Below are 230686 nucleotides of genomic sequence, written 5' to 3'. Positions count from 1 at the left end.
AAGATTCTTGCAGCCTTCCTTGCCGAAGATGTAGTACTTGTTCTCGGGCAGTTCGGCAGGAGTGAAGTAAGCCATGTTCTCTACCAGTCCCAAGATAGGCACATTCACCTTGTCGTTCTGATACATGTCTATTCCCTTTCGTGCATCAGCCAAAGCCACTTGCTGCGGTGTGCTCACAATAATAGCTCCCGTGATGGCCAGTGTCTGAAGCAGCGTGAGGTGAATATCGCTGGTTCCTGGAGGAGTGTCGAGGATAAAGTAGTCCAAATCGGCCCAGTCGGCATCAGCTATCAACTGCTTCAATGCCGAGCAAGCCATACCGCCACGCCAAAGGGTAGCTGTGGTAGGGCTTACGAAGAAACCGATGCTGAGCAGTTTGACACCATATTTCTCGATAGGTTCGATGAGGTCGCGTCCCTCCTTGTGTACCGAGTAAGGACGTGCATCCTCCACACCAAACATCTTGGGCATAGAAGGACCGAAGATATCGGTATCGAGCAGACCCACCTTATAGCCCAACTTCGCCAAGGCGATGGCGAGATTGGCAGAAACTGTACTCTTACCCACACCACCTTTACCCGAGCTTACGGCGATGATGTTCTTTACCTGTGGCAGCATCTTTCCCACCTCAGGACGTGGAGCCGACTTGAACTCGGTAACGATCTCCACCTCTACGTCCTTCGATATATGATAATGTATGGCAGCCTCGGCAGCCTTTACCGTACTCTTCAGGAATGGATCGGTATCACGAGGAAACTCCAATATCACCTTCACCTTCATTCCGTCGATGGCAGGCTGATCTGCCACCATTCCGCTTTCCACCAAGTTCTTCTTGGTGCCAGGATACACCACTGTTGCCAGGGCGTCCATAATCAACTTAGGATATAATGTCATTTCTTTCTCTGTATTTTTGCTGCAAAATTACGCATTAAATCACGAATAAGCAAATAAAAACTAAATTATTGCAGTTAATGACCAGAGAATGACGGATATTTCCCGGTTTTGTGTAACTTTGCAAGAATGAAACGCAAAATACAAACCATAACAACCCTCATCATAGCCGCCATCACCCTGTGCGGCACACCCCTCAAGACTCAGGCAGCCGAGGCTGCCCGACAAGTATTCTGGACTGACGGCAATTCGCAGGTCAGTTATTCTGTCAATGCCAAGACTTCCGACGTGGTGAAGATAGCCCTGCAGCTCTTCGCCCACGACATGCAGACCATTACTGGCAGGGCTGCCAAGGAGAAAGCCAATGCACCCCTGCAGATATTCCAGATGGACCAGCTCAGCAACAAGGAGTTCGCCATACTCGAGAAGTACAATCTCCCCATCCATCACTTCATCACCAAGAAGGAATCCTTCTATATAGCCACCCGCAACGGCAAGCTCATTGTGGTGGGAAGCGATGCCCGCGGCACAGCCTACGGCATATTGGAACTCTCGCGCATGGCAGGCGTATCGCCATGGACCGACTGGAATGACTCCAAGCCCCATAAGCAGAGCACCATAGGCACACAGCAGGGATACGAGAGTCTGCAGATACCTGATACCGAGTATCGTGGACTTGCCCTCAACTCCTCACGATGGATGAGCAGCCGGAACTTCAGCAGCATCGCCCGCCTGATGTTGCGACTGCGTGCCAACACCCTGTGGCAGGAGAGCTCCCATCACGAAGTACTCTACGACAAGGCTGTCACAGACAGTTTCGACATCATCATAGGCTCAGGGCACAAGGTGCTGCAGGCACAGGGCAAGAAGCACAAAAAGCACAAACACACCATCAGCGACATCAAAATACTGTGGAGCAACCCCCAGCTGTGGCTGAGAAGCAGCGCCCCCGGCGTCATCGTGCAGGAAATGAGCACGAAACACGAAGCCTGCATCGCCAATGTGTACGACCCCAAGAGTGCGGCCTATCAGCTGCAGCTCGTCATGGACATGGCATGGAACCGCAAGAGTGTTTCCGCCTCCACCCTCACCAAGCATCTTCAGTCATGGCTCTCATCTCAACTGGGCAGCAACCTGGGCCGTCATCTCCTGCCCATCATGAAGGAGTACTACAGACTCACCTCCATCCGCCAGCCCGAATACATGATTATGCCATTCGGCAACATGGAGTTCCACTCCGGCGAGTTTGGCAACGAACTGGAACGTTACCTCTATGCCTACGACCAGCTCAAGGCCAAGGTGACTGGCATAGAGCGCTCTGTGCCCAATGAGTTGAGCGATACCTATTTCCAGTTGGTGAAATACCCCGTCTTCTCGGCAGCCCTCATTGCCGAAAAGGAGTTGGAGGCACAGGAAGCACGCCATATTGCCCGCCCGGGCCTGTTCGACAAGGACGATGAAGCCAAGGCGGCAGCAGCCCTCAGCCTTGACGCCTATCAGCAGCTCAAGACTTTGGTGCAGCACTACTGCAGCATAGGGAAAGGAAAATGGCGCAACATCATCGACCCCAACGACGGAGCCTTACAGATGCCACAGTTGCCGGGCCGTCTGAGCAACGAGCAAATAAGTCAATACAAGCAGGAAGCCTTTGACCGCGAGACCGACTTGCGCCCTCTGCGTGCCATGAGCAACGACATCATCGCCAAGAATGCATACGAATGGAACAGCACATCGGGCAAACAGCCCGCCACGCTCCTTCCCCTGTCGGGCCATAGCAACCAGTGTGTCCTGTTGCCCAAGGAGTCGACCCTCCACTACACCTTCAGCATTCTGAAGGGAGGCGACGCCCGCTTCACCCTTGCTTCTCTGCCCGACTATGCGGGCAACAAAGGCAACCAGCAGGTAAGCATCCGCATCGACCAGGGCGAACCTGTAGTCATATCGCTGCACGATGACTACAACTCTTCTTTATGGAAGAGCGACATCTGGCGCGGACAGACCTTGAAGAGCATCTTTATCACTCTCGAGAAGGGCGACCATACCATTGACATCACCGCTCTCGACGACTCCGTAATCCTCGACCAATGGGTTCTCGACTTTGATGTCGACCGTGAGTATTATGCCATACCGACAGTCAACAAGATGTAAGTGCTCGGGATAAGAAATTTCTCGCCGAGTTCGTTTACATTATGTCTTTCGGTATTTTAACTGTCTAATTCGGTCGTTGAGCGTAGACAACTTGCTTATCAGTTCCTCAAAAGAAGGCACCAGCCCGAAAATCATGTGCTCACACATGAACTTGTAGTCATCTTGCCATAGTCTTGCAATTTCCTCGTTGGGCACGATACATAATGTGGCAGGATAAAGCTCATCATAGTTGAATCCTTTAAGTCCGATGAACTTTCTGCGATGTTCAAGTACCGCCTTATACAGGGCTTCGTTGTGGATTGCACGGTCAGCAATTTTGTTTTCAGAATCCATCATCATTGCCAAATCATATATATGGCGAGACATACGCTCCACTCTGACCTCGTTCTTCCTGAACTCTTCATGCAGCAGAAATACCTTTTCAAGGAAAGTACGCTCTGGAATGACAGCGTTCACCTCGAAAGGCTTTTCTGCAAATGGTGCTTTGCTGAAAAGGGTGTCAACAGCAGCGTTTATAGCCTTTTTCTCAATCGGCTCCATCATCGACCTGCCGCTGATTTCTATCTTTACCGTATTCTTTATATATGGCGATACTTCATACAAACTATGATAGGTTATAGTTATCACCTCTGGGTCAGTTGTTGTAACAGGTGTGATGACAACATCCACGGAAAAAGCATCAGCCCGTATGCCCAAATTCATTAAAGCTTTCTGCACATCGTACTGCATCTTCTCCCTTACGAAAGAACAGGCTGCGCGACGCAGCCTGTCGCTGATTTGAGTCTTCGACAATTCACCGCCAAAGCCAAGGAATTCTCTGCTGAGTGCAATATCCACGTCTTCGGAGAATCTGGCTATCAAGTTCCAGCATTTGCTGAGACTTGTACCTCCTTTGAAAGCAATGTATTCTGCATATAGCAAAGTATGAAGGGCTTTCAAAACCTGCGTTACCCACCAGTCCTTTTCGATACTTGACGGCGGCAATCCAGTCTGCAATGCCACGGTATTGATAGCTTCACGTTGTCTTTCTTCTGGTATGTCTATGAATTTCATCGTGCAATTAGTATTTTGCGCACCCATGCAGGGGCAAGTTTTATATCATGGTTGAAATCGTTGTCGTTTACATTCTTTGCGTGCTCGACAAGCACGTTGCGTTCCTCGTCGGTTATTTTGTTCTCACCTATGGTGCGCATGGCTGTTACAACAAGCATCATCAGCTCTGATTTATAGGCGAAGTTCTTGCCCGAAGAAGAATGCTTGAACAGGATGCCGCGCCCGTTTCCGATCTTTATCCTACGTGGTGCGCCGTTGGTAAGGAACACGACATTCATGGGCATCTGCGTGGACAATCCGAGACGATTCAAGGCATATGCTCCCATCGGTACAATCTTCGCCTTGTCTCGTTTGGCTATAGCCTGGGCAATATCTTCAACAGACGGATAGATGAAGCCAAGTCCATATTCCTTGTCCTCTTTGGGGTAATAATAGATGCCATGAGCCAACCGCACCAACATTCCGTCGGTATACATACGATGGAATGTTGACTTTACGGCTGATGGTGTTCCGCAGTCTGCATAGTCTTGCTGGAAGACTATCAAACCACGTCCTTTTCCTCTAAGCCTCATTTCTATCTTATTTACAGTGCTTTGGCTTGATGTTTGTACCATATTTTTGAAACCTTTTTATTATATTTTTGGTTCTTATTCATCTGCAAAGATATGGTATTTTTTTCTAAACACCAACGTTTTTATTGAATATCCGCTTTTGAAACGCTATTTTGGCAAACTCGCAATAGGTCAGTCTATCAATTTCACCAGTTCACATTTCATCTCATTGTCGATTTCACCGTAACGTGCAAAGGCTCGCCTGCCATCTGTGTGTCCCGAAAGCTCCGTAAACCTCGACCAATGGGTTCTCGACTTTGATGTCGACCGTGAGTATTATGCCATACCGACAGTCAACAAGATGTAAGTGCCGGCACGTCTGCAACTTTTGTAACTTCCCCATTAGCGGAAATTACAAAAGTTGAGTAAGAATTTTATCAGAAAGAGAAGAAGAGGAGAAGGCTATTTGCCTGTTTCCTTGGGTGTGCGCTTGTCACGACGATAGCTGCGATAGTCGTCGAGAGGAATCTCCTTGTCGGGCTCCACCAGTTCGCCCTGACGTGGCAACTCAAACTTCATGTACTTGATGTTGAGTCCGCGCTCTATCCACATACTCTCATAGTAAGTCTGGATGGAGAGAATCTTGCGTGTCACGTCGTCGATGCCCTCATGATGATAGAGGTCTTCGGTACGGAAGAGCACAGGCAGATGATTCTCTTGCACCATATAAGTGGTATAGGTGAAGAGGAAATTGGAATCGGTCTTGAGATGGATGATGCCGCCATCCACGAGGAAGTGGCGATAACGGTTCATGAAATAAGTGGAGGTAAGGCGCTTGCGAGGATTCTTCATCTGTGGATCGCTGAAGGTAAGCCATATCTCCTGCACCTCGTCCTGGACGAAGAAGCGGTCGATGATCTCAATGTTGGTACGCAGGAAAGCCACGTTCTTCTGTCCTTCCTCAATGGCTTTCTTGGCTCCAGTCCACATACGGGCGCCCTTGATGTCTACTCCGATGAAGTTCATCTCGGGATAGAGTTTGGCAAGTTCTACGGTATATTCGCCCTTACCACATCCCAACTCGAGAACGATGGGATTGTCGTTGTGGAAATACATCTCACGCCATTTGCCCTTCATCTCGAAAGGCACGTCGTCTACCACACTATAAGGGTACTGGAAGACATTCTCGAATGCCTCCATGTCTGCAAACTTTGCTAATTTTCCTTTGCTCATGTATCTGTCTTTGTTGTTTTTGCGTGCAAAGTTACAGATTTTTTATGAAAAAAGGGCACTCTTGCCAGACTTATCTGACATGAGTGCCCTTAACTTTTGAACTTTCGGAATGTTATTCGATAACAACTGTGGTCCAGCCATGCTTGTCCTCGATGGTGCCATACTGAATACCACGGAGGGTGTCGTACAGGTGCTTGGAGATAGGACCAGGTTTATCGCCAAAGTTATAGCGCTTGCCAGTATCGAGGTCGTCGATATAGCTGATAGGACTGATTACCGCAGCAGTTCCGCAGGCACCAGCCTCCTCGAATGTATCGAGCTCGTCCTCAGGAATCTGACGGCGCTCCACCTTCATACCGAGGTCTTCAGCCAACTGCATCAAGCTCTTGTTGGTGATAGATGGGAGGATAGATGTACTCTTAGGTGTCACGTAGGTATTGTTCTTAATGCCAAAGAAGTTGGCAGCACCACACTCGTCCATGTACTTCTTCTCCTTGGCATCGAGATAGAACTCGCATGCATAGCCCTTCTCGTGAGCAATATTGTTGGCTCTGAGAGAAGCTGCATAGTTGCCACCCACCTTATATATACCTGTTCCGAGAGGAGCAGAGCGGTCGAAATCACGAATGATGACGTAAGGGTTGGTAGAGAAACCACCCTTGAAGTAAGGACCTACAGGAGTGACGAAAATGAGGAAGCAATACTCTGTGGCAGGATGAACACCCACCTGTGCGCTGGTACCGATGAGGAGCGGACGGATATAGAGTGTAGCACCACTCTCATAGGTAGGAATCCACTCCTGGTTGAGTCGAACCACCTTCTTTACCATTTCCTCAAACATCTCAGTAGGCACCTCAGGCATCATAATGCCACGGCATGTACTCTGCAAGCGAGCAGCATTCTCATCCATACGGAATACGCGCACCTTGCCGTCAGGACAGCGATAAGCCTTCAGGCCTTCGAATGCTTCCTGTCCATAGTGAAGGCAGGTAGCAGCCATGTGCAGTTTGAGATACTCATCAGAGCAAACTTCTATTTCGCCCCATTTTCCGTTGCGATAGTAGCAGCGAACATTGTAATCGGTCTGGCGATAGCCAAACGACAGATTAGACCAATCCAAGTCTTTCATAACATTTACTTTTTTAATGTTCTACTTATATTTAGCTGCAAAAGTACAAAATAATCCGTTAATCTGCAACTTTTTTGTCTAATATTTAGTAAAATAGTCAGCTTATTGAAGTTTCGCATGTCAAGGAGTTATCTTTTTGAGGAGTTAAGAAGTTAAGGAGTTATCGCTCCCTTCGGTCGCTGAGGAGTTAAGACAACAGCTTTTGTGAACTTGAAATTAAACATTGCCCTTCAAAGCATTTGTCTTAACTCCTTTAACTCCTTAACTCCTTAACTCCTTAACTCCTTTAACTTCACCCTATTCTTCACTCAGCAACTTTTTGATTTCCTCGTCCGTCTTAGTGAGTTTATCCTTGCAGAGTTTCACCAAAACCTTGGCACGCTTCAGTTGTTCGGACAGTTGGTCGATGTCCAACTCATCGCGCTCCATCTTGTCCACGATCTCCTCCAGTTCGCAGACCGCTTTTTCGTATTTCATTTCATTGTTTTCCATTGTTTGTATGTTTTAATGTTACTATTCCACTTTCGACTTGACGGTGCCTTCGGCGAATCTCGTAATGATAACGTCACCAGATGTCAACAGCGAAGCCGAGCGAATACTCTTGCCGTTTTTCAGCGTGATACTGTATCCGCGCTTCAAGAGCAGTTCCGGGTCCTGCGACCTGATGCGCTGTTCCAGCATCTGCAGGCGATGACTCTCACTCATCATCTTCCTTTCGAGGACAGGCTGCACATTCTGCGAGAGAATCTCCAACTTACGTTGCGCATCAGCCACCTTAGACAGCACTTGCTGCGAGAGACGGTTCATCAGGCGGTCGATATATGCTCCCTGGCGGGTCTTCACCAAAGAGAACTGCACAGGAATACTTTTGTTCAGACGGTCAAGCCGCATCTTCTCCACTTGCAAGCGGTGCTTCACGTTTTGCACAATCGTTTCCTGCGCCTCCATCACCCTGACATACACATCCGTGAGGTGCTGAACCAGAAAGGCGGCAGCAGCCGTCGGCGTCTTCACCTTCCGGAAGGAGATCATGTCGAGAACACTCTCGTCTCGCTCATGTCCTATACCTGTGATTATCGGCAAGGGGAAGTTGGCCACATTCTCTGCCAATGCAAGGGTGTCGAACCCAGAGAGATCGCTGGTAGCACCACCGCCACGGATGATGACCACACAATCCCAATCCTCATATTCGGCATCAATACGGTTGAGGGCAGCGATGACACTTTGCTCTACGCCCTCGCCCTGCATAGTGGCAGCAAAAAGGCCCGTCTTGAACTGCAAGCCATAATCGTTGCCGGCAAGTTGATTGCAGAAATCGCCATAACCGGCAGCCGTGGCACTCGACACTACCGCAATGCGCTGGCAGAACATCGGGAGAGCCAGTTCCTTCTGCAAATCGAAGACACCTTCTTCTTTCAGCGTCCGGATGATTTCCTGTCGCTTGCGAGCCATATCTCCCATCGTATAGTTGGGGTCTATGTCGTCGACGATCCATGAGAAGCCATAGTTCTCGTGGAACTGGGCATGCACCTTGAGAAGGACCTTCATTCCGGCATGAAGCCTTTGTCCTGTCACCTGCTCAAACTGCGGGCGTATGCTTATCCAGCGGTTACGCCAGCAGGCAGCATGAGCCTTGGCTATGGGTGTATTGGAGCGTTCTTCCTTCTCTATCAGTTCCATGTAGCAATGACCTCCATACCCCTCGCGCACCTCCGACAGTTCCGCCTCTACCCAATAACTGTCGGGCAGAGTCATCGAAAGTGCATCACGAACCATCGAGTTCAATTCATAGAGAGATAATCTTTGCTTCATACTCTTATATTTTTGGCACTGAATTATTTTTATCTCCGTGCCTACTTCATCGCTTTCCCTGTCAGGTAAGCTTTCCAGAAGTCGGGCACACCATATCCATAGATATTATCGGGATGCTGCTGATTATTGCCTGCCAACCTGACGAGTTTGATGATCTGTCGGGCAGACTTGTGCGGGAAAGCCTGCCACAGGCAAGCCACCATGCCAGCCACGAGGGGCGAGGAGAAAGACGTGCCATTGTCGTTGATAATGCTTCCACGTCCTGTTATGACAGAAGTAGGACTTCCCATCGCCATCACATCGGGCTTGATGCGACCGTCGGCAGTAGGACCGACAGCACTGAAGGGAGCATTGACACCTTGCGGATTGACACTGCCCACAGTGATAATATCCTTGGCATCGGCAGGAAAGTTGATGCGTTTCCAGGTTCCCATACCGTCATTGCCAGCCGAATTGACGCAGACAATACCTTTGTCTGCCAACATAGAGGCAGTATGCGAGATGAGCGCCGTCTGTCCGTCCTGCTCGGCATAACGATGACTCGTAGAGGCATCATCGAAATCATGATATCCCAAAGAAGAATTGATGACGTCTACCCCCACACTGTCGGCATATTCGGCAGCCTCGGCCCAGTAGTCTTCCTCGGCAAGACTCTCCGTACGCTCGTCCTCGCAGCGCACCAAGAGATAGGAGGCCTCGGGAGCCACACCTACATAATAATTCGGCGCATTGGCAGCCATGACAGAAAGCACCATCGTGCCGTGCTCCATCTCTGAGAAGATATTATCAGAGGGAGGAACCACGAAATCCTTCAGTCCAGCCAGCCGGATGCCATGAAAAGCCGGAATCTTGTCGACATTCATAAAGCCCCCATCGAAGACGGCTATCATCATGCCCTTGCCACGAAACCCACTGTCGTGCAGTCGCTTGCCACCCAAAGACGAAATCTGCGCATCGGCCGAACCATAAGCCTCGTCATTGCTCTCCCAGGGACTCAGTTCCTTACGGAAGGAAGTACGTTTGCGCTGACTCACCGAGTCGGGCGAGGAAAAGACCTTCACCTTGCGCGTAATGAAGGGCAGTTCCTGCAGTCGCCTGAGCTGCTTCTCCTTATGAACACGCACCAGCAGGGTGTTGTTCCACTTGCTCCTCCCCACAATCTCCACCCCGGCTTGGCTCACAGCCTCCACATAGGCAGGAGCCACAGGCAGATCGGTAAGGTCGACAGCCAGCTTCTGTCGCTTGCGTCTTTCGATCGAGCGTGAAGAGAGAAACTCCTCAGGTCTGTCGATCGAGAAGGGGTTATGTTCGAGGTCTTTGTCCTGCAGATAGATGCGGTACATCAAGCACTTGCCACCGGGGAAAGACACCAGGTTGGTGTCAGCTATGCGGGCAGGAGCCAGAATGCCCCATGCCACCAGCAGGAATATAAGTACAGCTTGTTTCATTTGCTTCGAAAAAGGATTTAGTCACAAGATGCAAAAGTAAGTTTTTCTTGCGACATAGCCAAACGAAAAGTCATATTTTTGTCCATTTGTCATCATCGAGGCAACTTTTTCGGACAGAACGGACAAGGTATCAATATTTTTTTGTAATTTTGCAACATGGAAAATAAGCAAGCAACATTAGAATTAGGCACCAAGCCTGTGGGTAAATTGCTTATACAATATGCCCTTCCCGCCATGATAGCGATGACGGCAGCCTCGCTCTACAACATCGTAGACCGCGTGTTTATCGGTCAGGGAGTAGGAGCCATGGCCATCTCCGGTCTTGCCATCACCTTCCCCTTTATGAACCTCACGGCAGCCTTTGGAGCCGGTGTCGGCGTGGGAGCCTCAACAGCCATCAGTGTGAAACTGGGCCAGAAAGACTACGCCACAGCCCAGAACATATTAGGCAACACGATATCGCTTAATCTCATCATCGGTATCGGACTGAGTATCATCTGTCTGCTCTTCCTCGACCCCATCCTTCGGTTCTTCGGAGCCAGCGACCAGACGCTGATCTATGCTCACGAGTATATGGTCATCATCCTGTTGGGCAACGTGGTGAGCCACATGTACTTTGGCATGAATGCCCTGCTCCGAGCAGCGAGCAAGCCACGGCAAGCCATGTATGCCACCATCTTCACGGTGGTGATGAACGTGATACTGGATGCCCTCTTCATCATCGTCTTCAAATGGGGAATACAGGGAGCCGCCATTGCCACCATCCTGTCGCAGCTGATGGCGCTGTGCTGGCAATTCAAACTCTTCAGCAACAAGAGCGAGCTGCTCCACTTCAAGAAAGGCATCTACAAACTGAAGCGCAAACTCGTAGACAACATTCTCGCCATAGGCATCTCGCCCTTCCTGATGAACGTGTGCGCCTGCATCATCGTCATCTTCATCAACAACCAGCTGGTGCGGTTCGGAGGCGACCTCTCCGTGGGAGCCTACGGAATAGCCAATGGTATTGCGATGGTGTTCATCATGTTCGTGCTCGGCGTCAACCAAGGCATGCAACCTATCGCCGGTTACAACTATGGCGCGCAGAAGATAGACCGACTGATGCGCGTGCTGAACCTCAGCATCCTTGCAGCCACAGCCATCATGGTGACGGGCTGGCTGATAGCCATGTTCCTACCCTATTATTGCGCACGACTGTTTACTACAGACAAGACGCTGATAGACTTGGGCATCAAGGCCATCAGAGTGGTGATGGTCTGCTTCCCGGTCATCGGATTCCAGATGGTCATCACCAATTTCTTCCAGTGCATCGGAAAGGTAAAGATCAGCATCTTCCTCTCCCTGTCGAGACAGTTGCTCATCCTCCTGCCGCTTCTGGCATTCCTGCCGATAATATGGGATATCGACGGCGTATGGTACAGTATGCCTGTCTCCGATTTCTCGGCTGCAGTCATTGCCGGAGTCGTGTTGATGAGATACATGAACAAGCTGAAGAGAATGCACAAGGAGAACGAGAAGTTAAGAAGTCAAGGAGTTAAAGAAGTTAAGGAGTTAAGGAGTTAAGACAAATGCCTTGGAGGGCAATGTTTAATCTCAAGTCCACAAAAGCTGTTGTCTTAACTCCTCAGCGACCGAAGGGAGCGATAACTCCTTAACTCCTTAACTCCAGAACTTACTAAAGTTCAATTCAATAAATATACATTCTACAAAAAATAATACCTTATGACTAAGATAATTATAAACGTGGGCCGACAGATAGGCAGTGGCGGACACATCATCGCAGAGAAGTTGGCAAAGGATTTCGGTTGCAAGTGCTACGACCGTGAGCTGCTCAACCTGGCAGCCAAGGAGAGCGGATTCTCCGAGAAATTCTTCGAGCAGAACGATGAGCAGAAGGGATTCTTCAAGTCTCTCTTCCACACCCATCTGCCTTTCCTGAGCGACAACAATTTCTATCACAACGACTTCTCGCAGGAAGGACTGTACAAGTTTCAGAGCGATGCCATCAAGAAGGCAGCCGACGAGGGCAACTGCGTTTTCGTAGGCCGTACTGCCGACTATGTGCTGCGCGATTACAAGAACGTGATCAACATCTTCATCACCGCCAACATCGACGACCGCATCAAGGCCGTGTGCAAGCGAAAGAATATCGACAGAGCCGCCGCCCGCAAGTTCATCGAGAACCACGAGGAGCAGCGTGCCTCCTACTACGATTACTATACAGGCAAGAAGTGGGGGCACAGCGAGAGCTACGACCTCTGCATCAACAGCAGCCATCTGGGAATAGAAGAGACAGAGAAGTTTATCGCAGAATTTATCAGAAAAAAGTTCGGAGTTAGTGATTAATCATTAGTGATTAGTGATTAAATTTAGGGACATAAAACATTAAACATCATATAAATGAAGAAGATTATGCTTTTGGGCTCAGGCGAACTGGGCAAGGAGTTTACCATCGCCGCAAAGCGCGCAGGACAATACGTCATCGCTTGCGACAAGTATGACAATGCACCAGCCATGCAAGTAGCCGACGAGCGAGAAGTGTTCTCGATGCTCGATGGCGACGCATTGACCGCAGTGGTAGAGAAACATCGTCCAGACATCATCGTGCCCGAGATTGAAGCCATCCGCACCGAGCGACTCTTCGACTTCGAGAAAGAGGGCATTCAGGTTGTGCCTTCAGCACGCGCCGTCAACTACACCATGAACCGCCGTGCCATCCGCGACCTGGCAGCCAAGGAACTGGGACTGCGCACAGCCAAGTATTTCTATGCCAAGACCTTCGAGGAGTTTAAGAACGCAGCCGACGAGATCGGCTTCCCATGCGTAGTGAAGCCACTGATGAGTTCCAGCGGTCACGGACAAAGCTATGTTCACAACGACGACGAGCTGGTAGAAGCATACAAGGAAGCCATGGAGGAAGGCCGTGGCGACGTCAAGGAAGTAATCATCGAAGAATTCATCGACTTCGATTCTGAGTTCACACTCCTCACCGTCACACAGAAAGACGGCCCTACCCTCTTCTGCCCACCTATCGGCCACGTACAGAAAGGCGGCGATTATCGTGAGAGTTGGCAACCTTTCCAGCTTCCGGAGGAAGCCCTGAAGAAGGCCCAGCACATAGCAGCCGAAGTCACCAAGGCCCTTACCGGTGCCGGACTTTGGGGCGTAGAGTTCTTCCTGAGCAAACAGGGCGAAGTCATCTTCTCTGAGTTGAGTCCACGTCCACACGATACAGGTATGGTAACCCTGGGTCACACCACCAACCTGAGCGAGTTCGAGCTTCACTTCCGTGCCGTCATGGGCTTGCCTATCGCCGGCATCCATCTCGAGCACATCGGCTGTTCAGCCGTCATCCTCTCACCCGAAGAGAGCACCGAGCCATTGCACTACAACCTCATAGATGCCCTGAAGGAAGACCACACCCGCATCCGCATCTTCGGCAAGCCAGAGGCTCACGTAGGCCGCCGCATGGGAGTCGTTCTCTGCTACGGCGAGAAGGGCGACGACCTGAATGCCCTGCGCGACAAGGCAAAACGTCTGGCTAAGACCGTACTCGGCACAGACCCATACATGAAGAAATAAGACATGAAAGAATTAGGAAGAATCATCACATTACCCAAGATATTCGACCCAAGAGGCAACCTGACAGTGGCAGAGGGAGAGACAAACATTCCCTTTGCCATTGCCCGTGCCTACTGGACCTACGACGTTCCGGGCGGAGAAAGCCGTGGGGGCCATGCCCACAAGGAATGTCAGGAATTCATCATTGCAGCCAACGGTTCCTTCTCCGTCACGCTCGATGACGGAGAGCAGAAGAAGACCTATCATCTCAACCATCCTTGGGAAGGCCTGTTCGTAGATGTCAATATCTGGCGGACACTGGATGATTTCTCTTCCGGCTCCCTTTGCCTGGTACTTGCCTCCCACAAGTTTGAAGAAGAAGACTACATTCGCGAATACGATGAATACCTCAGATTCATCAATACGAAAAACAGTCTTTCCCACTCAACTACAGAGAACAAATCATTCAAGAAACATGTTTGAGATAAAGAGATACAGCGAAGCAGACAAGGAAGTTTGGAATGTTCATGTAGAACAGGCACGCAATGCCACCTTCCTTCTCAACCGCTCCTACATGGACTATCACAGCGACCGCTTTCATGACCATTCGCTCATGATATTCCGCAACGGCAAGCTCTACGCTCTGCTTCCCGCCAATGAAGCCGGAGATACATTCTTTTCTCATCAGGGGCTCACCTATGCAGGACTGCTCACTACCGAACATGCCTCTGCAGAAGACATCTGTCAGGTATTCGTTGCCATCAACACCTACCTGAAGCAGGCAGGTTTCCGAAAATGTATCTACAAACCTATTCCCTGGATTTACCAGCAACAGCCAGCCGAAGAAGACCTCTACGCCCTCTTCAAGGAATGCCATGCGCAAATCTGCGTCAGGAACATAGCGGCAGTCATCGACATGAAGCATCCGCCTAAATGGTACAACATCAGGAAGTCGGGTGCAAGGAAAGCCCAGGAAAAGGGAATCCACATAGAAGAAAGCGAGGATTACGCAACCTTCTGGAGCATCTTAACCGAAAACCTGATGAACACCTATCATGCCCATCCCGTTCATACCCTGCAAGAGATGCTCAGATTGAAAGCATCTTTCCCAGACAACATCAAGTTGTATGTTGCCCGAGCAGAAACAGGCAAGATGTTAGGCGGAACCGTTTTATACATCAGCAGGAAAGTGGTCCACACGCAGTACATCTCCGCATCAGAAGAAGGAAAGCAGTCGCATGCACTCGACGCATTGTTTCAGGATCTCATTAAAATAAGGTATAAGGACTGCAAATATTTCGATTTCGGAACATCCAATGAAGAAGGAGGAAAGGTGCTCAATGCCAGCCTCATCTATCAGAAAGAAGGTTTCGGAGGAAGAGGCGTGGTTTACGACACCTACGAATGGGAATTATAATCTGCACGACAAGAACCATAAAAAAGGAGTCAATCATGTTGACTCCTTTTATTTTATAACACCTTACTCATATACGGAAGTTGAGTAACATTTCTTCAAAATCGAAAATGACTAATGACTAAATCTTGCAAAAGGTCATCAAAAGTCGAAAATGACAAAAATGACTTTGACAAAAATGACTAATGACTAAATACAAAAATTCAGGCTCACCCCTTATGGAGCGAGCCTGATTGAATTAGATTTTCCTGTCACGTTTCACCAGAGTTGCTTGTCACCTCTGCTGTCAAGTCGCCCTTCGTGAGGCGGAAGGTGCGGCCCTGGGCAATGGCTGCAAGCATTTGGGGAAGCAGGGCAAGAGTGGCAAATGCGAAGAGGAGTCCTACGGCGAAAAGGACACTGCTGTCGATTATTCCTAATGGAGGGCTCAGGAATCCACCTACGAGAAGAAGGATGGAAAGAATGAGCGAGACATAGAATGTTTTCATCAATCTAAGTATTTATCAAGAAAGATTTATTTTTGTCAAGAAGATTTTTGTCTTTGTCAAGAATTTGAGAAACAACGTTCGGCGTCCGAAGGGGAAGCCAATTTAAGAATTTTTCTCTGATTCCTATCCGCTACGCGCGGTGAACGTTAATTCTCTGTTTCTCAAATTCTTGACTAAAAATACTCTTGACTAAAAATTATTCTCCGTCACCAGTACCGCCGCCTTCGGTCTGAGAGCCGCCGCCACCCTGGGTGTTGTCGGTGTTACCGCCAGTCTGAGAGCCGCCGCCAGTCTGAGAACCGCCGCCTTCGGTAGTGCCGCCAGTAGATGGAGAGGCAGGCTTGCTGATGTCTACGTTGTCCTTGCCCTGCTTGATGGCCTTGATGACGGCAGCCTGTGCGTCACGGGATGCAACGAGGTTGAACTCTGCGTCGTCACGGAGTGACTTGAACTCTGCGCCTGGCTCCCAGATCACCTTCACGCCAGTGATGTTCTGAGCATTGAAGGCGTTGGGGTCCTCCACACCCTTGCTGGAAAGAGAAACGGAGAAGTCACCGAGGTCGCCGAGGCGGATCTTCTTGCCCTCAAGCAACTGCTCTCGCATACAGTCGACGGTGAGGTAGAGGATGGCCGCGATGTCTGCCCTGCTGTACACGCTGCCGTGGCTTGAGATGTGGCGGGAGAACTTGTCGATGTTCATCACTCCGGTGTACTGTGCGACGGCGAAGGCGTTCTGCTTCTCGGTCTTCACGAGTGCGAGGTCGGCTGGCTGCGGTGTCTTGCCCTCCTTCTTTGCCTGGTTGATGCGTGACTTTGCCTGGTTGATTTCAATGAGGTTTGCGTTCACGCTGCGCTTTACGATGCTGTAATTAATCATAGTTCTGTAGGTTTTAGAAATGATAGTTTAATACTTTGTCAGCTGCCCGATAATGCCACCTTTTGGGTCTTAATAGATGACCGGCGCCTGTCGTCTATTGTGACCGCCATTGGTCGTAATAGATGCCTCCTGAGAGGCTCCCTGAGCACTTTCATTGGTTGACGCTGCAAAGAAAATGCAAACGAGCGCAATGAAAGCTTGCTTTCAAATTGCCGAGTGCTGCTTTTCTTCTGCAAAGATAATACATTTTTCGGCTGTTTGTTCATTTGTAGAATGACTTGTTAAGCAAAACAGGGCAAAAAGGGCAAGAAACAGTGCTGTAAGTTGCTGTGTATGTGTTGAATACGCAAACCTTGAATTTTGGTGTATAAACATCAGCTTTATATAAGCGAGCAACTTATTTTTTTAGTCATTAGTCATTAGTCATTTTCGACTTTGGGAGAGTTAGGCAACCCAATGCCAAGCGGAATCCACAGACAGGCAGCTACTTATTGACAAACTTGCAGCCTCGGCTGATGACGATGCCTCGCGTGGAGCGAGGAACAGACTGCCCACGGAGATTGTAAGACGAACGGGAAGACAAGGAGGAAGAGGCAGGAACAGAGAGGGAAGAAACGGATGTCGTCGTGAGACGACAGTCGTATTCTATCTGCTGTGTATCGAGGATATAATCGCTCACAATGACGGGCTTATGTAGAAGTGTGCCATCGGCGGCAGATGACAAAGAGGCGGGAATCGTGACTTCGAGACTCTCGCCAGGCAACAATCCACGAAGAGACTCTCCTGAACGTACCATGCCTATGGCAAAGTAGGCGTCACGATAGAGTGGAGCCACGCCCTTATTGGTCACAGTGAGGCATGTCTGAACGCCATCAGTCTGACATCTCGTCACCTCGAAATGATAGCCCGAAGCCATGCTGCACTCCTTGAAGCGCGAGGGGTTGTTGTAGTCGTTCTTGCCACCCGGATTGTTGTTGGCTATCATAAAGGTGATGTGATATTTGGCAGCCTGTTCCTCCCAAGTGTGCCCGTACATACCAGCAGGATTGGTGAACCCAGACTGGTCGTTCTTGGTGTAATAGCTCACCTCGCCACCGCAGACTCCTGTCTGCCAGTGCTCTTCGAAGCCCATGTTCAGCCAACACTGCTCGTTGTAGCCGTCGCCGGAGCTCAGCTCGTGGTTCTGGTGCATGAACGAGTCGTCGAACAGCCCGAAACGCAACGCTCTCAGCTCGGCATCGCTGCGGAAGGGGGCATACTTGGTGCTGGCAGCATCGATGCTGATGGCCCAAGGAATGGGCATCACACTGGCAAGGTGGAGGAAGAACTCCTTCTGGTATTCCTTGGTCGGGAAATTCTTGCCCAACTGAATATTGGTATTGCTGCCGTCGTAAATGTGATACTCCGACCAATGGCCGAAACCTACCTCGATGAAGGCGATGCGGGGATCGGAGGCATAACGGGCTGCGAAATCGGCATAAAACTGCTTGGTGAAACGCTTCAGCTCGGCATTGCTCCAGTCGGCATAGTAGCAGGCCCCGTCGCCAGTATGGCTGAAGGTTTCGTGGTAGTCGCTCCTTGCCTTGATATAGGCTGGCACGGCTGTGGTTCCTTCGTTGCCGTCGACCATTGTCTCGCCGGGATACTCATAGAAGAAGCGTAGCACTGCCTGATGACTGCGCCCCTTGATGTCATCGAGCAGGGTTTCGAGATAGCTCCAGTCATAATGTACGGTTCCGTCATCATCGCATCCCGTCACCACCCGGCACGGAGGCAGATAGGCGAACTCCATGGCATGGCTCTGCCCATAAGTGGTATAGAGGCGATGGGCAAGGTCTTCCCAGAGCACGAGTCCCGTCATGGGCTGCACATGGGTTATCTGCGACTGCAGGGGCACGTCGTGCCACCCTGCCGACATCATTCTGAGACTTGCCAGCAGGACAAGGAGAGTCAAAAAAAATCTGTTCATTGCTCGGGAATTATCGAAGTGCTTTTATAAGTTTTTTATTAAGGAGTTACTTATGAGTCATGATGTTGAGCACCATGTCGTCGGTGGTACGCATGGCATCGGCACCGATGGAGGTGAGGTTGTGGATGCAGCGGTCTACATCGTCGTCGACGATGCCCTCGGCAGAAGTGACACAACGGCCCTCCATGGCGAGCAGCGAGGAGAGCAGAGCGGTGCTGACTCCCGACGAGATCTTAAGCGAACAACTGGGCTTGGCTCCGTCGCAGATCATGCCCGTAAGGTTGGCCACCATATTCTTCACCGAGTTGCAGATGCGCTGATAGTCACCACCCATGAGATAAGTGATGCCGCAACTGCTGCCTATGGACGCCACCACGCAACCGCACAGCGCCGACAGCTTGCCGAGGCTCTGCTTAATGTAGATGGCGGTGAGATGGCTGAGCATGAGGGCTCGGATGAGCTCTTCCTCGGTGTTCTCGTTCTCGAGGGCATAGACGGCAACAGGATTGGTGGCACAGATGCCCTGGTTGCCGCTGCCGCTGTTGCTCATCACGGGAATCATGGCTCCTCCCATACGGGCGTCGCATGCCGATGCGGTGCGCGAGATGATGTGCGAGAAGATGCTGTTGCCGAAGATGCCGTGACTCATGGGGCGGTCCATGGTCTTGCCTAAGCAATGGCCGTAGTTGCCCTTGATGGAGAGCTCGGCTGCCCGCATGTTGTACTCCTTGGTCTTCAGAATGAAGCTGATCTCGTCGAGGGGAGCTGTCATGGCGAAGTCGTAGACCATGCGCATGGAAAGTTGTATGTCGGCGTCGTCCTCATCGGCGCCTCCGGGCTGTCGCTCGTCGAGCACCACCTCGTCGTTGCGCTCGGCAAAGACAAAGTGGGTGTGGCTGCCCGCGATGATGGCGGCAGCCTGGTCTTTACCCGAATGACAGACAACCTCGATGTAGAGTTTCTCGACGATGCCCTGCTTCAGCTTGATGTCAATGTCGGCATCCTCTATGTAGCGCTTGCCCTGCTGCAGAGCTTCGGGGGTGAGGTCTTTGAGCACTTCGAGCTCATATTCGGGCTTGCCGATAAGGGCACCCAAGGCTACAGCGATGGGCAGGCCGATCATTCCGGTGCCGGGAATGCCCACACCCATGGCATTCTTAAGCATATTGGGGCTGAGCAACACCTCGATGCTGTCGGGACGCTTGCCCAACAGAGTGGCTGCCTTGGCCGTACACAACGCCACAGCCATCGGTTCGGTGCAGCCGATGGCGGGAACTACTTCCTTATTGACAAGAGCGATGATGCGCTCGCGGGTCTTCATTTCTTGCATGATATTCTCTATTTTTGGGGCAAAGGTACGAAAATTATTCAAAAAAGAATAAAAGTGATGATAAAAAAAAATTACTCAACTTCCGTAAGTACGAAAGTTGAGTAAATTGGGATGATTAGTCTTCTAACTGGAAGAGAGGATCGTCGGCTGTAAGCATCACTGGCTTCTGGTCGAACTCCTTGAGGAGCTGGGCAGGAACATACTGCTTGTCGACCACGAGGCGGAACATGTACTCATTGAACCAGCGGTTGGTCATGATGAGACAGCCCTTCTGTCCGTTGTCGGCGCCCCAGCTGTTCTCCACCTTCCACTTCAGCGGCTTGCCATTGGCGTCGAGGTCGACGGCGGTGAGCGTCATGGCGTGGGTAGAACCGCTGTCGAAGGTGCTGATGCGCTCGGCCTTGTTCATTGGGAACGTGGTACCGAAGAGCGAGGCATAATCATAGTTGTCGAGGTCGAGATAACCGCGCTTGCGGTCGAACTGCTTGCCCACATCGTAGCTGGAGTACATCTTGCGACCATCCTTGAGCGAGGCGATGGCGAGGCTGGCAATCTCGTCCATAGGCAGGTTGAGATACTTCCAGTTGTGGCCGTCGTAGGTGTGGCGGTCGTACTCCACCTCGTAGGTCTTGTGGTAGGGGCGGCGTGGATCGTTCATCACCATGATGAAGGTGCCGTTGAGTTCCTTGCCCACGGTAGCGTCGTAGAAACTCTTGGGAGTATAGGTCTTCGCATCACCCATCTGCTTGCCGTCCTTGTTGCGGAAGGCGTAGCTGAACTCCTTGACAGGCTCACCCAGGGTGAGGCATAGCATGTGATAGACGGTGGCGAGCATCTCGGTCTTGCGGGCCGCTATCTGCTTGGCGTTCTTGCCTGCAGCAGCCATGCGGCGAAGCTCCAGTCCGTACTCACGAAGCTTGCTTGCCACGAGACGGCTCATCTTGTTGGTGTTCTCGCTCGAATAGGTCTCGGGCATCGCGCTCATAGGCACCAGTCCGTACTTGGCTGCCAGGTCGGCCACGCCGCAGAAAGTTCCGCCGTCGTTGAGCGGACTCTTAAAGAAGAACTGCACCTGAGGGTCCTCGATGGACTTGCGTGCATGGTCGATGACGCCCTGAAGCATGAGGTTGGCCTTCTCCAACTGGTCGTAGAAGAAGAGATAGTCCTGCGAGAACTCCACTGTCAGGGAGTCGGCATGAGCCTTGGCGAAGTTGGCACGCAGCACGTTCATGCCGCTGAACATCCAGCAACGGCCAGAGCTCTTCTGATTGTGGATGCGCTGCGCGGGAGTCTCCACGCTGAAGTGAGTGTCAACAGGACCGGCATTGGCACGGTTCTTCACCAAGTCGTCGATACTGTTGGCAGCGATGGCATTGAAGAGCGCCTTGTCGGCAACCGATGTCTTCTGCATTTTCTCGATCTGCGAGAGCATCTGCGCCGAGATGCCTCCCTGCTTGGTCTGAGCCATCGTGGCGGCTGAAACGGCCAGCAAGGCTCCTAAAAGGAAGATGTTTTTTCTCATTATGTTGTGATATTATTGATTTGTCGGGATGCAAATATACGAAGAAAATGTGGGAAAACAGAAATAAAACGGACAAAAATGACATATACTGAAAAAAAAATACTACCTTTGCATGGTTATTCATGAGATGAAGACATGGACAAAGAAAAGTTTAGCCTTTTAAGCAACATCAAGTATCCCGAAGACCTGCGCAAGCTGAGCATCGACGAGCTGCCGGAACTCTGCAGGGAACTGCGCGAGGACATCATCGAAGAGGTGGCGGTCAACCCCGGACATTTCGCCTCCTCGCTGGGTGTCGTCGAAATCACCGTAGCCCTACATTATATATATAATACACCCTACGACCGCATCGTGTGGGACGTGGGCCATCAAGCCTATGGCCACAAGATACTGACCGGGCGGCGCGACGCCTTCTGCACCAACCGAAAGCTGCACGGCATACGCCCCTTCCCCACTCCCTTAGAGAGCGAATACGACACCTTTGCCTGCGGGCACGCCAGCAACTCCATTTCGGCGGCGCTCGGCATGGCTGTGGCCGCCAAGCAGAAGGGGGAGAACGACAGGCACGTAGTGGCTGTGATAGGCGACGGAGCCATGAGCGGAGGACTCGCCTTCGAGGGAATCAACAACGTATCGAGCACGCCCAACGACCTGCTCATCATACTCAACGACAACGATATGAGTATCGACCGGGCCGTGGGAGGTATGGAGAAATACCTGCTCAACCTCGACACCAACGACACCTACAACCGACTGAGGTTCAAGGCTTCGCAATGGCTGCACTCGAAAGGCTACCTCAACGATGACAGGCGAAAGGGAATACTGAGACTGAACAACGCGCTGAAGTCGGCACTGAGCCACCAGCAGAACATCTTCGAGGGAATGAACATACGGTACTTCGGACCCTTCGACGGACACGACATACGCGAAGTGGTGCGCGTGCTGCGACAACTCAAGGACATGAAAGGCCCCAAGTTGCTCCACCTGCACACCATCAAGGGCAAGGGCTACGAGCCTGCTGAGAAGAGCGCCACCATCTGGCATGCACCAGGAAAGTTTGATCCCGAGACGGGCGAGCGATTAGTGAGCGACACCAGCAACCAGCCGCCCAAATATCAGGACGTCTTCGGAAACACCCTGCTCGAACTGGCACAGCAGAACCACAACATCGTGGGTGTAACGCCCGCCATGCCCACCGGATGCTCCATGAGCATCATGATGAAGCAGATGCCCGACAGGGTGTTCGACGTGGGCATAGCCGAAGGACACGCCGTCACCTTCTCGGCAGGAATGGCAAAGGATGGACTCATGCCGTTCTGCAACATATACAGCTCGTTCGCACAGCGAGCTTACGACAACATCATACACGACATGGCGCTGCTCAGTCTGCCCGTGGTGCTGTGTCTCGACAGGGCTGGACTCGTTGGTGAGGACGGACCCACACACCACGGAGCCTTCGACCTGGCGGCGCTGCGGCCTGTGCCCCACCTCACCATCGCATCGCCTATGAACGAGCACGAGCTGCGCAACCTGATGTACTCGGCCCAGTTGCCCCACCACGGTTGCTACGTGATACGCTACCCCAGAGGCAACGGTGTGCTCACCGACTGGCGAAACCCCATGCAGGAAATCGTGACCGGAACGGGCAGAAAACTGAAGGAAGGCACCGACGTGGCTGTGCTCACCCTCGGACCTATCGGAAACGATGCTGCCGAGGCCATAGCCGAAGTGGAGAAAGAGACGGAGGGACTGAGCGTGGCCCACTACGACATGCGATTCCTGAAACCGCTCGACGAGAAACTGCTCCACGAGATAGGTAGCAGATTCAACCGCATCGTAACCATCGAGGACGGCGTGCGCATGGGTGGCTTCGGCTCTGCCGTCATAGAATGGATGAGCGACCACGACTATCATCCTCACGTCATCCGCATGGGACTGCCCGACGAGTTTGTGGAACACGGCACGATAGCACAGCTCAGAGAAATCGTACACATGGATAAAAAATCTATCAAAGAAGCTATTATAAAAGAATGAAAATCATCATTGCTGGCGCATACGCCATCGGAACGCACCTAGCGAGACTCCTGTCACGCAGCAACGAGGAGATAACACTCATCGACGAGAGCGAGGAGCGGCTGGCAAGCATCGGCTCCGACTGCGACCTGCTCACCATGGTGGGAAAGCCTACAAGCCTGAGGGTATTGCGAGATGCGGGAACGGCAGACGCCGACCTCTTCATCGCTGTCACGCCATTGGAGAGCACCAATATCACTGCCAGCATCCTGGCGAAAAACCTGGGAGCCAAGCGAACGGTGGCACGCGTGGACAACCCCGAATACATGGATCCGCAGGCACAGGAGTTCTTCCAGGGACTGGGCATCAGCAAGCTGATATATCCAGAGATGCTCGCCGCTGTCGACATTAACAACGGACTGAAGATGAGCTGGGTGAGACAGCGATGGGACGTGCACGACGGCGCCCTGGTGATGCTCGGCATCAAGCTGCGACAGACCTGCGAGATACTGAACCAGCCGCTCAAGGACATCAGCGGACCCAACGACCCCTACCACGTAGTGGCCATCAAGCGAGGCGACGAAACCATCATCCCCGGCGGTAACGACGAACTGAAACTCTACGACCTGGCTTACTTCATGACCACACGCAACTACATTCCCTACATCCGAAAGATCGTGGGCAAGGAGCACTATGTGGACGTGAAGAACGTGATGATTATGGGCGGAGGACGAACGGCCGTGAGAGCCGTGAAGAAAATGCCCGAATACATGGAGTGCAAAATCATCGAGAAGGACGAGGCGCGGTGTGAGTACCTCAACGAAATACTCGACGAGAACAAGACGCTCGTCATCCATGGCGACGGACGCGACATCCCGCTGCTCAACGAGGAGGGAATACGCAGCACGCAGGCTTTCGTGGCGCTGACGGGAAACGCAGAGACCAATATCCTGGCATGCCTCACTGCCAAGCGCATGGGAGTGAGAAAGACCGTGGCTGCCGTAGAGAACGTCGACTACGTGAGCATGGCTGAGAGCCTCGACATCGGAACCATCATCAACAAGAAGGTGATTGCCGCCAGCTACATCTATCAGATGATGCTCGATGCCGACGTGATGAACGTGCGCTTCCTCATGAATGCCAACGCCGACGTGGCGGAGTTCATCGCCAAAGAAGGATCCAAGGTAACCAAGAAGCCTGTCAAGGACCTGGGAATGCCCATCGGCGTGACCATCGGCGGACTGGTGCGTGGCGAGGAGGGAATGCTCGTTTCGGGCAACACGCAGATTGAAGCGGGCGACTCGGTCATGGTATTCTGCCACAACATCAATATGAAGAAGATAGAAAAATACTTTGTATGATGGGAGGTAATGGGAACTTCCATTAACTTCTTAAAATTTCCCTCACTTGAGAAAACTCGAACAAAAAGAATGATCAACTGGAAACTGATATACAAGGTTCTGGGGCAGCTGCTCTTCATTGAGGCTTCGCTGCTGCTGCTCAGTCTGCTGGTAGCTGTCTACTATCAGCAGGAAGACATCTTTGCCTTCATCGTGGCAACGCTGACCACCATTGGCGGAGGACTCATCCTGAAATGGCGAGGACACGGAGCCGACAACTCCATGTCGCGACGCGACGCCTATCTCGTTGTCTCGCTATCGTGGATTATCTTCAGCCTCTTCGGCACGCTGCCCTTCATGGTGAGCGGCTACATCAACCACTTCACCGATGCCTACTTCGAGACGATGTCGGGATTCACCACCACCGGAGCCACCATACTCGACGACGTGGAGTGCTTTCCGCACGGACTGCTGTTCTGGCGATCACTCACACAGTGGATAGGCGGACTGGGTATCGTGTTCTTCACCATCGCCCTGCTGCCATCGCTCGTAGGCGGACAGACCAAGGTGTTTGCCGCCGAAGCCACAGGCCCTATCAAGACCAAGTTGCATCCACGTATCTCCACATCGGCAAAGTGGATTTGGAGCATCTATCTCATGCTCACCATCGCCTGCATTCTGTCGTATTATGTGGCGGGAATGGGACTTTTCGACAGTTTCAACTATGCCATGACGACAACGGCAACGGGAGGCTTCTCCACCCACAACACCAGTACCGAGTTCTTCCATTCGCCATCGCTCGAATACATCTGTACGTTCTTCTGTTTCCTATCGGGTGTCAACTTCACACTGCTCTATGCCGCCGTCATCAAGTTTAAGATCAAGGAACTGTTCCGCAACTCCGAGTTCCGATTCTACATCTTCCTCGTCACGGTCTTCAGCATCTTCATTATGGTTGAGCTCATCGTGATGCGCAACTACGATATAGAACACGCCTTCCGCAGCGCCATCTTCCAGGTGGTTTCGTTTATCACGACCACTGGTCTCTTCAACGACGATGCCGCACTCTGGCCTCACGTCACATGGGTGGTGCTGTCGATGTGTATGTTTATCGGTGCCTGCTCGGGCAGTACGAGCGGAGGACTGAAATGCATCCGTGGCGTCATCCTATTGCGCATGGTGAAGAATGAGTTCCGACAGATATTGCACCCCAACGCCGTGCTGCCGCTCAAGATCGATGGGGTGAACGTGCCCATGCAGAAACGCGTCACGCTGCTGGCGTTCCTCACCATCTATCTCATCATCTGCGTCATCATCTCGTTCACGATGATAGCGATGGGAATCGACAACACCAATGCCATCACCATCACGCTGAGTTGCGTGGGAAACGTAGGACCGACCTTGGGAACAGAGATTGGACCCACCATGTCGTGGAGCGAACTGCCCGATCTGGCCAAGTGGTTCTGCTCGCTCATGATGCTCATCGGCCGTCTGGAAATCTTTACCGTACTCGTGATCTTCACACCAGCCTTCTGGAAGGAGAATTAGGGGGGGGGGAAGGAAAACGGTAAAAAAGTAAAAAGGTAAAAAAGTAAAAAGAGCCTTCTTGCTGATAAGGTGTTTCATGTAAAGGATGAAAAATAGAAAAATAAAATCAACATAACATAAAATAATAAGTGTACTCTGCTCGTTATTTGTATAATAAATACTAAACTATAACAAGTGTTGAGCTAAAAAGCAAAAGAGTAAAAAACTTATTCTATCTGACAGTAAATTATAGACACAATGAAACCATTAAAATTTGAACCCTTATTGAAGTCCACCATCTGGGGTGGCAACAAGATTATCAACTTCAAAGACCTCAACCTGCAGCAGGAGAAGGTGGGCGAGAGCTGGGAAATCTCTGGTGTGCCTGGCAACGAGAGCATCGTGGCTGACGGCGAGATGAAAGGCAAAAGCCTCAACGAGGTAGTCGCCGAACTGAAAGACAGCTTCTTAGGCAAGGAGAACTATCAGCGATTCGGCAATGAGTTTCCGCTGCTCATCAAGTTTATCGACGCCAACACCGACCTCTCCATTCAGGTGCACCCCAACGACGAGATAGCGCACAAGCAAGGCAAGGAGCGCGGAAAGACAGAGATGTGGTACGCCCTGCCATGCGAGCCCGAGGCCAAGCTATACAACGGTCTGAAAATGAAGATCACACCCGAAGAGTACAAAAAGATGGTGGAGAACGACACCATCACCGACGCCCTGGCACAATACAAGGTGAAGGAGGACGACTGCTTCTTTATCCCTGCAGGCAGAATACACGCCATCGGAACGGGTTGCTTCGTGGCAGAGATACAGCAAACCAGCGACGTGACTTACCGCATCTACGACTTCAAGCGCAAGGACAAGGACGGCAACTACCGACAGCTGCACACCAAGGAAGCTGCCGAGTGCATCGACTACACCGTGCTGTCCAATTATCGACAGGAATACAAACCTGTGAAGAATCAGGGTGTCAGCATCGTGCGCTGCCCTTATTTTTGCACCGCTGTCTACGATCTCGACGAACCTATGACACTCGATTACTCTGAGCTCGACAGTTTCGTGATTCTCATCGGCCTGAAGGGCCAAGCCACCATCACCGACAACGAGGGCAACACCATCACCCTGCAGGGCGGCGAAAGCATCGTGGTTCCAGCCTCCACCCAGACGTTGAAGGTAGATGGAACATTGAAGTTCCTCGAGACATACGTATAATTTTTAACGGTAAAAAGGATTTCTAAAGGTAAAAAAGTAAAAAGGTAAAAAGAGCCTTCTTGCTGATAAAGTATTTACTTTTTTACCTTTAAAAATCCTTTTTACCCTTTTACTTTTTTACCTTTTTACCTTTAAAAATCCTTTTCCAAATATCTTTCCACGTCCGCCAGAATCTTCTGGAATTCCGGAGAGAACTGATAGTAGGTATTTTTCTTCATCATCATCTTCACCTTGCCGAGGCTGTTCTCGTAGCAAGCTATTTCGGTGCGTGCCTGTTCGCTGTGAACAGCACGGTCGCGGATGTCGTTCTCCTGCTCATTGCGCAGAATGTCGCACACCGTCTGCACCACCGGACTCACTACCAGGTCGAAAAGATGATGACCCTGGATGTAAAGATAAGTATTGTTGTCGTTGATTCCCAAGTCGCGCAACATCCGCTCCGTCTCAGGCAAGGCATCCTTGAGTTTGGGGAAACGGCGCTCCAGCTGGAACATCTTCGCCCTCACCTTCTTGCTCAGATACTCTATCGCCCACTTCGGATTCTGAATGCGTACTGAGGGAAGCACCACCACCTTGTTGAACTCGCACATATCGAAGTGCATCGTCATCTTGCGGCGCTGCAGAAAGACAACATGCCATACAAAGAGAGGCCAGATGGTTTGGGAATAAGACTGCAGGAAGCGCTCAAAGTTGAAAATGCGATGGTCGTTGAGCGTCACCATCACACAGGTCTCGTGCAGTCCCTTGGCATAACACTGGAAGTTTTCTATCGCGTAGGCATAAGTATGAAAGATGTAGGGATTCTCCAACATCTGTCTCGACATCTCCGTGGCGCCTTGCAGAATATAGTCGTAGTCGGCATCCACACAGGCTATCATGTCTCTGCCCACGCCCTTGAGCATATTGGAGATGGCAGCCTTCTTGCCCCTGTCGAGATGCTGGTTGCGCGAAGGCAGCATGATATCAAAAGTTAGTTTGTCGTCCTCATAACGGCCAAGCACCGAGCGCCAGAAGAACACATCGTCGTAGCTCTCGACGTAGACTACTATTCTGCGCCGGGCTTTCTTCGGAGTCATCTTGTTGATGGCCTCGAAGTATTGCGAATTGATATTATCGGTTAAACGTTTAGCCATAAGCAGAACAATTAAACACTAAACATTAAACACTAAAACATCACTTAATCGTTATGTCGTTCACCTCAGTCACACGGTCGGTCCAGCCGTCCATGACCACAGCAGGACTGTGGGTTGTCATGATAATCTGAATGTTGGGGTTCAACTTCAGCACCAAGGAGATAAGCTGCTTCTGCCATTCAAAGTGCAGACTGATCTCAGGCTCGTCCATGAAGAGCACATAGGACTGATTGTCTTCCACCAGCACAGTGAGCAGAATGGCAAGCATCTGCTTCTCGCCTGCCGACAGCTGATAAGGCTGCAGCACCTCGCCGATCTGGTTGAACTTGATCTCGTTGGCAGTGCGGATGATGGTCTTGCCCGTCTCACGAAACAGGTCGTCCACGATGTCCTGAAACATCCTCTTAGGCTCGCTGAGCGCCTGAGCCTTCTGGGCAGCATCGGGTTCACCACTCTGCAGCACGGCAATGATACGGTTGCCGATGTTCACCTGATAGTCGAGATACTTGCGCTGCAACTGGAAGAGCTGCCAGTCGAGCTCGGTGACAAGCGTAAGATCCACCTTGCTGATCATCTCAGAGTTGAGCAGCGGACGGTCGACCGAACGAATCACATCAAACCGAATCCACTTAGCCTCCTCGGGCTCCACCTTCAGATGAACACCCTTGAGCAGATGGCTTGGAAACTCGCCCCCGGCACTCAGGCCTTTCACTACCTTGTTGAGAATGGTGCTCTTTCCCACTCCGTTCACACCGCTCAGGATGTTCACCCTGCGGTCGAGGTTCCAAAGTATGTGCTTGGTACCACTCCATAGAGAGTCTATCTCTATCTGCTTGATATAATCGGCATATTTCTGCATAGGTTTATACTTTTATCTACTTTAACTCTAAAACTTAGGGCAAATATAATCATTTTAACCGAAATTTTGTACCTTTGCACCGATTTTTTATATTAAATAAGGTAAAATGGGTAACAACAAACCACTTTTAGCCCACTTGTGTCTCTTTGGATCGGGCGCATTCTGGGGACTGATGGCACCTGTAGGCAAGGATGCCATGACACACGGCATCGAGGGCATCGACATGGTATCTTTCCGCGTTCTGGGCGGAGCCATCCTCTTCTGGCTCACTTCACTCTTCACCCGCAGGGAGCATATCCCTACAACCGACATCATCAAGTTGGCTGGAGCAGGACTCTTCGGACTGGTATTCAACCAGTGCTGCTACACCATCGGACTGAGCATCACCTCGCCCAGCAATTCGAGCATCATGACTACATCGATGCCTATCTTCGCCATGATTCTGTCGTTCCTCATCCTCCGCGAGCCCATCACCTGGAAGAAGGTGGCTGGCGTACTCTTAGGCTGCAGCGGTGCCGTGCTCATCATCATGACAAGTGCCACGGCGGGAAATGCCAAGGTGGGAAACATCTGGGGCGACTTACTCTGCATGGCCGCACAACTGTCGTTTGCGCTCTATCTGTCGCTCTTCAAGCCCTTGGTGGGAAAGTATTCGCTCTTCACCATCAACAAGTGGATGTTCACCTGGGCATCGGTCATGATCCTGCCTTTCTCCGCCTCTCATGTGGCTTCCATCCCATGGGCTGAGGTGCCAGTATCGGCATGGTGGGAAACGGGCTACGTCATCTTCTTCGGCACTTATCTGGGCTACATCCTGATGATGATAGGTCAGAAGACACTCCGCCCCACAGTGGTTTCGGTATACAATTATGTGCAGCCCTTGGTCTCTGTTTCTGTCAGCATGCTCGTAGGCCTGGCAGTCTTCAAAGGCACGCAGGCTCTTGCCGCCCTCCTCGTCTTCTCAGGCGTTTGGCTGGTTATCAAGAGCAAGTCGAAACACGACATCGACAAGCACGACCACAGCCTGGCCTACGAGAAAAGGCATGCGTAAACTGATTTCATGTCGATAAAAAAAACAGTAACTGTCCTCATCTGATATAACCTTTCAGATGAGGACTGTCTTTTTTTCGCCAAATTAGGTAACAAATTACAGCCAAATTGGGTAACAAAACACAGCCAAATTGGGTAAAAATATGCAGCCAAATTTGGTAATTCCAAGATTTCATCGTATATTTGCAGCAGAAATAAAAGAGATTGACATGAAGAAATACAAGAAAAGAATTGCAGATAAACTATTGGAATACAGATTAGAAGAAGTTGGAGCTGTATTGATAGAAGGCCCAAAATGGTGTGGAAAAACAACCACAGCAGAACAAAAGGCCAAAAGCGTGCTATACATGGCAGACCCAGACAACCAAAACAACTATCTGGAAATGGCGAATTTAAAGATAAAAATGCTCCTGAAAGGAGAAAAGCCACGTCTCATTGACGAATGGCAAATCATTCCGCAAATCTGGGATGCCATACGATTTGAAGTGGACCCCCAAGGTGAGGAAGGCTTGTTTATCCTCACTGGTTCTGCCGTGCCTACATCATCTGAAAAAATACATCACACGGGTACAGGACGTTTCGCTTGGATTACCATGCGCCCTATGTCATTATGGGAATCGAGAGAATCTACAGGCGAAGTAAGTATCAGCGAACTGTTTAAAGGAAATGCAAACCAAGAAGGTTTCAACAAATTGAAACTGGAAGATATCGCCTTTCTCGTCTGCAGAGGAGGATGGCCCAGTGCTACAACCAAGAACACAAGAGCTGCCTTGCGACAGGCATACGACTATTACGATGCAGTGGTTAAGACTGATATTTCAAGGGTAGATAAAATCAGCAGAAACAGCGAACGAACCAAACTCCTTCTGCGTTCATACGCCCGTTCACAAGGTGGACAACTCAGTATCGAAGCCATACGACAAGACATGATGGAAAATGATGATGAGACGCTGGCAGACAAGACTGTTCAGAGTTACATCGGTGCGCTCAAAAAAATCTTCGTCATAGAGGACATGCCTGCCTGGAATCCGAACCTTCGCAGCAAGACAGCTATCCGTTCGGCTGAAACCCGATATTTCGTTGATCCATCTATTGCTGTGGCAGCATTAGGCCTTGGTCCTGATGATCTCATCAACGACTTGGAGACTTTCGGCTTACTTTTCGAGACCTTATGCGTTCGTGATCTTCGTGTATATGCAGATGCCATAGATGGCAACGTCTATCATTATCGCGACAAGAACGGCTTGGAATGTGATGCCGTTCTCCATCTCCGCAACGGTTCATACGGTCTCATCGAAATTAAGCTGGGTGGTGCACAAGCCATCGAAAAAGGAGTCTCTACGCTAACTGCTCTTGCTGACAAGATAGACACAACCAAGATGAAATCCCCATCTTTTATGATGGTACTCACAGCTGTCGGCGACTATGCTTACCGCAGAGAAGACGGAGTATATGTGGTGCCTATCGGCTGCCTGAAAGATTAACTTTGTAGAGAATCCAGGCTACTTGTATTATTCCAATGCTGGCACATTCATTCCTGGCACTTTGGAGAATGCTTTGAGGAACGAAGAACCTCAGACGCATTTTCGCAATGAATGTTTGTGTAGGGCTATGGTAGATTTCAACATGATTGATACTGTAAGCCGTGGTATCAAGAAAATGTTCAATGAGCAATGGCGCAGACATTTCCCTATGCCAGACTATGAGATTGACCAGATAAAGAAAATTGCATCAAAACAACAACCGATGTCGAAATTAGATGTATACGACTAAGGAACATAAAACAATTACCAGTAGATGAGGACGGCTTAATTAATTATGGTTCGTGCCCACACGTACGTATAATTTATTTTTTATAAAAATGTATCAAAGTATCATTTTTGATGTTCAGCATCGTTATATCTAATTGATATATTAGCAGTTGCCAGTAATGAGACTTTTCGTGAAATATGATGAGAAGTATCATAGAAGTATCATAAAAGTCGCATTTTTGGCGAAAAAATATCATTTTCGATGCAACATTTTGCCATTTTCCACGTTATTAAGATAATCAATTATTAACTTAATACCCAATAACACATGGACGAAAAAGAACTGCTGAGAAAAGCTTTTGAGTATGGCGAGGTGCCAGGCATCATCACCTACTGCTTCACCGAACTTTGTCCGATGAAAAACAACTGTATCCACTATCTCGCCTCGCTCTACAAGAACGACGACATCAAGCGGGGCCATGCCATCTTCCCCAATGCCTTGAAAGACGGAAAATGCGAGTTCTTCGCCCCACTGCGTATCGTGAAAATGGCCTGGGGATTCGACAAGCTCTTTGCCGAGGTGAAGGTGAAGGACGCTCCCCTGCTCCGCTCTGAGATGAGAAGCTACCTCGGCAGCAAGGGACAGTACTACCGATATAAACTGGGACAACAGAAACTCGTGCCCGAACAGCAGGAACACATCAAGCAACTCTTCGCTCGCTTCGGTTACAAGGATGTGGATTTCGAATACTTCGCCGAGGAAATCGACTTCACGAGTATATGATGAAGAATCCTGCCACCCATGGTTTCTCCGTGCCCACCACATGTTCCCTTACGGACCGATGGACGGGCATCGACTGAACAAGCCTCGGGCATCGACTGAACAAGCCTCGGGCACACACTGCCAACACAGTGGGCAACAAGTGCCCAAACGGGAAGCCCGCTTTTGGGCACTATACTTTCATTTTCCAACAAGCTTTCAAAAAAAACATCATGAAGATTACAATCGTACACAACGACAATAAGAAGCAACTCCTCGTCAGCACAAAGACGATGGAGAAACTACTGGAGCTCATCGCCAAGGACGACAGCAAGCAGAGCGTAACCCGATTCAGAGACTACGCCGCCTACATCGACGAAGACTACCGTTTCTACAAGGACATGCCTACATGGATGCACATCTATCCTGCCGCCGAGTTTGCGAAGGACGAGAACAGCAATCTGAAGATGAAGGTTTGTAATGGCATCCTGCTCCTCAAGTTCAGCAACATCACCGACCCCGATGGCACGGAAGGCGTGAAGCGTTCGGTCGCCATCCTGCCCTCCACCTTTGCCGCACTGGAAAGTGCCGACGGAAAGAGCGTCATCGTGCTGGTAAAATTCACCAACCAGAACGACAAGCTGCCTACTTCCGAGCCTGAGGCGGAGCAGCTCTATCGCATCGCCTACCAACAGATCCATCCCATCTACCAAGCCGTGGTCAAGGCATCGCTCACCATCGGCGCCCAAGTTGCTTCCGTCGAGGCTTCCTCTACCATGTCGAACGAGCCTTCGCTGCACAACAGTTTCATGATGACGCTGGATGCCCACCCTTATTACAATGCCAAGGCGGTGGCGATGAGGATAGACTGTCATTACCGCACGGAAGACACCGACCAGCAAGCCGATCCCGAAGCGAAAGGAAAGGCAAGAAACGAGGACATGGACTGCAAGGACGAGAAAAACGACATAGCAAGCATGATGCTGCTGTTGAGAAACCAATACAATTTCAGATACAACTCGGTAATGAAATACGTGGAATACCAGCCGAAGGAGAAAGGATGGTACGGATACCGACCCGTGGAGCCGAGGGTGATGAAAAGAATGACGCTCGAAGTACAGTTGGCTGGACTAAGGGTGAGCATCAAGGACATGAGGAATTTTCTGGAGTCGGACTACATCAAGAATTACAATCCGATAGAAGAGTATCTCTATCTGTGCCACAACAAGTGGGACGGCAAGGACCACATCCGTGCCTTGGCCCGCACCGTGCCCACCAACAATCCATACTGGGCAGACTGGTTTTACACGTGGTTTCTCGGCATGGTGGACCAATGGCGTGGATACACGCATCGCCAGTACGGCAACTCGGTGGCTCCGCTCCTCATCTCCAAACAGGGCTTCAACAAGAGCACATTCTGCCGCCGCCTCTTGCCGCCCGAACTGCAATGGGGTTACAGCGACAACCTGATTCTCTCGGAGAAACGACAGGTGTACCAGGCGATGGCACAGTTCATGCTCATCAATCTTGACGAGTTCAACCAGATTTCACCACAGGTGCAACAGGGTTTTCTGAAGAATCTTATCCAGTTACCTACGCTGAAATACAAGCCGCCGTACGGAAGTCACGTCATGGAGTTTCCACGCCTCGCCTCCTTCATCGCCACGAGCAACATGAACGACATCCTCACCGACCCATCCGGCAACCGCCGTTTCATCGGCATCGAGTTGACAGGCCCCATCGACGTGAGTGTCCGCCCCAACCACCAGCAGCTTTTCGCCCAGGCACTTGTGGCGTTGGGCAATGGCGAGAAGTGTTATTTCGACGCCGAGCAGGTGAAGCTCATCATGCAGAGCAACTGCCAGTTTGAGGTGGTTCAGCCGATAGACCAGTATTTCCGTCTCTACTTCGAACCTGCCGACGACGAGAAGGAAGGTGAGTACATGACGGCCGCCGAGATTTTCGACTTTCTGAAAAAGCAGATAGGTTCGTCGCTGAAAGTAAACAGCTTGATGGGATTCGGACGAAAATTGGCTAACATGACGCAACTGAACCACAAGCGTTTCGCCGATGGAATGAAATATCTGGTAAAGAAAAGATAAAGCAGCCTAAAATGAGACTTCCATGATACTTTTATGAGACTTTTCGGAACAAAATCCGAAAAGTCTCATTTATTATATATATCTATCTATCAATGTATTACAAAAAGTTTCAAAGTCAAGAATGATACTTTGACACTTTTCTTTCAAAAAAAAACATTTACGGGCAAGAGATCAGCATCCTAAGTAAACCATAAGTCCACCCAGTACGATATACAACAAGGCGTATGGGATGGCGGAACGGAGGATCTCGCCGTCCTTACCCTCCATGTCGCATGAGGCAGTGGCGATGGCGATGCTCTGCGGACTGATCATCTTTCCACCCGTGGCACCTGTGGTATTGGCGGCAACAAGCCAGTTGCTTTGACTTCCCTCCACCCCGAAGAAAGTATCAGTGCCCGTCATGCCGAGCTGGTTGGCAACATGAGCCTGGAGCTTGGCGAAGAGAATATTGGATGAAGTATCAGAACCCGTTACGAAGGTACCGATGGCACCAATCATCGGAGCTACCAATGGATAGAAATCACCCGTCACAGCCACCAAGCCCGAGGCGATGGAAGTTATCATACCCGAATAGTTCATCACACTCGCCAAGGCTATCAGCGAACAGATGGTAACCACCGTCTTGCGCAAGTTCACCGTGGTTCGGGCCAAGATGACCATCAGTCGCTTGAAATTCAACCCCTGTACCAATCCACCGATCGTAGCACCCAGGAAGAGCATCAACCCTGCATTCGAAATCCAACCGAACTTAAAGGTACTGCCCAACACCGGCAGATGAACAGCACTCACCAAATGCGTCTTCAGGAAGGCATTGACTGGAGGACAGAGCGCACCCGACACCAAGATAAACACCAATATAAAGAGGTAAACGCTCCACGCCTTGAAGCTCTCGGAGAAAGTGAAGGTCTCCTGTTTCTGCACCTTGCTCTTTCTCGCAAACACCTTGGCATAAACGATGATGGCAGCGATGGCGGCGATAGAGCCAATGATGGCAGGAGTCTCCGAACCGAGATAATAGCCGCAGACGAACTGCACCGCCACGGAAATCATTCCCACCCAAAGGGATATGACAAGGTTCTTGACGAGATTATGCCTGTCGGTAAGGGTAAGGATGATGAAAGGCAGGATGATGAAGAGCGGAGACAACTGTATGATGGCGAACGCCGATGTCTCGCAAATCTGCGCCACCGATGCCGAGCCGCTTTCCGCCACCTCATTGCAGAGCGTGGTGACAGGGACACCGACGGCACCAAATCCCGTTGCCACCGTGTTGCCGACCAAGGACACCAGAGCCGAGAACATGGGTTTGAATCCCAGTCCGATGAGGATGGCGGCAGGAATCGCCACCGCCGTTCCGAAGCCAGCCATGCCTTCGAGCAATCCGCCGAATCCCCAGACGAGCAGCAGCACGAGCAATCCCTTATCGTCGGTAATCGAAGTGAATTGTTTCTTGATAACCTCAATCTGCTTGCTTTCCACCAATATATTATAGCTATAGATAGCCATCAGGATGATGATGAGGATCGGGAACACCGCCTTCAGCAGACCTTCCACCACAGCCCATCCCGTCAGGGCGAGGATGCTGTCCCCCGCATGTTCCGGGGCTATCATCCCCAGTGGAGAGGCGGCGAAAAGAGCCAGCAATACAGTTACTACGAGTGTCAACAAGGCGCTCTTATGTCCTGCCATCTTGAAGCCGAGCATCAAGACGAAGAGTAACACAATGGGTACAATAGAAATAATAGATGCCATAAGTTATTCAGATTTTATGTTTTTGCCTGCAAATATAACAATTTTCTTTGAGAATAGTATAAAGAAATAAGTATTTTTAAGGCAACAATTATGCCCCAACATATGAAGTCTGATGAAAGAAAACATGCAGAAAAAACGAAGCCGGCTTCATGTGGCAACGCAAGTACTTTCATTGTTGATTGAAAGTACTTTCGATTGCCATAGAAGCCGGCTTCGTTTTAGGGGTTATTCCCTCTTCTATTCATCCCATGCTGTCCAGGGGTTGTAGGGTTTTGCCATATCGGCAACACTGCCGTTGCCGTTATCTTCACTTCCTCCTTCTGATGAAGTTCCACCCACATTAGTGCCAGTACTTCCACTCCCGTCTGTACGAACTTGATTCTGGTCATAAACGCCAGGCGATGCGGCTATGAAATGTTCTGTTTCCATCTTCACCAATATCATAGTTGGCTTGTTGTATATCTTTTTCATTTTCTTTTCTCCTTTTACTATTATTTTTACATCACTTTCTCTTCATGTGCATTCTCGGCACACTCTTACTTACGGAGATATTTTCTGCCGTTGCGCACCACGATGCCCTTGTAAGAAGCATCCACACGCTGTCCGCTCAGGTTGTAAACCTCGGCTTGCTTAGAGGCTTCCGCTGCCGAAATGTTGCTGATGCCTGTTGTCGAAGCTGCCATCACTGCCACATGAATCTTGGCGTTGGTGTTATTGTTCTTGCTTGCAGCCTGTGCTGCGTTGTTGTTGTCCTTGCTCCAGTTGGGGAAATAGAAATAAGCACGCATGCCGTTGAACTGAAGAGGAGAATCTTTAGGCAGATATTTCAGATAGTTGCCAGCAGCTGTGCTGATGTACTGATACTTCTGGCTGCCGTTATCGGCAATAAGGGTTCTCGTAAGTTTACCATCCGCATCCTCAGTATACTTCTTACGACCATACAGTCCAAGATAATAGAAATCGCCGTTCACAATGTTGTCGTTATACGAAGCCTTCACCTCATAAGGAGGCACCACGGAAATGAGTTTTTCTCCAATATGGGCATAATAAGTTGACTCTTTACTCATAAGAGTTTCTGGCTCCATGTTCTCTGCACCTGGAATGGTCGTTAAACAAGCTGTCTGTGTGCCTGATGCCTGCATCAGATAAGGCACACCAGCCTTAATAGCAAGCTCAGTATCTGGCAGTTTGGTAAAGGCAAGTACACCTTTATCGCTCACCTGTCCAACCCACTGATGATCAGTCTCTTCGCTTGTTGTCGTAGGTTTGGCAAGAGCAGTAAGTTCACAGCCGAAAGCCGTCTTAAATTCTTCTTTTGTCAAGTCGAAAGGCAGACAGATCGTATTCCATGCACCAGCATTGTTAACCAGTTTTGTACGATGCACATAGACATCCACCTTATCTTGAAGAGCGCCCTGTTGTACCAAGTATTCTACACGACCCTCAGCATCATTCTCATCAAGATAAATTTTGTTTACCTTAAAGAAATCGCCTTTCAGTACAATGAGTTTAGACTCGCTTTTATTGCGCTTCACCAATATGCCCTCGAAGGTTCCGCTGGTTCCTACATAGTCATCAAGATTGATGCCATCCAACTGCGAACTATTGAAATAAATACGATTATTCATATCAGCTTCACTTGTACCAGTATTTTCATCCTGTACCAAATAAAACTCCGTATTATTTTCATTATCACTTGCCTTCTTGATGGTTCCTGGTACTCTGATAATCGTATTCAAATACTTACCATACGAAGCTGTTGCCGTATTTCCATCGTCAGGATTATTATTTGCAATTGTATACACATCTTTGACTTCAGTAAAAGGATAAACTGCCGGCTTTGTTCCATCTGCACTTGCCTCGCCTGAATGGTCTACAGTAAGAGAAGTCTTGTAAGTAGTCCCATCGATATCCTTCGTTTCATGTATGGCACCGAAATACACCATTCCGCTCTCACCCTCATTATAATCACCTATGATCGAACCTGTGATTTTGCTACCAACAGCCAAATCAGAAGGCAACGAGAATCCCTTATCTATATTATAAGGTGAAACCCATAAGCCATATTTACTATTATCGACAATAAAAAATGAGTTGATGAATTTTTCATTTTTGATGTCTGGGTCTGCATGTTTCATCACAGCCACTACGATAGCAGGATTTTTTGCATCAAACTGTATGACCACATCTTGATGTTTCTGATTATTTGACTGAGCACCATCGCGCAATTCTTTAATCGAGGTAAAAACCTTCTGCGTTGTTGTCGAACCACTTGCCGTTTGAGCCCAAGCCTGTCCTGTGGTGAGGATGATGATACCAATCAACATCCATAATCGAGATAGAATTAAACGTTTCATTTTACTTACAGTTTTAGTGGATTATTTTGAGTATATTTTTTGTTCTTGCGAATTACCTTTTCCCAGATGAACGTTTTAAACGTATATCTTCTTTCACAGGGGCAAAATTAGTAAAAAAATCAAAACGTTTTCTTTTTGCATATCATTTTTTCGCAATTAATTACGAAAACGTTTACGACAACTCCCCTTTCCTTACGTTTTATCTCTCAATCACTATCTTTCGCTTACTTTTTACTGTCAACTTCGTCATTTATACATAAAAAAGACAGAAAGCAAATCTCCCCATTCCCTATATATAATAAGGTATAAAGGGAGAAAAAGAGGGCAAAAACAGTCATATACCACAAACGTGGTAGTAAGAATGCCACTATTATGCGATTTCATAACTCGTTTTTTCGCCGTACCTTTGCATCGTCAATCAGAAATAATAAACAATTTAAAGAAAGGACATAGATTATGAGTACAGAAAAGAAACTTCGCTTTGAGACACTTCAGTTGCACGTAGGTCAGGAAAATCCAGATCCAGCTACCGACGCTCGTGCGGTGCCAATCTATCAGACCACCAGTTACGTGTTCCGCAACTCTCAGCATGCTGCTGATCGATTCGGACTCCGTGACGCAGGTAATATCTATGGTCGATTGACCAACTCTACTCAGGGTGTATTCGAAGACCGTGTGGCTGCCCTCGAAGGTGGTGTGGCAGGTCTTGCCGTAGCTTCTGGTGCTGCCGCTGTTACCTACGCTCTGCAGAACATCCTTCAGAACGGCGACCACATCGTAGCAGCCGACAACATCTACGGTGGTACTTATAACCTCATCACTCATACATTGACCACACAGGGCGTCAGCTACACCATCGTAGATCCTCGCAACTTCGAGCAAGTAGAGGCAGCTATCCAGGACAACACCAAGGCTCTCTATGCCGAGACCTTCGGAAATCCTAACTCAGATGTAACCGATATCGATAAGTTGGCTGAGATTGCTCATCGCCACAACATCCCATTGATTATCGACAACACCTTCGGCACTCCATATCTCATCCGTCCTATCGAGCACGGAGCCGACATCGTGGTTCACTCTGCCACCAAGTTCATCGGCGGTCACGGTTCTTCTCTCGGTGGCGTCATCGTAGATGGCGGTAAGTTCGACTGGAAGGCCAATGCCGACAAGTTCCCTACCCTCGCCAAGCCAGACCCATCTTATCACGGTGCAGTCTTCGCAGATGTAGCCGGAGCAGCAGCCTTCGTAACCCGAATCCGTGCCGTCATCCTTCGTGATACCGGTGCCACCATCTCTCCATTCAATGCCTGGATTCTGCTCCAGGGCTTGGAGACATTGAGCCTCCGTGTAGAGCGTCACGTACAGAATGCATTGAAGGTTGTGGAGTACTTGGAGAACAATCCAAAGGTGGCTAAGGTCAATCACCCAGCCGTCCCTTCTCATCCCGACCACGAGCTCTACAAGAAGCTCTTCCCTAACGGCGGTGGTTCTATCTTCACCTTCGATATCAAGGGCGGCGAGAAAGAGGCATGGGAGTTCATCGACCACCTGCGCATCTTCTCTTTGCTGGCCAACGTAGCCGACGTGAAGTCACTGGTTATCCACCCAGCCACCACCACCCACTCTCAGTTGAGTCCAGAGGAGCTGGAGGAGCAGCACATCTATCCTTCTACTGTTCGATTGAGCATCGGTATCGAGAACATCGACGACCTGATCGAGGCACTCGACGAGGCATTCACCTACGTAAAGTAAACATTACAAAACATTTGTCTTAACTTCTTTAACTCCTTAACTTCTTTAACTTCAAAAAACAAACAAAAATGGCAAAGATATATAAACAGATTACTGATTTAATCGGTAAGACCCCATTGGTAGAATTGGGTAAGTATTCAGCATCCAAGGGTTTGGAGACTCCTGTGATTGCTAAGGTAGAATTCTTCAATCCTGGCGGAAGCGTAAAAGACCGCGTAGCCCTCGCCATGATAGAGGATGCCGAGAAGAAAGGCATATTGAAACCAGGAGCCACCATCATCGAGCCTACCAGTGGCAACACGGGTGTAGGACTGGCATTGGTATCTGCCGTGAAGGGCTATCACCTCATCCTCACCATGCCCGAGACGATGAGTATTGAGCGACGCAACCTGGTAAAGGCTTATGGTGCAGAGGTAAGACTGACCAGTGGTAAAGACGGAATGACCGGTGCCATCAAGGCAGCCGAGGAACTCCGCGACTCCATCCCCGGCGCTGTCATTTTAGGACAGTTTGTCAATCCAGCCAATCCAGCCAAGCATTACGCCACTACAGGTCCTGAGATTTGGGAAGACACCGACGGCAAGGTAGACATCTTCGTGGCAGGTGTAGGAACTGGCGGCACCATATCGGGTATTGCCAAATACCTGAAGGAGCAGAATCCTGACGTGAAGGTCATCGCCGTAGAGCCAGCCACATCGGCAGTTCTCAATGGAAAGCAGAGTGGTCCTCACAAGATTCAGGGCATCGGTGCCGGCTTCGTGCCAAAGACCTATTCTTCGGAATATATCGACGAAGTGTTCGACGTACAGAACGATGATGCCATCAAGGCTGGCCGCGACTTGGCTCAGACCGAAGGCATCCTTGTGGGAATCTCTTCTGGTGCTGCAGCCTTTGCTGCCACCGAGATTGCGAAGCGTCCAGAGAACAAGGGCAAGAAGATTGTGGCGCTGCTCCCCGATACAGGCGAGCGATATCTAAGCACTGTACTCTATGCTTTCGAGGAGTATCCTCTGTAATTCACAATCGGATATTTCTGAAAAAGCAAAATCTATCATAATTTCCCCAACCAGCTTTCATATAGCGGGTTGGGGATTTTCATTTCCCAGAACTTCATATATATATTTGCAAATGCGATACCACCGCCCTAACTACCTATTTTTATATAGTTAGGGCGGTGCTATCGCTAAAATTCGAGATCATTTACCGCATAGAGCGGTACATTCGTAACCCAATCTTCCTGCTGATAATCATTCATGGAGATGCGATAGGCCTTCTTTGACTGGTTGTCTGCAACAAACTGGCGCAGGCTCTTTGCCTTGACATTCGTCTCGGCTTTCACCTCCAACGGAACAATCTCATCCTCCTCATCCTGGAGCAGGAAATCAATCTCCTGAGTACTGTTGGTCTTGGCATAATAATAGGGTTCATACCTGAGAATGAGCTGCTGCAAAACATACTGTTCCGTCAACGCACCTTTAAACTCGGTAAAAATACTGTTGCCAGCCACAATTGTCGTTGCCTTGAGATTAGACATCGCACCTAAAAGCCCGACATCCAGGACGAAGATCTTGAAGGCCGCCCGGTCTTCATAACTGGCAAGCGGCAGTCGGGGAGCCTTTACATTATATACCTTATATATCAGTCCGGCATCCAGCAGCCACTGCAAGGCCAACTCATACTCCCGGGCTCTTGCTCCCTCACGCACCACTCCATAGATAAACTTCCTGTTTTCCTTACTCAACTGGGCTGGCAAGGATTTCCACAAATCAGTAATACGGGGAATAATTTCCGATGGAGCATGCTTAGACATATCCCTCTGATAACTGTTCAGAATGTCCTTCTGTATGGCTCTCACCTCTTTCCAGTCACGATTCTGGCTAAAGCTCAATACGGCTTCAGGCATGCCTCCCACATAGTAATAATACTTTAAGAGTTCCTGAAACTTGGGAGCAAACATCGTTATCATATTCCAATCTTTCATTTGCAGCAGCTGCGCCAGATTCTTCTCCCCCATAGCCATCACGAACTCGATAAAGTTCATTGGATAGAGAGGGAGAAATTCCACCTTACCCACAGGAAAAGATTCCCCCTGATGCAGTTCGATACCCAGCAGAGAGCCAGCCGCGATGACATGATAGCCTGGCGCATTCTCTGCAAAATATTTGAGAGAAGTAACGGCATGAGGGGCAGCCTGAATCTCATCCAGGAATATCAGCGTTTCGCCCTCTGTGCAGGTTACATCCGTTGCAGCCCCAATAGCTGTAAGAATTCTATGGATATTGAAGTCCTGTTCAAAGAGATTCTGCAGAATCTTCATCTCTTCAAAGTTCACATACGCCAGCTGCTTGTAATTCTGGCGGGCAAACTCCTTCACCAGCCAAGTCTTTCCCACCTGTCTGGCACCCTCAACAATAAGAGGTTTACGATATTGTTTATTCTTCCATTTCAGAAGTTCATTGATAGCTAATCTTTCCATAATCCGTATCTTTAAATCACATTTTATGAGGGAATAATTACTCTTCCGCCCACATTTTATGAGGGAATAACACTACAAATATACACATTTTATGAGGGAATCCTGCAACTTTACCACACATTTTATAAAAGAGCACCCACTTTTTAACTGATTTTAAAGAAAGCCTCCCCTATCTCATAGAGGCTATATCAGTCATGAAAACGGACATTTTTTTTGGGGGGGGGTGGATAGCACTATCACTCTATAACCCAATCTATCCAATTTTCAGGTGTCACGATGCACTTATCTTTCACCTGATAAGCAGAAAGGAAAGAGGCAGGGAACTTTGTATTGGCACGCTTAGGATTCCACTTCATCTCAAACAAAGAAAACTGACCATCACACTCCTCCAGATAATCAATCTCCTGCTGCTGGCTGGTACGCCAAAAATAGCTGTTTACATATCGTCCAGCATTTTGATTAGCCTTCATTCGCTCACTAATGAAGAAGTTTTCCCACAAAGCCCCCACATCCTGCCTGAGAGCAAGAGGGGCAAAATTCTGCAAGATGGCATTACGTATTCCATTATCATAAAAGTAGAATTTCTTAGCACGTTTCAACTCCGTACGTAAGTTACGACTAAAGCCATTCAACTTGAATATGATATAACACTTTTCGAGCAAATCAATGTACTTCTCTACCGTTTTATTATCTGTTCCTACGGTCTGCGCCAACTCATTATATGAAACTTCACTTGTAACCTGCAGAGCCAAGGCTGTAAGCAGTTTGGACAACAGGACCGGGCGCCGAACACTTTCCAAATTCAACAAGTCCTTATACAGATAACTGTTAGACAAATTATACAGCAACTCCTTTGCATCCGTCTCATGATTCATGATATCTGGATAAGAGCCATAAATAAGCCGATTCTCTAATGTTTGTTTTACGTTAAGCAGTCCATAAGCCTTCATCAGTTCCCCTGTAGAAAAAGGGAAAAGATGGTACTCAAACTTGCGTCCTGTCAAAGGTTCGTTGAGCTTATTCTGCAATTCAAAAGAGGAGGAACCTGTCACCAAGAGTTGTACTTTTGGGAAATTATCCGTGATTCGTTTCAAAACCATACCGATGTTCTCTACCCGTTGAGCCTCATCTATCACAACAATAAGGTTGGTGCCAATAAGCAGGCGCAACTCTGATGAATTTGCCTTTGCCAACAACTCCCTTACTTCCGGTTCATCGCAATTCAACATAAGAGTAGGTTCATCACGATTTTCGAGCACCATTTCAAACAGCGTACTCTTACCTACTTGTCTGGCACCAATCACGATGATAGCCTTCCCTGAAAACATCCGAGTTTCAATTGTATCTTGTATTTGACGACGTATCATAAATTTTCTTCTTAGTTATGAATACTATTCTTTTGGGCACAAAGATAAGAAAAAATGACGTAAATCCCAAAAAACATACTAAGTTTTAGGATTATAATCCCAAAATTCATACTAATTTTTGGGATTAGGGCAATTTTCAACGTTTTCATCTATCTTCATCCCCTATCTCATAGAGGAAGGACACCTTTACGCAACGGGCTACATGGAAGGAAAAAACAGCTGAGGAGGTGCGGACGACAGTACTTTTTATGCACATAAAAGCATAAAAAAACTTTCATCATGCTCTTTTCTGCTGCAAATTCTGTATTTTTGCAGCCAGAACAAGTTTATTACAGACATGCAGACAAGCAAATATCTATTGGCCAACGAACGTGACAAAGAATGGGGACTCACCGTGAGCACCATAGGGTACGAGATGATCGAGCCGGGAGAATCCTATCCCACAAAAGGACATGCCGACGGCTATTACTTCGACCTGAAGAAGGGACGCGAGCTTGATGAATACCAGTTGCTCTACCAACCCGAGGGAGAAGGCGTGTTCCAGTCGGCACATATCGCAGAGACACCTATCAAGGCCGGTGACATATTCCTGCTCTTTCCTGGCGAATGGCACACTTACCACCCCTGTCCTGAGAAGGGATGGCACAGCTATTGGATAGGCTTCAAAGGCAAGAACATCGACGACAGAGTGAAGGCAGGATTCCTTTCACCCGAGAAACCTATTTACCATGTTGGGTTCAGCAACGACATACTAAGCCTCTACAAGGAGGCTTACCGCATAGCACAAGAGGAGGCCGCCTACTCGCAGCAAACATTGGCAGGAATCGTCAACCACCTCATCGGCATGATGTACTCTCTGGAACGCAACATCATCCTGAACAAGAACACAGCCCATGTGGATATGATCAACAAGGCCCGACTGCGCATACGCGAATCCTTGGAGAGCGACCTCACCATACAGAAGATAGCCGAAGACCTGGGGGTAAGCTACTCATCGTTCCGCAAACTCTTCAAGGAGTTTACAGGCATCGCTCCTGCCATGTATCAGCAAGATCTCCGACTGCAAAGAGCTAAGGAACTGCTCTCCACCACCGACGAGAGTATCAAGGAGATAGCCTACAGACTCAACTTCGAGTCGCCCGACTATTTCTCATCGAAGTTTAAGAACCAGACCGGTCTCAAGCCCTCTGAGTTTCGCAACAAAATGAGATAACAGCACCTGCGAACCCCGGAAGAGCATTCTTCGCAAGAAAAGAAGAAAGGAGAAAACAAAGAGCTGAAGAAAGGAGAAAACAAAGAAAAGGCAACCTGTCACTACGACAAGTTGCCTTTTTTTATTTCATCGACTCAAAAGAGTCAGTTTACACTGCATAGAGGAAAGTGCGGATAAACCAGTAGCTTACGATACCAGCCAAATAGCCCACGAAGGCAATCCATGAAATGTGCTTCATGTACCAGCCGAAGGTGATCTTCTCTAAGCCCATGACAACCACACCAGCAGCACTACCGATAATCAGCATAGAACCACCGACACCAGCACTGTAAGCCAACAACTGCCAGAAGATTCCGTCAACAGCCATATCGCCTACAGCAGCCACAGGATACATACCCATACAGCCTGCTACCAAAGGCACATTGTCCACAATACTTGAAAGCACACCAATGATACCTGTTACGAGGTAGTGATTGCCGTCGAAGGCAACATTCAGTCCCTGACCTAAAGCTGTCAGTACGCCGATTTCTGCCAGACAAGACACAGCCATCAAGATACCGAGGAAGAAGAGAATGGTGCTCATATCCACACGAGAGAGCAACTTGGTTACTCGCTTCTGTGTACCCTCAGCATCCTGTCCGCGATGCAAACTGCGATAGAACACCTCGGTAGCAGTCCACAGCACACCCAATACCAAGAGGATGCCTACGAATGGAGGCAGGTGGGTAATGCTCTTGAAGATAGGAACAAAGATCAAACCGCCAACACCCAACCAGAACACAGCCTTGCGCTGACCTTCTGTGAAGTCGCTTACAGAAGCATTCTGCTGGGCAGAAACCTCAGGCATCACGAGTTCGCCCTTCAGCATAGTCTGAAGAATCAAGGCTGGAAGAACCATGGAAACAACAGATGGGATGAAGATCTCGGCGATCACACCAGCTGCGGTTATCAGTCCCTTGTTCCAAAGCATGATGGTGGTAACGTCGCCGATGGGCGAGAAAGCGCCACCCGAGTTGGCTGCAATGATGACAAGCGAGGCGTATACCATACGGTCCTTGTGGTCGGTAACGAGCTTACGCAGAATCATAATCATCACGATACTGGTAGTCAGGTTGTCGAGGATGGCAGAAAGGAAGAAGGTAAGGAAGGCTATGCGCCACAGCAGGGCACGCTTCGACTTTGTCTTCATCACCTTGCGAACCCAGTTGAATCCGCCATTCTGGTCTACTATCTCTACGATCGTCATGGCTCCCATCAGGAAGAAGAGGGTCGTTGCAGTATCGCCCAGGTGTTCCTGGATAATACCCGTTACCTTTTCTACCATTCCTGCAGCACCACCTGTATAGTCAGGGTGCATCATCTGCAGATACTGCATAGGGTCAACCATGTAGAGTGTCCAGCACCCCACGAGCATGAGCAAGGCTATCGCAGCCTTGTTTACCTTCGTCAGGCTCTCTGTGGCTATAAGAGCATAGCCAAGCACAAAGACGACGATAATCGAAATTGTTAATGTTGTCATTTTTAATTGTTTGTGTTAGATATTTTTTTATATTTGTTTGTTTTGGTTCGTATTTTTACCAAACGCGTGCAAAGTTACGAAAAGAAACGCAATATCTGTCCTTTTCCTTATTATATTTATATGAAATCGTTTACTTACTTTTATTTTTGTTCGAAACAGCAGGTGTTTTCTTCTATCTGTTACTGTTTCACGTAGCCTTCCTGACGACAGAAAAATCACCGGGTCAAAAAATAAGGATGAAAAATCAAATAATCGTGGTCGGCAGCTTCTTTTAGTACTATCTTTGCAACCGTAAACAACATAGGAAATCTAACGACCTAATCGAATGAACAACAAAAAATACTATTTTGCGGTAGACCTCGGTGCTACCAGCGGACGAACCATCATCGGTTCTTTGTCGGAAGGTAAGTTCTGTCTCGAAGAACTGACACGCTTCGACAACAACCTGATACAGACAGGCGGACACTTCTACTGGGACATCTATGCCCTGTATCAGGAAATCATCAAAGGTCTGAAACTGGTGGCGCAACGCGGCATCAACATACAGAGCATCGGTATCGACACCTGGGGATGCGACTTCGTATACGTGGCCATGGACGGAGCCATACTGCGCAATCCGCTGGCTTACCGCGACCCACACACCGTGGGCATGATGGAGAAATACTTCGACGAGAAGATAAGCAAGGAAAAGATATACGAGAAGACGGGCATACAGTTTATGAACTTCAACTCGCTTTTCCAGCTTTATGCCATGCGCAAGGCTGGCAACGTGGCGCTCGAGAATGCCGACAAGATACTCTTCATCCCCGACGCGCTGAGCTATATGCTTACAGGCAATGCCATCTGTGAATACACCGTGGCTTCCACCTCGCAGATCCTCAACCCTATGACAGGCGACCTCGACAACGATCTCGTAGAAAGCCTTGGACTGAAGAGAGAGCAATTTGGAAAGATGACCCATCCTGCAACCATCATAGGCACCCTGACCGAAGAGGTTCAGCAGATGACCGGTCTGAAGGATGTGCCCGTTATTGCCGTGGCAGGACATGACACAGCCAGTGCAGTAGCTGCCGTGCCTGCCAAGAACGAGGAATTTGCCTACCTGAGCTCTGGCACATGGAGCCTGATGGGCATTGAGACCAAGAACGCCATCATCAACGAGAAGAGCTACGAACTCAACTTCACCAACGAGGGAGGAATAGAGGGTACGACCCGATTCCTCAAGAATATCTGCGGCATGTGGATTTACGAGCGTTGCCGCAAGGAATGGAAAGACGAGGCTGCAGCCCATCAGAAAGACATGACAGCCTTGGGACATGGCGAACTGATAGCAGAAGCGATGAAGCAACCAGCCTTCCAGAGCATCATCAACCCCGACGATGACTGCTTCGCCAATCCTTCGAGCATGACAGAGGTCATCCAACAATATTGCGAAAAGACCGGACAGCATGTGCCACAAACGAATGGCGAGTTCTGCCGTTGTATCTTCGAGAGTCTGGCTCTCCGTTATCGTCAGGTATTTGGCTGGCTGAAGGAGTTTGCCGACATCGACCTCAATGTTCTTCATATAATAGGTGGAGGCTCGCTCAACAAACATCTCAACCAGTTCACCGCCAACAGTTGTGGTGTCAGCATATTGGCAGGTCCTCAGGAAGGAACAGCCATAGGCAACATCATGTTGCAGGCAAAGGCATCGGGCGATGTGAAGGATATATGGGAAATGCGACAGATCATCGCCAACTCTATCGAGTTGCAGCAATTTGAGCCTCAGGACAAGGAGGCATGGGATGCGGCATACGAGAAGTTTTTAAAGGTAAAAGGGTAAAAAAGTAAAAAGGTAAAAACTTCTGAACTTGCTAAAATTCAAAAAATAATAACAACAATAATAAAAAGCTTAAAAACAATGAAAGCAGATTTGATTTTAAAGAATTACGAGATTGCCAAGGAGCGCTATGCGGCTCTTGGTGTGGATACAGACAAGGCTATTGCCACATTAGAGAAGACTCCTATCTCCCTGCACTGCTGGCAGGCTGACGATGTGGTAGGTTTTGAACGTGGCGAAGCTGCATCGGGTGGCATACAGAGTACTGGCAACTATCCCGGCAAGGCTCGCAATATCGACGAGCTGCGTCAGGACATCGAGAAGGTAAACTCTCTTCTGGCTGGTACCTTCCGTCTTAACCTGCATGAGATTTACGGTGAGTTCGGTGGCAAGCAGATTGACCGCAACGAGGTAACCGTCGACCAGTTCACAGGCTGGATGCAGTGGGCTAAGGAGCAGAACATGAAGCTCGACTTCAACTCTACTTCTTTCTCTCACCCTAAGAGTGGAAGTCTCTCTTTGTCAAATCCCGATCCTGCTATCCGCGAGTTCTGGATAGAGCACACCAAGCGTTGCCGTCGCATTGCCGATGCTATGGGTAAGTTCCAGAACGATCCATGTATCATGAACATCTGGGTACACGATGGCAGCAAGGACATCACCGTAGAGAAAGGCCGCTATCGTGAGATTCTGAAGAACTCGCTCGATGAAATCCTGGCAGAGGAGTTGCCAAATATGAAGTCTTGTCTCGAAGCTAAACTCTTCGGTATCGGACTGGAGGCTTACACCGTAGGTTCTCACGACTTCTACGCAGGCTATTGCGCCAAGAACAATGTGATGTACACCCTCGACACAGGTCACTATGAGCCTACAGAGAATGTTTCGGATGCAGTTTCCGCACTCCTTCTCTTCGTGCCCGAACTGATGCTCCACGTATCTCGTCCTATGCACTGGGATTCTGACCACGTGACTCTCTTCGACGACAACACCCGCAACCTCTTCTCAGAATTGGTTCGTGCCAATGCACTCGATCGTGCACACATCGGTCTCGACTATTTCGATGGTTCCATCAATCGTATCGGAGCTTATATCATCGGCGTACGTGCTGCCCAGAAGTCTTTGCTGCAGGCATTCCTTGAGCCACTGGATACACTTCGCAAGTATGAGGACGAGGGCAAGCTCTTCCAGCGCTTGGCTCTCTTGGAGGAAGAGAAAACTTTGCCTTTCGGTGCTGTTTACGACTACTTCAACCTGAAGAACAATATCCCTGTAGGCGAGGAATACATTGCCGACATCGAGAAATACGAGGCAGAAGTTCTCGCTAAGAGAAACTAAGATATTGAACATTTGTATGTTCAGGAGTTAAAGAAGTTAAAGGAGTTAAGACAACAGTCTTTGCACGTAGTTTTTAAGCAACAAGACATACGTCTTAACTCCTTAACTCCCTTAACTCCTTTAACTTCTTTAACTTCTTTATATACTAAAGTTCAGTAACCTAAAAACCAAACTATTAACAATATGGAAATATTAATAGGACTTTTAATCATAGCAGTGGGCGCCTTCTGCCAGTCGAGCTGCTATGTTCCAATCAATAAGATAAAGGACTGGAGCTGGGAATCCTACTGGATTGTACAGGGCGTCTTTGCGTGGCTTATCCTTCCTTTCATAGGCGCCATGCTCGCCGTGCCAAGCGGCCATTCGTTCTTCGAGCTCTTCGACGGCTATGGCTTCGAGGTGATGATGACCATGCTCTTCGGTATGCTCTGGGGAGTGGGAGGTCTTACCTTCGGACTCTCCATGCGCTACTTGGGAGTGGCATTAGGACAGAGCATTGCCTTAGGTACATGTGCTGGCTTGGGCACCATCATGGGTCCCGTGTTGCTCAACATCTTCTTCCCCGAGATGGATGCCTTGTCTTCGCTCACCTTCAGCGTAATCCTCGGAGTGGTGGTCACCTTGCTGGGTATCGCCATCATCGGAGTGGCAGGAAGCATGAAGGCCTCATCGCTCTCAGAAGAAGAGAAGAAGGCTGCAGTCAAGGATTTCAACTTCCCCAAGGGTTTGACTATCGCGCTGCTGGCAGGTTTCATGAGCGGATGCTTCAACGTAGGTCTGGCTTTCGGAAGCGACATACACTTCGGCACCTTCACTCCCGATATGTACAAGACACTTCCTGCTACCTTCCTGGTAACAGTGGGTGGATTCATCACCAATGCCATCTATTGCTTCTATCAGAACTCCAAGAACCACACTTGGGGTGATTATCTGAAGCGCGAGGTATGGAACAACAACATCTTGTTCTGTGCTTTGGCAGGTGCCTTGTGGTACAGTCAGTTCTTCGGACTGTCATTGGGCAAAGGCTTCCTCAACGAGTCGCCTACCCTCATGACGCTCTCCTTCTGCATCCTGATGGCACTCAATGTTGTATTCTCCAACGTATGGGGCATCATCCTGAAGGAATGGAAGGGCTGTTCACCCAGAACCATTGCCGTGCTCATCCTCGGCATCGTGGTGCTCATCATCTCGAGTTTCTTACCACAATGGGTATAAGAAGAATACTACCGACATTTCACTTTTATTGATGATTTAGATTAGATAGGGGCACTCCTTGTGAGTGCTCTTTTTTTGTAACATCTTTGTCTCAACTTCGTTAATACCTTTCAATCTCATCGCAACCACCCTGTAACAATACCATCGTATCTTTGCATCCGAAAAGAAGAGGGTTATCATAACCCAATTCCCGACAAAGAGAGAGGGAACTGAAACAAGCAGTCCTCTCAGACAAAAGAAGATGTAACAAGAAAAAAGAAAAAGGTATGAAACTAAAAAGGGGAATCATTGCTTTGGGATTGCTTTCGGCTGTAAGCTTGCAGTCGTGGGCGCAACAACTCAAGGGAGTCGTTATCGACAAAAACTCGAAAGAGACACTCATCGGAGCCGTTATCAGTATCGAAGGAACCGATGTGAAAGCAGTAACCGACGTGAACGGAAACTTTTCGTTCGAAGGATTGAAAGATGGTACTTATACATTATATATAAAATATGTAGGGTATAAAACTCTAAAAATTGACGGGGTTCAGATGAAGGATGCAAAACTGACGATTGCTTTGCAGCCCGATGAACAGCAACTGAAAGGCGTAACCGTTACCGCAGTGGAAAGGCGTAATACGGATGCGGCAATGATACAGGTAGCCAAAAGCAGTCCCGTCATCGTGAGCAATGTTTCAGCACAAGAAATAAGTCGTACGCAAGACACCAATGCGGGTGAGGTGATACGCCGTGTGCCAGGCGTGAGCCTCATCGACGACAAGTTCGTCATGGTACGTGGACTGTCTCAGCGTTACAACAATGTTTGGGTCAACGGAGGAGCGGTGCCCAGTTCGGAGGCCGACTCAAGGGCATTCTCCTTCGACATCATCCCAAGTTCACAAATTGACAATCTTACTATCGTGAAAAGCCCAACCGCAGAATATCCTGCCGACTATTCGGGCGGTTTTATCATCGTCAACACCAAAGAGATTCCGGCAGAAAACAGTTTTTCTTTATCTGTAGGTGGAAACTGGAACACAGCTTCAGCCTTCCAGGACTTTGCCTACTCTAAAGGTTCGGCAACCGATTTCCTGGCTTTCGACAACGGGATGCGGAGCATTCACGGAGGTATCAATGCCTCCTTGGCTCCTCAGCTCGATGCCAACGGCAGCCCGATAGACAACTATGCCACATCCCTCTTGGGCAACCACCTGAACAACGACTGGATGGTAAAGAGCAAGAAGCCCCTGGGCGACCTGAAGTTGGCAGCCAGCCTGAACCACCGATGGATGTTGGGAGGCAGAACACTCGGCATGCTTGCCGCACTGAACTACACCAATGAATATCGCACCTACGAGAAGATGGAGAACAACCTCTTTGGTATCTACGATGCTGCTAACGACAAGCCCAACTACCTGCGTCATTCTGTCGACGACCAATATAATAATAATGTCAGACTCGGAGCCATGCTCAACTTCACCCTCCTCTCCAAGGACGGCAACCACAAGTACCAACTCAAGAACATCTTCAACCAGTTGGCTACAAGTCGATATACCTGGCGTGACGGTGTGAGCGCACAGTCGAACCTGGAACGAAGTGCTGAGTATTACTACCGCAGTCGAACTACATATAACGGTCAGCTTACCGGCAAGCACACCTTCACCAGCGATGCCCTTGACTGGAGTATCGGGTATGCGTATGCCAACCGTCATTTGCCTGACCGTCGTAGATATCTCATCGACGATGCTCTCGAATCGGGCGTATACGCCCTGAGCACCGGAAACGACATATCTCGCGAGTGGACACAACTCGACGAGCACATTCTCTCTCTTGGCATCAACGACAAGCACCACTTCAAGTTTGGCAACTTTGAGCCAGACTTGCAGGTGGGTGCCTACGGAGAGTATCGAAGCCGCAAGTACCAGACTCGCAATTTTATCTACAACTGGAATGTTTCTGACAATAATATGCCATCCGACTTCCGCCACAGCGACATCCCTACCCTTCTTTCCAATGAGGAGAATATGGGCTACGACAAACTGTACTTGCTTGAGCAGAAGCAGATGCGCAACAACTATCGCGGACACAACACATTAGGCGCAGGATACCTTACCTTGTCTCTCCCCTTTGGGCAGTTTGGCATCCACGCTGGTGTCCGCTTTGAGCACAACGACATGGAGCTGATCTCCAATACCCGCGATTACGAGAAGAGCGAGACAAGCCGCCACTACAGAACCAGCGACTTCTTCCCTTCACTCAATACCACCTACAAGTTGAACGACCAGCATCAGATTCGTCTGTCGTATGGCCGCAGCATCAACCGACCTGAGTTCCGCGAGGTTTCATCATCAGTTTACTACGACTTCGACCTGGCAAGCAACGTGCAGGGAAATACAGAGTTGAAGAACTGCTATGTCGACAATCTCGACTTGCGCTACGAATGGTATCCATCAAGAGGCGAACTCATCTCACTGGCTGTCTTCTACAAGCACTTCGACTCGCCCATAGAATGGACCTACACCGTGGCTGGCGGTACCGACCTCATCTATTCATACAAGAACGCCAAGAGTGCCAGCAACTACGGAATAGAGTTGGATATCCGCAAGAGTCTCGACTTCATAGGTCTTCACGACTTCAGCTGGTCGTTCAATGGAGCCCTGATCAAGAGCAAGGTGCAGTTTGAGAAAGGAGCCAAAGAGGAGAACAGACCCATGCAGGGACAGTCGCCCTACCTCATCAACACCGGACTCTTCTATAAGAACGAGCCTCTCAAGATGGACATTGCCCTGCTCTACAACCGCATCGGAAAACGAATCATCGGTGTGGGAAGAAGCGAAGGAAGCTCTGGAGACGACTCCAATGCACGAGTGCCCCACAGCTACGAGATGCCTCGCAACACCATCGACCTCTCGTTTGCCAAGAAGTTTGGCAGCCACCTGGAACTGAAACTCAACATCAGAGACCTGCTGGCAGAAAAAGTTTACTACAAGCAGTTTGCCGACGTGACCTACAGCGATGGACGAACCAAAGAGGTTGAGGAGATTACAAGATGCTACAAACCTGGCAGAAACATAGGTTTGCAGGCGATATATAAATTTTAGAAAGAAGTTTAGCAAAGGTAACAACTCAGCCCCCTATAGCCATAAGTAGTTACTTTAATACGGTACAAATTGTTTTCAGTTCGTTATGATTTGTTCTGTCTCTTTGATTAAATTTCCGTTCCATTGTTTGGAAATGTCTGTTCAAAGGCTTTGAACCGACATTCAAAGGCTCTGAACGGACATTCAAAGGCTTTGAACGGACATTCAAAGGCTTTGAACAGAGATTTTATAAGGCAAAGAAAACATTTATATAGTATAAGAGTAAGATTTCTGTGGGTTAGAAAGAAAATATTAGATGTTTGTTAAATAAAAAATTTAAAACAAGAAACAATGATGAACAAGATGTATTTAATGGGATGCATAGGCATTCTCGCAGCATCTGCCATGTTGAGCAGTTGCAGCAGTGACGACGAGGGTAATGGAGGTAGCACTACCGAGTACAAGTGGACTACCAATGGTGGTCTTAAGGCTTGCGACCACATTCTCTTCGAAACTGACAACAAGGAGAACGCCAACGGAACACAAATCGGAAACGGCGACCAGGAATTCGTTTTCACAGGCAAGCAAACTTTGAAGAAAGGCACTTATCTCCTCAAGGGATGGGTATATATCGCAGATGGCGCTGAACTCACCATCGAACCAGGAACGATCATCAAGGGCGACAAGCAAACCAAGGCTGCCCTCATCGCAGAGCGTGGCGGTAAACTCATCGCCAAAGGTACAGCCACAGAGCCTATCGTCTTCACATCTGAAGAAGCTGCAGGCAACAGAAAGCCTGGCGACTGGGGTGGTGTCATCCTCTGCGGCAAGGCTAAGAACAACCAGACACAGCAACAGATAGAGGGTGGTCCTCGTACACAACATGGCGGTACCGACGATGCCGACAATTCGGGAGCTTTGAGCTATGTCCGCATCGAGTTTGCAGGTTACCCTTTCCAGAAGGATAAGGAGATCAATGGCTTGACCTTAGGTTCTGTAGGTTCTGGTACACAGATTGACCACGTTCAGGTATCTTACTCTAATGATGATTCCTTCGAGTGGTTTGGTGGTGCTGTGAACTGCAAGTACCTCGTTGCCTACAAGGGCTGGGATGACGACTTCGATACCGACAACGGTTTCTCTGGCAAGGTACAGTATGGTCTCTCTATCCGCGACAGCAAGATTGCCGACACCTCTCAGAGCAATGGTTTCGAGAGCGACAACTGTTCTGACGGTGCTACCGTGGATCCTCGCACCACAGCCACCTTCTCCAACATCACCTTCGTAGGTCCAAAAGTTTTGGATGACAAGTTCCAGAACAATACAAACTATATCAACGCCGGTGCATACAATCCCAACAACGGTTCTGCCCTCGGCAAGTTCCAGGCTGCCATGCAGATTCGCCGTTCTTCCAATCTCAACTGCATCAACTCTGTAGCCTTAGGCTGGCCTATCGGCTTGATTATCGACGGTGAGAAGGGTGAAACAGTTCAGAATGCCAAGGACAAGAAGTTCAAACTCCAGAATGTTTATTTCGCAGGTATGGACGCGATAGGAACCGATGCCAACAAGAAGTATGAGGATTACCTCTACGATGCTGTCAACAAGAAGGACATCGACAAGAATCAGCAGTCATACAGCCACACCTTCTTCAGTTCAGAGCCAACCAACAAGTACTTCGCATCATGGACCTCACTGGTAGGTGCCGACGGTTACACTCCTATCGCTGGCAGCCCTCTGCTCAGTGCAGCATCATTCTCTGGCTGGACAGGCTTTGATGTAGTAAGCTTCATCGGTGCATTCGATGGCAGCAACAACTGGCTGAACGGCTGGACCAACTTCGACCCTCAGAACGCAAGATACTAACTAATCGATTCTTTTTTGACTATAAGTAGTTCTATGTATCGGGCATGGCGCAAGCGATTTGCGCCATGCTTTTTTGGAACTGTAACTCGAAGATGATTGTATTAACCATAGTGGCAACAAAGTTATGGATGTCCAACACAACAACTTAGTGACGGAAAAAAATAACTTGGTACGATTTGAGTGAAATTAGTCGAATATTGCAGATACAGAATATAAAGGATAATTAACAAGCCAATCCTGCTCTCTATAAGGTGACATGGATAGGCGCATACCTTTCAATCCCTGATTGCGCTCCACAAACACCCTCAGACTCTTAGCCTGCAAATTCTCCTCAGCCTTTACTTCTATCGGAATGATTCTTTCCTCATCCTGCACCAGGAAATCAATTTCACCACGTGAATTTTCTGCCGACCAATAAAAGTCGTCCTTAAAAGTGTGGAAAATCGCAAAAAGTCGTCCTTAAAAATGTATTTACAGCAGCCATTTCCAGACAGACAGCCCCAAAATGAAGGGTGAAGAGATTTGATGGAATAACCTATACATAGACTATTACTACTCGATTAATTATATAAAAAAGGCAAATATTGCTTATTTTCTAAATAAAAGCATTAACTTTGCATTTTATTCTAAAAAGTTATATATATATATATGAAAAAAATTGTTTTGTTAACAATGTTGCTTGTATCTACAAGCACATTCATGATGGCTCAGACTCCTATTGAGCAAGCAAGAGAAAAAGCCAAGGCTTTGATTAAGGGCGGTGTAACAGACATCAGCAAGATTCTCCCTAAACACGAATCAGATGATGACGAGGATGTTGATGATGATGACGATTCTACAATAGACCCATTAGAAGGAAAATCGGAAGAATACATCCGAGGCTTTAATGATGCCAGACGAAAGACTTATGAAGAGCAGAAAGCTTCATTTACGAAAGCTGGTATAGACTTCAATCAAACAGCTCTTAGTAAGCTCAGAATGGATTCTGTTGGTATCTATGCTAACATAGATAACAGTCTTGTTGCTATGAAGCATATAGACTTCAAAGAAATAGAAAGAACTGGATATATCAATCCGTTTAAAGACAAGGAACTTATCACGTTCGAAGGTAAGACTTCGCCTTATGCTTTTGTTGGTGGCAAGGCTACTTTTCGCATTTATTTCACGCATGATAGAAATAGTATCTCTGAGTATTATGATATGTTCTCCAGTGACTATAGCATAGACGATTTCTTTGTGGTAAAATTTAAGTCTGTAGGAAAAGGCAGACAAATGACCAGTGCTATTGTTCATTCCAACAGGATTGAAGGTGCCAAAGAAGATAAATCTGTAAAATTAGAAGTGAAAAAAGTTTCTGATAACGTTTATGACTTGACAGTAGAAGGACAGCCTGGAGAATACTGTCTTACTTACAACAATAAGCAAGGCAATACCAGTAATGGGATGAAGAACTCAGGCAGTAAGAAAGTCTTTGACTTCACCATTAAATAAATTGAGTTTAAGGGATGCTCCGATTAGTAGCATCCCTTAAATAATTCTATATAGCGAGTATTATCAGTAAATTAGTATTTATCCACGTACGGTTATTAGTAAATAGCGCCGCAGAATTATTAGTATTTACCACGTAAAGATAGCAATAAATTCTGATATTCAAGATGATACGTTATATTTTTAAAAGAGTTTTTATTGGTCTTGACATTCTGCTTTTCTCTAAAAGGAAAAACAGAAAACGTCAAAATATAACCTAAATTAATTTGGTGACGCGGCGTTTTCTTCGTATCTTTGCCGCAAATATGCGGCGTTTTTGGATAAATAATGCCGCAAGAGTATAAAAACTTCGTTATTAAGATTATTGCATGAAAAAACGACATAACAGAAAAAAACGCATGGCACAATATGCCATGTATGCATACTGTTTTTTTGCGATTCTTTCACTCGTAAACACGGTTTGTGGAAGTCTTGGTGCTGCAGTCAACATTCCATCCATCTTACTCACCATCAAACAATGGGTATTAATGCTTGCCACCATAGCATTATGGGGAACATTCCGATTAATACAACCAAGAAACGAAAAGTTGCTGCGACGTTGCTGCGAGGTGATGGTATTTTACTATGTGTTTTCATTCGTCCTGTCAATATGTTTTAAGTTCAACCTAATACCCATGACACAAAATGGCTTGATAACCAGGACTGCAACTATCCTCACTTGGACAGAAAGCAGCATCGGCTTGCTCTCTGTCATCGCATCACTGATTGCCGGTTGCCATTTAGGAAGAAAACATAAAGGAAGCATGCACCAACTGGGCACAGCACTTATCCTGGTTTTCATCGTATGGCTGATATGTGTAAACATCCTCCCAACCACTATATTTTATCTATTGGGAATCAGTCATCCAACAGCCTTCACCTGTGTCAATATGTTCTCTGCTTTTTCCAACACACTCGTTTATATATACGCATACTATAGAATGTATCGCACTATAAACAACTGATTACGATTTAAGAAGTAGGATTTATTCAGCCTTCTATTAAGCCACAGGTTGGTCATCTATCATGACCCCAAAAGGGAATAAGAAGTGAAAAGAATAGCAAAAATCTATAAAATATCTGTTTCTTTTGGTAGAGTCTTTAAATAGCCGTATCTTTGCACCATAAAAACAGCAACAAGATGGCAAAGATATTGATTATAGAAGACGATTTGGCATTTGGAACCATGATTCAGACATGGCTCAGAAAGAAAGGTTTCGAAGTAGAGAAAGCCACATCGGTTGGTGCTGCCTTGAGGTTGTTGCAGGAAGACAGCCAGCGCGATCTGATTCTCTCTGACCTCAGACTTCCCGACCACGACGGACTCACCACACTGAGATGGCTCCACAAGCAGGGCCTTCACATTCCCTTTATCGTCATGACAAGCTATGCAGAGGTGCAGAACGCTGTGCTCGCCATGAAATCAGGAGCCAATGACTATGTGGCTAAACCGTTTCATCCCGATATCCTGTTAGAGAAAATCAATGAGGCTATCAAGCAAGCCTCATCGGCACCTGTTCCGGCAAAATCTCCTGCCACACCGACTCAACAAGAACCCCCTCAGCAAACTACCACACAGCCCGACGAAGACGAGGCGCCCAAATACATAGAAGGCAAGAGTGAAGCCTCGCAACAGCTATATAGATATGTATCACTCGTAGCACCTACCCCTATGTCGGTACTGATACTCGGAGCAAGCGGCACAGGCAAGGAATATGTGGCGCATCGCATACACGAATTGAGCAGCCGTGCCGACAAGCCCTTCTTCGCCATAGACTGTGGAGCCATACCAAGAGATGTAGCTGCATCCGAATTCTTCGGTCATGTGAAAGGCGCCTTTACTGGAGCCGAACAAGACAAGAAGGGAGCTTTCGAAGTAGCCAACGGAGGAACACTCTTCCTCGACGAGATGGGAAACCTGAGCTATGATGTGCAGGTGCAACTGCTTCGTGCCCTGCAGGAGAGAAAGATAAGACCCGTGGGAGGAACTAAGGAAATCGACATCGATATCCGACTGGTGTGCGCCACCAACGAAAACCTGGCACAGAGAGTGGCTGAGGGACAGTTCCGCGAAGACCTCTTCCACCGCATCAACGAGTTCACCATCTATATGCCCGAACTGAAAGACCGCGGCACAGACCTCTTCCTCTTCGCCAACCTCTTCGTCAAGCATGCCAACAAGGAGTTGGGACGCCACGTGCTCGGGTTCGACGACAAGGCTTCAGAGATGATTGCCTCGTACAGCTGGCCCGGCAACCTGCGCGAACTCAACAACGTGATGAAGCGTGCCACCCTGCTGACCAAGGGAAACTATATCGGCAGGACTGAACTCCAGCAGAGCATGAGTCATCTGCAACAACCCACAGAGACCTTGACTTTGCGGGATGAGCAAACCGAGTTGCAACGCATAGAGGCAGCCCTGAAAACCGCCAATGGCAACAAGAGCAAGGCTGCCCAACTGTTGGGAGTGGACAGAAAAACCCTCTACAACAAAATCAAGAAATATAATCTGTAGACCTCTGCAACTTCCTATAACACATAGCAAGGACGGACTGTAAACCCAATGGGGTTCATAGTCCGTCCTTGCTGTATGATAGCTTTTCTATCATGTCCCGACATCCTGTGCCAATTCCCCATTCCACAACAGACTTCCACAACTTTTTGGGGAAATATTCCACACTCTTTCCACACTTTCCACACTTCCCCACTTTTTGGCACAACCATTTCAACCACTGATTATCAAACACTTAGCAAACTTTCTTCATTTTTGGCACGCTGATTGTGATATTAGATAGTGAACTCGCAAACGAACTGAATGTTCAACAAGAGTTTCAACAGAGAATAATAAACAAAAATAGAATATTAACAATTTAAAGCATTACAATTATGAAGAAGTTATTTTTCGCAGTTATCGCAGCAGCATTCGTTTTCGTATCAGCAAACAACGTATTTGCAAGTAACAAAATGATCAGCACATCAGCTTACGAGCCAACTGATACAGTAGCTCCTGCCGACACTACAGAGACTACAACAGACTCTACAACAGAGAAGCCAGCGGAAGCATCTTTGGTAATGTCACTCAGCGACATCGAGCCAACTGACACAGTAGCACCAGCCGAGACTCCTGCTCCAACAGAGACTCCTGCTCCTGCTGACACAACAAATACTCCAGCCGACTCAACAGCAGAACAGGCTCAGTAAACCACTCCATCTTCAAAAAACAGTATACATGCAGCTTTTAAAATGAAAATATCTTGTCTTCTCTTCCGAAGGCAAGATATTTTTTTGTATTTTTGCACCATGATAAAAAACAATATTCCTCTCAAAGTAGCCTTAGGATATGCTGCCGTGGCTGTGGTGATGGCCCTGGCAGTAGCGCTCGTATACAGCAACACGCAGTCTATCCTGAACATCGACAAGGCTTCACGTGACTATACCCACAAGCGCAATATGGCCGACAGCCTGGTGTACAGCCTGCTCGACGTGAGCAACAACGAACGTTCCATCTATATGGAGACATCGGGAAACTGGGAGGAACTCAACCACTCCATCTCAGAAGCCAAGGTGCAGGCACTCAAACTCAAGGCGCTGGAAAAGGACTCCCTGCAGAAAGCACGCATGGACACCCTCGTCAGTCTGCTCAACCTGAAACAAGTCAACCTGAAGCAACTCCGGAGAGTGTTGATAGCCAACAATCATGAGAGCTTTCTTCACGAAAAGGTGAGCAATCTGAACAGCGGAAAAGACTCGGTAGTGGTGCACCCCAAGACTGCACAAACCCATGAGAACAAAAGGACAACCGTTGAGGTGGTGAAGACCCGAAAAGGCTTCTTCCGCCGACTCGCCGACGCCTTCAAGAAAGGCGCCACCGACACCATAGCCATACACAATGATGTCAACCAAACTACAACCGACTCGATTTCCACACCTGTCGACATCGCCGGAGAGGTGGCACAGGTGCTGTCGCAGATAGGACAGGAAGACAAACAGAACACACAGAAGAAGGAGAAAGCTGTAAACAAAGAGGTGAGCGACCTGCAGAAAGTGAACGCCCAGCTTGCCGAACGTACTTCCCACTTGCTCAACACCATCCGCCAAAGCGAGATGCAGTCCATGCAGCAGGCTTTAGGCAAAGCGCTGAATGCCCGCCGTTCACTCCTGTGGCAGATCACCCTTATGGCTTTGCTTGCCATGACCGCCGCCGTAGTCTTGCTGTGCTACATCTTCAAAGACACCAAGAAGGAACGCATCTATCGTGAGAACTTGGAAGAGGCCAACACCGAGATTCAGCGCATCATGAACCAACGCGAAAGACTCCTTCTTACCATCACCCACGACATCAAGGCTCCCGTGGCTTCCATTTCGGGCTTCATCGACCTGATGAGAGAACATGTGAGCGACGAGAAAGGCATGAACTATATCGACAACATAGCCAGCTCTGCCAGCCATCTGTCAAGATTGGTGGCCTCGCTCCTCGACTATCACAAATTGGAGAACGGACTGCTGGAACTCCATCCCACCAGTTTCTCGCCAGCCTCGCTCATTCAGCAATGCACCGAAGGCATGAGGATGCAGGCAGAGAAGAAGAACCTGGTGTTAAGTTCCTCTTATCAGGATAAGGCTGCCGAGCTGCAAGGATTAGCAGCCGATGCCGCAATCACCTATCAGGCAGATGCTTTCCGCATCCGTCAGGTGTTGGACAACCTCATCAGCAACGCCATCAAGTACACCGTGAAAGGAAAGGTTACTGTCACTGGCCTCGTCAAGCCAGCCCCATCGACAGGCATCTGCCACCTTATTATAAAGGTAGAGGATACGGGCATGGGCATGACTTCTGAGGAATGTCGAAAAGTGTTCCAGGCTTTCACACGTCTCAAGGACGCACAGGGCATAGAAGGCACAGGCTTAGGACTGTCCATCACCCATGAACTCGTCACTCTCTTAGGCGGACATATCAGTCTGCAATCAGAGAAAGGCATCGGCTCCACCTTTGCCATCACCCTTCCTATCAGGCAGAATCCTCCTTCCGTTCAGGAAGCATCGATGGGCGAAGCTGCCGAAAAGCAGCCGGCAAGTATCAGCGCCGCGGGCACAGAACTGTCATCAGCGAACCAGCAGCCCCTTGCCAACCATAAGATTCTGATCCTCGACGACGACCGTCTGCAGCTGCAACTGCTCCAGGAGATGCTGCACCGCAAGGCCAATGACGACTGGCAGATATTTGCCTGTCAGCATGTTACCGAGGCTCTTACCATTCTGCACAACGAGCAGCCCGCCCTGATGCTGATGGATATAGAAATGCCAGAGATGAACGGAACGGAGATTATCCGCATGATCAATCACAGCCACATGAAGGTGATTGCCATGACAGCCCACGACATCAGCATCAAGGAAGAACTGACGGAGGCTGGCTTCGACGACTGCCTGTTCAAGCCCTTCCGTCCTGAAGCCTTAGAGAGTTTGTTGGCTCCTGCTGCCCGAAAAGCTGCTACAGAAGAGCCTGCCGCTGAAGAAACAACTGCAGAAGAACCTGCCGCCGATGTATCTGTCCGTGAAAGGCTGTCTTCACTTTTGATCTTTGCCGGAGGCGACAAGGAAGCGGAGATGGAGATTGTGAAAACTGTGACGGAAGAAATGGAAACTTACCGGGAATCGTTGAACAAGTATCTGCCTGCTGCCGAAAAGGAAAAAGAGGCACAGGAGGACAATACACAGGCGGTACGGGTGGAACTCAGCCAGGAGGACAAGCAGAATGTGGCAAGAATCGCCCACAAACTGCAACCCATAGCCCAGATGATGCAGGCGGAATGTCAACAGCAGCTGCAGGCTCTCTCGCCCGAGCACATCGGCGAACAGGAAGACAAAAAAATCCGAGCATACATCCAGGCCGTATTCGACGACTTAGGAAATATGCTCGGAGAGTTGAGAAATATTCTTTCTGAGTAATCGTTCTTACAGTTCCACATTGTCTATGTGGAATTTCATCAGTCCGGCAGGCACCTTCACCATGACCTCATCGCCGGCTTTCTTGCCCAAGAGAGCCTGTGCGATGGGCGACTTGATAGAGATTTTTCCACTATGAAGGTCTGCCTCGTGAGGATTCACTATGGTGTAGGTCATGCTGCACTTATTGGCCACATTAGTAATCTTCACCTTGCTCAACAGTCCCACCTTGTCGCTTTGCAGTCGCGACTTGTCTATTACACGGGCATTCTCCAGAATCTTCTGCTTGAAACTGATTCTGCTCAACAGCTTGCCCTGCTCTCGCTTGGCAGCATGATACTCAAAGTTCTCGCTGAGGTCGCCCTTGTCGCGTGCCTCGGCTATGGCGTCACGCACAGCAGGCAGTTCCACCTTTACCATGTGTTGAAGTTCAGCCACGAGCTCATCGTAGCCTTCCTGAGACATATATTCCATAATGTTTTTTTCGTTTTGTTTTATTCTTCGGCGTGCAAAGGTACGGAGAAATCATGAAAAAGCCAAGACTTTGCCCGAGTTTTACGCAAAAAGACATAGGTTTAACAATTAGCAAGATTGCACTGGGAGGGCAGGCATCTTGACACGCCCTCCCCAGTGCCAACCTGCTAAATCGTAAGGATTTAAAAAGGGTGCATCAAAACCCACGTTGTGATGCACCCTTTGATAGATGAATAAAAATTATTGTTTACTTGATAACAACCTTTCTTGTTGTACCATCAGACATCTTGATGATGTTGATGCCCTTCTGCAAGGTGTTGATCTTCATACCATTGATAGTGTAGATACCATTTACAGCACTTGCTGATGGACGATTCTCGATGTTCTCGATGCCAGTAGCTACGCCATTACCCTTTCTTGAAATACCCAAGATGGTGATATAACCACCGCCACCATAGGTCTTTGTGAACTCTACATTCTTCACTTCCTTCGACTTATCAGTCTTCATAGTGTACTCATAGAGGCGAATCTTACCTGTATCGATATCGTCTTGGTAATATGGAAGGTTCTGCTTAGTGATAATACGACCCAAACCATATACAGCCTCGCTACCTGATGGAGAATCGGTATACCAATCCTGAGGAGTATAACGCTCATTATTGGTATGAGTATTGTCTGTGTAATATGCTGTAGCAACAAGACTTGCTTTACCATTTGCAGAGACAACGAGGAAGTAAAGCTCCTCACACTTCTCTGGATTTTCAAACTCCAATGTACCAGCAGAGAAGTTAGACTTAAGAGTGAGCGCATTCTTCTTACTAAAGTCAGCTATCTGGAACTGAGTTCCATTTGCTGTTGTTACGATACCATTGCTGCCACAAAGAGCACCTTCCTTCTGAACGCCCTCAGTATAGAATACCCATCCCTGGTTGTCGAGAATATTGTCAGAGAACTGTTTTGAAGGCTTGCCCTCAGCGATAACGTCAGCATTCCAACCTGATTTCACTACTACTGGAGCTACAGCTGGCATAGCAGCAGCAAACTGCTCATAAGCCTCAACCTCAGCCAAAGAAGGATAGAAGTATGGATTCAAGTTACAGATCACTGCGATATACTTAGTCTCCTCGAAGTCTGGCAAGATGTACTCCAACTCAGATACCTCACCCAGGTCAGAGAATGTCTTCACGCGAGTCAAGTTATTGATATCGTTACCTACAGCGATGCTAATCTCCTTGTTTACGATACCTGTTTCATCGTTATCATTTGTACCCTTGTTGTTGTTAGGGATGTGGATAGCAACCTTAGAGAGATTCCAAGACTTACCATCTGGAGCTGTAAAGATAGCCCATGTGTCATCTTTATGAGTAGAAGGATCCTGGATTACTTCAAGAGTCTCAGTAGCCTTGTCACCATCTGTCAAGCCAGGGATATCGTACTTGTCGAAAGCAACACCGAATCCACCATCACCCTTATAGTGACGAACCTCAGCAGTAGCACCTGTCAAGATGTTAGGCTGTGTATTAGAGTCGATGCTAATATTCACAACACGCTCCTTGTATGTACCACCATTATCTACTGTGATAGTGAGTTTCTCAACACCCATCTTCATACCTGCTGTTACAGGGATGGTGAATGTGCAGTTAGCCTGATCCTCTGTGATAGTACCAACCTTCAAACCAGCAGTTGACTTCACACGGCAAGCGAATTTAGGATCTCTTGGATCACCATTCAAGTCGTAAGTTACAACGATGTTCTGTGTCTCACCAGCGTTCATCTTCATCTCAGAAGAAGGAACCGAAATAGACATATTGTTGTCCTCAGAACCGAATACCTGGAACTCCCAAATACGGAGAGTACCATTAGCCTCAGGAATCAACTTCACATAACGTGCCTTGAAAGGAGGAATATAGTCATACTTGATGCTCTCTTTTACACGGTTTTCAGCATCAACCACTGTTGTCCAGGTCTCACCGTCGTTAGACAGCTGAATCTTATAGTTGTTGATCTGGTCAACACCATACTCAGGACCAGAGTTACCATCATAGATACAGAAACCATAGATACGATATGCGCTCTGGCAATCGAAGATAGCCCAACGGTCGCTCTGCAATGTACACCACTTACCGCTTGTCTCTTGTGGATAAACTTCACCATCGATAATCTTCCAAGGTGTCTCAGTACTATTAGTAGAGTTAGAGAATTTAACCACAGTCTTGTTCTGTACTACGTTGTAAACGGTTGCAGCGTCTTCTTTAGCAATAACGTCGATAACTTGCTTAGTGGTTTCAGATGTACCAACAACGTTAGTAACCTTTACAGTAACTTTCATCTTACCTGGCTTCTTAGCCACTACGTAGATTGTCTCCTCATTAGTAGCAGTACCTGGCTTGAACTCCAAGCCCTCTGGCAAAATCCACTCCCAAGCTGTAGGTCTACCTGTACCCTTAGCTGTGATATGTGTAGATTCACCTACTTCGAGGTAGCTCTTACCCAAAGAGAAGGTAACTACAGGAGCTGTACCCTTAGGATAGTTGAGCTTGATGCTCTTAGCAGGCTGCTGCTTCATATCCTTCATGACAGGAACTACTTCCATCTCGAGGAAATTATCTACGCCATTACGAACGAATGTAGGAACATAGAAAGCCTCGCCACGAGTCTGACCTACCAAAGTGCGCTCGCCATCTTCATGCTTCTTATAGATATCGAAGTGATCGAAGTCGTCGTTATAGGTATAATCCCAAGTCAAACGAACATCATTCTTTTCTGCACCGAGAGTAGTTGTAGATGCAAGGTTCTCAACGTCAACGCTTGCAGGAGCATAACCTGCTGGCAACACTGCGAGCTCACCGAGTTTCAACTGATAGTAAGGAACCTCTGTCTCACTCTTCATGTTGAGGGCAATCATATAGATGGTCTTGCCATTGAGTGTAGCCAAGTCATAGTCGGCGATGGTCCAACCATTCTTCTCTGTTACAGTAGCATCGTTCAGAGTTACGTCAGGAGTTGTAGAACTCTCTGTAGCCAACTTCATCTCAACAGTACCAGGAGTTGTAGTCTTGTAAACGAGACGGAGAGTACCACCTGCTGTTACAGGAATCATCGTCTTATAGAGACGCATGAGGTGATCACCTGTTGTCAAGCTACCGCTCACCTCAATGCTTGAACCATAGTTGTAAGCTTCTTCCCAGTTGATAGAAGCAGACAAGTTGCCCTTGTTCTCAATCCACCAACGCCATGTAGGCATGATGCTCTGTACACCACTATGATACCAGTCTTGTGTACCTTCTTTCTTGCCCTCTACAAAGCGGTGCTTACCTACACCTACGCAGAATGAGCTGACGAAAGGCATATTAGTGATAGCAGAACGCTCCAATACGCGGTTAGAAATACCAGGCCAAGATGTAGTAGATGTAACAGTTGGGTCACCCTCTTGGTTCACCCACATCATCTCCTCATTCTTAAAGGTTTTCTGAATAGCTGCGTATGCACTTGGACCTGTATCATCCTTACCAAGAAGGTTCTTTACGTTATCCTTCCAGATACGCTCCTCTGGGCAGAACAAGTCGATAGAACCTACGTGACCCGTTGTAGGCATAGACCTATTGAGATAATAACCGAATCCGGTATGACCGCTACTTACCACCTGGATACCTGCATAGATCTTAGAGAAAGTCTCCGCCTCTGTGCAACCAAGTGACGCTGCCTGACCACGATAGTCACCATTAGCTCCATACTCCAAGAACTGAGAAGTATTCTTATGTGACTTCAAGATGGTTGGACTTGGTGAACCACTCGCATTATACCACTGGATTTCCATGTGGGTATTGCCATCTGCATCAGCGAGTGCATTAAACTCTTTGATGAAACCAGCCCATTCTGAGAGAGTAGAGCCACCAGACTCCTGGTTGATAAACCAACCATCGAAGCCCATATACTTAGCGATTTCATACAATTTCTTGGCAAAGATGTAAGAGCCATTCTCCTTAGTAAGCATCTCGCGAACCCATGCTGAATTTCCACCGTAAGCATAAGGAGGGAAGAAAATCTGACCAAGAGACTTCACACCACTCTGGTGAGCAGCATCAGTAGATGGTGCTGGAGGAGGAATAATGATACCCTCGCTGGCAGAACCTGCCCAATAAACGAGTTTATCCATATACTGCCAATAAGTAGGCTGATAACCTAAGAAGTTGTTAGCACCCTGAGATGGGCAAGAACTACATGTAGGGAAAAGAATGGTAGCGTTACATACCTGTCCCTCATAGAACTGATTTGCATTGGCTTTCATCAAGGTAGGCTCCTTGAAGCGTTTTGCCAATGGCACCTTAGAACGGTTGAACTTAGCATTCTTGTCGGTTTCTGGCGACCAGTTCTTGATGTGTTCTGGATGCCAACATCCGCCATAAGGCTGCTGAGCACTTGCTGAAACTCCAAAAAGGAAGGAGAGCGCGACACTAAAAAGTCGATTTAGTCTCATACTGTTAGGGTTTAGTTATTAAATTTAGTATTTATGGGTAGTCTCGTACATAGAGTTTCTCCCAAAAAAGTTAGTTAATACGCTCTTATAACAACACCCAAACATAAACTACTTACTCAAAAATGATTTTTTTTTTATTTTTTTTTCGCATCCGCCTAAAAAAGGCAGCAAAGTTCACATTTTCAACATAATTAGGGAAAATAATCAGACTCCATAAATAGAAAAAAAGACCGCTACGGTATGCTTCTCGCACACCATAGCGGTTATTAAAATAAACCTAAAACTTTTCCTGAAAACTTTTTACCGCAGAATTTACCTTGTCGTATTAATATTTCTTCCTGAAGTTTCGCATGTACGGAAGTTATAGTAGTTAAAGAAGTTATCACTCCCTTCGGTCGTTAGAAGTTATAGCCAATAGCCTTTTTTGTTGTATATTTAGCAATAAAGCATATGGCTTTAACTTCTTTAACTTCCCAAGCCGAAACATTCGGCTTTAACTCCTTAAAAAAGTTACTTCACGATATTGGTCTTACGGATAAAGTCGATGATTTCGGGCACATAACCGAAAGCCAAACCAGTAACCGTATCAGCACAACCATAATATACAGCTATGCGTCCAGTCTCAGCATCGCAGAGCGAAGCACAAGGGAAACAAACGTTTGGCACATCCCCCACACACTCATACAACTCCTGAGGTGTGATAAGATACTGACCCGAACGACCTATCACCTTCCAAGGCTCCTCCAAGTCGAGCAGCGCAGCACCGAAAGCATAGACATACCCATTGCAAGAGTGGAGCACACCATGATAGAGCAACAACCATCCTTCAGAAGTCTCGATAGGCACAGGACCAGCACCAATCTTCATGCACTGCCAAGCACTCTCCTCGAAGGCAGCAGGTGCCATCACATGACGATGATGTCCCCAATACTCCAAGTCGGGAGACTCGCTATAGAAGATATCACCAAAGGCAGTATGTCCTGTATCACTTGGACGACTCAGCATGGCAAACTTGCCATTGATCTTGCGAGGGAACATCACACCATTGCGGTTGTAAGGCAAGAAAGCATTCTCCAACTGATGGAAAGTCTTGAAATCCTCTGTCCATGCCACACCAATCGTTGGTCCATGATAACCATTGCACCAGGTGACATAATACTTTTCGCCTATCTTGCACACACGAGGGTCGTAGCCATACACCCACTCACCTATCTCCTTGTCGTCGCACTCCAGACGGATGGTTTCCTCGTTGATGTCCCAGTGGATGGCATCTTTACTAAAACCAGCATGAAGCGTCATGCGTCGGTTCTTGTCATCACATCTGAAAACACCTGCAAATCCGTCCTTATAAGTTACTACGGCACTATTGAAGATACTATTGGAGTCGGGTAGCTGATTGCGCTCGATAATAGGATTCTGAGAAAAGCGCCACAAAGGCACATTGCTATTTTGTGGTCTGTCTTCCCAAGGGATGTTGGGAAGCGCAGCACCTATGATTTTGATATCGTTCATTGTTATTGCTTAATAAAAAGTATGATTATAGATTATTGAGAAGCTCAGCCTTACCATCGTTGACGAGTTTGATAACCAACTCACCAAAGAGGGTATTCTGCCATGCAAACCAAGCACGGGTGTAATTGGAAGCATCATCCTTATGGAAAGACTCATGGATGAAGCCCATGCCTGCATCGGTGTTGAGGAGCGTCTTCATACACCAGCGAATCTCGTCGTCGTTGGTAGCCGTGAAGCACTTCATCATGATAGACATTGGCCAAGGCATATCGTAGCCGATGTGTGGACCACCGATACCCTCACCCGCCTTACCACGGAAGAAACAAGGATTGTCCTCACTCCATACGAAGCGGCGTGTATTCTGGTAGATAGGATCGTCCATCTCCACATCGCCCAAATAGCCCATACCCAAGAGTGAAGGCACATTGGCATCATCCATCAAGAGACGGTTGCCAAAACCATCTACCTCGTAAGCATAAATCTTGCCATACTTAGGATGTTCGCATACCGCATACTTCTGCAAAGCCTCCTTCACCTCCTTGGCGAGGTCAGAACAGTCGGCAGCAATCTTGAGCGCCTTTATCTTCTGAGCATCTTCAGCTTTCTCGGCTACATACTTCAATATCTCAGCCGCCTTATTCATGGAAGAAACCGCCATGAAGTTGGAAGGGATGAGGAAAGGAAGAATGGTGGCATCATCAGAAGGACGGAACATAGAAGCGATGAGGCCTACGGGCTTCACAGGAGCACCAAAACCATCCCAGCCCACGGTATCGAAAGCACGGTCGGTCATACGAGTGAAGTGATAAGCCTTGGCTGTCTCCTTGCGCTGTTGCTCATGGAAGGTCTTGAGGATATTCTCGATAGCTTTCATCCATTCCTTGCCGAAGATCGAGTCGTCGCCTGTCACCTTCCAGTATTCGTAAGCCAAGCGGATGGGATAACAGAACGAGTCGATCTCATACTTACGCTCGAAGACCTCTGCCTGCATCTGGGTGTCATCCTTCTGCCATCCAGCTCCTGTAGGTCCATCATTATAGGCATTGGCATAACGGTCGATGTTGATACACTTCAGTTGGCGAAGGATAACGCCACGAAGCATCTTCTGTAGTTTCTCGTCTTTGTTGGAAAGGGCTATGTAAGGCCACACCTGTGCGCCAGAGTCGCGAAGCCACATGGCTGGAATATCGCCAGTATAGACGAAGGTATCGTCGTCGCCATTCTCGAGCACACGATAGTGCACGGTACTCTCCAAGGTATTGGGATAACAGTTGGCAAACATCCAGGCGAGCTTAGGATTCTTCTTCAGGAGTTTCTGTATCTCCTTGATCTTCTTCTCTACAGCCACAGACGTGAAGAGTCGTTCCTCTACAGGTGGACGTTTCGACTCATACTTGCCGTTGACAGGTGTCACCACCTTGGTGTAACGAGCGTGTACATCTACTTCAGCATGCTCTTGTGCCATGGCTGTCATGGCAGCAAGAAGGACCATTGTCAATATTGTTTTTCTCATTGTCTGGGTTTTGTGTTATGAAGGGTTGTTATTATGAATGAGTTCTATTTTTTTATAACTGAACTTTCGCATATCAGGAAGTTAAAGGAGTTTAGCCGTATGTCTTGCGGCTTAAAAGAACTACGCCAAAAAGTCTATTGTCTTAACTCCTCAGCGACAATAGGGAGCGATAACTCCTTAACTCCTTTAACTTCAGAACTTGCGAAAAAGAGGCATTATGGGCGATCAGCCGCACGTGTGCCCCACTTAGAGGGCTTGCTACCCATCTGGAGCTCTAAGATTCCACCTTTCATGATGTCTTGATACATGATATACGACTTGGTGTAAGGCTTGCCATTCAACTTCACCGACTGTATATAGATATTCTCCTTGCTGTTGTCCTTGCAGACGATAGAGAAGTCCTTACCACCTACGTTGAGGGTAGCTTTATCCAATACAGGGCTTCCGATGATATACTTACCACCAGCAGGCTCTACCTGATAGAGTCCCATAGCCGAGAGGATGTACCATGCCGACATCTGTCCTACGTCCTCATTACCACTCAGTCCGTCGTAATCGTCTTTGTACATCTCGTGCATGGTCTGGCGGATGAGGCGTGCTGCCTTCCAGGGTTGCCCCACATAGTTATACATATAGAGCACCTGATGGCTTGGCTCGTTGCCATGAGCATACTGTCCTATCAGACCTGAGATATCAGGAGAAGCATTGTCGCCCATATTGCCCGTGACGATGAAGAGAGAGTCGAGCTTAGTAACAAACTGCTGCTCGTTGCCGAAGAGCTTCACCAGTCCATGCACATCATGCGGAACGAGCCAGGTGTACTGCCAGGCATTGCCCTCCGTGTAGTCGTCCTGACGATGAACAGCCGAGAAAGGATTGAAAGGTACACGGAACGTACCGTCAGTACCGATGCCACGCATAAATCCGGTCTGCTTATCGAAGTACTTGCGATAGGTTTGAGCACGCTGAGCAAAATACTTAGCATCAGCCTTCTTGCCCAACAAGCGAGCCACCTTAGCCACACAGTCGTCTGCCAAAGCATACTCCAGTCCCTTAGCCACTGTTTCCATCTCTGGATCCTTGTCGTAAGGCAGATAGCCATACTTCTTGAGCAAGCCGAGACCACGGTCGTCGCGTAAAGCCGACTGCTTCATGGCTTCGTAGGCTCCCTCCTTATCCTTGACATATCCTTTGAGCACCAGGTCAGCAAGCACCGGAATACCCGGATTTCCCACCATACAGTCGGTCTCATTGCCCATCAGATGCCATACAGGTAGTTTGCCCTGCTGACGATAGATGTTGATAAAGGTACTTGCCATATCTGGCAACATCTCCCTATGTATCAGGGTCATCAGAGGATGTGCTGCACGATAGGTGTCCCAGAGCGAGAGCGTCGTGTAGTTGGTGAAGTCGCCTTGATGCACCTTACCATCAGCACCACGATACTCTCCGTTGACATCCGAGAAGACCGAAGGAGCGGTCATGGAATGGAACATTGCAGTATAGAAGATGCGACGCACGGTAGCATCGGTTGTCTCTACCCTCACCTTAGCCAAGGCCTCGTTCCAGGCAGCATCGGCTTTCGCCACCACCTGCTGGAAGTTCCATGCCGGAATCTCTGCCTTCAGGTTCTCCTTGGCATTGGCAATGCTCACTGCCGAGAGTCCCACCTTGATGAGAAGGGGCTGAGCTGCATCAAAGACCTGCACCAACCATCTGCCGCTGTCTAAAGGCTCAATGATAACAGGCTGCGAGAATTCTGCTACAAAGAAATTCTTCTGGTCTTTTGCCCAACCTGTAGAGAAGCGATGACCAGCTACACTTGTGGTTTTCATCTCGTCCAAGGCATAATCTGTGGGCTTATCCCATCCGATGCCTTGGAAGAGGTCGAGCACCAACTGGGCTTTCTTTACATCGGCTCCAAAGGTGTAACGATGGAATCCAGCACGCTTGGTGGCTGTAAGCTCCACCCACACATTGGGCTGCTGTAGCTTCACGGCGTAATAGCCAGGACGCACATTCTCGTTGGCATGATGAAACACCACCTCTTTCTGCTTGGCATCGGTAACAGGCAGGAAGGCTACATCGCCCAACTCGCCAATACCCGTACCACTGAGGTGCTGATGTCCGAAGCCTATCAACACCGAGTCGGACTCATGATAGCCCGAGCACCAGTCCCAACCGCGCGTATGCTCTGTAGGTCCCAACTGCACATAGCCGAAAGGCACATTGGCACCCAAGAAGACGTGTCCATGACCGCCTGTACCAATACGTGGGTTTACAAACTGGGTGAGGTTGTCAGCTGTCTGACCAAAAGCGGCTTGTGGATGGCCTCCAACCATCACACAAGCCAACAATACTAATATAGGAAATAAACTTTTTCTCATTTTCAGAATATAAGAAATGTTTTATTGAAAAACTACTTAGAGAAGTTAGAGAAAGAATAAGGTGCATCAGCCTCCATCGTACCGCGCAGCATATTAGGCTTTTCAGATAGGTGGAAGGAGAGGTTAGCACCCTGCTTCAGTGCATTCATGTCAAGGTAGTTGCGTTCGTACAACTGACCATTGAGCTGCATCTCGTCGATATAGCATCCGTTACCATCAGCGAGGATGTTAATCTGCTTGCCATTCTCCAGATGTAGTTTCATCTTATGGAAATAAGGAGTGCCCAAGACGTATTGTCCTGTACCTGGGCAAACAGGATAGAAGCCCATGGCAGAGAAGACATACCAGGCAGAGGTCTGTCCGTTGTCCTCATCACCACAATAGCCATCGGGAGTAGGTGTATAGAGACGATCCATCACCTGGCGCACCCAGTACTGACTCTTCCAGGGCTGTCCGCTATAACCATAGAGATAGATGCCATGCTGGATGGGCTGGTTGCCGTGTGCATAGTTGCCCATGTTCATCACCTGCATCTCTCTGATCTCATGGATGGTGAAACCATAATAGCTATCGTCGAAGACAGGAGGAAGCTGGAATACGGAATCGAGCATCTGGTTGAATCGGTCTTTACCACCCATGAGGCGCATCAAGCCCTGAGGGTCGTGGAATACCGACCAGGTGTAGTGCCAAGCATTGCCCTCGGTGAAGGCATCACCCCACTTCAATGGATTGAAGGGAGCTTGGAACTTTCCATTCAGCAATCTGCCGCGCATCAAACCGCTCTCCTTGTCGAACACTTTCTCATAGTTTTTAGCTCGCTTGGCAAAAGGCTTCAACTCTTTCTGCGACTTACCCAAGGCTTTACCAAACTGATAGATACACCAGTCGTCGTAAGCATACTCCAAGGTGCGAGCCACGCTCTCATTGATCTTCACATCATAAGGCACATAGCCCAACTTGTTGTAATACTCATAACCATGCCGACCTGTAGAGTTGACTTCAGGATGAACAGCGTTGGCACCATGCACCACTGCCTGCCAAAGGGTCTCGACATCATAGCCACGCAAGCCAGAGAGATAAGCATCGGCCACCACAGAGGCTGAGTTGTTGCCCACCATGCAACCGCGATGACCAGGACTTGCCCACTCTGGCAAGAAGCCACTCTCCTTATAAGTATTAGCCAAACCATCCTGTATCTTCTCATTGACAGAAGGATACATCAGGTTGAGCAAGGGGAAGAGGCAGCGGAAGGTGTCCCAGAAACCAGTATCGGTAAACATATAGCCCTTCTGGATAGTACCATTGTAAGGACTGTAATGTACGATCTCGCCAACACTATTCTTCTCATAGAAAGCGCGTGGGAAGAGTACCGAACGATACAGACAGCTATAGAAAGTACGCAGATGGTCGATATTCTCATCCTCTACTTCGATCTTGCCCAACACCTCGTTCCAGCGGTTTCTACCCTGCTGGCAGAGCTGCTCCATATCGGCTTGTCCCAACTCTTGTATGTTCTGCCAAGCCTGCTCCTCACTGATGAAGGAAGAAGCCACACGAGCCTGTACCTTTTCGCCTCTCTTACCTATCTTGAAGGAGATGATGGCACCCACATGGTTGCCCTCCTGCTCATGGCCTTCCTGATATTCGCCATCCTTTACACTATGCACAGCGTCAAAGTCATGGTCGAACTCGATGACAAAGTAATTTCTGAAGTTTGCTGGCACACCACCGCTATTACGAGTGGAAAAGCCCACCACCTTGCGCTGGTCAGGCAGTATCTTGATATAGCTACCCTTATCGAAAGCATCGATAACGACATGAGCACTATCGGTCTTAGGGAAGGTGAAAGCCATCAGCGCAGCACGCTCCGTAGGACAAAGTTCGGCAGTCACATCGTAGTCGGCGAGATAGACACTATAATAATAAGGTGTCGCCTTCTCTGCCTTATGTGAGAACCAACTGGCTCTCTGCTCCTCGTCGAAAACAGGTTTTCCTACAACAGGCATCAACGAGAACTGACCGTAGTCATTGATCCAAGGACTGGGCTGATGCGTCTGCTTCAGTCCTCTTATCTTCTTGGCAGCATAAGTGTACTGCCATCCATCGCCCATCTTTCCTGTCTGGGGAACCCAGAAGTTCATGCCCCAAGGCATGGCGATGGCAGGATAAGTATTGCCTGTGGAAAGCCCGTGGTCGGAGTCGGAGCCCATCAAGGGCTGCACGAAGTCCACCGCATTCTGTACATTCACCTTGACAGCTTGCGCCATCAAGGTGAAAAATACGAATATAAACACAACTGATTTTTTTCTCATAGACAATAAGTTACTCTTTATTATCTGAAATTGTTAGGCTGCACACGATTACCACTATCATCATTGGTATCAGCTACGTCCCACCAGAGGCGTTTGCCCTGTGTGTTGACCTGCAGAAGCTCAGGATGAGAAGTGAAGTAACTATTGCTATTCTCGCTATAAGGATAGAGAATACGCTTGATATTCTTACCCATAGGAACGTCACCACCACTATTGTTGGTCAACTGGTTAGCCAAAACTGGATAGTCGGTACGACGGAACTCAGCCCATCCCTCATTACCATTAGGGAAGATAGCCATCCACTTCTGAGTGATGATAGCTTCGAGTTGCTTCTCCTTGTCGCCACCCTCGAATACCTTATCAGTAGTAAGGGTCTTCAAGCCATCGATATAAGCCTGTGCCTTGTCATCGGCAATACCATAGTAGTCCATAGAAGCCTTGATACCAGACTTGTAGTACTGCTCGGCAGTACCAGTAAGTTCCATACCAGCCCAGCCACGCAAAGCAGCCTCAGCCTTCAAGAACTCAGACTCAGCATAGCCTAACAAGAGGTAAGCACGCTCACGGCTGAAGAAGTAGTTAGGATCCAAAATTTTACCATTGCTCTTTGGTGCTGTACGAGTGAGTGAGAAGTTCAAAGTACCCATATCAATAACAGGAGCCTGAGCACCACGCTCACAACCTACGAAGTCTTCTCTCTGGCTATCCTCACCAGCCTCCAGCGTACTCGATGTCATCTTGATGCGATACCAGCTTACCAAGCAACGTGGGTCAATCTTCTTGGTGATAAAGCTATTGCGACCTGTCTTGATCTTATATTCTGTACCACCCTCACTGGCGTTGCGATAGAAGTTCTCCAAGTCTTTAGACATCACGCTCTCACCATTGTAGCAAACACTACACATCACTAAAGGATGTTCGTTACCACCATCGTTAGTACCGCCTTGCTCTACAAGAGCATACTTAGGAACGATCTGCATATTGTCGTCGTTGCTCTGCATCAGACCATACTTGTTGTTAAGAGCATTTTCTGCTTCCTTCTTAGCACGAGCAGGGTCTACGTTGGAGATACGCAAAGCCATGCGAAGGCGCAGAGAATTGGCAAAGCGGAGCCACTTGTTCCAGTCACCATGATAGCAGATATCATCGGTAGGATAACCCACCTGAGTAGCATCACTTGGCTTGATACTGTCTACAGCCTGCTCCAACATACGGAACATCGCATCGTAAACCTCAGCCTGGGTGTTGTAAGCCACATTGTTGGTCTCAGGAATCTTTGCCTGTACATACTCCTTGAAAGGCATATCGCCATAAGTATCGGTGTTGGCAAGCGCCAAGAAAGCATAGTAGATACGTGTGGCATAGAACAAGTTCTTGTACTTCTTGGTGTTTTCGTTGAACTTAAAGACACGCAACAAGGTGCGATACTCGCTGCTGCGGTCGTTGTAGAAATGAGCCCAACGTCTTCCACTCCATCCATCCTTATAAAAATAGTCAGGAGATTGACCTGCATGCTTAGGCTGGTTGTTAGCCACGAAGCCCGCATAGATATCATGACTCAGGTTGGTAGTGATCTGATAGTCGTTGAAGAATCCTTCATAGAGGAAGTTGCGGAAAACGGTGTTGGCAGAGCTCAACTCGCTCTTCAGCGCCAAGGTATCTGCCTTGCTTACCTTGTAGTCGATGTTGATGTCGGCATACTTGGTTTTGTCCTCCTCACCAGGCTGCTCTTCACCGCCGCCAGTGGTGTTATCAGGCAATTCGTATGGATTCTTGCTCATATCGTCCATGTCGTAGCAAGAAGCCAAACTTGCTAATGCCATTGACATAAGCATAGCCTTGAATATAATTGTCTTTTTCATTGTGTCAATCTGTTTGATGTAAATGTAATAGGATTTAGAAAGCTACATTGACTGAGAAGCCGAATGTACGAGTATAAGGCACGGCAGCGAAGTCGAGGGCCTGAGAGAACATAGAGGTGTCGTAACCTCCGTCAGGGTTGCCTGGTGTATGCTTGAGCAAGAAGCACAAGTTGCGAGCTACGAATGACAACTTCACATTGGTGAGAGGAGTCTTTCTCAACAAGCTCTTTGGCAAGCTGTAACCCAAAGCGAGTTCCTTCAACTTGATGTAAGATGCGCTGTGTACGAACATCTCAGCAAAACCCTTCTGTGCTTTATACAAACCGATGTGAGAGTAGTAAGCCTGTGCACTAACCTCCTTGGTATTAGGCTTACCATCAGCTGTTACACCAGGTGCTACCATATAGTAGTCTTTAACACCATTGAGTTCTTTGTACTCACCACGATAAGCAGTGCGCTCTGAAGTACCTACTGATGTAGCCATACCTTCTGACACGCTGACTACTTCGCCACCAAATCGCATATCAAACATAGCTGTCAGGCTAACGCCCTTATAGTTAAGGCTTGGAGTAACTGACATGAGAAGCTTAGGCTCGATGTTGCCGATAGGATGATCGAGGATATACTGCTCCAAGTTACCTCCTGCATCGGCACTGGTAACAGGCATAGGAAGACCGTCCTCACCGATAATCATCTGGCCGTTGGCATCGCGCTTGAGAAGGTTGTTGGCATAGATGTCGCCCAACTTGCCACCTGCACGTGCACCTACCTTGACAGGCATGTTGCTATCGCCATTGAAGTAGATATGATCTACACCATTAGCCAACTCGTCTACACGAGAGATGTTCTTAGAGAAGTTCATGGTCAAGTCGAAGTTGAAATCCTTGGTTTTGACAGGTGTACCATAAAGCATCAGCTCGACACCCTTGTTGGTAATCTTACCTGCATTCACCCACTGCTGTGACCATGGTGCAGAAGCATCAACGAGCATAGCCTGGTTCTTGGTCTTCGTATAATAATAGGTGAAGTCAAAGCCCAAACGGTTCTCAAGGAACTTCATTTCAAGACCCCACTCGAATGAAGACTTGATCTCTGGCTTCAGGTTGTTGTTCATCTTAACAGTCTGAGGAATAGGTACACGAATACCATTCTCGAAAGTATAGCGACGTGTGTTATAGAGGTTGTATGGGTTAGGATCCTTACCCACCTGTGCGAAAGACAGACGAGTCTTAGCAAATGTCACCCATGCAGGCAGCGGATGCTCGATAGAGCGCATGAAGTCGCTGAAGATGTAGCTCAAGCTGGCACTTGGGTAGAAGAACGAGCGATTGTCCTTTGGCAAAGTAGACGACCAGTCGTTACGTGCTGTGAGGTCTAAAGAAAGATATTCACGGAAAGCCAACTGCAGAGAACCGAAAACAGAGTACATAGAGCGCTCATGTCCATTCTCGCTGGCACTTGTCAACTGATAACCTGTATTGAAAATCCAGTTGTCCTTCTCGAGCATGTTCTTGGTAGATGCACCCAGCACCTCATATTTCTGATACATGATGTTGGCACCGAGGTTGTAACCCAAGCGCAAGTCCTTAGTAATCTGGTTATCACCCAAGAAGAGGAAAGAGATGTTGTGCTCGAAGTTGTTTTCCTCCGAACGGCTCATATTGTCATCGGTAACAATCTCGCTCCAGTGCTTACCAGGTGTGCTGACAGCAGAGTTACCCAAACTCAAGTCAGAGGTCTGAATGCGAGTGCGATAATAATCGAAAGCATACTTAGCGTTGAACTTCAACCAATCGGTGATGTTCACATTGGCACCATAGTAACCGAAGGCACGCCAACGCTCATCACAGTTCTGGAAACGATGACGCACATAGTATGGGTTGGCATACTGCATATCAGGACCAAACCAGTTGCGGTGCAATTGGTCGTCGGTGGTATAGGTCTGAAGATCCTGCAAGCGAACGTTGCCAGGAATCAAAAGCAACTGAGCCACCTCACCATTCAAACCAGACATAGGACGGTTCTCCGCCTTCATGCGAGAAAGAGAAATCTTGCTATCGGTAGAAAGATACTTGTTGATGGTTCTACCAGCATTGAGGTCGACAATCAACTTATCGAGTGTCTCGTCTTTGAAAAGACCCTTATTGTCGTTGTAACCCAAAGAGAGGCGGAAGTGTCCCTTCTCGTTAGAGTTTCCGAGGGCTACAGTGTGGAACTGTGAGAAACCTGTGTTGAAATAATCCTTCAACTTATCACCATAATATCTGTAAGCGATGTTCTCACCCAAGAAAGAAGGCTCCAATCTACCATCAAGAGGAGCACCGAAAGCCAACTCGCTTGACAAGGTCTTGCTGCCATCCTCACCTTCCTTATAAACGGTAGCGCCCCTTGAGCCCTGACCATACTGCTTCTGCATAGGAATGGTCTCGGCTACTGTGCTCCAAGTGAAGTTGGCATTGTAAGTGATACCAAATCCCTGCTTGTGGCTACCCTTCTTGGTAGTAACATAGATAACACCATTACCTGCACGTGAACCATAGAGGGCTGCGGCGTTGGCACCCTTGAGCACAGAGATAGACTCGATGTCCTCAGGGTTGAGGTCGAGTGACGTTCCACCACGGTCGTAACCACCATAAGCAGAAGCATCAGAGCTCTGGTTGTCAGTGAAAGGCACACCATCTACCACCCAGAGAGGCTGGTTGTTGTCGGTGAGTGAAGAGTTACCACGAATGGTGATCTTGGTAGAACCGCCAAGACCTGTGCTTGCGGTATTCATCTGCAAACCAGCGACCTTACCATCCAGAGCGCCTGTTACAGAAGGGTCGCCAGTGGTATTAAGAGCATCAGACTTAACGTCCTGTACAGAGTAACCCAACATCTTCTTCTCGCGCTTGATACCGAGAGCTGTAACAACCACCTCGTTGAGCGAATGAGAGTCGGGAAGCATCTGAGCATTTACAGCATGGCCTTCCTTGGCAGCGATGTCCATGGTCTTGTAACCTAAGTAGGTGAACTGCAACACTGGAGAAGGTTCATCGGTCTCGATGATAAAGTTACCATCCATATCAGTCACCGCACGCTGAGTGGTGCCTTTCACCAAGATTGCCGCACCAATAAGTGGTTCTTTGTTCTCATCGAGAAGTGTACCTTTGTATGTACGCTTCTGGCGAGGCTGGTGTTTCTTAGGGGAGGTTGGTGTTTCTGTCTTCTTCAGATAGATAATGCCATCCTTGATAACATAAGTGACATTCTTGTTGTGCAAAAGCTTGTCTAACACGTCTTCCACCTTACCATTCTTGACCGAAACAGCATTAACCTGCATCTTAGCCAAGTTGTCGTCATAGGTGAACTGATACTTAGACTGTTTCTGGATTTGCTTGATGACTGTTCCCAATGTGGTCTGAGGAACATTCAACGTAACCTGAGCCTTGGCAGCTGTCCAAGAACCAGCAAGCAACATCAGCGCAAAGGCCACTGCTGCGGTTTTTGTTTTTTGTAAATGATACCAATGTGTCATAATCTTTGTTTTTAGTCGTTAGGTCGTTAACTACCTGTATTGTTGTTAATAAATTTCACTTATATAACATCGAAAAACAAAAAAACACTTACTCAAAAAATAACTTTTTTTGAATAAGTGTTCTTTTTATATTCAAGTTTCGCACGTTCAGAAGTTAAAGGAGTTAAAGAAGTTATCGCTCCCTGCGGTCGCTGAGGAGTTAAGACAATAGTCTTTTTGGAGTAGTTTTAAAACTGCAAGATATACGTCTTAACTCCTTAACTTCCCTACATACGAAAGTTCTCTCTATATATAATAAGGTGTAGTCTACTTGATGAGGTAAACCCTATTACCTTTCACCTTATAGTGTATCGGCAGTGTGTTTTGGAGCAAATCCAATACTGAGTCGATGGTTTCCTTCTCCTTGATAACACCCGAATAGGTGTTGGTCTGATCAATGGCTGGGTCTACTACTACCTGTATGTGGTAAATCTTCTCCAACAACTTGGCGATGTCGCTGACATTGGCATTGCTGAAAGCGGTTTTACGCTCATGCCACATCGCATCTTGGTAAACATCGTTCTCCGAAACAGTCAAGTTACCCAAACGAGCATCGACACAGGCTTTCTGACCAGGCTTCAGCTCGATGGTTCCCTCATCGTGGTTGCCTACCACCTTCACCTTGCCTTCAAGAAGGCTCACCGTGGCTCGCTGCTGTTGCTTGTCTATACGAAAGTTGAACACCGTACCAAGCACCTTTACGCTCATCACTTCGCTCTCGACGATGAAGGGCTGATGAGGATTCTTGGTTACTTCGAAATAACCTTCACCTTCGATTTCTACTACACGATTGTCGGAATCAAACTCTTTAGGATATTTGAGGGCAGACTGCTTGTTGAGCCAAACCTTAGTTCCGTCGGGCAAGACGAGCGTGGTATCGTTGTCGGCACCAGTCATTACCAACTGCATCTGCATACCGCGCAATGTGTTGTGCTGCAAATAGAGCCAAGCCATACCGCACAATACACATACCACAGCTACTGCTGCAGCACGACGCCACAAGCTTATGACATGAGCACGATGCTCTGCCTCTTGCTCAGCTTCCTGTTCTGCCTCCTGTTCCTTGATACAACCCATCAATCTTTCTTCAGCCTGTCGTATCTGTGATTTGGGCATAAACTGCGCCTTGAGCTTATCGCTCATCTTTTCCATCCGGAAAATTTCTTCTTTATCTTGTGGAGAGTTTTTGAGCCATTCTTTTATCTGTAGGAGTTCCTCCTCAGTACATTCTCCTGCCAAGAATTTAGCTTTCAACTCTTCGTTAATCATATCCATATCTTGCATAATCTCTTTCTTAAATATTAATGATTCTATATACCTATTATAATTCTATAAATATCATAACAATAATTGTAGAGAAAACACTTACTCATTTATTAAAAAAATAACGAGAAAAATAAAAATATGGTGCCTAATCGGGAACGAAGCGTCCTCAGTGCCTTGTAGATATGGGCTTCCACCGTACGCACCGAGACATTCATCATCAAGGCTATTTCGCTATTTTTCATATCCTTCAGATAACTCAATACAAAAATCTCTCTACACTTATCTGGAAGTTCGCTAATAGCTCGATTGATTTTCAAACTTAGTTCGGCTGTCTCCATGTCATGCTCTCCGTTACCATCGGACGAGAAGTAACACGCCATACGCATTTCGTTAATATCCTCAATGGCAGCCGTACTGATTTTCTTGTAACGCTTCAAGAAATTCAATGCCCTCGAATATATAGTCTTGTAAAGATAGGATTCTATCTGAGGGCTATCTGTATCTAAGATATCCATGCGATTCCATAATTCAAGAAAACCCTCTTGAACTACATCATCAGCAGCATCCTCCCCAACTATACGTCTGGCATAATAGTACATGGGGGGATAATATTTCTTAAATATCGTTTGATACGATTCTTCTTTTTCTGTCTGCATCGTAATATCATCTTTAACCATGAAGCCTATTGAGTGTCGTAAATAAAGGTAATTTACCTTACAATAGACTCACGTACTGAACTACTTGTGCGCAAAGGTAAACAAAAAGATGATATAAAACAAATTATCAATTACATTTTTTTGCTTTTAACGGATTATTTTTCACTTTTACAAAATAATCGACTCATTTCTCTTGACTAAATGTTTCAGCCCTATGCTATGATACCTCAAAACAAGGAGAAGATAATGCTTCTGTTTTCCTCTACTCTTTACACCTTATTATATATATATACTCAAGTAAAGTTAAGGAGTTAAAGGAGTTATCGCTCCCTATGGTCGCTGAGGAGTTAAGACAACAGTCTTTTTGGCGTAGTTTTTAAGCAGCAAGACATACGTCTTAACTCCTTTAACTCCTTAACTCCTTTAACTTCCTGATAAGCGAAAGTTCAGTATAAATGCAGCGTGAAAAGCATACTGCACTTAACTGCGGAAAAAATTTTTTCTCAGTTAGGAAAAATTATTTCCCCAGTTGGGCAGATTCATTTTCCCAACTGAGAAGCCGTTTTTCGGCAATTCTTGTATGAATATACTGTATAAACATACATTTTATTTCTGTGTTAGGCTTGCGCTGTAAGAACACGTCATTGCCCCGGATGATTTTGCAAGACAAGGGGAAGCATCACGCTCCCCAAACCTCCTCGGCGATTTCTCGCACAAGATCCAACTTGGCCCACTGCTCTGCCTCTGTCAGTTTGTTGCCTATCTCGCAAGAAGCAAAACCACACTGAGGACTCAGGCTGAGACGCTGGAGAGGAAGATACTTCGCCGCCTCATGAATGCGGGCTATGACTGTGGCCTTGTCCTCGAGCACAGGCGACTTGCTGGTTATCAGACCAAGAACCACCTTCTTGCCTTCAGCCACATACCGCAGAGGCTCGAAGCCACCCGAACGCTCATCGTCGTATTCAAGATAGAAGGTGTCGGCATCCTCGCGGGCAAAGAGATAAGGAGCCACAGCATCGTAGGCGCCCTTCGTGGCATAGCATGAATGATAGTTGCCACGGCACACGTGCGTGTTGACGGTCAGCCCCTCGGGCTTTCCCTCTATGGAGAGGTTGTTGACCTTCAGATATTGCAGGGCCTCGTGTTCCAGGGTAAAGCCCGTGCCTGCCATCGACTTCCAAAAATCGTCATCTACAATCATGCCCCAGGTACAGTCGTCCAACTGTACAGTTCGACAGCCTGCTGCATAGATCTCGTGGAAGAATGTGCGATAGGCCTTGGCAATGTCTTCTATCAGTTCTGTGGTATTGGGATAAAACTGACGGGTGTTCTCGGCATTCTTTCCTCGGAACAGTTCTGCCAGAAACTGTGCCGGTGCCGGTACAGTCTGCTTGGCCTCTACGCCCTCCTCCTCAAACTGCTTCACAAACAAGAAATCTTTGATGAAGGGATGGTTCTCGCCTGTTATCTTTCCTGTAAGACGGAGGGAGCCTTTCGTGGTTTCCTCGCCATGAAACTGATAACCATGATCCAACTCTATGTGCTCTACGCCGCCAAATCCCCACATAAAGTCGAGATGCCAATAGCTGCGACGAAACTCGCCATCTGTAATATAGCGCAATCCGTGCGCCTTCTGCTGTCTGACCACTTCTGTGATAAGCCGGTCTTCAATGTGACGAAGTTCTACTGCCGAAATCTGTCCCTCGGCAAACTTTACTCTGGCTTCCTTCAACTCTGCTGGGCGCAAATAGCTGCCCACTGCCTCAAAATGTTGATTTCTCACGTTGCTCATGTTTTTATTTCCCTTTCTTTAATATTATGTGTAATGATGACTGTCTGCATCCTGCCCCACTGACGGCAGAAATGCTTCTTTTTCGGCTGCAAAGGTAGAAAGAAGAATTTTATCCGCCAAATATTCTTCATAATTCAGAAAAATATGCTAACTTTGCAGTTAGAATAATCGATACACAGAATATTATTCTGTAAAAAATGCACATTTAAAGAAGAATAGATTATGGCAACAGAAGAAAAACTCGACGACATAGACATCAAGATACTGAAGTTGCTGCAACAGAACTCCCGGCTCACCGTCAAGGAACTTGCAGCAAGAGTACACCTTTCGCCCTCGCCTACCTTTGAACGTCAGAAACGACTGGAACGGGAAGGATACATACAGCGATATGGAGCCATCGTCGACCATCACAAGATGGGGCACAACGTCATCGTGCTATGCAATATCCGACTGAAGCAGCACACTCACGACCTGATACAGCAATTCATGGACACCGTGCAGAACATAGACCAGATAACGGAATGCTACAACACCACGGGCGACTATGATTTTCAGATCAAAGTGTATGCACACGACATGAAAGACTATCAGGACTTCATGCTCAACACCCTCGGCAACATTGACTGCATAGGCAGTCTTCACAGTATCATCGTCATTGGCGAAATAAAAGACTCGCATTACATCCCGGCAAGCAGATTGTTGGCGAAGACACTCCTCCTTCTGTGCATCATGCTCTCTTCGCTGTTCTGTATGCCCTTGAAAGCACAGAACCCAGGCGAGACTGTCACAGAGCAAAGCATCAGCAAAAAGGGAGAAAAACATTACTTTTATGCCGTGCCCATTCCCGACAACATCTTCAGCATGATGAAGGGAAAAACATACAAGAAGAATTGTACTGTGCCACGAAGCGAGTTGCGCTATCTGCGCTGCCTGCACACCGACAAGGAAGGCAGGAGCATTGTGGGAGAAATGGTGGTCAACAAAGCCATAGCCAACGATGTGCTCGACATTCTGTACAAACTCTACCGGGCAAAATATCCGATAGAACGAATGCGGCTCATCGACTATTGGAACGCAGATGACGAACGGGCCATGAGAGCCAACAACTCATCGTGCTTTAACTTCAGGTTTATCTCGCATACCCACACCGTATCAAAGCACGGCAGAGGAATGGCTGTAGACATCAACACCCTCTACAACCCCTACCACAAAAGGCTCAAGAACGGAAAGACCGTAACAGAACCAGCCACAGCCCGTCCTTATCTCGACCGCAGTAAGAAACACGCATACATGATTCAAAGGGGCGACTTATGCTATCGCCTTTTCAAGGAAAAAGGATTCAGATGGGGTGGCGACTGGAAGCACAGCAAAGACTATCAGCACTTCGAGAAATAACAAAATTTTACCCACGCACTCTGAATCAGAAATTCAACAGCACGTGGGTAAAAGCTTCAAACAAGATGCTTAGTTGTACCAAATAGAATTATATTCTCTACGATCATCTTCTTCGTTGTAGATGTTCTCATACTCCAGGTTCTTTGCCTCGAATGCTTCTAATGACTTTTTCATAATCCACCCTCCTATATGTTAAAGTTAATAATCTGCTTTGTGATTGCAAATATAGGAAAAAAACAGAGTCACCTTGTCAATAATTCAGAAAAGTTGTGTATTTTTGCAGCATTGTAATATATATGAAAATTCTCATTATCAAGCCACGCATGAAACTATCAAATACTTTCAACCGACTAAGATGGCGACACTGGTTGCTCCTGTCGTTGCTCGTCCTCGTTCTCGTCATTAAGTGGAGCCCATACTTAGGCTACATTTACACCTTATATATATACAGCACCATCGGGAGAATACTATCTCCCTTTTCGGGCATTTTCCCGTTTGCCATAGGCGACATCTTCATCGCCCTCAGCATCGCATGGGTCATTCTTTATCCTCTCTACGAGATTGTCCTTCGCAAACGACTTGCCCGCCGTTACGCCTTCCTGGCAGCTAAAGGGAACAGTTATCCCAAGACAAAGACGGTGTGGGGAAGAGTGGCAGAATATCTGCTGTGGATATACGTATGGTTCTACATGACCTGGGGACTCAACTACTCGCAGCCCAACATCTATCAGCGCACAGGCATGAAACCAGCAGAAGTAGATAAGGACAAGCTACGCGAGTTTGCCTATCGCTACGCCGACAGCCTCAACTTATTGAGTGAAGAACAAAGAGTGAAGAGTGAAGAACAGGAAAGTGAAGAGTGGAAACGAAGAGTGAGTGATGCGATTCTGAATGTATATGAGAAGATGGGACAACGAGAAGGCATCAATGCTCCCTTCAATCCTCATCCCCATGCCAAGACGATGGTGTTCACACCCTTCAGTTCGATGGTTGGTGTAACAGGCAGCATGGCACCCTTCTTCTGCGAGTTTACCCTCAACGGCGACATTCGCCCCCACGACTATCCCGCCATCTATGCACACGAATATGCTCATTTCTTAGGAATAGCCCATGAGGGCGAAGCCAACTTCTACAGCTATATTGTCTGCACTTCATCAACCAACCAAGCAGTAAGGTTCAGCGGATATTACCACATCTTCTTCCATGTGCTCCACAATGTCTTCGATATCTTAGGCGAAAAGGAGGGAGAGAAATTCCTGAACCATATCCGGCCCGAGATCATCCGGCTGGCAAAGGACGACCGCCACTACTGGCTCAGCAAGCGAAGCAAGGTGCTTGATGCTGCACAAGACTTCGTCTTCGACCTTTACCTCAAGGGCAACAACGTTTCTGAAGGCAGAAAAAGCTATTCGGGTGTTGTCGCCCTGATATTGGCATGGGAAGATCGCAGCATTGCCCATTAAGCCAATGCTGCCGATATTTTTTTTGTTCTACTTTCGCATTTTTTCAGCATCTTACATATTGCCACCTCTTGGCGCTCTTCTTGCCCCAGGTTTGCCTCCATTCTGCTTACCCTTCTGCGCAAAGCGCTTCATCATCTGTCGCTCTATCTCATAGACACGCTGTATCTGGTTCTGAGTAAGGAACTGAGAGTATTTCTTGTAATACTTCTGACGGATGTTGAGAATCTTCTCGCTCATCTCGAAACGCTGCTTTATCTGCTGCTCGGTCTGCGCCTCAGAGCCTCCCCTGTTGCGGCGGGGACGAGGTCCAAGAGCCCATATCTCTTTCTGGCACTGGGTGTAAGTGTCAATAAACTGACTTTTTGTCTTCTCATCGAGAGCCAGGTCGTAGGCAATGTGCTGTGCCTGTTTTTCAGCCAACTGCTCGCGAGAGATGCGCTGCTTCTTAGTAGGAGCCTGAGCTGACGTACTGATACTGAATGTAAGCATGGCAGCAGCCATGAACATGATACTTAATAACTTTTTCATACCTTCAAAATTTTAATATGTTTGTTACTGTTTTTCGTCAATTGTTAAGGAACACATCATCCTGGTAAGCATCCAGGAGAAAAGCCTGGTCGGCAGACGACAACTGAGCGAAAGCCTGATCTACAGCCTGCAAATCGCTGTCTGCCTGTGAGGAGCGAGAAGCAGAGAAGTCCATATTGACAACAAAGAGCAAAGCCACCGATGCAGCTGCAGCCAGGGCTGCACTCCATATCACCTTAAGGACCGGGCGCTTTTTCTGCTCCACGACAACAGGCTGGGAAGTGTCGTTCTTTACAGCTTCAAGGATGTTTGACTCCATGTCCTTCAAGAAGCCATCTGGAGTAGAGTAAGGCATACGTTTGCCCACCTGTTTGAAATCGAACTTTGTATCCATAATTTTAATCATTTGAATTCATGTACTTGATAATTTTCTCTTTGGCAACATGATAGCATGCCTTGATGCTGGTTGGTGTGGAATCAGCCACACGGGCGATTTCGTCGAATCCCAACTCATCATAGTATCGCATATTGAACGCCAGCTGCTGCTTGGGTGGAAGCGAGAGAATGGCCTTCTGCAATTTCACCGCCACCTTGTCTCCGTAGTCTATATAGTTGTCGGCAGCAAGAAGTGCCACTCCTGTGGTTTCCGCCTCCATAGAGACAACTTCCTGCCTCCGCTTGCCGATGATCCGCAAAGCCTCGTTGGTGGCAATACGATAGATCCAACTGCGAAGAGAACTGTCGCCACGATACTGGTCGAAGGAACGATAGATTCTCACAAATGTCTCTTGCGAGGCATCCTGTGCATCATCGTGCGATACCACCAGTCGGCGTATGTGCCAATAGACGGCTTCCTGATATTTAGCCATCAGCATGCGAAACCCGTTATCAGGACATGCCTTCAGCGTTTCTACTATGTCTTTGTCGTCCGCTCTCATAGGTGTGTCAATATTATGGCTTGTCGCTTCTCATTTTCTTTATCTCCAACATCTTACTCTTTTCACATGCTTGTGGTGCTTCTTGCAGGGGCATCCACATTTCTTTACCACAACGGTTGCGGCAGGACGCACATGATGGCGATGCATACGATTGTGTCCGGGACGGGCAGAAGCTGTGCTACAAGCCAAAGCCACAAGGGCAACTATCATTGTTTTCTTCAAATCGAATATTGCATTCATAACTCTCATTTTTTATAGGGTGAATACTCATATTACCTCACTCACGTCCTTCAAACGGGCCCGTTTTGATAAACGTTACACTGATAAGACCTTATAGAGGCAGAAAGGTAAAAATAAAAAGTGAGAAAAATGCAAAAAATAATGCTTTTTTACTTTTTGAAGAGACAAAATGCCCACGAATGACTATTTTTTGTTACTTTTGCACCACACTTCATGAGTGACAACAAAGAAAATCATGACAGACTACAGAAGTATGATAGACCGCTGTTATATAGAAATAACCAACACGTGCAACCTGAACTGCCACTTCTGCCCCAAGCACAACAGAGCGAAGAGACAGCTCACGGCAGAAGAGTTCGACTTGCTCACCAGTAAGTTGAAAGGCAAGGCTTGTTTCCTCTACTTCCATCTCATGGGAGAGCCCCTGCTCCACCCTCTGCTGCCACAATTCATCACTCTGGCAAGAGAGCGTGGTTTCAAAACCGTGCTTACCTCCAATGGCACCCTCCTGCATCGGGCCATGGAACTCTTAGACACGCTGCCCCACAAGATTCAACTCTCTGTCCACTCGCACGAGAGTAATGCACACGGCAGACTGTCCGACTATATGGACGAGGTGATGCGCTTCTCCACTCAGGCAGCAGCCAAAGGCACCTGTATGGTGTTGCGCCTATGGAACCAAGGAGGCATGGACCAAGAGAACGACGAGGTGATGAGCCTCATCGAGAAGTACGTGCCTAAGCCTTGGAAAGAGCGTCCCGACGGATTCCGCCTCAGCGACAATCTCTACTTGGAGTTTGACAGAAAGTTCGAGTGGCCCAACTTCGACAACAAAGAAGAAGGACAGGAAACAGGCAACAGCGAGGAAGACAAGAGTAACGTCAAGGGAAGAGAGGTGTTCTGCAAGGCGCTTATCAAGCAGATAGGTGTGCTGGCAGACGGAAGCCTCGTGCCCTGCTGCCTCGACCATAACGGCGATGTCGTGCTGGGCAACCTCTTCCATCAGTCGCTCGAAGATATTCTCTCCTCGCCAAGGGCTACGGCATTGATAGAGGGTTTCAAACATCATCATGCCTCGGAAGCACTTTGCCGCGACTGCGAGTCGGCACTGGCACGAAACAGCTTCCGAGGTAAAGCAAGAAAACAGATATAAGACAAAAAACAGACATGAAAGAAGTATTAATCGTAAGCATAGGCAGCTTCTTTGGAGGCGGCCTGAGATATTGGATTTCCAAGATGGTGCAGTCGTGCAGCCTCATAGCTTTCCCCTTCGGCACCATGACAGTAAACGTGTTGGGCTGCTTCATCATCGGATTTCTCTCCGGCATTTCGTGGAATGGCGGCGGATGGATGAATCCCTCCACCAAGTTGCTGCTCACCACAGGCTTCTGCGGTGGCTTCACCACCTTCTCCACCTTCATGAACGAAGGTTCATCGCTGATGAAGGATGAGCAATATCTCTACATGATGTTCTATCTCTTCGGCAGCCTCATCCTTGGCCTCATCGCCGTGATGGCTGGACATCAGTTGGCAAAGTTTTTCTGAAAAAATGATTCTCTGCTTAATTTTTCCCCTACATTTGTCTTATAATATTTAAATAGGAGAAAAATTGGGCAAAGAAACCCTTTTCTCCTCAAAAAACTATATATTTGCAAACAATTAAAACAATATCGCAAACGATATGAGAACAGAGGAGTCAGCATCCCGAGAAGCAGTTCCTGGTAACACCCATCGTTTGCGGCATTGCCGGCTTTGACCCAGAGGACATCGCCCCACTGTTCAAGGAGGCAAAGGAGATAAATAACATCAGCCTCCCCGAGAGTTTCTGGGAGGTGATGGAGTAAAACACCTTACTTTTTACTAATGGAGAAGTTAGAGAAGTTAAAGACAAATGCTTTATAGCTGAAAATACAACAAAAAAGGCTATTGTCCCTTAACTTCCCAAACGACCGAAGAGAGTGATAATTTCCCTTAACTTCTTTAACTTCCCCATTTGCGAAAGTTGAGTACCTTATTATATCCCCTGCTTACACGAGCACTACCGTCACACCTCGTGCAGCCTGTGCTCCCATGACGAGTGCCTGCTCTATATCGGCAGTCTTTGAAGGACCGCTGATGAATGTGCCGAAGTTGTACTTCGGATCCATTTCAATACGGGCATAAGCCTCGTGCATATTGTTCACCACCTTATCTTTCTCCAAGATGATGACGAGATACTCGGAGATGAAAAGCACGGCCTTCTCTTTCATCGTCTGTGGAATCCAGACGCAGCCGTTCTCTGCCACGCCCAATGCTCCACGAACTATTCCCACATCCGTGCCATTCAGATCGTTGGCCTCTGCCACCGTATCGGGGTTCTTCTGAGCTATCGTTATCTCTGGAAGATGAGAGGCAAAAACCTTTGCCTCAGGATATGCTCTCTTCACCAGTTCGTCAAGGCTCTCGCCTTCTTTGGCCTCTATCACGTGTCCACCCACTGACTCTGTCATCTCTACAAACTGTCTCAAAGTATCCTCGTATTGGATGCCCTTCACTTCCACGGCAGGCATATCGAATTGAACGTGCGTATTCTTACGCAGTTTGTTCAGCAATTCTTCTTTTTTCATTTTACTTTCCCCTCCTTCCATAATTGATGAAACGATTTCTTCGCAAACTTGGGCATGGCGTGTCCGATGCCCCATGCATTCAGACGGCTGAAGTGTGTACAGCACTCTGGCACAAGATTGGCAAGGGGTGCAAACTTCAGGGCCGTGGTATAGAGCGAAGGATGATCGAAGAGATACTTCATTCCGTTGGACATGGCTTTCTTGATGGGGTCGGCCTTGCCCAGCTTCTCCAGATTCTGACGCCATAAATAGATCTGCGAGCCTGGTCCTACCTTGGAAGGACAGACATTGTCGCATGACAGGCACAGGGTGCAGGCTGATACGTTGTCGGCATACTGCTGTGGATTCTTCAGCATGCCCAGGTTTACACCGACAGGTCCGGGGATGAAATAGGTGTAACTGTATCCTCCCGAACGGCGATAGACGGGGCAGGTATTCATACAGGCGCCACAACGCATGCACTTCAGCGTCTGCCAGTGGTCTTTGTCGGCAAGGATGTCGCTTCTTCCATTGTCTACCAGCACCACGTGCATCTCGGCGCCTGGACGGGCCTGACGGAAATGGGAGGTATAAGTGGTGGTGGGCTGACCTGTACCGCAACGACAAAGCAGGCGCTGGAACACGGCCAAAGACTGATAGTCGGGAACCAACTTCTCTATACCCATTGCCACGATGTGGAGCTTGGGCATGGAGGTTGTCATGTCGGCATTGCCCTCGTTGGTGCATACCACACAGTCGCCTGTGGCTGCCACACCAAAGTTGCAGCCTGTCATTCCGGCTCCTGCCTCCATAAACTGGTCGCGGAGATGATGACGGGCACAGCGGGTCAGGTATGTCGGGTCGTAGTTGCCTGTTTCCTTGGAGATGCCTTTCTCCTCAAACATTCTTCCCACTTCCTCACGCTTCAGGTGGATGGCGGGCATCACGATGTGGCTGGGCTTTTGGTGCAGCAACTGTATGATGCGCTCTCCCAGGTCGGTTTCCACCACATCAATGCCATGCTGTTCGAGGTAAGGATTCATCTCGCATTCCTCGGTAAGCATCGACTTCGACTTCACCATCTTTTTCACGTTGTGATCCTTGAGGATACCGAGCACTATCTCGTTGAACTCCAGTGCATCCTTTGCCCAGTGCACCTTGACACCACGGCTCTCCAGATTCTTGGAGAACATATCGAGGTAATCGGCCAGATGGGTGATGGTATGTTTCTTGATTTCTGACGCATGCTCGCGAAGGTCTTCCCATTCGGGCAACTGCTGCGCCATGTTGTCTCTCTTCTGGCGCACCGACCAGAAGGTGTTGTCGTGCCAGGTGGTCTTCTCTACGTTCTGCGTAAACTTCGCAGCTCTCTTGGAATGTTCTGTACTCATAGTCCTGCAGATAGTATTTGTACAACATGAATAAACTTGATGGGCATCTTCTCTTTCTTGGCAATGCCTGCCATGTGCATGAGGCACGAAGAGTCGGGACCGGTCACATACTCGGCACCTGTAGCCATGTGGCGACGAATCTTGTCCTCGCCCATTCGTGTGGACACGGCAGGCTCCTCGATAGAGAACATGCCGCCGAAGCCACAGCACTCATCCTTGCGCTCGGGCTCGTGGATGGTGATTCCTTCAACCATCTGCAACAGGTCGATGATCTTGTTGAAAGGAGCTACATGCTGCTCTGAGGGGGAGGAAAGTCCCAACTCCCTCACGCCATGGCAACTGTTGTGTACACTCACCACATGGGCAAACTTACCCGGCACATGGTCGACCTTGAGCACATCGTGCAGAAACTCCACAATGTCCATAATCTTTTTTGATGCCACGCAGTCGTGCTTGCCCTCCAAAATCTTAGGGTAATAAACTCTCACATAGGCTGCACACGAGGCAGAAGGTGCCACGATGTAGTCATAATCTTTGAAGATATCATCGAAGGTTTCTATCACCTTCATAGACTTGTCCTGAAAGCCAGCATTTGCCATCGGCTGACCACAACAGGTTTGTCTTTCTGGATATCCCACTTCAAGCCCATAATGTCTGAGCAACTTGTATGTAGCCACACCCGCTTCTGGATAAAGCGCATCTACATAGCAAGGGACGAATAATCCGACTTTCATTGTTGTATAAGAATCTTTTTGCTATAAATTTTATGTCTTGTATATGTACGGAAGTTTCGTATGTACTTCTCCACCCAACGAAAGTCGGGTATATTTTCTGTAACGTTTGCAAAAGTAATAAAAATATCACAAACTCAAAACATTCTTAAAAGAAAAATATTATTATTGATATTATTTAATAGGCAAAGAAATTTGCAAAAGTCAAAAAAATGATGTAACTTTGCATCCAGAAATAGTGTATTTGACCTAAACAACCCAAATACAATCCTAAGCATTAGATACAATTCAAGAACAAACTTATAGTTATAAAAATAATGATGAAGAAACAGCTTAAGAAAGTCCTCGTACTGGGTTCCGGTGCTTTGAAAATCGGCCAGGCAGGTGAGTTTGACTATTCCGGTTCGCAAGCCCTCAAGGCTTTGCGTGAGGAGGGTATCAGTTCCATCCTCATCAATCCCAATGTTGCAACGATTCAGACAAGTGAAGGTATCGCAGACAAGGTTTATTTCTTGCCAGTGACACCTTTTTTTGTAACTGAAATCATCAAGAAGGAGCGCCCCGACGGCATCATGCTCGCATGGGGTGGACAGACTGGCCTCAACGTGGGTACAGAACTCTATCTTAGTGGTGTGCTCAAGGAATACGGTGTGCAGGTTCTCGGCACATCGGTAGAAGCTATCATGAACACCGAAGACCGCGACCTCTTCGTGAAGGAGCTCAACAAGGTTGACCTCAAGGTGCCGGTAAGCCATGCCTGCGAGAACATGGAAGAGGCTGTCGACGCTGCCCGCAAGATAGGCTATCCTATCATGATTCGTTCGGCTTATGCGCTGGGCGGTCTCGGCTCTGGTGTCTGCAAGACTGAGGAGGAGTTCAAGGAGATTGCTGAGTCGGCCTTTACCTTCGCTCCTCAGGTGCTCGTAGAGGAGAGCCTGAAGGGATGGAAGGAGATTGAGTTTGAGTGCATCCGCGACGCCAACGACCGTTGCTTCACCGTTGCCTCTATGGAGAATTTCGACCCATTGGGCATTCACACGGGCGAGTCTATCGTTGTGGCTCCTACCTGTTCGCTTACCGATGAGCAGGTGAAGATGTTGCAGGACATTGCCGTGAAGTGCGTGCGACATCTGCAGATTGTGGGCGAGTGCAACATCCAGTATGCCTTCAATGCCGAGACCAACGACTATCGCATCATCGAGATCAATGCCCGTCTGAGCCGTTCGTCTGCTCTTGCCTCTAAGGCTACCGGTTATCCGCTCGCCTTTGTGGCTGCCAAGATTGCCCTTGGCTATACACTCGACCAGATAGGTGAGATGGGAACTTCCAACTCGGCCTATGTGGCTCCTTCACTCGACTATATGATCTGTAAGATTCCTCGTTGGGACCTTACCAAGTTTGCCGGTGTAAGCCGCAAGATCGGTTCTTCGATGAAGTCGGTAGGTGAAATCATGTCTATCGGCCGCTCTTTCGAGGAGATGCTCCAGAAGGGTCTGCGCATGATCGGTCAGGGAATGCACGGTTTCGTAGGCAACGACCACACCAAGTTCGACAACCTGGATGAGGAGCTTTCCAATCCTACCGACCTCCGTATCTTTGCCATCGCCCAGGCTCTGGAGGAAGGCTACACCATCGAGCGCATCGAGGAGTTGACCAAGATCGACCCTTGGTTCATCGAGCGCATGAAGAATATTGTAGACTACAAGCACAAGCTTTCTGAATACAACACATTGGAGGAGATTCCTGCCGAGGTATTGCGCGAGGCCAAGGTTTTGGGTTTCTCTGACTTCCAGATAGGCCGCTTCGTACTGAAGACACAGGACACCAATATGGAGAAGGAGGTTCTCGCTGTTCGTGCCCAGCGCAAGAAGCTGAACATCCTGCCTGCCGTGAAGCGCATCCCTACTGTGGCCAGCGAGCATCCCGACCTGACCAACTATCTCTACATGACTTACGCCGTAGAGGGTTACGACATCAACTACTACAAGAACGAGAAATCGGTCATCGTACTGGGTTCGGGTGCTTACCGCATCGGTTCGTCCGTAGAGTTCGACTGGTGTTCAGTAAACGCCATCAACACAGCCCGCAAGTTGGGCTACAAGTCTATCATGATCAACTACAACCCAGAGACCGTGTCTACCGACTACGATATGTGCGACCGTCTCTACTTCGATGAGCTTTCGTTCGAGCGTGTACTCGATGTCATCGACCTGGAGTCACCACGTGGTGTGATTGTTTCTGTGGGTGGTCAGATTCCTAACAACCTGGCAATGAAGCTCCATCGCCAGTCTGTGCCAATCCTCGGTACATCTCCTGTCAACATCGACCGTGCCGAGAACCGCGGTAAGTTCTCTGCCATGCTCGACAAGTTGGGCATCGACCAGCCTAAGTGGAGCGCCCTCACCTCGATGGAGGATGTTCAGAAGTTCATCGACGAGGTAGGCTATCCTGTGCTCGTTCGTCCATCCTACGTTCTTTCTGGCGCAGCCATGAACGTTTGCCACGACGATGATGAGTTGCGTCGCTTCCTCGAGGCTGCTTCTGAGGTTTCCAAGGAGTACCCTGTGGTAATCTCTCAGTTTATGACAGAGACCAACGAGATAGAGTTCGACGGTGTGGCTCAGAACGGCGAGGTAGTAGAGTACGGTATCTCAGAGCACGTAGAGTATGCGGGTGTTCACTCCGGCGACGCTACGATGACCTTCCCTGCTCAGCAGATTTCCTTCGCCACAGCCCGTCAGATCAAGAAGATCTCACGTGCCATTGCCAAGGAGCTCAACATCTCTGGTCCTTTCAATATCCAGTATCTGGCCAAGGGTCGCGACGTGAAGGTGATCGAGTGCAACCTGCGTGCTTCCCGCTCTTTCCCATTCGTGAGCAAGGTATTGAAGCGCAACTTCATCGAGACAGCTACACGCATCATGCTCGATGCTCCTTACCAGAAGCCAGACAAGTCGGCTTTCGATATCGACCGCATGGGTGTGAAGGCTTCACAGTTCTCATTCGCCCGTTTGCAGAACGCGGACCCTGTACTTGGCGTCGACATGAGTTCTACAGGTGAGGTAGGCTGTATGGGCGACACCTTCGAGGAGGCATTGCTCAACTCGCTGATTGCCACAGGCTACAAGATTCCTTCAAAGGAGAAGGGCATCATGATTTCGAGCGGTGGCACCAAGGAGAAGGCTTCCATGCTCGATGCCGCCCAGGCTCTGGTAAAGAACGGCTACACCGTTTATGCCAGCGAGGGAACAGCCAAGTTCCTCAACGACAATCATGTGAAGGCTATTGCCGTGGCTTGGCCCGACGAGGATCACAAGGATATGCCTAACGTCATGGAAATGATTGCCGACCACAAGTTCGACCTCATCGTGAACATTCCTAAGAACCATACCAAGCGAGAGCTTACCAATGGTTACAGAATCCGTCGCGGTGCCATCGACCACAACATTCCATTGATGACCAACGCACGCTTAGCCTCTGCTTTCATCGAGGCTTTCTGCACACTCTCGCAGGACGACCTGCAGATTAAGAGTTGGCAGGAGTACGAGTAATCTCGTTGTTTTTTTAGGCACGGATTACACGGATTTATACGAGATGATTATCGCTTTGCTTTTATTAGCACCATAATTCCGTGTAATCCTTGTAATCCGTGCCTTTTCTATATCCTAAAAAACTTATGCCACACCCTCCAAGCCTTACGGGGCTTTTTTATTCTCTGCCATGAGAAAAAGGTGCTGAAATGATGCCTTTCTCATTATTTTGTTGTACCTTTGCAAACAGAAATAAGAATAAAGAATGATAGTTTGTATAGCAGAGAAACCCAGTGTTGCCAAAGACATAGCCCGCATCATAGGCGCAAACTCGGCACACGACGGATATATGGAAGGTAACGGATACCAAGTAACCTGGACCTTCGGCCACTTGTGTGAGCTGAAGGAACCCGACGACTATACCCCCATGTGGAAAAGATGGAGCCTTTCGGCCCTGCCCATGATTCCACAAAGATTCGGCATCAAGCTCATCAATGACGAAGGCATCAAGCGACAGTTTGGTACCATAGAGCGACTGATGCAGGCGGCCGACAGCATCATCAACTGTGGTGACGCCGGACAGGAAGGTGAGCTCATACAGAGATGGGTGATGCAGAAAGCACAGGCCAAATGTCCCGTAAAGCGACTCTGGATTTCATCAATGACCGATGAAGCCATCCGACAGGGATTTCAGGAACTGAAAGACCAGAGTGAGTATCAGCCGCTCTACCTTGCCGGACTCTCACGTGCCATAGGCGACTGGATACTCGGAATGAACGCCACACGTCTATACACCCTGAAATACGGACAGAACAGACAGGTGCTCAGCATAGGACGTGTGCAGACTCCCACCCTTGCACTCATCGTGAACCGACAGAAAGAAATCGACAACTTCGAGCCAGAACCCTACTGGGTGCTTGCCACCATCTATCGCGACACACAGTTTACTGCCACAAGCGGTAAATTCACCAGCAAGGAGGAAGGCGAGAAAGCATTCAGCACCATCGCCGGAAAGCCCTTCACCGTGACTGCTGTCACCAAGAAGAAAGGCACCGAGGCGCCACCTCACCTCTACGACCTCACATCGCTGCAGGTGGACTGCAACAAGAAGTTCAGCTATTCTGCCGACATGACGCTCAAGCTCATACAGAGCCTCTACGAGAAGAAATTTACTACCTATCCTCGTGTGGACACCCAGTTTCTTACCGACGACATCTACCCCAAATGTCCTCAGATTCTCAATGGTGTGAGTCAGGCAAAAATCAACAGCCAGCAGAAATACCTGCCCCTGATACAGCAACTGGCAGCAACAGGAAAGAAACTGCCCAAGAGCAAAAAGGTGTTCGACAACAGCAAAGTGACCGACCACCATGCCATCATCCCTACAGGAGTGCCACCCTCGGGACTTACAGATATGGAAGCCAATGTGTACGACCTCATTGCCAAGCGCTTCATCAGTATCTTTTATCCTGACTGCAAGTTCTCTACCACAACCGTCCTGGGCGAAGTAATCGGCGAGACTGACGGTAAAGAACAGAAGGTGGAATTCAAAGTGAGCGGCAAGGAAATACTCGAACCAGGCTGGAGAGATGTATATGCCAAGGAATCAAACAACAAAAACACCGACGAGGAGGAGACTGACGGCAACAACAGCAAGAAGGAAAACGTAGAAGAACGCACCCTGCCTGCATTCGTGAAGGGAGAGAGCGGTGACCACAAGCCTACACTCACGGAGAAGTGGACCACACCGCCCAAATACTACACCGAAGCCTCGCTGCTCAGAGCCATGGAGACGGCTGGAAAGTTTGTGGAAGACGAAGAACTGCGCGCTGCCCTGAAGGAGAACGGAATAGGCAGACCTTCATCGCGTGCCGGCATCATCGAAACCCTCTTCAAGCGACACTACATAAGGCGACAGCGAAAAAACCTCGTTGCCACACCTACGGGTATCGAACTCATCGACACCATCAACGAGGAACTGCTGAAAAGCTGCGAGCTGACAGGTATCTGGGAGAAGAAGTTGCGCGACATAGAGCACAAAACCTACGACCCTGCCGACTTCATCAACGGACTGAAGGAACAGATCAACCAGATTGTGAAAGACGTGCTGTCGGACAACAGCGCACGCCACGTCACCATAACCACCGAGGAAGACCTCAAGAAAAAGCCTGCAGCCAAGAAAACAACGGCAAGAAAGCCTTCGGCTGCTTCAAAGACTTCAATGGTAGGCAAGCCCTGCCCACTGTGTGGAAAGGGAACCATCATCAAGGGAAAGACAGCCTACGGATGCAGCAACTGGAAGGAAGGATGCCAGTACAGACTGCCATTCGACAAGATGTAAATCTCTGAGGTTTCGCATGTACGGAAGTTGAGTAAATCTCTGGTAAGAAAAAATAATTCACCCCTTTTTACGTTATCCTAATATGAAACTTATTAGACGGAACACAATGCTCTTGCTCATCAGCAGCCTCCTGCTGATGAGCTGTGGAGCAGACAAGTATATGAAGAAAGGCGAGAAGTTTCTCGCCTTAGGCGAATACTACGATGCCGCCGACCAGTTCAAGCAGGCTTACACGCGTACGCCAGCCAAGGAGCGCGACACCCGTGGAAAACGGGCTCTGAAGATGGCTCAATGCTACCAGCGCATCAATGCCACACCCAAAGCCATAGCTGCCTATCGAAACGCCATACGCTACAACCAGGCATCGAAGGAAGACCAACTGGCCTATGCCCGACAGTTGCTCAAGAATGGCGACTACCGACAGGCTGAGAAGGTGTTCCTGATGCTCAAAGACTCCATGCCTGGAAACCAGCTCGTTGCCAACGGACTGAAGTCGGCACAGATGGCACCCGAATGGAAGAAGCAGGGAAGCCGATACATCGTAAAACGCATGGATGTCTTCAACTCACGACGCCACGACTATTCGCCCGTACTCTTCGGCGATGACTACGACCAACTTTATTTTACCTCGACACGCAACGAGGCGCTGGGAGACGAACTGAGTGGAATCACAGGCACCAAGGCTGGCGACATCTTCCTCTCAGAAAAAGACGACCGAGGAAAATGGAGCAAACCCGAGGCCATAGGCACCGGACTGAACACCGACTATGACGAGGGAGCCTGCTGCTTTACGCCCGATGGCAGGGAAATGTATCTCACCCAGTGTGTCACCGACCCCTCATCGCCACGTTATGCACAGATAGCCACCTCACCACGTTCGGATGCGGCTTGGGGAAAAGCCACGATGCTGGAAGTGACGAAAGACACACTGAGCAGCTATGCCCATCCTGCCATCTCGCCCGATGGAGAATGGCTATACTTCGTTTCCGACATGCCTGGAGGAATGGGCGGACTCGACATCTGGCGTGTCAGACTTACGGCTGCCGGACTGGGAGGAGTAGAGAACCTTGGCGAACCTGTCAACACTCCTGGCGACGAGATGTTTCCTACCTTCCGTCCCAATGGCGACCTGTACTTCAGCAGCAACGGACATCCCGGAATGGGCGGACTCGACATCTACATAGCCAAAGTAGATGCCAAGACACGCCAATACAAGATAGAACATCCTGGTTATCCACTCAACTCAGAGGGCGACGACTTCGGAATGACCTTCGAGGGACCTCACAACCGAGGCTTCTTCTCGTCCAACCGTAAAGACGGACGCGGATACGACCATATCTACTCGTTCGAGAACCCCGAAATCGTTACCACCATCAAGGGATGGGTTTACGAGATGGGCGGTTATGAGCTTACTGCCGCACAGGTAATGGTGGTGGGCAACGACGGAACCTACAAGAAACTGCCTGTCAAGGGCGACGGCTCTTTCACTCTTCCCATCAAGCCTCATGTGGACTATCTGCTGATGGCATCGTGCAAGGGATTCCTCAATCACAAGGAAGAACTGCGTGTCGACACCGCCAAAGAGAGCAAGGAATATGTGCTGCAGTTCCCCTTGGCTTCTATCACAGCCCCGGTTCTTATCGACAACATCTTCTACGATTTCGACAAAGCCACCCTTACACCTGCCAGCACCAAGGCTCTCGACGAGCTCACAGCGCTGCTCAAGGAGAACCCTAATGTAACCATTGAGTTGGGAGCCCATTGCGACTATAAGGGAAGTGCCGAATACAATCAGCGCCTCTCGCAACGAAGGGCTCAGGCTGTAGTCGACTATCTCATCGCCCACGGCATAGCCAAAGACAGGCTCACGCCAAGAGGTTACGGATGGGAAAAGCCGAAGACAGTACGCAAGAAGATGACCGAGAAATATCCATGGCTCAAGGAAGGCGACGTGCTCACCACCGAGTTTATCACCAAGCAGACCAAAGAGCATCAGGAAATATGCAACCAGCTGAACCGACGCACCGAGTTTATCGTGCTGCGTACTACCTACGGACTCTTCGACGAGAAGGGAAATCTGAAGAATCCGCCTCAGCCCAAACAAAAGAAAGAAAACAAAAATGCAGAAGACGTCTTCGACATCGACTTCTGACAATAAGCAATAACACTACATCATGACCAAGATATTACCAGAAGAGTTTATACAGCAAACCCAGGAACTGATGGGTGAGGAAATGTTTGCGCAACTTTCCGACGCCATCTGTCATTCAGAGCCGCCAACAAGTATCAGACTCAATCGGTTCAAAGCGCCACAGGGAACGCATCTTGCCGACAATAGCAGCACAGATGCTGAAGCCGAAGTGAAGACACATAATGAGTCGGAAAAAACGGCTGCCTCTATTGTGCCCTGGTGTCCCGACTATGGCAGATACCTTACAGAAAGGCCCAACTTCACCTTCGACCCACTCTTCCATGCCGGTCTGTATTATGCCCAGGAAGCCTCTTCCATGTTTGTCGACCTCGTGGTAAGACAACTCATTCACGAGCCTGTTGTCATGCTCGACCTTTGTGCTGCACCTGGCGGAAAGTCTACAGCCGTGCGTAATGTCCTTCCCGACGGCAGTCTGCTCTTCAGCAATGAACCCATGCGCACACGAGCACAGATTCTCGCAGAGAACATGCAGAAGTTCGGACACCCCGACGTTATCGTTACCAATAACTACCCCAAGGATTTCCAGAAGGCTGGCGTTCTCTTTGATGTCATCCTCGCTGATGTGCCCTGTTCGGGAGAAGGCATGTTCCGCAAAGACGACGGGGCAATAAGCGAATGGAGCATTGACAATGTAAACAACTGCAGTTCTCTGCAACGCAGCATCATCGAGGACATTTGGCCCTGCCTCAAACCTGGCGGACTGCTTATCTACTCTACCTGCACCTTCAACAAACTCGAGGACGAGTTGAACGCAGCCCACATCATCTACATGAAGGGAGCAGAACCTGTAGAACTCGATATTGACGAGGCGTGGGGCATCACGGGCAATCTGACTCACCACAATTTCCCTGTATATCGTTTTCTGCCTGGCAAGACACGCGGCGAAGGACTCTTCCTCACCGTCATGCGAAAGAACGAGGATGCAGAGACACTCGATATCAAATCCGACAGATATAACAAGAGCAGAAAAAAAATAAAGGGAAAAAGCAGGGGCAACTCACCCTATTTACACATCCCCCAGGACTGGATCAATCATCCAGAATCCTATCAGGGCGCACGCATAGGCGATCATCTGTACGCCATATCGGAGTCATGGAGCAACATCTTTGACAGCGCATCTCCCAACCTCAAAGTTCTGCACGCTGGCATTGAGATAGGAACCATTAAAGCCTCACTCATCCCTGCACAAAGTCTGGCGCTGTCTATCGACTTGTCACGCCAAACTTTCCCACAGGTAGAACTCAATTATACCGATGCCTTGCGCTATCTGCGCAAAGAGGCTGTCAATCTGCCTGAAGGCACACCGCGCGGCTATGTGCTCGTCACCTATCGTGGAATTCCTTTAGGCTGGGAGAAGAACATCGGCAACCGTGCCAACAATCTCTACCCACAAGAATGGAAGATAAAGAGCAGCCACGTACCCGAAACCGACAAGCCTGTCATCACATGGTAAAACAGCAAGAAATAAGCCTCATCGCCTGCATTGCCCAGAATGGCGCCATCGGTTTTCACAACCATCTGCTCTACCCTATCAGGCAGGACATGCAGCGATTCAAGACGCTCACCACGGGACATACCGTCATCATGGGCAGGATGACTTATCTGTCGTTGCCCAACGGACCTTTGCCCAACAGGCGCAACATCATCGTCTCCAAGACAATGAAGAAGGAACAGAGTGCAGAGATGACATCTGCGAATGAAGCAGAATCAAAAAACAGAGAATTGTCTCATGCATCAGCACTTCAATACGAGGTGTGCCGCAGTTTGGAAGAAGCACTTTCCCGATGCCGCGACCAAGGCGAGAAAGAAGTGTTCGTCATCGGCGGAGCCATGCTCTATCGGTCAGCCCTCAGTCTTGCAACTCGTCTGTACCTCACCATCGTAGAAGATACGCCACAACAGGCAGATGCCTTCTTTCCTCTCACAGCCAACGAGGTGGAATGCTTAAACCAAGCAGGATGGAAGAAAGTGAAGGAGGAGACACATAACGAAGGCAAACTCACATTCCGATTTGTGGACTTAGAGAAATGTTAGAAAAACGTAAAAATAAAGACAACAAAATCATGCTGAAAAAATTATTCGGTTTTGACCCAGCTCAAAACAAGTTGAAAACAGAGATTGTGGCAGGTATTACCACCTTCCTCACCATGGCCTACATCCTGGCCGTAAACCCCAACATCTTCAGTAGTCTTGCCTCTCAGGGCATGGATACACACGCAGTATTCACCGCCACAGTACTGGCTGCTGTAGTAGGAACACTCATCATGGCAATATATGCCAAGAAACCTTTCGGACTGGCTCCCGGCATGGGACTGAACGCCTTCTTCGTCTTCACTGTGTGCCTCACCATGGGCTATCCCTGGCAAATGGCGCTCACGGCAGTACTTATCGAGGGGTTCATCTTTATCATCCTGTCAGCAACAGGCATTCGTTCGCTGATGGTTGATGCCATTCCTGCCTCTCTGAAACGTGCCATTGGTGCTGGTATCGGCCTCTTTATCGCCTTCATTGGTCTGAAGAATGCAGGCATCGTAGCTGCCAATGCCGCCACTCTTGTGACGATAGGAAAAATAACAGAAGGCTCGGCCCTGTTGGGTGCCATAGGCATCGTCATCACCAGTGTGCTTGTCATCAAGAAAGTGCCTGGAAGTCTGCTTATCGGCATCATCGCCACCACGCTGATTGGTATTCCTATGGGCATTACGAAGATTACGGGTCTGATAGACATTCCTCCTTCGATTACCCCTATTTTCTGTCAGTTTGACTTCTCCCGCATTTTCTCTATCGACATGGTAATCATTGTGCTGACATTTCTCTTTATCGATATGTTCGACACTATGGGCACCCTGGTTGGCGTATGTACCAAGGCAGGCATGATGAGCCCAAACGGCAAGATACATGGACTGAACAAGGCTTTCATGGCAGATGCTGTGGCAACAGTGACAGGAGCCTGCTTCGGAACCAGTACCACCACTACATACGTGGAGAGTGCATCAGGCGTAGCCCAGGGCGGTAGGACAGGTCTCACGGCTTTTGTCACAGCAGTCTGCTTCCTGATAGCATTGTTCTTCGCTCCCCTGTTCCTGTCAGTTCCTGCTGCCGCTACCACTCCTGTGCTCGTCATCGTGGGCTTGTTTATGATGTCGCCCATCAAGGATATCAATATGAACGACTATGCCGAGTCGATTCCTGCCTTCATCACCATCGTGATGATGCCGCTCACATATAGCATTTCCGACGGAATCCTGTGCGGTATGATCAGTTATGTACTTATCAACGCACTGTGTGGAAGCTTCAAGAAGTTGAGCATCACCATGTGGGTATTGGCGATTTTATTCGTACTGAAGTATATTTTCATTTAGAGAAGTTAAAGAAGTTAGAGAAGTTAGAGAAGTTTAATTCTCTAACTTCCCTATTTGCGAAAGCCCCCCGTTACTTATATATGAAATAAGAACTTCCATCGCTCTTACAGTATTTTTTGAGCAACGACTGTATGTATTCGGCATTGGCACGCACCTGTTGTTCGTTTCCATCATAGCCATTAATAAGCACCACAAGATGAGAGGTGTCTGACATCATCTTGGTGCGCTCATTGTCGCTGGTTGGCGTTCCAACGCCTCCCAGACTGTCTCTGTATACAGGCAGTCCCTCGATATTGATGTTTCCTCTTCCTATTCCTTCGTAAGGTTCACCGGCCTTGCCAACGCCCAGTGTTAGTGTATCGCCCTCAAACTTGTCGGCATCAAATCCTCCGATGCTGTAACCGAATGCGATGCTGGCAAGGTTGACCAGGTCGACGAGCGTGTCTCTCTGATAGAGTTGTTTGCCCTGAAGCATTCTCCTGATGAGCGCCTCGGAAGCAGGACGATAGCGCGAAGGATCTTTTCCGCAGGCACGATAAACCTTCCTTGTGGCGGCAATGCCACTCATTTCCTTCAGCGACTCTGTAGTCAGCGTGTCTCTGTATTTCTCGCCAAGGGCGTTAATCTCGTCCCACAGTTCCTGGCAATAAGGCGAATTCTGTACATTGGCTTCCACACAAGCCCCTACGAATTTGGGGCAAACTGTTTCTATCTCTTCTGATACGATAATTTTCATTTGCTGTATGTTTTAGTTGAAGATTCCATTGCTGTTGCAAAAATACAAAACTTTTCCGACAGTAGACGAAGGTATCAGGTATAAAAAACAAGAATCCCTGCAAATCTTACGATTTACAGGGTTTATCTTGGGTGGAAGGTGGGACTCGAACCCACGACATTCAGAACCACAATCTGACGCTCTAACCAACTGAACTACATCCACCATTTGGCTTTAAAAAGAGTTATTTCTTTTAAGCGAGTGCAAAGGTACGGAATTTATTTGGAATAACCAAACAAATTCCGCATTTTTTTCTAAAAAATTACTTTGCAGGAGTTGCAGGCACCGCAGGAGCAGCCTTTTCAGCAGCATTCTGAGCAGCAGGCGCAACCTTCTTGGCAGCATCGCTGTTAGCACCTGGCATAGCAGGCAACGCTGTCTGTTCCTGTGTAGCACCTTCCATCACGCTATTGTCGCCGATAGCCTGAGGAGCCACATAAGCACAAGCAACACTGAGGAAAACCATCGCTGCAGCGAGTCCCCATGTCAATTTTTCCACTAAGTCGGTAGTCTTGCGAACTCCCATGATAGAGTTGGTTGAAGAGAAGTTGGAAGCAAGTCCACCACCTTTAGATTCCTGGATGAGCACGATGAAGATCATCAGCAATGAAGCCAGGACGATTAAAACTACAAATAATGTGTAAGCCATTTTTGATTTTTGTTATTTATTATTTTTACTATTTATTATCAGTTTCTCCAAGAATCGCATCTGGTCAGTATAGTATGCGCTCTTGTTGGGTTGTTTATGATAGAGTCGCTCAATGATTTCGTGCGCTCTCTCGTACTTGCCCTGTTTGATATAGATGCGTGCGAGTGTTTCGGTGAAGATACCGCTGTTCTCTGTAGTCTCGCTGTTGCTGTTGACCTCGTCGTCATCTATGGCAGGTTTGTATTCCAGCTCAGCATCAGCTGTAGCATCGAGCTTAGGCAACTGGAATCCTCCATCGTCAATGAAGTCGTCGATAAGCGCCAGCGTGCGAGAGGAGTTGTTGTCCTTTTCCTGTTCCGCATCTTCTGTCTCCATCAGATAAGCCACATAGTCGACGGCAGCGTCGGCAGGCGTAGGCTTTCGCTTGTTTTTCTGTGCCGCGTCTTTCTCCTCTTCGGCATCATTGGGTATCGACTCGAGGAAGTTGTCTATCAAGTCGGAAGTTCGGTCGGAAGCATTGTTGGCATTTTCTGCCTTCTTCTCTTCCCGATTGGTTTCCTTCTTGAGTTGATAGTGAGCCGCCTCCACCATTCTGAATATCACCTTTCGGTCGGTGATATAGATAGCAGCCTTTCTCAGTTCCTCGTCGAAACTCGGGTCGTGGAGCAGGTAGAGGTTCTGCAACATCAAAAGGCGGGCTGTCTGATAGTACGGATAGAGTGCTAACAGTGCCCGGAGATCGTAAAGCGTCTCCTTGTTCATCTCCTCAGGATGTTGTATCAGTCTACTTAATTCCACGTTATAATTTCGCGTTATATTTTATTTCCTAATCTTTATATACAGAGTGTCGGCATTTGATTCTTCACCCTTTACTCATTTACCAGTTGGCCACGGTAGCATTGAAGATCTGTTCCACCAGGTCTTTCACCATCTGTGTGACGAGTTCTTCCTGTACGGCGTTCAGACTCTGCGTTGTGTCGTAGCTCTTGGTAGAGGTAAACTGGCGCTCGAAGTCCTCGGCATGGTTCTTGTTGTTGGTGAATCTCACATTGACAGTCATCGACAGCTCAGTCTGTGCAGAGTATCCCTCACTCGATACCGACTTGTTTCGCTGGCTGTACTGTGTGATTTCTCCCTCTATCTTGAGGTCTCCATTTCGCTTCACCTGTATCAGTCGGGTGTGGCTGGCGAACTCATCCTTCAACTGATTGTTGAACATCGGTCCCATAGGTCCCCAGACATAGGAGCTGCGAATAGGGAACTCGGCAAGCTCTATGGTCTTGGTTTTGGTATAGTCGATGCTGGCACCATTGAAGGCATACTTTACCGAGCATGCAGCCGTGGTGGCGATAATGGCGAAGATTACACCTATTATATATATATGCTTGAAGAGATGCTTCATTTTGTTATTTTCTTCTTGTCGTCTTAGCCTCTTGGCTTCTTTTATTTCTTCACATCGTCGCCATCGTCGTCCTCAGCCTCGTCGTTGTCGCCGAGCTTGTATGCCTTGATGCGTCGATACAGAGTTCTGTCGGATATTCCCAGTTCTTTGGCAGCTTTCTTTCGGTTGCCGTTGTTGCGTTCCAGTGCTTTCTCCACCATCTGCTTGCCCAGGTCGTTGAGGTTGAGCGTTTCCGCCTCATGTATTTCCTCCACTTCGGCATCCTCTGTGAATGGATGGTGCAACGCCTCGCTTTCCTTTTCGACAGGGGCTGGATAGCTTATGGGGGTTATGGGTGTCAGGGGCTGTGGTTCGGCAAAGCCTTTGGCTCCGTTGAGCTGTCGTGCCTCGTCGAGCTGTTTGCGCAGCGAGTTCATGTCGCGCCGCAGGTCGCTAACGTTGCCCCTCAGTTCGTAGAGAATCTTGTAGAGCAGTTCGCGCTCACTCTCATAGCTGTGGGTTCCTCCCTGCCCTGGTGCGATGGTAGCCAACTGTGTGGTCTCCTCGTCTTGCGGAATGAACCTGAGCAGCGTCTGTGCGTCGATTTCCCTTTCCTCGCTCAGTACCGACATCTGTTCGGTAATGTTCTTGAGCTGTCTCACGTTGCCAGGCCATTTGTATTTCAGCATGATGGCCTTGGCGTCATCGGTAAGCACAATTTTAGGCAGTTTGTACTTCTCAGCCATCTGCATGGCGAAGAGTCGGAACAAGAGCAGGATATCGTTCCCCCTCTCTCGCAGAGGCGGCATCATGATGGGTATGGTGTTGAGGCGATAGTACAGGTCTTCGCGGAAGCGTCCCTCGCTGACGGCCTTTCTCATGTTGACATTGGTAGCCGCCACGATGCGCACATTCGTCTTGCGCACTTCCTGTCCGCCCACGCGTATGTATTCTCCCGTCTCGAGCACTCTCAGCAGTCTTGCCTGTGTGGCGATGGGCAGTTCGCCCACCTCATCGAGGAAGATGGTTCCCTTATTGGCGATGCCGAAATATCCCTCGCTCTCGCCTATGGCTCCGGTGAACGAACCTTTCTCATGACCGAAGAGCTCACTGTCGATGGTTCCCTCAGGAATGCTTCCACAGTTGATGGCGAAATACTTCTCCCGTCTGCGTGGAGAATTGTCGTGAATGACCTTCGGAATGATTTCCTTTCCCACGCCGCTTTCTCCGATGATGAGCACAGAAAGATCAGTCGGTGCCACCTGCAGGGCGACATCGAGAGCTCGGTTCAATTCGTCGCTGTTGCCTACGATATTGTACCTCAATTTGATCTTCTGAAGTTCAGATGTATTCATTTAGCTGCCAAAATTACGCATTTTTTTTGAATTAACTGCAATATTGGCTTGAAAATAGTCCTTTTTTAACGTTTAACCTCTGGCGAATCTGCTTTCTTCTTTGGAATAGCGAATCTCACCTTCTCGCTGTCGTCTCTTTTCTCGTGGAAGAGTTTGGGCAGTGGGTTCTCGCAAGCCTCGTCGTAACTGCTGCGATATCTGAAGGTGTCGATGGCCAGATAGACGGCATTTCTGAAGGCAGACTCATCGGCAGTATTTGTACCTGCAATCTCGTATCCGGGCGTGATATCAGCGCTGGTTCGGATGACAGGCATTCCTGCTGTATAGATAACGCCCCGTCCGTCGTTGATCGACTTGAATGGAGCTGTAGCCTGGTCGTGATACATGGCCAGAACACCGTCAAACTCTCTGAAGTCGCCATTGCCGAAGAAGTCGTCGGCAGGATAAGGTCCGAAGGCCTGTACGCCCTTGCCTGCCAGCTCGTCGATGGCAGGAATGATGATTTCCTTCTCCTCGTTTCCGCAGCTTGTCTCCTCATTGTTCTTGGGGTTGAGTGCCAGCACGGCGATACGTGGATTGCTGATGTTGAAGTCGCGCTTGATGGTTTGCTGGAAGAGGGTTGCCTTCTCTACGATTTTCTCTACCGTGATCTGTGCAGCAACCTCTTTGAGCGGCAGTTTCTCTGTCACCGAAGCGATACGCAGCGTATCGCCCACGAGGATGCTGAGTCCCTTCTTTCCCTCACCGAGACAGGTCTCGATGTAGTGCTTGTGTCCCTTGAAGGCGAAGCCCTCGATGAATGCGTTCTGACTGTTGATAGGTGCTGTCACCAACACATCATACAGATCGTCTCTGAAGTCGGTCATGGCTCTGTCGAGAGCCTTCACCGCAGCCTGTCCCGACTCCTCTGTAGGCACACCCATGTCCACCTTCACCTCCTCCTCGACAGCCGCCAGAAGGTTGATGCGTCCTTCCTCGGCGTCTTCGGCCTTCTGGATGATGGAGAACTGCGCAGGCAGGTTCATGGCCTTGCGGTAGTAGGCTGCCACCTTGGGCGAGCCATAGACGATAGGCGTGCAAAGCTCCAGCATCTCGGGCTCTGCAAAGGTTTTAAAGATCAGTTCATATCCGATACCATTGGTATCTCCATGGGTGATAGCCACCCTGATTTTCTTGTTGTCCATTTTGGATTCTTATTTTATTGTAGAAAGAGCAGCCTCGAGCTGCTTGATTAGTATTTTCTTTTTCTTTTCGGGCGCATAGACGAAGCCAATGACAGCCATGCTGCCCCGTGTCCTCATCACGTAGGGTCCGCCCATGGCGTCGCCCTTCATCTCCCACAGTCCCCGCCTCATTCCCTGTCTGTCGGCCTGGCTCATGTCGGCAAGCTGCATGTACATGCCGTCGGTCTCGCCGGGCAGGTTTCGCTTCAGGGCGCTGTCGGCCTGGGCCTTCAGGTCGTCACGGCTCCGGCCGTGGCTCTTGGTCTTGAAGAATATCAGGCTCTGCATTCCCGTGCTGGCATTGTCGGTGAGCCATGCGAAGTCTTTGGCTTGCTTACCGGCATTCATCGAGGCAGGAATCCTCATGCTGATGCCGAAGCGCTGCCTCATCTCCTTCTGTCTGTCGGGATTCTGTGGCACGACGGTGGCAAGATGCCGTAGCTCCGATGTGTCAAAGAGGCTCCTCAGCTTCCCGCCGTCCAGCCTGTGGCGAAGCTGCTCAACCGACTGTGCCTGTATGTAGACGACGGTCTGCGGCACGGCACTCACGTCTTTCCTCATCTTCACGGCATAGCCTTTGTTATGGGCATTGATGTCCACCACGATGCGGTTTCTCACCAGCTGGTAGCTTCCGCGCACCTTTCCCTTCCTCACCTGTATAAGGCTGAACATCGGTTCGGGCTGTGGCAGATGCGGCATATCGGCCGTCATCATCCGGGTCACGATGCTGTCGCTGTCGCCTTCCAGCACCACCTCGTAGGGCAGCCCGGTGCTTGCGGGTTTTCTTCCACCCATGCCATCGCAGCCGACGAGTGTCAGCACCAGACAGCACAGCGCGGCACTAAGCCAGTTCGTTCTCATGCTGTCTTATCTCTCCTATCTTCTTCGATGTGCTCAGCAGTCCGCAGGCAGCATAGATGTCCTGTCCACGGCTGGCGCGGATGGTGGTGAACACACCGTGCTGGGTCAGATAGTCGCGGAACTGCTCCATCTTCTCGTCGCTCACTCCCTGCAGCGGGATGTCGGGAATCTGATGGAAGCGTATCAGGTTGAAGCGGCAGTCGAGCCCCTTCACCAGCCTGATGATGGCCTTGGCGTGCTGCATGCTGTCGTTCAGCCCCTTGAAGACGATGTATTCGAACGAGAGTCGGCGCTGATGCGAGAAGTCGTAGTTGCGCAACAGTTCCACCACCTGTTCTATTCCCATTCCTCTCTCTGCCGGCATCAGCTCGGCACGCTCTGCCGGTATCGGGTCGTGCATGGAGATGGCCACGTGGCACTCGCTCTCCTCGAGGAATCGTTTCAACTTATTCTTCACGCCCACCGAACTGACGGTGATGCGCTTGGGGCTCCATGCCCAACCATAGTCGGCAGTCAGGATGTCCGTGGCACGGAGCACATTGTCGAGGTTGTCCATTGGCTCGCCCTGCCCCATGAACACGATGTTGGTCAACTTGTCCACCTCGGGCAGCGAGTATATCTGGTTGAGGATGTCGCCTGCAGGCAGACTGCCCTCAAACCCCTGCTTTCCTGTCTGACAGAACAGGCAGTTCATCTTGCACCCCACCTGTGACGATACACAAAGCGTGGCGCGGTCTTTGTCGGGGATGTAGACCGTCTCGACAAACTTTCCGCTCCGTGTGGGGAACAGATACTTGATGGTTCCGTCTACCGAGTGCTGTGCGTCGGAATATCCGAAGCATCCTATTTCGTATTCTTCAGCCAGCTTGGCACGGTTGGCTTTCGATATGTTCGTCATCTCGTCGATGCTCTTCACATGCTGCTGATAGAGCCATTTTGCCATCTGTCCACTGGTGAAGGCAGGCATGCCCAAATCCTTGGCCACCTGCTTCAGTTCGGCGAGTGTCAGACCGAGAAGATATTTTTTTTCGTTATTCATAGTGCAAAGATACGCTTTTTTGCTGAAAAATTGTTATCTTTGCCACATATTTTAAGATAATAAGCAAAAATGAGAGAAAAAATAGACCTTTTCTTGCCTTTTGAAGCCTTGGAGAAGGGTGAAGAAACACTGCTCGAGCTTCATGAGAACAAGACGGTTCAACATATCAATCTGCTGGTAAGCAGCGACTTTGCCTCGCAGCACCAAGTGCCCGAAGGCTGTACCTTTGTAGTAATCGACAGAATGGAGTCATCCAACACGGTGATGAGCATAGCCGAGAACACGGATGCCGACTATCTGCTGTTGTGCACCAGGATGACGTCGGTGCGCTGGGGGCTCTATGCCCTGGAACGCTTTCTGCGCACTGCCGACGACACGGGAGCGGTGATGGTCTACAGCGACCACTACTCCTTGGAGGAAGGCGCCCTGACGAAGCATCCTGCCATCGACTATCAGGCAGGAAGTCTCCGCGATGACTTCGACTTCGGCAGCCTGTGGCTCATCAAGTCGCAGGCGCTGCTCGACTATGTGGCGCAGACCGACCGTGTGGATTATCAGTATGCCGGACTCTACGACCTGCGCCTGTATCTGAGCAGAAAGGGCGAGATATTCCATCTCAACGAATATCTCTACACCGAGGCCGAGCTCGACACCCGCAAGAGCGGCGAGAAACAGTTCGACTATGTCAATCCGCGCAACCGCGAGGTACAGATTGAGATGGAGCGTGCCTGCACAGCCCATCTCGAGAAGGTGGGAGCCATCGTCGACACCAACTTCTACCGCCAGCCCGACTTCGATGAGCAGGACTTCGCCTGCGAGGCCTCTGTCGTCATTCCCGTGTTCAATCGCGAGAAGACCATTGCCGACGCCGTGAAGAGCGCCCTGTCCCAGAAGACCAACTTCCCCTATAATGTCATCGTGGTCAACAACCATTCCACCGACAGCACCGGTGAAATCCTCGACTCGATAGACGACGGGCGCCTGATACAGATAGTGCCCGGCCGCACCGACCTGGGCATCGGCGGCTGCTGGAATGTGGCTGTCAACAGCGACCATTGCGGAAAGTTCGCCGTACAGCTCGACAGCGACGACCTGTATTCCTCACCCAAGACACTGCAGAAGATCGTCGACGCCTTCCACGAACAGAAGGCAGCCATGATCATCGGCTCGTACCGCATGTGCGACTTCGACCTCAACACCCTGCCCCCGGGACTCATCGACCACAAGGAATGGACCGAAGACAACGGCTGCAACAACGCCCTGCGCATCAATGGTTTGGGAGCACCACGCGCCTTCTTCACACCCTTGGTGCGACAGATACAGTTCCCCAACACCTCCTATGGCGAAGACTACGCCCTGGGACTGGCTTTCTCGCGCCGTTACCGCATAGGCCGCATCTACGACGAGCTCTATCTCTGCCGCCGCTGGGGTGGCAACAGCGACGCAGCCCTCAGCGTGGAGCGGGTGAATGCCAACAACCTATATAAAGACCGCCTGCGCACCATGGAGCTCAAGGCCCGACAGCAGATGCTGCAGGGCAAGGCCGACATCATGGAGGACAGCAGCATCTCGCGCTTCTTCAACCGACAGTTGGAGATGTGGGAAGACGCACGCCACCGCTTCCGCGACCTCAAGCACGCAGAGGTGCGCCAGCTCTCCGACCAGCTGAAGGTGCAGTTCAATCCTGCACGCATCGTCAGCACAGGCGCCAAGATAGACAAGCACACACTCGGCGAGCGCCCCTGCTTCCTGTGCGAGCGAAACCGCCCCAAGGAACAGATGACCAAGCAGATAGACGACCACTTCCAGCTCCTGGTCAACCCCTTCCCCATCCTGCCGGTCCACTTCACCATTCCCGCCACCAAGCACCAGCCACAGTCCATCTACCGCCATTATGGCGAGATGCACAGACTGCTGTCGCTCCACAGCGAGCTGATGGTGTTCTACAACGGTCCTAAGTGTGGCGCCTCAGCCCCCGACCACCTGCACTTCCAGGCTGGCACAAGCGGCGTGCTGCCCCTGCAGACCAACTGGCAACGCCTCTCGCGCAACCTCACCGACGTCATCTCGCTCAACGACGAGGAGAAGATTTCCGTGCTGCGCGACTTCCTCGTGCCTGCCTTCGTCATCATCTCGAAGAGCGAGGACAGCGACGAGGAACTCTTCCATCGCCTCTATCGCTCCATGCCGATGCGTGGCGACGAGAGCGAGCCCATGATGAACATCATCGCCTGGCGAAAAGGCGACGAGTTTATCAGCGTCGTCATCCCGAGAGAGAAGCACCGCCCTGACGCCTATTTCGCCGAAGGCGAGGCCCAGATGATGGTTTCGCCAGGAGCACTCGACATGGCAGGACTGATCATCACTCCGCGCGAGGAAGACTTCAGCAAGATCAACCTCGACAAAGCCACAGCCCTGCTGCGCGAGTGCGGCATTTCGGCAGAGAAGATGGAAGCCATCGTCAGCAATCTCAAGGCCTCTGCCGCGACCGCTCACGAGCATCCGCTCCAGCTGCTTGCCGGCAAGGGCAAACAGCCCAACGTGAACGTGGGCATCGTGAGCGGACAGAAGATTCACTTCTCGCTCAACAAGCCTTACCTGGCCAAGGGCGAGATGGTGACGGGCGAACAGGAAGTGGCGTTCTCCGAGGGCGGCATCCTGTGGAACGGCAACCAGTACAGCTCGCTCACCTTCCATCCGCAGAGCGCCGACGCCTCCTTCTCGCTCAGCGACGTGACCATAGGCGTCAACTTCCATTGGGAACGCAAGGAGACACAGACCTTCCTCGGCACCCTGCACTTTGTAGTGGAGTCGGACAAGATATGCGCCATCAACGAGCTGCCCGTAGAGCGATACCTCGAGAGCGTCATCTCGAGCGAGATGAGCGCCACGTCGAGCCTCGAGCTGCTCAAGGCCCATGCCGTCATCTCCCGCTCGTGGCTCCTGGCACAGATGAAGAAGCGCCGCGAGGTGGCTGAGTCGGGCAACAACTTCTTCTCCTTTGTCAAGAAAGACGACCGACTCATACGCTGGTACGACCGCGAGGACCACACCATCTTCGACGTCTGCGCCGACGACCACTGCCAGCGCTATCAGGGCATCACCAAGGAGACTTCGCCCCATGTGGCAGAAGCCATCCGGCAGACCAAGGGACAGATCCTGATGGACGGCGACGACATCTGCGACGCACGCTTCTCGAAGTGCTGCGGCGGCGTCACCGAGGAGTTCCAGTACTGCTGGGAGGACACACCGAAAAACTATCTCAGCAGCGTGCGCGACATCATACAGGGCGTGAAGTCTGTCGGCTCCGCATCCCCAGCCCCACTGCCCTCGCTGCAAGACGAGGCTGCTGCCGATGCCTGGATCCGCTCCAACCCTCCTGCCTTCTGCAACACCACAGACAAGAAGATACTCTCGCAGGTGCTCAACGACTACGACCAGGAAACAGCCGACTTCTACCGCTGGAATGTGACGCTGACCCAGGAGAAGCTGAAGCAGCTGCTCGACGAGAAACTGAAAATGAATTTCGGCGACATCCTCGACCTTCAGGCCGAAGAGCGAGGCAAGAGCGGACGCATCAGCAAGCTGCGCATCGTGGGCACCGAGAAGACATTCGTCATCGGCAAGGAACTCGAGATACGCCGTGCCCTGAGCGACACCCATCTCTACAGCTCTGCATTCGTGGTCGACAGATGCGACATCGACGAGAAAGGCGTTCCGCAGCGCTTCGACATCATCGGAGCCGGATGGGGACACGGTGTGGGACTCTGCCAGATAGGTGCCGCCGTCATGGGCGAGGAAGGCTTCGATTACGACGCCATCCTGTTGCACTACTATCAGGGAGCCGAAATCAAGAAAGTATATAAATAAGAGAAGTTAAGGGGTTAACTCCTCAGCGACCGAAGGGAGCGATAACTCCTTAACTCCTTTAACTCCTGAAAAAACATTTCAAAAAAAGTGGCAACAAATAAAAACAGCAGGAGTCCCTGGGCTTGGATTCCAACCTTATATTTTGCAGAAGGACTGCCCAACATCATTGTCACGGGTCTTTCTGTCGTAATGTACATGCAGATGGGACTCACCGACTCTGAGGTGGGCCTCTACACAGGCTGGCTGGCCCTGCCATGGGTCATCAAACCCCTGTGGAGTCCGTTCATCGACTTGCTGAAGACCAAGCGCTGGTGGGTGCTCACCATGCAGGCGCTCATCGGAGCAGCCCTGGCAGGCATCGCCTTCTCCATCCCCACGGCATTCTGGTTTCAGGCCACGATGTGCTTCTTCTTCCTCATCGCCTTCTGCAGCGCCACGCACGACATCTCTGCCGACGGATTCTACATGATAGAGCTCGACGGGCACAACCAGACCAAGTATGTGGGTCTGCGCAACACCTTCTACCGACTTGCCATCATCTTCGTCAACGGCGTCTTAGTGTCGCTGGCAGGCGTCCTGCAGGTAGTGTTCCGCAACCAGATACGCTTCTCGTGGGCGCTGATATTCTATGGCCTGGCAGGCATCTTCATCGCGCTGTGGCTCTATCACAGCCGTTTCATGCCGCGTCCTGCCGACGATGTGCAGACCGAACGGAGCGTGGGCGAAGTGGCTCACGAGCTGAAGAACATGTTCGGCACGTTCTTCCAGAAGTTTCCCGTCAAGGAAACCATCTGCGTCATGCTCTTCCTCCTGCTCTATCGATTCCCCGAGGCCCTGCTCAACACCATGACCAAGACCTTCATCCTCCGCCCCAACTCACAGGGCGGACTGGGACTCTCGCCCCAGGAATATGGCTTCGCCAATGGCACCGTCGGACTCATCGGACTCCTCCTGGGCGGTATCATCGGCGGCATCCTGGTGAGCCGCGACGGCATGAAGAAGTGGCTGTGGCCCATGGTCATGGCGATCACACTGCCCGATGCTGTCTACATCTTCCTGAGCTACTCGCTCAACTCCAACCTCATCGTGGTTTCCTCCTGTCTGTTTGTCGAGCAGTTCGGCTATGGCTTGGGCTTCACCGTCCTCACCCTCTACATGCTCTTCTACAGCCAGGGCAAGTTCAAGACCTCCCATTATTCCATCTGTACGGGCATTTCCTATCTCGGCCTCATGCTTCCCGGCATGCTCTCGGGCTATCTCAAGGACATGGTGGGTTATCGCCTGTTCTTCATCATCGTCATGGCGTGCTGCACCATCACCTTCGTAGTCACCGCCTTCCTCAAGATCGACCCCGACTTCGGAAAGAAAGAACCCATTCCCCTCGACGCCGAGGAAGAAGAGGAAGAATAAGGGGGGGGAGTAATTCCCATAAAAAAAGGCCGCCGAGAATCGTCTCAGCGGCCTTTTCTTGTTAAAGTATTATAAAACATTCGTCTCTACCATTGTGATATCATTTTAATATCATATTTTTGCGATATCAAAATGATATCAACATAAACAGTAAAATATGGAAAATAAGGAATTTGCATTTCAGGGCAAGACCATAAATGGCATCCTGATGTTAGTAATCAACCTTCTCGTCTTCCTGACAGGAATAGGAATGTTTGTATTGACTTGCCTGTCAGAAGAAACATGGCAGGCCTGTGTATGCGGCATCAGCAGCGCAGTGCTCCTCATCCTGAGCATCATCTGCGTTTGCGGTTTTATCCTCGTAGAGCCGGGACAGGCACGCGTACTGCTTTTCTTCGGTAAGTATCGTGGTACGTTTACCCAGCCAGGTTACTATTGGCTGAATCCGTTTATCAGTCAGAAAAAACTCTCGCTCCGAGTGCGCAACCTCGATGCCGAACCCATCAAGGTGAACGACAAGACGGGCAACCCCATCATGATCGGCATGGTATTGGTATGGAAACTGAAAGATACCTATAAAGCCATTTTCGAGATCGACACCCAGACGATGGCAGAAGGTTCTGTCGGCCAGGCTGGCGTCGGAGCCTCTGCCGCACAGGTGATGAACATGTTGGGCCGTTTCGTTCAGATTCAGGCAGATGCAGCTCTCAGACAGGTGGCAGGACAGTATGCCTACGACGAGGACGAGGACGACAACAGCAGCAAGAAAACGCTTCGTGATGGAAGTGACGAAATTAACAAGGAGTTGGAGGCTCGCATCGACGAGCGTTTGGCGATGGCAGGCATCGAGGTAGTAGAGGCTCGCATCAACTATCTGGCTTATGCTCCGGAGATTGCCGCCGTGATGCTTCGTCGTCAGCAGGCTTCGGCCATCATCTCTGCCAGAGAGAAGATTGTGGAAGGCGCTGTCTCGATGGTGAAGATGGCTTTGCAGAAACTGAGCGACGAGGAAGTAGTCGAGCTGGACGACGACAAGAAGGCTGCCATGGTCAGCAACCTGCTCGTAGTGCTCTGTGGTGACGATACCGCCCAGCCTGTGGTGAATACGGGTACATTGAATCATTAACAGCATGGCTAAAAAAGAGACAACTACCAAGAGTTTTATATTACGCATCGATTCGGAAACGATGAGTGCCATTGAGGCATGGGCTGCTGACGAGTTCCGTTCCACCAACGGCCAGTTGCAATGGATCATCTCCGAAGCGCTGCGCAAAGCAGGCAGACTGCCTAAGAAACAGAAAACTGCAACGAATACTTAACTGAAGTTTCGCATGCATGGAAGTTATAGAAGTTAAATAAAATTTGAATCAAATGAAAAACAAACTGTTGCATTTTGCGCTCGACCTGTTCAGTGCCAGCGATGACGAGGAGCAGGACAGCATCTTCGCACAAGTCAAGATTTATCGCACAGCAAGTGTCAGAATTTTCGAGTACGTCATCGGAATCCTGTTGCTTGCCATTTGGCTCCTCACCATCGTAAACATCACTCATGTCGCAGCCGAGGAATGGCACTCTTGTCTTATCATCGCCATCTGCGGCACAGTCAGCACAGGTCTCAGCTTCCGTCACAGCTATCATCCGTCGGCCTCCGATCTGCCATTCGTCAAGATAGTCAACGCCCGGCAAGTACGCTGCCTGTCGCTTTGCGGTCGCCTGCAGTCTGTTGTTTATGCACTCTTCTTTATATGGGCCGGCTGTGCGGAATGGATAGAGAGCGAGAGCATCTTCTTAGGCGGAATGATAACATGCTTAGCCCTTTTGGTTCTGAATTGCATATTCTTTACCTACAAGATATACAAGTTGCGAAACCTGGTAGAAGTAGAAGCCCCCTCGCCCACTATCCGGAACGAGAAACTCCTCATCGTCGGCACATTGGTGTTGTCCATAGCTGTAGGGTTCGGAGTACATTATCTTCCGTTCTGGGACAGTCTGCCTGGTTTGCTGAGTGGATTTTTGAGGGGCTTAGTCTCCATAGCCCTGATTGCCGGCATCATCTGGGCTGGCAACAGATTCTTCGGCCTTTTCCGCGAAATAGACAAAGAGAGTTCTGATTCGCCCGACAAACAATAACACCCTCCCAACACAAAATGCTGTCATCGGTCAGGTCAGAGAACCCGTCAGATGGCAGCATTTTTTCATTCTCAGCATCAAAGACCCGAGAAATAAGTCTTCAGCGCCGCTACATATTCCTGCATGGCCTGTCGGCCAGCCTCAGTCATTCTGCAGACTGTTCTCGGCTTGGAGCCCGAGCCGTCAGTCTCCTTCTCGATATAGCCAGCCGAGGCAAGTTTGTCCAACTGCACACTCAGGTTGCCCGCTGTAGCCTCCGTTTTCTCCTTCAGATACACGAAGTCGGCTTCTTCAGCACTCAGCAACACCGACATGATGGCAAGTCTCAACTGACTGTGTAATAGAGGATTCAGTTCCTGCATCATTTACGCTGTTTTTTTGATTGATAGTTCAGATAATGTCCTGGCGCGACAAGCGTTATCGCCGAGGAAACCGCCATCAGCATCGGCCATGCCAGGCTAATCACTGCGCCCGTGCATAAGTCATGCAGGAAGCCCACTCCCATCATGACACCTATCAAGCCGCACAGCTTCAGCAGCTCTTCCTTCAGAATGGTGCCGGTGCAGTAGGTTCCTATACCGGGCAGCAACAATCCCAGCAGAAACATTCCCGACCAGCCTTCCATCTCGGCCCAATACCCGAGACTGTAAACGGCATAGGCGGCAAACACACCTGCCAGGCACGCCCAGATACTGTTGATACTCTTCGAGGTGTACGTAGAAGGCACATTCTTTTTCTTTCTTCCAGCTATCAGCGTGGCGACGCCACCCATAACGGGAATGCCCAAGTAAAGCCATCCCCAGGCTCCAGGACCAGTATATGCCGCAACAAAGACGGCAAGCGACACGACCATACACACATAACCCCAAATCAGGAACGTATTGCCCGAACCTACTGTCGAATCCCTTCTTGTCTGCTCTATCATCTGGTTGATGAGCTCAAGGCTCTCCTGCTCAGAAATCTTCTTTTCTTCCATTTTTCTTTTAGTTTGCGACTCCTTATATAATAAAGGAGTCCGGTTGAACACTTAGTTTATTTTATAAACCATGAGTGTAAAAAGAGAAGCAAGGAGGTCGACTCTCACTTGCTTTAAGCTAGCATGATCACTCTTCACACACATGATTTCGGGCACAAAGATAACATAGTTTATTTTATAAACCAAACTTTTTTGCATCAAAAACAAATATTTAACTTTAGTTTACAAAATAAACCATTCCCCCCTCATGGGCTGCAGAGGGGTTATTTCTCCTCTTCTCATAGCATGAAAAGTAGTTTCTTCTTGACCAAGAAGACTGTTGGTTATAACTTCTAACGACCGAAGGGAGTGATAACTTATGAACTTGCTAAAGTTCAGTAAATATAAAAACATGTTCATCTTTTGCATTTTGTAAGTTTTATTTACTACATATTCACTCTTAAAACTTGCTATTTTGTGATTGTATATTTATACATTTCGTTCTGGGGCTTTATTTTGCATTTTTATGCATGAACATCATTCTATTATATTATGGATAAATATCCATAATACACAGATAAAATCTGCATAAACACTACAAGACCTTTGATTTTTGTTCATTTTTTCATCCTGGCGCAGCAAACATCATTGCATAACGGAGAGGGAGAAACAGTTTCCTACTCTTCACCATTTCCTTGCTTTTTGCAAGAGGATTGACAGATAAAATGTAATTTATTTTATCTTAATTTGTTTAAGGTGATTCCTATCAAATCCGGTCATGGTCATTTCGGTCAAAATCAAAATAAAAAAATAATTTCACGCTATGTAAATAAGTCATTTTGTGTCATTGTCATTTTGTGTCATTTTCGTTTTTGAAAGAGAAAAGTGCTCTATATAATAAATAAATATTTATATTTATTTATTATATAGCGGCGGAAATGACATTGAATTTCAAAAATGACACAAAATGACAATGACACAAAATGACACTTTTTCTTTTTCGTGCTATCTTGATAGTTCATGAAAAGGAAAGTTGTACGCCAAAATTCAAGGTTTACGTATTCCGCACATACACAGCAACTTACAGTACTGTTTCTTGTCATTCTTGACCTGTTTCCCTTAACAAGTCATTCTACAAATGAACAAACAGCCGAAAAATGTCGTATCTTTGCAGAAGAAAAGCAGCACTCGGCAATTTGAAAGCAAGCTTTCATTGCGCTCGTTTGCATTTTCTTTGCACCGTCAACCAATGAAAGTGCCCAGGGAGCCTCGCAGGAGGCATCTATTACGACCAAGGGCGGTCACAATAGACGACAGGCGCCGGTCATCTATTAAGACCCAAAAGGTGGCACTATCGGGCAGCTGACAAAGTATTAAACTATCATTTCTAAAACCTACAGAACTATGATTAATTACAGCATCGTAAAGCGCAGCGTGAACGCAAACCTCATCGAAATCAACCAGGCAAAGTCACGCATCAACCAGGCAAAGAAGGAGGGCAAGACACCTCAGCCAGCCGTCATCAAGGCCATCAAGCAGGGCAAGGACAACGTCGACATCAGCAAGCCTGCTTCTCCATCTACTGGCGGCAGCACCGAAGGCGGCGGCACTGGTGACGGAGAATAATTTTAGTCAAGAGTATTTTTGAGTCAAGCCTGATTTTTGTATTGTGGTCATTTTGGTCATGGTCATTTTGGTCAAACTCAACTTTTGATGACCTTTCGCAAGATTAAGTCATTAGTCATTAGTCATTTTCGACTTTGGAAGCCATCTTTGACAGACAGGAACAAAAAGGCATAAAAAAGCGGAGCACGATTTCACAACCACACTCCGCGCAAACTTAAACAACCAATAAAAGAAATAGATTGATCGTTCAATTTCTGTTCTGTATCTGATGAAGAGTTAACAGCGCACTCCGCTACGCACGGCGGAGTGCAGCCGTTTGAAATATTACGGCATTATCGGATGAACAGGAGCTCACGATACTTAGGCAGCGTCCAGAGCTCGTCGGCTACGGTGAGCTCCAACTTGTCTATCTGATAACGGATCTCCTCCATCTTTGGAGCCACCGTGTCGTGGTAAGCGATTGCCTTGTCGTGCTCGCTCTCTATCTTGTTGGCCACCTTGCGGGCATTGACCAACTCCTCGACACCGGTCTCGATGATCTGTGTGCGCTCGGCTATCTTCTTGATGATGTTGATGTTGCGGGCGGTGAGCTTCTTGCCCTCGTCCTCGCCGAAGATGTCGATCATGTTCTCCACATTCTTTGCCAACTGGCTCTGATAGTGGGTGGCGACAGGGATGATATGGTTCATGGACAGGTCGCCCATCACACGGGCCTCGATCTGTATCTTCTTGGTGTAGGTCTCCCACTTCACCTCGTTGCGGGCCTCGAGCTCGTTCTTCTTCATCACACCCATGCTCTCGAACATCTCGATGGATGCTGGGTCGAGATAGCGCTCGAAGATCTTAGGACAGCTCTTCTCGCAGTCGAGTCCGCGCTTGGCAGCCTCTTCCACCCACTCGTCGCTGTAACCGTTGCCGTCGAAACGGATAGGCTTGCAGGCCTTGATGTCCTGACGAACGATGTCGATGATGGCTGAGGTCTTGTCCTCGCCCTTGGCGATGAGTGCGTCGACACGCTTCTTGAAGTCGGTGAGAGCTTCGGCTACTGCGGTGTTCAGCACGATCATGGCTGAGGCACAGTTGGCCTCGCTACCTACGGCACGGAACTCGAAGCGGTTGCCGGTGAAGGCGAATGGTGAGGTACGGTTGCGGTCGGTGTTGTCAATCATCAACTCAGGAATCTCAGGAATGTCGAGCTTCATGCCCTGCTTGCCAGCCATGACGAAGAGGTCTTTCTTATCTGCCTTCTCGATATGGTCGAGCAGGTCGGTGAGCTGCTTGCCAAGGAAGGAGGAGATGATGGCTGGTGGTGCCTCGTTGGCGCCCAGACGATGAGCATTGGTGGCACTCATGATGGATGCCTTGAGCAGACCGTTGTGACGGTATACGCCCATGAGGGTCTCGGTGATGAAGACTACGAAACGAAGGTTGTCCTCTGGTGTCTTGCCTGGACCATGGAGCAGGATGCCGGTATCGGTAGAGAGACTCCAGTTGTTGTGCTTACCCGATCCGTTGATGCCTGCGAAGGGTTTCTCGTGCAGCAGGACACGGAATCCGTGATGGCGTGCCACCTTCTTCATCAGGCTCATGAGGAGCATGTTGTGGTCGACAGCCAGATTGGTTTCCTCGAAGATTGGTGCCAGCTCAAACTGGTTGGGCGCTACCTCGTTGTGACGTGTCTTGCAAGGGATGCCGAGTTCGAGTGCCTGTATCTCGAGGTCTTTCATGAAGGCCTGTACGCGCTCGGGGATGGCTCCGAAGTAATGGTCGTCCATCTGCTGGTTCTTGGCTGAGTCGTGACCCATCAGGGTGCGGCCTGTAAGCATCAGGTCGGGACGGGCTGCATAGAGGCTCTCGTCGACGAGGAAGTACTCCTGCTCCCAACCCAGGTTGGAAATGACTTTCTTCACATCGGGATTGAAGTAGTGGCATACGTCGGTGGCTGCCACGTTGACGGCATGGAGTGCACGGAGCAATGGTGCCTTGTAGTCGAGTGCCTCACCGGTGTAGGAGATGAAGACTGTAGGAATACAGAGTGTATCGTCGATGATGAATACTGGCGATGTAGGATCCCAGGCAGAATAGCCACGTGCCTCGAAGGTGGAGCGGATACCGCCTGATGGGAATGAGGAGGCATCTGGCTCCTGCTGTACGAGCAACTTGCCTGAGAATTGTTCGATCATACCGCCCTTGCCGTCGTGCTCGATGAAGGCATCGTGCTTCTCGGCTGTGCCCTCGGTAAGAGGCTGGAACCAGTGTGTGTAATGGGTTACGCCATTCTCGTCGGCCCACTGCTTGATGCCCTTGGCCACGGCGTCGGCGATGTTGCGGTCGAGTCGTGCGCCATTGTCGATTACGTCTACCAGTTTCTCATAAACATTGGCTGGCAGATACTTGTACATCTTCTGTCGGTTGAATACCTTCTTGCCGAAGAACTCACTGGGTCGCTCACCGGGAGCTGCCACTTCAGCTGGCTTTCTCTTGGAAGCCTCTGATACGGCTTCAAATCTTAAATTGCTCATACCTTTATATATTTTATGTTGAATTATTTTACTGATTATTCTTTCCCCATCCACTTGGCGATTCGCTGCATCGCCTCGCGGCAGTCATCGTGCTCACCAAAGGCAGTGAGACGGATGTAACCTTCGCCTGAAGGACCGAATCCTACGCCCGGGGTGCACACCACGCTGGCTCCATAGAGCATCTCTTCGAAGAACTTCCAGCTGGGGGTGTTGCCAGGGGTCTTCACCCAGAGATAAGGTGCATTCTCGCCGCCGTAGACGCGGAAACCGAGGCGCTGAAGCTCTGCCCTCATGTAGTGGGCGTTCTCCATATAGTAGGCGATGGTGGCCTTCACCTGTTCCTTGCCCTCGGGGGTGTAGATGGCTTCGGCTGCGCGCTGACTGATGTAGCTGGTACCATTGAACTTGGTGCACTGGCGACGGTCCCAGATGGGGTTGAGTGCTACTTCCTCGCCACTCAGCGTCTTGGCCTTCAGTTCTTTGGGAACGATGGTATAACCGCATCTCACACCCGTGAAGCCTGCCGTCTTGGAATAGCTGTGGAACTCTATCGCCACCTTGCGGGCGCCTCTGATCTCGTAGATGGAGTGTGGTATCTCGGGATCGGTGATGTAGGCCTCGTAGGCTGCGTCGTAGAGGATGATGCTCTCGTTCTTGATGGCATAGTTCACCCACTTACGAAGCTCGTCCTTGGTGATGACGGTGCCGGTGGGATTGTTGGGATAACAGAGGTAGATCATGTCTACACGGTGGTCGGGAATCTGGGGTGTGAAGTCGTTGCCTTCATTGCAGGGCATGTACACCACATTGCTCCAGCGTCCGTTCTCGAAGACGCCCGCGCGTCCTATCATCACATTGCTGTCGATGTAGACAGGATAAATGGGGTCGGTGACGCCGATGTTGTTGTCCCATCTCAATATCTCCTGTATGTTGCCGGTGTCGCTCTTGGCTCCGTCGTTGACAAACACCTCGTTGACATCGAGATGGATGCCGCGTGGCAGGAAGTCGTTCTTGATAATCGCCTCGCGCAGGAAGTCGTAGCCTCGCTCAGGACCGTAGCCTCGGAAGGAAGCCTGCACTGCCATCTCTTCCACTGCTTTGTGCATGGCCTGGATAACGGCCGGACAGAGAGGCTGGGTCACGTCGCCAATGCCCAAACTGATGACTCGCTGCTTGGGGTGCGCTATCTTGTAGGCGTTCACCTTCTTGGCGATGTCGGCAAAGAGATAATTGCCGGGAAGCTTCAGGAAATGTTCGTTTACTAATGCCATATTCTTATTCTCCTTTTATTATGTATATTTAAGTTTGCCGTAATTTTTGTTCTTCACTCTTCATTCTTCATTCCCCGGCAGGGGAATTTCTCCCTCGAAGGCGAAGGCTGCCGGGCCTGTCATGTAGACATGGTCGTCGGCCTCGCTGTATTCGATCTGGAGTGTTCCGCCATCCATCACTATGTTGCTCTTCCGGCTGGCACGTCCTGTGAGGAAGGCTGCCACAGCCGTGGCGCAGGCGCCTGTTCCGCAAGCCATCGTGATGCCGCTGCCCCGTTCCCATACCCTGGTGCGGATGGTATCGGCATCGGTGAGCTGCGCGAACTCGATGTTGCAGCGCTGGGGAAATGCCTCGTTGTATTCGAGCAGCCTGCCGTAATGCGCGATGTCGATGGTGTCGATGTCATCGACAAAGGTTACGAAGTGAGGATTGCCCATGCAGACATAGGTGCCTTCGAAGATGCGCTCGTCGGCGACAAGCACCGAAGGGCCTACGAACTGCTCCTGGTTCTGGAGTAATGGCTTCAGCATGTCTACCGTCACCGATTCCACCTCATTGCCATCCTGAATATGCAGTTTCAGTATCTTGACACCCGAAAGGGTTTCCAACCGAATGGTGTCCATGTGGGTGAGTCCTTTCTCGTAGAGATATTTTCCGATACAACGACTGGCATTGCCGCACATCATGGCTTCGGAGCCGTCGGCATTGAATATGCGCATCGAATAGTCTGCACGTCTGCCGTCGTGGGGCTTGCCTATGAGAACCAGTCCATCGCTGCCTATTCCTGTATGGTAAGCACTCCAGGCTATGGCGGCTTTCTCGGGATCGGGAATGTCGTAGAGCTGTGTGTCGACGTATATGTAGTCGTTGCCGGCTCCCTGCATCTTGGTGAAATGAACAGTTCTTCTCATATTGCGTTGTTGTTTGCCTTTTTGTTCCACTTCTTGTTATTGTTTGACTTTTTGTTATGTTATCCGCCGTTTCAATAACTTTTTGTTTCTTTTCGTGTGCAAAGATACGACATTTTGTTTTCTTATCCGTATTTTTTCATGCAAAATAAATCTAAAAATATACTCATTCTTACAGTTTGCTATATATGAGTAGTGTTTTAATTACAATTTATCACCATTGAAAGCTCACGTCATGATAGTTTGCTCTTGTTTTCGTGTTTCGTGGTTTCATCTTCGTGCTTTTTCATGGCTTCCTGCTGTCATAATGCAAAACGTTACCTCCTTTATACAGAAAGTAGCACTCCATTCGCGCATACATGATAGAAACTTTCGATTTTTGCAAGTTTTTCCCACACGCCCTGAAGGGGCAGAAGCTCTTAGCCCAGGGCATCGCCCTGGGTAATTACGGCAGCAAACCTGTCGCCCTGTAAGGGCAAAAGCTTTAAAATACCGGACAATATACAAAGCTTTTGCCCTTACAGGGCGCCTTTCTGATTGTCATTGTACCCAGGGCGATGCCCTGGGCTAAGAGCTTCTGCCCTTTCAGGGCGTGCTGCTTCTGGAAGCTTTTGGGCCTTCAGCCCGTACTTAAACCACTTGCGAAACTTGAGTCAAAGAATTATTCCTCATGAACCTCGCTCAGCATCTTCTCTATGAGGCGGGGAACACCATAACTGTCTATTTCCGGCTCGGGAATCCAGATGTAATCGGGAGGAAGGAGCGGACGACGAGAAACCTCGAGAAGATAGAAGTCGGCAAGAAGAATGCGATGGGTGAGAACATGCTTCACACCCTGCGACAGAAGACGAAGATGAGCATCTGGTGCACCGCAGTCCAACTGCTGCAACAACTCGGCAGGCGTGGCAGCACGGGTGCCGTCGGGAAGCGAGGCATTGAAAGGCTCCCACAACCCCTGCCAGATATCGCCCTCGCCCCTGCGATGGATGGCGGTAAACGCCTGCGAGGAAGCCGACTCCCTACACCTTATATATATAAAGGCGAGACGACGCGTCTTGATCTGAAGCTTGCGTTGCTTCACGGGCAACTCCTCTACCCTGCCCGTGCGGAAAGCCTCACAGCTCTCCATCAGCGGACAATCGGAACAACGGGGCGACAGAGGCGTGCACTGCAAGGCGCCAAAATCCATGATGCCCTGATTGTAGGCTGAGACCTCGGAAGGAGGCAGGAGCGACTGAGCCAAGGCTGCAAACTCCTTCTTGCCCTGCGTGGAGTTGATGGGGGTGGAGACACCAAAGTGGCGCGACAGCACGCGATACACGTTGCCGTCCACCACTGCCGCCCTGATGCCGAAAGCAAAGGAGGCAATAGCTGCTGCGGTGTAGTCGCCCACTCCCTTCAGCTGTCTGATGCCTTCGAGTGTGGAGGGGAACTGTCCCAATGCCACTATCTGACGGGCGGCGGCATGCAGGTTGCGGGCACGCGAATAGTAGCCCAAGCCCTGCCAGAGCCTCAGCACCTCGTCCTCGCTCGCCGAAGCCAAAGCCTCGACAGTGGGAAAACGGCGCATAAACCGCTCCCAGTATTCCCATCCCTGGGCGATACGCGTCTGCTGCAATATCACCTCGCTCAGCCAGATGGGGTAAGGGTCGGTGGTGTCGCGCCAAGGCAAAGCCCTGCCGTTATCGCGAAACCATGAAAGAATCGCATAAGAAAAAGTAGTATTCGACACCATATCCACTGGCTTTTATTTACTTATTGAACTTCAGCAAGTTCTTACTTACCTTTTTACTTTTTTACCTTTTTACTTTTTTACCTTTTTACCTTAAAAAAATTACGGCTGGCACAGCAATGCGCACACCCTGTCCTGAAAACGGCGGGCATTGACGGCATGCATGATGCCATTGTTGAGAATGACGAAACACAGGTCGTGCCCGTTGGCTGCCGTACAATAGCCGGCAAGGGTGATGATGCCTGTCAGCGTGCCCGTCTTGGCCCGCACGTTGCCGCTTGCCGAAGTGCCACGCATTCGCTTCCTCAGCGTGCCGTCGATGCCGGCAATGGGCAGAGAGGGACGAAGATGAGGATAAATGTTCTCGTTGAGATAAGCATAACGCAGGAGCTGACATTCCTGTTCGGCACTGAGATAATTGTAGAGCGAGAGGCCCGAGCCGTCGGTCAACCTGCAGCGCGAAGCATCCAGTCCGAGCTTGCGCAGGAGCTGTCGCTCCACGCTGCGCGCACTCTTGGCGCTGGCAGGACGGTTGCCCGTAGAGGCGGCTATCTGATAATACATACTCTCGGCATAGAGATTGTCGCTCTCCTTCATCATCTTGTGCATGATCTGATCCATGGTGTGGAAGCGCGTGCACACCGAAAAGGCGCTCTCAGGACAGCGTTTCACCTGAGGCGTGTCGGTCTCGAGCACGATGCCTGCATCCTTCAGCCTGTCGACGAAACGATCCATAAACCCGTCCTTTCGGGCAAAGACCAAAGGCGAAAGCACAGGATTGTCGTCGTCCCAGCACCAGCCCTCGCCCAGGAGATCGGCGTCCTTCATCGAGCGGTCGGCATAGATGCTGCCACGGATGGTGTCGACACCCATGTCTTGCAGACTGCTCACAAAAGCCCGCATGTCGTCGTTGTTGAATCGCGGATCCATGCCGCCCACGCAGTACACGTCGCCCTGGAGCACACCCTCCTCTATCTTGCCCGTGTACTTGAGCTGCGTCTTAAACTGATAAGAGCCGCCCAACCTGTCGAGGGCTGTGATGGCTGTGAGCAGCTTCATCGTGCTGGCAGGACGCATGAGCTGACGCTCGCGATGGCGATAGACGCACGAGTCGGCCTGCAAGTCCCACACCATGATGGCAACCTGCGAAGTCTCGAACATATCGTTCTGTAAGAGACGGTCGAGCCCCTGCCTTACATTCTCGGGCCAAGGCAGGCGCAAGTTGCCGGCTGTGATGGGATCGACAGCCAACGAGTCGGCAGCTAAGGAGTCGGCACAGAGTGTGTCTGCCGCCGCCTCGCTTTCGTCCCTGTCCTCTACTACTTCCTCCTCGCCCGCCACCAAAGGCGCAGCGCTCTTCTTCACGTCCTGTGCTCCTACAGGAAGCGAAAGCATCGCCACCATGCAGAGCAACCAAATATATCTGTATTTCATTCTTTTATCTTGTAATGTTCTTTTTATTTTTTTTCAGGAGTTAAGGAGTTATCGCTCCCTGCGGTCGCTGAGGAGTTAAGACCTTTCCCCAATTCTCTCCGCTATTGCCTTTTTCATTCCCTCCTCGTTGTCGGGCTGAACCGTCACCATGTTGCCAGCTCCGTATTCGATGAGCAGGCAGTGGTCGAGACCGAAGAAGCACCGTATGCTCTCCACCCTCACCACATCGCACAACGGCACATTGCGGTTCGTGGAGAAACGTCCCTCGTCGATGATAAGGAAGTCCATCTCCTCGTCGCGGTCGATGGGTTTCACACGGCGGATGGTGTACGTGGTATGCAGAATGCGCTCTATCATTCCCACGATGACGATAGCCACCAAGATGCCCAGAATAGCCGTCTTGACCCAAAAGAAATATACGGCCAAAGCCGTGAAAAGCCCCATGCCCAAACGCACTGGAAGCGTGATACGCTTATGAAATGTTCTGTCTCTCATTGTCATTTTCTACAAAAAAACACTGCAAAATTACAAAAAATATGGCTTTTAATGCTCACTTTAAAGATAAATTATTACTTTTGCAAACAATTAGGATAAAATCCATTAAATTAGTTTAAAGTAAACTCAATGGTTTATAAGTATGATTTTCTGATTATCGGTGCAGGAGTTGCCGGTATGAGTTACGCTCTGAAAGTGGCCAGAGCGCAGAAAGGTAAAGTGTGCATGATCTGCAAGACATCGCTCGACGAAGCCAACACATCATTCGCACAGGGAGGCGTCGCCTCAGTCACCAACCTCGAAGTGGACAACTTCGACAAACACATCCAGGATACAATGATTGCTGGCGACTACATCAGCGACTACAAAGCCGTGCAGCAGGTTGTCACCAAAGCACCTGAACAGATCAAGGAGCTGGTGCAGTGGGGTGTCAACTTCGACAAGCAGCAGGACGGCAAGTTCGACCTTCACCGCGAGGGAGGACACAGCGAGTTCCGCATCCTGCACCATGCCGACGACACGGGAGCCGAGATTCAGCGCGGACTGATGGAAGCCGTGCGCAACAATCCTGACATCGACATCAAGGAAAATCATTTCGCTGTCGAGATTATCACACAGCACCACTTAGGCGCACGCGTCACACGCCGCACTCCTTACATCAACTGCTACGGAGCCTATGTGCTCAACCCCGAGACCCAGAAGGTGGACACCTATCTGAGCAAGGTGACAGTGATGTGCACAGGCGGCTGCGGAGCTGTCTATCAGACCACTACCAACCCCGTGATCGCCACGGGCGACGGCGAGGCTATGGTCTATCGTGCCAAGGGAACAGTGGCCGACATGGAGTTCGTACAGTTCCACCCCACAGCCCTCTTCCACCCAGGCGAGACTCATCCTGCCTTCCTCATCACCGAAGCCATGCGTGGCTATGGCGGCATCCTGCGCCTGCCCAACGGCGAGAGCTTCATGGAGAAATACGACAAGCGACTGAGTCTGGCTCCACGCGACATCGTGGCACGTGCCATCGACAAGGAGATGAAGAAGCACGGACTCGACCACGTATGCCTCGACGTCACTCACAAGAATCCCGAAGAGACCAAGCACCACTTCCCCAATATCTATGCCAAGTGCCTGAGCATCGGCATCGACATCACCAAAGACTACATTCCCGTACGTCCGGCAGCCCACTATATGTGCGGCGGCATCAAGGTCGACCTCAACGGCTGTTCGAGCATCAACCGCCTGTATGCTCTGGGCGAATGTTCGTGCACGGGTCTGCACGGCGGCAACCGTCTGGCAAGCAACTCGCTCATCGAGGCTGTGGTCTATGCCGACACAGCTGCCAAGCACAGCATCGAGCATGTCGACGAATACGACTTCAACGAAAAGGTGCCTGCATGGAACGATGAGGGAACACTGACCAACGAGGAGAAAGTGCTCATCACACAGAGCGTCAAGGAAGTGGGCGAATGCATGAGCAACTACGTGGGCATCGTGCGCAGCGACCTCCGACTGAAACGTGCCTGGGACCGACTCGACCTGCTGTACGAAGAGACCGAGAACCTCTTCAAGCGTGTCAAGGTAAGCAAGGAGCTCTGCGAGCTTCGCAACATGATCAACGTGGGTTATCTCATCACCCGCATGGCGATAGAGCGCAAAGAGAGCCGTGGTCTCCACTACACCATCGACTATCCCGTCCACGCCTACGACAAGAAATAAGCAGAGGAGTCGAAGCTGCTCGGAGGAGTTAGAGAAGTTACTTAAGAACAATATATATAGGGGCGAACTGCACTTAGCAGTCTCGCCCCTAATTTGTTTTTACAACACAGCAACAGACACTATTCATCCATATCTATTGTTTTGCCACACTACCTCGCTTTTGTAGCACAATCATCTTCATTTCATTACAATAAACATGCGTTTTATAACAAAACGTAAGATAATCAGGTACAAGAAATACTATTTTTCCTGTATTTTCTTGCATGCTTTAAAAAAATTAACTACCTTTGCAGCACATTTATTTGACATTCGTTAATATGTACGAGGGTGAGACGAAAGACAAAACAATGTTCACATAGAGAATACTTATACTATTAATTTTCCCTCTAAAGAGATTATCAACATGAGAAAGAGAGTTTTGAGCCTTGCTCTGCTCTGTTGCTTTGCCCCCCCATTTGGGCTTATTCATGCAGCCGAGACTGAGCAAGCAGAATTCTTGGTTTTAAAGATGGCCGACTCCAAGACGGCAGAGTTCAAGTTAAGTACGCGACCCGTCATCGCTTTTTCTGATGACAAGTTGCAGATTACATCCAATGAGATTTCCACCGACTATCCACAGAGCGATGTAACCGAGTTTTATTTCACAGCCATTTCCACAGGAATTGAGGAAAAGGTAAATCCTTCCACCATGAGTTTTAGTTACACCGACAACGCCACTATCCGCATCAGCGGCTCAGCGGCTGGCGAAGCTGTGCTCTACGATGCCAACGGCAAGTTGCTACAGCGACAGAAGGTAAGCGGCGGAAACGCCACCATCAATGTGGCCTCTTACGCACCGGGTGTGTATATTCTGAATCTGACCAACGAACATTCCTTTAAAATCATCAAGAAATAATGAAGAAAACTTTACTTTTATTCACATGCCTTCTTGCCTTCATAGCCATGCCTGTACTGGCACAGCAGAAAACAGTCAAGAAGCGCGTTACCTTTCAGCTCATCAAAAAGCGTGGCGCTGACGCTGCCGTAGCTGGCAAAAGAAAAGCTGCCGCAGCCGCACAAGCTGTCGCCAATATCAACAACAGTGTGCTGCTGGCTTACTATCCTGCTGCCGGCTCAGGAGTAGAAGGATACGAAAACTACTATTTGATTCTTTCGGACAAGGAAGATGTAAGCTACAATGCCAACGAAGGACAGATCAATGCCAAAAGCGCTGCTGTAGCCGAACTCGATCTTTATGCGCCAGAAGGAACAGGCATCGACCTGCCTGCAGGAACCTTCGCAGCCTCTGAAGGCAACTTGTACTACAATCCCGAGCTTACTGTCGTGGAGAACTTCGACGACAAGGGCAACAGCGACGGCGGTGTGGACATAACAAGCGACATCACCGTGAGCAAGGCAGAGAACGACGGAAACGTAACCTACACGCTCTCGTTCTGCGATGCCAACGGTACACAGTATTCGTACGTCGGCGATATGGTATTCAACAATATGTCAGCGGGAAGCTCTGATGTATATCCTCAGATTTCGACAGACATCAACACCACTTTCCATGGCGGTATCGGCTACTATTACGGCAACCTCATGGATTCTAAGACCGGCAACATGGTACTCAACCTCTACGACGGAGAGTACGACACCGAGACTGGCGGAATGACAGGCAAGGGACACGACCTCGTCATCAACCTCTACAACCGTCTCTTTGGCGACCCTAAGACCGCCACTGTCGTGCCAGGCACCTATACCGTAGCACGCAACTTCAAGGTAGGCACTTTCTTCCCAGGTATGGAAATCGACTACAACGGCATGACTGTCGTAATGGGAACCTACGTGAAGCGCCGCAAGGCCGTGACAGGAATGGACACCGACTACGACTACTGCTACATCACCAACGGAACCATCACCATCGCCGACGGCGAGAAAGAGGGAACCTTCGACATTACCGTAGACTGCACCACCGACCGCGGACACAAGGTGACAGGCACAGCCAAGGGCATCTCGTTCATCTACTACGATAAGTCGGAGAAAGACGACAAGGACGTTGACTCCAACCTCGAGGAAGATGTACATCTCAAGTTCGACCGCGTGGAGAAGTCACGCATCTACTCGCTCGGTGTGCAGAACGGTGTTCAGGTATTCTCTGTCGACCTCGGTTCGCCAAGCGGCAAGGACGACCAAGACTATACTGGTGACCAGGATCTGCTGCGCATGGAATTCCAGGCAGCCGAAGGCAGCCAGTATCTTCCCGAAGGCACCTACACCCTCATGGAGGAAAGCCATCTGTGGACCAACATGTATGCTCCATTCATGATGACCCGCGGCTACTTCTACAACAACGGCGAGCGCACAGGCACACGCTACCATCACTTCCGCAAGAATCCAGACCCTGCCACCCGTCTGCCATGGGTAGTTGACAAGTGGGCAACAGTCTACGCAGGAACCGTGGGCGTAAGCAAGACCGACAACACACACTACAAGTTCGTCATCAACCTCTTCGACGGCAAGGGCTTCCAGATTACGGGCGAGTTCGACAAGGAGATGGAATACAATTACGAACCATCTTCCATCACTGGCATCGAAGGCATCAAGGCCGACTTTACCGGCAAGACCGAAATATACTCTGTTGGTGGACAACTCATGCAGACCATCGACGGCACCAAGGCAGCCAGCACCGCCAACCTGCCAAGCGGCATCTATATCGTAAAATCAAACAACAAAACCACAAAAATCGTAAAGAAATGAAAAAGTATATAGCTACAGCTGCACTCTGCCTCGCAACAGTGCTCCCCACATTCGCACAGACAAGACGCGTGATGACCGTTCATCAGAAGGACGGCACAACCAAAGTATATAAGGTAAACAGCATAGAGAACGTCACCTTTACCGACGAGGCTCTCGCAACCCTCAGCAACCAGTGGGCATACAACGACGACGTAAAGGATCTCAGCAAGGTAACCATGCAGGATGTCAACGGCTCATACGAGTTCGCACTCTATGGCAGCGACAACGATACAAAACCTGTATTCGAGCTGACCATTCCAAAGAGTCTCATGGGTCAGAATATTATGCTTGGCTCTGACGACGCTCAGGACGTAAAGGTGGCTTACAATGGCGAGACTCCTAAGCTGACTGGTACGCTCCAGGCTAAATTCGACAAGTTCAAGAAGAACGTCACCATCACACTTGAGGCTGAGACTGCCGACTACAGCGACCTGCGTTGCAAGTGGACCAACAGCGCGTTCACCCAGATTTACACTGCCACCAACAGCATCAAGACCACCAATGTGAACGACGTGAAGACCTATAACATTGCTTCTGCCCTCGTGCTCAACCCAGCCACTGTAGGTGCGGCAACAACCTTCGCCTTCGGTGATGTCGAGGCTACCACAGCCGACGGTTTGCTGGCAGGCAAGATTGGCGTTGCAGTAAGCATCTCGGCTTCCAAGCTCTACAATGGAACTATCGACCTGGCTGCCGATGCCGACAGCTACACCCTGAAGTACATCGACTACGCCACACGCGTCACCTACGAGAAGGTTAAGGCCGGCACTATCACCACCGCAAAGGACAAGGACGGCAAGCTCTACATCAAGATCAATGCCACCTTCGACGACAACCGTACCATCGAGTTGGAGTATTACGGTACAACCACTGCCGTAGAGAGCCTCGAAGGAATGACTCCTGCTGTGGTAAGCAACAGCTACAAGTTGTACAACCCTGACGGAAGCATCCTTATAAACCAGGACATCTGCAAGGTGCTTTTTAAGCAAAAGAGCAACATCTACACATTCTACCTTTATGGAGGTGAGTTCTCAAGCAAATATGGAAGCGAAAAGGTAACACTGCAGGTAGATGAGAGTTTCATCAATGCTGGAACCATCAATTTGGCTGAACTGAAAGACGGCGACAACTTCCAGGTGAAATACTCAGACGTACAGTTGTATTCTCCAGATGCCAAATATGGTGGATTTAACAACACTCCAGACAACGGTACATTATCCATCAAGAAAGACGCTGCCGGCAACTATGAAATCTCACTGGATGTTGTCAACACTTATACCAACAAAAATACACCAAATGGTGCTGGTAACAAGGAGCGTTTGGTATTCAATTACAACGGAGCAGTAGAAGCATACTAATAAACAGATTAAAAAGAAAAAGTAAGAATTAAGAAATGAATAAGAAAGCCATTCTTATGGCATCATTCCTGCTTGTCGGCAGTTTCAGCTTTGCGCAGAAGCTGTCGCCAAGCACAAGCATGATGCTTCACGAAGCAAGAACAGCACAGAAGAAAGCCAAGGCTGCAAATGCTACCCCACAGACTGTCAGCGCATTCATCACCGTCAAGTCGCAGGATGCCATTGCCAAAATAGAGGCTCTGGGAGCCAAAGTGAACTCGCGCATCAGCGAGACACTCGTCACTGCCGACATGCCCCTGTCTGCCATCGAACCTATTTCCAATCTCGATGAGGTTGTTTCGGTTTCGGTAGGTACTGAGGCCAAACTGCTGATGGACAACGCCCGCAAACTGTTGGGCGTAGACGACTGTCACCAAATGACAGAGAATAACGGTCCCTACACCGGCAAAGGCGTAGTCATCGGTATCGTGGACAACGGATTCCAGTACGACCATGTAGACTTTCTCAATGCCGACAAGAGCGACACTCGCATCAAGCGCGTATGGGATCAGCACGGCACTGGCAATGCTCCCGAAGGTTTCGGCTATGGAGCTGAATACAAAACCACAGCCGAGATAAGAGCTGCAAAATATGACCTGACCAGTGGCTTCCATGCCACCCACGTATCGGGCATTGCCTCGGGCAGCGACAAGAGCACACCTTACTACGGAGTGGCTCCCGATGCCGACCTCGTGTTCGTGAGCTTCAAGACCACCAATGCACAGATTGTAGATGGAATCAAGTATGTGTTCGACTATGCCAAGAGCGTAGGAAAGCCTGCTGTTGTCAACATCAGCCTCGGCTCACACATGGGTCCTCACGACGGAAGCTCCGACACCGATCTCTCGTTTGCCAACCTGGTTGGTCCGGGCCGCATCATCGTTGGTGCCGCAGGCAACGAAGGTCTTGACAAACTGCACGCCAGCAAGACCTTTACCGCCACCAACAAGCAATTGAAAACCATGTTTGACTATGGCAGCGAACAGGCCAACAGTTCCTACAAGCAGGCTTACGTCGACATCTGGGCCGAGAAGAACTCAAAAATTTCCGTTAAGGCTGTTGTCGTAAACACATTCAACGGTAAGATTATCGCATCTTCTGACGAAGTTTCCAACGATGGTAAGAAAGAAGTGGACTGGGTTGCCCCCGACGGCAGTGGCGTAGTGGTTCAAGTAGGTTTGTCGCTTCAGGAAAACCCTGTCAACGGTCGCACCAACGTGCTGCTCATGAGCCGTGCCACTTCCATTAACACAGGCTTTGCCATCGGTGTTGTGGTGACTGGCGAGGCTGGCAAGACCGTACACATGTGGAACAATGCCGCCTCTGGCGAGTTCACCAGCTTCAACAAGCGTGGCTGGACCGACGGCGACACCAACTGCACAGTAGGCGAGCTGGGCGGCGAGAGTCCTGATGTCATCTCTGTAGGTTCGTTCAACTCGAAGGTACAGTACCAGCCCATCAATTTGCAGGGCACACAAAATGCTTACGGCCTCAACGAGGAGCTGACGGGTAAGTTCCTGGAGCACTCCGCCTTCTCAAGCTACGGTCCTACTGCCGATGGTCGCGTCAAACCCGACATAACAGCTCCTGGCTGCATCATCGTGTCAGCAGGTTCAAGATATTGCTCAGGATGGAGCGACGACACCAATGTCATTGCCCGCACTGGCAACGATCTCTATACCAACGACGTAGGTACTTCTATGGCTTCGCCTTACGTGGCAGGCGTCGTAGCTCTCTGGCTGCAGGCCAACCCCAACCTGACACCTAAACAGGTGCTTGAAGTCATCGGCAACACAGCTGTCCAGAATGACGATTATATGCCAACAGGACAAATCTTCCCCAACAACACATGGGGCTATGGCCGTATCAATGCCATCAAGGGTCTGAAGCAACTGCTCGGCACAACAGGCATCGATGATGTCAAGACCACTGAGTCTATGTACCGCATCATAACCGACCGCCAGGCTCGCACCGCCACATTCTACATTGGCAGCGACAAGGGTCAGGCTCGTGTAGCCGTCTACAACCTCACTGGTCAGTTGATGTATTCTGCACCTATCAATAGCAACGGCGAGACCATCAGTCTGTCAAGCCTGCCCCACGGCGTGTATGTATTCAAGCTGACACAGGGAAGCAACACACAGACCATCAAGTCTACATTGTAATCTCTCTGTCTGAGATAACTCTATCCAATAGGAGGGTGTGTCATAAATCTGTGACGCACCCTCATTTTTATTTTCTTACCTTTCTCAAACCTGCCTACAGCCCGTGCAGCCTGTTTGACAACTTTGGATTATTATACGCCTCAATGAGCTGATGACCAAAATCATACTCTTGACCGTCACTTAATTGTTCCATCATCAAAAAAGCCTCCTAAAGGAGTGAGATTCTCGGATTTTATTTGTACTTTTGCCATACCATTCAGAGTTTTATTGGTCTTTTAATTGCAACACGAAGACAAGCGAAATTTCTGACATGGTCCAATCCGAGCAACATATGGTTGCTCAGGGTGCTTATAAAATAGATAAAAATATAGTGTTGCGTCAATTAGGGTGAAACAACTTAAAGAAAATGAAGGCATAGAGCGCAGTTTGTTGCTCGCAATGGCTGTTATAGCGGGATTGACCGTGGCTAATTGCTATTACAACCAGCCTCTTTTGGAAATGATACGTCACGACATAGGAGTGAGCCAGCATGAGGCGAACCTCATAACCGTTGTCACACAAACAGGCTATGCACTTGGGTTGTGCTTCCTTATCCCTATGGGCGACCTCTACTCACGCCGTCGCATAATTGTTGTGAACATGACCATAGCTGCCATGATGGCCATAGTCATTGCTGTTGCCCACAAGGTGTGGCTTATTTGGGGAGCCTCCCTCTTGTTGGGAGCCTGTTCCGTTATTCCACAATTTTTCATACCGATTGCAGGACAATATTCCGAGAAGAAAAACAAAAGCAGGAATATGGGTGTCGTTCTGTCGGGATTGCTAACCGGCATTCTCGCATCGAGAGTGGTTAGCGGTTATGTTGGCGAATGGTTGGGTTGGCGCGAAATGTTCTTCATCGCAGCTTTTGTGATGGTGCTGTGCATGGCTCTTACGCTTAAGATTATGCCACAGATAAAGAGCAACTATGTGGGCACATATAGGGGCTTGATGGCCAGCGTATTCAATATTGTGAGGAGCAATGGACGCATACGCCTTTATGCCATGCGTGCCGCCTTTAGTTTTGGCAGCATGATGGCCATTTGGTCGTGCCTTGCCTTTAGGTTGGCACAAGCTCCGTTCTTTTCTGGCAGCGAAATGGTAGGCACGTTAGGACTGTGCGGCATAGCTGGGGCTATTGCGGCAAGCGGTTTGGGCAAACTCGTCAATCGCTGGGGCATAAGAAAGATAAGTTTTTATGGTGCATGCCTGCAGCTTGTGGCGTGGGCTGCGGCCTGTCTGTTTGGCGACACTTTCATGGGACTTGTTGTAGCCATCATCTTGGTAGATATAGGCTTGCAATGTCTGCAACTAAGCAATCAGAGTGGCTGCATTCAGGAGATGCCTCAAGCCTCCAACAGAGCCAACACCATATTTATGACTACCTATTTTATAGGCGGTTCCTTTGGCACCTATTGTGCCGGATTGGCATGGACACACCATGCATGGACGGGAGTGTGCGCTGTGGGAGCTATCCTGGCTGGAATCTCGCTATGTATAACATGTTTTAACCGGAAGAAAATTTAAGTCTTGACTGTCCTAAAAATCTACAACCTACACTATTTTTGATATTTTGTACACCTTATTATATATAGGGGCAAGACTGCAAAGATGCAATCTCGCCCCTAACTTGTTTTTACTCAAATTTCGCATGTTCTATAACTTCCCCATTTGCGAAAGTTGAGTAACATTATCAAAAAATAAGGGTGATATGTCAGAAAATCAAGCTAAATCAAGTTCTTTCAAGCTACTTTTGTACGCAATTAGAAACAATAACTAAAACAATACTTCTTTCTGAAAGAAGCATTCAACATAATTATTTCACCTAAACCTAACAACAAGCAAATGAAGTGTAAACAGAGAAACAGATGCAACAGCAACATGATGCGTGTTACATCGACACTGGCTCTTGCCACAGGACTTCTTTTCCCAGCACCGATTGCCATACAAGCAAGCGGAATGCAGAATGCCAACATTAGTGTACAACAAGACAATGTCACCACAGGCCGCATCATCGATGAAAATGGTGAGCCTCTTATTGGCGTAACCGTGCGCGTGCTGAAAGGCAACTCAGGAACCGTGACCGACATTGACGGAAATTACTCTTTACGTGTGGCTAAAGGCACACAACTTAAAATCACCTACACTGGATACAAAGACCAGATTATACGAGCAGGAGGCACGGCTCAGATGCAGCCAGACGAACTGAACCTCAACGAGGTGGTTGTGGTAGGTTACGGAGTTCAGCGCAAAAGCGACGTAACAGGTGCCCTCATCCGCGTGGGAGAGAAAGAGATGAACGAGCGACCTGTGGGCAACGCCCTTGAAGCCATGCAGGGCAAGGCTGCCGGTGTGGACATCACAAGCAACGAGCGACCAGGAGAAATCGGCAACATCACCGTGCGTGGTGTGCGCTCCATCAATGCCCAGAACTCACCATTGTATGTGGTGGACGGAATTCCACTGATGTCGGAAAGCGGCATTGAGACCATCAACCCTCGCGACATCCAGAGCATCGACATTCTGAAAGATGCCTCAGCCACAGCCATCTATGGTAGCCGTGGAGCCAACGGTGTTGTGCTCGTTACTACCAAGCAGGGCGAATCGGGTAAAGCCAAAGTGAGCTACAACGGCACCATGACCTTCGAAACTCTCGAAGACTACTCACGACAGATGAACTCGGCAGAATACATAGAATGGCGCAGATGGTCGTACTACTATCTGAACCCTGACAGATATCCACGTGCCGACCAACCTACGATAGAGAACGACCGAGAGATATTCAAGGCTGAAGCAGATCCTACAGCATGGAACAATATCATGAAAGGATGGGAAGGTGGAACATGGGACGGCTCGAAAGTGCCTACATTCGACTGGCAGGACATGGTAACACAAACCGGTATTACCCACGAACACACACTCAGCGTGAGCGGAGGAAACGACAAAATCAAAAGCTATCTTTCTTTCGGAATCCTCGACAACAAGGGAACTATCCGCGGACAGAGCTATCGCCGCTACTCTTCCAAGATAAGCGTTGACGCCAAGCCTGCCAAATGGTTTAACCTGGGAGCCAACATCAATGGTTCTTACGGTCTGCAGCAATATGGTTCTACAGCCAGCTCACAAGGTTCGCTGCTCAAGGGCTTGCCATCCAACCTTTACTATGCTGCCACAAGCGAATTCCCCTATGCACAACCCTACGATGAGGACGGCAACCGTATCACCAACCCTGGTGGCGACGATATGGTAAGAAATATCGCCGACGAGTGGAAACACAGTACCAACGAGCGCCGTATGTTCCGCGTCATCGCCAGCCTCTACGCACAGGTAGACTTGGGCGAAATATGGGAACCTCTCAATGGTCTTCGCTATCGCCTCAACTTCGGTCCTGACTTCCGTTATCGCCGCACAGGAACATTCCGCGACAAGGAGTCAACCAGCAGCCAGGGACAGAACCATGCCTCCAACGCCAACAACTCCAACGTATCGTGGACCATGGACAACCTGATCTACTACAACCGCGACTTCGGACAGCACTCGCTCGGACTCACCCTGCTCGAAAGTGCCACCAAGTACCGCAAGGAAGGTTCCAGCTTAGCAGCCAACGGCATTCCTTACGAGCCTTCTATGTGGAATGCTTTGGACAAATCGCAGATTTCACAGCTTTCCGACTGGGGTACAGACCTCGTAGAACGCCAGTTGCTCTCTTACATGATACGTGCAAACTATAGCTTCGCCGACAAATATCTGCTTACATTGAGCGGACGATGGGATGGCGCCTCACAGCTTGCTGACGGCCATAAATGGGCTTTCTTCCCCAGTGCAGCCTTAGGCTGGAATATGCAACAAGAAGATTTCCTCAAGGACGTAAGTTGGATCAGCCAGTTGAAACTTCGCCTTGGCGTCGGTGTGACAGGCAACTCTGCCATCGATCCCTACCAGACCAAGGGTGGCGTGGCTTCGCTCTTCTACCCCTTCGGCAGCAGCCTGCAGCCAGGTTACGCACCTTCTGAGCCTATCGTTGCTGACGGCAACCTGCCAATGGCCAACACCGCCTTGGGATGGGAGAAAACCACACAATGGAACCTCGGTATTGATTTCAGCTTCCTTAAAGGACGCATCGGTGGTGTCATCGATATTTACACATCTAAGACCAAAGACTTGCTCATGCAGATGAGCATTCCATCTATTAATGGTTACAAAAACACATGGGCAAACATCGGTGAGACTTCCAACAAGGGTATCGACATTACCCTCAACACAGTCAACATCACCAACAAGGACTTCAGCTGGACCACATCGCTCAATGTTTCTTATCAGAAAGACAAGATCGACAAGCTCGCCAATGGCAAGGAAGACGATATCAACAACAACCTATTCATCGGTGAGGCCATCAACTCGCTGTACGATTATCAGTTTGGCGGTATCTGGCAACCAGAAGATGCTGAGCTCATGGCCAAGTTCAATGAAAACGGCAACAAGTTCTCGGCAGGTATGATTCGCCCCGTCGACCAGAACGGCGACAACCGCATCGATCCTAACAACGACCGCGTAGTGATAGGAAACACCAATCCACACTGGATATTGGGTATGACCAACACCTTTACCTACAAAGGCTTCGACCTCAGCTTCATGCTCTACGGCCGATTCGGCTACAAGGTGAGCACAGGCGGCGAGTGGCAGGGCGGACGCTACATGCAGCGTGCCATCAACTACTACAATGAGAACAACCACCATTCAGAATACCAGAAGCCTATCTACAACATCGGTGGCGGCGACAGCTACTACAAAATTGCAGGCTACAAGGATGGCGGATTCATCAAGGTACGCAACATCTCGCTCGGCTACACATTCCCCAAGAAACTCATCAGCCATCTCGGTGTGAGCAACCTTCGCGTTTATGTACAGGCCAAGAATCCATTTAGAATCTACTCGGCAGTGAAGTTCCTCGAACTCGATGCCACACAGGCCTATACTTCCAACTGGAACCGCGGCTGGACCATCGGCTTGAATCTTGACTTCTAAAAATCTAAAAAAGAAAGGAAACTAACAATGAAAAATAAATATATACTGAACGCACTGATATTAGGAACTCTCTCTATGAGTACTATTTCGTGCAGCGATTTCCTCAATGAGGAACTTACGACCAAGCGTAACACAGAATATCTGAAGACAGAAGAAGGAGTAGCCGACCTGTCGGTAGCTCTCTACGAGAACTTACGCTATCATTTTTCCAAAGAAAACTGTATAGCATTCACAGAGAATGGAGTTGACGAGTTCACAGTGGGAGGAGACGGATCCAACGCTTCGTGGAACAGCTACGACGGAAACTATGGTCCTACTGTAACAAGCAACTCTACCAAGCCCGAAGATCTATGGGACGAGATGTATGTAGGCATCAGCAATGCCAATACCCTCATACAGAACGTGAAGGAAGGCGGCTTCACCAGCGAGGCCACCATGGAACATTTAGGTGAGGCATACTTCTTGCGTGGCTTCAACTACTATACACTTGTTGCACAGTTTGGCGGCGTGCCGCTCAAGCTCACACCAAGCACCACACCGCAGCGCGAGTTTACACGTGCTTCGGCAGAAGACTGCTACAAACAGATCGTAGAAGATCTGAAACAGGCTTACACACTGTTGCCCGCCACAGCAACCAAAACTGGCCAGATGACCAAAGATGCCGCTGCCCACTTCCTTGCCAAGACTCTGCTTTCAAGAGTTAGCGAGCGCAACGACGACTGGAACGCAAGTTACAAGGAACAAGACCTGAAAGACTGTCTCACCTATGCTCAGGAAGTAATCAGCCACCATGCCCTTGCGCCCAACTATTCTGACCTCTGGAACTACACTGGTCCTGACGGAGCCAACGAGAAGCTTGATGAGATCATCCTCGCAGCCCAGTTCAACGCAGACAAGTCGGGCAATACAGGCAACAGCTACAACCAGACTCACCTTTACTACATCTCCATCTACAAGGATCTGCCTTACATGAAGCGCGACATTCCTGGAGAGCGTGAGTATCAGCGTCTGCGCACTTCCTACTACACTTACGATGCGTACGACAAAGTCAACGACTCCCGTTTCTGGAAGAGCTTCAAGACCAAGGCTGCTGTCAACAACCCAAAGAACAGCACTTATTACAAGAAGGGCGACCTCGGAGTGATGTACGTCATCAACAAGCCTGGCGACACACGATATTCCAACGTTAGAATGAACGACGAGGTTGTCTATTCCAAGACAGGCAAGACCATTCCTACAGTCTTTGTGGCTTATCCTGCCAACAAGAACCAGGCTGGCGACAATGCGATGCTTGACTTCACACAGTTCTATCCCTCACTGAGCAAGTTTATCGACGGCTATCGTGAGAGCGTGACCGACCGTGTAGGAACACGCGACGGCATCTTGGCAAGAGTGGGCGAAACTTATCTCATCGCTGCCGAAGCTTTAGTTCGCCAGGGCAAATATCAAGAAGCCTTGGGCTACATCAACACGCTGCGCGACCGTGCCGCATACAAACAGGGCGAAGACCGTGAGCATCACGTCGATGGTGGCGCTGCCTACAAGTCTGGAGCTCCAGGCTACAAGGACAACGGCGAGAACACTTATATGGCAGAATGTTCATACTACGAGTCAAACGGAATAGCCGAAACCACAGCTCCTACAAGTCTCAAGATAACAGACATCAACAATCTGCCTGCCGAAGACGAAGCTGTCATCCGCAAGCTCGGCTATACATCTGCCTACGACCGCATGCTCTGCTTAGTTCTCAACGAGCGTACACGCGAACTTTGCGGCGAATTCCAGCGTTGGCAAGACCTGGCACGCACCAAGACACTCGTTGCCCGCGCACGTGCTTTCAACTCTATCGCCGCAGCCAACATCAAGGACTACATGGTGCTCCGTCCTATTCCTCAGACTTATCTCGATGGAATACAGAAGAACGGACATGCCCTTACTACTGAGGAGAAACAAGAACAGCAGAATCCTGGATGGTAAGTTTCCACGGAAGTTTAAGAACTAACGAAACGCTACACCTTATATATATAGGGGCGAGATTGCAAAGATGCAATCTCGCCCCTATTCTTTCACTTCACTATCTACCCGAAACATCCTTATCTCGTCAGCGAGAACTTGACACTCAGACCGAAGTCCTGCGTGGTGGTGGGATAACTGCTGCTCGAGAGCAGAGGAGTGTTGGTCTGACGGTCGTAGTAGAAGCTCATGGTGAGAAGCCGGTTGAGGGTGTAATCTGCCGAGAAACTCAGCTTGAGCGCCTTATTTCCGCTGCTGGCACTGCTCACCATAGAGGCTATGTCGCGCACGATGGCAGCCTGACGGCGGAAGCTGAAATCAAGACGCAGGTTGAGGTTCTGGTTGGTTCCAGAGTTGCGGTTGCTGGCGGCCGCGTTGCTCTGATTCTTGTTCTTTCCCTTCGACTTAATGGCTCGCTTTCCCCTGCCGAAAAGGCTGAGGTTGTTGAGACGATAGCCCATTCCTACGACCCAGTCCTTGCTGAGCGCCTCGTTCACCTGCACACTCGTCATGCTGAGACTCAGTACGCGCGTCTGACGATACTCAGCCTTGAGCGTCATATTGTTGTTGAACGTCATGTCGACACCCATGAGTGGCGAGAACGACTCGTTGATGCTTACCTGCGAGATATTGAACATACTGCTCGGTGTGACACTGCCTGTCGCCGTGTCGTCGATGAAGCCTATTCCGTTCATATACTCCTGAAAGGTGCTGTAGGTGTTGTAGCTTCCTATGGCGAAGATGCTCTTATAGGAGTGGTTGATGTTGATGCTCTTGAAGTGGTCGCGCAGCCAGGGCAGCTTGCCCAGTCCGCTGTAACGGACAGTCCAGTTGGGCAGCAGACGGCTGAGTGCGGGGAAGAGCGAGAGCGACGAGCCTCCCATGCTGGTATAGGCATCAAGGAACGCCGGAATCATCACGTCGCCGCTGTACTTGTTGACAGGCGTGCGCGAAGCATCAAACTTGCCTCCAGCCAGAGCCGACCCTGCCGGATAGACTGCGTCGGCATAACGCGCCTCCACCTTGTTGCGGTAAGACTCGAGCGAGTTGACAAACTTTTCGAAAGTCTTGCTCTTGTAGCCGCTGCTTGCCGAGCCCATTCCCTCGAAGGCAGAGCCTATCGAGATGGTAGTCATGGTGAAGGTTCCGCTCTCCGTGGTGGGCGTTCCCTCGTACATGTACTGCATGCTCTTCTGCACAGTCTTGGTGCGCGAGGCGTTGAGGTCTATCTTGAGATTTCTCACCGGTTCGAGCGTCATGCGCAGTTGCAGGTCGTTGGTGGTGCTGCTGGCAGCAGGTGTGGCGATGGTGTCGTTCACCAAGAGCCAGTCGTTGCGTCGTGCCTTGTCTATATAGCTGTCGTCCACCATACCGAAGGCGAAGTCGAGGCCTGGCGAGAGTACGCCCTGCTTGGTCTGTCCGAAGGCGTCGCCGATGGTGGGCAGGAATCCTGGCAGCGTGAGTTGATAGTTGTTGCGATAGGTGAAGCTGATGTTGCGCACCATCATGGCCGTGCGTGCCACAGCCTGCATGGTCTTGTACCAGCCCTGGTTCTCGAGCGGTTCCTTCGGCAGCACGGTGAGTTTCACCTTGGTGGCAGTGTCTACCTTCGAGATGAGTTTTATCTGGTTGGCGTTCACCTTCTTGTATTTCAGTTTCATCACCTTTCCGTCCTCAGTCTTGGCGGTAACGATGAGTCGCTTGCTGTTCTTGCCGTGGTTCACCTTGATGATGGTGTCGGGCATGAGCACCACTTCCTTCTCGAAGGCACGGCGGTTCTTGGGCAGTGCTTTCTTCTGCTGCTCTGCCTTCTTGTTCTGCTTGCTCCGCCATTGTTTCTCAGCCTCGTCGGGGTCTTTTCCGGCAGCCTCGGCTTCCTTTCTCACCTTTTGCAACTCCTGTTTCTGTCGCTGTGCCTCCTGCTTCTGCTTGGCTTTATCCTGCTTCTTGCGCTGCAGTTGCGATCTTGACGGCTCGCGGTCGAAGCGCTGGTTGGCCTTCTTGAGGAAGGGCACATGGTTGTAGAGTTTCACCAGGTTGAACGATCCGTTGAGTGTCACGTCGCGGTTGGTGTTGATGGTGTTTCCGTAGTTGTTACCGTCCTCGTCGTCGGTTCCCTTGTTCCAGGAATAGGTCGAGTTGTAGTTGGCGTCGGCGTTCACCCAGTCGAATACGGGCAGCAGGTTGAGCGGCAACTGATAGGATGCGGTAAACGTCTGATTGTAGTCGAGCGGTGTACCGAGGTGCTTGATGCTTGTCCACACTGAGTCCTTCCAGGCATGATACTGGTCGGGATAGAGGTCTTTGTTGACGGGTGTGTAAGGCTCCTCTATCTGTGCGTGTGTAGCGCTTCGGAAATTGGCGTGCAGGTTCTTGGTGAGGTCCCAGCGCACGGCGAACTCTCTGTTCCAGAGGAACTGCTGGCTGAACGAGAGCGGCAACTGCGTGTTCTCTGTCGACTCCATGTCGCGCTCCTGCAGCTCGTAGTAGTTGCGCGTCATCTCGGTGTTGAACGCCACATTCTGCGGCAGCCAGTTCAGTCCGAATCGCTTCAGTATGTCGAGCCACTTGCTGCGGTTCTTTATCTTCTTGAACGGCTCCCACGCCTTGTAGACCGGAGTCCACGAATAGTCGAGCGCTCCACGCCAGTTGTCCTCTTTCTCGTAAACGGTGGTCTCGCCCGTGGTTCGCTGGTGCGAGTGGCTGTAGGAGAAGGAGAAGTTGGCAGGGTCGTATGGCATGGGGTGACGCTTGGTGGAGATTCCTACCCTTGCGTTGGAGATGGAGAAGTTGGTATTGGTGACCTTTGTCACGGCGATACTCTCTATGGAGTCGCGCTCGTGTCGCGATCCAGCCGCGTCGAGTGCGTCCTTGAGTTCCATGTCGGTGTCCATCGGGTTGTACTTGGGCGAGGTCTTCTCCTTGGTGATGCTGTAATATAAAGGTATGCTCACCTTGGCCTTGTCGGGGAAGAACTTTCCGAGCTCGAGGTTGGTGGTGACGCTGTACGAACTGTAGGTGTCGGTGGATCGGCTTGCCACTCCGTCCTCCAGACCGCCGAATCCCTCGCTCTGATATTTACCTGTGGCGTTGACGCTTCCCAGGTCAGAGAGCTGCACATTGAGGTTTCCGTTGGCAGCCCATCCGCCCTTGCTGTTGTGGTCGAGCAGACGCAGCTCGTTGACCCACACCTCCACACTCTTGATTTCTCCGGCGTTGTTGCGCACGCCTATCATCATGGTTTTCACCTCTCCGAGTGTAGGATTACCCATGATGGTGATCTTGTTGTTGGGATGGTTGGAGTCGTAGGCCGAATAGGGTGCCGAGAAGGAAGCCATGCCTTGCGACTTGGCCTGGTTGCGCGCCTTCTTGAGTGCGGTGAAGACGGTGAGCGCCACGTCGAGCATGTTCTCCTCGGGCCACACGGCACGGCAGTCCTCGTAGCTGTATCGGCTGTAGTTGTTGCGTGCCGGTGTGAGCTTCAGCGGTATTTCGTACTCGTAGTAGTTGTTCTTGTAGTCGCTTCCCAGACGGATGAACACCGAAGCTTGGTTGTCCTGCAGCGAGGTGACGTCCTGCTCCAGGGCGTTGGCGTGAACAAACATCTGCATGCGCTTGTACTGTCGCAGGTCGAGGGTGGTGTTCTTGTACACCGCCTTGGCCTCGCCCGTGCTCAGGTTCTTGGCCACGAGGCTGAGCGACTGCTCGTTGGCCTCGACGAGCTGTGGCTGCGTGGGGTCTTGCTCGCGCTGTACGCCCGGTGGCAGCACGTAGTTGACAGGTGTCTTCTCGGCATTCTCCTCTATGCTCACCGCACTGGCCTCGAGCGTGCCGCTGTTGGCAGCGCCCAGCAGCTGGTCGTAGGTTCTCCACTCGCCCCTTACCAGGTCGAGTGTGCCGAAACGCAGCACGATGGGCTTGCGGAAGTTGGTGAGGAACATGCGCATGAAGCGTATGCTGGAGAAGTCGTTGATGTTGCCTTCCTTCTTCTCGTACTGGTCTACGGGAATGCGGAACTGATACCAGGTGACGGTGGGCTTGCTGCCGTCGCGCAGTGTGGGCGTGTAGCTTCGCTTGTCGACGATGAAGTTGGAGCCCACCTGCAGGTCTTCTGGTCGTATGCTCACGTGATACTGATAGTATTTCTCGTATTCGTTGAGGGTGAAGTCCTGGTTGATGTCCTCCACGTCGGGCGTCGACTTGTAGGAAGTGTCGTAGCTCTCGGTGCGGCTGTCGCTGTCGGGCGAGTTGCCCTGTGGGTTGTTGATAAACTTGTATCTGTACAGGATAGGTGCCTTCATCTGGTCCCAGTCGCTGCCACGGTAGTAGTGGTAGTCGTCGCGAGCAGGGTCATTGTAAATGCTGTCGAACACCGCCTGGTTCACCTTGCCCTGTATCTGGCTGAGATAGGCGTTCTTGTAGTAGTCGCGTTCCTCCTCGTCGTTGAGTCCGTTGAATCCCACGTCCTGCAGTGCGCGACTTCCCTTCGTGGTGGCGAAGGCATAGGTCACGGTGCTCTGGGCGGGAATCTTTCCCCACTGTGTGTAGGTGAAGTTTGACGTTCCGTCCACGGGCATTCCGCTCTCATAGAATTTCTTTCCGTCGCGCAGGATGTCCTCGCTTATCTCGCCGAGGTTGATATAGAAGTCGCCGCCATACTGGGAAGCGTCGGCCTGCTCGCGCGAGTAGATGAAGGGGTCGAGCATCCAGAACTCGATGTACTCCACGTTGGCCTGCTCGAAGTCGTTGGTGTCGAGTTTGCGCATCATGCCTCCCCAGTTCTGCTGTGGCATGGCGAGGGTTCCGTCGGGCTGCAGGTCGGGGTTGAAGTTGTAAGGACCTGGCTCGGCAGGATAGTAGGCGAGGTTGAGCACGCTCAGCGTGTTGGTGGCTCCGCTGTAGGAGCTTTGCTGGCGCAGTGGGAAGAGCTCGCGCACATAGACCTCACGCACATAGTGATTGGACAGCTGTGCCAGGTCACTCTTGATGTGTCCTGGTGTGAGCGAGCTGCCCCGTCGTGTGAAGAGCGGGTCGATGGTGTACCAAGCCAGACGACTGCGTCGGAATCCGCTGGTCAGCCCCGTCTTGTCGTTGTAGTCCTGACGGAAGTTTGACGAGGGCACGCTGGAGAGCACCCACGATGTGGGCGACATGACGTCGATGGTGTTCTTGGTGTTCTCGAAGTCGTCGAGATAGGATGCGTTGTCCTGCGTTCCGCTGGCCTGTCCGGCAAAGAGTTTGGCAAACTCGCCTGTGAACGAGATGTAGGATGGCTGCGTGAGGTGCAAGAACGGTATTTTGTCGAGCATGTTGGTGAGCCACTGGCTCTCGCGCTTCCAGTTGAGGTTGAAGCCCACGAGGGTGTTTCTGAGAGGCTCTGCGCCCATGGTCACCTTGGTGGTGAGGGCCTGTTCGGTGAGGTGCTGCAGGGTTCCGCTGATCTGGAAGTTCTTCGAGAAGTCGTACTCCCAGTTCACGCCAAACATGGTTTTGCGCATCTGTCCGTAGTCGGTGTTGCTCTCGAGCGACACGTTGACGGGTGTTCCAGCATCGATGATGCTCTGGTTGAGGATAGTAACCTCGCCGGCATTGTAGTCCACCGCATAGTCGGAGCCTTCGGTGAGGGTCACACCTCCTGCCGTGACGAGCACCGAACCCTGTGGCACGTTGTATGCGCCTAAGGAGATGACGTTGGCGGAGGTTCCGCGAAACTGTCCCACGAGTTGAAATTTGTTCTTCTCGGCTATCTGCTTCGCCACGGTCTTGGTGCTGTCGTAGAGTTCGGTGAAGGCGTACTTTTTCGCCACCTCCTCGGCGATGCCCTTGCCCTTGAGATAGGTGTAGAGATAGCTTCCGAAAGGCTCGGCCTTGGGGATGAAGACGCGTCCTTCCGATACGGTGTAGCCAGCCACGTAGTCGTAGTAGCCGTTGCTGTGGGGATTGTTGTTGTTGTCGAGTCGGTCGGCTCCCAGCACCTTGATGATGGGCTGGTCTTTCACCTTAGCCTCGGGAATGTAGTTGAGGTAGACGCCCGTAGAGTCGCTCTGATACTTCACGTCGAGTCGGAACTTCTCCTTCTCCACCTGCGATGCGAGGTAATACACGTTCTTCATCATCAGGTCCCAGTTGCCCTGCTGCGGGTTGTTGCTGGTGTTCTTGAGCGACTTGACGAAGAGTCCCTGTCGGGTGTCGGTGATGTCGGATGCGAACTCGCCCACCTGATAGGTAACACCGCCGTAGGTGTACTCGTAGGCTACAGCCAGCACCTGGTCGGTCTGCAGTCCGCTCCTCAGCGACACGTAGCCGAGGGCAGTGTTCACCGTATATTCCGACGAGGAGAGCAGTCTGGCGCTCTCCAGCTTCTCGAAGTCGTCGCCGCCCTTCAGTCCTGCTCCTTCGAGCACGGTGGCGGCCTGGTCGATGTCGCGTGCTGCGGCATACTGGTTCACCATGGCGTCGTACTCGCTGTTGGCTCTGTTGGAGGGCACGGCCGCTCCTGCAGCCGCCCACATGGGGTTGCTTATCTTCGAGGTCTCGCCCAGGTCGGTGAGGGCTATGATGTTTCGGGTGTTGGTGGTGGTGGCAGTCTTGTTGGTTACCCAAATCTCCACTCGGTTGATGGTGACGCCAGTGGTGAGGTTGGGCAGTTTCTGCATCCATGCGTCGTAGTGGTCGCGGAAGTATCGCGAGAGGAAGAAGTGTCGGTTCTCCTCATAGTCGGCCACATTGATCTCGAAGGGTGTGAGCTGCACGCCTCCCTTCGACGACACGCTCTTCGACGACGATTTCTTTTGCGACAGGACGGTCTGCAGCTTCAGTTTGCCAAACTGCATATCGGTGCGCACACCGAAGAGGCTGCTGGCACCGCGGATAAGCGACGAGTTGGAGGGGAACGACACGTTGCCTGCCTCCACGAGCTTGATGATCTCGTCTTCCTTGCCGTCGTATTTCAGCTTCATGTTCTGCGCGTCGTAGTCGAAGGTGGCGTCGGTGTTGTAGTTGAGATTCATGTTCACCTTGTCACCCACCTTTCCGTTGACGTTGAGGTTGATCTTCTCATCAAACTCCATCATCGTGGTCTTGCGGTTGCGGATGGGCAGCGAGGGGTTGTCCACACTCTTCTTGTTGATGCCAAACTTCAGCTCGGCAGTTCCCTGCGTGCGCACTCGGATGCCTCCGGGACCGAAGATTTTCTCGGCAGGTCCCAGGTCGAAGTGCATGTCGGTGAAGTCAAATTTCTCCTTTCCCTTGGCCTTGTATATCTCGTCGTTCTGCTTGCGGTAGTAGGCACGTCGCTCGTTGAGCTCGCTCCATGCCATGTACTCGGCAGGCGTCATCATGATGGGAGCCGAGAGCCATGCGCCGCCCAGCTTGTTGCCGATGACGTAGCGGTCCAGCGTGTCGTTGTACTCCACGTGATATTTCATGTTGTCGGGGCGCTGCAGGTCTAACGGACTCTGATACAGGTCGCCCGTGCTGATGGGCTGTGTGCGCTGTACGGGCCATCGTGTGTGCAGCAGCGAGTCGGGTATGGTGTCCTCGTCGGCGAGGATGGGCTGGGCCGTGATGCCGGGCTTTCCTGCTGCCGTGGCAGCCTTTTTCGTCGTGGCAGCCGTCTGCTTCCTACTGGCTGCGCTGGCATTGCGGTTCTGTGCAGCTCGCTGCCGCGTCCTGTTGTCCTGCCAGTACGACAAGCCAAAGGCATTGCCGATGACCGAGACCATCAGTAATGCCATCAACAGAAAGGCATATTTATATTTTCGTCTTATCAACATCTACACTCGTTTCTTCTTTTTCGTCATTTTATTCGTTTCAGAGCCGTCTTGATCACCTGTTCCACCTTCAGGTCGGGCTGTTCTTTCAGGATGTCGACCACCACCTTGGACGATGGCGCTGGCGAGAATCCGAGCATGGTGAGTGCGCTCACCGCCTCGTCCTTCACGTCATTGTTCACCATGTCCACGTTTCCTCCGTTGGCAGGCAGCTCGTCGGCTATTCCCATGCTTACGATCTTGTCCTTTAGGTCGATGATGATGCGCTGGGCAGTCTTCAGTCCTATGCCCTTCACGCCCTTGAGCATCGCCTCGTTGGCAGTGGAGATGACGTTGCACAGCTCGCGTGGCGACATCGACGAGAGAATCATCCTCGCCGTGCCGGCTCCCACACCCGATACAGTGATGAGAAGACGGTAAAGCTCTCGCTCCTGCTTCGAGGCAAAGCCATAGAGGGTGAACGAGTCGTCTCTTCCACCTGTCACCAGTACTTCGTGAACGTACAGTTTAGCCTCTCTCTTACCCTGTATGGCAGTATATGTGTTGAGCGAGATACTGAGCGCATAACCCACGCCCGCGGTCTCGATAACGGCCTGTGTCGGCGTCAGCTCGGTCAGGTCGCCATGTATATATTCAATCATGATTGTCGTTAATAATTTTATGATTTCACATCTCTCGTCATCGCGCCCATGCGCATGCGATTATATAATAAACGCACATTCGGCGCTATTATTGCCAAAGAGGGGGAAAATGTTTTTGCTCCACTTTTGCAAATGAGAAAATTAAAAGAAGTTAGAGAAGCTCAAGAATTCAACTCCTGCATTTGCCCTCCTTCTTTCAATCTGTAAGCATTCTCACCCCACCATCCTTACACTATCCTACAAAAACATACCTAAAAGCTATGATTTTACAACTTTTTGTCGGTTCTTATAGTTAAAAAACTATTAAAACGTTCGTTTTCTCGAATAAAAGCTATACTTTTGCAACCGGAAACTGAACAAACAACAAATAAAAGAAAGAATACAATGAAGAAATTTAGAGCAGCCGTAGTAGGTTACGGCAATATCGGTAAGTTCACCGTCGAGGCACTCGAGGCAGCTCCCGATTTTGAGATTGCAGGCATCGTACGCCGTCAGGGCGACAAGAACAAACCAGCCGAACTGGCTGATTATGATGTAGTAGACGACATCACCAAGCTGAAGAACGTGGATGTAGCCATCCTCGCCACTCCTACCCGTTCCTGCCCAGAATACTCTGCCAAGATGGTGGCTCTCGGCATCAACACCGTCGACAGCTACGATATCCATACCGGCATCCTCGACTATCGTACAAGCCAGATGGAAAACTGCAAGAAGGCAGGCAAGGTGAGCGTCATTTCTGCTGGCTGGGATCCAGGTTCTGACTCAGTAGTGCGCGTGCTCATGGAAAGCCTTGCTCCTAAGGGTCTTACCTATACCAACTTCGGTCCTGGTATGAGCATGGGCCACTCTGTTTGCGTACGCAGCAAGCAGGGTGTCAAGGAGGCTCTCTCTGTCACCATCCCATTGGGCGAGGGCATTCACCGCCGCATGGTGTACGTAGAGTTGGAGGAAGGCGCCAAGCTCGAGGACGTAACTGCCGAGATTAAGGCCGACCCTTACTTCGCTCACGACGAGACCCACGTCTTTGCTGTAGCCTCAGTCGATGATGTCAAGGACATGGGCCATGGTGTGAACCTCGTTCGCAAGGGCGTTTCGGGCAAGACTCAGAACCAGCGTTTCGAGTTCAACATGAGCATCAACAACCCTGCTCTCACTGCTCAGGTATTGGTCAACGTGGCTCGCGCCACCTTCCGTCTGCAGCCAGGCTGCTACACCATGCCCGAGATTCCAGTCATCGACATGCTCCCTGGCACTCGCGAGGAAATTGTCGCCACACTCGTGTAAGATTGTTTTCAGCAAATATTCTGTTCCCCCTGCCCATCGGCAAGGAACATGAACCCCAAAAGAGGGTGTGTCACAGACTTATGACACACCCTCTTTTGCCTTTCGGCATCTGAACACATTATATATATTGTATGTGTGAGTTACTACTCATCACCAGCCATTATACCCCCTCACTCTCTATTTCCAACAATTTTATTGTTGGCTTGATATATTTCTTCATTATTTTCTATCTTTTTATTTATTATACACTACTTTCTTGCCGTTCACGATGTAGATCTCGCCCTTCTGAGGAGCAGCCACCTTGCGACCCATCAAGTCGAAGTAAACCTTAGGCTGTAGGTTGGCTTGGTCGTAAATGCCCTTGTTAGAGCCATCGCCGTTGATGCGGTCGATGCCCGTAGACTCACCATTTTCGAATACCATGCTGTAAACCTTGGCTTCGCCGAATCCGTCATCACCTCCACCGATTTCAGTAGAACTCAGGTCGAGATAAGCACTATAAGCACCCACCTTCAAGGTCGTATTGTCTGCCGCTACAGGATGGAAGTTGCCATCGGTTTGGAGGATATAGCTGCCACCCTTAGCCACCATGCTTTCGAAGGTTCCCTTCAAGAGGCTTCCCTCGTTCTTAGGAGCAGTAACTGAAGATGAAGCAGCTGCATCCACCTCGAATGTAATGACGCTCATATCATTCTTGCCTTCGAAGTCCACACCTTCGAGATAGCGATGATATACGTAAGGCACTCCTGGCTCAATGCTCTTCGCCTCAGTCAAGGTAATCGTACCCTTGTTCTTATCTGCATTCTTCACCTGATAGAGTTTGTCGAAACCTGTGAAGCAGCCTGCTACGAGGCTACTGCCCACTGGCACACAGAGCGTGCCATATTCCGACGTCTTGTTGATGCTGACGTATGGCTTCACGGCTTGGCCTGCTTCTTTTACTCTCGAGCAGTTCTTTGAAGCCCAATAAGTTGCGGGCGAACAATAGAGCGTCGCCGAACAGTCACCAAACATATTCACACTTGCATAGAGTTTGCTCAGCCCCTCCAAAGAGAACTTATCTCCCAAATAAATTGCCTCAAGTTTTTGACATTCAAAAAACAAACTTGTGCTCTGAGTAACCAACTGAGTATCGAAATTAGACAAATCTAAGGATGTAAGGCTCTTGCAGGAAGCAAACATACAAGCAATATCCTTAACCTTCGAAGTGTTAAATCCTGATAGATCCAAAGAGGAAAGGTTTTCGCAATTTTGGAATACAGCTTGCATGTTCTTCACGTTCTCTGTATTGAACTTAGACACGTCGATATGTGTAAGACCTTTACATGATGAAAACATTCCGGTCATATATCTCACACGATGCATATCAAAATTTGAAACAGATAAGTTTGTCAATTTCCAACAACCAGCAAACATCCACATCATACTTCCCACATTGCTTGTATCAAAACTTGAAACATTCAAGTATGTCAAATTATTGCAACCAAAGAACATGTATGACATGCTTAAGACATTGTGAGTATCAAAAGTTTTCAAGTCTAAAGAAGTAAGACTTTTGCAGTTATAGAACATATTCCACATGTCTGTAACCTTAGAAGTATTCAGATTCTCTATTCCATCAATCGCTTCCAACTTCTCACATTCCATAAACCAAGAATTGCAAGACTTAGGACGTGCAGACGCAAACGAGACATCAAATACAACTCTGACAATATCAGCTTTATGCTCAGTAATCCACCCAGGTTCCTGAGAGCGATTCATTTCATACTCTCCATCGCCCAACTCGCCCTTCTCACCATAATAAAAGGTGAGAGACTTGACTGAATTGTCATACTTTGCCCATGCCTTCTTAGCAGCATAAGCACTCAATTCGCCCCCCCAGAGGAAAACGATAAAGAGGACGAGGAGCGTCCTCCATACAATACTTTTACTTTTCTCCATGATTTATTTTTGTTTATAATTAATTCAAGCTATGCATCCACAACTCGTCTACTATTCTTGTGCAAACTTTCTTACATATATTCTCTCATTGCCATTATATATACTATAAATCCCAGGATGATGACGAAAGTCAATCCGAGAAACAGATAGATATAATATCTTCCTCTCTTGATGAAATCACAGAAGCTGTAACGAGCCTTGTAGTTTTCATCAAGATATATCCTGTAGTCTTGAACCATGGCATAGCTCATGACTATGGCGAACAGCAGAAGAAACAATGCCACTATAAAAATAGCCTGTTCCTCTTTCGTGAGAGTCTCTATCATATTTCCCATGGCGCAAAAATAGTGTTTTTCTTCGGAAAAAGGTGTCCACTTCCCCCACTTAGGTGTCTACTTCCTACAAAATAGGTGTCTACTTGGTGGGGGAAGTAGACACCTAAGGCGTGATTTTATTGTATTTTCGCTCATTTGTACAAATTCGAGATAGCATACAATGGGTTAATGGCGATTCGCCTACCTGCTATCTTTCTCTTCATATCTTTACACTTTTAGACACATAAAACAGTCGGATTATTACACTTTTCGACACATACGACCAAATAAACATTGAGCATAAAGTGGAATATTAAGATATTTTAAAACAATAAGATGCTGAGAAACTGAAATATGAGGAATAAAAGTACTGATTTTATTCATTCTATCCATCGTATTGAATAAAATCAGCACTTTTTTATTCAATACGATGGATAGAATGAATATTTTTTGTATCTTTGTCTCGGTTTAATCAATTCATCTGAAGAGAAATGAGAACAATTATCAGTAACCAGAAAAAGGAACGGGATATTCTGCTTTCCCGTCCTTACCTTACACGTCATACCAAATATGATGAGGATGAACTGTTGGCAAGCAAGCAAATCAAGTTGATAACGGGTCCCAGAAGAACTGGCAAATCGACAGAGGCTTTGCTGATGCTGAAAGGCAGGAACTTTGCCTATCTGAATTTTGATGACGGCAAACTCCTGAGTGCATGGGACGATGATTTGGTTTGGGAAACATTACATGCCGTTTATCCCAACTTCGAGTATCTTCTGCTTGATGAGGTTCAAAATCTGGATGGTTGGCATTTATGGGTTTCCAAACTTTACCGCATGGGAATCAACATGGTTATTACGGGAAGCAACGCCAAATTGCTGAGTAGCGAAATGGCAACATTGCTCACAGGCAGATATATCCAAATAGAGATGCTGCCTTTCAGTCTTTCTGAATTCTTTATCTGGAACCACAGAAATCTTTCGGAAGTATCAGAGATGAAAGACAGCGCATCAGACCTCTCGCTTATTGCAGACTATCTGCACCATGGTGGCTATCCAGAGACTGTAGCAGCAAGAAGCCTGACCCAAAACTATCTCTCCACACTCTTTGATTCCATCATTTGGAAAGACATTGCCAAGCGTCATAAAGTACGCAATGTAGAGGATTTGAACAACCTGGCCATGTATCTGGTTTCTAACTTCTGCAATCCATTCAGTGCCAACGAACTGGCAGAAACGCTGGGATTTTCAAGCGTAGCAACCACCAAGAAGTTTATGGGATATTTAAGTGAGCCCTATCTCTTGTATTATCTGCCACGTTACAACAACAAGTTGAAAGTAATGAAGAAAGCTCCACAAAAAGTATATGTGGTTGACAATGGTTTTGTAGAAGCCAAGGCTTTTAGTGTGAGTGAGAACTTAGGCAGGTTATTGGAGAATCAGGTTTTTATAGAGTTGGTTCGCAGGGGATATCATGCAGAAACATCACTTTTCTATTATCGCTCCCGTAATGACAAGGAGACTGATTTTGTTACAAGGCAGGGTGCTCATGTAGAAAGTCTTATACAAGTATGTTATGACCTCTCATCCGAACGAACGCTCAAGCGGGAAGTAGATAGCATCATTGAATGTGCGGGGGAACTCAAATGCTCCAATCTGATCATTGTCACGATGAATGAGGAAAGAATAATTGAGAAAAATGGTTATAAGGTCAAGATTTTGCCTATATATAAGTTTTAATGAGCTGCAACACTGTGGATACCGATTTGCTAACAAGGATTTTCTACCGATATGTTCTTAGTTCTTCTATCGGATAGCCACGCTTTTTTCTCCTAAAACACTTGCGAAACTTGAATCTTATAATATTTAAATAGGAGAAAAATTGGGCAAAGAAGCCCTTTTCTCCTCAAAAAACTATATATTTGCAAACAATTAAAACAATATCGCAAATGATATGAGAACAGAGGAGTCAGCATCCCGAGAAGCAGTTCCTGGTAACACCCATCGGTTGCGGCATTGCCAGCTTTGACCCAGAGGGCATCGCCCCACTGTTCAAGGAGGCAAAGGTGATAAAAAACATCACCTCCCCGAGAGTTTCTGGGAGGTGATGGAGTAAATGTCAAAAAGTACATATCGATGTAGCGAATGTTTCGCAAGTTGAGTCAATTATTTCACGTACTTCTTTCCATCCTTGATATAGATGCCGCTTTCTGGCTCCTGACTCAACTTGCGACCTTGCAAGTCGTAGATGCCATGCAGAATATGTTCCTCTGCGGTATTCACATTCTCTATGCCAGTAGCATAACCTTCACCTATCACATAAATAGGCATAGTCTTAGCATCGGAAGACAAAGGTTCATCTGCACCTCCGAAAGGATTCTCGCGTATAGTTACATTCATGTACCAACTTTGTGGCGCAGGCACATCATCGTCAGTTCGCAAGACCAGTCCACCATCTTTTATGATGTAATTGATAGCATCCTCCGAGTTAGACGCAAGGTCTTTATTGGCTTGATAAACACCATTAAAAACATATTTTCTTGTCATACTCATACAGTCGATAAATTTTTCCTTCGATGCAGAAAGCGTGACATCTGCCAACTCGATGGTCTTTTCTCCATCACTCTCACACATGATCAAGCTTGGATAGTTTGCTTTAGAGGAACCAGACTTCAACTTCTGGACGTTCAGTCGCGTAATAGTTTCATTGACCACTTCGATGTCCACTGGGGTTGCCACGTTTAAGCCATTGCTTGTCAACTGTTCAAGACTCATCCTAAATGGCACATAGAGTGATTGCCACTTGTAGGCATCAAATGTACGAATGTACTTGAAGTCAGCCACCTCTATATCTACCGGGCTATTATAAGCCTCGCCATCTGTGAGCGTCACTGCCTCGGCAGTGTACTTGCCATCAGCGTAGATCAGTTTCAGGTTGTTGCCAAGGATGCCACAGAAGTCTTTAATGTATTTTATGTTCTCATTGTTTGCATTGCAGTTGATACATACATCCCCATAGAGTCCATTGGCATCTGGGTGTCCAGCCATCTCAAATACGTGTGGAACAGCTCCATCCTCACCGAAAATGCTATTATCATTGGTATAAACATCAGTTATCTTGTCACATTCCTTACCATGATATACAGTATTGTCACCAGTAGATTTCAACACAGGATAAGCATCACCATTCTCACCAAGTTTCTGATACCAAGCCAAATCGCCAGAAGTTTTATTGTCATTTAACGCCAATGCCACCTCGCCACTCTTTATCTGCTGTTTGGTGAATGCCTTGACCACGTTCGCTTCTTCCTTTCCGTCTTCGAAAGCCAGACTTCCTGTACCAACTATTTTGATGTTCTCAGATGAGTTGTTCAGCAAAGCCTCCTTGTTGTAAGTTACAATACCCTTTGCGGTTAGTGTACCACCTACATAACCTATAATGATTCCTGAAGAGCCATTTGTATTCGTCACATCTCCATAACTGAACACATTCTGGATACTGCTGTTTTTCAATGTACTTCCTGCTATGCCACCGGCATACCAACCTGTGCTTGTAATCTTGCCATAGTTGGCGCAATCTTCGATACTTGTTACATAAGCATAACCTATGATTCCACCAATATAGCTACCATCGTTTTCAACGGTTCCATAATTGGTACAGCGCTTGATGTTTCTTTCAGTGCAACTACCTGCAATTCCGCCAACAAGCCTTGTACCCTTCACGCTGGAGCGATTCTCGCAGTTTTCGAGATTTATTTTGGCACTTCCAACGATACCGCCAGTATCTTCTTGTCCTATTACAGTACAATTGTTTGTGGTTTTAATGCCCTTTATATGTGCTGGAGAATTTGTGGATGCGTATGCATATCCTGCCAAGATACCAGTGTACATTGTCTTCGTGCCTGTAGTGCTCACATTCTCCACCTTGGCATAGTCAAAGATAAGGTCTTGGATAGTCGCACCTTCAGTAAAGCCGAAAAGCCCCACATGGTTTTGTGCTGTCTTGATATAGAGATTGGAGATGGTGTGTCCCTGACCGTCCATATTTCCCTTCCACCGATTATTGTCATTGCCTATTGGAAGCCAACTCAAGAGTTCCTTGCCGTCTTCAGCCGCATGGCAGTAGTTCTGTAGGTCGATATCCGCAGTCAACATGGCAGATGCATAAGGGTGAGTAGTTCCAGATACTTCGCCTTCGTCCACAATAGTTCCGTTCACATAGTCACGGAACCACGCCAAATGGCAAGGTTTGGCTATCAGGTACACCCCACTTTCCTGTGAAGGCTTTACAGCCACATAATGCTGGCAACGCTTGCAATAGCCATCCTCATTGTTGTCGTGTCCAAGGGCAGGCTTCTCTGCAATTGTTACATCAGTCAATTCTTCTGTCAATTGGCTGTCGGAATATGTCCTAAGGCAGTCCTGACATTGCCAATATTCCTTGGTTGCCGCCTCTGTACAAGTAGCGTCTGTTGCAACGTGGTGATTTATTGTCTGTCCGTGTTGATACTTGATTGCGGAACTGGTAGTATTGTTGGTGAAACTACCTGAGACTATCTCGTACGTCATACAATTTACAAGTGAATTATCTGAATAAACTGTATGTTCCGAACCAATGACGGGATAACTGTCTCCATCATTAGCCAGATTTTGTCCCCATTTCGCTTCGCTCGAAGCGTTTTGCTGGAGCAGATAGGCAACAACACCGCTTTTCAGTTGGTCCTTTGTAAATCCTGTTGCGTTATCTTCTGAAAGATTGCCGCTTCCGAAGGCTTTTACAGTTTGCTCTTGGCTGTTTACGGTCAGCTTTGCGCCACTATAGTATGCCACCATGCCTTCAGTGACCCCTTTGCTAGAATAGCCAAAAGCCATGCCAACCTCTTGCGTGTTGTCCGTGGCAGAAACATTGCCATAACTGAACACGTTCTGTACCTTGCCTTCGCTTACGAAACCTGCCATGCCAGCAACACGATATGTACCTTTTACATCTCCATAGTTGGCGCAGTCTTGGATCGTTCCGCTACTGTAATAGCCAACCAAGCCACCTACCATATCACTTGATGCCGTTACATTTCCATAGTTGGCACAAGCGGTTATGGAATTACCTTTTCTACTATACCTGCCAAAAAGACCGCCGACAGATTTTATTCCCTGTACCGTGGTGTAGTTCACGCAGTTGTAGGCGTTACCATCAAGTTCACCTGCAATGCCGCCAGTATAATTACCTCCTTTTATCTGGCAAGTTTTTGATATTTTGATATTTTGAAGGGTGCTTCCATATCCTGCCTTACCAACCAAAATTCCTGTGTTAGATTGCGTATTTGTCACATTTGCGTTCTCAAAGGTTAGGTTCTTGATTGTGCTTTGATAGGTATAACCGAAAAGCCCCATATATTTTTGGTTCGCATTGATATAAAGGTTGGTGATGGTCTTTCCATTTCCGTCGAAAGTGCCTTGGTATAGTTTATTAGAATTTCCAATAGGCACCCAACTCTGTTCGTCTATCTTTTTAGAGGCATCAGCCGCATGACAGAAGTCCTTTAGGTCTATGACCTCAACATTTTCTGCAATCTTAGCGCAGATTTTTTTATTTCCGCCATTCACCTGATCGCGGAACCACGCTAATTCCTCAGCTGTGGTGATGATGTAAGGATTGCCTACTTTGCCATCACCTTTGGAAGGCTGCGTTTGTGCCCATGCCCCCCCCCATAAGGCATGAGGATAGCCATCACGAGCAGCAGCATCGTGAATAGCCTGTTTCTTTGTTTTTTGTTATTCATAACTGTAAATTATTATTATACTTTCTTACATATTTTCTCTCATTGCCATCAGATATACTGTCATTCCCAGGATGATGACGAAAGTCAGTCCGAGAAACAGATAGATATAGAATCTTTCTCTCTTGATGAAATCACAGAAGCTGTAGCGAGCCTTGTAGTTCTCATCAAGATATATCCTGTAGTCTTGAACCATGGCATAGCTCATGACTATGGCGAACAACAGAAGAAACAATGCCACTATAAAAATAGCCTGTTCCTCTTTCGTGAGAGTCTCTATCATATTTCTCATGGTGCAAAAATAGTGTTTTTCTTCGGAAAAAGGTGTCCACTTCCCCCACTTAGGTGTCTACTTCCTACAAAATAGGTGTCTACTTGGTGGGGGAAGTAGACACCTAAGGCGTGATTTTATTGTATTTTCGCTCTCCAGACAGTTGGGGAGCAACCTTCTTTCTCTTTGAATATGCGATAGAGATAGGAGCGTGAAGAGAAGCCACATTCGGCAGAAATGATATCGTTGTTGTAGTCGGGATAGTCGAGCATCATCTTCTTTGCCGCCTCGAAACGTACCTCGGCAAGCCAGATGCGGAAGGTGGAATTAAGGCATGATGTGAAGTAGCGTGATAACTCGTTCTTGGAAATGTTCAGCGAGCGTGACAGGGTGAACATGTTTACTGTGGTGTCTTTATAGCCCAACTCTTCGCACCACTTGTCGAGCTTCTCCTTGATGGCTGCCTGACGCTCCTGAGAAAACGATGGCAATGTTTCTTTACTATCGGCAGACTCTACATCCTGCCCATCAGAGCTTTCTGTTATTTCATCTGCGAGGGCTGCGCTTTCTTCTTCCTCCTTGTCCAAGAGTTCCTCGGTAGGAACGTAATTGTAGCCCAATGCCACGAAACTCAGATTGAAGAAAAGGATAGAGAGCAAAGCCAACGGACCTATTATATATAATAAGGTGGTGGAGAGGATGGCGAAAGGCATGGTAAGGGCAGAGAAGAACAGGACGAAAATGCTGGCTCGGGCATATTGCACGTAGGGCAGCATGTCGTCACCAGTCATCAGCTCCAACATCTTCTTGCGTTTCCGCATCTCAATCATAATCATATAGATGCAATACGCTACGTTTGCGCCGAACAATACGAGCATCGCATAGAGCCAATTGCCGATGTTAAGACTTCCGCTATTGCTGTAACCTATGCAGAAAACTGCTATGATGGCGGCATAAATGCAAGTGCATACGATGTTCATCTTTCGGCGGTTGGCATGGGTCGCCTCAATGTTGTATATGCCCATGGAGATAGTGGTGAAGCATGGGGTATAGACCAAGATATTGAAGACAGCTCCCAAGTCATCGCTTTTCGCACGAAAACCCAAGAGCATCTGCAAGAGATATTGTATGGCAAGTCCCGTCATACCTGCAAGTATCAGCCAGCGTGACCACTCATAGCGTCGGTTGACCCACTTCATGTGCAGGTGGGTGATGCCGAGGATTAGGGCATTGATGAGCATGAAGATGAAACATGCAAACTGGAGGAAATATAAAAAGTCCATCATTCTTTGATACATTCTTTATTCAACAAATCGTTTACATCCACTTTCAGCAAATCAGAAATCCGTATTAAGGTTTCCAAGTCTGGTTGGCAAGTGTTTGTGCACCATTTAGAAATGGTTGCTTGGTCTTTACCCAACATTTCTGCCAACCACTTATTTGAGCGCTTGGTTACTGCCAACATTATCTTCAATCTGTTTACATCTTTCTTTGCCATACATTATTATATAATAGGTGAATACGCTTGCAAAAGTACGAGAATAATTTCAGAAAAAGGAAAAATATTCTCAAAATGTTTACGGACCATGCAAATAGTTGAGCATTTCGCAATATTATTCCTTTCATTGATAATCATAAAATACGAGCGAAAAAGGTTGTTTTGGAGCTTTTTGAGTTACCACTAACACAGAGATAACATAAATATCATTTCATAGCCCCGAACAATCAAAAGACAAAATCGGAAAATAATTGCTTGCGCATAATTGTTTTTTTGCGGGAAAATGTATCATAGTATCATTATTTAGTACGATATCCTTATAAACATCTGATATACTGTACAATACAAGAATGATACTTTTTCGTTTATTTTACAAGAAGTATCATAGAAGTATCATAAATCACAAGAAACATCATTAAATTCGGCTTTGAGTCGATTTAAAAGACTAAAAAAGAAGTGTCTTCTATTCCTGTTTTATAAAAAACTTTAGCACCTACTCTTCCAGTATGTAAAGAATGCCAATACAAACTATGAATAAGAAGAAAGATTGACAAGCTGGATTAGGAATAAAATTACATAAGCCGTTCTGTAAGAGACCATCAGGTGGTCTGTCTTGCCCGTCAAGTGGGCACTCAGTGAACAAGCGACGGGCATCGACTGAACAAGCGATGGGCATAAACAGAACAAGCGTCGGGCATTTATTGCCCATGCGGTGTTCACAGAGTGCCCAAAAGCCGGGCGATTTTTGGGCACTCCTTGCAGATCGGCGGCTTTGCTTTTATGCATAATGCCTCATGACGATTTTGTGATACTTAAATGACTTTTTTATGATACTTCTATCAGATTAATGATACTTCTATGATACTTCTTGTAAGATAATCCAAAATGTATCATTCTTCTATCTTATTATATGTCAGTTATTTATCTCTACATTCTGCCAAAAGATGATACTTTGACACTTTTTTCATAAAAAACTTTTTACGTACGAGCACATACTCAACGATATATCCCAAAAGTATCTGATATGAAATCTTATAGATACAAAAAAATACATCACGATGTAAACTTTACCACAAAAAAATAAGAATAATTCCATATTTTCTGCTTGTTTTTTCAAGTAGAATCATAACTCAACTTTTGCCTGTCGGGAAGTTAAGGGAAGTTAGAGAGAAGTTAAGGGACAAATGTCCTACGTTTTACAGCAAAAGGCTATTGTCTCATAAGTCTGTGACGCACCCTCGAAGGACATAGGTAATACTTGAAATGTATGCAAGAACTTATCAAATATTATTTTTCAAATCCCAATATCTACTTTAAAATTCCTTTTTTTTCGATATCAGCTTAATTTTCTCCCTACTTTTTTCTTTTAATACTATGTAAAAACGAAAACTGGAGCAAAAACTCCTATTTCTCAAAGAAAAGGTATATATTTGCAAACAAATTAGAATATCGAAACGATATGGGGAAAGAAAAGGATTTTTCAAGGAAGTCTAATCTCTCACAACTGTCTGATGACGAGATTCTTCAAGGCTTCAAGGATGCTGATGCCAGAATAGTGAGGGAGTATTACTACGGATACTGCCGGGTGGCTTATTGCATCTACGATAAGCGATACGACCTGCAGAACAAGCCGGGCATGGACTTTTATTCATTGGCTCACGAATACTATCTCTATCTCTGCGAACACGGCTTCAAGCCTTTGGAGGACAGGAAGCCGAGCATGTCGCTCAAGACCTGGATGGTGAATGGTTTCCGATTCCTCTTGCTGGATAAATTGAAGGAGGTGGTGAAGGAGCACCGTTTCGAGAGTTTTGAGGCGCGACAGGAAAGCCGGAAGATGAAGTTTGACGTAAGCGACAACCAGTTTGAGCATGAACTTTATCAAACGATAGAAGAGATCGGCAATCTTTATTATGGCAGAGACAGCAAGAACAGCATCATCCTGAAGATGCTCTATATCGAGGGATTCAAGGGCAAGGACGTAGCCATGCAGTTGGGCATGACCGCCTCCGCCGTCACCCAGCGATGCCAGAAGATGATGCACGATGTGGTGATTCCTTATTTCAAGAAATACTTCGACGCTTCGGAATACAGAAGCTATCTGTCGTTCGGCGACGAAGACGCATCCGTTTCAAGTGCTCCTAAGATGTCAATGCCGAGCATGATGGCTTCGAGAATGTGCTGCGAGGAATCGGCTGATATTAGCAATAACATATTTAATAATAAAAAGAATATGGAAGATATGAAGAAGGGAAGAATCACTCCTCGCTGGATTGATTCATTAAAAGAGAACGAGATATTTGTGTTTGGCAGCAATCTGGCTGGCATGCATGGTGGTGGTGCTGCCCGCATTGCCCGATTACACTTCGGTGCCGTCATGGGCAAGGGTGTAGGCTTGCAGGGGCAGAGTTATGCCATCCCTACGATGCAGGGCGGCGTGGAAACCATCCGTCCATACGTGGAGGAATTCATCGCCTATGCCAAGCATCATCAAGAGCTACATTTCCTGGTAACCCCAATAGGTTGCGGCATCGCCGGCTTCGAAGCCGAAGACATCGCCCCATTGTTTGAGAGTGCAAAAAGGATGAAGAACATCAGCCTTCCGGAGAGTTTCTGGGAGGTGATAGAGTAATCTTCTGAAGAAAGAGTGGAATATAGGTTTTGAAAGAAAAAGGAAAAGATCATGCAGAACTTGAAAGAAACTTTAGAATCTTTTTCCTTGAGTGAGGATACACGGAGAAAAATTCTGAACGAAGACCACCCATTCGGGAATCAGGGCACCCCATTCATCCCTTCTGAATTCAAGGAAATCGCTCAGATAGCTTTAGCCGGTCACTTCCTGGTAACTGCTGGAGTCCAACAGGTAACAGTACAACCCACATGTGTGGAGTTCTACTATCACGAAGAGGCCGAGGGTGGCATCAAAGACCCCATCGTATATCATCGCAACCCCAAGAGTGGTTCTCCCAAGAGCATCTTCAAGTTGGGCATCCTGCACAACCATGTTTCCGGAATCGACATCACGTTCGAGAAGGGCACCCATCCCGAAGATGCCATCAGGGCATCCCTGCTGATACGTGAGTTTTCGGTAGATGGAAATCCACCCGACAGTCGTTCCACCTTATTATATGATATGCTTTATTCGCAAGCCTCCATCTTCGATGGCTTCTCCATCAAATGGGTTGATGGGGAAGAAAAGGCAGAGGTAGAAGCTGATGTACGCAAGAACGTGGCGAAATATGATGAAAACGGGCAGAAGATGCAGGCAAAAGAGCATCAGGAACTTCTCGACAAAGGGTTCACCCTGACAAAAGACAGGAAGCATATCCAAGACCCACGGCCATGGCAATTTAAAAAGATACAGGTATGATAGCAGATAGAGATACGAATCAGGTATTCGTTTCAGAATGGCTTCCAAAGGTTCATCCCGCATTCTTCAGCCGTTTTTCGGAGTTACTGAAGAATGTCCACATCAATATGGCTCTGTTATCAAACACAGCCGATATCTGGTGTCGTGACTACATGCCGATTCAACTAACCGAAGAGGATTTCCTGCAATATCGGTATTATCCCGATTATCTCACAAAGAAAGAATCAGACAAGCAATATATCACGGATACAAAGAGCGTGTGCTATGCTTTGAAGCTACCCAATATCCAAGCCACCGATTTGATAATAGATGGCGGGAATGTGGTAAAAGCCCATGATTGCATCATCATGACAGAGAAAGTTTTTCATGAAAACGCTCAATATCCGCAAGCAGAAGTATTGAATGAGTTGGAGCATCTATTTCATTGTGAGGTCATCATGCTTCCATGGGATAAATATGAGAAATATGGGCATGCTGATGGTATAGTGAAACCAATAGACGAGTCACGTCTTCTAATGACCAACTATGCTGATTACGACCAGGAACTTGCAGAAGAATTCGAGCGACGGCTTGGCACCCGTTTTCGGATAGAGAAGCTACATTATCATGTTCAGCGAGCAGATAAGCGAAATTGGGCATACATCAACTTCCTGCAAGTTGGCAACAACATCGTTTTGCCAGCTATCAACACAGAAGAGGATGAGCAAGCTATGGAGCAAATAAAAACATACTATCCATCATGTAATATCTACCAGTTGGATAGTGAAGAGATCATTAAACAAGGCGGAGCCTTGAATTGTATAACTTGGAATATTAAAAAATAATTTTTATGGCATTTATACATCACACAAAAGAAGAGCAAAAGCGATTCTGGGAACTCATGAATCGTTATGAAAACGAGCAAGAGGCTATCAAGAATGGATTCTTAAATGGATTCACAAGAGAAGAAATGATATTTATGGGAGAAATGAATATCGCCGAGTTTGGAAATAAGTATTATCAGCTCTGCTATTACTACATGACTGAATTAGATTATTAGCAACTAATTTAGGGGCAATGATAGGAGAATCAGCCTTCCGGAAAGTTTCTGGGAGGTGATAGAGTAAAGAATTGGAATAATACATAATTTAAACATTATAAGATATGAAGACAAATAATAAAGATAAGTATTTTGATATACCAAAGAATTATCAGAATTTTGTATTGGTACAAAAGACAAATGCCAAGCCAGAAGATTACGGTTACACAAAGGAGGCAGTATTGGATGTTTTGAATCTGGTCAAGAATGATTCAAACAATTATGACCTTGAAGATGACGAACTCCAAAACGACTTAGGCTGTTTCTTCAATGACGGAGTATGCGTTGAAAGAAATGTAGAGTTTGCTAAATATTGGTTTGCCAAATCTGCAGATCAAGGCAATGACTTAGCTCGTAGTAACTTGGCAGACATCTATCGTAAGGGTACAGACGGAACTGAAGTGGACCTAAAGAAAGCATTTGAATTGTATAAGGCCTGTGGTTTGCCATACGCCCACTATCGTTGTGGAGAATTTTACGAGAAAGGTTGGGGAGTAGATAAAAATATAGAAGAAGCTAAACGCTACTATTCATTAGCCTACTCAGAAGGACATCCTTTGGCTAAAAAGAAACTAAAAGAGTGGAATTTTTTAGAGGATTAAAGATGAGAAATCAAACTATACCACAAGAATATGAGCCATCCCCAAGCGAAGTTGAAAAATACATTCGCTTGTGGGATAGCTTAGACAATTATGTAAATCAAGAGAAAGCTCTTGACAAATTGTTTTTCAGCTTATGCCAAAAGAACGATACCATAGAAAATGTTCTGCTAAAATGCTCTACACTAAATGACTTCTATAGTACCAACATATTTGACATTCATACTGTTGCCAAGCATATACTATCAATTCCAGATATTGACAAGAGACTGAAAAATGGAGATTTAACTTTAGTGGATGAAATTGCCCACGTCGAAGTTGGAAAAGAAAAGAAGCAGCATTTCTTTTACTCATTTGCATCAAAATATTGCAGCCACCATCAACCATTTATGTATGCTATTTACGACAACTATGTAGAGAAAGTGTTACTGTATTTCAAAAGACGCGACAAGTTCTACAATTTCAACAATTCCGACTTACGAAACTACCCAATTTTCATCAATATCATACATAAGTTCCAAGAGAGCTATGGATTAACAGCATACAATCTAAAAGAGATAGATAAATATCTATGGCAATTAGGCAAATCTTATTACAAAAAATACAATTAAGTAACTATGTTAGGAGCAATGATTGGTGATATTGCTGGCTCAAAATATGAGTTCAACAATACGTTTGATTATGATTTCGAGATGTTCGGCGAGGGATGCGACTTCACCGATGATACCATTTGTACGGTAGCGATTGCCGATGCGATATTAAACGGGCGAAACTATCAGGAAAGTCTGTTGGATTGGTGCCGCCGCTATCCTTCTCCAAAAGGAGCGTATGGCGGTAGATTCGCAAGGTGGATTTGCTCTCTTAACCCGCAGCCATATAATAGCTTTGGCAACGGTTCTGCAATGCGAGTATCGCCAGTAGCTTGGCTCTTCGATGACCTGTCGCAGGTTTTGGAAGAGGCTGAAAAGACGGCTCTTCCTACTCATAATCATCCCGAAGGAATCAAGGGAGCCAAAGCTGTAGCTCATGCCATCTGGTATTTCCGCAAGAGCAGATTCTCAGAAGGATCTAAGGATTCTGAGAATGAGGAAACGAAGGGATTGAAAAATGAGAATGCTAAGGCTTCTAAGGATGAAAATGAAACAATACAGGGGTTCATGTCCATCGCCCGCAGCTATTACGAGGATTTCGACACACGAGTTTATCCAAAGGGCAAGTTCGATGAGACCTGTATGGATGCCGTGCCCTTATCCTTCTATCTCCTCTCGCAAGCCTCATCTTTCGAGGATGCCATTCGCCTCGCTATATCTCATGGCGGTGATAGCGATACCATCGGAGCCATCGTCGGCTCCATCGCCGAAGCCCGCTTCGGTATTCCGCAAGAAATGAAAGAGAAGGCTTTGAGCTATCTCCCTAAGGACATGACAAGAATATATCAACTATTTAAAGCCAACAATGAAATAAAGAAAATAGATAAAAAATACAAGAAATAGTTGTTTGTAAGCGAAACTTTCTTACCGACTTTCATCGCCAAAACACATTAAATGCTCTTAAGGAGGTTAAGGAAATGCTAAACCATTCATATACCAGTTTTCTATAAAATGCATATTTTCCACCTTCATTTGGATGGAAAATCAAATATAATCCCACAAAAGGGAATAGCATTAATCTTAATAGGCAACCACCCATTACAACAGTTTGAATAAACTTGTTTGAAATATTCCAAGAGTATCCATTAATATTTCCCTTTGGATCTTGGTAAACCTTCATATCTCCACCTCCATTTTTCTGCAAAAATACAAAAGGTTTTAGAATAATCCTATTTTTTCTGCTTATTTTTCTCATTTAGTATAGAAGAAAAGAGAAATAATTTGTTTTTTCGAAAAATAGTCTTAACTTTGCCCCACATTAATAAAGAAAATTATGCAAATGCAAGAATATCAATTGGATTTCGTAACCTATTGCGTGGGAAACTTAGCCGATCGATTGAACATGAGTGCCAGCAAGGTATTTCAGATGCTACGATCAACAAATATCTTAAACGGCTACATGATACCATGCTATGATGTACTCCATACTTTCAGCAAGGAGTATATCATGGACGTTTTGATTAACTTGTTAAAAAAACGAGGAGCGCTAAAATGACAGTTTATCACGCATCAAATTTCATCATTGAATCACCTGACATTTATCATTCTCGTGATTTATTGGATTTCGGTAAGGGATTCTATCTCACATCACTTATCGAACAGGCAAAGAAATATGCCCAGCGATTTCTCTATCAAGGTGATAAAGCATATCTTAATCATTATAATTTAGACGAAAACTTAGACAATAAATTTAACATCAAAGAATTCGGTGATTACAACGAAGAATGGTTAGACTTTGTAACTCTATGCCGACTTGGCAAACTGTCAAGTAAGTACGATATGATTACAGGAGGTATAGCGGATGATAAAGTATTCAACACTGTAGATTTGTATTTTTCTGGTAACATCAGTAAAGAAGAAGCACTTAAGCGTTTAAAGTTTATCCATCCTAATCATCAAATATGCATTTTAAATCAAGAACTCATAAACAAACATTTGCATTTTCTTAAATCAGATGAAATTAAATAAGGAGACTTTTATGGAAGCTAATAAGACAATTCTTCAAATGAAATACGCTCGCATAGTATCAATTTTCGCAGAACAAACGGGCATTACTTTGGAAGATGCTTTAGTTTTTTTTTATGCATCTTCCATTTATCAAATGATGCACTTAGGCATCGCGGATATTCATTGCAGAAGCGATGGATACTTGGCAGAATTAGTAAAAGAAGAATGGAAAAAGCAGAAATAAAATCGCATAGAAACACTTTCCCTTCTCAAAGGGAAAACAAAAGCAGCACGACACTTGTCATGCTGCTTTTTTATTATGATTTAGTTTACTCGCTTGCAAGTAATTCTCTGCTTATATTGTGGACCTTCCTCTAAGGTAGCTTCCAACACTACTATATTATTTTTGAAAGAAAGAACAGTACATGTCTCTATTTCATCTTCATCAACGGAATCATAAAAGATGATTTTATTTCCAGACACCTCATACGTATTAGCAGAACTTTCTGGATGCCAACCATTATTATAATACCAATACCATCTATAGGTACCGTCTCCCTTAAACTGGATACGCCTGCTATCCTCTTCGGGAATATCCTTGTCTACTTTAATCAGGTTTTCATCCTCCGTGTCATCATATCCCCAACCAGAAATATGAGTCATTTGCCACATCCCGACAATATTTGTCTTGATGTCATCAGAAGAAAGTCCATCATCATCAGATGAACAAGCGGTGAAAGACACCATTGAAAACAAGGCGAAAAGAATCGCCATTAAAGAAAAATGTAACTTTTTCATAAGTTGTGCCCGTCATGCCGATAGCTAAGCTTTTAATGTTATTAAATTAGTTCACTTGATAGATTGTTATTGCGAAGCCATCGTTCTCTACATCACCTACGGATACAAAACACGTGGACGAAACTTGTCCAAATTGCAGCCGTAGGAAAAGCTGATTAGAACAACAAGTAACGCCCACGATATAGCGGACGTTCACTATCTGTCGTTTCTAATGCTCTTTTTGAAATTTCCTACGTTCCAATTTGCATGACCGAATAGCAAACGCTAATTTAACCATCAAAAAAAATAGAAATCAATCTCATACGAGAATTCATTCTGATTGCAAAAGTATAAAAACTTTCTGAATAATCAGCATTTACCATTCACTTTTTTTCGTCAACTTCTTCTTTTTTATCTTTATTTCTCCTCGAAATAACTACCCGCTTCCATCTTGCAATCCATCGCACGGCACTTGTTGTAGCGCTCTCTCGCCCTATTCTCTCTTGCAAACATCTTCTTGGTACCTGCCTCATCTTCCGAGAACTGGAGATGATTGTCAATACCCATATCAAGAGCGATATTCTCCACATCCAGATCGTCAGTACCAATGAAAGTGAAGGTCCAGTTCTGCTTCTTCAATTTCTCGATAAGATTCTTGATCATCTTCAGACTATACTCCTCACTGCAATTCTCCTCGCCATCCGTGATAATAGTTACCAACACACTGTCATCCTCGGTGGTCAAGGCATTGATCTTGGCGATACCCATTCCGATGGCATCGTAAAGAGGAGTGGCACCACAAGGATTATAATCCTTTGCCTTCAAAGGATTGGCATTAGAGGCACGCACGTTATCATAGAACACATTGGTATGCGTGCTGTCGAAGGTGATCAGGGTGACACGCTGCTCTAAGTCGGCATGCGTCTTCTGCATTTTCTGAATCGTGATCAGGGTCTCGTTGATGCCCACCAGTGCCTGGCGCTCGATAATACTCATGCTTCCACTCTCGTCTACTACCAAAAGATTGAATATTCGTTTCATAATTTGTTTTCTCCTATTTTTTATTGAACTTTAGCAAGTTCAGTAAATAATCCTACTTTCGATGGATTCAGAACTACGGCCGTTGTCTTCTTCCTTTATCTATTATAAGAAAATAACGAACCAAAAATTAAGCAAGGGAGAAAAATGGCAATAAAAAGAGGGTGTGTCATAAGTCTGTGACGCACCCTCTTAACAAACAATTTCTACTTCAAAACTACTAAAAACAATTATCTTGGCAGGTTGAAAGCCTTAGTCATTTCGGCCATTTCCTCCTGGCTCATACCATCAGGTTCAAAACCCATACATTTGGCATCGATATATATCTTTGCACTCTTGGAGAGTACGTCTATCTGGTCGAAGGCATCCATCACGTCAAGACCCTTGGCGAATACGCCATGCTTCTCCCACATCACTACGTCGTAGTCTTCCAACTCCTTCAGAGTTCCCTCGGCAAGTTCAAGACTGCCTGGCAACTTATATGGCACTATACCCAGTCCGAGCGGACAGAATGCCTTGGTCTCAGGAATCATGCTCCAGAGCAGATTGCTCAGCACGTCCTTGCCCATAAACTTCTTGTTGTGGCTCATGGCAATGAGCTCGATGGGATGAGTATGAACTGTGGCCTTATAGTTGGAACCTTTCTCGATAAGACGGGCATGAACCGACAGATGGCTTGGCAACTCGGATGTAGGCATCACGGCATTGTCGGCAATGATTTCGTAGCTGGCACAATCGTCCAGAATACGAATGACAGAACCATTGTCCATAGGCCAACGAGCCAAGTCGCGCATTCGCTTGCCTGTTCCCTTGCAGAAGAAGTAACAGCCCTTCAGCGCAGGCAGGACAGTACCTATCTGCTTCACTTCGCTGATGGCAGGCAGCGCCTTCATCTCGTCATCAACAAGGTCGGTCACATTAACCGTAATATTGCCACCATTACGCTCAGCCCAACCATTCTGCCAAAGATAGCCAGCTACCTCGGCAATCTTATCCACTTCCTTCTTTAAGGCAGGACGACCCTCTAAAACACTTTTCATTTCTTGATTGTTTGTATTACTGGTTGCAAAATTAACACGAAAATATGACTATCGACCTAAAGTTTTGATATTTTAGCCAAGACTTTTGACAAGTTACAAAAATAATTTGTATCTTTGCACGTATGAATTCATTGAACACCAACAACATCAAATGGAGCGAGAATGTAATCATCGCTGATGCAGACTATATCGACAAGGTGGCATTCGACCTTATCGTAAACTTTGAGCGTATGATCAACCGCCGCATCCAGCCTGCCGACATGGCTCAGTGGGCTGTATGTATTGCCCTCGACGGTGGACTAAGAGAAGGTGAGCACGAGACGCAACTGGTACTCATACACAGCCAGCAATCGAAGGCGATGCAGAACTTCAGCCCTTCCGACTATGAGAAGGACCTGAACGCCAAAGCCTTCAAGGATCCACGTCTGGGCGAGTTCGTCATCTCTTCATATCCTACGGAAGAAAAGATGGTGGGCAAAGACGATTTCCTCGTAGACGTAGCCCGCACGGTTTGCAATGCCAAGGAGGTGAAACGAGTGATGATCATTCCCAACTCGGAGGAAGGCGATGCCTACGACCAGTTGCGCGACATGCTTCGCAAGGTAGACGACGAGAAACGCGTCACTCTCTTTGCCATGCAGCCTCTTCCCGGCGGCAACTTCCGACAAGAAATACTGGGCTATTCGCTGATGAATGCCTTAGGCATATCAGCAAATGAAATAAAATAAGCTGATGGACGTCAGCAAATAAAATAAGCTGATGAATATCAGCAAATAAAATGAGCTAAAACAAGAAATAATAACATTAAACATTTATACTTAAATGAGTAGAGTACTTATGATTGGCGCAGGTGGCGTCGCTACCGTGGCAGCCTTTAAGATTGTCCAGAACCAGGACGTTTTTACAGAGTTCATGATTGCCAGCCGCCGCAAGGAAAAATGCGACAAGTTGGTGAAGTCTATCCACGATAAAGGCTACAAGATGGACATCCAGACAGCCGAGGTGGATGCCGACGATGTGGAGCAGTTGAAAGCCCTCTTCAACAGCTACAAACCTGAGTTGGTCATCAATCTCGCTCTGCCCTATCAGGACCTCACCATCATGGACGCCTGCTTAGCCTGCGGTTGCAACTATATGGACACGGCCAACTACGAGCCCAAGGACGAGGCTCACTTTGAGTATTCATGGCAATGGGCTTACAAGGACAAGTTTGAAAAAGCTGGTCTTTGCGCTATCCTTGGCTGCGGCTTCGACCCTGGTGTTTCGGGCATTTTTACTGCATACGCTGCCAAGCATCACTTCGACGAGATCGAGGTTCTCGACATCGTAGACTGCAATGCCGGCAATCACCACAAGGCTTTCGCAACCAACTTCAACCCAGAAATCAACATCCGTGAGATTACCCAGAAAGGTCTGTGGTACAAGAATGGTGAATGGATTGAGACCGACCCTCTGTCTATCCACAAGCCTCTCACCTATCCTAACATCGGTCCTCGCGAGAGCTATCTGATGCACCACGAGGAGCTGGAGAGCCTGGTAAAGAACTATCCTACCATCAAGGAGGCTCGCTTCTGGATGACATTCGGTCAGCAGTATCTCACCTATCTCGACTGTATAGAGAACCTCGGCATGAGCCGCATCGACGAGATAGAATACGAGGCTCCATTGGCCGACGGCTCCGGCAAGACTGCCAAGGTGAAGATCGTACCACTGCAATTCCTCAAGGCCGTATTGCCTAACCCTCAGGACCTCGGCGAGAACTACGACGGAGAGACCTCTATCGGTTGCCGCATCCGCGGAAAGAAGGACGGCAAGGAGCACACCTATTATGTTTACAACAACTGCAAGCATCAGGAAGCATACAACGAGACCGGCATGCAGGGCGTAAGCTATACCACGGGTGTGCCAGCCATGATCGGTGCCATGATGTTCCTCAAGGGCATCTGGAAGAAACCAGGTGTATGGAACGTTGAGGAGTTCGACCCAGATCCATTCATGGAGCAGCTCAACAAGCAGGGATTGCCTTGGCACGAGGTGTTCGACGGCGACTTGGAGATTGACTAATCATTATCAAAATACCCCCTTAGTGACGGCGAAGACAGAATGGTACTATTCATACCAAGCCGTTTTTATCGTCACTAAGTCATAAAACATTAGAAAGATATGGCAAAGAAAGACGAAATAAAGGAAGGAACCCTGAACCCCAACGAGGGTAAGCTGAAGGCCCTTCAGGCTGCCATGGCCAAGATAGAGAAAGACTTCGGTAAGGGATCTATCATGAAGCTTGGCGACGAGCACATTGAGAATATAGAGGTGATTCCTACTGGAAGTATCGCCCTCGATATGGCCTTGGGCGTAGGCGGCTACCCCAAGGGACGAATCATTGAAATCTATGGTCCGGAATCTTCTGGTAAGACCACACTTGCCATCCATGCCATCGCAGAGGCTCAGAAAGCTGGAGGTATTGCCGCATTCATCGATGCCGAGCATGCCTTCGACCGTTTCTATGCTGCCAAGTTGGGCGTAGATGTTGACAACCTGTGGATTTCGCAGCCCGACAATGGTGAACAGGCGCTTCAGATAGCCGACCAGCTGATCAGTTCGGCTGCGGTAGACATCGTTGTCATCGACTCTGTGGCTGCCCTGACTCCTAAGAAGGAAATTGAGGGCGACATGGGTGACAATGTTGTAGGACTCCAGGCCCGACTGATGAGCCAGGCTCTGCGCAAGCTCACCTCTACCATCAGCAAGACCAATACCACCTGTATCTTCATCAACCAGTTGCGCGAGAAGATAGGTATTATGTTCGGAAACCCTGAGACAACAACGGGTGGCAATGCCCTGAAGTTCTACGCTTCTGTACGCCTCGACATCCGCAAGGCTACAGCCATCAAGGATGGCGATAATGTTATCGGAAACCTGGTGCGCGTAAAGGTGGTCAAGAACAAGGTGGCTCCTCCTTTCCGCAAGGCTGAGTTCGACATCATGTTTGGCGAAGGCATCAGCCATGCAGGCGAAGTTTTCAATCTGGGCGTGGAGCATGGCATCATCAAGAAGAGCGGAAGCTGGTACAGCTATAATGGCTCCAACCTGGGACAGGGTGCCGACCCAACCAAGCTGATACTGAAGGATAACCCTGAGCTTCTCGAAGAAATAGAAGCCAAGGTACGCGAGGCGCTTGCCAATGCAGAATAAGTAAGGTGTTGTTTGCCCTCATGAAAGAGACATAGCGCTCATGATGGTAACCTTATAAAACATAAGAATCCCCGACAGAAGGAAACGATATCCTTGCTGTCGGGGATTTCTTATTTCCTTCTTCTTATTTCATTCTTCTTATTTCATACATCTCTCACAGAAGACGATAGGTAAAACATTGCCTACCAGCATCTATGCGCAACACAGAGATGCCTGATGCTGATCCTTGTAGGGTAAGGACGGCATGTTTTCCGTCGGCTGACGTGGTCTGCTGAAGCAGTCGACCAGCCACATCATATAGTCGCAACGACTTTAGTTCTGTCCCCAACACGATGATTCTACCACCCTCTCGCTTGATGGTGAAAGAAGGTGCTATTATAGCTACAGTCCCTATGGACGTTGGAGTACCTTGTGAGAGTGTTAGGATATCACCCTTACGATGCAGGTAATAGGTGGCGGACTGCGGATCAGCAAGTTCCACCTGCTGCCCGTCTATCTCACCCATCACCATCACACGATAGGTATGCCCATCTTCCCATGACAGGTCGCCCTTACGCAACCAATAACTAAAGAGAGGCACAGACAGGGACGACGAGACAGACACCCGGTCATCAATGCCCTTAACCTGCGTCTTTTCGTGGGTCATCAAGTCTTCGCAGAACATTGATACATTTCCTTCATAGTTACGACCTTCAGACGTACGCAGCAAGACTGCCATTTTGAAGAGAGATATTTTCGACACATCAACGCTGCCTGATTCTATTTTTTCATGCGAGTCATCAGCAAAAAAGACTTCAACCTGATCCATGAGAGGCTTTTCCTGTGCCTTGAGCACTTCGATATAGGCAGCATCCTTATCGTGAATAAGGTTGACGGGATAAACCATCGTTTCTTCCGCATCAGCCGACAAAGAAAGTTGCACTTCATAACGTCCTGGAGTCATGCTGCTTGGCAAAGAAAGAACGATGGGAATCTCAGCTTCGGTAAAGCCCTCTATCTCGGTCAACTCATCCACACGAGTATTGAGCACTACCGCCTTCCTATCGTCGAGCAACCGCACCCTCAGATAACAGTCGCGAGGCACACCATTCAGGTTTTTCAATGTGAAAAAGGTCAATACCTTTCCACCCTGCTCTGCTTGACCTGAGAGCCTGGGCTGCGACATCAACTGAAAAACAACATCAGTAGAACATATTTCAGAGATGCGACCTCGTCCATCAGATAGTTCCACCTCTATGATGGGAGCCTTCTTCATCGCGAAGAATTCATCCCACGAACCATCCTCTCGTTGAGCTACACATACAGGGACCAACCGATAATAACCATTTTCCAAACCTGTAAGTTTCATTTTTACAGACTGAACTTGATTGACAAGATAATCGCTTCCCATAAACCCTGCATCGCTTCCACCATAGAGTCGTTGAGTAAAACCGCCTATAGCGTGATCGTCGGTATAAGCCACCTGTCGGCATGTACCCTCAGCATCATAAACAGCTATGCCCACATCACCCTTGAAAGGCTTACCCTTATTGACAAAAGAGTTCATATCGATGGTCAACGACTGAGAAGCAAGGAAGCTTTTATCTTCTGCATCTTTTAGAAGAACAGCCCCACCCTCATTAAACATCAACTGAGGAGATGACTCCAAAAGTCCACGCTCTATTGCGGGATATTTGCCATTATTGGGATGTGCCAAGATGGCCATAATAGCACGATTGAAGGCCAAGGGCTTGCCTTGGAACTCGCTTCCCGTCTGTGAGAGGCTAAGATTGGTGAGCGAATAGTAGGCATCGCCCTGTCCATCCCATCCAAAATTCATGTGGAAAAGACCATTCTCATCAAACCCATCAGTTACCCAAGCATGACCTGAAGCATTACCTGCAGGACGACCTTCCAGATAAACAGGACAACCATTAAGTAATTCCTGCCGCAAGATCTGCGCAAAACGAGTCGGACCTTCGACAGCCTTGGTGACATAAGCCGCAGTATAGTCGAAATTTTTCTGAAGAGCCTGATACGCAAAAATACCTTGTGTACCACTTGAAGCTGGGGTGTACTGCATGAAGGAAGCTACCCCCACATCGTTCATCAATAAGGCTACAGCATCCTCTTGCTCCTTTGTCGCAGATACAGGATAATTATAATCGGGCAGCATATTCGCCCAATCGTAGTGCGACTGACTAAAGTCTGCACTCTTCATCGTATTATAATAGGTGACGCGATATTCGTTTTTACCACTCCCCTGAGCAGGCCATTGATAGTAATACATCATCTGGGCCACCGCTGTTGCCACACACCCACTATAGGGATAACCCGTCTGGGCATTAAACGGATGCGACTGTCCCCACTTGCTTTTCAACAAGGGAGATACGGTCTTCGAGAACAACCCCGAACGGGCTTTTCTCTGCACCATCACCCGCCCTTCTTTCAGCACATCATACGTTTGACGATAAGCCTCCAGGAGTAGCTTTACACCAGGATTAGCCTGTAGTGTATCGAGGGTTCCCTCGGTGCTATAGGCCAACACATCGCCCATATCATCGTCACCAGCAACAACGACAAAACCTTTGCCCTGTGCATCGTTATAAATATAATAAGGTGCCAAGGCTGCAGGACGAAGTCCCTTTGCCCGCGCTTGAGCCTTCACGTCGCAAGACAGGGTGATGTACTTCTTGGCTATCTCTACAGCTTGTTTCGGATAGACATCTTTGCCATAAGCAGCTTGGCAGACGGCTACTAACATCCACACGACCAGCGAGCATATCACTGTCAGGGAGCAGCCATCAGCCAAGGAGTGGTGTTTATTCAACATATTTCTATTACGTATTCTTCGAATTATAGGAAAGCAATGGTCAGACCAGCCATCACGATGCTGACCATTGACATGAGTTTGATAAGAATGTTGAGCGACGGACCGGAAGTGTCCTTGAACGGGTCGCCTACGGTATCGCCCACAATAGTCGCCTTGTGGTTCTCGCTGCCCTTTCCTTCAAAGCTTCCCTCTTCTATCATCTTCTTGGCATTGTCCCATGCGCCTCCCGAATTGGACATGAACACAGCAAGGGTAAAGCCTGCTGCCAGACCGCCGGTGAGAAGTCCGAGAACTCCAGCCACACCCAACACAAGACCCACAACGATAGGAATAATGATGGCGAGCAAAGAAGGGATGATCATCTCGCGTTGTGCGCTACGGGTACTTATCTCCACACATCGACCATAGTCAGGCGTAGCTTTGCCTTCGAGTATTCCCTTGATCTCACGGAACTGGCGGCGTACCTCCTGAACCATCGATTCTGCAGCACGGCCTACTGCTCCCATGGTCAAGCCACAGAACAGGAATGCTGCCATGGCTCCGAGGAATGCTCCAACTAAAACCTTAGGGTTGATGAGGTTTACCTGGAAGAAGTTGATGAAATCTATTGTTGTTGCATTCGAAGGATCGAAGACATTGCCAGCTGCGTCTACATACTGTTTTCCGTTCTCTACGGCACGTATCATGGCTATCTTGATCTCCTCGATGTAGGATGCAAGAAGGGCAAGAGCCGTCAGAGCTGCCGAACCGATGGCAAAGCCCTTGCCTGTGGCAGCTGTCGTATTGCCCAGGGCATCGAGCGCATCAGTACGCTCACGAACCTCCTTGCCCAATCCGCTCATCTCAGCATTTCCGCCAGCATTGTCGGCTATAGGTCCATAGGCATCTGTGGCAAGGGTGATGCCGAGAGTCGACAGCATGCCCACTGCCGCGATGCCGATGCCATAAAGGCCGGTGCTGATAGATTTGGCCGACAGTGACATATCGAAGCCATTGGCACAAAGATAACTCAGCATGATGGCTACAGAGATGGTGACAACGGGAATCATGGTGGAAATCATTCCCGTGCCTATACCTTTTATGATAACTGTGGCAGGACCTGTCTGAGATGCCTCGGCTATCTTCTGTGTTGGCTTATAACTCTGAGAGGTGTAATATTCTGTTGCCTGTCCGATGATGACTCCAGCCACAAGACCGCTGATGACCGAGAAAGAAAGGCCGAGCCAGTTCTCTATGCCCAACAGATAGAGAATGGCGAATGTGGCAACGGCTATAAGTGCCGCGCTGACATTGGTGCCAAGTCCCAACGAGTGGAGAAGCTCTTTCATGGAAGCGCCTTCCTTGGTACGAACCAAGAAGATACCGATGAGAGACAGGAAGATGCCGATGGCTGCGATAACCATAGGTGCGATGACGGCACGCAGCTGCATATCGCTATTCATGGCAAAAGCCGTGGCTCCCAAGGCGGCTGTCGACAATATCGAACCGCAATAGCTCTCGTAGAGGTCGGCTCCCATTCCTGCCACATCGCCCACATTGTCGCCCACATTGTCGGCTATGGTAGCTGGATTGCGAGGATCGTCTTCAGGAATATTCGCCTCTACCTTGCCCACGAGGTCGGCTCCCACATCGGCAGCCTTGGTATAAATTCCTCCTCCCACACGGGCAAAGAGTGCCTGGGTGGAAGCACCCATGCCAAAGGTCAGCATGGTGGTGGTAATGGTGACAAGGGCTGCGGCCTCTCCTTCGTACACCGCATTAAGAACAATAAACCAGATGGCAATATCGAGCAAACCGAGTCCCACCACCACGAGTCCCATCACGGCACCGCTCCGGAAGGCTATCTTCAGACCTTTGTCCAGTCCGGTGCGTGCACCATGGGCTGTACGGGCAGAAGCATAAGTAGCGGTCTTCATGCCAAAGAATCCTGCCAAACCAGAGAAGAGTCCGCCGGTGAGGAAGGCAAAGGGCACCCATGGATTCTGCACCTTCAGCACATAAGCCATGAAGGCGAAAACAATGGCGAGAACGACGAAGACGGCCGTCACCACCTTGTACTGCTGCTTGAGGTAAGCCATAGCACCCTTTCTTACATGCTCTGCGATTTCTTTCATCCTGTCTGTACCTTCATCCTCTTTCATCATGGTGCGGAAGAAGAACCATGCCATTCCCAATGCCACAACGCTGGCTATTGGAATGAGCCAAAATACTAATGGAATGCTGTTCATAATGCTATATTTGTTGGTTAGTAATAATTCCATTTATTCGTTGGTGTATAACGATGGTGCAAATATAATAAATTTATTAATACGAAAGAGGAAAAACTGAATATTTATTTTATGACACTTAATGACACACTTCGATAAACAAAGAAAATCCTAACTACTTAGCAAGCAGTCAGGATTTTATCGTGTGCGCCTGATAGGACTCGAACCTACACGGCCTGAACCACTAGATCCTAAGTCTAGCGCGTCTACCAATTTCGCCACAAGCGCATTTGCGAGTGCAAAGATACAACTTATATTTCAATTAGAAGAAGAAAAAGACAAAAAACTTGGAAGTTGCTTGCTTTTTCGCAATTTTATTACTATTTTTGCAAACTGAGATAATGGTGCGAATCTATACCTCAAAGAACTTTAGCAAGTTCAGTTACAATTACTTCCCAACTTGCGAAGCCAGAATTACTAACTAAAAAAGATGATATCACAGATGAATATACCAACTATTTTTACCCAGGTAGAGTTTTTCTACTCATTAGCATGCTATACCTATATATTGTCTGGCGTGATATGTGGCGTTGTCAGATGGTTTCACATGTGTCATCCGTTCGACAAATGGGGGGGGCGACTTCTTCTACCCTGCTCGCCGACAGATGACATTCTTTTACACAGCAACGGCTTTGCAGTTGCCTTACGTATTGTGTCCTGGCGACCCAGGAACCTGGCTATTTGCCCGTAGCTTCGGTATACTCTACTATCCCGTATGCTTCACCATACTCTACCATCGCTATTTCCAAACGGATAAACCTTGGCGTCAATGGTCGGCAGTGACCTATTTCGTCACCCCGTTCCTATTGCTGGGTGGGCTTTTATTTATCGTCTTTTTCCATCAGAACAATCTACTCATCCCCTACAAGTTAACATGGGAGATTGCCATGGGAGGTGTCAGCATCCTACTTTCCATCCATCTCTTCAAGGAGTGTAAATGGCTTATTAAGAAAGTAGATAGTTACCACACACAGAACTACTCCAACGAATCCGACTTCCCCTTCTCCTTTGCCAAGAAGATATTGCACTTGCCAGCCTTAGGGCTTCTCATAATGTGGGTCCTGTTTATTCTTGACAACCAAATGGTCAAAGCATATATTGACCTATTTATGGCAGCATGGCAGGTTCAGTTCCTCTGCCGCATTCTGCACCCCAACAAAACGATTCACTCTGAGCAAAATAAAAACAATATGGACTTCATAGAAAACGAAAACATGGAGCAAATCTTGCAGGAGAAAGAATTATTTGAGAAAATCGTACAGACGGCAGATGGTCAAGTATTAGAAGAAGCCCCTATAGACGACACATCCGATGAGCCAAAACTCATCACATATAATAAGGAGAAACTACGACTGCAGATGGAACAGGAAAACTGGGAGTCGGTAAAAAACGAGGTGCTGACCATCGTAAGCCGCAGATATCTGGAACCCAGCCTGAAGCGAATAGAAGTGGTGCGCGATGTCAGTTCGATGAACCACACTCTGGCAGGCACCTTCATCACACAAGTGGGATTCTACAGACTGGTCAACGCTTTCCGCATCCGTCATTACGAAAGGCTGATGGCGTCCGACTCTTCTGCCAACATAGGACAGGAAGCCGCTGCCGAGCTGTGCGGTTTCAAGAACAGATGGGGACTCACCAATGCCAGAAAGCGACTCAAAGACTTCGACTACGACCTGATAGAGAAGTATGTGAGCTGAACTTTTTACCTTTTTTTACTCGACTTTCGCTTTACTCAACTTCCGCAAATAGGGATATTCAACAACCTTATCCGTATGGAGGGGAAAATGATATAAAAGCACAATATAGGTACAAAAACTGCTTGAAAGGAATAAAATCAACGTGAACGTGCGGTGGATTTAGTTAAAAAATACTGAATCCACCGCACGTTCACGTTAAAAAACTGAGGTTCACAACAAAAAACTGAGGTTCACTCCCATTGATTAGTTTTTACTTATTTTTGCAGTCGAAAGTAATAACCTATTTTATTAACTGCTTCCCTTTTTTATATTTATATTGTAATAAGATATATGAAAGTAAATATATTTAAAAGGTGTATAAGGAAAAGTGGAGCTTAAAACCTAAATTAATTATGAAAAAGAAGTTTTATCCTATGTTGCTCATAGCAGCCTTGAGCTTGTCGGCATGTACGGACGTAACTGAACCTACTGTCGATTATGGTGGAAACACATTTATCAATGACTACTCGGCACTGGTAGATGCAGTCAATAACTTAAACAAGACGCTGAAAGAGCGCTTTGATGCCCTCAACACATTGTTGAGAGACGGCATGGCAGACATTAAGTTGGCAGTAGATGCCAACACGGGTGCCATCACAGTATTGAGTGAGAATACAAAGAATGGTCTTAAAGACATCAACACATCTTTATTTAATGGTTTCGAAGCCTTAACCGCACAGTTGACCACACTCACAGGTCAGGTAACCGCACAGGGCGAAGCCATCGTATACGCCATGAACCAGAATGGCGAAATCTTGCGTCTCCAGATAGACACCACCGGTAAGCTTATCTCAGCACAAATCTTGGCTTCTGGCAATGCTCTTGTAGACGTTATCAACAACCAGGGCAACACCATGGCAGAGCGCATAGCAGCCTTGACAGCTGCCGTGAAGGGCGGATTTGCCGACATCAAGGTAGAGATCAACAACAACACTGGTGCCATCACAGCACAGGGCGAGAGCCTGAAAGCTGGTCTCAACACCATCAACACGACAATCTTCAATGGCTTTACAGCTATCAAGACCACAATAGATGAAAATGGCAACAAGATCGTGACCGCATTGAACGAAAATGCTGAAGTTCTACGCCTACAGATCGACACCACAGGCAAGCTCCTCAATGCTACCTTAATCGCAAAGGCTGATGCTATCATCAAGGCTATCAACGACCAGACAGCAAGCATGGAGTCTCGTTTCAATGCACTGACAACAGCTATAGAGACAGGTTTGGCAAACATCAAGGTGGAAATTGACAAGAATACAGGTGCCATCAAACTCCTCGATGACAATACTCAGGGTAGCTTAGGAAATCTCAATACCAGCTTGCTGAAGATAGATGCTACATTGATCGATGGCTTCACAGCTATCAAGACCACAATGAACGAAAATGGCGATAAGATTGTGACCGCTATGAACAAAAATGGAGAGGTTCTGCGCCTGCAGATTGACACCACTGGCAAGCTCCTCAATGCTACCATCGTAGCTAAGGCTGATGCCATCATCCAAGCAATCAACGACCAATCAAATAGTCTGGCTAAACGTCTCAATGCACTCACCTTAGCAGTACAGACTGGTCTCGCAGACATCAAGGTAGAAATTAACGAGAATACAGGTGCCATTAAGCTTCTTGAAGAGACCACTCAGGCAGGTCTTGCTCAGATCAACACTACGCTTGTTAATGGTTTCACCAAGCTGAATACCAAGATTGACAATCATGGCAAAAAGATCGTGACTGCTATTGGTAAAATGAGCGATACGTTCGAAGCACAGAGCAAACTGCTCCGCCTCACCATCGACGCCAACGGCTCACTCATCGCAGCACAGCTCAAGAGTAGCATCCTCGACCTCACAGCAGAGTTGAAGAGCCAAACTCTTACTCTGGGCAGCAAGATTGACGCCATCAACACCACCGTTGGTGCAGGACTGGCAAAGATTGAGGTAGTTAACGATAAGATTAATACCACGCTCGATCTCCGTCTCACATCAGTGGAGAACAAACTTGGAAGCAACAACTCTGCACTTGGCGATATCAAGACAGAACTCAGCAACCTTAAGACCGCCATCGACAACGTGAACACCAACATCACCACGGGCTACACAGCAGTAAAGGGTAGCATCGATGACATGACAGGACAACTCACCGTTAAGTTGAGTGACAACACAACAGCCATCGTCAACATGGAAAACGGCATGAAGAACCAGCTCATTGCTCTGAAGGAGATGATAGAGCAGCAGGGCGGCAAGATCGTTACAGCCATCGGTCAGAACGGTGACGTTATTGTGGCAGCAGTAAACCAACAGGGCGGCATTATCGGAACAGCCATCACCACACAGGGAAGCGAGATTAAGGGTTCTATCACAGGCTTGGAGAACGGCATAAAGAGTGCCATCACACAGCAGACAACCGACATGAACCTTGTCATCGCAGGAGTGGTTGATGCTATCACCGCACAGACCGCAGCTCTCAACACTGCTATCGCTAAAGGAGTTAGCAAGGTAGTAAAATCTAACACCAAGTTGCAGAATGCCCTTACTACAGCCATTAAAGAGCTGAAGGACAAGCAGGACGCCAACTCACAAGCCATGCTCAAGCAGTTGGAAAAGATGGCTGCCGACAACGGCATCTATCAGGATCCAGCCGACAAAACCTCTGTATACATGGAACCAGCGATGTGGGCAGCAGTATCAGCAGACCCAACTCTGAAGAAAATCATCTCAGACATGCTTGAGGTACAGAAGCCTACTATCCTGTGCTACGCCTACTATTCAGCTTATACAGGCACGGTACAGAACAACAACTTAATCAAGGTAAATACCGAGCAAGTTGTTTCAACAACAGAAGTTGTGGCAGGTACACTCCAACCCATGCAACTCGCCAACGGCAAGAAGGTTATCAGAATAGCCAAAGTGCCAGAGCAGATGAATTATAATATTACTTCAACCGTTAAGAACATCTTACACATCCTTTACGTGGATGCCAAAGGAAAGAATAGCCTCCCCTATGGAGGAGTCAGCAACATATTGCTTAACTTGACTACCTATAAAGATGGAGTCATCATGTCGGTTTTGAAGTGCAACTTTTACTTGCAAAATGATGCTGATGCAACAGGAACTCCATCTTTCGAGTATCCCGAATAAGTAAGAATCTGCAGAAAGAGCATGAATATCTCATGCCAATATGCTACCGCATTACAAATTCAAAGCAGTTACAATTATGAGAATAAAACGTTTAACCTTGGCAGTCGCCGTCTTAGCGACGGCTGCCACACTCCAAGCACAAACCTACAATGATACGGTGCGTACTCACACTTGGTCGGTTTACATCCAGGGAGGAGGAACTCTGTATCATGGCATGAGGGGTATGGACGATATAGCTAAAAGAAAGCACATCATGCCCTTCGGAGGTGTCGGAGTGAAATACAATATCAAGCCCTGGGTAAGACTGGGTTTGAACTTAGAGTACGACATGCTGAGGTCGACAGACAAGGGCATGCTCTCTACCACAACGAACAGGGATTATGAGATAAAAGATCCTTCTACAGGAAAAACCTATCCTACGACCTTGGAGACCAAGATGGACAGATTCCAGAACCGCTATACCATGCAGTACGCCATGGCAGACCTGAATGTAGACTTCAACATCATGGAGTTCTGGCACAACCGCAAGGCCCAGCAGCTCAATCTTTGGTTAGGAGTCGGTGTCGGTTATCTGCGCGGTTGGAGCCGCAACTCCACCACCTTCTCTTACCGAGAGATGGCTGTTGCCAAGGGTGAAGGCTACTACAATGTCTACACCCACGACTACATGAAGAGTCATGCCTTCAACGAACATGTTGACGCGATGTACATACCTGCCACCCTGTCGTTGGAATACGACCTCTCATCTCGCTGGACAGCAGGTGTATTCGGCAGATACAATTATCTGCCTCTCAACAAGGACTTGACTCCTAAGGGAATGTACAGTGCAGGAGTGGTTCTTCGCTTCAACTTCGTCAGCAAGGTGATGCCAAGCAACAAGGCCCGCTACTACAAGGCTCTGAGAGATCAGGCCGAAATGAAGGAAGCCTACGAAAAGCAATTGGCTGAAAAGCAGCGTGCATACGACGGATTGTCTGAGAGTCTGAAGGCTTGCCGCAAGGACAATGCCGAGTTGCAGTCATTGCTCGACGACTGCGAGAAGTCGAAGAAGGTGAAGTCTTACGAGGTATTCTTCACCGTAGACAAGACCAACATCACGACTCAGGAAAGACTTCGCTTGAAGAAGTTTATCAACACCCTGAAGGAACAGGGCGACTACAAGCTTACCATCATCGGTGAGGCTTCGTCGGACGGAGTTTCTTCAAAGAACTACAAACTCAGCGAGGGTCGTCTGAACAATGTTGTCAACTTCCTGAAGAAACAAGGCATCAAGGGCTTCGACATCAAGTTGGAGAAGGCCATTGGCGACAGCAACGGCTGTTCAAAGGAGGAATGCCGCAGAGTTTTGATTACTATTGAGTAATAATACAGGGTAAATCTTTTCTTTTAAGCCGCCACAGATAGCTTTAAGCTTCTGGGGCGGCTTTCTTTATGGGGAAGGAAGTTTCTTCTGGAACTCCTGAAGCAACTCCCCTATTGATCCTTCAGCCAGTCGCGGTCTTTTTCGTCTTCCGCAGTAAAGTTCTTATCGTCGAAGAGGCTTGTCTGTCCTGTCAGCTCATCGATAATCTGTTGCTGGCTCTTGCCGGCATCAGGGTCGAGGTTCTCGTCGGATGATTTTGCCTTTGTCCGGGACGACACTTTGCCGTCGGCAGCATCGCCATCGGCTGTCGTCTCATCGCCCTCGGCTGCATCGGCTGTATCTGCAGGCTCTGGGAAACGGGTCGGCTCTATTTCCTCTATAGAACCTATGTTCCAGGTAGAGAGTCGTTTTCCCTTAGCCTTGAAACTCTTCTGTGCGATAAACTGCTCGGCGTCGATTTCCTCGGCAGGACGCACAGCATCCACACCTCCATAAGTCACCTTGATACGAGGATAAACTGTATCGGTAAGGAGAATCAGCTTGCTGTTGACATTCTCGCCAAGGAAGTTCTGATGGCGCTTGGCAGCGTCCATGGTGAATCGCTTGATGTAAGGATAGCCTTCGTTGTCGGCATCATAGAGAACGGCAGTCCATATCTTATGCTCGTCCCACTTTTCCAGTCGCAGGATATTGTCCTCATAGTGGTTGTTGGGGTCGAAGTTGGTGATATAGAACTCGCCATTGTCGAGAACCACCAAGATATATTCATCGTCATTAAACTCGCCGAGGAAACGTCCGTTCTCGTCGTAATTGATACGGTTGACATCAGGATCGAACCACACCTTTCTTCCTCCCAAGGTACTGTGGCCATGACTCTTCAGACCAATGCGACGGATGGTTCGCCTGGTGAGCAGATTGCCCTTGGCGGCACGTCCCTTGATGATAATATCCGAAAAGTCTTTCTCGATAAAGATGCTCTGTCGCTTCTTCGAGAGGTCTGGATCCAGTGTTATCTTGATGATTTCAGCCTCACCGTTGGGGTTGGCCGTGAAATAGATGACCCGGCTTCCGGGCGTTCCCTGCGTGATGTCGTACATCTTGTCGCGTGTCATCGACGTCACGTTGAATCGCTTGATGAAGTATTCGCCCTGCTTGCCATCGCGATACACACAGTTGTAGATGGTTCGCTTATCGTTCTTCTTGAACACCTGCACATGGAGGATGTTCTTTCCCACGAAGATCTTGTCGGCCACCTTGGTCACCTTGAACTTTCCGTCCTTATAGAAGATGATGATATCGTCGAGGTCGGAGCAGTTGCACACCAACTCATCCTTCTTCAGTCCTGTACCCACGAATCCTTCCTGTCGGTTGATGTAGAGTTTCTGATTGGCCTCCACCACCTTGGTCACCTCGATGGTGTCGAAGTTTCTTATCTCGGTGCGTCGTGGATGCGCCTTGCCATACTTGGTCTTGAGATATTCAAACCAGTTGATGGTGACATCTGTCATGTGGGCGAGGTCGTTCTCTATCTCCGCCAGTTCGGCTTTGATTTTCAGCAAGAGGTCGTCGGCCTTGTCCTTATTATATTTCAGGATGCGCTGCATTTTGATTTCAAGGAGTTTCAGAATGTCCTCGCGCGTTATCTCTCTGTGGAATGCATACTCCACCTTGCCTTTTCCGTCGACTACGGCTGTGAAGAGCTTGTCCTTGAAAGGCTCCAGCTTCGAGGCGATAAAGGCCACAACCTCGTCCTGACTCTTGCTCTGCTCGAACTTGCGCTCCTTGTAGATGCGCTCCTCGATGAAGATACGCTCGAGCGAGGAGAAGAAGAGCTGCTCCTCCAGTTCACCCTTGCGCAGCATCAGCTCCTTGCGCAGCAGTCCCATGGTGCGGTCTACGCTGTGGCGCAGCACATCGCTCACGGTGAGGAAGCAAGGCTTGTTGTCCTCGATGACACAGCAGTTGGGCGAGATGTTGATCTCGCAGTCGCTGAAGGCATAGAGTGCGTCCATGGTCTTGTCGGAAGAGGTTCCGGGAGCCAGATGGACGAGGATTTCCACGTTGGCAGAGGTAACGTCCTCTATCTTTCTGGCCTTTATCTTTCCCTTCTCCACCGCCTTGGTGATGGAGTCGATGAGACTTCCGGTGGTCTTGCTGAAAGGAATCTCGGTGATGACAAGCGTCTTGTTGTCGAGCTTATCTATCTTGGCACGCACCTTCAGCACGCCTCCACGCTGTCCGTCGTTATACTTGCCCACATCGATGGCTCCACCCGTAGGGAAGTCGGGATAGATGGTGAAAGGCTCGCCCTTGAGATAGTGTACGGCAGCATCACAAAGCTCATTGAAGTTGTGTGGCAGCACCTTGCTGCTCAGACCTACGGCAATGCCCTCTGCTCCCTGTGCCAGCAGCAAGGGGAACTTGGCGGGGAGCGTAATAGGCTCCTTGTTGCGGCCGTCATAGGAGAGCTGCCAGTCGGTTGTTTTGGGATTAAACACCACGTCGAGCGCGAATTTGGACAGACGTGCCTCTATGTATCGTGAAGCCGCAGCACGGTCGCCGGTGAGGATATTTCCCCAGTTTCCCTGTGTGTCGATGAGCAGGTCTTTCTGTCCCATCTGTACGAGTGCGTCGCCGATAGAGGCGTCGCCATGCGGGTGAAACTGCATGGTGTGTCCCACGATATTCGCCACCTTGTTGTATCTTCCGTCGTCCATTCTCTTCATCGAGTGCAGTATGCGTCGCTGCACGGGCTTCAGTCCGTCCTCGATATGAGGCACGGCACGCTCGAGAATCACATAGGAGGCATAGTCGAGGAACCAGTTCTGGTACATTCCGCTAAGATGGCGCACCGCCGAAGCGTCAAACCTGTTGACAGGCTTGTAGTCGGAATGCTGTTCAGCCGCATCCAAATCTTGTGGCTCACCACCCTTCTGAAGTTCGTCTTTGTCTTTAATTTCGTCGCTCATAGATAGCTTTTAATACTTATTTTATATATTTTAGGCAAAAATACAAAGAAAATTCGAGAAAAAGGCGTATCTTTGCCGAAAATTTGAAAAATATAAGATTTCATCATGGCACAAGAAGATGTTTTTAAGAAGATTGTAAGCCATTGCAAAGAGTATGGCTTCGTGTTTCCAAGTAGCGAAATTTATGATGGTTTGGCAGCCGTTTACGACTATGGTCAGAACGGTGTCGAGCTGAAAAACAATATCAAGCAGTACTGGTGGCAGAGCATGGTATTGCTGCACGAGAACATTGTGGGTCTCGACGCAGCCATCTTTATGCACCCTACTGTTTGGAAGGCTTCAGGTCACGTGGATGCGTTCAATGATCCATTGATCGACAACCGCGACTCTAAGAAGCGTTATCGCGCCGATGTGCTCATCGAGGACCACATGGCCAAATACGAGGAGAAGATCGCCAAGGAGATCGCCAAGGCTAAGAAGCGCTTCGGCGACAGCTTCGACGAGGCTCAGTTCCGCGCCACCAATCCTCGCGTCTTGGAGAATCAGAAGAAGTTCGACGACCTTCATGCCCGCTACACCGAGGCCATGCAGGGTCCTAACCTCGAGATGCTGAAGCAGATCATCGAGGACGAGGGCATCGTATGCCCTATCAGCGGCACCAAGAACTGGACAGACGTTCGTCAGTTCAACCTGATGTTCTCTACCCAGATGGGTGCAGCGAGCGATGCTACCAGCAAGGTTTATCTGCGTCCTGAGACAGCCCAGGGTATCTTTGTCGACTACCTGAGCGTTCAGAAGACAGGCCGCATGAAGCTTCCTTTCGGTATCTGCCAGATAGGTAAGGCATTCCGCAACGAGGTTGTGGCTCGCCAGTTTGTATTCCGTATGCGCGAGTTCGAGCAGATGGAGATGCAGTTCTTCTGCCAGCCTGGCACCGAGATGAAGTGGTTTGAGTACTGGAAGAAGGTTCGTCTGGCATGGCACGAGGCACTCGGCATGGGCAACGAGAACTATCGCTACCACGACCACGAGAAGCTGGCTCACTATGCCAACGCTGCTACCGACATCGAGTTCAAGATGCCATTTGGCTTCAAGGAGGTAGAGGGCATTCACAGCCGTACCAACTTCGACCTTTCTCAGCACGAGAAGTTCAGCGGCCGCTCTATCAAGTACTTCGATCCTGAGAAGAACGAGAGCTACGTGCCTTACGATGTAGAGACCTCTATCGGCGTAGACCGAATGTTCCTCAGCGTGATGTGCCACTCTTACTGCGAGGAGAAGCTCGAGAACGGCGAGAGCCGCGTGGTTCTGAAGTTGCCTGAGGCATTGGCTCCTGTGAAGTGTGCCGTATTCCCACTCGACAAGAAGGACGGCCTGCCCGAGTTGGCTCACGAGATCGTTGACGAGCTGAAGTTCCACTTCAACACCCACTATGGCGATCCTAAGGACTCTATCGGCAAGCGCTACCGTCGTCAGGATGCCATCGGTACTCCGTTCTGTATCACCGTAGACCACGATACTCCTAACGACCACAAGGTTACTCTGCGTTATCGTGACACGATGAAGCAGGAGCGTGTTGCCATCAGCGAACTTCGCGGCATCATCGAGGACCGTGTGAGCATCACGAGCGTACTGAAGAAGCTTGGCAAGGAGATCAAGGACTTCTAAACGATAAAAAATCAAATACACATAGATGAATTTGAAGAATTTGAAATATCTGTTTCTGCTCATGATGTCGGCTCTTGTGCTGGCATCATGCAGCGAGACTGACGAAAACACCGACTCCGAGTACGACGACTGGCAGGCAAAGAACAAGACGGCTTTTGCCGAGATTCTTGTCAAGGCCAAGCAGGAGGGAGAAGCCAACGGATGGCACGTCTACCGCAATTGGAGTATGGAGAACCAGACGGGAAATACGGATCTCAACAACCAGCCTGTCACTCCTACCTTCAATGAGCAGGAAGACAACATCGTGGTGCAGGTGATGCAGCAGGGCGAAGGTTCTGCCGTGCGCCCTCTCTACACCGACTCGGTAATGGTCAGCTACAAGGGCATGCTGAAGAACGACTATGTCTTCGACCACAATTTCACCGGCGACTATGATGTCAACAAGGCTCAGACCAGCAATTTCATTGTGAAGGGCGTTGTCGACGGATTTGCCACTGCCCTGATGAAAATGACTCATATCGGCGACCACTGGATGGTTTACATGCCTTACACTCTCGGCTATGGTTCCAGCCAGAGCAGCAGTTTAACCATTCCTGCTTACTCAATGCTCAAATTCGAGATTGTGCTCAAGGGTTGGTACACCGATGGCAAATGGATTAAGAAATAATTCTATTCCTCCATACAGAAAGTCCTGTGCTTCTTCGGCACAGGACTTTTTATTATTTTATTATAAGGAGCTGAGTCCACCTGAAAAAGTCTATTTTACGAAAACCAGCTATTGATTATCAACAAGTCACAAAGACAAAAAATGTGAGTTTCTACTTTTTCAAGTGGACTCAGTTTAATGTTTAATTTCAAGCCCACAAAGCTGTTGTCTTAACTCCTTAAGAAAACTCCTTAAGAAAACTCCTGAAATCCGAATTCTAAAAATATGTTTCAAAGAATAAACAAGTGTATGTGTTCGCACACATTTGGGGCTTATAAGCAAAAAAAATGTTATTTTCACGCAAAAATATGCACAAAAGTATTGCAGATTTCGAGAATAGTAGTACCTTTGCACCAGAATTATAAGTTTTAGGTTTTTAGTTAGGTAATAGATTGTGATAGGTTATTAGTTTTAGGTAAACAAGAGATTGTTATTCAAGGACGACAGGTATTAGAATCTAAAGGTAAATAAGAGATTGTTATTCAAGGACGACGAAAAGTGAATGAAGTCAGGATATAGAAAAGAGTTTTCAAGATTCTCTTTTTCTTATCCGCTGAATTCAACCCAATAGATAGAGGTTTTGTTTAAAGGTGATAAGATCTTGTATTTTGGGATAAATAGAAATTTAACATTCAAATCATAAAAATGGCGATTCCTTTTAGGAGGGATCGCCATTTTCTCGCTTTGACTGTTCCTACATACTACTGGGCAGTTCAACAGAAAACAATAAATGGCAGTACAAACATTATGTTATATAGCAAAAAGACAGAATATCTGATGGAATCGATACGGGCAGGACGCTCCATGCACCGCGGTGAGAAACTGAACCTCATCGTAGGCTTGAGTATTCCCTCCATGCTGGCACAGATTTCCACCGTCATGATGTTCTTTATCGACGCCTCTATGGTGGGACATTTGGGTGCAGAGGCTTCAGCGAGCATCGGACTCATCGAGTCCACCACCTGGCTTATCGGCAGCCTGCTGAGTGCCTTTGCCACTGGTTTCTCAGTACAGGTAGCCCACTTCATCGGAGCCAACGACTTCGGCAAAGCCCGCCAGGTGTTTCGCCACTCGCTGCTCTGCGGCATCATCTTCAGCATCCTGATAGCCCTCATCGGCGTGGGCATTCATTCTCCCCTGCCCCACTGGTTGGGCGGAGGCGATGACATTGCCGACAAGTCATCGGCCTATTTCCTGGTCTACAGCCTCGTGCTGCCCTTTGTCTACCTGTACCACATGTCGGGCATGATGCTCAAGGCTGCAGGCAACATGCACACGCCCAGCGTCATGGCAATTCTGATCTGCCTGTGCGACGTCGTGTTCAACTACATCTTCATCTATGTGCTGCACATGGACGTGGTGGGCGCAGCCTTCGGAACCGCCCTGGCTTATGTCTGCATCTCGCTGCCCAACCTTTGGCAGGCAGCCTGCCACAACAAGATTCTCAACCTGCATCAGGACAAGATTCGCTTCAGCTGGGTACGCGAATACGTGCGCAATGCCTTCAAGATAAGCATTCCCTTGGCCATACAGAACATTCTGATGAGCGGTGCACAGATTGTCAGCACCATGATAGTGGCGCCATTGGGCAACATCGCCATTGCCGCCCACTCATTTGCCATCACCGCCGAGAGCCTGTGCTATATGCCTGGCTACGGAATAGGCGATGCCGCCACCACGCTCGTCGGTCAGACCCATGGCGCTGGCCGCATCGACTTGTGCCGCAATTTTGCCTACATGACGGTGGGTCTCGGCATGGGCGTAATGGCAGTGATGGGTGTTGTCATGTATATCTTTGCACCGGGCATGATGGCAGTACTCTCTCCCGTCGACGCCATCTGCGACTTAGGCACACGCTGTCTTCGCATAGAGGCTTTTGCCGAACCGTTCTTTGCTGCCAGCATCGTGACCTATTGTGTCTGCGTGGGAGCCGGCGACACCTTCAAGCCTGCCGCCATCAACCTGGGGACGATGTGGCTGGTGCGCCTCACCCTGGCTTACGCTCTCTCACAGCGCTATGGGCTGGAAGGTGTATGGATAGCCATGGCCACCGAACTGACTTTCCGCGGCATCCTGTTCCTCATCCGCCTCTATCGTGGCAGCTGGATGAACAGTTTTCTGAAAGCGAAGGGCTGAAAAACAGAACCTAATGTTAGGTTATGTTAGTGGAATGTTAGTTTAATGTTAAGAATGCAGGCATTTTGGGAAAAAACTTCCCAAATGCTTGCTTTGTCGTTAGAAATGTGCTACTTTTGCAGCATCAAGTTTATGAAAGAAGAATAAATACACATTATTATATATATAAACCAACATCAGCTATTATGAAACTTAAGAAGTTTTTTGCTGCAGCCATCGTGCTGCTTACTGCCGGACAGGCCATGGCTCAGATGATGCCACCTATCCCGGTAGACAAAGATGTGAGAATAGGCCATTTGGACAATGGTCTGACTTATTACATCCGACACAACAGTTTCCCTGAGCATGTAGCCAGCTTCTACATCGCACAGAAAGTAGGCTCTATCAACGAAAACGACGACCAGCGCGGTCTGGCTCACCTCTTGGAGCACCTCGCCTTCAATGGCTCTGAGCACTTCCAGGGCAACAGCCTCCAGGAATACCTACAGAGCATCGGTGTGGAATATGGCCGCAACCTCAATGCCTACACCTCTATTGAGAAAACCGTGTACTACTTCACCGACGTGCCCACCACACGCGTGTCGGCAGTAGACTCATGTATGCTCATCCTGAAAGACTGGAGCAACGGCATCTCTCTCACCAAGGAAGCCATCAACGACGAGCGCGACGTGGTGCACAACGAGTACCGTATGCGCATGGTGGGACAGCAGCGCATACTGGAGCGTGCCCTTCCTAAGCTCTACCCTGGCTGTAAGTATGGCTACCGCATGCCTATCGGACTGATGAGCGTCGTCGACGGCTGCGACCCAGAGACCCTTCGCGCCTATTACCGCAAGTGGTATCGCCCAGACAACCAGGCTATCATCATCGTCGGCGACGTGGACGTAGACCATATCGAGGCACAGATCAAGAAACTCTTCGGAGGCATCAAGGTGCCAGCCAACGCTGCCAAGGTAGTGCCCGTGGAAGTGCCCGACAACAACCAGGGCATCTACGTGGTAGACAAGGACAAAGAGCAGCAGATGGGCATCTTCCAGATCTTCATGAAGCACGAAGCCACCCCCGACTCACTGAAGAACGGTGTCGACTATCTGCTCAAAGGCTATATGGACAACATCTTTGCCAGCATGATGAATGCCCGCTTCAGCGAGAAATCGCAGGAGCCCGACTGCCCTTATCTGCAGGCAGGAACCAACATTGGCGACTATCTGCTCTCAAGCACCAAGGAGGCGCTCACTTCCTTCGGCGCTGCCAAGGACGGACAGATGAAGGAGGCTTATGCCGCCGTGATGCGCGAACTGAAGCGTGCACACGACTTCGGCTTCACTGCCACTGAGTATCAGCGTGCCAAGGATGAGTTTATGAGCCAGATGGAGAAGGCTTACACCAATCGCGACAAGATGAAGAACGAACAGTTCACCACTCAATATGTGGACAACTTCACCAGCAACGAGCCTATCCCTTCGGTAGAGGACGAATATCAGATCTATCAGATGCTGGTGCCTCACATCCCTGTAGAGGCTGTCAACCAGTACGCCAAGCAGTTGATTTGCGAAACCGACACCAACCTGGTGTCACTCGTCATGATGCGCGAGGCCGACGGTGCTGTTTATCCCACCGAGCAGGAGCTTGCCGACATCGTGAAGCAGGTGCGCGGCGAGAAGCTCGAGGCCTATGTGGACAATGTGAAGCAGGAGCCTCTCATCGCCCAGAAGCCTAAGGCGGGCAAGATCAAGAGCACAGCAGAAGACAAGAAGCTGGGATTCAAGACCCTCACCCTCTCCAACGGTGCCAAGGTGGTGCTGAAGAAGACCGACTACAAGGACAACGAGATACAGTTTGCTGCCACAGCCAACGTAGGTTACGCAGCACTCGACAAGGCCGACTACACCTTCGCCTTCATGGGCGGCATGCTGCTCAACGCCAGCGGTCTGGGCCAGTTCTCAAGCAACGACCTCGAGAAAGCCCTCGCAGGCAAGCAGGCAAGCGTGGCTTACACCATCACTCCTTTCAAGCATGGACTCTCAGGCAACTCTACTCCTAAGGACATCGAGACCCTCATGCAGCTCATCTACCTCAAGATGACAGCGCTGAGCAAGGACGAGAAATCGGCTGCCAACCTCCTGAGCACCATCAAGACCGCTCTTGCCAACCAGAGCAAGAACCCAGAGATGGTTTACCAGGATTCGCTGCAGAGCACCATCTACATGGGCAACAAGATGGCACGCATCCCTAAGACCGAAGACCTCGATGCTGTCAACTACGACCGCGTGCTCGAACTGGGCAAACAGATGTTCACCAATGCCAAGGACTTCACCTTCTTCTTCGTGGGCAACTACGACGAGGCCACTCTCCTGCCACTCATCGAGCAGTACATCGCCTCTATCCCAAGCAAGGGCGCCAAGCTGAAGAACAAGGCTATCCCTGTAGCTACAGGCGAGGTGAAGAACATCTTCACCAAGAGCATGGAGAACCCAATGTCGCAGGTGACCGAGATATGGTATGCCAAGACTCCTTACACCCTGCAGACAAGCGTGCTCGCCGACATCTCTGCACGATTGCTCCAGATGGACTATCTGCGCAACATACGCGAGAAGCTGAGTGCAGCCTACCATGCAGGAGCCGAGGCAAGCATGGAGCTCGACTGGGACGGACAGCTGGCACTCAGCCTGACCGGCAGCGCACAGCTCAACCCCGAGAAGCTCGACGAGGCTCTTCCTTACTTCTTCTCTGGCCTGAAGACTACCATAGAACAGCCTAACGCCAGCGATCTGCAGAAGATCAAGGAGATTCTGACCAAGCAGGCTTCGGTAGACGCCAAGACCAATGGCTACTGGACCGGCATCCTGCGCAACTATGTCATCAACGGCATCGACCTGCACACCGATTACGTGAAGACGGTAAGCAGCGTCGACGGCAAGGCTATAGGCGACTTCCTGAAGAATATCGTCCTCAAGCCAGGCAACCACCTGGAAGTCATCATGAAGGCTACCAAGGAAGAGGCTGGAAAATAAAAACTCAACAAACTTTTCAGAAATGGGAAGTTAAAGAAGTTAAAGCCATATGCTTTATAGCTAAATATTCTGCAAAAGCTGTTGGCTTTAACTTCTAACGACCGAAGGGAGTGATAACTTCTATAACTTCTCATCCCCAGAAAAAACAATAAAACCATAAAAGGTCCCGTCGCAGAACCAAGTTCTGTCAACGGGACCTTTTACGTTACACGGGAAACAACGTTCCCGGAATGTCAATTCTTTTTGTGTCTTTTTGAGAAAACAATCTCTCTTGGTTTTTAAGCTCTTCTTCTAACCTTGTTAGCGAGGGCTTCACGTCGGTCATGAAGAATCTGCTGACATTTGTCCTGTGCAAGATTCTCAATCTCTGCATTGACCTTAATTAAACTATAATCCATAACCTATTGCGATTTGTAATGATGCAAAGATATTACAAGCGAGCGCAATGAAAGTTTACTTTCAGATTGCCGAGCGCAGTATATCTTATGCAAAGATAAAGCATTCTGACTACAAGCACCACGAAAAAAGTGAGAAAAGAACACTAAAAACCTCATTTTTTGACATAAATCAAGGAGAAATAGGGAAAAACCTACAAAAAATATCCATTTCCCTTTCTCCATCTGCGCTTTTTTTGCGATATTTGCACCCGAAAAAGCATAAACTCCACACTGGGCTTCCGAACACAAGAGATTCAGAGGTCCAAAGAGAGAGAAAAAGGAGTTCTTCAACTTGAAAACATCAAAAAAGTATCAACAAAAATGAAGAAAGTATTCATGATGGTTGCCCTTGTGCTGGCATGCACCACAGGCAGCCTTGCCAACGAGACATGCGCCGAGAGCGCCACAACATCCGAAATGAGCTGCCTTCCTGCCAAGAAATCAACCAAGAAAAAGAAGGCTACTACTAAGAAGAAGTCTACCACCACTGCCAAGAAGACTTCCTCCAAATCTTCAACATCGACCGCAACAACAGCTTCCACAGCCACGACAGACTCTTCCAAGACACATTCTGCCGACACTGTCAATACCAAGGCTTCTGCCGTAGGAGTATTAGCAGGACTCTTGGGCTATGCTGGCGGAAACAGCAGCAACAGCACAGGCTCCACCACAAGCAAGATGGGAAGCATCGTGGGAAGCATTCTCGACAACGTGATTGGCTCAACCACATTCAAGAAAGCCGACCTCTGTGCCCACACATGGAAATATAAATCGCCTGGCTGCGCCTTTACCTCAGAGAACCTGTTGGCGAAAGCGGGTGGCGAAATCGCTGCCAAGAAGGTGGAGGAAAAGTTAAGCACCTATTATCAGAAAGCTGGATTCAGCAGTTCGAACACTTATTTCAAGTTCAACGATGACGGCACCTTCAATGCCAAGATAGACGGAAAGTCATGGAGCGGCACTTACACCTTCGATGAGAAGACTCACGCCATCGACCTGAAAGGCCGTCTGCTGCTCAGCCTCAATGGTTTCGCCACCAAGAACTCATCTGGCATCAGCATTCTCTTCGAGTCGAAGAAACTGCTTACCATCATCCAGACGCTGACTGCCCTGAGCGGCAACACCACTCTCGGTACTATCGGCGAAATCTCCAAAAACTATGATGGCATCCGCGTTGGTTTCGATCTCAGCAAGTAAAAGGAGCGAAAGTAAGATTGATTATTGGATCAAGAATCGGAGAATCGGAGATTCAAAGTCACAATCCACTTGGTCACATATTTCTCTAATTCTCTAATTCTTGATTAAAATGATTTCATTTATTCATTGACCACTTCGACCTGCATCACGACGTCCTCTTTGGGACGGTCATCGCGAAGAGTCTCGCAATTCTGAATCTTCTCCACGACCTCGAGGCCCTCTACCACTTCACCAAACACGGTGTACTGTCCGTCGAGGAAAGGCGTACCGCCCAACTCGGTGTAAGCCTTGGTCTGCTCATCGGTAAACTTGGGATAGCCTTGTTCCCTGCAGCGCTTGCGAGTCTCGTCGGCAAGCTCGTCCTGGAGTTTCATCAGTCCCTCACGGTCACGGCTGCGGCGCAGGTTCATGATTTCATCGTGATGCTCGCGGGTCAACTCGTTGAAGACATTCTGCTCGGCCTGCATCGCCATCTGTTTCTCCATCTGGCGCAGCTCGTTCTGTCGATAAGTCTTACCCCACACGATGTAGAACTGGCTTCCGCTGCTCTCGCGCTGTGGGTTCACCTCGTCGCCCAAGCGGGCAGCACTCAGGGCGCCACGCTTATGAAACAGGCGTGGACAGTCTATCTCGGCAGGAATCGTATAGTCGGGGCCGCCCGTTCCCAACATCTTTCCCTTGGGAGCGTTCTTGCTGTCGGGGTCGCCGCCCTGAATCATAAAGTCCTTGATGACACGATGAAAAAGTGTGCCGTCGAAGTATCCTTCCTTAGCCAATTTTATAAAGTTGTCACGATGACGAGGAGTCTCGTCGTAGAGGTGCACGATGATGTCGCCCTCTGTAGTCTTGATTTTTACTGTTGACATATTTGAATTCGATGATAATTAAATCAACTTTTGATAATGAAGAAGTAAAAGAACTAAAAAATTTCAATTACTTATAATATTCCTCCCACTGCTTCATCGCCTCTTTCCAGTCTGTCTGCTCTCCCTCAGCGATGGCCTGCTGCTCGCGTTCAGCCTCATCGCGGGCCTTGTCGCGCGCACGTTTCGCCTTCATAGCCTCAATAGTGGCATCGTCGAGGATCACGATAGCTCCTCGCTTGATGGCGTCTTGCAACTCCTGCTCACCGAAGGCTTTGCCCGGCTCATTGAAGTCGGAGATATTAAACTCGTAGTCGACACGCAGGTCGTGACGTATCTGTTTCTGCTGCAGTCGGTTTCCCGCATTCTTGAGGCGCAGCAACTTTCCTATCTGGCTGATTTCAGCCTGTGAGTATTTATTTCTTCCCATAAATCTTACTTTTCTTCTGCAAAGATAATGCAAATGAGCGCAATGAAAACTTGTTTTCAAATTGCCGAGTGCAGTTTTTCTTCTGCAAAGATAATGGAAAACGAGCGCAAAACATCAAGTTTGCTTGATTTTTTTGCCGAAATGCAGCTAATTTTCTGCAAAGATTCACCATTTTTTGCCACACTGCATCCTTATCAAATCTGAAGATACCAGACTTTTATCACGATTGCCATTTCCCCGTCATCCTATTTTTGTAAGGTTTTTAGACATTCCCGACAAGATATCCGCCCCACCCAACTGCACCCACTGATAAGCAACAGCTTTGTCACGACAAAGCTCCAAGACGAAAAACAGCTCCACCGCCTCGGAAGTTTGACCGATGAAACCGCTAAAAATAGATTTCCAGCCATTTTCTCGCACTCTTTCCCTACCATTCCAAGAACAAAAAAAATGATATTCACAAAACTTCACAACAAGTATTCTCCATCCACACACATCAACAAGAAATGTTGTTATATTTTACCAGAAGTCCTAATCTTGTCATTTTTGTCAAAGTCATTTTTGTCATTTTCGATTTTGAAAATGAAAAAATGTTCTATAAAGAATATATATAAATATATATATATTTATATATATTCTTTATAGAGGAGAAAAAGTGTTTTGCTTTTTGAAAATGACAAAAATGACTTTGACAAAAATGACACACTTTCCCTCTTATGATGGCTTACATTTAATAGTTTTATAACTGCTTAATAATCAGTATAAATAGCAAAAATATGGGTACTTTTTAGCACAAAGTCCGAACAAACTATTGCAAAAAGTTGCTTTTTGTTGTATCTTTGCAGAAGAAAACCTGCACTCGGCAATTTGAAAACAAGCTTTCATTGCGCTCGTTTGCATTTTCTTTGCAGAAGAAAACCTGCACTCGGCAATTTGAAAGCAAGCTTTCATTGCGCTCGTTTGCATTTTCTTTGCATCGTCAACCAAAGGAAGTGTGACAAGAGCCTCTCAGGGGGCATCTATTACGACCAAGGTCGGTCACAATAGACGACCAACGCCGGTCATCTATTAAGCCCCCAAAAGAGCACTACTCCAAGGCCGACAGACGACATCGGGCAACCAACAAGACACCGTCACAAGGGCTGTAACAAATGCCCCAACTATTTCTTAAGATCCGCCTCTCCCGCAGACAAAGGCCCGGCCACCAGAATCGGGGAAACAACAGGACGGACACAACATATAAACCATCATTTAACTGTTATTTTTTAGTCATTAGTCATTAGTCATTAGTCATTTTCGCTTTTCTAAGTACAAGAACTTGAAACTATTTTGCTTGCAGTAGCCTCTTGTCATCATACAGGAACAGGACGATTACGACACAAACTGCGATTACATGACAGACTGCGATTACGACAGGAAACAATTCCGCCCGACATGGGCACAGCTGAGGATCAACCGTAAGCCTATATCGGGCGAAACGAGAAAAAGACGAAAAATATTAAAGCGAAACCAAAATAGACTATTTTGCTTTCACTTTGTCAACTATAACGAGTAAAATAGTTTCTTATTGAAAGTAAATTAAAAATCTAATAACAAAAAGTAAGTTTTTATCGTTAAATAACTACCAAAATGTTGTAATTTTGCAGTCGTAAACATACATATTGTTATCGTTTCATAAAAGAAATAGAACAAATAGTTACAAATCTATAATAATAGGAGAGATTAGTTATGAAAAAGATTGAAGCAATCATCCGTAAGACCAAGTTCGAGGATGTGAAGGAAGCATTGCTTGCAGCCGACATCGAGTGGTTCTCTTACTACGATGTACGTGGCGAAGGTAAAATGCGACAGGCACGCATCTATCGTGGTGTAATGTACGACACGAGCAGCATCGAGCGCGTATTGTTGAATATCGTTGTACGAGACAAAAACGTAGAGAAAACTATCAATGCCATCCAAGAGGCTGCCCGCACAGGCGAGATTGGTGATGGTCGTATCTTTGTCATCCCTGTAGAGGACACTATCCGTATCCGTACAGGCGAGCGAGGCGACATCGCCCTCTATAATGCCGAGCAGGAGAAATAGTGATTCATATTTAATGTTTAGTGTTTACTTGTAAGGACTACATTACAAACAAAGGACAACACAAGTACTTCAAACGAAGGCAAGGCATTAAACGTTTTCTTAAAGTTTTTAATTAATCTTGTGTAGTGAGGGCGAAAGCCCGACAAGACAACAGTCACTACACACTAAACAGTAAAAAGATTATGAGTGTACAGGATTTAGGAATTTCATTAGATACCGTGTGGATGCTGTTGGCAGCCATGTTGGTCTTTTTCATGCAGCCGGGCTTTGCCCTCTGCGAGGCGGGCTTCACCCGTAGTAAAAACACCGCGAACATCTTGTTCAAGAACTTCGTCGACTTCATGGTCGGTTCGGTTCTCTTCTGGTTCGTAGGTTTCGGATTTATGTTTGGCAGCGACGGAGCTGGCTTCATCGGAATGCCCAACTTTGGCGACCTCACCTTCTATAAAGGCGACTTACCAGTAGAGGGCTTCCTGATGTTCGAGACCGTATTCTGCGCCACCAGCGCCACCATCGTGTCAGGAGCTATGGCAGAACGTACCAAGTTCTCCATGTACTGCATTTATTCATTCTTCATCTCATTGATTATCTACCCTGTCGAGGGTCACTGGACATGGGGTGGCGGCTGGCTTTGCAACGCTGACACAGGCTCATTCATGATGAACACCTTTGGTGCTGCCTTCCACGACTTCGCAGGTTCTGCCATTGTTCACAGCGTAGGTGGTGTATTGGCATTTGTAGGTGCCATCTGCCTTGGCCCTCGTCTGGGCAAGTATCGCAACGGCAAGAGCACTGCCATCCCTGGTCACAACCTCATGGCTGCTGCCCTCGGTGTATTCGTCCTCTGGTTCGGATGGTTCGGATTCAACCCTGGTTCTCAGCTCGCTGCTTCTGGCGAAGTAAACCGCGTAGCCATCAGCCACGTGTTCCTGACAACCAACCTCGCAGCCGTATGCGGTGGCCTTGGAACCATGTTCACCTCTTGGATCAAGTATGGCAAGCCTTCATTCTCACTGACTCTGAACGGTATCTTGGCAGGTTTGGTAGCCATCACTGCAGGTTGCGACTTGGTTAGCCCATTGGGTGCAGCCATCATCGGTCTCTTGGCAGGTATCATCCTCGTGTTCTCTATCGAGTTTATCGATACCAAACTCCACATCGACGACCCTGTAGGTGCAAGTTCAGTACACGGCGTATGCGGTATCTTCGGTACAGTGATGACAGGTCTCTTCGCCATCGACGGCGGCGCCTTCTACGGCGATGGCTTCGGATTCTTCGGTGCACAGTGCTTCGGTATCATCACCATCGACATTTGGGCAGCCGTAACAGGTATCATCCTCTTCTGGGGCATCAAGAAGATTGCCGGTCTGCGTGTTGACAAGCGAATCGAGGAAGAAGGTCTCGATATCTACGAGCACGGCGAGAGCTGCTACAACTAATCTGTGGCAACTGGAGTATACAAGAAAAAAAATAAAGATTGGGCAGCTGCTGCGATCAACAGAAGATGAGCAGCTGCCACAACCTTAGGAAACTGAGTATTAACACATAAAAAAGAATGAGTATGAAAAGTTTGAAGAAGATTGGATTGTTGGCACTCACATTGGCAGCATGCGCCACGGGTGCACAGGCACAGGATAAGATTGAGGCAAATGTAGCTGCCGATGTTGTAAGCCAGTACATCTGGCGTGGTCAGGAATGTGGACAGGTGTCATTGCAGCCTACACTCGGACTGAGCTGGAAAGGTCTCTCGCTCACAGCATGGGGAAGCGTAGGACTCTCCAAATGGGAAGACACCAAGGAGTTCGACCTCACCCTGGCTTATCAGACAGGCGGTTTCCACATCGGTGTGACAGACTACTATTTCAACACAGAGGGCGAACGCTACTTCCTCTACGATGCCCACAAGACAGCCCATACATTCGAGGCTAACGTAGGTTATGACTTCGGTCCTGTAGCGCTCAACTGGTACACCAACTTTGCAGGTCATGACGGTCTGAACAAAGACGGCGACCGCGCTTATTCTTCCTATGTGGAAGCCACAGTGCCATTCCGTCTCGCTGGTCTTGACTGGCAGGGCACTTTAGGCGCTGTTCCTTATGCCACAGACTATTATTCAGACGCCTCTGGATTCGCTGTAACCAACGTGGCCGTAAAGGCAACCAAGGACTTGAAGATTACAGACAGCTTCTCAGTTCCCGTCTTTGCCCAGGTGGCAGCCAACCCAAGTTCACAGAAGGCTTACTTTGTGGTAGGCTTCACTCTCCAGCCATAATGAAAAACGCATATTGGGTTTTTAAGTTATTTCTTGATTAAATCACAAAGCCTTCACACCTTTGAAGGCAATGGTAAAGATGCCGATAGTTCCCCCCGAACTGTCGGCATCTGTTTTTTAAGACTCTTTGATTTTTCTCTTATTTTTTAAGTAAACTTTCAAATTGTAATATACAAGCAACAGAATGCTTACAATATGAAAGCAAGACAACAATAATAGCTTCAAGATTAAAACAAAGCATACAAAACCAACACAAATTGCAAGTAAACCTTTCTTTAATATATCAAATTGTAGTAATTTTGCACCCAATACTTAGCAAAGTGTTACAAATAACCGTAAAAGAAAGGAAAAGCTATTATGTGTGGAATCGTATCTATCTTCAACATTCAGGAGCAAACTCCCGAACTGCGACAGCAAGCACTGCGCATGAGTCAGAAAATCCGCCATCGCGGACCAGACTGGAGCGGCATCTACTGCGGTGGTTCAGCCATCCTGGCTCATGAGCGCCTGAGTATCGTAGACCCAGAAAGCGGTCGACAGCCCCTCTTCTCACCCGACAAGAAACAAGTACTTGCCGTAAACGGCGAGATCTACAATCATCAGGACATCCGCTCACGGTTTGCCGGACACTATCAATATCAGACAGGCAGCGACTGCGAGGTGATTCTGTCGCTCTATCGCGAGATGCGTGCCGACACCGACTTCGCCACACTGATCTTTCAAGGCGAGGACGCCGTACATGCACGCATCTGCCAGATGCTCGAAGAGCTGAACGGCATCTTTGCCTTCGCCCTCTACGACGCAGAGCACGACGAGTTTCTGATTGCACGCGACCCCATCGGCGTGATTCCACTCTATATCGGCTACGACAACGACGGCAAGGTGATGGTGGCTTCCGAACTCAAGGCACTCGAAGGACAGTGCGACCACTACGAGCCTTTCCTCCCAGGACATTATTACTACAGCAAGACTCCAGGCATGAAGCGCTACTACACACGCGACTGGTTTGAGTATGCTTCCATGCAAAAGAAATACAACATCGACGACAGCAAGAAAGCTGCCGAACAGCTGGCAGAGGCTGCACCACAGGAGCAGGCTGCCGTCGAACAGATACACGACGCACTCGAGGCTTCGGTGAAGCGACAGCTGATGAGCGACGTGCCCTACGGAGTGCTGCTCAGCGGCGGACTCGACTCTTCAGTCATCTCGGCCGTTGCCGAGAAATTCTCTGCCATACGTGTAGAGAACGGAGGCGAGACACAAGCCTACTGGCCACGGTTGCACTCCTTCGCCGTAGGACTGAAGGGCGCTCCCGACCTGGCTAAAGCCCGATTGGTGGCAGAGCACATCGGAACCGTGCATCACGAAATCAACTACACCATACAGGAAGGACTCGATGCCATCCGCGACGTCATCTACTTCATCGAGACTTACGACGTCACCACCGTGCGCGCCTCTACACCTATGTATCTGCTGGCACGCGTCATCCGAAGCATGGGTATCAAGATGGTGCTTTCGGGCGAGGGAGCCGACGAGGTGTTTGGCGGCTATCTCTACTTCCACAAAGCACCCGACGCCAAGGCCTTCCACGAGGAAACCGTCCGCAAGCTTGGCAAACTCTATCTCTACGACTGTCTGAGAGCCAACAAAAGTCTGGCAGCCTGGGGCATCGAGGGCCGTGTGCCCTTCCTCGACAAGGAGTTCCTCGACGTGGCCATGGGCATGAACCCCGTGCTGAAGATGTGTCCCGACAAGACCATCGAGAAGAAAGTAGTACGCGATGCTTTTGCCGACTTGCTGCCCGAAGAGGTGGCATGGCGACAGAAAGAGCAGTTCTCCGACGGTGTGGGCTATTCGTGGATAGACACGCTGAAACAAATCACCGCCTCGGCAGTCAGCGACGAGCAGATGGCTCATGCCGCCGAGCGATTCCCCATCAACCCTCCACAGAACAAGGAGGAATACTACTATCGCTCTATCTTCGCCGAGCATTTCCCCAGCGACAGCGCTGCCCGCAGCGTGCCCAGCGTGCCCAGTGTGGCTTGCTCTACCGCCGAAGCACTGGCATGGGACGCCTCATTCAAGAACCAGAACGACCCCAGCGGACGAGCTGTAGCCGGAGTTCACGAACAGGCGTATAAATAAGTGAAGAGTGAAGAACGAAGAATTCAAATGCTCAATGGCATAAGCCTGATTCATCATTCAATCACTTGACTTTCAATATTTAACATTGTATAGAATAACCGATAAATATAAAACGAACAAGAAATGGAAAAAGGATTGTACAGTTCAACCTATGAGCACGATGCGTGTGGCGTAGGAATGGTGGTTAACATCCACGGCAACAAGAGCCATGAGCTGGTAGACAATGCCCTGAAGGTACTCGAGAACATGCGCCATCGTGGCGCTGAGGGTGCCGACAACAAGACGGGCGACGGTGCCGGTATCATGCTTCAGATTCCGCACGAGTTTATTCTTCTTCAAGGTATTCCTGTGCCCGAGAAAGGCAAATATGGCACAGGCCTCATCTTCCTGCCTAAAGACGAAAAGAAACAGCAGGACATCCTCTCCATCATGATCGAGGAGATAGAGCGCGAGGGACTGCAGCTCATGCATCTGCGCAACGTGCCTACCAACCCAGAGTGCCTGGGAGAGGCCGCACTGAGCAATGAGCCCGCCATCAAACAAGTGTTCATCACAGGCGTCACCGACGACAAGGTGCCTGTCTTCGAGCGCATCCTCTACCTCGTACGCAAACGCATCGAGAAGCGCATCAGCGATCCTGACTTCTACATCTGTTCGTTGTCCAATTCGAACATCGTATACAAGGGTATGCTGAGCAGCCTGCAGCTGCGCCAGTATTATCCCGACCTCACCAATAATTACTTTACCAGCGGTCTGGCTCTCGTCCACTCACGCTTCTCTACCAACACCTTCCCGACATGGAGCCTGGCTCAGCCTTTCCGTCTGCTCTGCCACAACGGTGAAATCAACACCATACGAGGCAACCGCGGCTGGATGAAGGCACGCGAGAGTGTGCTCAGCAGCGAGGCTCTGGGCGACATTCGCGAAATCTCGCCTATCGTACAGCCTGGCATGAGCGACTCTGCCAGCCTCGACAATGTATTCGAGTTCTTCGTGATGAGCGGTTTGTCGCTGCCTCACGCCATGGCTGTCATGGTGCCAGAGAGCTTCAACGACAAGAATCCTATCTCAGAAGACCTCAAGGCCTTCTACGAGTATCACTCTATCCTGATGGAACCTTGGGACGGACCTGCCGCTCTGCTCTTCAGCGACGGACGCTTTGCCGGCGGTATGCTCGACAGAAACGGTCTTCGCCCTGCCCGCTACACCATCACCAAGAACGACATGATGGTAGTGGCCTCCGAGGTGGGCGTCATGGACTTCGATCCTTCCGAGGTGGCAGAGAAAGGTCGTCTGCAGCCTGGTAAGATCCTCCTCATCGACACACAGGAAGGCAAGATATACTACGATGGCGAAATCAAGGAGCGTCTGGCTGCCCAGCATCCTTACCGTCAGTGGCTCAACACCAACCGCATCGAGTTGGAGAAACTCCGCAGCGGACGTAAGGTGGAAAACTCTGTAGAGAACCTCACCCGCAAGGAACTGGAGTTCGGCTTCGGCGAGGAAGACATCGACGGAACCATCATCCCTATGGCCACCAAGGGCCAGGAGCCTACAGCCTCTATGGGTAACGACACGCCACTGGCTGTGCTCTCCGACCAGCCACAGATATTCTTCAACTACTTCCGTCAGCAGTTCGCACAGGTCACCAACCCTGCCATCGACTCCATCCGCGAGAACCTCGTGATGAGTCTCACCGAGTACATCGGCCGTGTGGGTTCAGGCATCCTGAATCCCGACGAGAGCAACTGCAAGATGGTTCGTCTGCCACATCCAATTCTGACCAACACCCAGCTCGACATTCTGCAGAACATACGCTACAAGGGCTTCAACACCGTCAAGCTCCACATGGTGTTCGAGACTGCCAAGGGCGAGGAAGGTCTTCACGAGGCTCTCGACGAGCTGTGCAAGCAGGCAGCCCAGAGTGTTGACGACGGTTACAACTACATCATCCTGAGCGACCGCGATGTCGACGCCACTCATGCAGCTATCCCATCATTGCTCGCCGTAAGCGCCGTACACCACTATCTCATCGACGCCGGCAAGCGCGTACAGACAGCCCTCATCGTAGAGAGCGGTGAGATTCGCGAGGTGATGCACGCCGCACTGCTTCTGGGCTATGGTGCATCAGCACTCTGCCCTTACCTCACCTACGCCATCCTCGACGACCTGGTAAAGAAGGGCAAGATACAGGAAGACTATCACACAGCCGAACAGAACTACATCAAGGCTGTGAAGAAAGGCCTGTTCAAGATCATGGCCAAGATGGGAATCTCCACCATCCGCAGCTATCGCGGAGCCAAGATCTTCGAGAGCATTGGTCTGAGCGAGAGTCTGCTGAAGAACTATTTCGGCACCGAGGTAAGCACCATCGGCGGTATAGGTCTTGAGACCATCGCCCGCGACGCCATCCTGCTGCACGACAAGGCCTTCGCCACAAAGAAGCTCGACTTCCTGCCCAGCATGGGACAGTTCCACTATCGCAAGGACGGCATCAAGCATGCCTGGAATCCTGAGACTATAGCCACTCTGCAGCTTGCCACCCGCAAGGGCGACTACCAGCTGTTCAAGAAATACACTCATCTTGTCGACAACAAGCAGGAGCCTATCTTCATCCGCGACTTCTTCGCCTTCCGCAAGAATCCTATCTCTATCGACAAGGTAGAGCCTGTAGAGGAAATCGTGAAGCACTTCGTCACCGGAGCCATGAGCTTCGGAGCCCTCTCAAAGGAAGCCCACGAGGCTATGGCTCTGGCCATGAACGCCCTCGGTGCACGCAGCAACACGGGTGAGGGAGGCGAGGACAACGAGCGATTCCATTCTACTCAGGATGGCATCAGCCTCTCCAGCAAAACCAAGCAGGTGGCTTCGGGACGTTTCGGCGTGACAACCGAATACCTCGTCAATGCAGAGGAAATACAGATCAAGGTGGCACAAGGTGCCAAGCCTGGTGAGGGCGGACAGTTGCCTGGCTTTAAGGTCAACGAGGTCATCGCCAAGACACGTCACTCTATTCCTGGCATCAGCCTCATCTCGCCACCACCTCATCACGACATCTACAGTATTGAGGACCTGGCTCAGCTCATCTTCGACCTGAAGAACGTAAACCCACGTGCTGCCATCTCTGTAAAACTCGTTGCCGAGAGCGGCGTAGGAACCATTGCTGCCGGTGTGGCAAAGGCCAAGGCCGACCTCATCGTCATCTCTGGTGCAGAGGGTGGAACGGGTGCAAGCCCTGCTTCCAGCATGCGCTTTGCAGGTATCTCGCCAGAGATAGGTCTCTCTGAGACACAGCAGACTTTGGTGAAGAACGGTCTTCGCGGACAGGTTCGCCTACAGGTAGACGGCCAGCTGAAGAGCGGACGCGACATCATTCTCATGGCCTTGCTCGGCGCCGAGGAATTCAGTTTCGGTACTGCTGCACTCATCGTCCTGGGTTGTGTCATGATGCGCAAATGTAATCTCAACACCTGTCCTATGGGTGTTGCCACACAGGATCCTAAGCTGCGCGCCCACTTCCGCGGCAGCTACAAATATCTGATCAACTACTTCCGCTTCCTCGCCGAGGAGGTGCGCGAGTACTTGGCTGAGATGGGTTACACCTCACTCAACGACATCATCGGTCATACCGAACTCATCGTTCGCAAGAGCGACGAGGAAGTGGTTCCTGCCGAGGGAAGCGAAGCCGTAGACAGCGCTACCGCAAAGTTTATCGAGCAGAAAGCCGACCTTCTCGACTTCTCTCGCCTGTTGCATCGCGAGGCCGGTCATGGATCGCTCTATCACACCACCGAACAGATACACGATCTTGCCAACGTGCTCGACCAGCAGCTCGTTCGTGGCGCACAGAACGCCATCGAGAAGCAAGAGGAAGTCAACCTCGACTTTGCCATCAAGAATACCGACCGTGCTGCCGGAGCAATGCTCAGTGGCGCTATCGCTGCCAAGTATGGCGAGGCTGGTCTGCCTGACAAGACAGTGAATGTTAAGTTCAAGGGCTCTGCCGGTCAGAGCTTCGGAGCCTTCCTTGTCAAGGGTGTCGACTTCAAGTTGGAAGGCGAGACCAACGACTATTTCGCCAAGGGACTGTCAGGAGGCCGTATTTCCATCCTGCCTCCTATCCGCAGCAACTTCTCTGCCGAAGACAACATCATCGCCGGCAATACCGGACTCTATGGAGCCACATCGGGCGAGTTGTATATCAATGGTAAGGTAGGCGAACGCTTCGGTGTGCGCAACTCTGGTGCCATCGCTGTCATCGAGGGTGCTGGCGACCACTGTTGCGAGTACATGACAGGCGGACGCGTGGTAGTGCTCGGCGAGACGGGCCGCAACTTTGCCGCAGGTATGAGTGGCGGTGTGGCCTACGTATGGGACAAGAACCACAACTTCGACTACTTCTGCAACATGGATATGGTGGAAATCAACCTCGTCGAGGACAGCACCTACCGCAAGGAGCTGCACGAGCTCATCCGCCAGCATTATCTCTATACAGGCAGTAAGCTCGCCCGCACCATGCTCGACGACTGGAACCACTATGTGGAAGACTTCATCCAGGTAGTGCCTATCGAGTATAAGCGCGTGCTGCAGGAAGAACAGGTAAAGAAGCTGCAGCAGAAGATTGCAGACATGCAGCGAGACTATTAATAAAGGTAAAAAGGCAAAAGGGTAAAAAGGTAAAAAGAGCCTTAGCCCTTTGCCTTGACTTCGGTAAAATGTCGAGTAATAAATAAATTAATAATAAAGGTAACATAAGGTTTAAGTAAATGACAGCAAGTAACAAGCAAGAATGTCTTTTTACCTTTTTACCCTTTTACTTTTAAAAGAAGATGGGAAATCCAAAAGCATTTTTGACTATACCCCGCAAAGAAGCAGGCTATAGACCAATACACGATAGAATCCTCGACTTCAGCGAGGTAGAACAAACATTAAACAGCAACGACCGCCGACAGCAGGCTTCGCGCTGCATGGATTGCGGTGTGCCCTTCTGTCACTGGGCTTGTCCGTTGGGCAACAAGGCTCCTGAGTGGAACGACGCCCTCTACAAGGGTGACTGGGAACTGGCTTACCGCCTGCTCAACTCCACCAACGACTTTCCTGAGTTCACAGGCCGCATCTGTCCTGCTCTCTGCGAGAAAGCCTGTATCCTCAACCTCATGGACCACGAGCCTACCACCAACCGTGAAGACGAGTGCGCCATCGTTGAGCACGCTTTCTCTGAAGACTATGTACGCGTTGAAATACCAGAACGCAACGGCAAGACCGTTGCCGTCATCGGTGCAGGACCTGCCGGACTTGTCGCTGCCAACCAGCTCAACCATAAAGGCTATAAGGTGACTGTCTTCGAGGCACGCGAGAACGCCGGCGGCTTGCTGCGTTACGGCATTCCTAACTTCAAGCTCAACAAGAGCATCATCGACCGCCGTCTGCATCTTCTCGAGGAAGAAGGCATCGAGTTCAAATACAATCAGCACATCGATGTCAACAAGCTGCCCGAAGGCTTCGATGCCTATGTGGTTTCTACTGGTACGCCTACTGCACGCGACCTCAAGATTCCAGGACGCGAGCTCAAGGGTGTTTACTTCGCCCTCGAACTGCTATCTCAGCAGAACCGCATCCTCGCAGGCATGGAGTTCAGCAAGGACGAGCTCGTCAACTGCAAGGGCAAGGACGTTCTTGTCATCGGTGGTGGCGATACGGGCAGCGACTGCATCGGAACTGCTCATCGACAGGGTTGCAAGAGCGTGACACAGATAGAAATCATGCCTAAGCCTGTAGAAGGTCCTGAGGATCCTAAGAATCCCTGGCCTAACTGGCCTCGCACCCTCAAGACTACATCCAGTCATGAGGAAGGCTGCACCCGTCGCTGGAACATCAACTCACTCGAGTTCCTGGGCAAGAACGGCAAACTGACAGGTGTCAAAGTACAACAGATAGACTGGAAGCCAAATCCTGAAGGCGGTCGTCCGCTGATGGTAGAAGCAGGCAAGCCCGAGATTATCAAGGCCGAAGCTGTGTTCCTTGCCATGGGATTCCTGAAGCCACAGCAGCCTGAGTTTGCCGACAATGTGTTTGTAGCTGGCGATGCTGCCAATGGTGCAAGCCTTGTCGTAAGAGCCATGGCAAGCGGTCGAAAGATTGCTGTCCAGGTAGATAAATATCTGAACAAATAATATCGGTTATTTTTAACTATAAGTAGCGGGGAGACGGACCTTGAGATGAGGTTTGCCTCCCTTTTTTCGTTCCAGTACTCTGCTTATGGTTTTGGAACTTTGGCATCGAAGGTGAAAAACATCAGATAGTCGCCATCGCCATCCATCACCACCTCGTTGTCCAAAGCCTCGTTGAGTCCACCCTGCCACCATTCCTTATAGGGATAAGGCTTCCATTTGAGTCCCTCGGCAGAAAGCCTCGTACAGCCAAAATTAAAGATACTCACCTGTTGCCGCGCAAAGGTCTCGAAAGACTGAAGCCCTGAAGCTGGAACAAAATATCCGGTGTCGGTAATCATCGTCACGTCGAGCCCCCACTCTCGCATATATCGCATGATCAGCGAGATGTTGCAGAGCGTATGGTCTTCTCGCTTGCCCGTGCATCCCAGGTAGGCAATGCGTCTCATTCCTTGCTTCATACAAAATCGCGTGGCCTTCGTCTGATCGTTGTCATCCTGTTCGTCCACCAAATGCACCAAGTCGGCATAGCGTCTCTTGAAGTCATCAGGCAGCGAATCGCCATCTCCCACAATAGCATCAGGTGTCCCGCCATGCAGAATGTAATGCATACCTGCACCATCGCAGCACACCAGATATTTGGCATGCTGCAGTATCGACAGCGCCACAGCATGAGAGGGATAATCTCCATCGCATAGGACCACAGCATCGAAACTGGAAACTGCAGTAACAAGAGGCAATTTATCTTTCTTCATTTTCCGATTCTTTTAATTTCTATGACACAAGTCTTATGTTTCTGTAGCACAAGTCTTATGTTTCCTGTTACACATTTTTTTATTCAGTTGAAGTCTTTTTGATTTCAGTGGCAAAAGTACAATTTTTCCTCATAAACAAACATGCCTGTCCCACGTTTTTCAGCCATTTTTTCTATATTTGCTATATTTGTGCCACTTGGCGCAGTGACGCAAGTGGCGCAAAATGGCCGGTCGTTCATCTCCAGGATGTGTTCAGATAAGATTTCTCCAGTATTAAGCGACTGTTTCTTTAGATTGTAAGGATGATAACACATGTATCCTTAAATTAGCAGATGCAGCAGCCATTGACTTCGGATATTTCTATAATGATAATTCTATACGAGAAAACAGAGAATATGCTTCTAATATTTTTAGGGTTCGCAATGCTCAAGGAAAAATTGGTTATACCTATGATGTTGCGATCTCAGGAGGAACAAAAAATATTACGATTAAATAATAAAACATATGAATAAGAAGGAAATTGTATTTTTTGCTGGTTGTATCATATTAGGTATGGTTATATCAGTTATATTATCAAAGACAAGTATTAGAGATAAAACACATGAATTTAAGTGTGTTAGCATACAAGATTATGAGGGTGGAGATTATTCTCCTGAGCATTATTACATGAAGGAAGAACTAAAATCATTTATTTTTAATACACCCCATCGTCGCATGTGTGTGCAACATCCAGAAACAGTTTATAAGATAGCGAGTAGCTTGTTATCTTCGAAATATGGCCCTCAATATATTGATAGTAAAAAGCCTTTTAAAATTAGCTTATTAAGTGGTAGAGTCTGGAAGGTGATGCCCAAAGACTCTATGGCTGTAGTTTATATTCAAAAAATAGATTCTCGAATATTAAAAATAGAACGGTATGACAACACAAAATAAAAAATTAAAGTATTTGTTGTTAGGTGTGATAGGCATTTTGTTGGGATTTATTGTAACTTGTGTGTTTCTCTCATATTCTGCAAAATACAATCAAAGGGTTGTTCCTTTTATTTATATTAGAGGTGATAGTGAACCTCTTCTTTTTAAAAGCTATGCCGACTCCCTGTATTTGCCCGATGAAACAGTATTGCGAATGCCACATGGAGTAATTGACACTCCAAAATTGGCTGCAGAAATAGGAAGTGCTGTCCTTATGGATATTTATGGGAAAAAAGAAATGAGTACGGAATACCCTTTTTGGGTAGGGATAAATTGAAAAATGCTTCCATACTGCGAAAGTACGGAAGTATTTGTATGGGGGAAAAGACAAAAATAGTCTTTCAAATTTTTGAAGTTTTACTCAACAGTGAAAGTAGTAACCTTCATGCCGTTTTTTGTGTTTTCGTGATTAGGGTCGCCAATAACAATGCCATATTCACCTGGGGTAAGATCTTCCAATACAATGTAATATGAACTTTCGCCATATTTCTTAGCCTTGTAGTCCACACTTGAAAGGTTATTACTCTCTGATTTAGAAAGTGTACCAGCTTCAGCGAGTTGGTATCTACGCTCTTTTCCTTTAACCTCAAATTTAAAAATTGAGATAAAAGAGTTTGGATCAGTCTTATTGTCGGCAGCCTTAACGATAAGACGTGTTGTTGAGCCGCCGACTGCTTTACTCGTAGACTTAACCCCTTTAAGAGTCAGTCTCGATTTCACCTTGCCGATACCTGTCAAATAAAGACTTGCTCCAGCCTTTGTTTTCACGGTTCCATTCTCACGTGACAACTTTACACCTTGATTGTTAGAGGTCAAGAGTAAAGTCTCTTCTGCGAACTCCGGTTTTTCTACTGTTACATTCTGCGCAATGCCTCCTGTAATAGTAAAGAATGCCACAATTAATGTCAAAAATAGTTTTTTCATACCTTTGTTTTTTAGTTTTTTTGCAAAGATACAATAATATCTTCGCACTTTTCCCCCCAGATAGTTAAATATGGTTAATAACGTGATTTTTAGAAGAAATATCCTCCTGACTGCTTTTTATTTTTATATCCATGGTCTTCAAAGAGTTTGGCTGTTTCTGAGTTTTTCCATTCAGCGAATACGTTGCCTTTGGCTAAACGTATGCTGTTCACGATGTCGATAATGCTTGGTATCGGATATTCACCGATGCGGAGGATGGAGAACTCGATGGCAGAGATGCGCTGATACATCCGTTTGTATTGAGCGGTGTTGAGAGTCATATCCCACTTGTTGAGAGCGTTGGCGGTGCGAAGCATGTCCATGAGTTCCGGACTGAAGAACTCCGTTTCGAGGCGGTGCTCAATGGCGAGCAACTTGGCACGAGTGTCCTGGTATCGCAGCCAGATATGGTCAGCGAAGCCCAGTTGGTGCACGATGTCGAGTGTGGGAAACATCGTGGCTGCGAAGTAATTGAACTGCTCCGATGCAGTCCAATGGTGAGCATCCGGAAGCAAGGTGAGGATAACGGCAAGGGCATCGTCGCGCTGCTTTTCGAGAGACAGAAGAAGTCTCTCGATGCGCTCCTTAGATGCCGGTATCACATTCTGATTACTGACAATGCCGAAACCGTTAGGCGTAAGGATAAGGTCGAGCTGTGGCACAGCGTGCAGCATTGCCTCTGCAGCCGTGATGATACGGCAGTAATGCAGGAGCGGAGTGCTGTCAGAGTACGTGCGGATGCGACTCATCGTGTCGGACGATACGAAAGTGGCGGTAAGCCATTGCTCCGCCTGTAAAAGGTGATACTGTATTTTGTCGAAAAGAGATAGTTCACCAGCTACCGCTTTAAGCGTGTTGGGAACATACTTCTTCAGAGTGTCGTTGTCATTTATCAGATTGCTCATTGTCTTTGGATTTATTGAGTGAAACTTGCTTTGCATCCTTATTCTCATCGAGCGTGGTGAGCTGGATGAATGGGCAGTCCGGCTTGACCGCAGTCCACTTGTTGAAACGGATGATCAGACGGTGAACGGAAAAGAGGAGGTCGTGGTAAGGCTTTTGCAGAGCTTGGGCGATGGTGTAAAGCTCTCGCTTGTCGCTACCAGAGTTATTGGTCTGCGACTTGCCTGGCACCGAGCCGACGAGGTTGGAATGGACTCGCATGGTGAAGCACATCATATTGATGGCTTCGACAATGTCCGTAGCCCAGTCGCCACCTTCTTTGTCCGTCTCAATCTTGTTGATGACCACATCATGCTGCTCCTCACCATTGGGTGAAACATAGAACGTAGAGAAAAGCACCTTTCCACAGGAAAAGTCATCACGTACAACTATGCAACTTGCCCAACGCAGTGGGCTGACTCTGATAAAGCCTTCCGCTAACTTCTGATAAAGCCTTCCGTGAAAAGGTGTGGCTATGCTTTAACGAAGAAAACAACTCGGTTGAGAGATAAATACAAAAAAAATAGGCTTACACCTTTCGGGATAAGCCTATCGTGTTCTCTTGCTTATTATTTTTATTCCTCACCGTTGTCCTCGTCCTCAGTATTCTCAGGAATCTCAAGCAATGGCAACTGTCTGTTGATAGCTGCATTGAATGAGATGATGGTCTCACTGCGTGACAAGCCCAATGGCTGCAACTTGTCGTGGATAATCTCCAACAAGTGGTGGTTGTTGCTGGCATAAATCTTGATAAACATATCCATGCCGCCTGTCGTATAATGACATTCCACCACCTCAGGAATCTTCTTCAGCTCGTCTACAACGTGGTCGAACTGCTCTGGATTCTTAAGATACAGACCTACATAAGCACATGTCTCATAACCAATCTTCTCGGGATCGATGATGAACTGAGAGCCCTTGATGATGCCAAGATTTGTCAACTTGGCCACTCTCTGATGGATGGCAGCACCGCTCACATTGCATGCTCGTGCCACTTCAAGGAATGGGATGCGTGCGTCTTGTGATATCAGTTTCAATATCTGCCTGTCCAGGTAATCTAATAACTGCTTTGCCATAAATTAAGTTTAATTTGGGTGCAAAGATAGTACATTAATTTAAGAAACGCAACTTTTTGCGCATAAATAATTATAAATTAATATTATTTACTCTTTTCTACGGCAGAATAGTTAACACGAAGCACTTTTGCCTGTCGTAAAGCCTGCTTGACATCCATCACTACACCCATGGGAACCTGACGGTCGGCGCGGATGGAAACTGTCATCTGCCGCTGGTCTTCAGCCGACATACGACGCTTCTCTGCCAACACATAGTCCATCACCTCGGCAGGTGTGGCGAGCTTATCATTGAGCTGAACGCAGACTCCACTTGAATCGGTCTCTACATTCGAGACTCCCGGCAAGGACTGTACTGGTTTGCCTATATAGATGTAAGACACGGCAGACTTCTTGGTCAGTCGGGTGAGCTGCTTGCCTTGTGGGGCGCGATAGTCCACCTTGAGCGTTACCTGGCGCATGTGGGTAACGATCATAAAGAAAAACAATACCGTGAATATCAAGTCGGGCAACGAGGAAGTGTTTAGTCCCGGCATCTCGTGCTCACGACGTCCGAACATACTCATGATTCGCCTCCTTTCTTCTCTTCGGCATCAGCACTCACACTCTTGTCCTGGAAGGTGCGGGCATGAGCATACGACTCGGTAATGCGCTGCGGACACAGGTTGCGAACCCTATCCTTCTGGGCTTTCGACAACAGGGCAAAAGTCTTGCCATATTGCTTGCGGGCATATTCGTCACGCAACTGCGAATAGGCCATCATCAACTGATTCTGTACCTGGAAATAAAGATCATAGCTTGCCTCGCGGTCACTCTCAATTGAGATAAGATGACGGCTACCCAAACGATGCACTAATTTCACCACCTCACCCTGCAGTCGGTCTACCGGGAAAGGCTTGTCGTTCAGGAGCAACAGATGGTCGGATGTGACGTGAAGTTCAAGGAGTGTGGCCTTGTCGACAACCGAAACCTGCTGTTGGTGCTGTGGCTCAGGGGCTGGCAACTGGCGCAGCAAACCCTTGTCCACATCCATCGATGTGGTGACAAGGAAGAATATCAACAGCATAAAAGAAATGTCGGCTGTAGATGTGGTATTCAGTCCCGGTACTCCATGTGGTTTACGCAGACGCTTCATTTCTTTCGTTCTTTACGCACATAACGGGTTACGCCAAAGAGCACTACACCTATGGCTGCTATCAGCAATATGACTGAGGCGAGGACAAACATATCACTCAGTTTCAGCCAGAACCAGTCGTTGTAGTCATTGCCGTTGACCAGCATAGGAGTGGAAGAACCTACGGCGAAGCCTATGACGAGCAAACCAAAAGTTGAAAACCATGTGATGCGGGCTATCTTGCGGGCAGGCACACCATTGACCACAGCGTCCTGACGACTGCCCGAACGATGGCTTCGCCATGCCGAGAAGCCTATCATGCATAATGCCAACAGAAGGACTAACACCATAAGCACGATGAGCACATCGGTGAAAAGAGGGGCATTGAAGTCGGGGTTCTCGTCGAATGACAGGTCGTAGCCCACCAGATAGAACAAGGCGAAAACCACCGCCGACACTCCTACCAGAATGTACAACAGTCGCTGCGAGAGCCTTTCGGTTCCCCAGCTCTTAAGATGCTTGATTTTCATGCTTATACTTGGCTATTATGTCCATCAAGGTGATGGACGATTCTTCCATCTGACTGATGATATGCTCTATCTTTGACAGGATGTAATTGTAGAACACCTGAAGAATAAGGGCTACGATGATACCGAAGATGGTAGTGATAAGCGCCACCTTCATTCCCGATGCCACAATGGTAGGACTGATGTCGCCTGCCTGCTGTATCTGGTCGAAAGCCATCACCATACCGATGACCGTTCCCAAGAATCCGAGCGAGGGAGCCATGGCGATAAACAGCGTTATCCACGAACAGCCTTTCGAGAGGTTGGCAGCCTGTACCGTGCCGTAACTGGCAACCGAACGCTCCACATTCTCCAGACTGTCATCTACATGCATCAGTCCCTGATAACAGATAGAGGCTACCGGTCCGCGTGTGTTGCGGCATAAGTCCTTGGCTTCCTCCACCTTTCCTTCTGCCATGCGGCTGTCGATGTCGAGCATGAGCTGCTTGGCATTGATTTCTGAAAGACTGAGATAAAGTATGCGCTCTATGCAGAACGCCAAACCAACCACCAGGGCAATGGCCACCAACGACATAAAGCCGGCATTGCCTTCTACAAACTTGGTCTTAAGAGCTTGATGAATTCCCATTGATTCTTCCTGCGCCATCAATGGCATAGAAGAAGCAACGAGGGTGAATGTCAATATTGCCAAACGTGCAATAAAAGGATTTTTCTTCATATATACCTTATATTATATATGTATATGCGGAAAGAGGGGGATTCGAACCCCCGATTCCCTTTAGGGGAATACACGCTTTCCAGGCGTGCCTCTTCAGCCACTCGAGCACCTTTCCTTTTGTCTGCGAGCACCTTGACGGGCTTCGGTGTGCAAAAGTATCGCTTTTCGGGCAAATAAGCAAAAAAGGCTTCCTATTTTATATTTCTTTAACTGACTCTACTTTTGCCACACCAACTTGCAGCACTGCCTACAGTCCTTTCACCACCTCGCTGCCAAAGATACGGCTTACATTGGCATTGGTGGCTGCCGCCAATTCGTCCTCGCTCACCTGATAGGCTGCAGCCAGGGTGCGCATCACGTCGACAACATAGGCACTCTCGTTACGCTTACCTCTATGTGGAACTGGTGCCATATAGGGACTGTCGGTCTCGAGTACAAGGCGATGAAGCGGAACCACAGCTGGAAGGTCTTCGCGCAGATGACTGCTCTTGAAAGTGGAGACACCGCCAACTCCCAACACGAAACGGTCGAAAGACAGCAATTCCTCAGCCTCGCGCTGATTGCCCGTGAAACAATGAAAGACGCCTCCCGGCAGCTCTTTCTCGTAAGAGCGCAAGAGATGAACCATCTCGTTCTGCGCCTTGCGACAATGTATCATGAGGGGAAGACGGGTTTCCACCGACCACTTCACCTGTTCCTCGAAAGCCTGCAACTGTTCGTGCTCAAACTCACGGCTCCAGTAATAGTCAAGCCCCACCTCGCCTATAGCAATGAAGTCGGAAACTGTTGTGTTGATTTGCACGCGATGCTCATCGAGGATTTGACGCAGCTCGGCAAGCTGTTCTTTCCAGTCGGCCTTCACCTCCTCTGGATGGAGTCCTATCATAGGATAGGCGTAACCGGGATATTGATTACTGAGGCTGAGCACAGCCTTCGTAGTCTTCACGTCTATAGCTGGCAGGAACACCTTGCCCACTCCTGCTTCGCGGGCACGGGCAAAAGCCTCAGCTCTGTCTTCGTCGAACTCCTCGGCATCGAGATGCGTATGTGTGTCGATAATCTTTATCATTTTTTATTTGCGGTCTTCTCGCTGTTCGATTATTTTTTAGTCTTCTCGCTGTTCGATTAATATTTGCGCTTCATCATGCGCTGGGCATACTTCTGCAGTTCTTCCTTACGCTCTGCCGGAACCTGGACTGCATCTAAATATTTCTTGCTCTGCTCAAAGTAGTAGGCTATCTTGGCTTGCGCCATCTTGTCGATACCGATTTCATTATACAGACGTGTTACGGCAGCGATTTTCTCCTCGCGGTCAAAAGACTTGGCATTAACCCACTTCTCCAACTCCTGTCGCTGTGCCTCATTGGCATGACTGAACGCATTGATGAGCATGAATGTTTTCTTGTTGGAGGTGATGTCGCCGCCTATCTTCTTGCCGAAGACCTTGGAGTCGCCATAAACGTCGAGATAATCATCCTGTAACTGAAAAGCCAGACCTATCTGTTCGCCAAACTTATACAGATTATCAGCATCCTCGGCAGGGGCTTCAGCCAGGATGGCTCCTATCTTGAGCGCACAAGCCAACAGGACGCTTGTCTTCAGTCGAATCATCTCGATGTATTCCTCTTCGCGCACATCGTCACGGGTCTCGAACTCCATGTCGTACTGCTGTCCCTCGCCAATCTCGAGCGCCGTAGTGGTAAAGAGGCGAAGAACATCTGCCAGATGACGGCTGTCGCATTGTGCCATTCGCTCATACGCCAGCACCAGCATACTGTCGCCAGACAGGATGGCAGTATTGGCATTCCATTTCTTGTGCACCGTCTCATGACCACGGCGCAAATCAGCCTGATCCATCAGGTCGTCGTGCAGGAGTGTGTAGTTATGATAGGTTTCCAAAGCGATGGCATTCATCAAGATTTTATCAGTATCTTCCTTGTAAAGATTGTAGCCCAGAAGCATCAATACGGGGCGAATGCGCTTGCCACCCATCGACAAGACATAGCGGATAGGTTCGTAAAGCGACTTCGGAGTACGCTCGTAGGGAAGTGCATCTAAAAAGGCATTCACCTGAGTCAGTAGTTCGTCGGCTGTCTTCATAATTGTTCGTTTTTTATAATGGTTGAGTGATTATTTCTATCAGAGTATTATAAAGGGATACTTGAGCATAATAAAGAAATGCAGGGTCAGAGCTGGAAGACGACAGGCACTGCCACCATCGTGCGACACACCTTGTTGTGGTCCATACCAGGTTTCCACTTTGGCATCATCTTCATTACGCGCAGAGCCTCCCTGTCGAGTAAGGGGTCTACCGAAGTGCTCACCTTCACGTCAGACACCGTTCCGTCTTTATTGACAATAAACGAAACCACCACCATGCCTTGTATCTTGCGCTGCTGAGCCTGACGCGGATATTTCAGATTCTTGGTAAGCCACTGCATGTATGCCGACCAGCCTCCGGGAAAAACGGGAATCTGCTGAACCACGGTAAAATTGATAGGAGCCTCGGGCTGTGCCGATGTGTTTGTGTTGTCGACTGGCGTTTCGGGAGCAGCTTCCTTCACATTGGCGCCATCCACGGCTCCTTCTCCGTCTCCTATCACAAGTTCGCTGGTTGTAGTGCTGATTTTCTGCGCTGCTGGTTCTGCTTTCTGTTCTGCCTTCACCTCTTGTGTAATGGCTTTGGATGCAGGCTTCGAGGCAGCCTCTGCCGAAACCATGTCCTTGGAGTCTGGAGGCAGCGAGAGCTCCAAGTCCTGCGACAGGTCTTCTATATCGTTCGACAAGTCATAATCGTCGGGCTGACTCGTATACTGCAGGCCTACGAAGATAAAGGAAAGGGTAAGCAACAGCCCAAGCAAGAAAAATGTTACCCGCTTGTCCTCCAACTGTGCACTATGAGATTTCTTGATTTCCAATTCCTTATTCCTTTATTCTACTAAACTTTATTCGTTTCTTTCAAAAAACGACGCCATGATGCGGTGTGAACTTTTTGCAGAATCGCTTCCATATAGAGCATGGCTTCTTATCGCATGCAAAAGTAGCCTTTTTAAAGGTAATAGCCAAATTTATTCTTCCTTTTTTTTGTATTGTCCATAAATTGGACATACTTTACATAAACAGACGGCATCACTACAATAAAAAAGAAAAAATGGAGTTATTCTTTTGTATTGTCTTCGATTTGCATTATCTTTGCAGAAGATAAGCGGCACTCGGCAATCTGAAAGTGAACTTTCATTGCGCTCGTTTGCATTATCTTTAAATAAGAAAAAGCTGCACTCGGCAATTTGAAAACAAGTTTTCATTGCGCTCGTTTGCATTATCTTTGCAGAAGAAAAAGCGGCACTCGGCAATCTGAAAGTACTTTCATTGCGCTCGTTTGCATTTTCTTTGCATCCAAGAATAAAATAATAGGAATGAGAAAACTTCTTCTTTCTGTCCTTTTGGCACTGTCGGCAACTATGGCTGTTGCACAGGAAAGCCAAACGGGATACAACTTTCTTCGCCTGCCGGCAAGTGCGCACGCTGCAGCTTTAGGTGGCGACAACATCACCCTCATCGAGGATGATGAAGCCCTCATTTTCCATAATCCAGCTCTGCTCTCATCGGTAAGCGACAAGACCATCAACTTGGGATATATGAACTATATGTCGGGAGTCAACGCTGCTTCGGCAGCCTTCAACCGCATAGTGAAGGACAAGGCTTCATGGGCTGTATCGGCACAATATGTTGACTATGGAAAGATGAAACAGGTGGACGAGAACAATGTACAGATGGGCGAGTTCTCTGCCAAAGACATTGCTGTGGCTGGCTATTTCTCCTATATGTTGGGCAAGAACTTTGTCGGCGGAATCACTGCCAAGTTCATCACCTCTTATATCGGCGACTACAACTCAATAGGAATGGGCGTTGACCTGGGAATTAACTATTACGACCCTGATCATGAATGGTCGATTTCTGCCGTCGCCAAGAACTTGGGCGGACAGTTGAAAGCCTACGATGAGGAATACGACAAAATGCCTATCGACCTGCAGATGGGTGTGAGCAAGCAGTTCCCCAACATGCCTTTCCGCCTTTCCCTGACACTTGTCAACCTGAACAACTGGGATGTCAACTTCAAAGAACACCTTGTGGGAGGCGTCGAGATTCTGCTTTCCAACATCTGGATTGGCGCAGGCTACAATTTCAGACGGGCCAGCGAGATGAAGATACAAAGCTCCAACGACTCCTCAAGCAGTCATGGAGCTGGACTCTCTTTAGGTGCCGGCCTCAACCTGGAGCGTTTCCATCTCAACTTGGCTTATGGCAAATATCACGTCAGCAGCAACAGCCTGCTTGTCAATTTGGCTTACAGCCTCTGACACGTTCCGAAAACTATTCTCTATCAAGTAAATATCACAAAAACAACATACACAGATTTATGAAGAAAATTACAATAGCCATTGATGGTTTTTCGTCATGTGGCAAAAGCACTATGGCCAAGGACCTGGCCAAGGAAATAGGTTACATTTATGTTGACACAGGGGCCATGTACCGTTCGGTCACTCTCTATGCGTTGCGCCACGAGCTGTTCGATGCAGACAACCAGGTGAAGGTAGATATGTTGGAGAAAGAAATGACCAATATCCACATCAGTTTCAAGTTCAACAACGAGACTGGTCGTCCCGACTGTTATCTCAACGGCGAACTCGTAGAGAAAGAAATACGCTCTTTGGAAGTTTCCAACCATGTAAGTCCTATCGCCGCCGTCCCATTTGTTCGCCAGGCTCTCGTTGCTCAGCAGAAACTGATGGGACAGGAGAAAGGCATCGTGATGGATGGCCGCGACATTGGAACTACAGTATTCCCTGATGCCGAGTTGAAAATCTTCGTAACTGCCGACTCCAAGGTAAGAGCACAGCGCAGATACGACGAACTGAAGCTGAAAGGTATGCCTGCCGAATTCGACGACATTCTGAAAAATGTAGAGGAAAGAGATTATATCGACACACATCGTGAGGTTTCTCCACTCAAGAAAGCCGACGATGCCATCACTCTTGACAACAGCCACATGACCATTGCCGAGCAGAAAGAATGGCTCATGAAGCAATATCAGAAGGCTGCTGGTTGTTGATAAAGACAGTAACGACTCAGCACCTCTATTAGCCACAAGCAATTACTTTAATAGTCAAGTGGGCTCAATTCAGTAATACTATACAAATTGTTTTCTGTTAGTTCAGGGCGGACGCATCAAAATGCGTTCGCCTCCAAAAGTTTTGACAGGTAATTTTCGTCCCAGCCAGCTTTCATTCTTTTTAAGTTGATACTTCCCTTGATCGTTTTATCCTTTTTAAGGAT

Annotated in this window: 170 protein-coding genes, 3 tRNA genes and 3 pseudogenes (1 of these 176 cut by a window edge); 88 read left to right on the top strand and 88 right to left on the bottom strand. The window is 48.6% G+C overall.

All coding sequences use genetic code 11. The annotated features are described in order from the left end of the window. On the bottom strand, positions 1-894 hold the 5' portion of the coding sequence (locus tag P3T48_RS03055; protein ID WP_276505590.1) for an Mrp/NBP35 family ATP-binding protein. Its footprint begins 204 nt before the window's first position; 894 of the gene's 1098 nt are visible here — the first part of the coding sequence; the start codon lies at positions 892-894; its stop codon lies beyond the left edge, outside the window. A 126-nt stretch (positions 895-1020) separates the two neighbouring features. Between P3T48_RS03055 and P3T48_RS03050 the strand changes: the two genes are divergently transcribed. Next, positions 1021-3039 (top strand): glycosyl hydrolase 115 family protein, encoded by a 2019-nt coding sequence (locus P3T48_RS03050; protein WP_276505589.1) that lies wholly within the window; start codon positions 1021-1023, stop codon positions 3037-3039. Between the two features lie 39 nt (positions 3040-3078). Here the strand turns inward: P3T48_RS03050 and P3T48_RS03045 are convergent, their stop codons facing one another. The 7 genes from P3T48_RS03045 to P3T48_RS03015 form a co-directional block, all read right to left on the bottom strand. Then, positions 3079-4092 (bottom strand): nucleotidyl transferase AbiEii/AbiGii toxin family protein, encoded by a 1014-nt coding sequence (locus tag P3T48_RS03045; RefSeq protein WP_276505588.1) that lies wholly within the window; start codon positions 4090-4092, stop codon positions 3079-3081. Further along, positions 4089-4706, bottom strand: coding sequence for a DUF6088 family protein (locus tag P3T48_RS03040; protein ID WP_276505587.1), 618 nt, complete (start codon positions 4704-4706; stop codon positions 4089-4091). Before P3T48_RS03040 ends, P3T48_RS03045 begins: the two co-directional genes overlap by 4 nt. Before the next feature lie 399 nt (positions 4707-5105). Continuing rightward, complete coding sequence (trmB, locus tag P3T48_RS03035) at positions 5106-5876, bottom strand: tRNA (guanosine(46)-N7)-methyltransferase TrmB (RefSeq protein ID WP_022252602.1); 771 nt, start codon at positions 5874-5876, stop codon at positions 5106-5108. Positions 5877-5988: 112 nt separating this feature from the next. Continuing rightward, positions 5989-7005: a branched-chain amino acid aminotransferase gene (locus P3T48_RS03030; protein ID WP_217758537.1), complete on the bottom strand. Its 1017-nt coding sequence runs from the start codon at positions 7003-7005 to the stop codon at positions 5989-5991. Between the two features lie 297 nt (positions 7006-7302). Further along, on the bottom strand, positions 7303-7497 hold the full coding sequence (gene xseB / locus P3T48_RS03025; protein WP_276505586.1) for an exodeoxyribonuclease VII small subunit: 195 nt from the start codon (positions 7495-7497) through the stop codon (positions 7303-7305). Between the two features lie 21 nt (positions 7498-7518). Further along, positions 7519-8817, bottom strand: coding sequence for an exodeoxyribonuclease VII large subunit (gene xseA / locus P3T48_RS03020; RefSeq protein WP_276505585.1), 1299 nt, complete (start codon positions 8815-8817; stop codon positions 7519-7521). 41 nt (positions 8818-8858) lie between these two features. Continuing rightward, positions 8859-10265: a S8 family peptidase gene (locus tag P3T48_RS03015; protein WP_276505584.1), complete on the bottom strand. Its 1407-nt coding sequence runs from the start codon at positions 10263-10265 to the stop codon at positions 8859-8861. A 156-nt stretch (positions 10266-10421) separates the two neighbouring features. Here P3T48_RS03015 and P3T48_RS03010 point away from each other — a divergent pair, with 156 nt between their 5' ends. The 5 genes from P3T48_RS03010 to P3T48_RS02990 all read left to right on the top strand — a co-directional run bounded on the left by P3T48_RS03010 (position 10422) and on the right by P3T48_RS02990 (position 15243). Beyond that, the gene (locus P3T48_RS03010) at positions 10422-11828 is read left to right on the top strand and encodes an MATE family efflux transporter (RefSeq protein WP_276505583.1); all 1407 of its coding nucleotides are present in this window, start codon (positions 10422-10424) and stop codon (positions 11826-11828) included. 159 nt (positions 11829-11987) lie between these two features. Further along, a complete protein-coding gene (locus P3T48_RS03005; protein ID WP_276505582.1) occupies positions 11988-12611 on the top strand; it encodes a cytidylate kinase-like family protein in 624 nt (207 codons plus the stop codon). Positions 12612-12665: 54 nt separating this feature from the next. Continuing rightward, positions 12666-13847, top strand: coding sequence for a formate-dependent phosphoribosylglycinamide formyltransferase (gene purT / locus P3T48_RS03000; protein WP_276505581.1), 1182 nt, complete (start codon positions 12666-12668; stop codon positions 13845-13847). A gap of 3 nt (positions 13848-13850) precedes the next feature. Continuing rightward, positions 13851-14309 carry a sugar 3,4-ketoisomerase gene (locus P3T48_RS02995; protein ID WP_276505580.1) on the top strand — a complete coding sequence of 153 codons (459 nt, stop codon included), beginning with the start codon at positions 13851-13853 and terminating at the stop codon, positions 14307-14309. Then, positions 14302-15243: a GNAT family N-acetyltransferase gene (locus P3T48_RS02990; protein ID WP_276505579.1), complete on the top strand. Its 942-nt coding sequence runs from the start codon at positions 14302-14304 to the stop codon at positions 15241-15243. Before P3T48_RS02995 ends, P3T48_RS02990 begins: the two co-directional genes overlap by 8 nt. 248 nt (positions 15244-15491) lie before the next feature. On the opposite strand, the gene P3T48_RS02985 is transcribed toward P3T48_RS02990, so the two are convergent. The 5 genes from P3T48_RS02985 to P3T48_RS02965 form a co-directional block, all read right to left on the bottom strand. After that, positions 15492-15728 carry a hypothetical protein gene (locus P3T48_RS02985; protein WP_276505578.1) on the bottom strand — a complete coding sequence of 79 codons (237 nt, stop codon included), beginning with the start codon at positions 15726-15728 and terminating at the stop codon, positions 15492-15494. Between the two features lie 196 nt (positions 15729-15924). Continuing rightward, positions 15925-16605 (bottom strand): HU family DNA-binding protein, encoded by a 681-nt coding sequence (locus tag P3T48_RS02980; RefSeq protein WP_276505577.1) that lies wholly within the window; start codon positions 16603-16605, stop codon positions 15925-15927. 484 nt (positions 16606-17089) lie between these two features. Then, positions 17090-18574: a DUF4832 domain-containing protein gene (locus P3T48_RS02975; protein ID WP_276505576.1), complete on the bottom strand. Its 1485-nt coding sequence runs from the start codon at positions 18572-18574 to the stop codon at positions 17090-17092. 46 nt (positions 18575-18620) lie between these two features. Continuing rightward, positions 18621-19904: an L-cysteine desulfidase family protein gene (locus tag P3T48_RS02970; protein ID WP_276505575.1), complete on the bottom strand. Its 1284-nt coding sequence runs from the start codon at positions 19902-19904 to the stop codon at positions 18621-18623. A 115-nt stretch (positions 19905-20019) separates the two neighbouring features. After that, positions 20020-21426 carry a C1 family peptidase gene (locus P3T48_RS02965; protein ID WP_276505574.1) on the bottom strand — a complete coding sequence of 469 codons (1407 nt, stop codon included), beginning with the start codon at positions 21424-21426 and terminating at the stop codon, positions 20020-20022. Positions 21427-21561: 135 nt separating this feature from the next. On the opposite strand from P3T48_RS02965, the gene dxs reads away from it, so the two are divergent. The 4 genes from dxs to P3T48_RS02945 all read left to right on the top strand — a co-directional run bounded on the left by dxs (position 21562) and on the right by P3T48_RS02945 (position 27527). Then, positions 21562-23460: a 1-deoxy-D-xylulose-5-phosphate synthase gene (dxs, locus tag P3T48_RS02960; protein ID WP_276505573.1), complete on the top strand. Its 1899-nt coding sequence runs from the start codon at positions 21562-21564 to the stop codon at positions 23458-23460. After that, positions 23457-24800, top strand: a complete 1344-nt coding sequence (trkA, locus tag P3T48_RS02955; protein ID WP_276505572.1) for a Trk system potassium transporter TrkA — start codon at positions 23457-23459, stop codon at positions 24798-24800. The genes dxs and trkA overlap by 4 nt, the downstream gene beginning before the upstream one ends. A gap of 69 nt (positions 24801-24869) precedes the next feature. Beyond that, on the top strand, positions 24870-26327 hold the full coding sequence (locus P3T48_RS02950; protein WP_158462431.1) for a TrkH family potassium uptake protein: 1458 nt from the start codon (positions 24870-24872) through the stop codon (positions 26325-26327). A gap of 237 nt (positions 26328-26564) precedes the next feature. After that, positions 26565-27527: a type I phosphomannose isomerase catalytic subunit gene (locus tag P3T48_RS02945; RefSeq protein ID WP_276505571.1), complete on the top strand. Its 963-nt coding sequence runs from the start codon at positions 26565-26567 to the stop codon at positions 27525-27527. Between the two features lie 131 nt (positions 27528-27658). Here P3T48_RS02945 and P3T48_RS02940 read toward each other — a convergent pair whose 3' ends face one another. Further along, positions 27659-28660, bottom strand: coding sequence for a DUF4435 domain-containing protein (locus P3T48_RS02940; protein ID WP_276505570.1), 1002 nt, complete (start codon positions 28658-28660; stop codon positions 27659-27661). Between the two features lie 40 nt (positions 28661-28700). Further along, positions 28701-29519 carry an AAA family ATPase gene (locus P3T48_RS02935; RefSeq protein ID WP_022251258.1) on the bottom strand — a complete coding sequence of 273 codons (819 nt, stop codon included), beginning with the start codon at positions 29517-29519 and terminating at the stop codon, positions 28701-28703. A gap of 106 nt (positions 29520-29625) precedes the next feature. On the opposite strand from P3T48_RS02935, the gene P3T48_RS02930 reads away from it, so the two are divergent. The 5 genes and pseudogenes from P3T48_RS02930 (at position 29626) to P3T48_RS02910 (ending at position 35182) form a co-directional block, all read left to right on the top strand. Next, positions 29626-30570 (top strand): DMT family transporter, encoded by a 945-nt coding sequence (locus tag P3T48_RS02930; protein ID WP_276505569.1) that lies wholly within the window; start codon positions 29626-29628, stop codon positions 30568-30570. Between the two features lie 208 nt (positions 30571-30778). Beyond that, positions 30779-32053, top strand: a complete 1275-nt coding sequence (locus P3T48_RS02925; RefSeq protein ID WP_276505568.1) for an ATP-binding protein — start codon at positions 30779-30781, stop codon at positions 32051-32053. Further along, positions 32046-32294: pseudogene (locus tag P3T48_RS02920) on the top strand (ATP-binding protein); the annotation flags it as partial. The gene P3T48_RS02925 and the pseudogene P3T48_RS02920, both read left to right, overlap by 8 nt. Before the next feature lie 354 nt (positions 32295-32648). Then, positions 32649-33104, top strand: coding sequence for a DUF6078 family protein (locus tag P3T48_RS02915; protein WP_276505567.1), 456 nt, complete (start codon positions 32649-32651; stop codon positions 33102-33104). A gap of 209 nt (positions 33105-33313) precedes the next feature. Continuing rightward, on the top strand, positions 33314-35182 hold the full coding sequence (locus P3T48_RS02910) for a VapE domain-containing protein (protein ID WP_276505566.1): 1869 nt from the start codon (positions 33314-33316) through the stop codon (positions 35180-35182). Positions 35183-35353: 171 nt separating this feature from the next. Here P3T48_RS02910 and P3T48_RS02905 read toward each other — a convergent pair whose 3' ends face one another. The 3 genes from P3T48_RS02905 to P3T48_RS02895 form a co-directional block, all read right to left on the bottom strand. Beyond that, positions 35354-36934, bottom strand: coding sequence for an L-lactate permease (locus P3T48_RS02905; RefSeq protein WP_276505565.1), 1581 nt, complete (start codon positions 36932-36934; stop codon positions 35354-35356). Between the two features lie 237 nt (positions 36935-37171). Further along, positions 37172-37405 (bottom strand): hypothetical protein, encoded by a 234-nt coding sequence (locus P3T48_RS02900; RefSeq protein WP_276505564.1) that lies wholly within the window; start codon positions 37403-37405, stop codon positions 37172-37174. 65 nt (positions 37406-37470) lie between these two features. After that, positions 37471-39291, bottom strand: a complete 1821-nt coding sequence (locus P3T48_RS02895) for a hypothetical protein (protein ID WP_276505562.1) — start codon at positions 39289-39291, stop codon at positions 37471-37473. A gap of 456 nt (positions 39292-39747) precedes the next feature. On the opposite strand from P3T48_RS02895, the gene P3T48_RS02890 reads away from it, so the two are divergent. After that, positions 39748-41043 carry an O-acetylhomoserine aminocarboxypropyltransferase/cysteine synthase family protein gene (locus tag P3T48_RS02890; RefSeq protein WP_276505561.1) on the top strand — a complete coding sequence of 432 codons (1296 nt, stop codon included), beginning with the start codon at positions 39748-39750 and terminating at the stop codon, positions 41041-41043. Positions 41044-41111: 68 nt separating this feature from the next. Continuing rightward, complete coding sequence (cysK, locus tag P3T48_RS02885) at positions 41112-42059, top strand: cysteine synthase A (RefSeq protein ID WP_158462471.1); 948 nt, start codon at positions 41112-41114, stop codon at positions 42057-42059. A 167-nt stretch (positions 42060-42226) separates the two neighbouring features. Here cysK and P3T48_RS02880 read toward each other — a convergent pair whose 3' ends face one another. After that, positions 42227-43519 (bottom strand): ATP-binding protein, encoded by a 1293-nt coding sequence (locus P3T48_RS02880; protein ID WP_276505560.1) that lies wholly within the window; start codon positions 43517-43519, stop codon positions 42227-42229. 236 nt (positions 43520-43755) lie between these two features. Beyond that, positions 43756-44886 (bottom strand): ATP-binding protein, encoded by a 1131-nt coding sequence (locus tag P3T48_RS02875; RefSeq protein WP_293448005.1) that lies wholly within the window; start codon positions 44884-44886, stop codon positions 43756-43758. A 337-nt stretch (positions 44887-45223) separates the two neighbouring features. Between P3T48_RS02875 and P3T48_RS02870 the strand changes: the two genes are divergently transcribed. After that, complete coding sequence (locus tag P3T48_RS02870; protein ID WP_022252695.1) at positions 45224-46099, top strand: AraC family transcriptional regulator; 876 nt, start codon at positions 45224-45226, stop codon at positions 46097-46099. Between the two features lie 148 nt (positions 46100-46247). Here P3T48_RS02870 and nhaD read toward each other — a convergent pair whose 3' ends face one another. Further along, positions 46248-47618, bottom strand: coding sequence for a sodium:proton antiporter NhaD (gene nhaD / locus P3T48_RS02865; protein WP_276505558.1), 1371 nt, complete (start codon positions 47616-47618; stop codon positions 46248-46250). A 325-nt stretch (positions 47619-47943) separates the two neighbouring features. Between nhaD and rhaB the strand changes: the two genes are divergently transcribed. The 5 genes from rhaB to P3T48_RS02840 all read left to right on the top strand — a co-directional run bounded on the left by rhaB (position 47944) and on the right by P3T48_RS02840 (position 56915). After that, on the top strand, positions 47944-49443 hold the full coding sequence (gene rhaB / locus P3T48_RS02860) for a rhamnulokinase (protein WP_276505557.1): 1500 nt from the start codon (positions 47944-47946) through the stop codon (positions 49441-49443). 78 nt (positions 49444-49521) lie between these two features. Beyond that, positions 49522-50775 carry an L-rhamnose isomerase gene (locus P3T48_RS02855; protein ID WP_022252698.1) on the top strand — a complete coding sequence of 418 codons (1254 nt, stop codon included), beginning with the start codon at positions 49522-49524 and terminating at the stop codon, positions 50773-50775. Positions 50776-50958: 183 nt separating this feature from the next. Continuing rightward, positions 50959-51990 (top strand): L-rhamnose/proton symporter RhaT, encoded by a 1032-nt coding sequence (locus P3T48_RS02850; RefSeq protein WP_276505556.1) that lies wholly within the window; start codon positions 50959-50961, stop codon positions 51988-51990. Positions 51991-52256: 266 nt separating this feature from the next. Continuing rightward, on the top strand, positions 52257-55070 hold the full coding sequence (locus P3T48_RS02845; RefSeq protein ID WP_276505555.1) for a TonB-dependent receptor: 2814 nt from the start codon (positions 52257-52259) through the stop codon (positions 55068-55070). Positions 55071-55400: 330 nt separating this feature from the next. Continuing rightward, a complete protein-coding gene (locus tag P3T48_RS02840) occupies positions 55401-56915 on the top strand; it encodes a beta-helix domain-containing protein (RefSeq protein WP_443217159.1) in 1515 nt (504 codons plus the stop codon). A 186-nt stretch (positions 56916-57101) separates the two neighbouring features. On the opposite strand, the pseudogene P3T48_RS02835 reads toward P3T48_RS02840, so the two are convergent. Continuing rightward, a pseudogene (locus P3T48_RS02835) lies at positions 57102-57335 on the bottom strand (DUF4143 domain-containing protein); the annotation flags it as partial. 228 nt (positions 57336-57563) lie between these two features. Here P3T48_RS02835 and P3T48_RS02830 point away from each other — a divergent pair. From P3T48_RS02830 to P3T48_RS02810, 5 genes are all read left to right on the top strand, one after another. Beyond that, a complete protein-coding gene (locus tag P3T48_RS02830; RefSeq protein ID WP_276505554.1) occupies positions 57564-58406 on the top strand; it encodes a hypothetical protein in 843 nt (280 codons plus the stop codon). A gap of 365 nt (positions 58407-58771) precedes the next feature. Next, positions 58772-59407 (top strand): hypothetical protein, encoded by a 636-nt coding sequence (locus P3T48_RS02825; RefSeq protein ID WP_276505553.1) that lies wholly within the window; start codon positions 58772-58774, stop codon positions 59405-59407. A gap of 176 nt (positions 59408-59583) precedes the next feature. After that, complete coding sequence (locus P3T48_RS02820) at positions 59584-60957, top strand: sigma-54-dependent transcriptional regulator (protein WP_276505551.1); 1374 nt, start codon at positions 59584-59586, stop codon at positions 60955-60957. A 371-nt stretch (positions 60958-61328) separates the two neighbouring features. Next, positions 61329-61643: a hypothetical protein gene (locus tag P3T48_RS02815; protein WP_276505550.1), complete on the top strand. Its 315-nt coding sequence runs from the start codon at positions 61329-61331 to the stop codon at positions 61641-61643. A 99-nt stretch (positions 61644-61742) separates the two neighbouring features. Then, positions 61743-64388, top strand: a complete 2646-nt coding sequence (locus P3T48_RS02810; RefSeq protein WP_276505549.1) for a hybrid sensor histidine kinase/response regulator — start codon at positions 61743-61745, stop codon at positions 64386-64388. A gap of 6 nt (positions 64389-64394) precedes the next feature. Here P3T48_RS02810 and greA read toward each other — a convergent pair whose 3' ends face one another. From greA to P3T48_RS02755, 11 genes are all read right to left on the bottom strand, one after another. Continuing rightward, a complete protein-coding gene (gene greA / locus P3T48_RS02805; protein ID WP_158462484.1) occupies positions 64395-64859 on the bottom strand; it encodes a transcription elongation factor GreA in 465 nt (154 codons plus the stop codon). Between the two features lie 247 nt (positions 64860-65106). Next, positions 65107-69336: an endo-beta-N-acetylglucosaminidase gene (locus tag P3T48_RS02800; protein ID WP_276505548.1), complete on the bottom strand. Its 4230-nt coding sequence runs from the start codon at positions 69334-69336 to the stop codon at positions 65107-65109. Positions 69337-69846: 510 nt separating this feature from the next. Continuing rightward, positions 69847-70848, bottom strand: a complete 1002-nt coding sequence (locus P3T48_RS02795; RefSeq protein WP_276505547.1) for a glycoside hydrolase family 130 protein — start codon at positions 70846-70848, stop codon at positions 69847-69849. 25 nt (positions 70849-70873) lie between these two features. Next, on the bottom strand, positions 70874-72361 hold the full coding sequence (locus P3T48_RS02790) for a glycoside hydrolase family 125 protein (protein WP_276505546.1): 1488 nt from the start codon (positions 72359-72361) through the stop codon (positions 70874-70876). 215 nt (positions 72362-72576) lie between these two features. Continuing rightward, the gene (locus P3T48_RS02785; RefSeq protein ID WP_276505545.1) at positions 72577-74748 is read right to left on the bottom strand and encodes a GH92 family glycosyl hydrolase; all 2172 of its coding nucleotides are present in this window, start codon (positions 74746-74748) and stop codon (positions 72577-72579) included. Between the two features lie 32 nt (positions 74749-74780). Then, positions 74781-77060, bottom strand: a complete 2280-nt coding sequence (locus tag P3T48_RS02780; RefSeq protein WP_276505544.1) for a GH92 family glycosyl hydrolase — start codon at positions 77058-77060, stop codon at positions 74781-74783. Positions 77061-77080: 20 nt separating this feature from the next. Further along, on the bottom strand, positions 77081-78922 hold the full coding sequence (locus P3T48_RS02775; RefSeq protein WP_276505543.1) for a SusD/RagB family nutrient-binding outer membrane lipoprotein: 1842 nt from the start codon (positions 78920-78922) through the stop codon (positions 77081-77083). A 34-nt stretch (positions 78923-78956) separates the two neighbouring features. After that, positions 78957-82439: a SusC/RagA family TonB-linked outer membrane protein gene (locus P3T48_RS02770; RefSeq protein WP_276505542.1), complete on the bottom strand. Its 3483-nt coding sequence runs from the start codon at positions 82437-82439 to the stop codon at positions 78957-78959. 306 nt (positions 82440-82745) lie between these two features. After that, on the bottom strand, positions 82746-83753 hold the full coding sequence (locus P3T48_RS02765) for a FecR family protein (protein ID WP_276505541.1): 1008 nt from the start codon (positions 83751-83753) through the stop codon (positions 82746-82748). 101 nt (positions 83754-83854) lie between these two features. Further along, positions 83855-84421: an RNA polymerase sigma-70 factor gene (locus P3T48_RS02760; RefSeq protein ID WP_276505540.1), complete on the bottom strand. Its 567-nt coding sequence runs from the start codon at positions 84419-84421 to the stop codon at positions 83855-83857. Positions 84422-85079: 658 nt separating this feature from the next. Then, positions 85080-86195, bottom strand: coding sequence for a 5-methyltetrahydropteroyltriglutamate--homocysteine S-methyltransferase (locus tag P3T48_RS02755; protein WP_217758584.1), 1116 nt, complete (start codon positions 86193-86195; stop codon positions 85080-85082). A gap of 222 nt (positions 86196-86417) precedes the next feature. On the opposite strand from P3T48_RS02755, the pseudogene P3T48_RS02750 reads away from it, so the two are divergent. From P3T48_RS02750 to P3T48_RS02740, 3 genes and pseudogenes are all read left to right on the top strand, one after another. Then, positions 86418-86888: pseudogene (locus P3T48_RS02750) on the top strand (Lrp/AsnC family transcriptional regulator); the annotation flags it as partial. Between the two features lie 36 nt (positions 86889-86924). Then, on the top strand, positions 86925-87590 hold the full coding sequence (locus P3T48_RS14315; RefSeq protein ID WP_346429593.1) for a M15 family metallopeptidase: 666 nt from the start codon (positions 86925-86927) through the stop codon (positions 87588-87590). Between the two features lie 323 nt (positions 87591-87913). Continuing rightward, positions 87914-89053: a DUF3810 domain-containing protein gene (locus P3T48_RS02740; protein ID WP_276505601.1), complete on the top strand. Its 1140-nt coding sequence runs from the start codon at positions 87914-87916 to the stop codon at positions 89051-89053. 51 nt (positions 89054-89104) lie between these two features. Here P3T48_RS02740 and P3T48_RS02735 read toward each other — a convergent pair whose 3' ends face one another. The 4 genes from P3T48_RS02735 to P3T48_RS02720 are packed head-to-tail and all read right to left on the bottom strand — an operon-like array spanning position 89105 to position 90759. Then, positions 89105-89581 carry a hypothetical protein gene (locus P3T48_RS02735; RefSeq protein WP_276505539.1) on the bottom strand — a complete coding sequence of 159 codons (477 nt, stop codon included), beginning with the start codon at positions 89579-89581 and terminating at the stop codon, positions 89105-89107. A gap of 37 nt (positions 89582-89618) precedes the next feature. Then, on the bottom strand, positions 89619-89975 hold the full coding sequence (locus P3T48_RS02730; RefSeq protein WP_276505538.1) for a hypothetical protein: 357 nt from the start codon (positions 89973-89975) through the stop codon (positions 89619-89621). A gap of 4 nt (positions 89976-89979) precedes the next feature. After that, positions 89980-90519 (bottom strand): RNA polymerase sigma factor, encoded by a 540-nt coding sequence (locus P3T48_RS02725; protein ID WP_276505537.1) that lies wholly within the window; start codon positions 90517-90519, stop codon positions 89980-89982. A gap of 39 nt (positions 90520-90558) precedes the next feature. Beyond that, a complete protein-coding gene (locus P3T48_RS02720) occupies positions 90559-90759 on the bottom strand; it encodes a hypothetical protein (RefSeq protein ID WP_276505536.1) in 201 nt (66 codons plus the stop codon). A 235-nt stretch (positions 90760-90994) separates the two neighbouring features. Here P3T48_RS02720 and P3T48_RS02715 point away from each other — a divergent pair, with 235 nt between their 5' ends. Next, positions 90995-91912 (top strand): radical SAM/SPASM domain-containing protein, encoded by a 918-nt coding sequence (locus P3T48_RS02715; protein WP_276505535.1) that lies wholly within the window; start codon positions 90995-90997, stop codon positions 91910-91912. A 14-nt stretch (positions 91913-91926) separates the two neighbouring features. Continuing rightward, positions 91927-92304, top strand: coding sequence for a fluoride efflux transporter CrcB (gene crcB, locus P3T48_RS02710; protein ID WP_276505534.1), 378 nt, complete (start codon positions 91927-91929; stop codon positions 92302-92304). 482 nt (positions 92305-92786) lie between these two features. On the opposite strand, the gene P3T48_RS02705 is transcribed toward crcB, so the two are convergent. Genes P3T48_RS02705 through P3T48_RS02695 form a run of 3 tightly spaced genes read right to left on the bottom strand, consistent with a single transcriptional unit; the run spans position 92787 to position 95469 of the window. After that, complete coding sequence (locus P3T48_RS02705; RefSeq protein WP_276505533.1) at positions 92787-93365, bottom strand: LutC/YkgG family protein; 579 nt, start codon at positions 93363-93365, stop codon at positions 92787-92789. Then, on the bottom strand, positions 93362-94735 hold the full coding sequence (locus P3T48_RS02700) for a lactate utilization protein B (protein WP_276505532.1): 1374 nt from the start codon (positions 94733-94735) through the stop codon (positions 93362-93364). Before P3T48_RS02700 ends, P3T48_RS02705 begins: the two co-directional genes overlap by 4 nt. Further along, positions 94732-95469 (bottom strand): (Fe-S)-binding protein, encoded by a 738-nt coding sequence (locus P3T48_RS02695; RefSeq protein ID WP_022252285.1) that lies wholly within the window; start codon positions 95467-95469, stop codon positions 94732-94734. The genes P3T48_RS02700 and P3T48_RS02695 overlap by 4 nt, the downstream gene beginning before the upstream one ends. A 317-nt stretch (positions 95470-95786) precedes the next feature. On the opposite strand from P3T48_RS02695, the gene carB reads away from it, so the two are divergent. The 6 genes from carB (at position 95787) to P3T48_RS02665 (ending at position 106911) form a co-directional block, all read left to right on the top strand. After that, positions 95787-99017, top strand: coding sequence for a carbamoyl-phosphate synthase (glutamine-hydrolyzing) large subunit (gene carB, locus P3T48_RS02690; RefSeq protein ID WP_217759066.1), 3231 nt, complete (start codon positions 95787-95789; stop codon positions 99015-99017). 244 nt (positions 99018-99261) lie between these two features. Beyond that, entirely contained in the window at positions 99262-101337 is a 2076-nt protein-coding gene (locus P3T48_RS02685; protein ID WP_276505531.1) for a DNA topoisomerase 3, read from the top strand. Between the two features lie 82 nt (positions 101338-101419). After that, complete coding sequence (gene porE, locus P3T48_RS02680) at positions 101420-103489, top strand: PorE family type IX secretion system protein (protein WP_276505530.1); 2070 nt, start codon at positions 101420-101422, stop codon at positions 103487-103489. Between the two features lie 22 nt (positions 103490-103511). Then, positions 103512-105002 (top strand): methyltransferase RsmF C-terminal domain-like protein, encoded by a 1491-nt coding sequence (locus P3T48_RS02675; RefSeq protein WP_276505529.1) that lies wholly within the window; start codon positions 103512-103514, stop codon positions 105000-105002. Continuing rightward, complete coding sequence (locus P3T48_RS02670; RefSeq protein WP_276505528.1) at positions 104945-105583, top strand: dihydrofolate reductase; 639 nt, start codon at positions 104945-104947, stop codon at positions 105581-105583. The genes P3T48_RS02675 and P3T48_RS02670 overlap by 58 nt, the downstream gene beginning before the upstream one ends. A gap of 29 nt (positions 105584-105612) precedes the next feature. Next, complete coding sequence (locus P3T48_RS02665; RefSeq protein ID WP_276505527.1) at positions 105613-106911, top strand: NCS2 family permease; 1299 nt, start codon at positions 105613-105615, stop codon at positions 106909-106911. 70 nt (positions 106912-106981) lie between these two features. Here the strand turns inward: P3T48_RS02665 and P3T48_RS02660 are convergent, their stop codons facing one another. From P3T48_RS02660 to rlmN, 9 genes are all read right to left on the bottom strand, one after another. Beyond that, the gene (locus P3T48_RS02660) at positions 106982-107647 is read right to left on the bottom strand and encodes a B3/B4 domain-containing protein (protein WP_276505526.1); all 666 of its coding nucleotides are present in this window, start codon (positions 107645-107647) and stop codon (positions 106982-106984) included. A gap of 129 nt (positions 107648-107776) precedes the next feature. Beyond that, positions 107777-107852, bottom strand: a tRNA-His gene (locus P3T48_RS02655). 96 nt (positions 107853-107948) lie between these two features. Beyond that, positions 107949-108335 carry a preprotein translocase subunit SecG gene (secG, locus tag P3T48_RS02650; RefSeq protein WP_158462401.1) on the bottom strand — a complete coding sequence of 129 codons (387 nt, stop codon included), beginning with the start codon at positions 108333-108335 and terminating at the stop codon, positions 107949-107951. Positions 108336-108347: 12 nt separating this feature from the next. Then, complete coding sequence (locus tag P3T48_RS02645; protein ID WP_276505525.1) at positions 108348-109133, bottom strand: DUF8458 domain-containing protein; 786 nt, start codon at positions 109131-109133, stop codon at positions 108348-108350. Between the two features lie 79 nt (positions 109134-109212). Further along, entirely contained in the window at positions 109213-109737 is a 525-nt protein-coding gene (gene lptE / locus P3T48_RS02640; protein ID WP_022252275.1) for an LPS assembly lipoprotein LptE, read from the bottom strand. Positions 109738-109778: 41 nt separating this feature from the next. Then, positions 109779-111071, bottom strand: a complete 1293-nt coding sequence (locus P3T48_RS02635; protein WP_158462402.1) for a sigma-54 interaction domain-containing protein — start codon at positions 111069-111071, stop codon at positions 109779-109781. A 65-nt stretch (positions 111072-111136) separates the two neighbouring features. After that, a complete protein-coding gene (locus P3T48_RS02630; RefSeq protein ID WP_276505524.1) occupies positions 111137-112255 on the bottom strand; it encodes a PdxA family dehydrogenase in 1119 nt (372 codons plus the stop codon). A gap of 9 nt (positions 112256-112264) precedes the next feature. After that, positions 112265-113155, bottom strand: a complete 891-nt coding sequence (locus tag P3T48_RS02625; protein ID WP_276505523.1) for a DUF4837 family protein — start codon at positions 113153-113155, stop codon at positions 112265-112267. Beyond that, entirely contained in the window at positions 113136-114194 is a 1059-nt protein-coding gene (rlmN, locus tag P3T48_RS02620; protein WP_276505522.1) for a dual-specificity RNA methyltransferase RlmN, read from the bottom strand. The genes P3T48_RS02625 and rlmN overlap by 20 nt, the downstream gene beginning before the upstream one ends. Before the next feature lie 69 nt (positions 114195-114263). Between rlmN and P3T48_RS02615 the strand changes: the two genes are divergently transcribed. The 5 genes from P3T48_RS02615 (at position 114264) to P3T48_RS02595 (ending at position 121604) form a co-directional block, all read left to right on the top strand. Next, positions 114264-118064, top strand: coding sequence for a DUF4922 domain-containing protein (locus P3T48_RS02615; protein ID WP_276505521.1), 3801 nt, complete (start codon positions 114264-114266; stop codon positions 118062-118064). A gap of 87 nt (positions 118065-118151) precedes the next feature. Then, a complete protein-coding gene (locus P3T48_RS02610) occupies positions 118152-119474 on the top strand; it encodes an MFS transporter (protein ID WP_276505520.1) in 1323 nt (440 codons plus the stop codon). Positions 119475-119631: 157 nt separating this feature from the next. Next, positions 119632-120600 carry an SPFH domain-containing protein gene (locus tag P3T48_RS02605; RefSeq protein ID WP_276505519.1) on the top strand — a complete coding sequence of 323 codons (969 nt, stop codon included), beginning with the start codon at positions 119632-119634 and terminating at the stop codon, positions 120598-120600. 4 nt (positions 120601-120604) lie between these two features. Continuing rightward, entirely contained in the window at positions 120605-120793 is a 189-nt protein-coding gene (locus tag P3T48_RS02600; protein ID WP_276505518.1) for a type II toxin-antitoxin system antitoxin, read from the top strand. 52 nt (positions 120794-120845) lie between these two features. Next, the gene (locus P3T48_RS02595; protein WP_158462408.1) at positions 120846-121604 is read left to right on the top strand and encodes a hypothetical protein; all 759 of its coding nucleotides are present in this window, start codon (positions 120846-120848) and stop codon (positions 121602-121604) included. Positions 121605-121681: 77 nt separating this feature from the next. Here the strand turns inward: P3T48_RS02595 and P3T48_RS02590 are convergent, their stop codons facing one another. Together P3T48_RS02590 and P3T48_RS02585 are read right to left on the bottom strand one after the other, a co-directional pair. Further along, on the bottom strand, positions 121682-121969 hold the full coding sequence (locus P3T48_RS02590) for a winged helix-turn-helix domain-containing protein (protein WP_158462409.1): 288 nt from the start codon (positions 121967-121969) through the stop codon (positions 121682-121684). After that, the gene (locus P3T48_RS02585) at positions 121966-122580 is read right to left on the bottom strand and encodes a hypothetical protein (RefSeq protein WP_158462410.1); all 615 of its coding nucleotides are present in this window, start codon (positions 122578-122580) and stop codon (positions 121966-121968) included. The genes P3T48_RS02590 and P3T48_RS02585 overlap by 4 nt, the downstream gene beginning before the upstream one ends. A gap of 1383 nt (positions 122581-123963) precedes the next feature. Between P3T48_RS02585 and P3T48_RS02580 the strand changes: the two genes are divergently transcribed. Beyond that, positions 123964-124185 carry a hypothetical protein gene (locus P3T48_RS02580; RefSeq protein ID WP_276505517.1) on the top strand — a complete coding sequence of 74 codons (222 nt, stop codon included), beginning with the start codon at positions 123964-123966 and terminating at the stop codon, positions 124183-124185. Between the two features lie 332 nt (positions 124186-124517). On the opposite strand, the gene P3T48_RS02575 is transcribed toward P3T48_RS02580, so the two are convergent. The 6 genes from P3T48_RS02575 to P3T48_RS02550 form a co-directional block, all read right to left on the bottom strand. Next, entirely contained in the window at positions 124518-126707 is a 2190-nt protein-coding gene (locus tag P3T48_RS02575; RefSeq protein WP_276505516.1) for a glutamine synthetase III family protein, read from the bottom strand. Positions 126708-126742: 35 nt separating this feature from the next. Beyond that, positions 126743-127978: an LL-diaminopimelate aminotransferase gene (locus tag P3T48_RS02570; RefSeq protein ID WP_276505515.1), complete on the bottom strand. Its 1236-nt coding sequence runs from the start codon at positions 127976-127978 to the stop codon at positions 126743-126745. 60 nt (positions 127979-128038) lie between these two features. Beyond that, complete coding sequence (gene dapF, locus P3T48_RS02565) at positions 128039-128890, bottom strand: diaminopimelate epimerase (RefSeq protein WP_276505514.1); 852 nt, start codon at positions 128888-128890, stop codon at positions 128039-128041. 658 nt (positions 128891-129548) lie between these two features. After that, positions 129549-130622 carry an A/G-specific adenine glycosylase gene (gene mutY, locus P3T48_RS02560; protein ID WP_276505513.1) on the bottom strand — a complete coding sequence of 358 codons (1074 nt, stop codon included), beginning with the start codon at positions 130620-130622 and terminating at the stop codon, positions 129549-129551. Between the two features lie 99 nt (positions 130623-130721). Beyond that, positions 130722-132053, bottom strand: coding sequence for a D-alanyl-D-alanine carboxypeptidase/D-alanyl-D-alanine endopeptidase (gene dacB, locus P3T48_RS02555; RefSeq protein WP_276505512.1), 1332 nt, complete (start codon positions 132051-132053; stop codon positions 130722-130724). Between the two features lie 75 nt (positions 132054-132128). Further along, positions 132129-132548, bottom strand: a complete 420-nt coding sequence (locus P3T48_RS02550; RefSeq protein WP_217757850.1) for a hypothetical protein — start codon at positions 132546-132548, stop codon at positions 132129-132131. Positions 132549-132677: 129 nt separating this feature from the next. Here P3T48_RS02550 and nadB point away from each other — a divergent pair, with 129 nt between their 5' ends. From nadB to P3T48_RS02510, 8 genes are all read left to right on the top strand, one after another. Further along, the gene (nadB, locus tag P3T48_RS02545; protein ID WP_276505511.1) at positions 132678-134267 is read left to right on the top strand and encodes an L-aspartate oxidase; all 1590 of its coding nucleotides are present in this window, start codon (positions 132678-132680) and stop codon (positions 134265-134267) included. A gap of 403 nt (positions 134268-134670) precedes the next feature. Then, on the top strand, positions 134671-135162 hold the full coding sequence (locus P3T48_RS02540) for a T9SS type A sorting domain-containing protein (protein WP_276505510.1): 492 nt from the start codon (positions 134671-134673) through the stop codon (positions 135160-135162). After that, positions 135162-137006: a T9SS type A sorting domain-containing protein gene (locus P3T48_RS02535; RefSeq protein WP_276505509.1), complete on the top strand. Its 1845-nt coding sequence runs from the start codon at positions 135162-135164 to the stop codon at positions 137004-137006. Before P3T48_RS02540 ends, P3T48_RS02535 begins: the two co-directional genes overlap by 1 nt. Further along, positions 137003-138403 (top strand): hypothetical protein, encoded by a 1401-nt coding sequence (locus tag P3T48_RS02530; RefSeq protein ID WP_276505508.1) that lies wholly within the window; start codon positions 137003-137005, stop codon positions 138401-138403. The genes P3T48_RS02535 and P3T48_RS02530 overlap by 4 nt, the downstream gene beginning before the upstream one ends. 35 nt (positions 138404-138438) lie before the next feature. Then, complete coding sequence (locus P3T48_RS02525; RefSeq protein WP_276505507.1) at positions 138439-140607, top strand: S8 family peptidase; 2169 nt, start codon at positions 138439-138441, stop codon at positions 140605-140607. 387 nt (positions 140608-140994) lie between these two features. Continuing rightward, positions 140995-142173, top strand: a complete 1179-nt coding sequence (locus P3T48_RS02520; protein WP_276505506.1) for an MFS transporter — start codon at positions 140995-140997, stop codon at positions 142171-142173. 318 nt (positions 142174-142491) lie between these two features. Next, on the top strand, positions 142492-145671 hold the full coding sequence (locus P3T48_RS02515; protein ID WP_443217158.1) for a SusC/RagA family TonB-linked outer membrane protein: 3180 nt from the start codon (positions 142492-142494) through the stop codon (positions 145669-145671). 27 nt (positions 145672-145698) lie between these two features. Further along, positions 145699-147648 (top strand): RagB/SusD family nutrient uptake outer membrane protein, encoded by a 1950-nt coding sequence (locus P3T48_RS02510; protein WP_276505505.1) that lies wholly within the window; start codon positions 145699-145701, stop codon positions 147646-147648. Between the two features lie 116 nt (positions 147649-147764). On the opposite strand, the gene sov is transcribed toward P3T48_RS02510, so the two are convergent. Both sov and ruvA read right to left on the bottom strand, forming a co-directional pair. Next, the gene (sov, locus tag P3T48_RS02505; RefSeq protein WP_443217157.1) at positions 147765-155459 is read right to left on the bottom strand and encodes a T9SS outer membrane translocon Sov/SprA; all 7695 of its coding nucleotides are present in this window, start codon (positions 155457-155459) and stop codon (positions 147765-147767) included. 23 nt (positions 155460-155482) lie between these two features. Next, positions 155483-156097, bottom strand: a complete 615-nt coding sequence (gene ruvA, locus P3T48_RS02500; protein ID WP_022252730.1) for a Holliday junction branch migration protein RuvA — start codon at positions 156095-156097, stop codon at positions 155483-155485. Positions 156098-156481: 384 nt separating this feature from the next. Here ruvA and P3T48_RS02495 point away from each other — a divergent pair, with 384 nt between their 5' ends. Then, entirely contained in the window at positions 156482-157381 is a 900-nt protein-coding gene (locus tag P3T48_RS02495; RefSeq protein WP_276505503.1) for a diaminopimelate dehydrogenase, read from the top strand. 234 nt (positions 157382-157615) lie between these two features. On the opposite strand, the gene P3T48_RS02490 is transcribed toward P3T48_RS02495, so the two are convergent. Beyond that, entirely contained in the window at positions 157616-159322 is a 1707-nt protein-coding gene (locus P3T48_RS02490) for a BspA family leucine-rich repeat surface protein (protein WP_276505502.1), read from the bottom strand. Positions 159323-159393: 71 nt separating this feature from the next. Then, positions 159394-159657: a hypothetical protein gene (locus P3T48_RS02485; RefSeq protein ID WP_276505501.1), complete on the bottom strand. Its 264-nt coding sequence runs from the start codon at positions 159655-159657 to the stop codon at positions 159394-159396. A gap of 470 nt (positions 159658-160127) precedes the next feature. On the opposite strand from P3T48_RS02485, the gene P3T48_RS02480 reads away from it, so the two are divergent. Continuing rightward, positions 160128-161375 (top strand): ATP-binding protein, encoded by a 1248-nt coding sequence (locus P3T48_RS02480; RefSeq protein WP_276505500.1) that lies wholly within the window; start codon positions 160128-160130, stop codon positions 161373-161375. Positions 161376-161801: 426 nt separating this feature from the next. Here P3T48_RS02480 and P3T48_RS02475 read toward each other — a convergent pair whose 3' ends face one another. From P3T48_RS02475 to P3T48_RS02460, 4 genes are all read right to left on the bottom strand, one after another. After that, positions 161802-165239, bottom strand: a complete 3438-nt coding sequence (locus P3T48_RS02475) for a hypothetical protein (RefSeq protein ID WP_276505499.1) — start codon at positions 165237-165239, stop codon at positions 161802-161804. Positions 165240-165440: 201 nt separating this feature from the next. Further along, positions 165441-165704: a hypothetical protein gene (locus P3T48_RS02470; protein ID WP_276505498.1), complete on the bottom strand. Its 264-nt coding sequence runs from the start codon at positions 165702-165704 to the stop codon at positions 165441-165443. A gap of 116 nt (positions 165705-165820) precedes the next feature. Next, the gene (locus P3T48_RS02465; protein ID WP_276505497.1) at positions 165821-166969 is read right to left on the bottom strand and encodes a helix-turn-helix domain-containing protein; all 1149 of its coding nucleotides are present in this window, start codon (positions 166967-166969) and stop codon (positions 165821-165823) included. Beyond that, positions 166966-167181 carry a helix-turn-helix transcriptional regulator gene (locus tag P3T48_RS02460; RefSeq protein ID WP_022251786.1) on the bottom strand — a complete coding sequence of 72 codons (216 nt, stop codon included), beginning with the start codon at positions 167179-167181 and terminating at the stop codon, positions 166966-166968. The genes P3T48_RS02465 and P3T48_RS02460 overlap by 4 nt, the downstream gene beginning before the upstream one ends. Positions 167182-169414: 2233 nt before the next feature. On the opposite strand from P3T48_RS02460, the gene P3T48_RS02455 reads away from it, so the two are divergent. The 7 genes from P3T48_RS02455 to P3T48_RS02425 all read left to right on the top strand — a co-directional run bounded on the left by P3T48_RS02455 (position 169415) and on the right by P3T48_RS02425 (position 173721). After that, entirely contained in the window at positions 169415-169813 is a 399-nt protein-coding gene (locus tag P3T48_RS02455; protein ID WP_194253553.1) for an A1S_2505 family phage non-structural protein, read from the top strand. Between the two features lie 51 nt (positions 169814-169864). Next, positions 169865-170551, top strand: a complete 687-nt coding sequence (locus P3T48_RS02450; protein ID WP_276505496.1) for a hypothetical protein — start codon at positions 169865-169867, stop codon at positions 170549-170551. A 107-nt stretch (positions 170552-170658) separates the two neighbouring features. Further along, entirely contained in the window at positions 170659-171375 is a 717-nt protein-coding gene (locus P3T48_RS02445; RefSeq protein WP_276505495.1) for an agmatine deiminase family protein, read from the top strand. A gap of 5 nt (positions 171376-171380) precedes the next feature. Continuing rightward, complete coding sequence (locus tag P3T48_RS02440; RefSeq protein ID WP_276505494.1) at positions 171381-171590, top strand: hypothetical protein; 210 nt, start codon at positions 171381-171383, stop codon at positions 171588-171590. Positions 171591-171694: 104 nt separating this feature from the next. Beyond that, the gene (locus tag P3T48_RS02435) at positions 171695-172231 is read left to right on the top strand and encodes a tetratricopeptide repeat protein (protein ID WP_276505493.1); all 537 of its coding nucleotides are present in this window, start codon (positions 171695-171697) and stop codon (positions 172229-172231) included. Next, complete coding sequence (locus tag P3T48_RS02430) at positions 172210-172839, top strand: HI_0787 family protein (protein WP_276505492.1); 630 nt, start codon at positions 172210-172212, stop codon at positions 172837-172839. Before P3T48_RS02435 ends, P3T48_RS02430 begins: the two co-directional genes overlap by 22 nt. A 6-nt stretch (positions 172840-172845) precedes the next feature. After that, positions 172846-173721 carry an ADP-ribosylglycohydrolase family protein gene (locus P3T48_RS02425; RefSeq protein WP_276505491.1) on the top strand — a complete coding sequence of 292 codons (876 nt, stop codon included), beginning with the start codon at positions 172846-172848 and terminating at the stop codon, positions 173719-173721. A 31-nt stretch (positions 173722-173752) separates the two neighbouring features. Here the strand turns inward: P3T48_RS02425 and P3T48_RS02420 are convergent, their stop codons facing one another. Further along, the gene (locus P3T48_RS02420) at positions 173753-174073 is read right to left on the bottom strand and encodes a hypothetical protein (RefSeq protein WP_276505490.1); all 321 of its coding nucleotides are present in this window, start codon (positions 174071-174073) and stop codon (positions 173753-173755) included. 78 nt (positions 174074-174151) lie between these two features. Between P3T48_RS02420 and P3T48_RS02415 the strand changes: the two genes are divergently transcribed. The 3 genes from P3T48_RS02415 to P3T48_RS02405 are packed head-to-tail and all read left to right on the top strand — an operon-like array spanning position 174152 to position 175069. Next, positions 174152-174373 carry a DUF3791 domain-containing protein gene (locus tag P3T48_RS02415; RefSeq protein ID WP_346429592.1) on the top strand — a complete coding sequence of 74 codons (222 nt, stop codon included), beginning with the start codon at positions 174152-174154 and terminating at the stop codon, positions 174371-174373. Next, positions 174370-174846, top strand: coding sequence for a DUF3990 domain-containing protein (locus P3T48_RS02410; RefSeq protein WP_276505489.1), 477 nt, complete (start codon positions 174370-174372; stop codon positions 174844-174846). The genes P3T48_RS02415 and P3T48_RS02410 overlap by 4 nt, the downstream gene beginning before the upstream one ends. 10 nt (positions 174847-174856) lie before the next feature. Further along, positions 174857-175069 carry a DUF3791 domain-containing protein gene (locus tag P3T48_RS02405; protein ID WP_276505488.1) on the top strand — a complete coding sequence of 71 codons (213 nt, stop codon included), beginning with the start codon at positions 174857-174859 and terminating at the stop codon, positions 175067-175069. A gap of 80 nt (positions 175070-175149) precedes the next feature. Here P3T48_RS02405 and P3T48_RS02400 read toward each other — a convergent pair whose 3' ends face one another. The 3 genes from P3T48_RS02400 to rhaD all read right to left on the bottom strand — a co-directional run bounded on the left by P3T48_RS02400 (position 175150) and on the right by rhaD (position 177680). Continuing rightward, positions 175150-175623 carry a lipocalin-like domain-containing protein gene (locus P3T48_RS02400; RefSeq protein ID WP_276505487.1) on the bottom strand — a complete coding sequence of 158 codons (474 nt, stop codon included), beginning with the start codon at positions 175621-175623 and terminating at the stop codon, positions 175150-175152. 396 nt (positions 175624-176019) lie between these two features. Further along, the gene (locus P3T48_RS02395) at positions 176020-176643 is read right to left on the bottom strand and encodes a vWA domain-containing protein (RefSeq protein WP_276505486.1); all 624 of its coding nucleotides are present in this window, start codon (positions 176641-176643) and stop codon (positions 176020-176022) included. A 227-nt stretch (positions 176644-176870) separates the two neighbouring features. After that, a complete protein-coding gene (rhaD, locus tag P3T48_RS02390; protein WP_217758862.1) occupies positions 176871-177680 on the bottom strand; it encodes a rhamnulose-1-phosphate aldolase in 810 nt (269 codons plus the stop codon). A gap of 122 nt (positions 177681-177802) precedes the next feature. On the opposite strand from rhaD, the gene P3T48_RS02385 reads away from it, so the two are divergent. From P3T48_RS02385 to recA, 3 genes are all read left to right on the top strand, one after another. Next, a complete protein-coding gene (locus P3T48_RS02385; protein ID WP_276505485.1) occupies positions 177803-178408 on the top strand; it encodes a DUF6621 family protein in 606 nt (201 codons plus the stop codon). A 94-nt stretch (positions 178409-178502) separates the two neighbouring features. After that, complete coding sequence (locus P3T48_RS02380; protein ID WP_217758860.1) at positions 178503-179744, top strand: saccharopine dehydrogenase family protein; 1242 nt, start codon at positions 178503-178505, stop codon at positions 179742-179744. A gap of 99 nt (positions 179745-179843) precedes the next feature. Beyond that, on the top strand, positions 179844-180875 hold the full coding sequence (gene recA, locus P3T48_RS02375) for a recombinase RecA (protein ID WP_217758859.1): 1032 nt from the start codon (positions 179844-179846) through the stop codon (positions 180873-180875). Positions 180876-181029: 154 nt separating this feature from the next. Here the strand turns inward: recA and P3T48_RS02370 are convergent, their stop codons facing one another. The 3 genes from P3T48_RS02370 to P3T48_RS02360 form a co-directional block, all read right to left on the bottom strand. Then, complete coding sequence (locus P3T48_RS02370; RefSeq protein ID WP_276505484.1) at positions 181030-183687, bottom strand: C10 family peptidase; 2658 nt, start codon at positions 183685-183687, stop codon at positions 181030-181032. A 23-nt stretch (positions 183688-183710) separates the two neighbouring features. Further along, on the bottom strand, positions 183711-185915 hold the full coding sequence (locus tag P3T48_RS02365) for a sodium-translocating pyrophosphatase (RefSeq protein WP_276505598.1): 2205 nt from the start codon (positions 185913-185915) through the stop codon (positions 183711-183713). A 185-nt stretch (positions 185916-186100) separates the two neighbouring features. Continuing rightward, positions 186101-186182: transfer RNA gene (locus tag P3T48_RS02360), tRNA-Leu, on the bottom strand. 296 nt (positions 186183-186478) lie between these two features. On the opposite strand from P3T48_RS02360, the gene P3T48_RS02355 reads away from it, so the two are divergent. The 3 genes from P3T48_RS02355 (at position 186479) to P3T48_RS02345 (ending at position 192193) form a co-directional block, all read left to right on the top strand. Beyond that, positions 186479-187654, top strand: coding sequence for a hypothetical protein (locus P3T48_RS02355; protein ID WP_276505483.1), 1176 nt, complete (start codon positions 186479-186481; stop codon positions 187652-187654). A 392-nt stretch (positions 187655-188046) separates the two neighbouring features. Next, entirely contained in the window at positions 188047-190830 is a 2784-nt protein-coding gene (locus tag P3T48_RS02350; protein ID WP_276505482.1) for a hypothetical protein, read from the top strand. A 76-nt stretch (positions 190831-190906) separates the two neighbouring features. Continuing rightward, a complete protein-coding gene (locus P3T48_RS02345) occupies positions 190907-192193 on the top strand; it encodes an OmpA family protein (RefSeq protein WP_276505481.1) in 1287 nt (428 codons plus the stop codon). A gap of 110 nt (positions 192194-192303) precedes the next feature. On the opposite strand, the gene P3T48_RS02340 is transcribed toward P3T48_RS02345, so the two are convergent. After that, positions 192304-195162: a DNA gyrase/topoisomerase IV subunit A gene (locus P3T48_RS02340; protein WP_276505480.1), complete on the bottom strand. Its 2859-nt coding sequence runs from the start codon at positions 195160-195162 to the stop codon at positions 192304-192306. A gap of 105 nt (positions 195163-195267) precedes the next feature. Here P3T48_RS02340 and P3T48_RS02335 point away from each other — a divergent pair, with 105 nt between their 5' ends. The 5 genes from P3T48_RS02335 (at position 195268) to P3T48_RS02315 (ending at position 204320) form a co-directional block, all read left to right on the top strand. Beyond that, entirely contained in the window at positions 195268-196830 is a 1563-nt protein-coding gene (locus P3T48_RS02335) for a glycine--tRNA ligase (RefSeq protein ID WP_158464033.1), read from the top strand. Positions 196831-196855: 25 nt separating this feature from the next. Then, positions 196856-197497 (top strand): BamJ family beta-barrel-assembly machinery protein, encoded by a 642-nt coding sequence (bamJ, locus tag P3T48_RS02330; RefSeq protein WP_217758389.1) that lies wholly within the window; start codon positions 196856-196858, stop codon positions 197495-197497. Positions 197498-198283: 786 nt separating this feature from the next. Further along, entirely contained in the window at positions 198284-199672 is a 1389-nt protein-coding gene (locus P3T48_RS02325) for an MATE family efflux transporter (RefSeq protein ID WP_276505479.1), read from the top strand. A 185-nt stretch (positions 199673-199857) separates the two neighbouring features. Further along, a complete protein-coding gene (locus tag P3T48_RS02320) occupies positions 199858-202686 on the top strand; it encodes a M16 family metallopeptidase (protein ID WP_276505478.1) in 2829 nt (942 codons plus the stop codon). A 758-nt stretch (positions 202687-203444) separates the two neighbouring features. Then, positions 203445-204320, top strand: a complete 876-nt coding sequence (locus P3T48_RS02315) for a DUF4923 family protein (protein ID WP_276505477.1) — start codon at positions 203445-203447, stop codon at positions 204318-204320. A 119-nt stretch (positions 204321-204439) separates the two neighbouring features. Here the strand turns inward: P3T48_RS02315 and P3T48_RS02310 are convergent, their stop codons facing one another. Together P3T48_RS02310 and P3T48_RS02305 are read right to left on the bottom strand one after the other, a co-directional pair. Then, positions 204440-205186 (bottom strand): peptidylprolyl isomerase, encoded by a 747-nt coding sequence (locus P3T48_RS02310; protein ID WP_276505476.1) that lies wholly within the window; start codon positions 205184-205186, stop codon positions 204440-204442. 67 nt (positions 205187-205253) lie between these two features. After that, a complete protein-coding gene (locus P3T48_RS02305) occupies positions 205254-205613 on the bottom strand; it encodes a hypothetical protein (RefSeq protein ID WP_022252980.1) in 360 nt (119 codons plus the stop codon). Positions 205614-205646: 33 nt separating this feature from the next. Here P3T48_RS02305 and P3T48_RS02300 point away from each other — a divergent pair, with 33 nt between their 5' ends. The 7 genes from P3T48_RS02300 to P3T48_RS02270 all read left to right on the top strand — a co-directional run bounded on the left by P3T48_RS02300 (position 205647) and on the right by P3T48_RS02270 (position 218288). Continuing rightward, complete coding sequence (locus tag P3T48_RS02300; protein ID WP_276505475.1) at positions 205647-205817, top strand: hypothetical protein; 171 nt, start codon at positions 205647-205649, stop codon at positions 205815-205817. 1524 nt (positions 205818-207341) lie between these two features. Further along, the gene (locus tag P3T48_RS02295) at positions 207342-207698 is read left to right on the top strand and encodes a P-II family nitrogen regulator (protein ID WP_022252389.1); all 357 of its coding nucleotides are present in this window, start codon (positions 207342-207344) and stop codon (positions 207696-207698) included. Positions 207699-207880: 182 nt separating this feature from the next. Beyond that, on the top strand, positions 207881-209137 hold the full coding sequence (locus tag P3T48_RS02290; protein ID WP_276505474.1) for an ammonium transporter: 1257 nt from the start codon (positions 207881-207883) through the stop codon (positions 209135-209137). Positions 209138-209253: 116 nt separating this feature from the next. Next, positions 209254-209970, top strand: a complete 717-nt coding sequence (locus tag P3T48_RS02285) for a hypothetical protein (protein WP_443217156.1) — start codon at positions 209254-209256, stop codon at positions 209968-209970. A gap of 357 nt (positions 209971-210327) precedes the next feature. After that, positions 210328-212115, top strand: a complete 1788-nt coding sequence (gene asnB / locus P3T48_RS02280) for an asparagine synthase B (protein ID WP_276505473.1) — start codon at positions 210328-210330, stop codon at positions 212113-212115. Positions 212116-212238: 123 nt separating this feature from the next. Beyond that, positions 212239-216762 carry a glutamate synthase large subunit gene (gltB, locus tag P3T48_RS02275; protein WP_276505472.1) on the top strand — a complete coding sequence of 1508 codons (4524 nt, stop codon included), beginning with the start codon at positions 212239-212241 and terminating at the stop codon, positions 216760-216762. Between the two features lie 182 nt (positions 216763-216944). Continuing rightward, complete coding sequence (locus P3T48_RS02270; RefSeq protein ID WP_276505471.1) at positions 216945-218288, top strand: glutamate synthase subunit beta; 1344 nt, start codon at positions 216945-216947, stop codon at positions 218286-218288. An 83-nt stretch (positions 218289-218371) separates the two neighbouring features. On the opposite strand, the gene P3T48_RS02265 is transcribed toward P3T48_RS02270, so the two are convergent. Then, positions 218372-219040: a thiamine diphosphokinase gene (locus tag P3T48_RS02265; protein ID WP_217758665.1), complete on the bottom strand. Its 669-nt coding sequence runs from the start codon at positions 219038-219040 to the stop codon at positions 218372-218374. A 316-nt stretch (positions 219041-219356) separates the two neighbouring features. Between P3T48_RS02265 and P3T48_RS14360 the strand changes: the two genes are divergently transcribed. The 3 genes from P3T48_RS14360 to P3T48_RS02255 are packed head-to-tail and all read left to right on the top strand — an operon-like array spanning position 219357 to position 220289. Continuing rightward, on the top strand, positions 219357-219536 hold the full coding sequence (locus P3T48_RS14360; RefSeq protein WP_443217160.1) for a DUF4329 domain-containing protein: 180 nt from the start codon (positions 219357-219359) through the stop codon (positions 219534-219536). An 8-nt stretch (positions 219537-219544) separates the two neighbouring features. Continuing rightward, a complete protein-coding gene (locus P3T48_RS02260; protein ID WP_276505470.1) occupies positions 219545-219973 on the top strand; it encodes an NTF2 fold immunity protein in 429 nt (142 codons plus the stop codon). Beyond that, the gene (locus P3T48_RS02255) at positions 219957-220289 is read left to right on the top strand and encodes a hypothetical protein (RefSeq protein WP_276505469.1); all 333 of its coding nucleotides are present in this window, start codon (positions 219957-219959) and stop codon (positions 220287-220289) included. The genes P3T48_RS02260 and P3T48_RS02255 overlap by 17 nt, the downstream gene beginning before the upstream one ends. Positions 220290-220369: 80 nt before the next feature. Here the strand turns inward: P3T48_RS02255 and P3T48_RS02250 are convergent, their stop codons facing one another. From P3T48_RS02250 to P3T48_RS02195, 12 genes are all read right to left on the bottom strand, one after another. Beyond that, positions 220370-220936 (bottom strand): hypothetical protein, encoded by a 567-nt coding sequence (locus tag P3T48_RS02250; RefSeq protein WP_276505468.1) that lies wholly within the window; start codon positions 220934-220936, stop codon positions 220370-220372. A gap of 89 nt (positions 220937-221025) precedes the next feature. Next, entirely contained in the window at positions 221026-221880 is an 855-nt protein-coding gene (locus tag P3T48_RS02245) for a DUF6712 family protein (RefSeq protein ID WP_276505467.1), read from the bottom strand. Beyond that, positions 221861-222277 (bottom strand): hypothetical protein, encoded by a 417-nt coding sequence (locus tag P3T48_RS02240; protein ID WP_276505466.1) that lies wholly within the window; start codon positions 222275-222277, stop codon positions 221861-221863. The genes P3T48_RS02245 and P3T48_RS02240 overlap by 20 nt, the downstream gene beginning before the upstream one ends. Positions 222278-222492: 215 nt before the next feature. Beyond that, complete coding sequence (locus P3T48_RS02235; protein ID WP_217759077.1) at positions 222493-222993, bottom strand: Lrp/AsnC family transcriptional regulator; 501 nt, start codon at positions 222991-222993, stop codon at positions 222493-222495. 83 nt (positions 222994-223076) lie between these two features. Continuing rightward, the gene (locus P3T48_RS02230) at positions 223077-223556 is read right to left on the bottom strand and encodes an ExbD/TolR family protein (protein WP_158463746.1); all 480 of its coding nucleotides are present in this window, start codon (positions 223554-223556) and stop codon (positions 223077-223079) included. Next, a complete protein-coding gene (locus P3T48_RS02225) occupies positions 223553-224125 on the bottom strand; it encodes an ExbD/TolR family protein (protein ID WP_276505465.1) in 573 nt (190 codons plus the stop codon). Before P3T48_RS02225 ends, P3T48_RS02230 begins: the two co-directional genes overlap by 4 nt. After that, complete coding sequence (locus P3T48_RS02220; RefSeq protein WP_276505464.1) at positions 224122-224634, bottom strand: hypothetical protein; 513 nt, start codon at positions 224632-224634, stop codon at positions 224122-224124. The genes P3T48_RS02225 and P3T48_RS02220 overlap by 4 nt, the downstream gene beginning before the upstream one ends. Continuing rightward, on the bottom strand, positions 224615-225349 hold the full coding sequence (locus tag P3T48_RS02215; RefSeq protein ID WP_022252378.1) for a MotA/TolQ/ExbB proton channel family protein: 735 nt from the start codon (positions 225347-225349) through the stop codon (positions 224615-224617). Before P3T48_RS02215 ends, P3T48_RS02220 begins: the two co-directional genes overlap by 20 nt. A gap of 27 nt (positions 225350-225376) precedes the next feature. Continuing rightward, positions 225377-225464 (bottom strand) — tRNA-Ser (locus tag P3T48_RS02210). Positions 225465-225596: 132 nt separating this feature from the next. Beyond that, on the bottom strand, positions 225597-226418 hold the full coding sequence (locus tag P3T48_RS02205; protein ID WP_276505463.1) for a TatD family hydrolase: 822 nt from the start codon (positions 226416-226418) through the stop codon (positions 225597-225599). A gap of 56 nt (positions 226419-226474) precedes the next feature. Continuing rightward, entirely contained in the window at positions 226475-227449 is a 975-nt protein-coding gene (locus P3T48_RS02200) for a polyprenyl synthetase family protein (protein ID WP_276505462.1), read from the bottom strand. An 86-nt stretch (positions 227450-227535) separates the two neighbouring features. Next, positions 227536-228267 (bottom strand): energy transducer TonB, encoded by a 732-nt coding sequence (locus tag P3T48_RS02195; protein WP_276505461.1) that lies wholly within the window; start codon positions 228265-228267, stop codon positions 227536-227538. Between the two features lie 498 nt (positions 228268-228765). Between P3T48_RS02195 and porQ the strand changes: the two genes are divergently transcribed. Further along, positions 228766-229710: a type IX secretion system protein PorQ gene (porQ, locus tag P3T48_RS02190; RefSeq protein ID WP_022252374.1), complete on the top strand. Its 945-nt coding sequence runs from the start codon at positions 228766-228768 to the stop codon at positions 229708-229710. 59 nt (positions 229711-229769) lie between these two features. Further along, positions 229770-230462: a (d)CMP kinase gene (gene cmk / locus P3T48_RS02185; protein WP_276505460.1), complete on the top strand. Its 693-nt coding sequence runs from the start codon at positions 229770-229772 to the stop codon at positions 230460-230462. Positions 230463-230686: the final 224 nt, after the last annotated feature.

Source organism: Segatella intestinalis (assembly GCF_029348455.1).
In the GTDB taxonomy this organism is placed as follows: Bacteria; Bacteroidota; Bacteroidia; order Bacteroidales; family Bacteroidaceae; genus Prevotella.
The sequence above is the reverse complement of the archived record's forward strand: the minus strand, read 5'-3'. Positions and strand labels throughout refer to the sequence as shown.

What these genes read in the sequence shown, in the direction of transcription:
- P3T48_RS03050 (WP_276505589.1), top strand. Translation starts at nt 1,021, where the DNA reads ATGAAACGCAAAATACAAACCATAACAACCCTCATCATAGCCGCCATC.
- P3T48_RS03045 (WP_276505588.1), bottom strand. Translation starts at nt 4,092, where the DNA reads ATGAAATTCATAGACATACCAGAAGAAAGACAACGTGAAGCTATCAAT.
- P3T48_RS03040 (WP_276505587.1), bottom strand. Translation starts at nt 4,706, where the DNA reads ATGGTACAAACATCAAGCCAAAGCACTGTAAATAAGATAGAAATGAGG.
- trmB (WP_022252602.1), bottom strand. Translation starts at nt 5,876, where the DNA reads ATGAGCAAAGGAAAATTAGCAAAGTTTGCAGACATGGAGGCATTCGAG.
- P3T48_RS03030 (WP_217758537.1), bottom strand. Translation starts at nt 7,005, where the DNA reads ATGAAAGACTTGGATTGGTCTAATCTGTCGTTTGGCTATCGCCAGACC.
- xseB (WP_276505586.1), bottom strand. Translation starts at nt 7,497, where the DNA reads ATGGAAAACAATGAAATGAAATACGAAAAAGCGGTCTGCGAACTGGAG.
- xseA (WP_276505585.1), bottom strand. Translation starts at nt 8,817, where the DNA reads ATGAAGCAAAGATTATCTCTCTATGAATTGAACTCGATGGTTCGTGAT.
- P3T48_RS03015 (WP_276505584.1), bottom strand. Translation starts at nt 10,265, where the DNA reads ATGAAACAAGCTGTACTTATATTCCTGCTGGTGGCATGGGGCATTCTG.
- P3T48_RS03010 (WP_276505583.1), top strand. Translation starts at nt 10,422, where the DNA reads ATGGAAAATAAGCAAGCAACATTAGAATTAGGCACCAAGCCTGTGGGT.
- P3T48_RS03005 (WP_276505582.1), top strand. Translation starts at nt 11,988, where the DNA reads ATGACTAAGATAATTATAAACGTGGGCCGACAGATAGGCAGTGGCGGA.
- purT (WP_276505581.1), top strand. Translation starts at nt 12,666, where the DNA reads ATGAAGAAGATTATGCTTTTGGGCTCAGGCGAACTGGGCAAGGAGTTT.
- P3T48_RS02995 (WP_276505580.1), top strand. Translation starts at nt 13,851, where the DNA reads ATGAAAGAATTAGGAAGAATCATCACATTACCCAAGATATTCGACCCA.
- P3T48_RS02990 (WP_276505579.1), top strand. Translation starts at nt 14,302, where the DNA reads ATGTTTGAGATAAAGAGATACAGCGAAGCAGACAAGGAAGTTTGGAAT.
- P3T48_RS02985 (WP_276505578.1), bottom strand. Translation starts at nt 15,728, where the DNA reads ATGAAAACATTCTATGTCTCGCTCATTCTTTCCATCCTTCTTCTCGTA.
- P3T48_RS02980 (WP_276505577.1), bottom strand. Translation starts at nt 16,605, where the DNA reads ATGATTAATTACAGCATCGTAAAGCGCAGCGTGAACGCAAACCTCATT.
- P3T48_RS02975 (WP_276505576.1), bottom strand. Translation starts at nt 18,574, where the DNA reads ATGAACAGATTTTTTTTGACTCTCCTTGTCCTGCTGGCAAGTCTCAGA.
- P3T48_RS02970 (WP_276505575.1), bottom strand. Translation starts at nt 19,904, where the DNA reads ATGCAAGAAATGAAGACCCGCGAGCGCATCATCGCTCTTGTCAATAAG.
- P3T48_RS02965 (WP_276505574.1), bottom strand. Translation starts at nt 21,426, where the DNA reads ATGAGAAAAAACATCTTCCTTTTAGGAGCCTTGCTGGCCGTTTCAGCC.
- dxs (WP_276505573.1), top strand. Translation starts at nt 21,562, where the DNA reads ATGGACAAAGAAAAGTTTAGCCTTTTAAGCAACATCAAGTATCCCGAA.
- trkA (WP_276505572.1), top strand. Translation starts at nt 23,457, where the DNA reads ATGAAAATCATCATTGCTGGCGCATACGCCATCGGAACGCACCTAGCG.
- P3T48_RS02950 (WP_158462431.1), top strand. Translation starts at nt 24,870, where the DNA reads ATGATCAACTGGAAACTGATATACAAGGTTCTGGGGCAGCTGCTCTTC.
- P3T48_RS02945 (WP_276505571.1), top strand. Translation starts at nt 26,565, where the DNA reads ATGAAACCATTAAAATTTGAACCCTTATTGAAGTCCACCATCTGGGGT.
- P3T48_RS02940 (WP_276505570.1), bottom strand. Translation starts at nt 28,660, where the DNA reads ATGGCTAAACGTTTAACCGATAATATCAATTCGCAATACTTCGAGGCC.
- P3T48_RS02935 (WP_022251258.1), bottom strand. Translation starts at nt 29,519, where the DNA reads ATGCAGAAATATGCCGATTATATCAAGCAGATAGAGATAGACTCTCTA.
- P3T48_RS02930 (WP_276505569.1), top strand. Translation starts at nt 29,626, where the DNA reads ATGGGTAACAACAAACCACTTTTAGCCCACTTGTGTCTCTTTGGATCG.
- P3T48_RS02925 (WP_276505568.1), top strand. Translation starts at nt 30,779, where the DNA reads ATGAAGAAATACAAGAAAAGAATTGCAGATAAACTATTGGAATACAGA.
- P3T48_RS02915 (WP_276505567.1), top strand. Translation starts at nt 32,649, where the DNA reads ATGGACGAAAAAGAACTGCTGAGAAAAGCTTTTGAGTATGGCGAGGTG.
- P3T48_RS02910 (WP_276505566.1), top strand. Translation starts at nt 33,314, where the DNA reads ATGAAGATTACAATCGTACACAACGACAATAAGAAGCAACTCCTCGTC.
- P3T48_RS02905 (WP_276505565.1), bottom strand. Translation starts at nt 36,934, where the DNA reads ATGGCATCTATTATTTCTATTGTACCCATTGTGTTACTCTTCGTCTTG.
- P3T48_RS02900 (WP_276505564.1), bottom strand. Translation starts at nt 37,405, where the DNA reads ATGAAAAAGATATACAACAAGCCAACTATGATATTGGTGAAGATGGAA.
- P3T48_RS02895 (WP_276505562.1), bottom strand. Translation starts at nt 39,291, where the DNA reads ATGAAACGTTTAATTCTATCTCGATTATGGATGTTGATTGGTATCATC.
- P3T48_RS02890 (WP_276505561.1), top strand. Translation starts at nt 39,748, where the DNA reads ATGAGTACAGAAAAGAAACTTCGCTTTGAGACACTTCAGTTGCACGTA.
- cysK (WP_158462471.1), top strand. Translation starts at nt 41,112, where the DNA reads ATGGCAAAGATATATAAACAGATTACTGATTTAATCGGTAAGACCCCA.
- P3T48_RS02880 (WP_276505560.1), bottom strand. Translation starts at nt 43,519, where the DNA reads ATGGAAAGATTAGCTATCAATGAACTTCTGAAATGGAAGAATAAACAA.
- P3T48_RS02875 (WP_293448005.1), bottom strand. Translation starts at nt 44,886, where the DNA reads ATGATACGTCGTCAAATACAAGATACAATTGAAACTCGGATGTTTTCA.
- P3T48_RS02870 (WP_022252695.1), top strand. Translation starts at nt 45,224, where the DNA reads ATGCAGACAAGCAAATATCTATTGGCCAACGAACGTGACAAAGAATGG.
- nhaD (WP_276505558.1), bottom strand. Translation starts at nt 47,618, where the DNA reads ATGACAACATTAACAATTTCGATTATCGTCGTCTTTGTGCTTGGCTAT.
- rhaB (WP_276505557.1), top strand. Translation starts at nt 47,944, where the DNA reads ATGAACAACAAAAAATACTATTTTGCGGTAGACCTCGGTGCTACCAGC.
- P3T48_RS02855 (WP_022252698.1), top strand. Translation starts at nt 49,522, where the DNA reads ATGAAAGCAGATTTGATTTTAAAGAATTACGAGATTGCCAAGGAGCGC.
- P3T48_RS02850 (WP_276505556.1), top strand. Translation starts at nt 50,959, where the DNA reads ATGGAAATATTAATAGGACTTTTAATCATAGCAGTGGGCGCCTTCTGC.
- P3T48_RS02845 (WP_276505555.1), top strand. Translation starts at nt 52,257, where the DNA reads ATGAAACTAAAAAGGGGAATCATTGCTTTGGGATTGCTTTCGGCTGTA.
- P3T48_RS02840 (WP_443217159.1), top strand. Translation starts at nt 55,401, where the DNA reads ATGATGAACAAGATGTATTTAATGGGATGCATAGGCATTCTCGCAGCA.
- P3T48_RS02830 (WP_276505554.1), top strand. Translation starts at nt 57,564, where the DNA reads ATGAAAAAAATTGTTTTGTTAACAATGTTGCTTGTATCTACAAGCACA.
- P3T48_RS02825 (WP_276505553.1), top strand. Translation starts at nt 58,772, where the DNA reads ATGAAAAAACGACATAACAGAAAAAAACGCATGGCACAATATGCCATG.
- P3T48_RS02820 (WP_276505551.1), top strand. Translation starts at nt 59,584, where the DNA reads ATGGCAAAGATATTGATTATAGAAGACGATTTGGCATTTGGAACCATG.
- P3T48_RS02815 (WP_276505550.1), top strand. Translation starts at nt 61,329, where the DNA reads ATGAAGAAGTTATTTTTCGCAGTTATCGCAGCAGCATTCGTTTTCGTA.
- P3T48_RS02810 (WP_276505549.1), top strand. Translation starts at nt 61,743, where the DNA reads ATGATAAAAAACAATATTCCTCTCAAAGTAGCCTTAGGATATGCTGCC.
- greA (WP_158462484.1), bottom strand. Translation starts at nt 64,859, where the DNA reads ATGGAATATATGTCTCAGGAAGGCTACGATGAGCTCGTGGCTGAACTT.
- P3T48_RS02800 (WP_276505548.1), bottom strand. Translation starts at nt 69,336, where the DNA reads ATGAGACTAAATCGACTTTTTAGTGTCGCGCTCTCCTTCCTTTTTGGA.
- P3T48_RS02795 (WP_276505547.1), bottom strand. Translation starts at nt 70,848, where the DNA reads ATGAACGATATCAAAATCATAGGTGCTGCGCTTCCCAACATCCCTTGG.
- P3T48_RS02790 (WP_276505546.1), bottom strand. Translation starts at nt 72,361, where the DNA reads ATGAGAAAAACAATATTGACAATGGTCCTTCTTGCTGCCATGACAGCC.
- P3T48_RS02785 (WP_276505545.1), bottom strand. Translation starts at nt 74,748, where the DNA reads ATGAGAAAAAGTTTATTTCCTATATTAGTATTGTTGGCTTGTGTGATG.
- P3T48_RS02780 (WP_276505544.1), bottom strand. Translation starts at nt 77,060, where the DNA reads ATGAGAAAAAAATCAGTTGTGTTTATATTCGTATTTTTCACCTTGATG.
- P3T48_RS02775 (WP_276505543.1), bottom strand. Translation starts at nt 78,922, where the DNA reads ATGAAAAAGACAATTATATTCAAGGCTATGCTTATGTCAATGGCATTA.
- P3T48_RS02770 (WP_276505542.1), bottom strand. Translation starts at nt 82,439, where the DNA reads ATGACACATTGGTATCATTTACAAAAAACAAAAACCGCAGCAGTGGCC.
- P3T48_RS02765 (WP_276505541.1), bottom strand. Translation starts at nt 83,753, where the DNA reads ATGGATATGATTAACGAAGAGTTGAAAGCTAAATTCTTGGCAGGAGAA.
- P3T48_RS02760 (WP_276505540.1), bottom strand. Translation starts at nt 84,421, where the DNA reads ATGGTTAAAGATGATATTACGATGCAGACAGAAAAAGAAGAATCGTAT.
- P3T48_RS02755 (WP_217758584.1), bottom strand. Translation starts at nt 86,195, where the DNA reads ATGAGCAACGTGAGAAATCAACATTTTGAGGCAGTGGGCAGCTATTTG.
- P3T48_RS14315 (WP_346429593.1), top strand. Translation starts at nt 86,925, where the DNA reads ATGCTCTCTTCGCTGTTCTGTATGCCCTTGAAAGCACAGAACCCAGGC.
- P3T48_RS02740 (WP_276505601.1), top strand. Translation starts at nt 87,914, where the DNA reads ATGAAACTATCAAATACTTTCAACCGACTAAGATGGCGACACTGGTTG.
- P3T48_RS02735 (WP_276505539.1), bottom strand. Translation starts at nt 89,581, where the DNA reads ATGAAAAAGTTATTAAGTATCATGTTCATGGCTGCTGCCATGCTTACA.
- P3T48_RS02730 (WP_276505538.1), bottom strand. Translation starts at nt 89,975, where the DNA reads ATGGATACAAAGTTCGATTTCAAACAGGTGGGCAAACGTATGCCTTAC.
- P3T48_RS02725 (WP_276505537.1), bottom strand. Translation starts at nt 90,519, where the DNA reads ATGAGAGCGGACGACAAAGACATAGTAGAAACGCTGAAGGCATGTCCT.
- P3T48_RS02720 (WP_276505536.1), bottom strand. Translation starts at nt 90,759, where the DNA reads ATGAATGCAATATTCGATTTGAAGAAAACAATGATAGTTGCCCTTGTG.
- P3T48_RS02715 (WP_276505535.1), top strand. Translation starts at nt 90,995, where the DNA reads ATGACAGACTACAGAAGTATGATAGACCGCTGTTATATAGAAATAACC.
- crcB (WP_276505534.1), top strand. Translation starts at nt 91,927, where the DNA reads ATGAAAGAAGTATTAATCGTAAGCATAGGCAGCTTCTTTGGAGGCGGC.
- P3T48_RS02705 (WP_276505533.1), bottom strand. Translation starts at nt 93,365, where the DNA reads ATGAAAAAAGAAGAATTGCTGAACAAACTGCGTAAGAATACGCACGTT.
- P3T48_RS02700 (WP_276505532.1), bottom strand. Translation starts at nt 94,735, where the DNA reads ATGAGTACAGAACATTCCAAGAGAGCTGCGAAGTTTACGCAGAACGTA.
- P3T48_RS02695 (WP_022252285.1), bottom strand. Translation starts at nt 95,469, where the DNA reads ATGAAAGTCGGATTATTCGTCCCTTGCTATGTAGATGCGCTTTATCCA.
- carB (WP_217759066.1), top strand. Translation starts at nt 95,787, where the DNA reads ATGAAGAAACAGCTTAAGAAAGTCCTCGTACTGGGTTCCGGTGCTTTG.
- P3T48_RS02685 (WP_276505531.1), top strand. Translation starts at nt 99,262, where the DNA reads ATGATAGTTTGTATAGCAGAGAAACCCAGTGTTGCCAAAGACATAGCC.
- porE (WP_276505530.1), top strand. Translation starts at nt 101,420, where the DNA reads ATGAAACTTATTAGACGGAACACAATGCTCTTGCTCATCAGCAGCCTC.
- P3T48_RS02675 (WP_276505529.1), top strand. Translation starts at nt 103,512, where the DNA reads ATGACCAAGATATTACCAGAAGAGTTTATACAGCAAACCCAGGAACTG.
- P3T48_RS02670 (WP_276505528.1), top strand. Translation starts at nt 104,945, where the DNA reads ATGGAAGATAAAGAGCAGCCACGTACCCGAAACCGACAAGCCTGTCAT.
- P3T48_RS02665 (WP_276505527.1), top strand. Translation starts at nt 105,613, where the DNA reads ATGCTGAAAAAATTATTCGGTTTTGACCCAGCTCAAAACAAGTTGAAA.
- P3T48_RS02660 (WP_276505526.1), bottom strand. Translation starts at nt 107,647, where the DNA reads ATGAAAATTATCGTATCAGAAGAGATAGAAACAGTTTGCCCCAAATTC.
- secG (WP_158462401.1), bottom strand. Translation starts at nt 108,335, where the DNA reads ATGGCTTACACATTATTTGTAGTTTTAATCGTCCTGGCTTCATTGCTG.
- lptE (WP_022252275.1), bottom strand. Translation starts at nt 109,737, where the DNA reads ATGAAGCATCTCTTCAAGCATATATATATAATAGGTGTAATCTTCGCC.
- P3T48_RS02635 (WP_158462402.1), bottom strand. Translation starts at nt 111,071, where the DNA reads ATGAATACATCTGAACTTCAGAAGATCAAATTGAGGTACAATATCGTA.
- P3T48_RS02630 (WP_276505524.1), bottom strand. Translation starts at nt 112,255, where the DNA reads ATGGACAACAAGAAAATCAGGGTGGCTATCACCCATGGAGATACCAAT.
- P3T48_RS02625 (WP_276505523.1), bottom strand. Translation starts at nt 113,155, where the DNA reads ATGAGAACGAACTGGCTTAGTGCCGCGCTGTGCTGTCTGGTGCTGACA.
- rlmN (WP_276505522.1), bottom strand. Translation starts at nt 114,194, where the DNA reads ATGAATAACGAAAAAAAATATCTTCTCGGTCTGACACTCGCCGAACTG.
- P3T48_RS02615 (WP_276505521.1), top strand. Translation starts at nt 114,264, where the DNA reads ATGAGAGAAAAAATAGACCTTTTCTTGCCTTTTGAAGCCTTGGAGAAG.
- P3T48_RS02605 (WP_276505519.1), top strand. Translation starts at nt 119,632, where the DNA reads ATGGAAAATAAGGAATTTGCATTTCAGGGCAAGACCATAAATGGCATC.
- P3T48_RS02600 (WP_276505518.1), top strand. Translation starts at nt 120,605, where the DNA reads ATGGCTAAAAAAGAGACAACTACCAAGAGTTTTATATTACGCATCGAT.
- P3T48_RS02595 (WP_158462408.1), top strand. Translation starts at nt 120,846, where the DNA reads ATGAAAAACAAACTGTTGCATTTTGCGCTCGACCTGTTCAGTGCCAGC.
- P3T48_RS02590 (WP_158462409.1), bottom strand. Translation starts at nt 121,969, where the DNA reads ATGATGCAGGAACTGAATCCTCTATTACACAGTCAGTTGAGACTTGCC.
- P3T48_RS02585 (WP_158462410.1), bottom strand. Translation starts at nt 122,580, where the DNA reads ATGGAAGAAAAGAAGATTTCTGAGCAGGAGAGCCTTGAGCTCATCAAC.
- P3T48_RS02580 (WP_276505517.1), top strand. Translation starts at nt 123,964, where the DNA reads ATGATTAATTACAGCATCGTAAAGCGCAGCGTGAACGCAAACCTCATC.
- P3T48_RS02575 (WP_276505516.1), bottom strand. Translation starts at nt 126,707, where the DNA reads ATGAGCAATTTAAGATTTGAAGCCGTATCAGAGGCTTCCAAGAGAAAG.
- P3T48_RS02570 (WP_276505515.1), bottom strand. Translation starts at nt 127,978, where the DNA reads ATGGCATTAGTAAACGAACATTTCCTGAAGCTTCCCGGCAATTATCTC.
- dapF (WP_276505514.1), bottom strand. Translation starts at nt 128,890, where the DNA reads ATGAGAAGAACTGTTCATTTCACCAAGATGCAGGGAGCCGGCAACGAC.
- mutY (WP_276505513.1), bottom strand. Translation starts at nt 130,622, where the DNA reads ATGGTGTCGAATACTACTTTTTCTTATGCGATTCTTTCATGGTTTCGC.
- dacB (WP_276505512.1), bottom strand. Translation starts at nt 132,053, where the DNA reads ATGAAATACAGATATATTTGGTTGCTCTGCATGGTGGCGATGCTTTCG.
- P3T48_RS02550 (WP_217757850.1), bottom strand. Translation starts at nt 132,548, where the DNA reads ATGAGAGACAGAACATTTCATAAGCGTATCACGCTTCCAGTGCGTTTG.
- nadB (WP_276505511.1), top strand. Translation starts at nt 132,678, where the DNA reads ATGGTTTATAAGTATGATTTTCTGATTATCGGTGCAGGAGTTGCCGGT.
- P3T48_RS02540 (WP_276505510.1), top strand. Translation starts at nt 134,671, where the DNA reads ATGAGAAAGAGAGTTTTGAGCCTTGCTCTGCTCTGTTGCTTTGCCCCC.
- P3T48_RS02535 (WP_276505509.1), top strand. Translation starts at nt 135,162, where the DNA reads ATGAAGAAAACTTTACTTTTATTCACATGCCTTCTTGCCTTCATAGCC.
- P3T48_RS02530 (WP_276505508.1), top strand. Translation starts at nt 137,003, where the DNA reads ATGAAAAAGTATATAGCTACAGCTGCACTCTGCCTCGCAACAGTGCTC.
- P3T48_RS02525 (WP_276505507.1), top strand. Translation starts at nt 138,439, where the DNA reads ATGAATAAGAAAGCCATTCTTATGGCATCATTCCTGCTTGTCGGCAGT.
- P3T48_RS02515 (WP_443217158.1), top strand. Translation starts at nt 142,492, where the DNA reads ATGAAGTGTAAACAGAGAAACAGATGCAACAGCAACATGATGCGTGTT.
- P3T48_RS02510 (WP_276505505.1), top strand. Translation starts at nt 145,699, where the DNA reads ATGAAAAATAAATATATACTGAACGCACTGATATTAGGAACTCTCTCT.
- sov (WP_443217157.1), bottom strand. Translation starts at nt 155,459, where the DNA reads ATGTTGATAAGACGAAAATATAAATATGCCTTTCTGTTGATGGCATTA.
- ruvA (WP_022252730.1), bottom strand. Translation starts at nt 156,097, where the DNA reads ATGATTGAATATATACATGGCGACCTGACCGAGCTGACGCCGACACAG.
- P3T48_RS02495 (WP_276505503.1), top strand. Translation starts at nt 156,482, where the DNA reads ATGAAGAAATTTAGAGCAGCCGTAGTAGGTTACGGCAATATCGGTAAG.
- P3T48_RS02490 (WP_276505502.1), bottom strand. Translation starts at nt 159,322, where the DNA reads ATGGAGAAAAGTAAAAGTATTGTATGGAGGACGCTCCTCGTCCTCTTT.
- P3T48_RS02485 (WP_276505501.1), bottom strand. Translation starts at nt 159,657, where the DNA reads ATGGGAAATATGATAGAGACTCTCACGAAAGAGGAACAGGCTATTTTT.
- P3T48_RS02480 (WP_276505500.1), top strand. Translation starts at nt 160,128, where the DNA reads ATGAGAACAATTATCAGTAACCAGAAAAAGGAACGGGATATTCTGCTT.
- P3T48_RS02470 (WP_276505498.1), bottom strand. Translation starts at nt 165,704, where the DNA reads ATGAGAAATATGATAGAGACTCTCACGAAAGAGGAACAGGCTATTTTT.
- P3T48_RS02465 (WP_276505497.1), bottom strand. Translation starts at nt 166,969, where the DNA reads ATGATGGACTTTTTATATTTCCTCCAGTTTGCATGTTTCATCTTCATG.
- P3T48_RS02460 (WP_022251786.1), bottom strand. Translation starts at nt 167,181, where the DNA reads ATGGCAAAGAAAGATGTAAACAGATTGAAGATAATGTTGGCAGTAACC.
- P3T48_RS02455 (WP_194253553.1), top strand. Translation starts at nt 169,415, where the DNA reads ATGGAAGATATGAAGAAGGGAAGAATCACTCCTCGCTGGATTGATTCA.
- P3T48_RS02450 (WP_276505496.1), top strand. Translation starts at nt 169,865, where the DNA reads ATGCAGAACTTGAAAGAAACTTTAGAATCTTTTTCCTTGAGTGAGGAT.
- P3T48_RS02445 (WP_276505495.1), top strand. Translation starts at nt 170,659, where the DNA reads ATGGCTCTGTTATCAAACACAGCCGATATCTGGTGTCGTGACTACATG.
- P3T48_RS02440 (WP_276505494.1), top strand. Translation starts at nt 171,381, where the DNA reads ATGGCATTTATACATCACACAAAAGAAGAGCAAAAGCGATTCTGGGAA.
- P3T48_RS02435 (WP_276505493.1), top strand. Translation starts at nt 171,695, where the DNA reads ATGAAGACAAATAATAAAGATAAGTATTTTGATATACCAAAGAATTAT.
- P3T48_RS02425 (WP_276505491.1), top strand. Translation starts at nt 172,846, where the DNA reads ATGTTAGGAGCAATGATTGGTGATATTGCTGGCTCAAAATATGAGTTC.
- P3T48_RS02420 (WP_276505490.1), bottom strand. Translation starts at nt 174,073, where the DNA reads ATGAGAAAAATAAGCAGAAAAAATAGGATTATTCTAAAACCTTTTGTA.
- P3T48_RS02415 (WP_346429592.1), top strand. Translation starts at nt 174,152, where the DNA reads ATGCAAATGCAAGAATATCAATTGGATTTCGTAACCTATTGCGTGGGA.
- P3T48_RS02410 (WP_276505489.1), top strand. Translation starts at nt 174,370, where the DNA reads ATGACAGTTTATCACGCATCAAATTTCATCATTGAATCACCTGACATT.
- P3T48_RS02405 (WP_276505488.1), top strand. Translation starts at nt 174,857, where the DNA reads ATGGAAGCTAATAAGACAATTCTTCAAATGAAATACGCTCGCATAGTA.
- P3T48_RS02400 (WP_276505487.1), bottom strand. Translation starts at nt 175,623, where the DNA reads ATGAAAAAGTTACATTTTTCTTTAATGGCGATTCTTTTCGCCTTGTTT.
- P3T48_RS02395 (WP_276505486.1), bottom strand. Translation starts at nt 176,643, where the DNA reads ATGAAACGAATATTCAATCTTTTGGTAGTAGACGAGAGTGGAAGCATG.
- rhaD (WP_217758862.1), bottom strand. Translation starts at nt 177,680, where the DNA reads ATGAAAAGTGTTTTAGAGGGTCGTCCTGCCTTAAAGAAGGAAGTGGAT.
- P3T48_RS02385 (WP_276505485.1), top strand. Translation starts at nt 177,803, where the DNA reads ATGAATTCATTGAACACCAACAACATCAAATGGAGCGAGAATGTAATC.
- P3T48_RS02380 (WP_217758860.1), top strand. Translation starts at nt 178,503, where the DNA reads ATGAGTAGAGTACTTATGATTGGCGCAGGTGGCGTCGCTACCGTGGCA.
- recA (WP_217758859.1), top strand. Translation starts at nt 179,844, where the DNA reads ATGGCAAAGAAAGACGAAATAAAGGAAGGAACCCTGAACCCCAACGAG.
- P3T48_RS02370 (WP_276505484.1), bottom strand. Translation starts at nt 183,687, where the DNA reads ATGTTGAATAAACACCACTCCTTGGCTGATGGCTGCTCCCTGACAGTG.
- P3T48_RS02365 (WP_276505598.1), bottom strand. Translation starts at nt 185,915, where the DNA reads ATGAACAGCATTCCATTAGTATTTTGGCTCATTCCAATAGCCAGCGTT.
- P3T48_RS02350 (WP_276505482.1), top strand. Translation starts at nt 188,047, where the DNA reads ATGAAAAAGAAGTTTTATCCTATGTTGCTCATAGCAGCCTTGAGCTTG.
- P3T48_RS02345 (WP_276505481.1), top strand. Translation starts at nt 190,907, where the DNA reads ATGAGAATAAAACGTTTAACCTTGGCAGTCGCCGTCTTAGCGACGGCT.
- P3T48_RS02340 (WP_276505480.1), bottom strand. Translation starts at nt 195,162, where the DNA reads ATGAGCGACGAAATTAAAGACAAAGACGAACTTCAGAAGGGTGGTGAG.
- P3T48_RS02335 (WP_158464033.1), top strand. Translation starts at nt 195,268, where the DNA reads ATGGCACAAGAAGATGTTTTTAAGAAGATTGTAAGCCATTGCAAAGAG.
- bamJ (WP_217758389.1), top strand. Translation starts at nt 196,856, where the DNA reads ATGAATTTGAAGAATTTGAAATATCTGTTTCTGCTCATGATGTCGGCT.
- P3T48_RS02325 (WP_276505479.1), top strand. Translation starts at nt 198,284, where the DNA reads ATGTTATATAGCAAAAAGACAGAATATCTGATGGAATCGATACGGGCA.
- P3T48_RS02320 (WP_276505478.1), top strand. Translation starts at nt 199,858, where the DNA reads ATGAAACTTAAGAAGTTTTTTGCTGCAGCCATCGTGCTGCTTACTGCC.
- P3T48_RS02315 (WP_276505477.1), top strand. Translation starts at nt 203,445, where the DNA reads ATGAAGAAAGTATTCATGATGGTTGCCCTTGTGCTGGCATGCACCACA.
- P3T48_RS02310 (WP_276505476.1), bottom strand. Translation starts at nt 205,186, where the DNA reads ATGTCAACAGTAAAAATCAAGACTACAGAGGGCGACATCATCGTGCAC.
- P3T48_RS02305 (WP_022252980.1), bottom strand. Translation starts at nt 205,613, where the DNA reads ATGGGAAGAAATAAATACTCACAGGCTGAAATCAGCCAGATAGGAAAG.
- P3T48_RS02300 (WP_276505475.1), top strand. Translation starts at nt 205,647, where the DNA reads ATGAGCGCAATGAAAACTTGTTTTCAAATTGCCGAGTGCAGTTTTTCT.
- P3T48_RS02295 (WP_022252389.1), top strand. Translation starts at nt 207,342, where the DNA reads ATGAAAAAGATTGAAGCAATCATCCGTAAGACCAAGTTCGAGGATGTG.
- P3T48_RS02290 (WP_276505474.1), top strand. Translation starts at nt 207,881, where the DNA reads ATGAGTGTACAGGATTTAGGAATTTCATTAGATACCGTGTGGATGCTG.
- P3T48_RS02285 (WP_443217156.1), top strand. Translation starts at nt 209,254, where the DNA reads ATGAGTATGAAAAGTTTGAAGAAGATTGGATTGTTGGCACTCACATTG.
- asnB (WP_276505473.1), top strand. Translation starts at nt 210,328, where the DNA reads ATGTGTGGAATCGTATCTATCTTCAACATTCAGGAGCAAACTCCCGAA.
- gltB (WP_276505472.1), top strand. Translation starts at nt 212,239, where the DNA reads ATGGAAAAAGGATTGTACAGTTCAACCTATGAGCACGATGCGTGTGGC.
- P3T48_RS02270 (WP_276505471.1), top strand. Translation starts at nt 216,945, where the DNA reads ATGGGAAATCCAAAAGCATTTTTGACTATACCCCGCAAAGAAGCAGGC.
- P3T48_RS02265 (WP_217758665.1), bottom strand. Translation starts at nt 219,040, where the DNA reads ATGAAGAAAGATAAATTGCCTCTTGTTACTGCAGTTTCCAGTTTCGAT.
- P3T48_RS02260 (WP_276505470.1), top strand. Translation starts at nt 219,545, where the DNA reads ATGAATAAGAAGGAAATTGTATTTTTTGCTGGTTGTATCATATTAGGT.
- P3T48_RS02255 (WP_276505469.1), top strand. Translation starts at nt 219,957, where the DNA reads ATGACAACACAAAATAAAAAATTAAAGTATTTGTTGTTAGGTGTGATA.
- P3T48_RS02250 (WP_276505468.1), bottom strand. Translation starts at nt 220,936, where the DNA reads ATGAAAAAACTATTTTTGACATTAATTGTGGCATTCTTTACTATTACA.
- P3T48_RS02245 (WP_276505467.1), bottom strand. Translation starts at nt 221,880, where the DNA reads ATGAGCAATCTGATAAATGACAACGACACTCTGAAGAAGTATGTTCCC.
- P3T48_RS02235 (WP_217759077.1), bottom strand. Translation starts at nt 222,993, where the DNA reads ATGGCAAAGCAGTTATTAGATTACCTGGACAGGCAGATATTGAAACTG.
- P3T48_RS02230 (WP_158463746.1), bottom strand. Translation starts at nt 223,556, where the DNA reads ATGAGTATGTTCGGACGTCGTGAGCACGAGATGCCGGGACTAAACACT.
- P3T48_RS02225 (WP_276505465.1), bottom strand. Translation starts at nt 224,125, where the DNA reads ATGAAGCGTCTGCGTAAACCACATGGAGTACCGGGACTGAATACCACA.
- P3T48_RS02220 (WP_276505464.1), bottom strand. Translation starts at nt 224,634, where the DNA reads ATGAAAATCAAGCATCTTAAGAGCTGGGGAACCGAAAGGCTCTCGCAG.
- P3T48_RS02215 (WP_022252378.1), bottom strand. Translation starts at nt 225,349, where the DNA reads ATGAAGAAAAATCCTTTTATTGCACGTTTGGCAATATTGACATTCACC.
- P3T48_RS02205 (WP_276505463.1), bottom strand. Translation starts at nt 226,418, where the DNA reads ATGATAAAGATTATCGACACACATACGCATCTCGATGCCGAGGAGTTC.
- P3T48_RS02200 (WP_276505462.1), bottom strand. Translation starts at nt 227,449, where the DNA reads ATGAAGACAGCCGACGAACTACTGACTCAGGTGAATGCCTTTTTAGAT.
- porQ (WP_022252374.1), top strand. Translation starts at nt 228,766, where the DNA reads ATGAGAAAACTTCTTCTTTCTGTCCTTTTGGCACTGTCGGCAACTATG.
- cmk (WP_276505460.1), top strand. Translation starts at nt 229,770, where the DNA reads ATGAAGAAAATTACAATAGCCATTGATGGTTTTTCGTCATGTGGCAAA.